Raw genomic sequence first — 224,817 nt, 5'->3', positions numbered from 1 at the left:
GCCGAGCAGCGCGTCGCGCAGGCCGATGGCCGCGAGCGCGGACTGCGCCACGTCGCCGCCCGTGCCGACCGACGCCAGTTCGGCCAGCCAGGCCCCGTCGGGCAGATCGTCGAGCAGCGTCCGCGCGGTCTCCTGCGCGAGCCGGGTCTTGCCGGACCCGCCGGGCCCGGTCAGCGTGATGAGCCGATGATCGGCGAGCAGTGCGCGCACGGCGGCGATATCGGCGTGCTTGCCGACGAATTCGGTCAGTTCGCCGCGCAGGTTGGTCCGGCGTTCGTGCTCCTGCGCGCCCACCTCGCCACGCAGCAGCGCGACGTGCAGATCGGACAGCTCGGGTGAGGGGTCCACGCCCAGTGTGTCGGCGAGTGCCTCGCGGGTGCGCTGGTACACGGTCAGCGCCTCGGGACCGCGGCCCGCGGCGGCGAGTGCCCGCATGAGCACGGCGGCGAGTCGTTCCCGCACGGGGTGCCGGGCGGCGACCTCGGTCAGCTCGCCGATCAGCTCCGGGCCGCGGCCGAGGCGGATCTCCGCTTCGTACCGATCCTCCGTGGCGGCCAGGCGCAGCGCCTCGAGCCGGGTGATCACCGCCTCGAACGCCTCGCTGTCCTGGACGCCGACGTCCTGCATCGGCGCGCCGCGCCACAGTTCGAGGGCCTCGCCCAGCAGTTCGGCCTGCCGGCGGTCGTCGCCGCCGCGAGCCTGTTCCACGAGCCGTTCGAAGCGCATCGCGTCGACGGCGCGGGGCTCCACCGCCAGCCGGTAGCCGCCCGGCTGCGCCTCCAGCGAACCGTCCGGCAGTACCCGGCGCAGCCGGGATACCAACGCCTGCAACGCATTCGCGGCGTCGGAGGGCGGCTGCTCGCCCCAGATCCAATCGACCAGCGCCGATTTCGACACGGCACGGCCGGGTTCGAGCGCGAGGGCGATCAGCAACGCCCGCAACCGGGTACCCGGTATCTCGATCAATCCGCCGTCGTTCACTCGGATTTCGAGCGGCCCAAGGATCCCGATCTGCACCCGGCCATTCTGCCGTGGGCGCGCGCCGGGCCGGCGGGCCGCCCCGCCCATCCAGGGCCGACACCGCGCCGGGGAGCGTGTCAGGGCGGCGTCAGGTCGATGTCAGGCGGGCTCGCGACAGTAGTGACGCGAGAACGAATCCACACGATGAAGGAGCACCGCGATGCCCGCTTTCCCGACCCCCGAACCGATCGCCGTCACCGTCGACATCCTCTCCGGACGGGTCGAGGTCGTCGCCTCGGACCGCAGCGACACCGTCGTCGAGGTACGGCCCGCCGACGCGTCCAAGAAGAGTGATGTACGCGCCGCCGAGCAGACCCGGATCGCCTTCACCGACGGGACCCTGACGGTGAAATCGGCGAAGGAGTGGCGTACCTACACGCCGTTCGGCGGCAACCCCTCGGTCGAGGTGACCATCGAGGTACCGGCCGGTTCCCGGCTGCGAGCCACCGCCGGTGTGGGCCGGTTGGTGGGCGCGGGCGACCTCGGCCCGTGCGAACTGGAGATCGCCGCCGGTGACATCGAGGTCGAGCGACCGCGCGAGGCGGTGACGGCCAAGGCGGCCAAGGGCGACATCCGCATCGGCGAAGCGTCGCGCGGCGTGCTGCGGCTGGAGACGTCCATGGGCGACCTGGAGGTCGGCATCCATCCGGACAGCGCGGTGCGGCTCGAGACCAACGCCCAGCACGGCACCGTGCAGAACTCGATGCGACCGGTCGCCGGTTCGGCGGGGAACGCGGACACCGTGCAGGTGTTCGCGCGCAACTCCTACGGCAACGTCATCATCCGGCACGCCACCCCCGCGCAGCACTGATCACCAGGGCCGACACCGCATGAAGGAGCAACCGATGGAAATCAGGGTGGACCGGCAGCGCTGCATCGGCGCGGGCATGTGCGTCCTGACCGCGTCCGCGGTGTTCGACCAGGACGACGACGGGCTGGTGGTGCTGCTGGACTCCGCACCCGAGCGCCGCGCGGACGTCCGCGAGGCCGCCCAGATGTGCCCGTCCGGCGCGATCACCGTCGACTAGATCAATTTCCGGCCGCAGGGCCGACTACCGCATCAGGAGAATCAGATGAGCCAGACCGCTACCGTCCCGCACGGCCTCCCCATGGACCGCGACGCCGGGCCCTTCGACCCGCCCAGCGCGATCACCCGGCTGCGCGAGACACGTCCCGTCAGCCCGCTGGTCTTTCCCGACGGCCACGAGGGCTGGCTCGTCACCGGTTACGAGGCGGTCCGAAAGCTGATGGCCGACACCAGGTTCAGCTCCCGTCAGGACATCGGCATCGTGCACGTGCCGTACGAGACGCCCGGCATGCCCGCCGCCACCGAACCGTCGCCGGTGATCCCGGGCCTGTTCATCGCGATGGATCCGCCGGACCACACCAGGTTGCGGCGCAAGCTCACCGGCGCGTTCACCGTCCGGCGCATGAAGCAGCTCGAGGAGCACATCGTCGAGGTTGCCGAGCGGCAACTGGAGGCCATGGCACTGCTGACGCCGCCGGTCGACCTGGTCCGGGAGTTCGCGCTGCCGCTGCCCTCGCTGGTGATCTGCGAAATGCTCGGCGTCCCCTACGCCGATCGGGAGACCTTCCAGGCCAACTCCGCCAAGTTCCTGGTCAAGGATCAGCCGCTGGAGGAGAAGATGGCCGCGTACGGCGCGATGACCAGTTACCTGGCCGGACTCGTCATGGGCAAGCGCGCCGAACCCGGCGACGACCTGCTGTCGGATCTGGCGCGCGACGAGGACCTCAGCGTCGAGGAACTGACCGGGATCTCGTTCCTGCTGCTGCTCGCGGGTCACGAGACCACCGCGAACATGTTGGCGCTGGGCACTTTCGCGCTGCTCGAGCACCCGGAGCAGCTGGCGGAGCTGCGCGCGGATCCGGAGCTGGTGCCGGGCGCCGTGGAGGAGCTCATGCGCTATCTGTCGGTCGCCGACATCTTCTATCGCTACGCCACCGAGGACATCGAACTGTGCGGGGAGACGATCGGCAAGGGGTCGACCGTCGTCGTCTCGCTGCTGGCGGCCAACCGCGATCCGCGGCGCTTCGACGACGCGGACGCCCTGGACATCCACCGCACGGCACGGGGGCACGTGTCGTTCGGCCACGGCGTCCACCAGTGTCTCGGGCAGCAGCTGGCCCGTATCGAGATGCGCGCCGGGTTCGCGGGGCTGATCCGGCGCTTCCCGACGCTCCGGCTCGCCGTCGACGCCGCCGAGGTGCCGCTGCGCACCGATATGAACATCTACGGCGTCCACGAACTGCCGGTCACCTGGACCGAAACCGGCGGGTAAACCCTTGGCGGACAACGGGAACCCCGCTCCGTCAGGCGGCGGGGACCGCGCTCGCCCCGCGGGGCCCGCCGCCCAGCAGCGGCCGGGACGCCAGCGCCGTGACCACCGTGACGAGCAGCAGCGCGGCGATATAGACGGAGAACAACGCCGGGTGCGCCGCGAACTTCTGCTTCAGCGCGGGTGTGGTGCCGCCGAAGAGGGCGCTGGTGATGCTGTAGGGCAGGGCCATCACCGTCACGCGGTGGCGGGCCGGGGCGATCATGGCGGTCGCGCCGGTCACCGTGGCGGCCAGGGACACGACGCCGATCGATCCGACGATCATCAAGGCCCAATACGTCACGGGCGTAGCGGAATTCAGCAGCACCTGCATCGGCAGCGTCAACCCGGCCAGCACCAGCGCCGCACCGCCGACCCAGCGCAGCGGGCCGATCCGGTCGGCGAGCGCGCCGAAGATCGGCGCGGCCGCCATGTAGGCCAGCTGAGCCACCACGCCGGCCCAGAGCACTTGCGCGTCAGGCAGTTTCAGGACGGTGATCCCGTAGCTGGTCGGGGTGCTGATCCACAGGTAGTAGGACGCCAGGCAGCCCGCGGTGAGCCCGGCGACGGCCAGGCCCGGACCGATCAGCGCCCGCCACTCCCGGGACCAGCGGACGGGCTCGTCGTGCGGGTCGCCGTCGAGGGTCTCGGGAATGTTCCGCCGGGCCAGCATGAACACCAGCGACAGGACGGCCGCGACGAGGAACGGGATTCGCCAATATCCGTCGCGCAGCGCGTCGGTGCCCGCCCAGGTCACCAGCGCGGCCACGAGCAGATTGGCGGTGATCGTGCCGAGGCCGTAGAAGATCGAGTACACGCTGGTGCCGAGCATGCGCCGGCGCGGCGGGGCCGATTCGTACAGGTAGGCCTGCGCTACGGCCTGCTCGCCGCCGAACGAGAAGCCCAGCACCAGCCGCCACACCAGTAGCAGGATCGGGGCGGCGGCGCCGAGGGTTTCGCAGCCGGGCGTCAGCGCCATCCCGAGTGTCGCCAGCCCGGCCAGTCCGATCGAGAGCACCAGCGCCGGACGCCGCCCGCGCCGATCCGCGAGTTGCCCCAGCACGAACGCGCCGATCGGCCGGATCAGGAACCCGACCGCGAAGATCCCGAATCCGTACAGCACCGACTGCCGCAGATCGCCGCCGAAGAAGCGCGGCGAGAAGTAGGTCACCAGCAGCGCGTACAGGGACCACTCGTAGCTTTCCAAGGCCGCGCCCGCCGAGGAGGCGGCAATCCGCCGGGTGCGCCGCGTTTCGATCACAGTGTTCATGAGCGCCGCCAACTTTAACACCGTTCAAGTCGGTGTTCTGCCTCGGGTTTCGACCTGACTGCGGTACGACGGCGGTCGCTCCTACCGTTCGACCGGGCCGCCGCAGATCCGCTCCACTTCCTCACGGAGCCTGCGGAATTCGGCCGACAGCGCGTCGAGGGTGTAATGGGCGTTCAGCCCGCTGGGGTTCGGCAGCACCCAGACCTCGGTGTCACCGAGCGAATCGGGTTGACGGCCGACGGCGGTGCGCGGACGGCCGAACGCGGTGCGGTAGGCGCCCAGCCCGAGCACGGCGAGGACACGCGGACGGTAGTGCGCCACCCGCTCGACAAGCGCCCGGCCACCCTCGCGCAGTTCCTGCGCCGACAACTGATCCGCCTTCGCCGTCGTGCGCGGCGCGACATTCGTGATCCCCAGCCCGAGCCCGAGCAGTTCCGCTTCCTCGTCCGGCCGGAACTGCCGCGGCGTGAACCCCGACCGGAACAGCGCGGGCCAGAACCGGTTCCCCGGCCGCGCGAAATGATGCCCCGTCGCCCCCGACCACAACCCGGGATTGATCCCGCAGAACAGCACCCGCAGATCCGGTCCCACCAGATCGGAAATCGTCTTCCCTTCCGCCGCAGCCAGATCGGCCGCCGTCGGACGAAAGATTCCACCTGAACCCATCCCGTCAGTCTGCCCGACCCCACCCCACCGCCCGCCGCACCCACCCGCCAACCGCCGCACAATCCACCGGCCCACCGGTGTCGACCCGCACGATCGGCGTCAACCCCAGCGGCTCGGCATGCGCCGCCCAGGTGTCCCAATCCCGTGCCAGCCGCAGGTCGTCCTCGTACAGCGTGGCCCGCCGCCTGCTCGCGTACCGGCGCCGGGCCACGTCGGCGGGGACCGCGCACCAGACCTCCACGGCACGATCCGCTCCGGTGTGTTCGATCCCGGCCCGGGCGAATTCGAGATCACGCGGCCGGAACCACCAGGAGTCCACGACCACCGGTCCCGGCACGGCCCGCGCCAGCGCCCACACCGCGTCCATGGCGATGCCGCCCAGACCGGGGACCCCGGCGTCCGAACCGGCGCAGTCCGCCAGCGCCACCTTGACGGCGTCCTTCGACAGGAACGTGGCCTCCAGCGTCCGGGCCAGCGCGCGTCCCAGCGTCGACTTGCCCGATCCCGGCAGGCCGTTCACGAGCACGAGCAGTTTCTCCATGGCCGCCATGATGGACCGGACAGCGTCCGGGTGGACCCACTACAGGCTGTAGTTGAGGGTCGACTAGCATGACGGCGTGCTGTCTCGCGCGTTTCTGCGACTGGTCGATCTGCTGCCGCTGCCCTCGTTGCGGGTGCAGCGGGTTATCGCGTTCGCGGTGATTCTGTCTCAGGCGGGGATCTCGGTGACCGGGGCGATCGTGCGGGTCACGTCGTCGGGGCTGGGGTGCCCGACGTGGCCGCAGTGCTTTCCGGGGAGTTTCACGCCGGTGGCGCATGCCGAGGTGCCGGTGCTGCATCAGGTGGTCGAATTCTCCAATCGCCTGCTGAGCTTCGCGGTGACGTTGTGCGCGGCGCTGGTCGTGCTGGCGGTGCTGCGGGCGCGGCGGCGGCGCGAGGTCGCCGTGTACGCCTGGCTGATGCCCGGCGGCACCGTCGTGCAGGCGGTGATCGGCGGCATCACCGTGCGCACCGGACTGCTGTGGTGGACGGTGTCTGTGCACCTGCTGGCGTCGATGGTGATGGTGTGGCTGGCCGTGCTGCTGTTCGCGAAGATCGGCGAACCCGACGAGGGCGTCGACGTGGCCCAGGTGCCGCGGCCGCTGCGCCTGCTCACCGCGCTCGGCGCGATCGCGTTGTGCGCCACCCTGATCGCCGGAACGCTGGTGACGGGCGCGGGTCCCCATGCCGGTGACAAGAGCGTCGACCGGACCGTCGAGCGGTTGCAGGTGGAGATCGTGACGCTGGTGCATCTGCACGCGGAACTGCTCATCGCCTACCTGGCCCTGCTGGTCGGCCTGGCATGCGGTCTGGCCGCGGTCGGCATGGATCGGGCGATCCGCGTGCGGCTGATCGTGGTGATCGCGCTGGTCTGCGCGCAGGGCCTGGTCGGCATCGTCCAGTATCTGACCGACGTGCCCGCCGCGCTGGTGGCCGTGCACGTCGGCGGGGCCGCGGCCTGCACCGCCGCCACCGCGGCGCTGTGGGCGGCACTGCGTAACCGCGAGCGAGTGAGCGCCGCCGCACCGGTCGCCCACGCCTCCTGACCGCCTCCGATCCCGCGGCGCCGCAACGATATCGGCGCGTTCGTCCCGAAGTTGGCGCGTTGTGCCCTTCCGGAAACCGCCCGGTCGCCCCACACTGTGAAGCGGCCGCGCGACCGGGTGAGGTCCCGCGGCCAGGGGTTGCCTCGCACGATGAACCCCAGCACGCCATCCCTGCGGCGCATCCTGCGAGGCGCGGGCGGTGCGCGGTGGTCGACGACGATGTCAACCGCGCCCACCCTGCGCTCTCGGCGCCGGGGGGCGATTGTCTCCACCGGCCCGTCCGGCGATAATCCAGGCATGCCGACCTATGCGTACCGCTGCCGGGAATGCACCGACACATTCGAAGTCATGCGGCCGATGAGCGAATCGAGCGCACCCGCCCCCTGCCCGGACGGCCACGCCGACACCGTGAAGCTCCTCACCACGATCGCGCTGACGGGTTCGGCAGGCGCGGCCCCGGCGTCCGCAGCTGCCGCGGGCGGCTGCTGCGGCGGCGGTTGCTGCGCCTGATCCCCTAGGTTCAGGCGTTCGGCAGGTCGGCGATAACCACGCGGCCCAGCCCGTACCGCTGCGACGGGCGGATCGGAATCGACAGCTGCCGCGCCGTGGTGAGCAGGTCCTCGTCCGCGACGATCCGAAAGCCCCGCGCGCCCAGCAACTCCCGCATGTGCTCCGTGGTCCACGCCGAGACGTGCGGCTCGTTCCGCAGCGGATCCCGGGCACCGGCGACACGGCCGATCCCGCGCAACAGCAGCCGCCCGAGCCGGGCCTGGCGATTCGACGGCTGATAGGTCGCGATCAGGCAACTGCCGGGCGCGGACACCTCGGCCACGGCGTCGAGGGTCCGCTCCGTCGCGGCGCGAGTCAGGTACGGCAGCACGCCCTCCCAGATCCACGTCGCGGGTTCGTCCCGGAAACCGGCGTCCGCCAACGCTTTTCCCAGTTCGTCGCGGCCGAAATCCACCGGCACGAAGGTCAGCGATTTCGCGACCGGTGGCAGTTCGCCGATCCGCGCCCGTTTCTCGCGCTGCGAGGCCGGGTGGTCGATCTCGAAGACGTCGGCATCGGCCAGTTCGGGCATCCGCCACGCGCGTCCGTCCAGGCCCGCGCCGAGTATCACCAGCTGCGGATTCCCTTGCGCGCGAACGGTTTCGTCGATGAAGACGGTGCGCGTCACCAGCACCGACGCGGTGGCGGCGACCAACTCGTAATCGATGCGGTCGCGCCAGGGACGCGGCACCTCGCCGGAGCGCACCCGTTCGACCACGACCCGTTCGTCGGGCCGCAGCAACCGCGCCGCGACCTCGTCACCGAACCGGTCCGTTGCCATCCGGCCGTCGCCGACGGCCCGGGCCTGACACACCAGCACCGCCGTCCGGCTCGCCTGTTTGTCCGTCACGGCCGCCATTATGGTCCGCGCGCGCCGACAGCGCAGACGGGCGGCTCAAGCGGTGGCGCCGGGACCGATCCAGTCGGCGAACAGGCGATCCACGCCACCGGTGGCGCCCTGCGCGGCGAGCCACGCGTTGACCTCGGCGGCCAGCAGCGGGTCGTTCTTACGCAACAGGAAGACCTTGCCGAAGGAGTCGAACGGCCGCTCCGGGTGCAGCACAGTCAGATCCGGGTGGGTGCGCACCCGGTAGCGTCCCTCCACCGAGTCGGTCACGAACACGTCGGCGCGGCCCTGGGCGATCTCGTCGAAGAGGGTGACATTGTCGGGCCACAGGGTCAGCCGCGCGTCCGGGAAGTTCTTCCGCGCGAATTCCTCGTTGGTGCCGCCGCGATTCACGATGACACGCACCTCGGGCCGGTTGATCTGCTCGATGGTGGCGTACGCGGCGGCGTCGGCGGCGCGGGTGATGGGCGCCTTGCCGTCGGTGCCGTAGGCGATCGAGAAGTCCGAGAACGCCCGCCGCGCAGGCGAATCGGAGATGCCGCCCGCGGCGATGTCACAGTTCAGCGGTTGGAAGTCGGTCTTCAGCGACGCCCAGGTGGTCGGTACGAACTCGATCGGCCGGCGCACCGCGTCCGCGAGGCCGCGCGCCAGATCGATGTCGACGCCCCGGAACCCGCCGCGGCCGTCACTCACCGAATAGGGCGGATAGTCACCGGTCGTGCAGACCCGCAGCGCGGGGGCCTCGGCGCCCGCCGGAACGGCCACCGTGAGCACAGCCGTGAGGGCGGCCGCGAACCCGGCCGCGATATGTCGGACCCGCATGGCTCAGCGCTCGTTGCGGGCCTTGGGGTACCGGGACTGGCGGGCCACCCAACCGGCCATCCGCGCCCAATGCCCGCGCGCCGGGGTGACGACCGAGGTCAGCTCGCGGTCCCAGTGCTCGGTCTCGCTCAGCCCATCCACCGCTTCCACCAGCGATTTCGCGGCGGCGAGAGTGTCGACGACGCGGTCGCCGAGCACACCGTCGGAACCCACCAGGGTGATCCGGACGCCGACGCGGCCGATGGGTTGCAGCACGGCCGTGGCCGAACCGCCGTGGTCGGCGACGAACTCCTTCACCGAGTCGACGACGGAGGGCGACAGTGTCGTGGCAGTGGCGGTCTCGCTCATGCGGCCGAGTTTACCGTCCGGTAGGTTCGGCTCGTATGCGCGCCATTCAGGTTTCCGAGCATGGTGGCCCCGAGGTCCTGCGGCCGGTCGAGGTTCCGGCGCCCGCGGCCGGACCCGGACAGCTGCTGGTGAACACCGACGCGATCGGCGTCAACTTCATCAATACCTACATCCGCACCGGCACGTATCCGCAGGAGGTGCCCTACATTCCGGGCGCCGAGGGCACCGGCGTGGTCGCCGCCCTCGGGCCGGAGGTGACCGACTTCGCCGTCGGCGACCGGGTGGCCTGGGCGTCCGCGCCCGGCAGTTACGCCGAGCAGGTGGTGGTCCCGGCCGACGTGGCCGTGCCGGTACCGGCGGGTGTCGACGCCGCCGTCGCCGCATCGGCACTGCTGCAGGGCATGACCGCGCACTACCTGATCGAGACGATCTACAAGCCGGAACCGGGCGAGACGATCCTCGTGCACGCCGGCGCGGGCGGCGTGGGCCTGCTGCTGACCCAGTTGGCCACCGCGCGCGGCGTGCGGGTGATCACGACCGTGTCCACCGACGAGAAGGAGCGGCTGTCGCGCGAGGCGGGCGCCGCCGAGGTGCTGCGGTACGGCGACGACCTGGCCCGGCGGGTACGCGAGCTGACCGACGGGATCGGGGTGGCGGCGGTCTACGACGGTGTCGGCAAGGCGACCTTCGACGCCGGCCTCGACGCACTGCGCGTGCGCGGCATGCTGGCCTTGTTCGGCGCGGCGAGCGGACCCGTGCCGCCGGTCGATCCGCAACGGCTCAACCGCGGCGGCTCGCTGTTCCTGACCCGGCCCACGCTCGCCCACTACACCCGCGACCGCGCCGAATTGCGCTGGCGCGCAGGCGATATCTTCGACGCCGTCGCCGCGGGCAGCCTCCGTGTGCGGATCGGCGCCCGCTACCCGCTGGCCGAGGCGGAACAGGCGCACCGAGACCTCGAGGGCCGCAAGACCACCGGTTCGATCGTCCTGTTGCCCTGACCCGCGCGATCCCTTCAGGTCACGGCCGATCCCCCAGGTTACGGCCGATCCCCTTATGCCCTGGGCGATCCCGCAGGCCACAGACGACCCCCTTCATACCCCGCACGATCCCTCAGGCGACGGCGTGCCACCGGGGGTCGGCTTGCCCCGGGTCGCGCAGGCTGCGCAGGCGGTGGCGCAATTCGGTGCCCGCGGCCGCGTCGCCGCTCTCGGCCCGGCGGATGTAGGAGGTCAGCGTGTGCAGGTCGCGCATCGCGCGCAGGATCGGGAAACCGGACCACGTGCGCACGTCCCAGCCGTAGGCCAGGGCGAATTCGCGCAGCTCGTTCTCGGTGTGGCCGAAGCGGATTCCGCCCTGGTAGGTGTTCACCAGATCCAGTTCGCGCGGGGCGATGCTGGCCTCGTCCCAGTCCCCGAGCAGCACCGTGTCACCGTGCCAGAGCGTGTTGCCCGGATACGCGTCGCCGTGCACCGGGCCGACGCCCAGCACGGAGTCCAGCCGGTCGTACTCCGCCACCAGCACCGCCGCCTGCTCGGCGAGCCAGCACCGATCGGCCGGGGCGAGCACGCGGGGCGCGGCCGCGAGGGTCTGGGTGAGGCCCGCCAGCGGCACATAGCGCGGCAGATGGAAAGGGGGCGCGGCGGTTTCGTGCAGCCGCCGCAGGATGCGGCCGAGTTCCCGCGCCGGTGGCCGCGGCCGGTCGTACTGCGGGTAGTACCGCCAGAACGTGACGGTGGCGCCGTGACAGTGCACGGGCCGATCGATCAGCGGCTCGGTCACCGGCAGCCCGTGCTGGGCGAGCCAGCGCGCGACGGTGACGGCCGTGTCGGCGCGGATACCGTGCTCCGGCGAGCGCGAGACCCGGGCTACGGCCCGGTCGCCGATGACGAACACGGCGTTGGAGTGTGCGCGCAACAGGCTCGCGCTGTCCGCGCGCAGACCCACCTGGCCACACGCCGAAATCAGGATCTGTTCGGTCGATACGTCGATCATCACAATGCCGGGGATTCGTGAGTGGGAAACGACGCGAGTGCCTCCCGCAGGCTCGCGACGGTCGGAGACGGCGGGCACGCGGCGGCACCGAGGTGCTGTCCCACCTGCTTGATACCCTCGATCACCGGGTGTATGCGCTGGCCGGGCGGCAGACTCAGAACCGGAACCAGGATCTCGGCGGCGTCGTCCACCGCGTGCCGGGCGATCGAGGCGATGGCGATGTCGGCGCGCGCGAGGGCCTCGTCGCCGTAACTGCGCTCGTCGCTGGGGCCCGCGGCGTAGGCGGCGATGGCGTCGGCGGCCCAGCGTTCGGCCTGCGGATAGTCGCCGATCAGGCGAAAAGTGCTGCCCGCGTAGTAGGAAGCCTTCGCCGCGGGGAACCGCAGCACTCCGCCGAAGCCGGTGACATCGTCGCGGTCCGCGGGCTGCTGCGCCGCGGCGACGGCGCGCGCGATCGCCGCGCGGGCCTCCTCGACGCGCCCCAGCCGCGCCGCGCAGCGCGCCTCCAGCGCCGCCAGCCGGACCCGCTGCTCCCCGGCGGGCGCCACCGCGGTGCCGCGCTGCGCGAATTCCAGAGCGCGCGCGGGGTTTCCGTTCCATTCGGCGATCAGCGCCTTGGTACCGGCCAGCCAGGCCAGCAGCCCGGTGTGCTCGGCGCGCTCCGCCAGCCGCTCGGCGGCCATCGCGTGCTGCATGGCGGCCATCGGCCGGCCCAGATTGCCGGACAGCTGGGCCAGCAGGGCGACGGCGACGCCGCCGAGGAACATCAGCTCCCGGGCCTGCGTCGGCGCGGGGCCGCCGCGCAGCAGCTGCCACACCTGGTCCCGCAGCGTCTGCAGATCGGCGAGCAGCGGGCGCGGCGGCGCGTGTACGTAACTGGTGGCGATACGGGCGATTTCGTAGTTCAGGCTCTCGATCGACAGGCCGGAGCGGTCGTCGGCGGCCCAGTCGGCGAAGGCCAGCGAATCCGCGGCGGCCGCGCTGACATCGTCCACGACGACCGTATCGCCGTCACTCGCCAGCCGGATCAGCGAACCGGCGGCGTCCAGCTCCGTGTCCAGTGCCCGCACGATCTGCGGCGGCGGTTTGCGGATGCCGTTCTCGATCCGCGACAGCGCGCCGACGTCGTAGCGAATACTCTTCGCCAGGCCGCGCAGCGTCAGGTCCCGCTGCAGGCGCAACCGCCGCAGCTCACCACCGAATGCCTGCCAGTCGTTCATCCAGCTATCTGTTCCGTTCCAGCGCAACGACTTCGACCAGCGTTGCAGTGCTTGGCAACGACCGGCAACACAGCAACGCTATCGCATCACTCTCGAATGCAAGCACAATTGCACAAACATTTCGGCGTCCGGGCTCGGGGATGGGCCCGGAACCGAAGGGGAAACAACGGCATCGCGACGAGGCAGACCATGGCGAACATCGGGGACAGCAGTGGCCGTACGCCCACGATTGCCGGTGCGCCGCCCAGACTGTGCCGCGGACCGCAGGAACCCGTGCGCCCGCCCTCGGAAGAGGTGCACATCCGGCTGCGCTTCCCGTTCGGCGGCGTCGCTGTCGACTATCGGGCGCCCCGGCGGGTCGCGGGCCGCGTCGCGGTCGAACTACAGCGCTACGGCGTCGAGGTCACCATCGACGACGACGCGCAGGCCGCGCATCCGCCTCTGCCCAACATGCACGCCTGGGAATAGGCTCCGCGCCAGGGTCTTTCGCGCCGGCCTCGATCAGTAGTCGCGTCCGGTCAGGCCGCGGTATACGAACCGGGTCAGGCCCTCGATCGCCTGCTCGTCGGTGAGCCGCACCGTGCCCTGCTCGACGGCCTCCAGTAGCGCCTGCAGCGACAGGAACATCATGGCCAGGCTGGCGTCCCGGCTGCTGGGCAACCGCAGTCCGGCCGCGTCGAACCCGTCCAGGTGATCGTCGATGTCCTTGCGCTGCTCGACGGCGAACCGGGCCGTGCGCTGCGCGAATTCCTCGTTGACCAGGGCGGCCTGATTCATCGCGCGCAGCACCGGCCAGTTGCGCCGCGCGAAGGTCCAGTAGTTCTCGACGTGGAAGCGCACGGCGTCCGGATCGGTGAAGTCCGGATTGTGCGACTCCCTCTCCGCGGCCGTATCCCCTTGCGCGGCAAAGTCGGCCAGCAGCGCCTGGAGCAACTCCTCCTTGCTCGCGAAGTGGTTGTAGAACGAACCGGCCGCGCGCCCGGCCGCCGCGGTGATGTCGGTGATCTTGGTGTTCAGGTACCCGCGCTCGGCGAACAACCGCCGCGCCGCGTCCTTGAGCGCCTGTTCGGTTTCCGCCGAGCGTTCCTTGCGCCGGCCCGTCTCCGCGCGACCCGTGGCCATGACCACCTCCTTGACAGCGGACCCTATCAACCAGAATACTGAATCCAGTTTCAGTGAATTTAATTTCAGTCTTGGAGGATGTCGTGTCATCGCAGGTACTCATCGCCGGAGCCGGCCCGACCGGCCTCACCCTCGCCATCGATCTCGCCCGGCGCGGCGTCGAGGTCCGCCTCGTCGACCGGGCGGCGGAGTTCTTCGCCGGATCCCGCGGCGACGGCATCCAGCCGCGCACCCTCGAGGTGTTCGACGACCTCGGCGTGATCGACGCGATCCTGGCCGCGGGCGCCCCGCCGGCGCCGATGCGGGTCTATCTGGACGGGCAGTACGTGACCGAGCGCCGCATGACCGAACCGCGCGATCCCACACCGGCCGTGCCGTACCCGAATCCGTGGATGCTCGGGCAGTCCGACACCGAGGCCGTCCTGCGCGCGCGGCTGGCCGAGTTCGGTGTGCACGTCGAACTGTCCACGGCGCTCGCCGGTTTCACCCAGGACGAGTCCGGCGTCACCGCCACGCTCGCCGGTCCCGGCGGCGCCGAGACCGTGCGCGCCGACTATCTCGTCGGCGCGGACGGCGGGCGCAGCACGGTGCGCAAGGCGCTGGGCATCGCGTTCGAGGGCAGCACCGACGAGTCGCTGCGAATGCTGCTCGGTGACGTCCGCGCCGACGCGCTCGACCACGCCTACGGATACTGGTTCGCCGCGGCCGACGCGCCGATGAACGGAATCGCGTTGAGCCCCTTGCCCGGCGGGCGGTTGTTCCAGTTCGCGGCCCCGCTCGCGGAGGACACCGAGCCGACCCGCGCGGTGCTGCAGGGCTACGTCGACCGTCTCACCGGCCGCACCGACCTCGAGATCGCGGAACCCGTCTGGTCGACGGTGTGGCGGCCGAACGTGCGGCTGGCGCAACGGTTCCGGGACGGACGGGTGTTCCTGGCGGGCGACGCCGCGCACGTCCATCCGCCGACCGGCGGCCAGGGCATGAACACCGGCATCCAGGACGCCTACAACCTCGGCTGGAAACTCGCGGCCGCGCTCGGCGGCGCGGCTCCGCCCGCCGGCGCGGCCGGGCCCGCCGACATCGGCGCGTTGCTCGACAGCTACGAGACCGAACGGCGAGCCGTCGCGGCCCGCGTACTGGGCATCAGTACCGAACTGCTCGAAAAGCACACCGCGGGAGACGAAGACGCGATGCGACGCGGCGCGGAGACCCAGCAACTCGACATCAGCTACCGAGGTGTGGGGGCGACGGGCGCGCTGGTGGCCGGCGACCGCGCCCCCGACGCTCCCCTGCGCCGGGCCGACGGCACCGCGCTGCGGCTGTTCGACCTGTTCCGCGGACCGCACGCGACGCTGCTCGGATTCGACACGTCCGCCGTCACGGACACCGCGGGCGTCCAGGGGTATTCGATCTTGCCACCGGGCGCCACGCCCGGCGAGGGCGAACTGGTCGCCGTCTCCGGCCATGCCTTCGACGACTACGCCGCCGGATCGGGCACTCGCGTGCTCGTCCGGCCCGACGGATATCTGGCCTGGCGCGCCGACGCCTGAACGCGGTGCCGGATCGTTCGCACGCGCGGACGGCATCCCCGGCCGAGGCCCTTCGACCAGTGCCGTAGCGAAAGATGGGCGGTCGCGAAGCCTTTGCTACTCCGGCGTATTCACTCCGAGCGGGCGACGGCTGGTGTAAAGAGGGGTGACCCGCTCGCGACGCGGCCGCGCCGATGCTGGATGATCTGTGCTGCCGCGCAAGCCGATTCGCCCGGTTCGCCGTACCCACGGACGGACCGGGCAGTCGCTCGGGCGGCAGGCAGATACGTATCGACCAGGGGTTGATCAGGATGTTGGTGAAGGTCCGCAACGACGACCCGTCGCGACTGTCCAGCACCGAACGGACGGTGGTGAACTGGTTGAAGTCGTGGACCGGCTCGCACGCGCTGTCCGGTATCGCGGTGGTGAAGGCGCACGGCGCAGACCTGATCGTGTGGACCCCGAGAGCCTGTGTGGTCGTGGTGGTGAAGGGCTTCACCGAGCGCCGCAACGGTCCACTCACGGTCGCCGACACCGCGCCGTGGACCATCGACGGGCACATCGCGCCGCTCGAGGGCGTGCAGACCGGCACCGAGCCGATGGACGAGCTCCGCACCCGCACCACCGAGATCGAACGGGTGCTGCGGGCGGCGCCGGGCCGCCAGCACGTCGCGGTCATGGGTGTGGTGCTGGTGATTCCGCACCTCGGGACGAGGGTCAGTCTGGAGAAGGGCGCGCTGGCGCCCGGGCTGGACGTGGTCGTCGGCGACGGCCCGTCCTCGCTGCGCGCCTACTTCACCCAGCTCACGGGAGCGAACGAGGCCGAGGGCGGTGCGGGAACGGTTCAGCCACGTCCCGACGCGTGGGACGCCGCGCAGGTGAGCCAGGCCCTCGGCGCGCTCGGATTCGCGGCCGCGGCAACGTATTCCGATCTCGTCGCGGAGGGTTTCCCGCCGCCGCGCGGCGATCGCACCGGCGGGCCGTCCGGCGCGCAGACCGCCGCCGCGGCCCAGGCACCCGCTTCCGCCGGTACGCCCGCACCGGCTCCCGGTTCGGGGACGCCGCCGACAGGCGGGGCGCCGATCCCGCTGCCCGGCCGGTCCGCGCCGCCGCCCGGTGGACAGCAGGCCGTGCCGACGCGCGAATACACCGCGGCCACACCGGCTTACGGGTCCGCCGCACCCTACGGTTCGCCCGCGCCTGCGGCCGGTTCACCCGCCCCGGCCTACGGTTCGCCCGGGCCTGCTTATGGTTCGCCCGCGCCCGCTTACGGTTCGTCCGGGCCTGCGTATGGTTCACCCGCCCCCGACACGCCGCGCCGCCGCCGTAGCTCCCGGCGCGAATCGGCCGCGGCGGCAGCGGGTTACGGCGCGTCCGGCCGGGAGGGCGCATCCGGTCCCGGAGCCTCCCAGCGGGAATTCGCGTCCGGCGCACCGAGTTTCGCGCCAGGTGGATTCTCCGGCGGTCCGCCCTCCTACAACTCTCCCGCCCAGCCGTACTCGGTGCCCTTCGAACCCCGTCCGCCCAAACCGCCCCGAGCCCGCGGCCGCGGCATCGTGCCCCTGGTCCTGCTGGCACTGCTGGTGCTGATTCTGGCCACCGTCGCCATGTGCACCGGCGGCAACGACGACAAACCGTCCACTCCCGCACCGGCGCCCGGAACCCGCACCACCCAATCCACCGCCCCGCATACAACGGCCCCCGATATCACCATCCCGTCGGAAACCCCCGCCCCGGCCTGCTTCCCGCTGCAACCCGACTGCCCACCCTCGGGCCCGGCAGCCGAACCCGCGCCCCCGGCCGAGCCCCCGGTCCCGGCCGAGCAGATCCCACCCCCTGGCCCGGCCCCCGCCGAACAGCTACCGCCCCCGGCCCCCGCGGAACCCGCAGCACCGGTCGGCCTGGCGGTCTCACCGAAACCGGGCGTACCGGCGGAACGCACCGCAGCCGCAGAACCCGCGCCACCGGCCGAACCGGTCCCGCCGGCCGAGCCGCCCGCCCCCGCGGAACCCGTTGCGCCCGCCGGACCCGCGGCACCGGCCGAACCCGCCGCGCCGGTAGAGCCGGCCGCGCCCGCAGCCCCTGCCGTACCGGTGGAGCCCGCCGCACCCGCCGAGCTCCCCGACCGAGTAACCTGCCTGCTCCAATCCACCTGCCCGGAAATACCAGAACCGGGTCAATACACTTGTGCTGCGCGAAAGTTCGGACGTACCCGCCCCTCCCTATCGGCAGCTCACGTCAGTGCCCACCGACACAGAATGCCGATCAGACCGACGGCTGCCCTTCCACCACACTCCGATCCGGAGGCGCAGGTCTGTGTGAAGTACACCAACGTGTGCTGACGGAGATGGTGCTACGGCGGTTACTGATCGGACTCGTCCAGCAGCAGGTACGCCGCTTCCAGGTGCACGATGCACTCGTCCGGGACAGGTAGCTGTTCAGCTACGAAGCTGAATATTAGGTCACTGACCTGTTGTTATGTACTCGCCAACAAGGGGTTGCTACGGAAGCTCTTTCAGTCGTCCGAGGTGTACTCGGCGTATCGGGGCCGGAACGGAACCACGGTCATCAGCTCGTGTGAAGCGTCGTTGAGAGCCTTGATAGCTCGGTGCTCCGGACCGAGGTACGGACTGATCTCCTCCGCTATAGCCTGTAGCCGGTCGCACAGCTCCATGGACAACTCACGCGGGAGCTTGCCGGGGAACTCGGGCAGGTTCTCCGGGTCGATCGGCAGGCTTACCGGCTGTACCGTCTCGTCATCGGACATCTGTCCGTAGTCCTCTCAGAGTCTCGGATGGCACCGTGAGTCTGGTACCACCACACTGCCGGACGCATCATTGAAAGTGAACTGGTGCCCCTGAATCTCACCACGGATGCCGACAGCCATACGCCACGTTCCGGCATAGCACGCAGCTGACACCTCGTAACGGTGTCCACCGGCCCGGAACGGTGGCGGAACGGTAACGTCAGTTGTCATGGAAGCGACTACCCACCGGCCGCCCTGCTGATACTCCAACGCGAACTTCACCTCATGTGTATCCGGTGGCGCATCGCAGCCCGCCAGCCCGCGACCGGTGATTGCGGGAGGGTGCACGTCCGGCGCTGAGGTGGCGAACTCGAAATCACAACTCAGGGCAGCGTGCGCCATACCGGTGCCGACCGTAAGAGCCGGACCGCTACCGACGACCACAGCAGCGAGAACGAGGCCTGATCGCATATTCATCTGTCCCCCTGGGTATTTCGATCCTCGTTACACGAGTGCCGGGGGTGGTGGAACTCGACATATACGCCCGGCTCTGCCTCGTCGGTGTCGTTCCACCGTTCGAACACACCACCCGGGAACGGGTAAATCCTTGGGCCCCTGCGCTGCCCGTCTCCGTCTGCGGTCATTTCAACCCCTGTAGTAGGTCAGTGTGAGGCAGCCGTGCGGTTAAGGTTCCTGGGTAAGGGCGGCACCACCGGAGGCGGATGCCCCAGCCTCTACGCAACCGAGCAAGACACCTACCTAGTGCAAGGCTGGGAGACGAATACGGTAGGCACAGTGGAGATTCCGCACTTGCTGACCGGGTTTGCCGAACCGGGTACGTTCATCGGTGCCACGATGACCGATACCGGCCGGGGAACGTTCACCCTCACCGGCACGCCGGTCACAGACTCGGAAACGCTTGCCCAGATGGATATTTACCCCGATGAGACGGTTATCGAGGTCCGGAAGGCAGAAAGGGCGTTCTACGGTGCTACTCGCGCAGCATGACGTTTTCCTGCGCTTGTTTCACGACGCGAAACGAGAGGCATTCCACCTAGAAGTACAAGACACGTACGATACACCTGAAGAGTCCGAACCGTTCCGGAAGTTCATCACGAATGAACACGATGATTACGAGTGGTTTCAACCGTGGCTCGATCATGTCCGCGAAACAACCAGCCGTGGGGTTGCGGTTCTCCGCGCTCGCGTAGTTTCGGAGCCTCACACCGACTACACGCGGTTCTCCAAGGCTGTGGCTCGCTTCAATGTGGAGGCGGGCGAAGACGTGCGTTATCTTCCCCGGAATCTCGTCAACGCCGATGAACTGACTAGAGATGACTGGTGGCTGTTCGATGACACCGTTCTAGGCTTCACCGTATTCGAGCCTTCGGGGCGTTGGGCGGGTGCTGCGGTTACTACCGACCCGCACATCGTCGAATACGCCCGCGAGGTCAAAGAGCGAGTCTGGGGTAAGGCTATCCCGTTGAAGGATTACGCCGACCAGTGACCAGCTCACTTGATGAGGCTAAAGAAGCTCTCGGAGCACGTCTTCGTGAGCTTCGCCTCGAGGCAGGGATAACCGGCACTGATCTCGCCAAGCGTGCCGGATGGCATCAAACCAAGGTCTCGAAAATCGAGTACGGGAAAACCAAGCCGACCGAAGAAGATATCAGGGTGTGGTGTTCTCATACCGACTCTGAGAACCAGGTACCGGACCTTATAGCCACCGTCCGTAATATCGAGTCCGCATATCTGGAGTGGCGGCGTGTGCTCGGAACAGGTGTGAAACGTAGGCAGCAGGCCTCAGTCAAAATGGAGGCGGAAACCGAGTTCATGCGGTGGTACGAGCCGTTCTTGATCCCGGGTCTACTCCAAACCGCAGACTATGCGGAAGAAATAATCAAGAACGTCATCGACTTCTATCGGATCGCCGACGACTTGGATGAGGCGGTGTCGAAGAGGCTCGAACGGCAGCAGATTCTTTATCGGCGCAATCATCGGTTCCATTTCGTGATTGCCGAACAAGCACTACATACCACCGTTGGTAGCGATGATGTCATGATCGGACAACTTGACCGACTGCTAGCCGTTACCGGTATGCCGAGAGTCATGTTCGGAATCGTCGCGGCAGGAACCGTGTACCGGGTGCCGATCTCCAACTTCATTATGTTCGACAACCGGAAAGTAATGGTTGAGAACATCTCGGCTGAAGTGACGATTACTCAACCTCGAGAAATCGGATTGTATGGCCGGGCCTTCGATACGCTCGCCGGTCAGTCCGTGACCGGTGATGCCGCCCGGACATTGATCAGGCAAGCCTTGCAGGCTCGAACGGGCTAGGGGTTTGGTGCTTGGGGGTATGGCAGGGGTCGACGCGCTCGTGCCGTGCGAGGACGATCGGTATTGCGCGTAGGTCAGCCGAACAGGGTGTGGCCGATGGTGTGCCAACCGAGGACCGAGTCCACGGCGAGGCCACAGAAGACGACGGCGAGGTAATTGTTGGACTGCAGGAACAGGCGCAGCGGCTTTACCGGTTCGCCGCGCCGCACACCGGAGTAGAGCTGATGGGCCATCAGCAGGAACCAGGCGCCCGCGGCGAGCGCCACGGCCGCGTAGACCACGCCCGTGGCGGGGATCAGGGCCAGGGTGGCGGCGACGGTCAGCCAGGTGTAGACGACGATCTGTTTGGTGACGGCCTGCTCGGTCGCCACCACCGGCAGCATCGGCACGCCGGCCGCGCGGTAGTCCTCCTTGTAACGCATGGCCAGCGCCCAGGTGTGCGGCGGCGTCCAGAAGAAGATGACGAGGAAAAGCACGAGCGCGGGCCAGCCGATGGTCCCGGTGGCCGCCGACCAGCCGACCAGCGCGGGCATGCACCCGGCGGCTCCGCCCCAGACCACGTTCTGCGAGGTGCGGCGCTTCAACCCCAGCGTGTAGACGAAGACGTAGAACAGGATCGTCGCGACCACCAGCAGGCCCGACAGCAGATTCGCCTGCCACCACAGCCACGCGAACGAGCCGGCGCCCAGCACGACGCCGAACACGAACGCGTGGCGGGTCGGCACGGCATCGCGGGCCAGCGGACGCTTGGAGGTCCGCTTCATCACCTTGTCGATGTCGGCATCGGCGACGCAGTTCAGCGTGTTCGCGCTGGCGGCGCCCATCCAGCCGCCGAACAGCGTGGCCAGGATGAGGCGGATGTCGATGTGCCCGCGATCGGCCAGCAGCATCGTCGGAATCGTCGCGACCAGCAGCAGCTCGATGACCCGCGGCTTGGTCAGCGCGATGTAGGCCAGTACCCGGCGGGTCAGGGCCGACAGCGGGCCCGTGCCCGTGACACGGTCGGCGAGCGCCGTCGCGGAGGGGCCATGCGCACCACCCGGCTGTTGCCCAATCCGCACTGTCTCTCCTCGCAGGTGGTGCATAGATCCGGTCCAGGAACCAGCAGCGCGCCGCCCTCGGCCCGCATTCCCGCAGGGGCTGATCCACGGGCACAGGCCGACGCGGCGCTGCAACTACTACAGGCGATGGTAGACCTACGCGGGTTGTGGTCCAGCACCCACCCGGCGCGAATCCGCCGGTGCCGCAGGCATCGTGCCCGGATTCCGGCCGCCCAAGACACAATTCGTCCGCCCGCGCCGGTAACAACCCGGCGACAACCACCGCCGCGCGATAACGAACGCACGACACGGGCCCGTCGTTGCAGGGTTCCCGCGTCCGGGGATTCGGACGGGCTCTAGGGTGGGTGGTGCATCCAGCGCCCGCAAGCAGCACGTCGCCGTAACCGCAAAGTTGACGAGAAGGTCAGGAGAACCTCGGTCGTGTCAGTCACAGACGACATCCGCGCCCTCACCCAGCCGAACCACCCGGTCGACTGGACCGATCTGGACACCAGAGCCGTCGACACCATCCGCGTGCTCGCCGCGGACGCCGTGCAGCAAGCCGGCAACGGCCACCCCGGCACCGCGATGAGCCTGGCGCCGCTGGCGTACACCCTCTACCAGCGGGTCATGAACTACGACCCCGCCGACCCGGATTGGCCGGGCCGCGACCGCTTCGTGCTGTCCTGCGGTCACTCCAGCCTCACCCAGTACATCCAGCTGTATCTGGCGGGCATCGGCCTCGAACTCGAGGACCTGAAGAACCTGCGCAAGTGGGGTTCGCTCACCCCGGGCCACCCGGAGTACCGGCACACCCCCGGCGTCGAGATCACCACCGGCCCGCTGGGCCAGGGCCTGGCCTCCGCGGTCGGCATGGCGATGGCGGCGCGGCGTGAGCGCGGGCTGTGGGATCCGGCCGCGCCGGAAGGCAAGAGCCCCTTCGACCATTACATCTACGTGATCGCCTCCGACGGTGACATCGAGGAGGGCGTGACCTCCGAGGCCTCGTCGCTGGCCGGTACCCAGCAGCTGGGCAACCTCGTGGTGATCTACGACGACAACAAGATCTCCATCGAGGACGACACCTCCATCGCACTCACCGAGGACACCGCCGAGCGGTACCGCGCCTACGGCTGGCACGTGCAGGTGGTCGAGGGCGGCGAGGATGTCGTCGCGATCGAGAAGGCGCTCACCGAGGCCAAGGCCGTGACCGACAAGCCGTCGTTCATCCTGCTGCGCACCATCATCGGCTATCCGGCCCCGAACAAGATGAACACCGGCGCCGCCCACGGCGCCGCGCTGGGCGCCGACGAGGTGGCCGAGACGAAGAAGGCGCTGGGCTTCGATCCGGACAAGACGTTCGAGGTCGACGACGCCGTCATCGCCCACACCCGCCGCAACGCCGCCGACCGCGCCAAGGCCCTCCGCGCCACCTGGCAGGAGCGGTTCGACTCCTGGGCACAGGCCAACCCGGACAACAAGGCGCTGTTCGATCGCCTGACGGCGCGTGACCTGCCCGCGGGCTGGGCCGACGTACTGCCGACCTTCGAGGCCGACGACAGCGGCGTCGCCACCCGCAAGGCCTCGGGCAAGGTGCTCGCCGCGCTGGCCCCGGTGCTGCCGGAGCTGTGGGGCGGTTCGGCCGACCTCGCCGAATCCAACAACACCACCATGCCCGACGTGCCGAGCTTCGGCCCGGAGTCCATCTCCACCGGCATGTGGAAGGCGAACCCGTACGGCCGCACCCTGCACTTCGGTGTCCGCGAGCACGCGATGGGCGCGATCCTCAACGGCATCGCCCTGCACGGCCCGACCCGCCCCTACGGCGGCACCTTCCTGGTGTTCTCCGATTACATGCGCCCGGCCGTGCGCCTGGCCGCGCTCATGCGGGTCCCGGCGGTCTACGTCTGGACGCACGACTCGATCGGTCTCGGCGAGGACGGCCCGACCCACCAGCCGATCGAGCACCTGGCCGCGCTGCGCGCCATCCCGGGCCTGAACGTGGTCCGCCCCGGCGACGCCAACGAGACCGTGCACGCCTGGCGCGCGGTGCTGGAACTGGAGAGCGCCGAACACGATTCGCCGTACGAGGTGTCGGAGACGCCGCATATCGACGGCCCGTCGGCACTGGCGCTGACCCGCCAGAACCTGCCGGTCCTCGAGGGCACCAGCTACGAGGGCGTGCGGCGCGGCGGCTACGTGCTGGCCGAATCCTCCACCGGCACACCGCAGGTGATCCTGATCGCTACCGGTTCGGAGTTGCAGCTCGCGGTCGAGGCCAGGACTACGCTGGAATCGCAGGGCGTCGGCACCCGCGTGGTCTCGATGCCGTGTGTGGAGTGGTTCGACACGCAGGAGCAGTCCTACCGCGACGAGGTGCTGCCGCCGGCGGTCCGCGCGCGGGTCACCGTCGAGGCGGGAATCTCGATGCCGTGGTACCGATTCGCCGGTGCGGACGGCCAGATCGTGTCGATCGAGCACTTCGGTGCCTCGGCCGACTACAAGACCCTGTTCCGCGAATTCGGCATCACCGCCGAGGCCGTGGTCGAGGCCGCTCAGCGTTCACTCGACAAGGTGAAGGGATAAGCGACATGACACAGAACGAGAAACTCGCCGCACTGTCCGCCGCGGGCGTGTCGGTGTGGCTCGACGATCTGTCGCGCGACCGCATCCGGTCGGGCAACCTCGCCGACCTCATCGCCACCCGCAGCGTCGTCGGCGTCACCACGAATCCGACCATCTTCCAGGGCGCGCTCAGCAAGGGTCACGCCTACGACGAGCAGGTCAAGGAGCTGGCCGCCCGGGGCGCGGACGTCGAGTCGGCGATCCGCACCATCACCACCGACGACGTGCGCGCCGCCTGCGACGTGTTCGCCGAGGTGTTCGAGGCGACGAGCGGCGTCGACGGCCGGGTGTCGATCGAGGTCGACCCGCGCATGGCCTTCGACGCCGACAAGACGGTCGCGCAGGCGATCGAGCTGTGGAAGATCGTCGACCGGCCCAACCTGTTCATCAAGATCCCCGCGACCGAGGCGGGCCTGCCCGCCATCACGAAGGTGATCGCGGAGGGCATCAGCGTGAATGTGACGCTGATCTTCTCGGTGGCCCGCTACCGCAGCGTCATGGGCGCCTATCTGGACGGCCTGCGCAATGCCCGCATCGCCGGGCACGACCTGGCCCGCATCCATTCGGTCGCGTCGTTCTTCGTGTCCCGGGTGGACACCGAGATCGACAAGCGGCTCGAGGCCATCGGCACGCCGGAGGCGCTGGAACTGCGCGGCCGGGCCGGTATCGCCAACGCGCGGCTGGCCTACGCCGAGTATCAGGACGTCTTCGACGGCGGCAAGCACACCTCGACGTTCGCGCACCTGTCCTCCGCGGGCGCCAACCGGCAGCGGCCGCTGTGGGCGTCCACGGGCGTGAAGAACCCCGAGTACTCCGACACCATGTACATCACCGAGCTGGTCGCGCCCAACACGGTGAACACGTTGCCGGAGAAGACGCTCGAGGCCTACGCCGACCACGGTGAGCAGCGCGGCGACGCCGTCAGCGGCACCGCGGAGCAGGCGCAGGCGGTATTCGACCAGCTGCGCGCGGTCGGTGTCGACATCGACGACGTGTTCGTGGTGCTCGAGCGCGAGGGCGTCGAGAAGTTCGAGAAGTCGTGGGAGGAACTGCTTTCCGCGACCGCCACCGAACTCCAGACCACCGGGAACAACTGACCCGATGGCCGGCGCAGAGACGACGGCCGCCCCGGGGAATCCGCTGCGCCAGGAGAGCGACAAGCGGCTGCCCCGGATCGCGGGCCCGTGCAGCATGGTGATCTTCGGTGTCACCGGTGACCTGTCCCGTAAGAAGCTGATGCCGGCCATCTACGACCTCGCGAACCGCGGGCTGCTCCCGCCCGGGTTCGCGCTGGTCGGCTTCGCCCGCCGGGACTACGCGGACGAGGACTTCGCGAAGGTCGTGCTGGAGGCGGTGAAGCAGCACGCGCGCACCCCGTTCCGGCAGGAGGTCTGGGAACAGCTCTCCGAGGGAATCCGCTTCGTGCAGGGCACCTTCGAGGACGACGCCGCCTTCTCCCAGCTGGCGGCGACGCTCAAACAGCTCGACCACGACCGCGGCACCGGCGGCAATCACGCCTTCTACCTCTCGATTCCGCCGAACGCGTTTCCCCTTGTGCTGCAACAGCTTTCCCGCACCGGCCTGGCGCAGCCGCCGAATCCGGGTGCGGGACGGCAGAAGCCGTGGCGGCGGGTCGTCATCGAGAAGCCGTTCGGGCACGACCTGCAGAGCGCGCAGGAACTCAACGCCCTGGTCAACCGGGTGTTCCCCGAGGAGACGGTGTTCCGCATCGATCACTACCTCGGCAAGGAGACGGTGCAGAACCTGCTGGCGCTGCGCTTCGCCAACGAGATGTTCGAGCCCATCTGGAGTTCCAATTTCGTCGACCACGTGCAGATCACGATGGCCGAGGACATCGGATTGGGCGGGCGCGCAGGCTATTACGACGGCATCGGCGCGGCGCGCGACGTCATCCAGAACCATCTGCTGCAACTGCTGGCGCTGACCACGATGGAGGATCCGGTCAGCTTCCAGCCGCGGCAGCTGCAGATCGAGAAGCTCAAGGTGCTCTCGGCGACCAAGCTCGTGGAGCCGCTGGACGAGACCACCGCCCGCGGCCAGTACACCGAGGGCTGGCAGGGCAGCGAGAAGGTGGTGGGCCTGCTGCAGGAGGAGGGTTTCGATCCCAACTCCCGCACCGAGACCTACGCCGCGATCACGCTGAACGTCGACACGCGGCGCTGGGCGGGCGTGCCGTTCTACCTGCGCACCGGAAAACGCCTGGGCCGCAGGGTCACCGAGATCGCGGTGATGTTCAAACGCGCGCCGCACCTGCCGTTCGACCAGACCATGACCGAGGAGCTGGGGCAGAACGCCCTGGTGATCCGGGTGCAGCCGGACGAGGGCATCACGCTGCGGTTCGGGTCCAAGGTGCCCGGGTCGAGCATGGAGGTCCGGGACGTCAACATGGATTTCAGCTACGGCGAGTCGTTCACCGAATCCTCGCCGGAGGCCTACGAGCGGCTGATCCTCGACATGCTGCTCGGCGAGCCGTCGCTGTTCCCCGTCAACGAGGAGGTCGAATTGTCCTGGCGCATCCTCGATCCCGTGCTCGAGCACTGGCACGCAGACGGCAAACCCGAGCCGTACGAGGCGGGCACCTGGGGTCCGGCGTCGGCCGACGAGATGCTTGCCCGCACCGGGCGGGAATGGCGGCGGCCGTGATCGTCGACATGCCCACGACCGACACCCGATCGGTCGCCAAACGCCTGGTGAAGCTGCGGGAGAGCAACGGCGTCATCACCACCGGCCGGGTGCTCACCCTGGTGGTCTGCACGCTGGACAGCTCCGAGGCCGAGGACGCCATCGACGCCGCCAACGACGCCAGCCGCGAACACCCTTGCCGCGTCATCGTTCTCGCGCGTGGTGACCGGTTCGCCGAGACCAAGCTGGACGCCCAGATCCGGGTCGGCGGCGACGCCGGAGCGGCCGAGGTCATAGTGCTCCGGCTACAGGGCGACCTGGTCAATCACGAGAGCAGCGTGGTGATCCCGTTCCTGCTGCCCGATACCCCGGTGGTGGCGTGGTGGCCGCGCGGGGCGCCGGATTTCCCGTCGAAGGATTCGGTGGGGCGCCTGGCGATCCGGCGCATCACCGACGCCACCTTCGCCCCCGACCCGCAGGACGCGATCCGCAAGCGGGTCGCCTCGTACGCGCCGGGCAACACCGATCTGGCGTGGAGTCGGATCACGTACTGGCGTGCGCTGCTCGCCGCCGCGCTGGACGAACCGCCCTACGAGGCGGTCGAATCGGTGACGGTGTCGGGGCTGCGCGAGGAACCGGCGCTGGACATCCTGGCCGGGTGGCTGGCGGCCCGGCTGAACTGTCCGGTGCGGCGGCACACCGGCGAACTGCGGGTCGAACTGCACCGCCCGACGGTCTCGATCGCGATCTCCCGGCCCCAGACGGGCCGCACGGCAACGCTTTCCCGCACCGGCGAACCGGACCAGCGCTTCGCCCTGGCGCGCCGCGAGACCAAAGACTGCCTCGCCGAGGAACTGCGCCGCCTGGACGATGACGAGATCTACGCCGAGGCCCTGTCGGGAATCGAGAAGGTGACCTACGAGTGAGTCCAGTCGGACAGGAGTGACCGATGAGTGAGACCCATGTCGACATCTTCCCCGGCACGACGGAACTGGTGGCCGCGGCGGCCGCGAAATTCGTCGCGGTGGTGACCGCGGCCCAGGCGGCGCGGGGGTCGGCGGCGGTGGTGCTGACCGGGGGCGGGACCGGCATCGGGCTGCTGGAGCTGGTCCGGAAGGAACCCGGCGATATCGACTGGTCGCGGCTGGACGTGTTCTGGGGCGACGAAAGGTTCGTGCCCGCAGGCGATTCCGAGCGCAACGACCTGCAAGCCCGGCAGGCGCTGCTGGACCACGTCCCGGTGGATCCGGCGCGCGTGCATCCGGTCGCGGCCTCCGACGGCGAGTACCCGGATCCGGTCGAGGCCGCCGCGGAGTACTCGGCGGCGGTGCACGCCCACCTGTCCGAGCACGGCGCCTTCGACCTGCACCTGCTCGGCATGGGCGGCGAGGGTCACGTCAATTCGCTGTTCCCGCACACCGACGCCGTCCGCGAGGACCACGAACTCGTTGTCGCCGTGACGAATTCGCCGAAACCGCCGCCGGTCCGGGTCACCCTCACCCTCCCGGCCGTCCGCCGTACCCGCCACGTGGTGCTGGTAGTCGGCGGCGCGGCCAAGGCCGAAACCGTCGCCGCGGCTCTTGCCGGCGCCGACCCCGCCGACATCCCCGCCGCCGGTGCGCAAGGCAGCGAGAGCACCACGTGGCTGCTCGACACCCCTGCCGCCGCACAGCTCCCCCGCTGACCTCACCGCGGCAGCTTTCCGGTAGCGCGATGGCAATCGATAGGCTCGGCGTATGCCGTTGATCGAGGTGACGTATGGGCCGGGCGTTCCGGAAGCCACTTTGCGGGAGCTGGGTGAGCGGCTGCACCGCGATATCGCGGCGTGGGAGCAGAGCGAGTGAGCAGGACGCTGCGCTCGGTACGGCATTTCCTTCCCACCGCGGTACCGCGGTCGGACGTCGAACGGATCATCGACGTGGCGCGGCGGACCGGATCCGCGCGCAATCGCCAGCCCTGGCGGTTCGTCGCGGTGACCGGTCCCGAGGTGCGCCGGGACCTGTCCCGGTGCGGCAACTTCGCCCTGCATCTCGCCGACGCCCCGCTGGTGCTCGTGCTGCTCTCGCACGACAACGGTTTCGCCGACACCGAATTCGACATGGGCCGCGTCGCGCAGTCGATCTGTCTCGCCGCCGACGACCTCGGCCTGGGTACCTGCCTCACGACATTCCATCCCGACGACAATGTCCGCCGCGCCGCCCGCCTGGTCGGCGCGCCACCCGGCTGGCTGGCGCGCCATGCCGTCGCGACGGGATATCCGGCGCCCGCCCCGAACTCGGCGCCCACCGCGATACCCCGCGGCCGCCTTCCGGTCGCGGACCTACTGACCTGGATCTCCTGACCGGTGCGCGGCGAGGTGAGCGATGAGGAAGTCGTTCACCGCACCCGTGCGTTCCAGTTGCACCAGATGACCTGCGCCCGCGACCTTTTCGACGACGCGAAGATCGGGGACGTGCGCCCGCAGGGTGGCGAGCGGGTCGCGCCCGCTGAAACCCTCCATGTCCGGGTCGTTCTCGCCGTAGAGGAAGTACGTGGGCACGGGGACGGTGGTCGGCAGGTCGGCCGTCAGCTCCCAGTTGCGGTCGAGGGCGCGGTACCAGGTGAGTCCGCCGGTGAAGCCGGTCTGCTCGAATTCCTTTGCCAGAACCTCGAATTCCCCCTCGGCGAGCCAGGTCCACGGCAACGCGGGCGCCTCCGGCAGCACGTCGAGGTAGCCCAGGCCCGGCGGGTTCTTCCAGGTGTCGAGATAGTGGTAGTCGCCGCTGAGCGCGTAGAAGACCCGGGCGAGGAACTCCCGCGGGCGCGCGGCGAGTTCGGCGTCTGCCACACCGGGCGTCTGGAAGTACGACAGATGCAGGAAGTGCCGTTCGGCCGCCTTGGTCCAGAACGCCGACGGGGGCTTGGGCGGACGCGGGGCGAACGGGTTGTTCAGCACGAACACCGCGTCGACCCGTTCCGGCGCGCGCAAAGCCAGCTCCCACACCAGTTGCGCGCCGAAATCCAGCCCGACGAAGACCGCGCGCTCGGCGCCGATATCGTCCAGCAGCCCGAGCAGATCGCCGATCACGGCACGGTTCGTGTGCGCCTCGACACCCTCCGGCGCCTCGGTCCGGCCGTATCCGCGCAGGTCGGGAGCGATGGCCCGATAACCGGCCGCGGCCACCGCCGCCAGCTGCCGATGCCAGACGAACCACCCGTGCGGGAAGCCGTGGCAGAAGACGACCGGATACCCCTTCCCCTGCTCGGCGACATGCAACCGGACGCCGTTGGTCTCCACGAACCGATGTGTCGGCTCCACTACGCCTCCCAAGGACTAGAACGTGTTCTTGTTTCACGGTAGTGTCCCGAAGTCGTGAACGGAATACTCAGCGGGCGGGTCGCGGTCGTGACCGGGGCCAGCCGCGGCATCGGCAAGGGCATCGCACTGGAGCTGGGTGCGGCGGGCGCGACGGTGTACGTCACCGGCCGGTCGGCGACGCCGGGCCGGCTGCCGGGCACGGTCACCGAGACCGCGGAGCGCATCGGTGAACTGGGCGGGACCGGCGTGCCGATCGTTTGCGACCATCGCGACGACGACACCGTGGCCGAGCTGTTCGCCCGGGTCCGCGCCGATCAGGGCCGCCTCGACGTGCTGGTGAACAATGTCTACAACGCGCCCGCGTCGGCGCGCTGGCTGGGCAAGCCGTTCTGGGAGGTGCCGCCCGAGGCGTGGGACGAGAGCTTCGACATCGGCGTGCGATCTCATTATGTGGCAAGCCATTTCGCCGCGCCGCTGCTGATCGACAACGACGGGCTGATCGTCTCGATCTCCTCCCCCGGCGCCGAGCACTACACCCACAACGCCGTGTACGGCGTCGCGAAGACCGCCGTCGATCGCCTCACCGCCGATATGGCGCACGAACTCGCCGGCACCGGCGTCACCGCGGTGTCGTTGTGGCCCGGCATCGTCGATACCGAACTCTTGCAGATGGTTCCGCCGGACGCCGACGGCCGACGCCTGATCACCCTGCCGGGCGAGGGCGCCTTCGATCTGAACGACGCGGAGACGCCGCATTTCCCGGGCCGCGCCGTCGTCGCCCTGGCACACGACCCGGACCGCCGCAGTCGCACCGGAAAACCCTGGCGCGTAGCCGATCTCGCCGAGGCGTACGGCTTCACCGACATCGACGGGCGGGTGCCGCGCACCGGATAGCGCGGGGAGTCGCCGACCCGCCCGCCCTTGCGGCGGCTATATCGTAAGATATATCTTCGATACATGAACCCACGACGGTTCGCCGAGCGCGGCGGATTCGGTCCGGGGCGCTTCTTCGGACCCGGCGAGCTGCGACTGGCCCTGCTCGCGCTGCTCGCCGAGCAGTACGGACACGGCTACGAGCTGATGTCGCGGCTGGAGGAGCGCTGCGGCGGTGCGTACCGCCCCAGCGCGGGCGCCGTCTACCCCACCCTGCAGCAGCTCGAGGACGAGGGCTTGGCCACCGTCGAAAGCGACAGCGGCCGAAAGGTTTTCCACATCACGGCCACCGGCCGGGAGGAGGTCCGCACCCACCGGGCCGAGCTCGAGCGCATCTGGGCCCGCGCGACCCGGCGCGGCGAGTGGGGCATGTTCCGCGACCCCGACGCCGCCGAAATCCTCGCCCCCGCCCTGCGCCTGTTCAAGACCGCGGCGTCGACCATCGCCCACTCGCACGGCGACCCGGAGGTGGTCGAGCGAGTGCGCGAGATCCTCGTCGCCGCGACACACGAACTCGCGCACCTGAAGTCGGATACGCGCCGACACCACCGGCGCCGACGTCGATCCCGCGACTGACCGCCACGACACCCGATCCCGACACGATCCGAGGCGTACCGATGACCCACTCGCCCCAGCCCGCCTCCTCCGACACCGAACCGCCCGTGCCGCAACCTGTCCCATCGGGGCCACGCAACCTGCGCACCCGCCTGCTCGACCTGTTCGTCACGACCGCCACCGTGCTCGAGGCCGCGCCGATCGCGGCCCGCATGCGCCGGTTCCGGCTCGGCGGCGAGGCGCTGGGCAGCCTGAAATTCGTTCCCGGGCAACAGCTCCGGATACTCACCGGAACCGACGGCCGAGTCGGCGACCCGCGCACCTACTCGGTGTGGCATTTCGACCCGGCCGCCGCCGTCCTCGACCTGTGTGTACTGGACCACGGCGAGGGCCCCGGCTCCCGCTGGGGTCGCGCGGTCGAGGTCGGCGACCAGGTGCGATTCCGGGGCCCGACCGGCTCGTTCACCCTGCGCGCCGCCGCGCCGTACCACCTGTTCGCCGGTGAGGAGACGGCCGCGGTCGCCTTCGGGGCCATGCTGGCCGCCCTGCCGGACGATGCCCCGGTGTACGGCGCCGTCGAGACCGCGACGGCGGCGGACCGGCTCCCGCTCCCCCGTGCCGCCGACCTGTCGCACCCGCTGCGCGGCACGGCCTCGGCCGCCTCTTCGCAAGTCCTGGTCGACGCGGTGCGCGACCTCCGGCTGCCGGACACCCCCGGCGTCGCCTACCTCGCGGGCGAGGCCCGCACCATCCAGTCGCTCCGCCGCCATCTGGTCGAGGAACGCGGCTGGCCGCGCAAATCCGTTGTGATGAAGCCGTTCTGGACGCCGGGAAAGAAGGGACTCGAGTAGCCGATCGGTTGCCTGCCGCTACGCTGCTTGGTATGGCGACCGACCATTTGTTCCTCGAACCCAATATCGGCAAGCCCAACCGCAGGGTCGGGTACTTCGCGAATCAGGAGGCGTTCGACCGGTTCGCCGACGCCTATCTCGACGGTATGGACACCCTGCCCGAGCCGCACGAAACTCGCGCGGTGTCAACTACTTTCGGTCCGGTGCGGGCGTATCGCTTCGGCGACCGCCCCGGCACGCCGGTGGTACTGCTGTCCGGGCGCCAGGCCTCCACTCCGATGTGGCGCGCCAATCTGCCCGGGCTGGTCGCCGAGCGCACGGTGTGGTCGCTGGACAGCATCGGCGAACCCGGAGCGAGCACCCAGGAGGTGCCGCTGACCGACGGCTCCGACCAGGCGATGTGGGTCGCGGAGACGCTGGCCGGGCTCCGGATCGAGCGCGCCCACCTGATCGGCGTCAGCATCGGCGGCTGGCTGGCCACGCAGGTCGCGATCCATCGCCCGGAGCGGGTGGCCTCGGTGACGCTGCTCGATCCCGCGAATACCTTTGCGCCACTGACCTGGAAGATGATCGCCGTCTCGCTGGGCAGCGTGATCCCGGGCATGCCGATGGCCCTGCGGCACCGGCTGCTCGGCTGGATCTCCGGCGGTGCTCGCAGCGACGATTCGGTGCCGGAAGGCCGCCTGATCGCCTCCGGGATGCGCGATTTCCATTCGGAACAGCCGCAGCCCGCGCGCCCGACCGAGGAGGAACTGCTCGGGATCTCGGTGCCGGTCCTCGCCGTCATCGGCGGACGCAGCATCGTGCACGACGCCGAGCGGGCGGCGGCCACCGCCCGCCGGATTCCCGGCGCTCAGGTCGAACTCTGGCCCGCCGCCTCGCACGCGGTGAACGGCGAGTTCCCGGACCGCATCGCCCGCCGCTTCCACGCCTTCGCCCGGCCCTGATCGTTCAGGCGATCTCGAGGAACCGCTGGACCGAGCGCGAGGACGCCGGTGTGGTTCGCCAGATCAGGTAGATCCGGGACGGCGGCGCGTCGGCCACATCGACGTAGGCGACGCCCGGATGTGGCGCCCGCGTCCGGGCCAGTTCGGGGACGCCGCCGATACCGCGCCCGGCCGCCACCAGCTCCAGCCATTCGTCGAAGTTGGTGCAGGTGACGATCTCGCGGCCGGGATCCGGTTGTGGCCAGGAGGTTTCGTCGATGGTGCCCGATACGGTGTTGACCACCAACGGATAACACGCCAGCTCCTGCCAGCGCAGGCCCGTGGCGCCCGCCAGCGGCGACGATGCCGCCACCGCCAGCACCCGGCGTTCGGCGCCGATGGTGCGGGCGGCCATGTTCTTCGGCAGCCGGATCTCCTTGCGGAACAACGCGATATCGATGGTCCCGGCGGCGAGCGCGGCGATCGGGTCGTCGACGCGATGGATCTCGACATGCCCGCCGACCGACTCGAAACGAGTGCGCGCGGCGGCGAACCAGCCGTCGGGCAGCAGCCACGCGAACCCCACCGACACCGCCGAGCGGAGCTGCATGTCGGCGACCGCGGCGTCGAGATCGGCGAGCACGCGGCGCGCGTGCGACAAGAATTCGGCGCCCTCGGCGGTCAGCTCGAAGCGCCGGGGCGTGCGATCGATCAAACGGCAGTCGAGGATGCGCTCCAACTGCTGGATCGTCCGCGTCAGGGACGGTTGCGCCAGGTGCAGCCGGTGCGCGGCGCGGGTGTAGTTGCGCTCGTCGCACAGCGCGGCGAACGCACGCAGGTGCCGCAACTCCAGATCCATACGTCCAGCGTATACATGGTGCGCAGAAAGCATTTCACCGGATCGCCGGGGCACCCTACCGTCGATACGGTGATCATCGCAGCACCTCCACGGCAGCGCCTGACGCCCGCGCTGCGCGCCGCCGCCGGGCTGGCGGCGGCCATGGGCATCGGCCGTTTCGCCTACACCCCGCTGATGCCGGTGATGATCGACGCCGGACGAATCGGTCCGCACACGGGCGCGCTGATCGCCGCCGCGAATTACGCGGGCTATCTGGTCGGTGCGGTACTGCTGTCGATCCGGCCGGAGTGGAACGGCCGCAACACCTTTCGAGCGGCCGCGCTGGTGCTGGTGGTGAGCGAGGCGGCCATGGCGTGGCCCGCGCCGAGCGCGGCGCCGATGGTGCTGCGCTTTCTCGCGGGGCTGGCCAGCGCGGTGGTGTTCATCGGCTGCGCCGGAGTCGCGGCACGCCACGAGAACCGCAGGCGCGCAGCCGGAATCGCGTTCTCCGGGGTCGGCTGCGGCATCGCCCTGACCGGAGTGCTGGCGCTCGCGGCGCGGCCGCTGGTGTCGTGGCAGGCGATGTGGCTGGGCGCGGCCGCGCTGACGGCCTTGCTGCTGCTCCCGGCATTGCGGCTGGATATCGTGCCGGGCGCGCGGGCCACGGCGACGGGCGTGCGGTCGGCGCGGGTCTGGCGGGCACTGCTGGTCTCGTATTTCCTGGAAGGTCTGGGCTACATCGTCATCGGGACGTTCCTGGTCGCCGCAGTGAGTACGCCCGGCCGCCAGGCGCTCGGGACGGCCGTGTGGGTGGTGGTCGGCGTGGCCGCCGCGCCGGCGACAGTGCTGTGGAATGCCGTGGCCCGGCGCTGGACGCCCGTGACCGCGCTGGGCGCCGCGCTGCTGCTACAGGTGTTGTCGGCGCTGCTTCCGGCCGTGTCGACCGGTGTGGTGGCCGCTGTCGCGGCGGCGGCGCTGTTCGGGGCGACGTTCATGGGAGTCACCATGCTGGCCCTCGAGATCGGCGGTGATCTCGCGGGACCCACCGCCGCGGCCGTGCTGACCGCCGGTTACGGCTGCGGGCAGATGCTCGGGCCGGTGCTGGTCGCACCGGTGCTGGGGTCGAGTTACGCGGCGGCGTTCGGAATCGCCGCCGCGGTCCTCGCGGTCGCCGCCGTGGCGGTGCTGCCGGTCAGGCGAACTTGATCTCGAAGCCGATGCCCACGATGGAGATGATCCAGACGATCCCGATGAAGATGGTGATGCGGTCGAGGTTCTTCTCCACGACGGTCGAACCGGACAGGCTCGACTGCACGCCACCACCGAACAGGCTGGACAGGCCTCCGCCCTTCGCGCGATGCAGCAGCACCAGCAGCACCAGCAGGACGCTGGTGATGATCAGGAGGATATCCAGGAACATGCGCATGCCGGACAGTTTATGTCCTCGCCACGACGGCTCCCGCACAGGCCGTCGATGATCAGGTCCGGAGGTAGGATCGCGGCCATGTCGGCGATGCTGCGTCTCGTTCCGCTGTTGGCCGCGCTCGGGCTGGCCGCCGCCTGCTCGTCCGGCGGGGACGGTGGGGACGCCGGGCCAGGGCCGACGCCGATGGGGCGAAGTTTCGTATCGACCAAGGTCGAGGGGACGCCGATCCCCGGCGGCGGGCCGTTGCGGCTCACCTTCGCCGACAATCGGGTGTCGGCCACCTCGGGGTGCAATACCGGCAGCGGGCCGGTGACCTTCGACGGTGACGTGATGCGCGTGTCGGGCATGGCGACCACGCTCATGGCCTGCCCGGACGACCGGTCCGGCGCCGACGGCTGGCAGACCGCACTCCTCCAGTCCGGACCGCGATGGCAGCTCACCGGCGACACCCTGACACTGACCGGTGCCGACCTCACCGTCACTCTGCTGGACAAGAAGGTCGCCGAGCCCGACCGCTCGCTCACCGGCACCACCTGGACCGTCACCGCGTTGCTGCGGCCCGAGGGCCAGGTCCGCTCGCAGGCCCTCGACAATGCTCGGCCGACGCTCACCATCGGCCCGGACGGACAGGTCACCGGCAGCGCCGGGTGCAACCGGATGACGGGCAGCGCCGACATCGCCGGGAGCGATGTCACCTTCCGCATCGCCACCACGCGGATGGCGTGCCCGCCCGAGGTGATGGAGGTCGAACGGCAGGTGCTCGAGGCCCTGGACGGCAAAACCACCGCGACCGTCGACGCCGCGACCCTTACGCTACGCAACCCCGCCAACAACACCGGACTGGTGCTGCGCGCCGAATGAGCCCGGACCATCGCACAGCCCAGGGAGGCGCGATCAACGATCGGGAAGCAGATCTGGACCGCCGGTTCCGTGCCGCCGTCTCCGCGGCGCGCTCGGAGAACCCTTGCGCCCCGGACGAACCGGTGCGCAAGGGTTATCCGTACACCGCGGCCGACTGCCTCGAACTCTTCGACGCCCAGGCCACCAGCCGCCACCTCGATCTGGCCGCACGCCGCCTGACCGCCTCGGGCCGCGGCTATTACAGCATCGGATCGGCTGGGCACGAGGGCAACGCGGCGGTGGCGGCCGCGCTGCGCGTCTCCGATCCCGCACTGCTGCACTATCGTTCGGGCGCGTTCTTCGTGCAACGCAGCCGCCGGGTGCCGGGTTCGGACCCGATCCGGGACGTGCTGCTGGGCGTGGTCGCGGCGGCCGCGGACCCGATTTCCGGTGGCCGCCACAAGGTTTTCGGCAGCAAGCCCGCCGCGGTGATCCCGATGACCTCCACCATCGCCTCGCATCTGCCGCGCGCGGTGGGCCTGGCCTTCGCGCTGGACCGGGCCGACCGGCTGGGCCGGTTCACCGAGTGGCCGGCCGACGCGGTGGTGGTGTGCAGCTTCGGCGACGCCTCGGCCAATCACTCCACCGCCGCGGGGGCCGTCAATGCCGCGATTCACACTGCGCACCAGCGGATTCCGATGCCGATCCTGTTCGTGTGCGAGGACAACGGGGTCGGCCTGAGCGTCCCGACGCCGCCGGAGTGGATCGAGTTCGCGTACGGGTCCCGGCCGGGCATGCGGTATTTCAGCGCCGACGGCTGCCAGCTGCTGCAGGCGCTGTCGGTCGCGGCGAAGGCGGTCGACTGGGTGCGGGAGCATCGCGAACCGGCCTTCCTCCGGCTGCGCACGGTGCGGCTGCTCGGCCATGCCGGGTCGGATGTCGAGTCGTCGTATCGCCGGGCCACCGACATCGCCACCGATCTCGCCCGCGACCCGCTGACCGCCACCGCGTGCCTGCTGGTCACCGCCGGTGTCGCCGACGCCACCGAGGTGATCGCCCGGTACGACGCCCTCGGCGAGCAGGTCGCCGCGGTGGCGGAGGAGGTCGCGGGGGCGCCGAAACTGACGTCGGCCGCGGCCGTCACCGCGCCGCTGGCGCCCGCCGACCCGGACCTCGTCCGCGCCGACGCGCTGCGCACCGAATTCCTGCCGGAGGCACTGCCCGAGTCCGGAGCCGCACGCGCAGAGCACCGCCCGAACCCCGCGGGCGACAGTGCGGCGACCGAAACGGCGGCCCCGGAACAGGACTCGCAGCCGCCGCCGATGACTCTGGCGCAGGCGATCAACCGGACGCTCGCCGAGCTCCTCGAGCGCGATGACGACCTGCTCGTGTTCGGTGAGGACGTCGGGCGCAAGGGCGGGGTGTACGGCGTCACGAAGGGCCTGCAGAAGACGTTCGGCGCCCGGCGCGTCTTCGACACGCTGCTCGACGAGCAGAGCGTGCTCGGTACCGCGCTGGGCGCGGGGACGGCCGGGTTCGTGCCGGTTCCGGAAATCCAGTATCTCGCCTATGTGCACAACGCCCTCGACCAGATCCGGGGCGAGGCCGCGACCCTGCAGTTCTTCGCGACCGGGCAGTACCGCAATCCGCTGGTGGTGCGCATCGCTGCCTACGCCTACCAGAAGGGCTTCGGCGGCCACTTCCACAACGACGATTCCGTTGCGGCACTGCGGGATATCCCCGGCGTGGTGGTCGCCTCCCCCGCCCGCGCCGACGACGCGGCGGCCATGCTGCGCACCTGCGTGTCCGCGGCCCGAGTGGACGGCCGGGTGTGCGTGTTCCTGGAACCGATCGCGCTGTACCACACCCGCGACCTGCACGACTCCGGCGACGAGGGCTGGCTCGCCACGACCACGGGCGCACCCGCCGACATCGGCCGGGCGCGCGTCTACGGCGACGGCGCCGACCTCACCATCGTCACCTTCGCCAACGGTGTCCCCATGAGCCTGCGCGCCGCACGACGCTTGGCCGCCAAAGGAATTCGTGCCCGCGTGCTCGACTTGCGCTGGCTGACACCACTACCCGAGGACGACCTGCTGCGGCACGCCCGCGCCACCGGCCGCGTCCTGATCGCCGACGAGACCCGCCGCAGCGGCGGCGTCTCCGAATCCGTCTGCGCCGCACTGCTCGACGCCGGATTCGACGGCCGCATCGGCCGGGTCACCAGCGCCGACAGTTTCGTCCCGCTCGGCCCCGCCGCGCACACCGTGCTACTCGACGAGGCCGCGATCGAGACGGCCGCCGAGCGACTCACCGGCGCCTGACACACCCCTCAGCGGGCGACGACCGTGGTCGGCAGGGCGGCGAATCCGCGATTGTTGGAGGAGTGGATGCGGCGCACGCCCTCGGTGTCGATGTCGTAGTCGGCGATCCGGTCGACGATCTCCTGCAGTGCGATGCGCAACTCCAGCAGGCCCAAATTGGAGCCGAGGCAGTGGTGACGGCCGCTGCCGAACACCAGTGAGGGGCCGGTGTCGCGGTCCAGGTCGAAGCCGTCCGGGTCGGCGAACACCTCCGGGTCCCGATTGGCCGAGCCGGTGAGCAGCAGCATGCGCGCACCGGCGGGGATGCGCACGCCGTGCAGCTCCGCCTCCTCGGTGGTGGTGCGCAGGTTCGACTGGGTGGGCGGGTCGTATCGCATGCCCTCGGCGATCCAGTCATCGATGCGGCCGTCGAACGCGGCTCGCCGCTGCGCGGGATGCTGCCAACCGGCGTGCCACAGGTTGCCGAGGGTCAGCATCGTGGTCTCGATACCGGCGCCCACCAGCAGAATCAGCACGCCGACGATCTCCTGCGGGCTGAGCCGGTCGTCGCCGTCGGCCGCGTCCAGCAGCCCCGACAGCAGGTCGTCGCCGCGGCTGCGGCTGCGCTCGACGGTCAGTTCGGTGTAGTAGCCGACCAGCGCGCCGATCGCCTGCATCGCCTCCGGGCGCAGGTCGGTGGACTCCTCCTCGGTGTACATGATCTCCATGCCGAGCTTGCGGAGCATCTCCCGATCCGCCTCGGGAACGCCGACCAGCTCCGAGATCACCTCGGTCGGGAACGGTCCGGCGAACTCGACCATCAGATCGAAGTTCCCCCGGGCCACCAGCGGGTCGAGCAGTCCGCGCGCGATCTCGCGCAGGCGGGGCTCCAGCGACTGCACCCGGCGCTGCGTGAACGCCCGGGTGACCAGGCCGCGCATCCGGGTGTGCTTGGGCGGGTCCATCGCGACGAAGGAGAAGAACTGCTCCGCCTGCGGTCCCCAGAACGCCGGCTCCATCCGCAACCCGTTCGCGCTGGAGAAGCGCTGCGAATCGCGCAGCGCCGCAAGCACATCCGCGTGCCGCGACAGCGCCCAGAAGTCGTCGGTCTCGTTGCGGAAGACCGGCGCCTCGGCGCGCAGCCGCGCGTAGTACGGGTACGGGTCGGCGTGGACGGCGAAATCATACGGGCTGTACTGCACTGACATGGCAAGCCTCCGCACGGCGCGCCCGGGGCGCTACCGGATCCGACACTGCGAACTGACATGATCACAGTAGTCGAGAGGAAGGAGGGCGGCGTGGACTCCGAGCAGGCGCCTCCCGGCATCGATGTCACCAAGCCGCACCCGGCCCGCCGGTACGACTACTGGCTGGGTGGCAAGGACAATTTCGAGGCCGACCGCGAGTCGGCGGAAGCGGTCGCCGAGGCCTTTCCCAGTGTGCAGTTCTCCGCTCTCGAGAATCGTGCCTTCCTGCGGCGGGTGGTCACCTATCTGACCGCCGAGGCCGGGATCCGGCAGTTCCTCGATCTGGGCGCCGGGCTGCCGACCGCGGGCAATGTGCACGAGATCGCGCAGGACATCGCGCCCGAATCGCGCATCGTCTACGTCGACAACGACCCGATCGTGCTGATCCATGCCCGCAGCCTGCTGAACAGCCGCCCCGAGGGCCGCACCGCATACCTCGAGGCCGATGTCCGCGAGCCCGACCGCATCCTCACCCATCCCGACCTGCTCGACACGCTGGACCTCACCCGCCCCGTGGCGCTGATGCTGGTCGCCGTGATGCATTTCCTCACCGACGACGACCGGCCCTACGAGGTGGTCGAGCGATTACGCGGCGCGTTACCCTCGGGCAGCTATCTGGTGATGACCCATGCCACCAGCGACCATCTCACCGTCGAGGATCTGGCCCAGAGCGACGAGGCCAACCGCCGCAGCGGCATCCCGTTCCGGCTGCGCTCCACCGCCGAGTTCAGCCGCTTCTTCACCGGCCTCGAGGTGGTGCCGCCGGGCATCGGCTCGGTGATGTCGTGGCGACCGGAGGGCTGGCGCGCCCACCCCCGCCCGGAAGCCGTCTCCATGCTCGGCGCGGTAGCCCGCATTCCCTGACGGCGATACGAATCGGCCCGGCGCCGCCGAAGCGATGCCGGGCCGAATACCGTTGTGCAGCAGATAGTTACGGCAGCGGGCCGCCTGCGGCGATGGCCGACAGGGTGGCGAACTCGTCGCCCTTGAGCGACGCGCCGCCGACCAGTGCGCCGTCCACGTCGGTCTGCGCGATCAGCTCGCCCACGTTCTTGGCGTTGACCGAGCCGCCGTACAGCACGCGCACGGTGGCGGCGATGTCCGGGTCGGCCAGCTGCGCCAACTCGCCCCGCAGCGCACCGCACACCTCCTGCGCGTCGGCGGGGGTGGCGACCCGGCCGGTGCCGATGGCCCACACCGGCTCGTAGGCGATGACGATCTTCGAGATCTCCTCCGCCGACAGGCCTTTCAGCGAACCGCGCAGCTGCTCCAGGTTGTACTGGACGTGCGTCTGCGCCTCCCGGACACCGAGGCCCTCGCCGATGCAGACGATCGGGGTCATCCCGTTGTCGAGCACCTTCTTGGCCTTGGCGGCGACGATGGCGTCGTCCTCGGTGTGGTACTGCCGCCGCTCGGAGTGGCCGACCGCGACGTAGGTGCACCCCAGCTTGGCCAGCATGGGAGCGCTGATCTCGCCGGTGTACGCGCCCGAGTCGTGCGTGGACACATCCTGCGCGCCGTAGGTGATCAGCAGCCGGTCACCCTCCACCAGCGTCTGCACGCTGCGGATGTCGGTGAACGGCGGGAGCACCGCGACGTCGACCTTCGCGAAGTACTTGTCCGGCAGGGCGAAGGCGATCTTCTGCACCAGAGCGATGGCCTCGAGGTGATTGAGGTTCATCTTCCAGTTGCCCGCGATCAGGGGCTTACGTGCCATTATTCGGACTCCCGAGCTGTCTGTTCCAGAACGCTGATGCCCGGAAGTTCCTTGCCCTCCAGGTATTCCAGCGACGCGCCGCCGCCGGTGGAGATGTGCGAGAAACCATCCTCCGGCAGACCCAGCGAACGGACGGCCGCAGCAGAGTCGCCGCCACCGACCACGGTGAACGCGCCCTTGCCGGTGGCCGTGACGATCGCCTCGGCGACGCCGCGGGTACCAGCGGCGAAGTTCTCGAACTCGAACACGCCCATCGGGCCGTTCCAGAACACCGTCTTCGCCTCGGTCAGCAGCGCGGCGAAGCGCTTGGCCGATTCCGCGCCCACGTCCAGGCCCATCCAGCCGTCGGGAATCTCGTGGGCGGGCACCGTCTTCGACTCCGCGTCGGCGGCGAACTTGTCGGCCACCACGATGTCGACGGGCAGGTGGATGACGTCGGCGAAGCGGTCCAGCAGGCCCTTGCAGGTGTCCACCATCTCCGGCTGCAGCAGCGAGGTACCCACCGAAAGACCCTGTGCGGCAAGGAAGGTGAAGCACATGCCGCCGCCGATGACCAGGGTGTCGACCTTCGGCGCCAGCGCCTCGATGACATCGAGCTTGTCGGAGACCTTCGACCCGCCCAGCACGACCGCGTACGGCCGCTCCGGCTCGATCGTCAGCTTCTGCAGCACCTCGACCTCGGCGGCCACCAGAGTGCCCGCGTAGTGCGGCAGCAGCTTCGCCACGTCGTAGACCGACGCCTGCTCGCGGTGCACCACACCGAAGCCGTCGGACACGAACGCGCCGTCGTCGCCGACCAGCTCGACCAGGGCCCGGGCGAGCTTGCCGCGTTCGGCGTCGTCCTTGCTGGTCTCGCGCGGATCGAAGCGGATGTTCTCCAGCAGCAGCACGTCACCGTCGGTGAGGCCCTCCGAGCGCGCGAGCGCGTCCTGGCCCACCACGTCACCGGCGAGCTGGACATTGCGGCCCAGCTCGTCGGCCAGCTTCGCCGCCACGGGGGCCAGCGACAGCTTCGGATCCGGCTCGCCCTTCGGACGGCCCAGGTGCGCGGTGATGACGACCTTCGCTCCGGCCTCGGCCAGCGCCTTGATGGTCGGCACCGAGGCGATGATACGGCCGGGATCGGTGATGGTGCCGCCGTCGAGGGGAACATTCAGGTCGGAGCGCACCAGCACGCCCCGACCCTCGACACCCTCGTTCAGCAGATCCTGAAGTGTCTTGACTGCCATAGCTTTACAGCGACTTGCCGACGAGGCCGATCAGGTCGGCCAGGCGGTTGGAGTAGCCCCACTCGTTGTCGTACCAGGAGTACACCTTGACCTGGTCGTCGATGACCTTCGTCAGCGGCGCGTCGAAGATCGACGAGTGCGGGTCGGTGACGATGTCGCTGGAGACGATCGGGTCGACGCTGTACTTCAGGATGCCCTTCAGCGGCCCCTCGGCGGCCGCCTTGAACGCCGCGTTGATCTCCTCGACGGTCGCCTTCTTCTCCAGGTCCGCGGTCAGGTCGGTGATCGAGCCGGTGGGGATCGGGACGCGCAGCGAGTAACCGTCCAGCTTGCCGTTCAGCTCGGGCAGCACCAGGCCGATGGCCTTCGCCGCACCCGTGCTGGTGGGCACGATGTTCAGGGCGGCGGCGCGGGCGCGGCGCAGGTCCTTGTGCGGGCCGTCCTGCAGGTTCTGGTCCTGGGTGTAGGCGTGGATGGTGGTCATCAGGCCCTTGACGATGCCGAACTCGTCGTTGAGGACCTTGGCCAGCGGGCCCAGGCAGTTGGTGGTGCAGGACGCGTTGGAGATGATGTTCTGGCTGCCGTCGTACTTGTCGTCGTTGACGCCCATGACGACGGTCAGATCCTCGCCCTTGGCGGGCGCGGAGATGATGACCTTCTTGGCGCCGGCGGCCAGGTGGCCCTTCGCCTTGGTGGCGTCGGTGAAGATGCCGGTGGACTCGACCACCACGTCGACGCCGAGGTCGCCCCACGGCAGGGCCGAGGGGCCCTCCTTGATGGCGAGCGCCTTGATCCGCTGGTCGCCGACCACGATGGTGTCGTCGCCGTCGAGCGAGACCTCCTGCGGCAGGCGGCCCAGGATGGAGTCGTACTTCAGCAGCGTCGCCAGCGTGGCGTTGTCGGTGAGGTCGTTGACCGCGACGATCTCGATATCCGTGGTGCCGAGCGCCTTCTGCGCTTCGACCGCCCTGAAGAAGTTCCGACCGATGCGGCCGAAGCCGTTGATACCTACCCGGACAGTCACGTTATCGCTCCTCAGCTTTCAAGCGGATTCGTTCCGTTGCAGATCCACCCTAATGCCCGCGCATTATGCCGCCGCCACGCCCCTCGTGGTCACTGCGCCACATCGGATCTCGGGCCATGGTCGCGGCCGGGCGGGCCTCAGCCCGCGGGCAGTTCCTCGGTGTCGTAGAAGCAGAAGTGGTCCTTGATCTCGGCCACGTCGTCCTTGGGCTGCGGGTAGGCCCACACCAGATCCTGCGCGTCGGGAACCGACCAGTACGAGGCCGTGCCCTTGAACGGGCAGAACGAGGTGGTGTCCGAGGGTGTCAGCAGATCGGTGCGCACGTCCTCCGGCGGGAGGTAGTAGCGCACGGGACAACCGGTCTCGCGCAGCACCAGCGGGCGGCTGCTCTCGGCGAGAATCGTGTCGCCGCGCCGTACTCGCACGTGCTGGGCGCCCTGCTCGACGGTGATGCGATGTCCAACGGTCACGATGGTGTCCTTCGGTCGGGAGCGGAAACGTGCGGTGGGGGCACGCGTCGAGTACAGCGCCGCCCACGGGCCGGTTTCTTCCCGTTCCGCCGGAATCGGGCCGGTCGATTCGACCGGCCCGCTCGGCTCACGCGTCTTCGAGCAGTTCGGCCGTGACCGCGGACTCGGTATCGGGGATGCCCAGTTCCTTGGCGCGCCGGTCGGCCATCGACAGCAGGCGCCGAATGCGGCCTGCCACCGCATCTTTCGTCATCGGCGGGTCGGCCAGCTGGCCCAGTTCCTCCAGCGACGCCTGGCGGTGCTGCACGCGCAGCCGCCCGGCCGCGGCGAGATGGTCGGGCACGTCGTCGCCGAGGATTTCCAGCGCACGCTCCACCCGGGCCGCGGCGGCCACCGCGGCACGCGCCGACCGGCGCAGGTTGGCGTCGTCGAAATTGGCCAGGCGGTTGGCCGTCGCCCGGACCTCGCGGCGCATCCGCCGCTCCTCCCAGGTGAGCCGCGTGTCCTGGGCGCCCATCCGGGTCAGCAGCGCGCCGATCGCCTCGCCGTCGCGCACCACGACGCGATCGGTGCCACGCACCTCGCGCGCCTTGGCCGAAATGCCCATCCGCCGCGCCGCGCCGACGAGCGCCAGTGCGGCCTCCGGACCCGGGCAGCTCACTTCCAGCGCCGACGAGCGGCCGGGCTCGGTGAGCGAGCCGTGCGCGAGAAAGGCGCCCCGCCAAGCGGCCTCCGCGTCACCGATGCTGCCGCCGACCACCTGGGCCGGTAGCCCGCGCACCGGGCGGCCGCGCACATCCAGCAGGCCGGTCTGCCGGGCGAGCGCCTCGCCCTCCTTCGACACCCGCACGACGTACCGGGAGGTCTTGCGCAAACCTCCGGCGCCGAGCACATGCACATCGGAGCCGTAGCCGTACAGCTCGAAGATCTCCCGGCGCAGCCGGCGCGCGATGGATCCCATGTCCACCTCGGCCTCGACGATCACTCTGCCGCCGACGATGTGCAGGCCGCCGGCGAACCGGAGTAGCGCGGACAGTTCCGCCTTGCGTGAGCTCACCTGCGAGACCGACAGACGGCTAAGCTCGTCCTTGACCTCGGCTGTCATCGCCACGAGACCCGCTCCTTTCCACCCAACGCGGACCGCACCTGCTGGCCCATGTGCCGTCCTTCGACTCGAAGCCTTGCTGATTCCGGCCGAGGTTGCCGGATCACCTGATCCAGTGCGGCGGCTAGCTTTCCAGGGTGGTGCCGGTCCGTCCCCGCCTCGGCGACATCAGCGAAGGTTACCCGCGCACGCAGCTGTTCGGCAGCTCTTGCCACATGTTCGCGTTCTCTACCCTCCGGCACGGAGCCGGAATCCACCACCACATCCTCGACCGCGAAATCCGGTGCGTGCTGGGACAATACATGCAGGTGCCGTTCGGCGGAGAATCCGGCCGTCTCCCCCGGCTCGGCAGCGAGGTTGAGTACCAGCACTTTTCGTGCCCTGGTATGTACCAGCGCCGCACGCAATTCGGGCACCAGCACATGCGGAATGACGCTGGTGAACCAGGATCCGGGACCGAGCACCACCACATCGGCGTGCTCGATGGCGGAGGTGGCCTCCGGGCTCGCGGGCGGGTCGGACGGGATCAGGCGGACCCGGCGCACCTTGCCCGGCGTGGTCGCCACCGCGACCTGACCGCGGATGCAGCGGCTCACGCGCGGATCGGCCTCCAGGCCCGACACGTCGGCCTCGATGGTCAGCGCGGTCGGCGACATCGGGAGCACCCGGCCGCTGGTGCGCAGGATCCGGCCCACCTCGTCGAGCGCCGCGACGGGGTCGCCCAGCACCTCCGTCAGACCGGCCACGATCAGATTGCCCACCGAATGACCCGCCAGCGCGCCGGTACCGCCGAAGCGGTGCTGCACCGCGCGGGCCCACACGCCCTCGGTGTCCTCGGCCAGCGCGGCCAGCGCCATGCGCAGATCGCCCGGCGGCAGCATGCCGAGTTCGGCGCGCAGCCGGCCGGAGGAGCCGCCGTCGTCGGCCACGGTGACCACGGCGGTGATGGTGCGGGTGAGGCGGCGGGCCGCGGTCAGGGTCGCGTAGAGCCCGTGCCCGCCGCCGAGCGCGACGAGAGCGGGTTCGGGCTCGCGGCTGTCCGCCGCAGGACCGGTATCGGAGTCGGCCGCGGTGGTTTCGCTATCGGTCATTCGCGCCCCAGATCCCGATGGACCACCCGGACGACGTCGTTGCGGTCGGGTTCTCTGCTCCGGAGTAGCTCGCCCAGTGCCTCCGCTATCGCCACGCTGCGGTGCTTGCCGCCGGTGCAGCCCACTGCCACGGTCATGTAACGCTTCCCCTCTTGGCGGTACCCGTTGGTCGTCAGATCGATCAGGTGGCAACAGGTCCGCAGGTAGTCCTCCGCACCCGGGCGGGACAACACGTACTCGCTGACCACCGAGTCCTGTCCAGTGTGTTCGCGTAACTCCGGTACCCAATGCGGATTGGGTAGGAAACGCAAATCAAACACCATGTCGGCGTCCAGCGGTACTCCGTACTTGAAACCGAACGACTGGATTGTGATCTGCAGGGCGGCGGGCGCGCCGCCCCCGTAAGCCTCCTCGAGGTGCCGGTGTAACTGGTGCACGGACAGCGCCGTGGTGTCGATGACCAGGTCGGCGGCGGTCTTCACCTTCGACAGCCGATTGCGCTCGGCGGCGATGCCCGCGGTGAGGGTGCCGTCGGCGCTCTCACTCTGTAACGGATGGCGGCGGCGGGCGAAACCGAACCGGCGGATCAGCACGTCGTCGGACGCTTCCAGGAAAAGCACCCGGGTGCGCACGCCCGCGCCGCGCAGCTGTTCGGTCACGCCCGACAGATCGCCGGTGAAGAAGCGGCTGCGCACATCCATCACCAGGGCCAGCTTGCGGATCGGCGGATCGGCGGAGGCGCCCAGCTCGACCATCCGCCCGATCAGCTCCGGCGGCAGATTGTCGGCGACGTACCAGCCCAGATCCTCGAGCACCCGCGCCGCCGTGCCCCGGCCCGCGCCTGACAGCCCGGTGACGATGACGACCTCGACACGCGCGCCGTGGCCGGGCCGCGCCTCGGTATCGCCGGGCTGCGGGCGCGCGGGCACGGACGACGGGGTCGCCGCGCTGCTGTTCGATTCGACGCTGGTCATGTCCTACCGGATCCGTGTCTGCCTGTCATGCGATCTTCCTGTCCTGCGCCCGGGCGCGTCGTCCGACACGCGGCAGGAAACCGAGCCGTGACCGTTTCCATCAACCGGTAACACCGCCGGGCGCCGTCATCCGCCGTTCGCCTCGCTCGCGTTCAGGGCCGCCAGCACGGCCTTCGCCGTCGCCACCCCGATACCCGGGACCTCCGTGATCTCCTCCACCGTAGCCTCCTTCAATCGGGCCACGGACCCGAAGTGCATGACCAGCGCGGTGCGCCGGGACGCGCCGAGGCCGCGCACCGAATCCAGCGCCGACGCCGTCATCCGGCGCGAGCGCTTGCTGCGGTGGAAGGTGATGGCGAAGCGGTGCGCCTCGTCGCGGACCCGCTGCAGCAGATACAGCGACTCGCTGGTGCGGGGCATGATCACCGGGTCGGGCTCGCCCGGCACCCACACCTCCTCGAGGCGTTTGGCCAGGCCGATCACCGCGACGTCGGTGATGCCGAGTTCGTCGAGCACCTCGGCGGCCGCGTTCACCTGCGGCAAGCCGCCGTCGACGACGTAGAGATTCGGCGGGTAGGAGAATTTGCGTGGCTTGCCCGTCTTCGGGTCGATGCCCGGCGGGATGTTCGGTTCCGCGTCGTCGCCGGTATCCATGAGCGGGGCCACCTCCGGGGCGGGTACCGGACCGGAGCGGAGGTCGGCGGCCTCCATGGCCTCCAGGTCGCGGCGCAGCCGGTAGAACCGCCGCCGGGTCACCTCGGCGATGCTGCCCACGTCGTCGGAGCGGCCCTCCCCCGCCGCCTCCTTGATCGCGTAGTGGCGGTACTCGGACTTGCGCGGGAGTCCGTCCTCGAACACCACCAGCGAGGCCACCACATCGGTGCCCTGCACGTGGCTGATGTCCACGCACTCGATGCGCAGCGGGGCGCTGTCGAGATCCAGCGCGTCCTGAATGCCTTGCAGCGCAGCCGATCTCGCGGTCAGATCACCGGCGCGCTTGAGTTTGTGCTGGGCCAGGGCCTCGGCGGCGTTGCGCTGCACGGTCTCCATCAGCGCCTTTTTGTCGCCGCGCTGCGGCACCCGCAGCTGCACTCCGGAGCCGCGCAGTTCCGCCAGCCAGCCCTGGATCTGCTCGGTGTCGCCGGGCAGGGTGGGCACCAGCACCTCGCGCGGCACCACCGCGGCGGGCGTCTCGGTGTCGGTGTGCTCGGCGAAGGCCGCCTGTTCACCGTAGAACTGGGTGAGGAACTGCTCGACCAGCGCGGGCAGCTCGCCGCCCGGGTCGACGGCGTCGACGGCGTCACCGGATTTGTCGACCACCCAGCCGCGCTGGCCGCGCACCCGGCCGTCGCGGACGTGGAAGATCTGGACCGCGGCCTCGAGTTCGTCGGTGGCGAAGGCGACCACGTCGGCGTCGGTGCCGGTGCCGAGCACCACCGCCTGCTTCTCCAGCGCGCGCTCCAGCGCCTGCACGTCATCGCGCAGGCGGGCGGCGGTCTCGAAGTCCAGATCCTCGGCGGCGGCCTGCATCTGGCGTTTGAGGTCGCGCACCATCCGGTCGGTCTTGCCGGAGAGGAAGTCGCAGAAGTCCTCGGCGATGCGGCGGTGCTCGTCGGCGCTGACCCGGGAGATGCACGGCGCGGAACACTTGTCGATATAACCGAGCAGGCACGGGCGGCCGATCTGCCGATGCCGTTTGAACACCCCGGCGGAGCAGGTGCGCACCGGGAACACGCGCAGCAGCAGGTCGACCGTCTCGCGGATGGCCCACGCGTGGGCGTACGGGCCGAAGTACCGGACGCCCTTCTTCCGCGCGCCGCGGTAGACGAACACTCGCGGATACTCCTCGTTCATGCTCACCGCGAGCATCGGGTAGGTCTTGTCGTCGCGGTAGCGGACGTTGAACCGCGGGTCGAACTCCTTGATCCAGTTGTATTCCAGCTGAAGGGCTTCCACCTCGGTGGTGACGACCGTCCATTCCACGCTGGCGGCGGTGGTCACCATCTGGCGGGTGCGCGGGTGCAGCGCGGCGATATCGGCGAAGTAGGAGTTCAGCCGGCTGCGCAGACTCTTGGCCTTGCCGACGTAGATGACCTGCCCGAACCCGTCCCGGAACTTGTAGACGCCGGGTTCGAGCGGAATGGTGCCCGGCGCCGGCCGGTAGGTCGCTGGATCTGCCACCCGACAAGCCTATCGACCGGCCCCGACATCCCCCGGAAGCCTCCGGTGTGCGGGACTCGGGTCCCGCGGCCGACGATCAGATGGGCCGCAGAGGTCCGATGAAAGTACCGGGGTGGGTGGCCGCGTCCTGGCGCTGCACGCTCGCGCCGGCCGGCCACGGGGCCCGTAGCGGGGTGGTGGTGTCCGGCGGGGTGACGACGAGGGTGGCCGGCACCCAGCCATCCGGACCGCCCGACAGATAGGTCAGCTCGCTGCGCACCGCGGCGCCGGGCTCGACGGTCACCAGAGCGAAGTCGGCCTGCTGCCGGGGCAGCTGGTAGGCGGAGCCGAAGGCCGGATCCTCCGGGCCCACCAGCTCCGCCTCCGGAAAGCCATGCACCGCACAGCTTTGCGCCGACTTGTTGGTCAGCACCACCGTCAGCTGGTTCTGGCCCGGGACCGGAGCGTCGAATTGCAGGATGTTCAGGTTCAGGGTCTCGGCAGCGCAGGCCGGCGGCTGGGCGGAGCTGGTCGTCGCCGGTACCACCAGCGCGGCCAGGACCGCCGCGCCGGTGCCGGCCAGTGCTGTGATGCGCCACTTCGTCGAGTTCATGGTTCCCTTCGGGTCATCGGGCGAGCCCTGTCGACCCTAGGCGAGCCCGCCGCCCCTGTCCGGCCGTCTGCCCTCACCCGCCGGGCCGCCGATGTTGCCGCAGCGCGTCGTGATTCGCTAGCGTGCGCCCGTGGAACAACCGCCTGTGCGTCGGTCGGCGCGAATCCTCTTGGTGGACACCGACGATCGAATTCTGCTGTTCCGCTTCGCCCGGCGGCCCACGGAAACCTCCGGCGACTACTGGATCACGCCGGGCGGCGGCGTGCACGAGGCCGAGCCGCTCGCCCGGGCCGCCGCGCGGGAACTGCGCGAGGAGACGGGCCTGGTGGTCACGCCCGCCGACATCGGTACGCCGGTCGCGGTCACCGGTGGCTACGCCGACATTCCCGGCTGGCTCTCGGGCGAGTTCCGGGACGTGTTCTTCTTCTGCCGCACCACCCCGTACGACATCGACACCGCCGCGATGGAAACCTTCGAACGCGGCGCCGTGCGCGGCCACCGCTGGTGGACGCTCGACGAGTTGTCGGCCACCAGCGAGACGATCTACCCGCTCGGGCTGGCCGCGCTACTGCCCGAGCTGATCGCGGGCCGCCTTCCGGCCGAGCCGGTCACCCTGCCCTGGCACCACTGATCAGCGGCGGACCGGCGCGTCCCCGCGCTACCGCTTGCGACCGGTGAACTCGTCCATCGAGTGGTAGACGCCGACGGTGTCGAGATAGAAGTCGCGGACCTTCAGCGGCAGCAGACCGGATACGGCGCGGTTGAACCGCGAGGTCCACGGCATGACCACCAGCGGCGCGCCCTTCTTCATCTGGGTCCACGCCGTCTCGACCGCTTCCTCCTGCTCGATGATGGGCGTGAACCAGAAACCCTTGGCGCCCTCGAACATTCCGGTGTTGATGTAGGTCGGGCAGAAGGTGGTGACCTTGACGTGGTCGTTGCCGGACTGCTCCAGCTCCAGCCGCACCGAATCCGACCAGCCCAGCGCCGCCCACTTCGACCCGGCGTAGACGCTCATGCGCGGATTGGCCACCAGGGCCGCCGACGAGGCGATGTTCAGCACCCGCGCGGGCGTCCGGCCGGACACCATCGCCGGGAGGAATTCCAGCGTGATGTACATCGGCGCAAGGGAATTGATCGCCACCGTCTTGTCGATATCGGCCCGGTCGCGCGTCTCCCAGAAGTACCCGTTGCCCCGCACGATGCCCGCGTTGTTCACCAGGACGTCGATATCACCGACGTCCGCGCGCACCGAGGCCGCCGCCTCGGCGATGGCCGCCGCATCCGACACGTCGACCACGTAGTGGTGCACCCGCGAGGTGCCCGCCGCCGCGAGTTCGGCGGCCGTCTCCTTCAGCGCCTGCTCGTTGACGTCCCACAGCACGACGTCGGCGGCCAGCTCCCGCACCGCGCGCTCGGCGAAGGACTTGCCCAGCCCCATCGCCGCCCCGGTGATCAGCACCTGCCGCCCGGCAACCGTGTCCATATCCATCACTTCCCCTGTCGTTTCCCGCCGGATCACTTCTGCCGCAAGGCCTTCATCACGCCGAAGTACAGCGTCAGCGTCTTGGCCCACACCGCCTCGGACATGCCCGGCAGCGGCGCGATCGGCAGCGCCCGCTGCACGGCGATGGTCTGGGTGTCGATGTACTTCAGCAGCCCCTCCGGGCCGTGCCGACGCCCGCCGCCGGAGATGCCCAAGCCGCCGGAGGGAGCGGCCACGCTGCCCCAGGCCGCGATGAAACCCTCGTTCACATTCACCGATCCGGCGTGGATGCGGGCGGCGATCTCCCGGGCCCGCGCCGTATTCCGGCTCCACACACTGGCATTCAGGCCGTAGGCGGTGTCGTTGGCCTGCTCGACCGCCTCGTCGTCGCTGTGCACCCGGTACACCGACACCACCGGCCCGAAGGTCTCCTCCCGGTACACCGTCATCCCCGGCCGCACATTCTCGAGAATCGTCGGCTCGTAGAAGTACGGGCCCAGGTCGGGCCGGGCGCGCCCACCCGCGCGCACCGTGGCGCCCTGGGCCACGGCGTCGTCGACATGCGCGGCGACGGTGTCGATCTGGCGCGGGAAGGTCAGCGAACCGATCTCGTAGGAGTAGCCCAGCGCCGCGCCGAGCCGCAATTTCGCGGTGTGCCCGGCGAATTCGGTGACGAAGCGGTCATACACGCTGTCGTGCACGTAGATTCGCTCGATCGACTCGCAGAGCTGCCCGGCCGAGGCGAAGCAGGCCCGCACCGCGATCTTGGCCGCCGCCGACACGTCCGCGTCGGCGAGTACCAGCAGCGGATTCTTGCCGCCCAGTTCCAGCGAGTAGCCGATCAGCCGCTCCCCTGCCTGGCGGGCGATGGTGCGGCCGGTCGCGCTGGAACCGGTGTAGTCCACGAAATCGGCGCGGGCGATCACCTCGCCGCCGATTACCGACCCGCGCCCGAGCACCGCCTGCCACAGACCCTTCGGCAGGCCCGCGCGCTCGGCGGCATCGATGGCCCACAGCGCGGTGAGTGCGGTCTGGTTGTCCGGCCGCGCGACCACCGCGTTGCCCGCCATCAGCGCGGGCAGCGCGTCGGAGGCGGCCAGCGCCAGCGGATAGTTCCACGGCGAGATCACCGCGACGACCCCCTTGGGCCGGTTCCGCACCTCCACCCGCGTCAGCACCGGCAGCACGCCCCGCGGCGAGCGGGTGGCCAGCAGCTTCTCCGCCGCGGCGGCGTAGTACCGGGCGTTCACCGCGACATCGCCGACCTCGTCGAAGGCGTGCACCCGGGACTTGCCGGATTCCAGCTGCACGATGTCGAGGATGGCGTCCTGCTCGGCGAGCACCAGGTCGTGGAACCGGCGCAGCACGGCGGCCCGCTCCCGCACCGGCACCCGCGCCCACCGGCGCTGCGCCTCCCGCGCGACGGTGAAGGCGGCATCGATATCCGCCGTGGACGACTGCGGCAGATCGGCGATCTTGCGCCCGGTCGCGGGGGCGAACACCTCGACCGCGGGGGCGCCGCCGGCGGTCGCGTGGGCGAGCAATCGCCGCACCAGCGACTCCGGAAGCGCGTCGGCGGGGGCCAGTTGCGGGGCGGTCGTCATCGTCGGCCCTCTCGATCGGCGGAACATGAATTAGTTGAACACCAGTGTTAGCTTAACACCGGTGTTAGATTAATCGAGTTCAGGCGCGCAGTGTCAAGCGCCGGGTACCGAACTGGGAGGAATCACAGATGCCGCGCGACGCTGTGTCCACACCGCACAGCCGCGCCCGTCGCGGCCGCCCGCCGCAGACCCGCGAGCAGGCCGACGAGGTGCGCGCCCGGATCGTGCTGGCCGCCGCGGACGTGTTCACCGCGCACGGTTCGCGCGGGCTCAATGTCGCGCGCATCATCGATCGGGCCGGTCTCGCCCGGCCGACCTTCTACCGGTATTTCGCCAATGCCGAAGCCCCGCTGCATGTTCTGCTCACCGCCTCCAACGAGGGACTGGTCGGCGGTATCCGCGAGGCCCTGGAGAATTCCGACGAACCGGTGCAGCTGGGCATCGGCCTCATCGACGCCTATCTCGACTGGGCGCGCGGCCATGGGGCCATGCTGCGCCCGGTCTTCGCCGAACTCCACGATCCGGCGTCGCCCGTATCGATCTATCGCGAGGAGGCGTTCGACGACATCCGCGCGCTGGTCCGCGCGAAGTTCGCCGCCCTCGGGCGACCGCTGCCCAGCCCGCTGGATCTCGATACGGCGCTGCAGGTCTGCGAATTCGTCGTGTACCGGGTGTCCGCGGCCGCCGCGCCGGGCGGCGAACCGGCGCCCGAGGAGGTGGCCGCGGCCCGGCTGACGATGATCCGCAGTGTGCTGGTCACGCTCGGCCGGCGCGAGGACGTCGAGCTCGCGCTGACGATCCCCGGCATCTTCGAGGCGACCGGTTGATCGTTATTCGCCGTCGAGATACACCGGCAGCGTCGCGTGACCGTTGGAAATGAAACTGCCCACCGGCGCCAATTCCTTAGGGTCCGTGGCGAATCGCAGCTTCGGGAATCGCTGGAACAGCGCGGGCAGCGCCATGGTCGCCTCGAGCCGGGCCAGCGGCGCGCCGAGGCAGTGGTGCGCGCCGTACCCGAACGCCACGTGCTGGTCCTTGGTCTTGCGGCGAATGTCGAACTCGTCGCTGGTGTCGCCGTGGATCTTCGGGTCCCGGCTCGCCCCGGCGTAGGAGGCGAGAATGGCTTCCCCCTTGGGAATTCGGTATCCGCCGTCGATCTCGATGTCCTCGACCGCGTAGCGCAAGGGCAGATGAGCCACCGGCGCCTGATAGCGCAGCGTCTCCTCCACCAGATCCGACCACGGCACCTCGCCGGAGACCACCGCGGCGCGCTGCCCCGGATGCGTCAGCAGCGCGGTGATCGCCTGGTCGAGCAGGTTGACCGTGGTCTCGTGGCCGGCGTTGATCACCAGCATCAGGGTGTCGACGAGTTCCTTCTCGGTCAGCTGCGAGCCGTCGTCCTCGTCGCGGGTGGTGATCAGCACGCTGGTGATGTCGTCGCCGGGCTGTTCGCGGCGATACGCGACGAGTTCGCTGACCAGCCGGAACATCTCCAGGTAGTTGGCCTGCGCCTGCTCGGGCGTGAACGAGGTATCGAAGAACCCGTCCACGCACGTGTGCATCGGCGGGCCGAGATGCTCTGGCACACCCATCAATTCGGTGATGACGCGGATCGGGACCGGGTAGGCGTAGCGGCTGCGCAGATCCGCCACCTCGCCGGGCGGAGTGGTCGCCAGATCGTCGAGGAGGTCGGTGATCAGTTCCTCGATGCGCGGCCGCAGCGCGGTGGTGCGGCGGTGCGTGAACGCCGGGGACACCAGCTTGCGCAGCCGCCGATGGTCCTTGCCGTAGGCGGTGAACATGCTGTCCACGGCCACCCACGGCAGCAGCGGCCAGGACTCGGTGATCTCGCCGTTGATGAAGGCCGCCCAATGCTGGCGCGGATCCTTCGACACCCGCGAATCGGCCAGCAGGCTCCGTAGCACCGCCTGATCGGTGACCGACCAGGCCGGCACCCCACCGGGAAGCACCACCTCGGCGATCGGGCCGCGCTCGCGGATTCGCGCCGACTCGGCCTGGATATCGGTACCGGCGAGGTCCAGGACAATCGGATCGTGCGCCATCGGGGGTTCTCCTTACGCCAGATTCAACGGTGGGGCCGGGGGAAAGCTGACGGGTAGCGCCGCCATGGCGCGGTGGAACGGGCCCGGCCGCCAGGTGATGTCGGCGCGTGAGCCGGACAGTTCCAGCTCCGGCAGGGCGTCCAGGAGCTGGTCGATCGCGTCCTGCGCGACCAGGTAGGCCACCGAGCGCGCGGGGCAGGCGTGCGGACCCGCGCTCCACGCCAGGTGGGAGCGGTTACCGGTGCGATCGCCGCCCGCGATGGACGGATCGTTGTTGCATCCGGCCAGACTGATCACCACCGGCTGGTTCGCGGGTAGCCACACGCTGTCGATCAGGATCGGCTGACGCGGGTAAGTGACGGAGAAGTTCGCCATCGGCGGGTCGTTGAACAACACCTCGTCCAGCGCGTCGCGGGTGGACATGCTGCCACCGAGCACGCCGCCGCCGAACCGGTCGTCGGTCAGCATCAGCAGCAGCGTGTTGCTGATCAGGTTCTGCATGGGTTCGATGCCCGCGCCGTAGAAGCTGATCAGGTTGTAGAGCATCTCCTCGTCGGTGAGCTTCGCCGAATGGTGGGCCAAGCGCGAGGTCACGTCGTCGCCGGGGTCGGCGCGGCGCAACTCGATCAGCTCCATCAGCGCCTCGGACAGGTGCTGCATGCCCCAGGCCGCGTTCACCGTGTCGAACAGCGCCGCCATCCCGCTGGCGACCCGCTGGCCGATATCGGCCGAACAGCCGACCATGCGGTTGAGCGACTCGAACACCAGCGGAAACGCGTACTGCGACAACAGATCCGCGGAACCCTTCTCGCAGAAGGTGTTGATCAGCGGGACGGCGATCGATTCCACCGTCGAGTGCAGCGCGTGCAGGTCGATGCCGTCGATGGCGGCGACGTAGGCCTGGCGGTAGCGGGCGTGCGTCGACCCGGCGTTGCGCAGCGCGTTGGGATACCACTGCAGCATCGGCCGCACCGGGCAGTCCTCCGGCACGGAGTCCTGCCAGTGCCGCGGATCGGCCGGGAAATGCTCCGGGTCGTTGAGGATCTGCAGTGCCGTGCGATAGCCGATGACCAGCGTCGCGGGCACTCCGGGGGACAGCTCGATGGGCACCATCGAGCCGAACCGGTCGCGCATGGTGCGGTAGAAACCGTGCGGATCCGCAGCGAACTCGGGGGTGTCGAGCAGCGTGCGCGGGCCGTCGGAATCGATGGGAGACCCCTGGACCGGACATGCTCCGGGCGTGGTGGTCGGCGGGCCGGACGACACGGAAGCGTTCACCTCACAACCATTGCAGCACAACGAACTCCGCACGCAATGGACCGCGCGAAGCTAGACTGACCAATCGAGCGTTACCGTCCGGAAGAACCGGACGGCCGTTCCAGATTAGCAGCAGTGCGACGAATTCTCTCTCGATTGCGCAGCGGCCCTTGGGAACTCGTACACGCGGCGCTCCCACCATGGTCTATGTCCGGATGCTATCGCGACGCGGCAGCTTGGACGACCGGGAAACCACGGCCTTCAAGGACGCGAAATACCCTGCGCCCGGGGCGATCCTGCGAAAACGGAACGTGAGGATGCCTCGCGTGCGGTGGATCGCCGGGGCCGTTCGCAGGTCCGCACGGCGGTGCCGAGACAGAGTGTGCCGATCAGTGCGCGGCCGTCGGTCAAGCGCGCAGACCGCTGGCGCGCAGCACCCGGCGCGCGATACCCGCGCGAATCGCCTCCTCGGTGCCGATGATCCGGACCCGATGGCGCGAGCGGGTGATGGCCGTGTAGAGCAGTTCACGGGTGAGCAGGGTCGATTCCGGTCCCGGCAGGACCACCGACACCGTGCCGTACTGGCTGCCCTGGCTGCGGTGGATGGTCATGGCGTAGACCGTGGTGACGCCCGGGAACTGCGTCGGGTGCACCAGATAGGGCTCGGTGCCGCGCTGCAGGGCCGCGCGCAGCGACCCGTCCGCGCCGCGGACGATGACGCCGGTGTCGCCGTTGTAGATGCGCGCCTCGTGATCGTTCGCGGTGACCAGCAGCGGCTGGCCCGGAAACCATTGCCCGGCACCGGGTTCGGTCCCGATGCCCGCGGCCGCGACCCAGCCCGCGGCCAGCCGGTCCCAGCGTTCCACACCGAACTGCCCCTGCCGATGCGCGCACAGCAGCCGATGCGATTCCATCGCCGCCAGGGCGGCCGCGGCGTCCCCGGATTCGGCGGCAGCCGTCGATTCGCGGGCGGCGCGGACCACGTCGGCGCGCACGCCGCCGGTGTCGTCGGGCGGCTGTAGTGACAGCTCGTCGCCGCCGTCGGCCAGCAGCGCCAGCGCCGTCTCGGCGTCGCCCGCCCGCACCGCCACCGCCAGCGCGGCGATCCGCCCGCCGAAGCGGCGGCCGCGGGTGAGACGAACGATGCCGCCGCGCAAGCGATCCCGCTCGCGGACCGACAACGCGTCGGGATGATCGGCACCGGCGCTGCCGAGGATCTCGTCGAGCACCGGGTTCGGCTCGCCGACCACGGGCCCGGCGACCAGATCGGCGAGGACGGCGCCGGCGTCCACCGAGGCGAGCTGGTCCGGGTCGCCTACCAGCACCAGGCGGGTGTCGGGGCGCACCGCGGGCAGCAGGCGGCTCATCATGGTCAGCGACACCATCGAGGTCTCGTCGATGACGATGATGTCGTATGGCAGCCGGTTGAATTCGTGGTGCCGGAACCGGGTGGCGCCGCCGCGCTGCCAGCCCAGCAGGCGGTGCAGGGTGGCGGCGGTCAGGTCCGGCAGTTCCAGGTCGCCCGCCTGCTCGCGCACCGATTCCTGCAGGCGCGCGGCGGCCTTGCCGGTCGGCGCGGCCAGCGCGATCCGCAGCGCCGGGGCGCCGGGAACGGCCTGCTGATGCGCCACCAGCAACGCCAGGATGCGGGCGATGGTGTGGGTCTTGCCGGTGCCCGGACCACCGGCCACGACGGTGGTCCAGTGGGTGGCGGCCAGCGCCGCGGCCACGCGCTGGCGGTCCGGCGGGTCACCGGGACCGGCGGCGTCGGGAAACAGCCGGTCCAGTTGCCGCCGAATCGTTTCCGGGTCGACCAGCGGATGTCCGGCCGCGCGTTCGGTCAGCGCGTGGCGGATGGTCTGCTCCTGCCGGTAGTACCGGTCCAGGTACAGCAGCGGGCCGGCGCCCTCGTGCTCGACCAGCCGCAGCGGGCGCAGCGGTCCGGCCGCGCTGCCCTCCACCAGCGGGCTGACCCGCAGCGCGGCCAGCACCTCGTCCACGTCCGGCCACGGCAGCGTCGCGGGATCGACGGCCTCCGGGTCGCCGGTGTCGAAACCCTCACCGTCCACGCCGATCTCGTGCATCCGCCGCAGTTCCAGGCACACCGAACCCGACCGCACCGCACGCACCGCGAGGGCCGCCGCCAGCAGCACCACCTCCGAGTCCTCCCGCCCCAACCGGCCCAGCCGCACGGCCACGTGGACGTCGGCGGCCGACAGCACCCCGGCGGTATTGAAGGTGCGCAACAGCCCGGTGGCCCGCTGCGCCAACTGAATAGCGGTCACCGGCCGTCCTCTCGCAGGATTTCCTGCGGCACCCTCGCACCGCTCTGGTCCAGCCCAGCCGCGGAACTGCCTCGACGGCTTCCCGGTTCGCGCGCCGATCCGGCGGCGGGGTGCGGGGTCACGAGGCGGCTCCCGAGAGATCACCGGCGAGCAGCGCCGAGAGGTCCTCGACCAGCGCGACGGGCGGGCTCCAGTCGAAAACGCCGCAGCCGGACGGGGTTTCGGGGCCGATCATGCCGCGGACGAACAGGTAGAGGATGCCGCCGAGGTGTTGTCCGGGGGCGTAGTCGGGAAGCCGCCAGCGCAGATAGCGGTGCAGCGCAGCCGAATACAAGATGGCCTGGAGCGGGTAGTGCGAGCGCATCATCTCGGCGGCCATGCGGTCGCGGGTGTAGTGGGCGACCGTGAGGTCCTCGCCGCCCAGCCGGTTGGTCTTGTAGTCGACCACCACGAAACGCGGGCCCGGCACGCGCAGCACGGCGTCGATGCTGCCGGTGAGGTAGCCGCGCAGCACGGTGTCCTCCAGGGTCTCGACCTGGTCGGCGTACTCGGCGAACGGATCGTCGGCGGGCAGGTGGCGGCGCAGCAGACCGGCGATAGCGCGCACCGTGACCCGTGCGGCCCGCGGTGTATCGCCCCCTGCCAGCGGCAGTTCGAAGTCCATCTCGTTGAGCCGGTCGCGGCTGGAAACGTCGGCGAGGCAACCGATTCCGAGGGGCGTACGCAGGACCGCGAGCAGCGCGGTGGCCAGCGCCTCGGGATCGATGTCGGCCATCAGCTCCTCGATCGCGTGCCCGCAGCGGGCCCGCACCTCGGCCGCCAGATCCGGCGCGTCGGTGTCCACCAGCTCCAGCACGCCGTGCACCAGGGTGCCGAAATCCGCGCCGTAGGGCAGGTCGTTCATCAGCGACGGGGCGGCGTCGGCGAAATCGCTGGTGTCCTCGAGGACCGCCGGAGTCTCCGGCTCGTCGGAACCGCCGGGCGTCTCCTCCGCCACGGCGTGCGTGTCGTGCGCGCCCGCGGTGAGCGCCGAGTAGGAGGTGCGCCGCCACTCGGCGTCCACCGTGCGCTCGAAGACGGCGGCGGCCAGGTTCGCGCCCTCGGTCTCGTCACGCTCCCAGCGCGGCCGGACCTTCGGCGCGCGGGTCACCGGCTCCACCCCGATCAGGCCCGCTCCGGCCGCGGCCGCCCAGGCCGAGAGCTGTTCCAGCACAGCGTCGTCCGTCGCGACCTCGCTCTTGCCCGGCATCTCGGCGCTGCCGGGCAGACGGCCCAGCATCATGCGGTGCAGCGGCGCGAAGGCGGTGCCGTAGGCGGGCGCCCACCACGCCACCACCTGACACTGCGCCCGGGTCAGCGCCACATACAGCAGGCGCAGTTCCTCACCGGCCTCCTCGGCGTCGCTGCGGCGCTTGCGCTCGCCGTACCCGGGCGCCTCCGGGCCGCCGACGTCCAGGACGCGGTCGCCGTCGTCGTGGAACAACAGCGTCACCGGATTCGGGTTCTTGGCGCTGTCCCACGCGAACGGCAGGTATACCACCGGGAATTCGAGGCCCTTGCTGGCGTGCACGGTGGCGATCTGCACGGCGGCCGCGTCCCGGTCCAGGCGGCGACTGCGGTCGGACACCGCGCCCGACGCCGGATCGCGCACCCGGTCGGCCAGCCAGCGGGTCAGCGCGGTCAGGCCCAGCGATTCGCGCAGCGCCACCCGATCCAGCAGCTGCGCGATGTGCCGCAGGTCGGTGAGCTGCCGTTCGCCCCCGGCCACCGCCAGCAGCCGCGGGGCCAATTCCGTTTCGGCCGAGAGCTTCTCGAATACCGCGGCGAAACCCGCGCGGCCGAACAACCGGGCGGCCTCGCGCAGCTGGGTACTCAGCCGTCCCACCAGATCCGCACCGCCCGTGTCGATCTCCGCCGCCGACAGGCCGAGCAGCGGAGTGCCCGCCGCCAGCCGCACCCGGTCCGCGCGGTGCGGTTGCTCCAACGCCCGCAGCAGCCACAGCCAGTCGACGGCGCTCTGGGTGCCGAACACGCTGGCGCCGCCCGCCAGCACCGACGCCACCCCCACCCGGTCCAGGGCGGCGCGCACGATGTCGATCTGCGCGCGGGTGCGCACCAGCACCGCGACATCGCCGGGGCCCAGCGGCGTTTCGCCGATGTGGGTGCCGGAGTCGAGCAGTCGGGCGATATCGGCGGCCACGTCGTCCGCGACCCGGGCGCGCTGGCGTCCCACCGCCGGGAATCCCGCGCCGTTGCGTGGACCGGCGCCCTCGCGCCGAAAACACCGCACCCGCAAGGGGATCGGCGCCTCGACGGTGCCGGTGAGCCGGGTGTGCGGCCGGACCGCCGCCACCTTGGACACCGTGATCTCCTTGTGCCCCAGCGCGGCGCCGGCCATCAGGTGCTCCAGCGCGCCGAGCAGGCCCGCGTCGCTGCGCCGGTTCGTGGTGAGTTCGCGGCGGGTGTCGGCGTGGGCCACCGCGTCCAGGTAGCTGAGCACCTCCGCGCCGCGGAAGGCGTAGATGGCCTGCTTCGGATCCCCGACCAGCACGAGGGTGGCATGGCCGTGGAAGGCGCGGCGCAGGATGTCCCACTGCAGCGGGTCGGTGTCCTGGAATTCGTCGACCAGGGCGACTCGGTAGCGCTCCCGGATGCGGCGGCACGCCCGGTCGCCGTGTGCCGGATCGGCGAGCACCTCGTGCAGCAGCACCAGCAGGTCGTCGAAGTCGCGCAGGCCCGAAATCCGTTTGCGGCGTTCGGTTTCCGCGCGCACGGCGGCGGCGAAGGCGACGCGCTCGGCGGCGGGATGGTCGCCGATCTCCTCGTCGGGCACCAGTCGCGCGTGCCGGTCCTGGACCGCGGCGGCGGCCAGCTGGTGGGCCTCCCGCACCGAGAACGGCGGCCCGCCGCGGGCGTACCGCGCCAGATACAGATCGTCGGCGACGGTGGCAACGAGATCGTCCACATTCTCCACCAGCCGCACCCGCGGATCGTGCTCGCCCGCCAGCCCCAGTTCGTCCAGCATGCGCTGGCAGAAGCTGTGCGTGGTGGCGATGGTGCCGGAGTCGAAGTCCGACAGCGCCGCCAGCAGCCTGGTGCGCCGCCGCCCCACCTCCGCCGGATCCGCGTGCGCCAGATGCCGGATCAGCTCGTCCTCACTGCCCCGCGCGGTGCCGGGATCGGCCAGTGCGGCAGCCACCGCCACGAACTTGTCCCGCGTCCGCTCCCGCAATTCCTGCGTCGCCGCCCGGCTGAACGTCACCAGCAGCAACTCCGAGACATCCACCCCCGCCTCGGCCACGAACCGCACCGCCAGCCCGACGATCGCATACGTCTTCCCCGTCCCCGCACTGGCCTCCAGCACGGTCGTCCCCGCAGGCAACGCCCCGCACAACTCGAACCCCTCGCCCGCGGCCTCCCCCAGCAGGCCAGGACCATCGGTCAGCGCACCAGCCCCGGTGGACGCCCGACGGCCCACGGCCGCACCGGCCTCCTCGGGATCCGACAGCTTGTCGGGCGGGGCAGTGGCCTGGAGTTCGCTCTCGTCTCCGCTGGTGGAGGTGCCGACATCCATCGTGTCCGAATGGCCCGCCGCTGCAGAAGATTCGAGGTCCGGCACAGCGGCAGCATTGCCGACCGGGAACTCCGCGTCGTCGCTCCCGTCGTGCTCGGACAGCCCCGGTACGGCCGAGGTAGTCGCGCGCGGATCGGCCAGGCGTGTAGGACGCAGATCCGTGTCCAGGAGTGGTGGGTCAGGCTCGAGAGTGCTCGGCTCCGACGGGCCGCGGAATCCGAGGTTTGTATCGGAGGCTTCGGAGCCGGAGGCAGAAGCTTCGGAGTCTGGAGCGGAGGCTTCGAAATCGAACCCGGAGCCCCCGGGGCCGGGGGTAGAGGCATCGGAGCCGAGAGTGGTGGGCTCGGAGGCGTGGGTGGGGGGCTCGGAGGTGGTTGGCTCGCTCGGCTCGGGTGAATCCGTGGGCTGCGGGACGGGGGTGAGGTCGAACAGGTCGGCGGTCTCGGCCGGGGTGGGGTCGGGGTGGTTGGTGGAAGTGGGGCGGGAGCGGCGGCTGGGACGCGGGGCGGGCTCCAGGTCGGTGAGGGAGAAGAGTTCGTCGGTCATGGCTGTCCCTGGGATTCGGTGGCCAGCAACGGGTTCCACAGGCGGCGGGACAGGGCGGCGAAGCGGGTGGGCTCGCCCGCCGGGTCCGGTTCCGGCAGCGGGGTTTCCAGGTGTTCCAGCCGGGGCGCGGGGCCCCACACGTAGCGCAGGTAGCGATCGGTGTGGTCGCCGAATGCCTTGGGGCCGTTGGGGCCGCCGAGGAATTCCTGGTCGGCGGCCAGCCGGGCATCCTCGACACTCGCACCCTGGCAGCGGCGTTCGGCGTACACCGCCGAGGCGGTCGGCGCGATCGGCAACGGCTCGGCCAGACCCTCGTCGCGCAGATCCGCCAGGTCGCGCAGGATCGACTGGGCCGCAGCGGCATTGGGCGCGGTGAGTGTGGAGCGCCAAGCGGGCCGCCCGAACTTGCCGCGCCCGATGGTGACCGCCCGCCAGTTCTGGTTGCGTTCGGTCGCCGCCAGCGCCAGCACCCGCACCCACGCCGCGACCCGATGCTTCGGGGCCAGCCGCGAGAACGTGGTGCGGACCAGCGCGTCGTCGTGCACGTCCGGCACCGTGCCGCTGAGCAGCCGCCCGTCCCCCAGATCGACCGCCACGTCGATGGTGCGCGACGGCACCTCGTGCATCGGCCGCGCCACCCGGACCAGTTTGTCGACCGTGCCCTCCACCTCGGTCAGCACCGCCGCGCCCAGCCCGAACGCGGGCAGGGTGCCGCGCCGCCACTCGGCCGCCCGCAACGCCGCCGGTTCCGCGCCGTTCAACCGCGCGCTCAGCATGCGCTCACCGATATTCCATTTGGTGAGCCCGTCGAGTTCGATCGGCAGCCGCTCGTCGATCTCCTCTTCCTCCTCGGGCACCCGGATGCCCAGCCGCTGCCACAGGAACGCGCGCACCGGATGCTCGACGAACGAAACCAGTTCCGCCAGTTCGACATCCGCGCGCACCGTGGCAGGCAGCGGCCCCGGCAGGAACGCGGCCCGTTCGCGCGCGGGACTCGCCGCGGCCCGCGCCCCCGCCAGCGCCACGGCGTCGAAACTGAACGGCGCGACGGGATCGAAGTTGCGACTGTCGAAGGCCTGCAACGGATGCCGGGTCACCACGCCGTCCAGCCCGCCCGCGTGGGCGCGCAGCACGTCGAGCAGTTCCGCGACCGGGATGGCCGGAGGCCGATACGCGCCGGTGACCGGATCGGCGCCGGTGTGCAGCAGCACCAGTTTCTCCCCGGCCGCCATGATCGCGTCCAGCAGCGACTGCCGGTCCTCGCTGCGCGCGTCCCGTTCGCCCACGCGCGGCTCGCGGGCCAGCACGTCGTCGCCGTCGACGCCGCCGGGCCGCGGGAACACGTCGTCGTCGAGACCCAGCAGCACCACCACGCGATGCGGCACCGATCGCAGCGGCGCGGGAGTGCACACGGTCAGCTCACCGGTGCGGTAGTTGGCGCGGGTACCGCGGCTCGCGAGACGCGAGTGCAGCAGCGCCGCGATATCGGTGAGCCGCAACGGAATATCTCCCGCGTGCTCGAGCGCGGCGGTCAGTTCGCGGCGGGCCTGCACCGCCTGCCAGGTCTGCGCGTAGGTGACATCGGTGAGCAGGTCCAGCGCGCGCACCAGCACCTGCGCCCATTCGTGCGCCGGGCGCTGGGATCCGGCCGGTTCGGCGGGTGTGGGGCCGCGCAGGTCGCGCACGCACACCGCCAGCCGGTCGGTGAATTCGGCGAACCGGCCCGCCAGGTCCACATCACCGGAGTCCACGTCCTCCAGCGGCAGCGCCAGATCCAGCCAGTCCTCGGAGGATTCACCGGCCGCGACGCCGAGCAGGATGCGGTCCACGGCGGCGTTGAGCGTGTTCTGCGCGAAGTCGCCGAGCCCGAACGCCTGCCGCTGGCGCTGCCCGATCCCCCACCGCGCCCCGGTCTCGGCCGCCCATTCGCGCAGCCGCTCGATATCGTCGTCGTCGAATCCGCAGCGCAACCGGACCGGTTCGGCGGCGGCGAGATCCAGTACCTGGGTGACGGTGACCCGGCCGTCGGCCATGGCGAGCAGTCCGTCCAGGACGGCCAGCACCGGGTTGGCGGCGCTCTGCGAGCGATCGGCCAGCCGCACCCGCAGCCCGTGCGCCGGGTGCGGCGGGCGGGCGCCGGGTTCCGCCGCCGCCTGACCGAACGCCGCCCGGACCAGCGGCGCGTAGTTCTCCGCGTCCGGGCACATCACCACCACGTCACGGGGCTCCAGCGTCGGGTCGGCGGCGAACGCCGCGAGCAGCACGTCCCGCAACACCTCCACCTGCCGCGCCGGTCCGTGACACGAGTGCACCTGCACCGTGCCATCGGCCACGCACTCGTCCCGCGGCGGCCACAAATCCCCCCGAATCCCGCCCTGCAGCTCCGAAAGCAAAGTGCGCGAACCACTGTCGCCGTCCGCCCGATGGTACGTCTCCACCACCGCCCCCACCCCCCGCAACCGCTGCTGCACCTCGCGCACATCGCGCCCCAACCCCGCGAGCAACGGATGCGCCACCACCAACGCACTGACATCCGAAACCCGCCGAGCCCCACCAGCAACCCCGGTCGGCACCGGCACCACAGCCGAAGCGCCAACGGGTTCCGCACTCTCCCCCAGCCGCGCGAGTTCCGCCCACATCCCCGGGCTCGGGTGGACCAGCCACAGGTGTACGTCGCGGCCCTCGCCCAAGGCCGACAGCACCGCGAGCTGGTCCGCGGTGAGGCGGGTCACGCCGAACACCGAGATCCGTTGTGGGAGATCGAGAACGGACGGCTCGGCGCGCAGGCGCTCGCAGGCGGTCGCCAGTCGTTCGGCCGGACTCGGGGTGCCGAGTTCGGCGCGCAATCGCCGCCACAGCTGCGGCTGCCACAGCAGGTCGTCCGGCAGTGCGCCGCCGCAGCCGTCGGTGTCGACGCCCGCGGCCCAGTCGGTGATGAGGCCGGGACGCTGCGTCCCGTACCCGTCGAACAGTGCCGCGATCCGGGCCGCGGTCGCGAACCGGCGTCCGGACCGGTGCGTGCGCCCGGCGGCCTCGGCGCCCAGGTGGCGCGCCAGCACGGCGCACCACGGCTCGGAAAGCGAGGCGTCGATCACCCGCAGCAGCGCCCACACCGCCCGGTCCGGCGCCCACGGATCCTCGTCGGCGGGCACTCCTGTCGCCCCGGCCAGCGCGGCCGCCACCAGCGCCGCCGGTGCCGGATACGCGATGTTCGCCGATACTCCGTCGCCGGTGACCGCGCCCAGCACCCCCGACAGCCGCTGATTCAGCCAGCGCTCCACGCCTTTGGCCGGCACCGCCACCACCTCGGCCGCGAACGGGTCGGCCAAAGGCTGGGCCAGCAGCGATGCCAACGCGCCGGCGAGCGTGTCCGCTCGCTCGGCCCGGTGGATGTGCAGCGCCATCGGCCGCCTCTCTCCGCTCGCTGTGCCGTCCCTGATCCGCCCGCCCGGATGCCTCGTGGTTGCCTGTCGCTGGCCGATCCTACAAACTCCGCGCCCCGATCCCCCGATGCGACTCGGACTTCGGCACACATACCGCATGGTCCCCTATCGGCTATCCCTCGGCGAGCCCCTGACCACCACGTTGACCGATAAGACCGAGATGCACCAAATTTCCAGCAACACAACCGAATCCGCCCACTATGCCGAGCGTCCCGCGATGGCCGCAATTCGCTCCGCGTGTCACCGGTACTGCCGTCACCCGATGTGCCACAGTGCTCGGCGGGGAGGTAACGGGAGAGCAGTAGCGAAAGGCTGGTTCGGTTCATGTCTGCGTCGGTGATTCCCCTGCTGCCCAGAACCGGGTTCACGGTCCGGCGGGTCGGCGAGCGCTGGGAACTGGTCAATTCGCGCCACTACGGCCGCACCGCGGTGTTGCACTCCTGGCCCCGTGACCAGCACACCGAGGCCTTCGAGCACTGCTACCGCCTCAACGGCCGCAGCGTCGAGGAACTACTCGCCGCGTTCCGCTGAAAACCCGTGCGCCGCAACGTCCGAGGCCGCTAGCACAACCGGCAGCAGACCTCAAGAGGTGCGAGACGCGCACCACGGTGGCTATTGTGGCTCATCGTGCGTTACCCCCGCGCCACCTCGAGCGCCACTCGCCCCACCCGCCTGGCCGCCGGCGCCTGCGCCGTCGCCGCCGTACTGATCGCGGGTGCCCCCGCCCTGCAGCCCGCCCCCGCGTCGGCGCTGCCCGCCCACCAGAGCTGCGCCGGCGGCTGCAATATCGCCGGCCGCATCGCCGCCGTGGACGCCTATCTCGCCGGCCGCCCCGGAACCACGGGTTATGTTGTGCGCGACCGCGTTACCGGCAACGTCTACAGCAACGGCAATGCCGACTCGCTGTTCTGGACCGCCTCCACGATCAAGCTCGCGATCGCCGAGGACATCCTCAATCGCGCCCGCGTCGGTGCGCTGATCTTCACCCCGGAGGACCGCAACCAGTTGGAATCGATGCTCGCCACCTCCAACGACGGCGCCGCGGACTACCTCTGGAACAAGTACTCCGGCCCGGACCGGATGGCCTTCGTCAACGCCTTCCGCGCCAACGGCATGACGAGCCTGACCCCCCAGCCCACCGGCGGCCACCCCTTCCCCGACTGGGGTTTCCTGCAGTGCTCCCCCGCCGATCTGGACCGGGTGATGAACAACACGCTCGACCACATGCACCCCGACGACCGCGCCTACCTGATCGATCGCATGCGCAAGGTGGACACCAACCAACACTGGGGCGTCTGGGGCGCCGGCGCCGACATGCAGCCGGGCCTGAAGAACGGCTGGTCCGACGAGCAGGGCGGCTGGGTGGTCAACTCGGTCGGATTCGCCGGACCGGACGAGCGCTACACCCTGGCGATCATGAACGATGTCGGCGGTCAGGGCGGCTACACCGACGGCGAGCAGACCACCACGCACGTCGCGGAGCTGCTGTTCGCCCGCTGACCCCGGTCACCGCCGTCGCAGCAGCATCGGCGCCCCGTCGCGCGGGAACGGGATGGTGTTGAATCCCCACGGCATGAGGTAGTCGTCGGGGATTCGCCACTCGTAGTCGCGCACCATGGCGGCGAGGATCACCTTCACCTCGAGCACGCCGAAATGCATGCCGATGCACTTGTGCGCGCCCGCACCGAACGGCATCCACGCGAGCCGGTGCGACTTGTCCTCGCGCCGGTCCGCGCCGAACCGTTCCGGATCGAAACGCGCTGGGTGCGACCACAATTCGGGCAGCAGGTGATTGACACCGTAGGCGACGTCGACATGGGTACCGGCGGGAATGTAGTGCCCGGCGACCTCCGTGTCGCGCACCGCCCGCCGCACCAGGCCCGGCACCGGCGGCACCAGCCGCAGGCTCTCCTTGATCACCAGATCCAGATCGGGCAGCAGGTCCAGGTCGGCGATCGTCGGCGGCGCGCCCCCGGTCCGCTCCCGCAGCGCCAGCGCCTCCTCCCGCACCCGCTGCTGCCACTCGGGATGTCTGCCGAGGTAGTAGGCGACCGCGGTGGCGGTGGTCGTCGTGGTGTCGTGCGCGGCCATGATCAGGAAGATCATGTGGTTGACGACGTCCTCGGCGGAGAACGTCGCGCCGTCCTCGGTGCGGGCGTGGCACAGCGCGGAGAAGAAATCCGCACCCTCCGACCGGCGCTTGTCCGGCAGCATCCGGGTGAAGTACTCCTCCAGCACCTTCCGCCCGCGCAGTCCGGCCCGCCATGCGCTGCCCGGCACCGGCATTCGGACCATCGCCAGCGCCGCGTGCGTGCAGTCGAGGAACGCCTGTGCCAGCCGCGCCCGCTCCGGCCCGGTGCGCGCGCCCATGAACGTCTCGGCGGCGACCTCGAGGGTCATGTCCTTGATCGTCGGATACAACCGGACCTGCCGTGACCCCGCGGGCACCCACCGATCGATGGCCGCGTCTACCGCCGGGGCCAACCCGGCCAGGTGCGTCTCGAGCCGCTCCCGCGTGAACGCCTGCTGCATGATCCGCCGATGGAACATGTGCTCGGAGAACTCCAGCAGCAGCAGGCCGCGGCGGAAGAACGAGCCGATGAGATAGTCCCAGCCCTGCCCGAAGTCGTTGCGGCGCTTGCCCAGTACCTCGTCGACGGCCTGCGGTCCCGCCACGAACACCCGGTCGACGCCGAGCGACCGGTAGTAGCCGACCGGACCGTAGCGGTGATATCGGTCCATCATTTCCGCCGGACCCCAGCGCAGGTATTGCAGCGACCGCCCCAGATACGGCAGCCCGGCGTCGCCGCGCACCGCCCGGTTCGTGTTCCCCCGCGGCGGCGTGGCCAAGGTCTGCTCCCGCACCGGCAGCCGTCGTAACAGCCGGTCGACGGGACCGCGGTCCGGAATCTCGAGGAAACCGATGTTCTCCCGATCGGCCCGGTATGTGCGAGGGTCGACGCTGACCATGGCAAGCCTCCCATTTAAGTACACCTCGTACATTACCGGTAGAGTGGGGCCTGTGACAAGGGACACATTGCGGCCACGCGGCCGTCCGCCCGGTCCGGCCCGCGATCCGGCCCGGCGCCGCGCGGAAATCCTCGACGCGGCCGAGCGAGTCATCGCCCGCGCCGGAACGCACATGACGATCGCCCAGGTCGCCGCCGAGGCGGGCTACGCGCGCACCGCCGTGTACGCGGTCTTCCCGGACCTGCCCGCGCTGATCGACGCCCTCGCGCAGCGGCACATGGAAGGCGTCATCACCGCCGCCGACGCGGTACTCGCCCAGCCGCTACCCGCCCGCGAATTGCTGCGCGCGATCGTGCGGTTGATGTGCGACTTCGTCGAGGACAACCCCAACCTGCACCACGTGATGATGCAGCGGCTCGACAGCGGCGAGACCGAGCACCGCCCCTTCTTCACCCGCGTATCCGATTGGGCCGCCGCGGTTTTCGAGGTCATCCTGCGCCGCCTCGACGCCGATCCGGCGCTGGCCCGGATCTGGGCGACCGCGACCGTCGGCGCCATTCTGATGTCGGCGGAGGCGTGGGCCCAGGACCCGGACCTCTCGCGCGAGCAGTTCATCGACCGGCTCGCGGCGTTCCTGTGGCCGACCGTCGAGAGCATCGGCGGAGAACGCCTGATCGGCCCGATCTCCGCGGACGAACTCGCCACGGCGCGCGGACTCGCCGACAACGGGAGTTCATCGTGACTGCCCGTGGGTAGCCGACTACCGTAAGGCTGTCGCAAAACCGTACGCCCGGCGAGGAGCGAGATGACTACCGAGACTGTCGCGAACCGGCGCCACCGCGTGGTGGTGATCGGATCGGGCTTCGGCGGCTTGTTCGCGTGCAAGCATCTCAAGCACGCCGACGTCGACGTCGTGCTGATTTCCAAGACCTCCACCCACCTGTTCCAGCCGCTGCTGTACCAGGTCGCCACGGGCATCCTGTCCACCGGCGAGATCGCGCCCGCGACCCGGCTGGTGCTGCGCAAGTACAAGAACGTGCAGGTGATCCTCGGCGAGGTGCACGACATCGATCTGGTGAACCGCACCGTCACCTCGGAGCTGCTGAACGAGGACACCGTCACCTCGTTCGACAGCCTGATCGTCGCGACCGGCGCCCAGCAGTCGTACTTCGGTAACGACCAGTTCGCCACCTACGCGCCCGGCATGAAGACCATCGACGACGCGCTGGAACTGCGCGCCCGCATCCTCGGCTCGTTCGAGGAGGCGGAGCTGGCCAAGACGCAGGAGGCGCGCGACCGGTTCATGACGTTCGTGGTGGTCGGCGCGGGTCCCACCGGCGTCGAATTGGCCGGGCAGATCGCCGAACTCGCCGATCGCACGCTCGAGGGCACCTTCCGCAACATCGATCCGCGCGACGCCCGGGTGATCCTGCTCGAGGGCGCCGGTGCCGTGCTCGCGCCGATGGGTCCGAAGCTCGGCGGCAAGGCGCAGCGCCGGCTGGAGAAGATGGGCGTGGAGGTCCAGCTCAACGCCATGGTCACCGGCGTCGACGCGCGCGGTGTCACGGTGAAGGACAAGGACGGCAGCGAGCGCCGCATCCAGGCCGCGTGCAAGGTGTGGTCGGCGGGTGTGGCGGCCAGCGAGCTGGGCAAGCTGCTCGCCGAGCAGTCGAAGGGCACCGAGGTGGATCGCGCGGGACGCGTGGTCGTCGAGCCGGATCTGACCATCAAGGGGTACCCGAACGTCTTCGTCGTCGGCGATCTGATGTCGGTGCCGAATGTGCCCGGCCAGGCGCAGGGCGCCATTCAGGGCGCCACCTACGCCGCCAAGCAGATCAAGGCCGAACTGGGCGGCAAGCAGACGTCCGAGCAGCGCAAGCCGTTCAAGTACTTCAACAAGGGCAGCATGGCCACGGTGTCGCGGTACAACGCGGTGTGCCAGATCGGCAAGCTGGAGTTCGGCGGCTTCCTCGCGTGGCTGATCTGGCTGGTGCTGCACCTCTACTACCTGATCGGCTACCGCAGCCGCGCGATCACGGTGTTCCAGTGGTTCGTGGCGTTCATCGGGCGCAACCGCGGGCAGATGGCCGCCACCGAGCAGTGGGTGTTCGCGCGGCTCGCGCTCGAGGCGATGAACGGCAACGACGAGGACGGGCGTGAGGCGCGCGCGGAGCTGGGCGGCAAGGGGGCCACGGCGCTCGGCCGGGACGCGGGCGGTTCCGGGACCGGTGCGGAGGGATCTATAGCGGATGGAAACTCTGCTGGCGCAGGTAAATCCGTTGAGGACGGCGAATCGGCGGACGAGCGTTCCGGGCAGTCGTCGGGTCGTTCGGTGAGCTGAGGTTCGCCTCGTTGGTGTGCTGGTCTCCGCCCGTCCGGCTCGCCGGGTGGGCGTGAAACCGGGTCCGGATGCCGTCGGGGCGGTCTCCGGGGCCGGGGCGACACGCCGGAGTACCAAGTCTGGGAGTTGCTCGAACCCGTTTAAGAACGCCACTTTGGCAATCATCTGGTGACCATCGTATTGCCGAGGGCAGGAAGCGCATTCAGCGGTTACGCGCCATCCGTCCAGTGATCAAGGGAGCGGTGCGGTTTACGCCGGGTTCTTTCTTGTCGCCTCGGCGAATGTGGCTGATGTACAGCTAATCGATAGCTATAGCACCTGTTTCGGCGTGTCGGATTTTCGACCAATCCACCGGAGCGCCGGGTCCGAATGTCGGACGTCATGTCCCCGGAAAGAAAGGTCGCTATGGCCGCAGGCAAACATAGAGCGCCCAGTCCGCATCGCCACCGGGTAGGAAGCGCCGTCGCGGCGGGTGCGATCCCGCTAGTGCTGGCGGTCGTCGGTACGGGGACCGCCAATGCCGCGCCGACCGAGCCGAACCAGGCGGCCCAGCAGGACCAAGCGCCCCGGCAGTGGCCGGCGAGCGAGGCGCCCAACGTGCAGCCCTACGAGGGGCTGAACATTCCGCACAGCACGCTCAGCTCGCTGCAGGACGCGCGGGCCATGCCGGACAAGAGCTACCTGGCGCCGGTGGGCGCGCTGCACGCTCCCGTGCCGGTCGCACCGGTGCCGCCGATCGCGCCGCCGCCGGACAAGTTCCGGTTCGGCGACGTCCAGGTCGACGCCCCGGCGTGGATCGACCGCGAGCAGGCCATCCAGATCAACGACAGCGCCGCCCGGACCGAGGCCGATCTCGCGACCTTCCTGGACTCGGTCGGCATGGAGCGCAGCCGTTCCGACCGCATCGCCGGGCAGACCGTCGGCTCCGCCGCGGTGGGTGCGCTCGCGGGCGCCGCCACGGCGGCCCCGATCGCGCTCACCTCCGGTCTGGTCGGCGGTGTGGTCGGCCTGGTCGTGGGCCTCCCGTTCATGCCGGTCGGCATGGTGGCGGGCCCCGCGCTGGGCGCCGCGTTCGGCGCCGGCGTCATCACCGTCCCCGCCGCCGCGATCGGTGCGGCCGCGGGCGCGGTAGTCGGCGCGGTCAATTCCTACAACGCACCTCCGCGCGTCGTAGGCGACTGACCGACACGCCCACGGGGCGGGAACCGGCCGACGATGTCCGCTTCCCGCCCCGTTCTCGTTCGTCCGCCCGGCGGCACGGTCCCGAAAAACCGTGCATGCCAGAGCGTTTCACGACCACGTCGGCCGCGGCGAACCACAGTGGCGAACCGCCGCCCACACCGCCGGAACCCGGTCATTCCGTCCCCATTTCCAGCAGAACACCCCGCCCGTCGGGCACAATTGCCCACGGCGCCCGATGCGGCGCCCGCCTCCGGAAGGGGACAACGGATGCACGGATCCACCTGGGCCGCCGTACTGATCGCCCTCGCGCTCGCCCTCGCGGGCTTAGCGTTACTGGCCCTCCGGCTCGCCAAATCCGAACGCCGGGGCCGCAACACTGAGCCCCGCCGGCAATCCGCCAGATATCCCGCAACGTCGTCCGGTGGACGCCGGGCAGACTCCCACGAACAACGCACCGCCCCGGTAACCGCGCGGTCCAGCAGGCCGACTGCCGACCAGCCCACCCAATCAGGCCGCGGGCCAACCCAACCGGCTCACCCGCCGCCAACCCAACCAGCTCACCTACAGTCAGGCCAACCGGGTCACACCCAGCCGACCCAACCGCCCTCAGCCCAGCCCGGCACACCGCCCGCCGCGCCGCACAATTCAGGGCAAGCGGTTCCTCCGGCCACCAGGCCGCGCACCGCACAAGCCCTCGGCCCGGATTCCGCAGCCGACGAAAACGGCCGCCCCAAACGCACCAACCGCATGGCCCCTCGCGACACCATCGAACGTTGACCCGCGTCCACCGCACATCTCGCCACCACTGTCCTGCTCTCGAGCTGCGCGACAAAATCTTCAGCGGCGAACCGCAGCGGATAACCCCTGCCACAGCGAATGATGTGACGCAACGAGGTCGCCCACCCAACGACGGAGCGGGCGCCGGCCACGGTCACCTGCCCGCTGAAGGAGGGCACCCATGCGGCGCGAATTCGATTCTCCCGAGCCGATTTCCGTCATCGTCGAAGCCTTCGTCGGCCATATCAGTGTCATCGCCAGCGACCGGACCTCCACGGTCGTCGAGGTGCGCGCCGACAATCAGGACCGTCGCCTCGACGTGGAGACCGTCGAGCAGACGCGGGCGGAGTACTCGAAAGGCGAACTGAGAGTACGCACACCACGTCCGCCGTCGAGCGAGCAGCCGTCCAGCCGCGCCCACGGCGTGATCGAAATCGTCATCGAGGTTCCGACCGGGTCGCGGGTCCAGGCCGACACAGAGATGGGCAACATCCGCACCGAGGGCAGCCTCGGCGATTGCCGACTGACTAGTTCCCTCGGTGATATCCATATCGACACGGCGGGCGCGGTGGAAACGACGACCTCCATGGGCACGATCACCGTCGGCACGGTGACCGGCGAACTGCGAGCCCGGTCGGCGAACGGCGACATCTCCCTCGGCACCGCGGAATCAGACGTCACCGCCACCACGGCGGCAGGATCCCTCCGCGTCGACCGGATCACCCAGGGCCGGATCCGCTTGGAGACCACCATGGGCGAACTCGACATCGGCGTCCGTTCCGGCACCACCGCCGTGCTCGACCTGCACACCGATTTCGGCTGGGTACGCAATGACCTCGATCCCGCCGAGAGCCCCCATTACTCCGACAAGGCCGCCGAGATACAGGCGCGCGTCACCACCGGCAACATCATCGTCCGCAGGACGTCCTGACCACTGTGGCACAAGCACTTCGGGACATCCGGCCCGTGCCGATTATCGAGCGGAAGTCACTGCTCGAACTCGGTATCGTGAGCGCTCGGGAGTGTCCAGCGGAGGAGGGCGAATATGCCCACAGTGCGACGGTTCTGGATCGAATTCGACCCAGACCACGGAACAGTTCTCTGGTGGACCAGGCCGTACGCGGGTGTGACCGGATTCGATGAGCGGGACTGCTTGACGATGGTGGCCGATCTTCTCCCCTCCTACGAGGAGTTGCCGCCCGTGCGTCGCATCACGGCCGACATTTCACTGGCCGAGGAACTTCCCGTGAATCCGCTGGCGCTCGGAGTTCCGGTGTGGCGCGGCGTCTGGTACCCGCCGGTGAACCTCGATATCGGGCCGACCTGGCATCCCCGCGGAGCCGCCCGAGCGATCAACCCGACCTACGAACCGACAACGGCCAGTGAACTTTTGCGCACGAACAACAAGTGGTGGGACGAGGTCCCGCACCTCAATCGCCTGCTGTTCCCGCTCGTGAGGTTGCACTCCGCGGACTGGGCCGACGAGATGCGGCGACTTGCCCCGAGAGAACGCGAACGCGTCGCCACGAATTCGGCGTACCGGGACATGATGCGCGAAGCTCTCGACTACATGATCGCGCGGCGCCCGACGCCGAACGAATGGTTCGACCCGACACGATCCCGGTTTCTCGACCAACAGGAAATGGACGAATATCTGGCAGCTTTCCGAGACTATCTGTTCGGAAATCGCCCGGAGCCCATCTATCCACCCGCCCGCGATCGGCCGACACCGGACAGATAGATCGTGTGCCTACACGCGAATTTCGGTTTCGGTCGGCTGGTCGGCGAGGAGGCGGCCGGACCAGGTGTAGAGGGAGCCTCCTGCCGCCAGCGGAAGTAGAGCCGCATCCAAACCTGCAGTGTGCGTGGGGGTTTCGTCAGGGTAGGTGAGGATGCTGGACAAAGCGCGTGGGGCGGAGAGGGTGTCGTCGGTGAAGGCGGCAGAGCCGAGTTCGAGATGGTGGCGGAGAAGGGGGGTCGTGGTGAGGTCGGCGGTCAGATCGCCGCGCCAGTAGCCCGAATCCTCGCCCGCGCGGCCGATCTGCACACGCTCGCGTAGCCGGATTCGGGCATCGGAGGCAAGGACGACCGTCGTCAGAGCCACATGTTCGGCCCCGCCCGCCACCACCGTGGGTTCGGGGTCGAAGTCCAGCTCGCCACCCTCCCCTACCTCGAAGTGCCAGCGCGCCACCGATTTTCGAGTATCTCGCCCGGGCAGAGCGATAGTGGCAGCGACAGAGCGCACCGCCAGCCGCGCGCCCGGCTCCACCACGACGGCGATATCGAGTTCGTCCCCGCCCAGCGGTGTGGCGGCCGTGCCGATCAGATGCACCACGCCCGGACCGGTGCGCCGCGCAGCCAGGCCACCGGTGGCCCGGATCTGCGGCAGCGCGCCCGCCCGGGCGCGGATCGTCAGCTCAGTGCGCAAAGGCGGGGCCCGCCCCGGCCGCGGCATCCTGTTCGGCCGCCGACCGCAACTGTTCGCGCACCCAGGCAAGGACCGGCGTGGCGGCGGGGTCCTCGGTCAGCGATGTGAAGACGAACGGACGGCCCTCGCGTACGGCCGACGAATCCCGTTCCATCACAGCGAGATCCGCACCGACCATCGGCGCGAGGTCGGTCTTGTTGATCACCAGCAGGTCCGAGAAGGTAACACCCGGGCCGCCCTTGCGCGGCACCTTGTCACCGCCGGCCACGTCGACCACGAAGATCTGCGCGTCGATCAGACCGGAGGAGAAGGTGGCGGTCAGGTTGTCGCCGCCGGACTCGACCAGGATGAGGTCCAGCGGCGGATTGGCCTCGATCAGGTCGTCGATGGCGTCGAGATTGGCGGTGATGTCGTCGCGGATCGCGGTGTGCGGGCAGCCGCCGGTCTGCACGGCGGTGATCCGCTCGTCGGGCAGCACCGCGTGCCGGCGCAGGAAGTCGGCGTCCTCGGTGGTGTAGATGTCGTTGGTCAGCACCGCGAGCGACAGCTCGCCGCGCAGCACCCGGCACAGCGCCGCGACCAGCGCAGTCTTCCCGGACCCGACCGGCCCACCGATCCCGATCCGCAGCGGCTCGCCCGGCGTGCGCTCACGCCTGGGCCGCTCATGACCGTGATCGTGCGGCTCACCATCAATCAGATGTGGGGGCATGCTCAACTCCTTTCCCCCACATCCTGGCCGACCCGTGTAAACCACGTGTTACCCGGGCGGGTGTGCCGCCGGGTCGGGCCAGGACGCCCGCGTGGTACTCGGGGGCGAGCCGTCATGCCAGGTCAGAACGTCCGCATGTCACCCACGCAGGCGAGCCGCCGAATCAGATCAGAACGCCCGCGTGTCACCACAGGTGGGCGGACCTCCGGGCCAGATCAGGAAGCGAACAGCGGCATCGGGCGGCCCACGTGCCGCTCGGCCAGCACATCCTGCAGCGGATCGGACAGGGCGGCAAGCCCTTTCACCGCCTCGGCCGCGACCTCGTCGCAGTCGGCGGCGAGGCGGACCGTGCAGGCGGCCACCGCGGCCGGATCGAGCGCCAGCAGACGTTGCGCGGCCGTCGCCGCCCCGGTCATCGTGGTGTAGACCACGACACCCGCGATCTCCTCCGGCGTCACCCGGGCGGCCTCCCCCACCACGCCGAACACCGTCGACAGATGCGGCCGCGCACCCAGCGCAGTCCAGTCGTGCCCCGGCCACACCTGCCGCGCCAGCCGCAACAGCCCCCGCCCCTGCGCCCGCGACGCCGTCCGCGCCGCAGGCGCCGGTGTCCGCGCATCCGCCTCCACCTCAGCCCGCGCCACCTCCAGCCCTCCCGCGCACACCGCCGCCGCCAACGACGCCGCCACCAACCCCGACGTCCGAACCCGCCGCCGCAAGTACTGCTCAACGGTAGCCACATCCCGCACCAGCCCCGAAGCCACAGCCTCCTCCACACCACCGGAATGCACATGCCCTCCAATCGGCAGCCGCGAGTCCCCCAGCGTCAGCAACATAGCCAGACTCATCGCCACACTCCCATCCGCACCCGTCGATCCTAAGCACCCTCATCAGACCGCCTCACGCTCTCCGCGCAGTATGAGATTCGGGTCCCCACAAGGCCCTCATCGACGGTCGTTAGATGTTCACGCCTCGACCGAGGCGCGCGAAGCACGCCGTCCAACGGACGGTACTGCCGATTGCAGGGTGCAGTTGGTGGCCTGCTAACGACCAGCGCAATAGGGCACCGGTAGTCCGTACCTCTCTCCACCTCCTGTGCCTCCACACGATTGGTCATTTGCTAATAGAACTCGGCAATTGCCGACAGGCAACAGCGTTGTCCAGTTCGACTGCCCGTCGGTGTTGCGTAGATCCCGAGCAGGAGGAACGTGGTTCAGGACTATGCCGAAAAGTGACCCAGGCGATGTGACCTGCGTGTTTCTTTTCGGCCTGCCTCCGACACATCAGATCAGGTTCAGCATGCCGTTTTCGGACGATATGCGACTACCTTCTGGGCGCTAAACCCAGACGCACCCATCGCGACTTCCCTTAAGGACACATTGATGGATCCCTACGAAAGCGTTCTCATCGTCGGCGCGGCCGCAACAGGCGTAACGGCCTCGGTGGCCGCCGCCGTCGCGAAGGTTGTCATTACCAAGAACAAGATCAGACTTCTTCGCGAGGTGCTCAGGGATGTGCCGAGCGCGGATCGTCCGGCCGTGCTTCAAGCGCTCGCCGAACTTCTGTAGCGGGTTGAATGTTGTGAGTCGTGGTGACACCTCAGCGCAGCCGATGAGTTTGTGGCTCCCGGCCGGTCAAAGCTCATGACACCCAAGGAAAGGACACCGCCATGTCGGAGCTTCTCGTCGACTTCATTACCTCCCTCGACGGCTACGCATCGGGAGAGGGATGGCCCGGGTTCTGGGGCCTCGAGGGCCCGGAGTATCTCGCATGGCTCGGCGAGCAGCCCGAGCCCACCTACTTGATGGGAGCGAATACCTACCGCCTGATGTCGGGCTTCGCCGCTGGCGAGGTCCCGGATGGCCAAGACGAGTTCAGGCCGGAAGAAGAGGCGTCCGTCGACGGGCTCACAAAGGCGTCCAAGGTGGTGTTCTCCTCCTCACTCGAGGCGCCGCTGACGTGGGCCAACTCCACGCTCGTCCGCGACGATGCCGTCGAGGCGGTCCGCGCCATGAAATCGAGTGGTTCGGGGCTGCTCACCACGATCGGCAGCCTGAGCCTGTGCCGGTCCCTGCTCCGAGCCGGACTCGTCGACCGATTCCGGGTCGTGATGTTCCCGGTCATCACCGGTGCCACGGGTGCGGAACGTATCTATGACGGCTATCCGGACGTTGCCCTCGAGATGACCGATCACCGCACCTTCGACGGTCGCATCCAGCTGGTCGAGTACAAGCCTCGCGTCCTCGAGCACCCCCCGCTCGGTGCCCCGACGTGACGTCGCCCTCTCCACCGATCCGGAGCGCCGCCAGAGCCTGGCATCCAGCCCGGCTCTCCAGGTACTCCGGCTCAACCCTTCCGCCGATACCAGCGTCGGCTCCGCGACTTCGGTTGCCACGCCCAGCATTTCGGTCATCGGTTCCCGCGGCCGGTCGGTTCAACGCCGCCTCAGAACAGCCGGTCACCCGTAGGCTCCGGCACGGGCATCGTCCGCATCCGTACACGCTCCTCGTCGTCGATGACATCCCGGATCGCGTCGATCTGATCCTGCACCACCTCGGCGCGTGCCACCAACTCAACCCGGTCGGGCTCAGTGAGACTCTCGGCACCGAGCCTCTCGAAAACGCATGAGAGCACTGACCGTAAGTCTTCCAGCTTGCCGTGTGACTCCACGGGACCCCACCCTACGTCCGAACCGACAAACCTCCGCTCTGTGACATAGGAACGGATACCGGCGTGCTCGACGCCGGCGATGCTGCTGGATAACCGTTTCCCGGGCAAGTATCGGCGGTTGAGTGTTGGCGACCGACCAACCCGGGAATGGGACTCCGCAGAGATGAGTTCATCCGGTGTATGACAAAGGCTTTCATCGTTCCTGGTTCCACCGTCGAAGAAGTGCAGTTGCCCGGCGGCGGCTCGTTCCAGCTCCTCGAGGACAGTGTCCGATCCGCGGGACTCTTCGGCGCCAACCGGCTGCGGTTGCCCGCCGGCGTCGACGGCACGCGCCCACACCATCACACCGCCTCTACCGAAATCTTCTACCTCCTCTCCGGCGCCATGGAATTCCTCGTCGACGGTGAACTCCACCGAGTCACCGAAGGCGACCTGGTGACCATCCCGCCTGGCACGGTGCACGCTTTCGGCGCCACCACCGAGGGACCGGCCGAATTTCTCGCTATCCTCACCCCCGGCCTGCAACGCTTCGACTACTTCCGCCAACTCGGGCGCATCGCCCGCGGCGAAGCGGACTGGGATTCCATGAACGACCTGCATGATCGCTTCGACGTCCACTTCGACGGCGAACCCGGTTGGCGCTGACCTCTGTCGCGACCCGCGCGGTCGTCCAGATCCCTTGGCCGACACGGTTTTTGCGGTGGTTATGGACACGGGCGCGACCTACATGGTCAACACCAGCAGCCGCCGAACGACGAGGTGTGCTCGTCGGTCTCGATCGACTCCTCGGCCACCACGGTGGACCCGCCCTGCGGGTCGAAGTGCAGCACCGAGCTCACCGGGTCGTGCCGGATCCACACGGCCACCGACAGTGGATGCTTCTGGCGGAAAATGTAGGAGACCAGCTGGATCTCGCCCGGCTTGCCAAGGCTGCGGACATCGGACACCACCGCCCGGATCCGCGGCCCCGACAGATCCGCTGCGGCGAACGCCGTCTCGCCCGCATGCAGGTCGGTGGTCGAGTCCATGTCCTCCACCTCGCCGTCGCGCACCCAGTACAGGTGAAGCCGGCCGTCGGCGGCGACGGCCTCGACGGAGATGAGGTTGGCGGTGACGTCCATTCGCCGCATCGGCAGCCCGCCGAGTTGGGCGCGCACCACGTCCAGTTCCGAGTCCAGCCGCGGCGAGGAAAACAGGTCTTCGCGTGACGTGCCACTCAACGCCCGGCTGATCCGACCCGGCACGTCGGCGGTTGCGGCAAGCACCGCGATCACCGCGATGATCGCGACGGCAACGACCGCGATGTATTTCGCCCGATAGGGCGGGCGAGGTGAGCCCGATTCGTTTTCCATGCCGCGCACCTTTCCCACTCCCGCGTATCGGATCGAGGCTACTGGGGCAGCAGCCGAGATCTACCGAGATCCTGACCGAACAATTCGATGGCGGGGAGCGGACGACCGTTGCTACGGTGCCCGGGTGCGGACGACGCGCATCGAATTCGACTGGCGGAAGGACTGATTTATGCCCCAGCCCGCGCCGAGAGCGCCTCAGGGTGCGTACTCGGCCAGCCTCTCCGCCGGCCACACGCACTGAACGGACTTTCCGCGTCGTCGAGGCGCGCTCGGCCTACTCCTGCTGTTTGCTCATCAGCTTTCTGCCAAGGAGTGATCCGGGTTGTCCCACCATATTTCCGCTCAGAATGAACCCAGTCCGGCCGCAAAGACCGGCACCTTCACCTGTATCCGCTGCGGGCTCACCGTTTCCGCGCTCGCGCCCGGAAACAGTCGGCGCAATCACTGCCCGAGCTGCCTGCACTCGTGTCACACCCTCGACCACGTCGAGGGCGGCGTATCCGAGTGCCGCGGACGCATGGCTCCGCTGTCGATCGCGGTGCGCCGCGGTGGCGAATGGGCCATCGTGCATCGATGCGCGCGCTGCTGTGAGTTGGCGCTGCATGCGATCAGCGAGGACGACAACCAGCTGATTCTCATGCGACTCGCGGTACGCCCGCTGGCGGAGCCGCCGTTCCCGCTCGAAGTCTTCGGCGACCTCTAGGCGGTCGCGATGCCTCGAAGGAACAAGGTCCTCTCCGCGCGCCCGCAACGCGGCAAGACCGTATTGCATGGTCCCGGTGGGGAATCCGGTGCGAGTTTCCGGTGTATCGGCTGTCGTCTGGATGTGCCGATCACCGTACCGGGCACTTCGCACCGCAATCACTGCCCCCATTGTCTGACCAGCCGCCATGTCGACGGGCGAATCCCTGGTGACCGCGCGAACCCGTGCCGCGGCCGCATGCTCGCGGTCAGTTCGACCGTGCGCCACGATGGCGAATGGGCATTGGTCCACCAGTGCCTGCTGTGCGGGACATTGAAACTGAACCGCATTGCCGGAGATGACAATCCGCTCGCGCTGCTGCGAATCGCACTGCGTCCCTTGGCCGATCCACGTATCGGCCGTCGGGCACTGGACGCATTGTGACGTCCGGCCCCACTACGCGTGTGGTGGGGCCGGAACTCGCGGGCGCTTCGCGAGGACCGGTGGGCTATGCGGCGTGGCGGTCCTTTGTCATGACGGTCAGGCCTCGTCCACGAAGTCTGCTCCGGCGGCGGTGGCAAGGTCCGGGCCGAGGGCGGCGGTCGGGGTGTGAGCGCCGGGCCGTCCTTTACCCGCGGCGAGCTGGAGCGCGGTCTGAGCGGCGACGGCAGAGGTGAATTCCATTGCGTCGCCGGCCCGCAGCCATCCTTCGCGGGCGGTGCCGTCGGGCCAGGTGATGACGGCGTGACCCCAGGTGTGGGGACGTGGGCGTGGGGCGGCCTTGGCCTTGATTGCGGCCATCCGGCCGATCGCGAAGGTCCGCACCGTCCGGATCCGCAGGATCGCCGAGAGCAGCGGCAGGACCGCGCGAACGGCGAGCGAGGCGGGAATCAGGCCGGAGGTCGCCGACACCGAGGGAGCTCCACTGACCCGGTGCGCAGCAATGAGTTCACCGGAGGGCACACCGACCGAGGACATACGCTCCCCGTCGGGCAGGGTCAGGTGATGGACTTCCCCGCCGAGGCGGGTCTTGACCAGCCGGCCACCGTCGTAGCGGCGGCCACCCATCGCGAAGCTGTCCACGATGCTGGTGGCAAGGGCGACGCCTAGGTCGTGTCTCCTAATGAGGCCGGTTGATCGGCGCCGCTGCGCGGGCCCGATCATGCATCATGTTCGCTGTGGTGACGGTGGCTGGCGATCGGTATCGAGTCCTGACGGATAGGCAGTGGGAGCTGTTGGAGTTGCTGCTGCCGAAATCCGAAGGGCGCGTGGGTCGTAACTTCGGAGACAACCGCCGGGTCGTGGAGGGGATGCTGTACCGGCTGCGCACGGGCGTGCCGTGGCGGGATCTGCCGGAGGTGTTCGGGCCGTGGCAGACGGTGTGGAAACGGCACCGGCGCTACGCCGCCGACGGCACCTGGGACAGGGTGCTCACCGCGCTGCTGGCGCTGGCTGACACCACCGGCGATCTGGACTGGGTGGTGTCGATCGACTCGACGGTCGTACGAGCCCACCAGCACGCTGCCGGTGCCCGCACCGACGGCCCGGAGGGTGGGTTATGAACCGGCCGACCACGGGCTGGGCCGCTCGCGAGGCGGGCTGAGCACCAAGGCCCATGTCGCGACGGACGGCAGCGGTCGCGGTCTGGCCGTGTTGATCACGCCTGGGCAGGCTGCGGACTCACCCATGCTCCCGGCAGTGCTCGAGCAGGTGGCGGTACCCCGTCTCGAGGGCGGCCCACCCCGGCGCAACCCGGACACCGTGATCGCGGACAAGGCGTACTCGGCGAGGTCCAACCGGAACTTGTTGCGGCGCAGGCATATCCGGGCGGTAATCCCCGAACGCGCCGATCAGATCGCCAACCGCAAGCGCCGGGGACGTGCAGGCGGGCGGCCGACAGGTTTCGACACAATCGTCTACAAACGCCGCAACGTCGTCGAGCGCGCGTTCAACAAAGCCAAACACTGGCGCGCAGTCGCCACCCGCTACGACAAGCTCGCCACCACCTACCGTGGCGGATTCACGCTGGCCCTCATCGTGGAATGGCTCAAATCATTGGGAGACACAACCTAGCGCCCCTTCCTCGACGGCGACCGAGGCGAAGGCGTCGACCCGGACCCGGCTCGGCACGGGACGGTTCTCACACAGGCGTGCCACGATCGCCTCGGTTCCGACGACGCCGAATCCCGCACCGACCACCAGGGTGCTTCCCACGGCGGCGGCCTCGTCGTGCAGGGCGAACAGGCGATCGAAGGCGGCTGGGTCGTTGGCCTGGTCGAGGTAGTGGCCGCCCGGCATGCAGGCGCGGGCGAGCAGGACGGCGGTCTCGGCGTAGTCGCCGATGGTGTTGACGACCACGGCGGGCCGCTGCCGGGTGATCTCGGCCGCCATGGCCTCCACCCCCGACGCGACGACGATCTTCGAGTCGGTGTCGAGCCCGAGGTCGGCGGCCGCGGTGCGGAGCCGACCGGCATCGCGCCCGGCCAGCACGGGGACGACCCCGGCCGCCACGATCTGCGCCGCGACGGCCCGCCCCACCCTTCCGGTGGCTCCGAGAATCCAGATCTCACCCTGCGCCATGTCTCCTCCATCCTGCTATGTCTCATTGTGTCATCACCACGCTAGCACCGATGTCCCAGTGAGTCATCGCGATGTGTAGGATGCGGGCATGGCACGGTGGGACCCCGGAACTCCGGAACGCCTGCGACAGGCGGCGTTGGACCTGTTCGGCGAGTACGGCTACGACGCGGTGACGGTGACGCAGATCGCGGAGCGGGCAGGGCTGACCAGGCGGACCTTCCACCGGTACTTTCCGGACAAGCGGGAGATTCTTTTCGCCGGCTCCGAGCGGCTTCCGGCCGCCGTGTCCGAGGCGGTTCTCGCTGCGGATCCCGGGCTTGCGCCACTACCGGCGGCACTGTCGGCCCTTCGTGAGGTCGGTGCGGCGGTCAGCGGAATGGTCGCCGATTCCGGGCGACGCAGAGCGATCATCGAGTCCAGTGCGGAGTTGCTGGAACGCGAGCGCAGCAAGTCGGCAGCGATCACCGCCGCGCTCCGGGACGCCCTGCAACAGCGCGGGGCCGGGCGCACCGAGGCACACCTCACCGCCCGGGTGGCCTCGATCATTTCCGAGGAGGCGTTCGGTCGCTGGACCAACGGCGAGGGCTCCTTCCCCGACTGTTTCGCCGCCGCCGAGGCCGCGCTCCATGCGGTGCTGGCCGGGGACGCCTGAGCCGACGCTGTACAGCTCGCGGGTGTCGCGTTTTTGCAATCGCGTGCGGCGTCCGGTGTTGCAGGCTGGCGACAGTAATTTTTCTTGCGGAGAGGAAAGCCCATGGCGGTTGCCACGTTGAAGATGCTCACCCTGGACAGTGCCGATGCGCGGCGAGACGCGGAGTTCTGGGCGGCGGCGCTCGGTTGGGAAATCGCGCACGCTCAAGACGAGTACGCCATGCTCACTGGTCCGGATCACGCGCTCGGGTTCGGCACGATCCCGGACTATCAGGCACCGGCCTGGCCGAACGAGAACGGCACCAAGCAGTTCCATCTGGATTTGGCGGTCGAAGACCTCGAGATCGCCAGTAAGCAACTGGTCGAACTGGGCGCCACGGTGCCGGAGTTTCAGCCCGGCGAGAGATGGCGGGTGCTGCTCGACCCCAGCGGCCACCCATTCTGCCTCACCCTCGCCGCCAACTGGAGCTAGTCGGCCTCGAGCCACGCGACCGGCAGGTGTAGCGCCTCAGCCACGCATTGCGCGTTGCCGACGTTGATGAGAACGAACGAAAGAGGGGCGGCGGCGTGAGCGAGTCGCCAGGGGCCGAAGGATCAGCGAAGCACCTCAGCCAGGATCCGCCGCCAAACAGACCCGGAACCGTTCGATCCCCGGATACTTCTCCCCCAGCGACTCCACCGTGAAGCCGGTCGCGCGGTAGAAGCCGACGGATTCCGCATCGGTCTCGGCGACCACAGCGAGACCCCGTGCTCGAAGCTCGTTGACGAGAAGTAGGCCGACTCCATCCCGGCGTCGCCCGACCGCCGTCGCGATATGCAGCAGCGTGATGTTGTCGTCCCCCACCCGAAAACCCATGACGCCCACCGCTTTCCCGGCCTCGGTAGCCACCAGCAACTCGGTCCGCCGATCGTCACGGTAGCGCACCAGCGCAGCAGTGAGCCGACTACGTTCACCGCCGATGGCCTCGTACAGCAATTCCCCGATCCCGCGGTCATCCACACTCCCCCGCACGACCCGCAAGCCCACCACTCCGCCAGACTAGCGCTATGCCAAGAGGTTCCATGCGAGCTCTTCGCACCGGATGGGACTGTCGGAACAACGGCGGATCTTGATCTCGGTCCGATCGGCCGGACCTGATGGTTCGGCAGGAAGGACCGACTGATGTCGGAGACACTGGCTGCCGTGGCGAAAGACGCGGTGGACACCAAGAAGCTGGCCGAGCAGCTGCTCGCGCAGGCCAAGGAACAGGGTATCGACCTGGTCGGGCCGGGCGGGCTGCTCAACCAGCTGACCAAGACCGTGCTCGAAACCGCGTTGGAGGCAGAGATGACCGAGCATGTCGGCTATGAGAAACACGACCCGTCCGGCCGTGGAACGGGCAACTCCCGCAACGGAACCCGAACGAAAACCGTGATCACCGAGATCGGCCCGGTCGGCATCGACGTGCCGCGCGACACCAATTCCTCGTTCGAACCCAAGATCGTCAAAAAGCGGCAGCGGCGCCTGTCTGGGGTCGACGAGATCGTGTTGTCGCTGACCGCGAAAGGCCTGACCACGGGCGAGGTTTCGGCGCATCTCGCCGAGATCTATGGGGCTTCGGTGTCGAAGGACACGATCTCGACGATCACCGAGAAGGTGGTCGCGGAGATGACCGATTGGTGCAACCGGCCCCTCGACGCCGTCTATCCGGTCTTGTTCATCGATGCCATCCACGTGAAGATCCGCGATGGTCAGGTGGCCAATCGACCGGTCTATGTGGTCATCGGTGTCACCACCGCCGGGGAACGTGACATTCTGGGGTTGTGGGCCGGCGATGGCGGTGAGGGAGCCAAGTTCTGGCTGCAGGTGTTGACCGAGCTGAAGAATCGTGGCGTGGCCGATGTCTGCATCGCGGTCTGCGACGGACTCAAAGGACTGCCCGAGGCGATCAACACCGTCTGGGCGCAGACGATCGTGCAGACCTGCGTTATCCATCTGCTGCGCAACAGTTTCCGTTATGCGGGCCGTCAGCATTGGGCCGAGATGAGCCGCGATCTCAACCCGGTCTACACCGCTGCGACCGAGGCTGCGGCTCGCGAACGGTTCGGCGAGTTCGCGGCGAAATGGGGCGAGCGTTACCCCGCGATCGTCAAACTCTGGGACAACGCCTGGCCCGAGTTCGTGCCGTTCCTCGACTACGACGTCGAGATCCGGCGAATCATCTGCTCCACCAACGCGATCGAGTCCCTGAACGCTCGCTACCGGCGCGCGATCCGCGCCCGTGGCCACTTCCCCAGCGAGCAGGCCGCGTTGAAATGCCTGTATCTGGTGACCCGTTCCCTGGACCCGACCGGGAAGGGTCGGGCACGATGGGCGATGCGGTGGAAACCAGCATTGAACGCCTTCGCCATCACCTTCGAAGGCCGGATCCACCCGACCGGGAACTAACCCACACCGAGGTCGGATCCGCCGTTAAACCGACAGTCCCCACCGGATCAAAGATCTCGATAGCGGCAAGCGCCTGTGCGGGTCCATGTCGAGTCTGCGAAGTCCAGCTTCGGCCGGACTTGTCGAGAAGGCGGGACCCGAGGCTCGTACTGTGACAGGTATGGCGGGCGATGTGGCGGCTTGGGTTCCAGTGGCTGTGGCCGGGTTGGGGTTTGCGGGAGTGCTGGGGGCGCAGATCATCGGTTCGTGGCGGGAGGATCGGCGGTGGCGGCGGGATCGCAGTCGGCATGAGGGGGATCGGCGGTATCAGGCGCGGCAGGAGGCGTATGCGCTGCTGTTGGGGCGATCGAATACTGGGACACCACAGCGCATCCCGCGTGGAAGGCTTTGGCCGCAGGCGCGACCCCCTCGCACGATGATCTCGAGAAGCTGAGGCAGGCAGCCGATGCCGCGACCAAGGCGTTGGGGTTGGCGGTGCTGGTTTCGCCGGAGAAGACTCGCGGACTGATTCGCGAAGCGCTGGTTCCGCGGTTGGAATACACCGAGCTGCTGGTGGCAGGCGAGGCGACCGAGGAGGAACTCGACCGGAATTGGCGTATCTGCCAGGAGAACTACCGGACCCTGCGGGCGCTGATGCGCGACGATCTGGGGTTCGATGCCGAAAATGAGTTCCTCCGAAGGGCTTTGACGCCCCGGCCGGAAGTCGGTCGCGCCATCGGTGACGGATGATCGCCATCACCGCGGGCGGACAGCCGTGATTCCGGCCACAGGCGTGCCGGAATGACAGGGGAATCAGCGGCCCCTTGACCTGAACTTATGTAGAGGTTGCAGGGTGGGTGGCATGCATGTGATTCGTCTTCACGAGTTCGGGCCCGCCGAGAACCTGCGCTACGAGACCGTCGATGATCCGATGCCCGGGCCGGGGCAGGTTCGGATTGCGGTGGCCGCGGCGGGGGTGCATTTCGTCGATACGTCGATTCGCGGCGGGGCGCCCGGTCCGTTTCCGCTGCCGGAGCTGCCCACCGTGTCGGGGCGCGAGGTGGCGGGGACCGTCGATCGGGTCGGTCCCGGCGTGGACGAGAAGTGGCTCGGCACAGCGGTTGTCGCCCATCTCGGCACTGTGCCCGGCGGTTATGCCGAGCTGGCCGTCACGGGAGTCCAACAGCTGCACGAACTTCCGGAGACCCTCGACCCCGCCGCGGCGGTGGCGATGATCGGCACGGGCCGAACCACTTTCGGCATCGTGCAGTTCGCCACCCTCCGGCCGGGGGATCTGGCGATCGTGACGGCCGCGGCCGGTGGTATCGGCACACTCCTCGTCCAGCATCTGAAGAACACAGGTCTCAGGGTGATCGGCCTGGCCGGTGGGTCCGCCAAGACCGACGTGGTCGCCGCCAACGGCGCGGACCTGGCCCTGGACTACCGGCAGCCGGGCTGGGCCGACACGATCCGGCGGCGCTTCGGCGAACGTCCCGCGGCGCTGCTGTTCGACGGCGTCGGCGGCGAAACCGCCCGCACCGCAATCGATCTCCTCGGCAAGGGCGGCACCCGGCTGATCTACGGCTGGAGTGGCGGCGGCCCCATGGAACCGGGCGAGGACTATCTCGCCGAGCGCGGTCTCATCGACGAGTACGTGCTGGGCCCGAAAATGACCGAACGCGCGGGCGGCATCCGCAATCTGGAGACGGCGGCACTCGAGGCAGCGGCCTCGGGTCACCTGCGCCCGGCGATCCAGCGCTTCCCGCTCGCCGACGCCGCAGCGGCCCACCGCGCGTTGGAGACCCGCGCGACCGTCGGCAAGGTGGTCCTGATCCCCTGACCCACCCGGGGATCAGCGCCGGAAACTCCGCGCCATGAACCGCTGCGCCGGGCCGCGCGTCAGGTCGCTCCACGCCTGCACCGGCCCGGACCACCACGGCGAGATCTCCACCGGCCGGCTCACCACGGCGTGGCAGACCAGCCCCGCCGCCTCGTCCGCGGTGAGGCCGGGCATGTTCCCGAAGTTGGTCGGGGCGCTCATCCGGGTGTGTACGAGCGGCATGTACACCGAGGTCGTGGCGATGTCGTCGGCCGCGATCTCGGTGGCGACGGTACGCAGCCAGGTGTCGAACGCCGCCTTCGACGCCCCGTACGCCGACCATCGCGGCGCGGGCGGGATCCGCAGGCCCCACGTGGAGATGTTCACGATGTGCCCCTGCTTGCGTTCGCGCATGTCCGGCAGCAGGGTCAGCAGCAGCCGCACCGGGCCGAGATAGTTGACCTCGATGGTGCGGGTGTAGTCGTGGAAGCGGTCGTAGGACTGGTCGAGCGCGCGCCGGATGGATTTGCCCGCGTTGTTGATCACGATGTCGACGCGGCCGTGCGCGGCGAGGATCTCGCGGCCCAGCCGATCGGTGGCCGCCATGTCGGTCAGGTCCGCGCGATACACGTGGGCGATGCCGCCGGCCGCGGTGATGTCGGCGGCCACCTGCTCCAGGTCCTCGAGCGAACGGGCCACCAGCAACACCACCGCGCCGGCCGCGGCGAGCTTGCGCACCGTCACCTTGCCGATCCCGTGCGAGGCGCCGGTCACCAGCACCACCTTGCCCGAAACCGCTTCCCGCAGTGCCTTTTCGCGGGGGCGCGAGGTCGGATACAGCAGCCGCGTCGCCACCCGCTCGGCCAGCGGTCGGCCGTTGGACGTGCTCTCGATCACAGCCACGACTGTATTCTCCCCGGTTGATCTTGGGGTAGCGACCCGGCCGTAGTCAGCGACCGCCCGTGCCGCAGTCCGCGTTCTCGCTCGCCACGTCCACATCCGGCGCCGATTTCCGACTCCGCGCCGCCAGTAGCGCGATGACCGCCATGACCAGCAGCAGCGCCGCGCCGACGGTCGTCCCTATGTGCATGCCGTCGACGAACGACGCACGCGCGGAACGCACCACCGCGTCGTCGGTCCCGGCCCGCGCGATCGTCTCGCCCAGCGTCTCCGCGAAGTCGCCGCCGGACCGGAAGACCAGGGCGGCAAGCGATCCCAGCAGCGCCAGCCCCAGCGCGTTGCCCAGCTCGAAACTCGTCTCGGAGATGCCCACGGCGGAACCGGCCCGCTCGGACGGCACCGAGGCCACCGACACCTCGGACACCAGGGTGAACACGATGCCGTAGCCGAGGCCCGCGACCGTGGAACCGGCCACGTACCAACCGATTCCGTTGTCCACGCCGATGCCCAGCAACATCAGATTGCCGACCCCGGCCGCGCTCAGCGCCAGCACGAACGAGGTACGCGTCCCCAGCACACGCGCCACCCGCGCCCCGCCCATCGCCATCACGAACACCACGACCGCCGCCGGAATCCCGAGCAGGGCGGCGCCCAGCGCGTCCCGCCCGGCCACCGACTGGAGATACACGCTGGTCAGATAGCTCATACCGGCGAGCGACAACATGCCGATCGTGCTGGAACCGATGGCGACGGAGAACGATCCGCGCCGGAACAGGCTCAGATCCAGCAGCGGCTCCGACAGCTGCCGCTGCCGCCGCACGAACAGCACCAGCACCACCGCGCCGAAGACGCCCGCCGCCAGCACCTCGGCGTCGATGCCGTCCGCGGCGGCCCGCTTCACCGCGTACACCGCGGGCAGGATGCCGCCGATCGACATCACCACGCTCAGCAGATCCAGCGGGCCCCGCCCGGCGGAGCGGTGTTCGGGCAGCACGAACGGCCCGGCGATCAGCAGCACCAGCAGCACCGGCGTGTTGATGAGAAAGACCGCGCCCCACCAGAAGTTGTGCAGCAGCAGACCGCCGATGACCGGCCCGACCGCCGACCCGCCGGCGAAGAACGCCGTCCAGACGCCGATCGCGGTACCGCGGGTACGTGGATCGGGGAACAGCGTGGAGATCAGCGCCAGACTGGACGGCAGCAGCGTCGCGCCGCCGATGCCCATCAGCGCCCGCGCCGCGATCAGCACCCCGGCGCTGGGCGCGAACGCCGCCAGCACCGAGGCGACGCCGAAGACGGTCGCACCGGCGAGCAGGATGTTGCGGCGGCCGATGCGGTCGCCGAGATTGCCCATGGTGATGAGCAATCCGGCGATCATGAAGCCGTAGATGTCGAGGATCCACAGCTGCTCGGTCGCGGTGGGGTCCAGTTGCGCGGTGAGCGTGGGCATCGCCAGGAACAGCACCGACATGTCCATCGACACGAGCAGCACGGGCAGGGTCAACACCGCGAGTCCGAGCCAGGCGCGCCGCGGAGTCGTGGTCATACCGGTGTCGATGCCGACCATCACCTATCCTTCGATCGTGCGTACAACGTACGCGTGAAAGCTGGGTACAGCGTACGCACCCGGCCTGTAAAACGAAAGCGAGTTATCCGTGACGGAGCCGAAGCTCACCCGGGCCGCCATCGTGGACGCGGCCTTGGCGCTCGCGGACGAGGCCGGTCTGGACGCGCTGTCCATGCGGCGCATCGCCGAGCGCATGGGTGTGGGCGCGATGTCGCTGTACCGGCACGTACCGAACAAGGACACGCTGCTGGCGGGAATGACCGACGAGGTCGCCCGTCGCAACCCCTATCCACCCCCGCAACCGGACTGGACGTGGCGCGATCGGGTGCGCATCGCCGCCGATATCGATTGGCAGCTGTACCAGCAACATCCGTGGGTGCTGTTCACCTTCGCGGTGCCGCGCTACAACTTCGGCCCGCACAGCCTGGCGTGCCTGGCCTGGCTGGTGGAGGGCTTCACCGAGCTGACCGACGACCGGCGCGAGGCCACCCGGATGGCCCTGGCGGTGTGGAGCTACATCGCCGGCATCGCCCTGCAGCAGGTCAGCGCCGCCATGCTGGCCAAGCGGGACTCCGAGCAGGAGGAGATGTCGGGCCTGACGGCATTGCTGGAAGGAACCCCGCGCTGGCCCTCCCCACCGGCACTCGCCCCGCTCGAGGGCACCGGCAGCGGCGACCTCCTGGACCCCGAACGCCTGCTGCACTCGGGCCTGGCCGCCCTGTGCGACGGATTCGCCGCGGGCCGATGACCGAGTCCGCGGGCGGCCCGAATATGCCGAGCGATGAATTCTCCTGCCGGGCACCGTCTCACGAGGAAAGGTGCTGTCGGCGCACGGATCGGCGGCACAGCGCGGCCGTGGCCCTCATGTCCGTCGGCTGATCGGGATCGGCTCCGCGCCGTGGGAATTCAGCGGCGCGGATAGAAACTGCGGCCGGCGGCACCGCCCGACACCGACCACACCTCCGTGATACGGCCGTCGGCGAAACGGAGGATGTCGGTGCCGCTGAGGTCGATTTCCCCGTGCGGCGCCGACCACCGCGCGCCGTACGGGCGCGCCACCAAACCCGTACTCCCGCTGTCGCTCTCGACCACCGGCTCGCCCTGCGCGGTGTAGGTCAGGCCGGGCCGCTCGGCACGGAACGCCGCGATCTGCTCGGCGAGTGCCCGCGGGTCGCGAATCTCGTCGAAGGCGGCGGCGCCGGGCTGCGCGTATCGCAGGGTGAGCACCGGGGCCAGAATCTGCTCGGCGACGGCCAGGTCGCCGTTCCACAGTTCCGCCCACCGATCGAACAGTGCGATGCCGAAATCACGCATGCCATCTCCAATAGTCTCATTGATACGGTCTCGATGAAACGACGCTATAGTCTCACTGAGACGGTGTCAACGGGAAGGAAGACGGCGGCATGCCCGAGCTGGGACCGCAGGACCACATCGTGCTCGGGCTCGTCGCCAGGCACGGACCGCTCACCCCATACGAGCTGAAGGCCCGGATGGAGGAGAGCGTCGACTACTTCTGGCCGATACCGCACGCCCAGCTGTATCGGGTACCGGTGCGACTCGCCGAGCGAGGGCTGCTGCGCGAGGAGGCCGAGGAGACCGGGCGGCGGCGGCGCGTCTTCCATCTCACCGACGCCGGGCGCACCGCGCTGCGGCGCTGGCTGGCCGAACCGCGCACCCCACCCCCGGAAACCCGCGACCCAGCGCAGTTGAAGTTGTTCTTTGCCGATCTGGGCGATCCCGAGGACATCGTGGAACTGGCACGCAGCCAGGCCGCGGAGCATCGCCGCTGGCTGGACCTGTACCGCAGGCTGCGACACGAGATCGACCCCGACGACCGCGTCCGGGCCGAATCCCGTTCGCGCATCCTGGAACTCGCTGTCCGGCACGAGCAGGCGTACGTCGATTTCTGGGCCGAGCTGGCGCACAACCCGGACCGCTCACCGCACCGGGACTGATCTCAGCCCGTGACTACGGCATAGGCGAAGCCGTCCCAGCTCTTGGCGCCCACGGTCTGTAGCGCCGTCGCGTCCACGCGCGGTTCGGCGGCGAGCAGTTCGAGCACCTCGCGACTGGCGCGGGCGGCGGCGTCGTCGGCATCGGGGTCGGCGATGGCGCCGTGGCGGACCACGTTGTCGACGATGATCACCGAACCCGGGCGGGTCAGGCGCAGCGCCCATCGGACGTAGTTCGAGTTGTTGACCTTGTCGGCGTCGATGAAGACCAGGTCGAACGGCTCGGGCTGCTCGTCGGCGAGCACCGGCAGGCTGTCCAGCGCCGCGCCCACGCGGATGTCGACCCGATCACCGACGCCCTTGCCGTCGAGATTCTTCCGCGCGACCTCGGCATGGCGCGGCTCGAACTCCAGCGTGACGACCCGTCCCTCCGGACCGACCGCCCGGGCCAGCCACAGCGTGCTGTAACCGCCCAGCGTCCCGATCTCCAGCACCCGCCGCGCCCGAATCGAGACGGCGGTCAGATACAGGAACTTGCCCTGCGTCGGCGACACGTCGATGGCGGGCAGCCCGGCCGCCGAATTCCGCTGCAGCACATCGGCGTCCTCACCTCCGACCAGCGTGTCCACGAGATAACGGTCGACCTCACCCCATGCGGCATTCGTCATACCGACCAGTCTGCCACCGCGACCGGGCGCGCTCAGAACAGGAAGTACCGCTGCGCCATCGGGAGTTCGGTGGCCGGGTCCTCCGCCCAGACCTCGCCGTCCACGCGAACGGTGAAGGTGTCCGGATCCACTTCGATGCGGGGCATGGCGTCGTTGTGCGGCAGGTCCGATTTGGTGCGCTTGCGGACGTCGGCGACCGGCGCCAGCCTCCGGTGCACCCGCAGCCGCTCGGCCAAGCCCGCCTCGATCGCCTGCGGGGACACGAAGTGCAGCGAGGTACCGGCCGCCACGGCGGGCGAGGCGCCGAACATCGGCCGCGGCAGCACCGGCTGCGGCGTCGGAATCGAGGCGTTCGCGTCGCCCATCGCGGCCCAGGCGATGGCGCCGCCCTTCAGCACCGCGTGCGGCCGCACCCCGAAGAACGCCGGCTCCCACAGCACCAGATCCGCCAGCTTGCCCACCTCGACCGAGCCGATCTCGTGGTCGAGCCCGTGCGTCACGGCCGGGCAGATGGTGTATTTCGCGACGTAGCGCCGCACGCGGAGATTGTCGGCCGCGCCGTCTCCCGGCAACGCGCCGCGGCGGCGTTTCATCATGTGCGCGGTCTGCCACGTCCGCATCACCACCTCGCCGATGCGGCCCATGGCCTGCGAGTCGCTGCCGATCATCGAGATGGCGCCCAGGTCGTGCAGCAGATCCTCGGCCGCGATGGTGGACGGCCGGATCCGGCTCTCGGCGAAGGCCAGATCCTCGGGGATCGCGGGGTTCAGGTGGTGGCACACCATGAGCATGTCCAGATGCTCGTCGAGGGTGTTGACGGTGTGCGGCCGGGTCGGGTTGGTGGAGCTGGGCATCACGTTCGGATGCGCCGCCACGGTGATGATGTCGGGCGCGTGCCCGCCGCCCGCGCCCTCGGTGTGATACGAGTGGATGGCCCGGCCCGCGATCGCCGCCAGCGTGTCCTCGACGAAACCGGCCTCGTTCAACGTGTCCGAGTGCAGCGCGACCTGCACACCCGCCGCGTCGGCGACGGTCAGCGCGGCGTCGATGGCCGCCGGGGTGGTGCCCCAGTCCTCGTGCAGCTTGAAACCGCCTGCGCCGCCGCGCAATTGCTCCCACAGCGCCTCGTGCCGCACCGTGTTGCCCTTGCCCAGTAGCAGGATGTTCACCGGCCAGCCGTCGGTGGCCTCCAGCATGCGGCCCAGATGCCAGGACCCCGGAGTGACGGTCGTGGCCTTGCTGCCCTCGGCCGGGCCGGTGCCGCCGCCGATCATGGTGGTGATGCCGCTGCCGAGCGCCTCCTCCAGCAACTGCGGGCAGATGAAGTGGACGTGACAGTCGATGGCGCCGGCGGTGACGATGCGCCCGTTGCCCGCGATGATCTCCGTCGACGGCCCCACCACCAGGTCCGGGTGCACCCCGTCCATGATGTCGGGATTGCCCGCCTTGCCGATGGCGCAGATGCGGCCGTCCCGAATGCCGATGTCCGCCTTGATGATTCCCCAGTGGTCCACGATCACCACGCCGGTGATCACCGTGTCGGGGGTGCCCTCGGCGCGGGTGGCGCGGGCCTGGCCCATGGATTCGCGCAGCACCTTGCCGCCGCCGAAGACCGCCTCGTCGCCCGCGAAACCCGGTCCGCCGCTGCGGTCTTCGGTGATCTCGATCAACAGATCGGTGTCGGCCAAGCGGATTCGGTCGCCGGTGGTCGGGCCGAACAGTTCCGCGTAGCGGGCACGAGTCAGGTCGTTCACAGTGTCCCGTCCAGGATTCCGCGTTCGGTGGCGGACGACCAGCCGGGTGGCGGCGGCACGTCCAGGGGCCCCGGCGCGTTCCGGCTGATGCCGTACACCTCGCGGGTCCCGCCGAGCGGAACCAGCGAGACACGCTGCCCGAGACCGGGTTCGAAGCGCACGGCGGTACCGGCGGGGATGTCGAGGCGGCGGCCGTGCGCGGCCGCGCGGTCGAATTCCAGCGCGGCGTTGGCCTGCGGGAAATGAACGTGGCTGCCGACCTGGACCGGCCGGTCACCGGTGTTCACGACGTCGAGTTCGACGCGGTCTGCCCCGGCGTTGATCTCGATGACGCCCTCGGCATAGAAGACCTCGCCCGGCACCACGGGCGCCGCGTTCTCGGAATTCCGGTCCGCCATGGTCACCTCAGCCGATCGGGTGGTGCACGGTGACGAGCTTGGTCCCGTCCGGGAACGTGGCCTCCACCTGCACGTCGTGGATCATCTCGGGCACGCCGTCCATGACGTCGTCGCGGCCGAGCACCGTGCGGCCGGAGGCCATCAGTTCGGCCACGGTGCGCCCGTCGCGGGCGCCCTCCAGCACGTGGTCGGTGATGATCGCGACCGCCTCCGGGTGGTTGAGCCGCAGTCCGCGCTCGCGGCGGCGGCGCGCGAGTTCGGCCGCGTAGCTGAGCATCAGCCGCTCCTGCTCGTGCGGCGACAATCGCATGCGTGCTCCTCTGCGAGTCGGACTGGTTTCCGCAGTGCGGGCCATTCTGGCACGGGCGCACCGGCCGCGCTCCGCGACCTGCTGGCCACGGCCCCGGCGGCGGAGCCGCCGGACTCACTCCCCGGCGGCCGCCAGGTTCTGCAGGCGCACCTGACCGCGGGCCACGACCCGGTCGTCCTCGTCGGTGATCACCACCTGCCACAGCTGCTGCAACCGGCCGCGATGGACGGGCGTGGCCTCGCCGCGCAGCGTGCCTTCGTGCACCGCACGCAGGAAGTCGGTGTTGTTGTTGACGCCCACGACCGTGCCGCGCTCGCCGAACCACGTCCCGCCGCCCACGCTGGCCAGCGTCTCGATCACCGTGCAGTACACGCCGCCGTTCACGATGCCCGCGGGCTGATGCTGCTGCGGCGACACCACCCACTCCGCCGCCACCCGGTCCGGGCCGAGCGCGGTGTACTTCAGGCCGATCAGATCGGTGAAAGTGCCCTCGCTGTAACGGGTCATGAGTTCCGGGGTCATGTCCGCCAGGGAGGGTTGGTCCTGCTGGGTCATACCGAAAACATTTACACAGGCCGCGTACCGCCCGGTCCCCGGGTTCCGGGAAGCACCCTGCCCAGAAAGAGCGGCGGGCCCCACGCGATACGTGGAGCCCGCCGCGGCACAGGATCGGGAGTCGACCGCAGCCCTCGGGACTCTCGGCGATCCGAACGCCGAGTCCGAGTGTAGGGCAGGCTTACCTAACTAAGCAAGCGCGACGTACCGGCATCCCGCGTTCCTCCATCGCCACGAGCAGCGCCTGCCCCCGCGCGGCGCCCACCGCGGAGGAGGTCCGCGCCAGATCCGGCACGTAGGTGGCGGCGCCCGCGACGGTCTCGCCGACCAGCGCCCAGAACCGCCGCGCGCTCAGGCCCGCGCACCGGAACATGCTGTGCTGCACCAGCATCAGCACCGCCTCGCAGCGATGGGCCAGCCACACCGACATCGCCCGCTCGCACGGCAGCGTCACCACACCGGGCCCGCCCGCCAGCCGGTCGCCGTCGATCACCCGAATCGTGGTGTCGGACAGGCCCGCCCAGTCGATGCCGCCGTCGTTGTCGGTGTGCACCCACAGATTCTCCAGCCCTGGATCCCATGCCCGGCCCTCGGCCACGAACAGCGCGACCACCCGGCCGACGACGGCGTGAATCAACGCCGTGGCAACGACTTCCGCCGCGATGTCGGCGCTGATCATCTCCGCGGCATGACGCCGGTACATCAGTTCGATGCGCCCCTCGCGCACCCCGTCGGCCAGCCGCCACCAGCGCCGCCGGCCCTGATCGGCCATCGCCGCCACGGCGTACACCCGCGGATGTTCCGGCTGTAAGGCGCGCAGGCGGGCGCACGCGTATCCGAACGCCTCGTCGGATCGGCGGGCCGTGCTGGCAATCATCGGTTCGGACATCGAACCTCCTCGTCGGTTGGCCGAATCGAAAGATAGGTTAGGCTTACCAGACTTACCGATCAATGAATCGAATCACGTCAGGAGTTATTCGTCGCCGTGCCCGCCCGAGTCACCCTTCAACGGCACCGCGTCGCGGGTTTGCTGGTCCTGGCGGTATTACTGCTGGTCGTCACCGCCGCGGGCATCGCCGTGGGCGCGCGCTCGCTCCCCTTGGACGCGGTCTACCACGCCCTCACCTGCCCGGACGGCTGGCCGCTGACCTGCCCGGCGAGTACCCCCGCCGACCAGATCGTGCGCGAACTGCGGTTGCCCCGAACCGGTTTGGCGCTGCTCACCGGACTGGCCCTCGGGATCGCCGGCGCGCTCATCCAGGGTTACACACGCAATCCCCTCGCCGACGCGGGGCTGCTCGGACTCAATGCCGGAGCGGCATTCCTGGCGGCGCTGTCGATTCATCTGTTCGCGCTCACCCGCCCGGACCAGTACATCTGGTTCGCCTTCGCGGGCGCGCTGGTGGCAGGGCTGGTGGTGTTCGGGGTGTCCGCGGTGGGAGGCGGCGCCGCGAGCCCGCTGAGCCTGGTTCTCGCGGGCGCCGCCGTGACCGCGCTGCTCCAGGCACTGACGAATGCCGTTGTGCTGCTGGATCCCGCGGCGCTGGACACCTACCGGTTCTGGGTGGTCGGCACGGTCGCCGGGCACGACATCGACGTGTTGCGGCAGGTGCTGCCGTTCCTGCTCGTCGGGACCGTGCTGGCGCTGGTGGCCGCGCCCGGCCTCAACGCGCTGGGCCTGGGCGAGGACGTGGCGCGCGGACTCGGTGTGAATGTCGGGCGCAACCGGGCGCTGGGGCTCGCGGCGGTCGTGCTGCTCACCGGGGCGGCCACCGCCGCGGTCGGGCCCATCTCGTTCCTCGGACTGGTCGTCCCGCACCTGGCCCGCATGGTCACCGGCCCGGATCACCGCTGGCTGCTGCCCTATTCGGGCCTGATGGGCGCCCTGCTCCTGCTCTCGGCCGATATCGTGGGCCGCGTCGTCGCGCGCCCCGGCGAACTGCAGACCGGTATCGTGCTCGCCGCGGTCGGGGCGCCGTGCTTCATCTGGTTCGTGCGGCGGCGAAAGGCGGTGGGGCTGTGAACATTCCGATCCTGGCCCGGGTGCGGCCCGCGGTGCGGGTGGGCCCGTTCTCGGCCGTATTGCGAATTACCGTGCTGCTCACCGTGGTAGGGCTCGTGGTCGCGACGCTCGTGCTGTTCGCGCTCGATATCGCGGTGGGCGAGTTCGCGATTCCGCTGGAGCGGGTGTTCGATGTGCTCACCGGCGGAGGCACGCGGGCCCAGCGTTTCATCATCTTCGAGTCGCGGCTGCCTCGGGCGGTGACCGCCGTCGTCGCGGGCGCGGCGCTGGGGCTGGCCGGGGCGATCACCCAGTCGATCCTGCACAACCCGCTCGCCAGCCCGGACCTGCTCGGCATCACCGCGGGCTCGAGTTTCGCCGCCGTCGCCGCGGTCGCGGGCACCGGCACCGCGACGGGCGCCGCGGCCACCGTCGGCGTGCCCCTGGCGGCGCTGGCCGGCGGGCTGCTCACGGCCGCGGCGATCTATCTGCTGGCCTGGGGGCGATCGCGCGACGGCGCCGCCGGTGCGACGGGAATGCGGTTGGTACTCATCGGGATCGGCGTCAACGCGCTGCTGCTCTCGGGGGTGAGCTGGCTGATGACCCGCGCGACGCTCACCGACGCCACCCGTGCTCAACTCTGGCTCACCGGTTCACTCAACGGCGCCGACTGGTCCCGCGCCGTCCCCGCCGCGATCGCGCTGACCGTGGTGCTGGTCGTCACCGCCGCCTCGGCGCGCACGCTCGCCGCGCTGCGCTTCGGCACCGAAACCACTCGCGCGCTGGGTGTCCGGCTGCAGGCGCAGCAGGGTCTGCTGCTGGGCGCGGCGGTCGTCGCGGCGTCGCTGGCCACCGCCGCCGTCGGGCCGGTCGCGTTCGTGGGTCTGGCCGCGCCGCAGATCGCGCGGCGGCTGCTGCGCCTGCCCGGCGAGCCGGTGCTCGCATCGGCCCTCGTCGGCGCGCTCGTCGTGGTCGGCGCGGATGTCATCGCGCGTACCGTGGTTCCCGTCGACCTACCGGTCGGCATCATCACCGCCGCGCTCGGCGGACCGTTCCTGCTGTTGTTGCTCGTGCGCACGAACCGGAAGGCGACCATCTCATGACGGCCACCCCCCATCGCCTCACCGCCGACGACATCACCCTGGGATACGGCGGCCGCGTCATCGTCGACGGCCTGTCACTGGAGATCGAGACCGGCGTCATCACCACCGTGATCGGCCCGAACGGCTGCGGCAAGTCCACGCTGCTGCGGGCGCTGGGCCGGTTGCTGCGGCCGCGCGCGGGCCGAGTCCTGTTGGACGGCAAGGCGATCGCCACGCTCAAGACCCGGGACGTGGCGCGGATCGTGGGCATGCTCCCGCAGACACCCGTCGCGCCGGAGGGCCTGACCGTCGCCGATCTCGTTGCGCGCGGCCGACATCCGCACCAGTCCTGGCTGCGGCAGTGGTCGGCCGACGACGAGTCGGAGGTGGCGACCGCGCTGGACCAGACCGGCATCGCCGACCTGGCCGACCGCACCCTCGACGAACTGTCCGGCGGCCAGCGCCAGCGCGCCTGGATCTCCATGGCGCTCGCCCAGGGCACCGACATCCTGCTGCTGGACGAGCCGACCACCTATCTGGACCTGGCGCACTCGCTCGAGGTCCTGGACCTGGTCGACCGCCTACACGCCGATCTGGGCCGCACGGTGGTGATGGTGCTGCACGACCTCAACCTCGCCATCCGCTACAGCGACCGGCTGATCGTGATGCGCGACGGCCGCATCGTCGCGCAGGGCGCCCCCGCCGACATCGTCGACGCCGAGTTGCTGCGCGAGGTGTTCGGCCTCGAGGCCAGCGTGCTCGACGATCCGGTCTCCGGGCGGCCGATGATCGTGCCGATCGGGACCCGGCACGTGCGCGGCGCGGTCGGTGGTCCCGACCGGTACCCCGCACCCCTATGAAAAATCCCACACAGTTACCGACCGGTTACGACGATCTGTAGTACGCATTTGTGTCGTTGCCTCCGTAAACTGGTGGGATGGCAGGTCTTGGTGAACTCGAGAAAGCGGTCATGGACCAGTTGTGGTCGGCCGATGAACCGCAGACGGTCCGGCAGGTCCACGAGGCCCTCGCGGCGCGCCGCGAACTCGCGTACACCACGGTGATGACCGTGCTGCAGCGACTGGCGAAGAAGAATCTGGTCGTGCAGCAGCGCGACGATCGTGCTCATCGCTACGCCCCGGTGCACACTCGCGACGAGTTGGTCGCGAGCCTGATGGTCGACGCGCTGCAGCAGGCCGACGAGGTCGGCAGCCGCCGCGCCGCGCTGGTGCACTTCGTCGAGCAGGTCGGACAGGATGAGGCTGCCGCACTGCGGGACGCACTCGCTAAGCTCGAAGCAACCGAGGCCGCGCGCAACGCGTCCGACGACAAAGGAGTCGCCCCGCCGCAGTAGGTCGGCGCAGCGGAGCGGCGCGAATCTCGGGCCCTGGCCCCACAACGCAGTGAGCTGAGCATGAACGCAACCGCGCCGGTCTTCGCCGGTCTCGCCTTGCTTCTGGCGGGACCGGTGCCGAGCCTGCTCAGCCGAGCCCGATGGCCGTACCGGACACCGCGGGCGGCGCTCGTGCTGTGGCAGGCCGTCGCTCTCGCCGCCGTTCTCAGTGCCTTCGGGTCCGGACTGGCCATCGCCAGCCAGCTCCTCGTGCCCGGTCCGGACGGCCGGCCCACCACCTCCCCCACCGGCGAAATCGACGCGCTCGGGCTGCCGCTGTGGCTGGCCTACGTGGTCGTGTTCGCATTGACCCTGCTGGTCGGCGCGCGCCTGATCTACGCCTCGATCCGGGTCGGGGTGCACACCCGCCGCCGCCGCGCCCGCCACCGCATGCTGGTCGACCTGCTGGACCAGGGGCGCGAATACCGGCACAGCGAGCGCGGCGCCGCCGACATCCGGGTGCTCGCCGCCACCGAGCCGATCGCCTACTGCCTGCCCGGGCTGCGCCGCCGCGTCGTGCTCAGCCAGGGCACCTTCACGAGCCTGTCCGACGCGGAGTTGAAGGCGATCGTCAGTCACGAGCGCTCGCACCTGCGGGCCCGGCACGATCTGGTGCTCGAGGCGTTCACCGCCGCGCACGAGGCGTTCCCGCGCGTGGTGCGCAGCAAGTCGGCGCTGGACTCGGTGAAGCTGCTGATCGAGTTGCTCGCCGACGACTCCGCGGTCAAGGTCACCGGGCCGACGCCGCTCGCGCGAGCGCTGGTGGCCTGCTCGAATTCGACTGCGCCACAAGGGGCGATGGCCGTCGGCGGCCCCACCACGCTGATCCGGATCCAGCGGCTGGCCGGACCGCTCGGCGATATCCGGATCGCGGTGGCGGCGTATCTGGTGGCCGCGGCCATCCTGGTGGTGCCGACCCTGGCCGTGGCGATTCCGTGGCTGGTCGAGCTGAGCCGGTTGTTCAGCGCCGCCTGAGGCGAAACGCCGGGGAATCGCGGCCGCCGCGCACGAAAAGCACCCCGGATTTCCACCGCCGCAACCGCACCGCTAACCGGTGGGCCGACGACTCCGACGGTCGGTTGTGGGCTCGAACGGGCCTGTGTGGCAAGCCGTTACGATGGAGAGGCAGACCGTCGACTATCGAAGGGGATAGCCGTGACCGAGCGTAAGCCTGCGGGAATGACTCACGAATCGTGGGTGGACAAGCAGATTCGGGAGGCCACCGAGCGCGGCGAGTTCGAGAATCTGCCGGGGGCGGGCAAACCGATTCCGGGGGCCGGGCAACCGGTGACAGAGGATTCCTGGCTGCGGGACTACCTACGGCGCGAGGGAGTCACGGGCGACGGCGTGCTGCCGCCCTCCCTGCTGCTGCGGCGCGACCTGGAGCAACTCCCGGAACGGATACGCCGCCTGCGCTTCGAACGCGACGTCCGCGAACTGGCCGCCGAACTCAACGCCCGCATCATCGAATGGCAACGCCTGCCCAGCGGCCCGCACGTGCCCGTCGCGCCCGTCGACGTCGACGAGGTCGTCGAGCAGTGGCGCAACGAGCGCACATCCATCGCCGACAGCTCGGCCGACCCCGGCGAACCGGCACCACCCAGCCCCCGCCGCCGCGGATGGTTCCGCCGCCGCTGAGACGCGGCGCCGCGGCCGCGATCCGCAAAGCCACGCCGTGACCAGGCCCGGACCGCGGCAACCGGCTTTCCCGCACACCGCGGGCACTCCTCTACAATGGCAACAGTGCAATTTCTTCCGGGCCACACGCCGCCGTATGACCTGACCTACGACGACCTCTTCCTCGTCCCGAATCGGACGGATGTAGCGTCCCGCTTCGACGTCGATCTATCGACCGGCGACGGCACCGGCACGACGATTCCCATCGTGGTGGCCAATATGACCGCGGTCGCGGGCAAGCGCATGGCCGAGACGGTCGCCCGCCGCGGCGGCCTCACGGTGCTGCCGCAGGACCTGCCGATCAGCGCGGCCGCCAAGACCATCGGGTATGTCAAGAGCCGTTCGCTCACCGCCGAGACGCCGGTCACGCTCGGTCCCGATCATTCGGTGTCCGAGGCGCTTGCCTTGGTGCACAAGCGATCCCACCGCGCCGTGGTCGTCGTCGACGACGGCAAGCCCGTCGGCGTGGTCGCCGAGGCCGCCTGCGCCGACGTCGACCGGTTCGCGCGCCTGCACACCGTCGCCGACACCGACTTCCTCACCGCCCAGGCCGACACCTCGCCCCGGGAGATCTTCGAACTGCTCGAGGCCGAGCACGCGGACCTCGTCGTGCTGGTCCACCCCGACGGCACCCTGGCGGGCGTGCTGACCCGCACCGGCGCGGTGCGCACCGGCATCTACAGCCCGGCCGTCGATGCTCGCGGCAAGCTGCGGGTCGCGGCCGCCGTCGGGATCAACGGCGATGTTCCGGCCAAGGCGAAGGCGCTGGTCGACGCCGGCGCCGACCTGCTCGTGATCGACACCGCGCACGGCCATCAGGTGAAGATGCTGGAGGCGCTGCGCGCGGTGGCCGACCTGAAACTCGGTGTCCCGCTGGCGGCGGGCAACGTCGTCTCCGCCGAAGGGACGCGCGATCTGGCCGCGGCGGGCGCCGACATCATCAAGGTCGGGGTCGGCCCCGGCGCGATGTGCACCACCCGGATGATGACCGGCGTGGGCCGCCCGCAGTTCTCCGCGGTCGCCGAATGCGCGGCCGCGGCCCGCGACCTCGGCGTGCACATCTGGGCCGACGGCGGCGTGCGCCACCCGCGCGACGTGGCGCTCGCGCTGGCCGCGGGCGCGTCGAACGTGATGATCGGCTCCTGGTTCGCCGGCACCTACGAATCCCCCGGCGATCTGCGCACCGACCCCGCCGGGAACGCGTACAAGGAGAGCTTCGGCATGGCGTCCAAGCGCGCCGTCGCCGCCCGCACCGCCTCCGACAGCGGCTTCGACCGCGCCCGCAAGGCGCTGTTCGAGGAGGGCATTTCCTCCTCGCGCATGCGCCTGGATCCCGAGCGTCCCGGCGTCGAGGACCTCATCGACCACATCTGCTCGGGCGTGCGCAGTGCCTGCACCTACGCCGGCGCCCGCACGCTGGGCGAACTGCACGACAAGGCCGTCCTCGGCGTGCAGTCGGCGGCCGGATTCGCCGAGGGTCGTCCGCTGCCCAGCGGCTGGTGACCCTAACCGTCCGGTCCGGACACCCGGACGGGCGGAAGCACTCCGGCGGCGCCGCGCGCATTCCATATTTCGGTGTGCCGCGGCCCCGGAGTGGCGCACGAGACCCGGTAGCATGGGACTCGCCGAGCACCGGGACGCTTGTCCCGTCGCTGGTGCACAGCATGTACACAGCTCCGTTTGCCGAAAGGACCCAGTTGTCACCCGCGTCCGAGGGCGCCATACAGGAGGGCTCCTCTACCGAGCCGGGTGACGAACCCGGCGCCCCCGTAACCACAGTTCCTCCCCGCTGCGGGCGGTGCTGACCATGTCGGTCGTACTCACTGTGCTCAGCCTGGTGGGCTTCATCGCGCTCACCGTCGGCACCGCGCTGTTCGTCGCCGCCGAATTCTCGCTCACCGCGCTCGAGCGCAGCACCGTCGAGGCCCACGCCCGCGACGGCGACCGGCGGGCCCGCCAGGTGCGCCACGCGCATCGCACGCTGTCGTTCCAGCTGTCCGGCGCCCAGCTCGGCATCACCATCACCACCCTGGTCACCGGCTACATCGCCGAACCGGTGCTGGCCCGGCTGCTCGAGCCACTGTTCACCGCCGCCGGGCTGGGACCCGGTGCGACACAGGGTATTTCACTGGCACTGGCGCTGGTGCTGGCCACCTCGCTGTCGATGACCTACGGCGAACTGGTGCCGAAGAACATGGCCATCGCGAACCCGCTGGGCGCCGCCCGGCTCACCGCCGGTCCGATGATCGCCTTCTCCGCGGCGTTCAAGTGGCTGATCAAGCTGCTCAACGGCACCGCCAACTGGGTGCTGCGCCGGTTCGGCATCGAACCGGCCGAGGAGCTGCGCTCGGCGCGCTCCCCGCAGGAACTCGGCTCGCTGGTCCGCACCTCGGCCCAGCGCGGCGCGCTGGACCTGCGCACGGCCATGGTCGTGGACCGCTCGCTGGCATTCGGCGACCGCAGCGCGGAAGAGCTGATGACGCCACGGGTCAAGATCGAAACCCTCGACCAGGACGACACCATCGCCGACCTGATCGCCGCCGCGAGCCGCACCGGTTTCTCCCGGTTCCCCGTGATCGACGGCGACCTGGACAACACGCTCGGCGTCGTGCACATCAAACAGGCGTTCCTGCATCCGGTCCGGGAGCGGCGCACCATCCGGCTGCGCGCGATCGCCCACGCGGTGCCGATCGTGCCGGCCAGCCTGGACGGCGACGCCGTGCTGGAACGCGTGCGCGCCGACGGCATGCAGGTGGCGCTGGTGGTCGACGAATACGGCGGCACGGCCGGAATGGTCACCACCGAGGACATCATCGAGGAGATTCTCGGCGACGTCCGCGACGAGCACGACGAGGAGGAACTCGACGTGCGCCGCACCGCCGCGGGCTGGAACTGCTCAGGCCTGCTGCGCGTCGACGAACTGGCCCGCGCCACCGGTTACGAGGCGCCCGAGGGCGAGTACGAAACCCTCGGCGGCCTCGTCCTCACCGAACTCGGCCGGATCCCGGACGCCGGTGACGAGGTGCTGCTGCCCAGCCCCACCGCCCACCAGGGTCAGCCGCACACCAACGGCGGCTGGCTGGCCCAGGTGGAACGGATGGACGGCCGCCGCATCGACCGGGTGCTGCTGCGGCCCATCGACGGCGACACCCTCGCACAGTGGGAGTTGCACCATGGGTGACCTGTACGGGGTATTGCTGACAGTGGTGTTGCTGGGCGGCAACGCGTTCTTCGTCGGCGCCGAATTCGCGCTCATCACCGCGCGCCGCGACCGCCTGGAAACCCTGGCCGCACAAGGAAAACGCAGCGCCGACACGGTCATTCGAGCCGGTGAGCACCTGTCGATGATGCTGGCGTCGGCACAGCTGGGCGTCACCATCTGCTCGCTGCTGCTGGGCCGGGTCGGCGAACCGGCCATCGCGCATCTGCTGGAGCGGCCGTTCGATCTGGTCGGCGTGCCCGACCAGCTGCTGCACCCGATCGCGTTCGCCCTGGCGCTGGCCCTCGTCGTGGTGCTGCACATGCTGCTGGGCGAGATGATCCCGAAGAACATCGCCCTCGCCGGGCCGGAACGCGTTGCGCTGCTGCTGGTTCCGATGCTGCTGTGGTTCCTGCGGCTGGCCCGCCCGCTGATCACGCTGTACAACGTGGCGGCCAATCTGACGCTGCGGGCGCTGCGGATCGAGCCGAAGGACGAACTGGACGCCACCGTGTCGTCGGTGGAGCTGGCGGAGATGATCGGCGAGTCCCGCTCGGAGGGACTGCTGGAGGAGGGCGAGCACCGCCGCCTCACCCAGGCCCTGGGCACCACCGATCGCATCGTCGCCGATGTCATGGTGCCGCTGGAGAAAACCCGCTGCGTGCCGTTGCGCGGCGACGGGACGACGCTGGGCGACATCGAATCCGCGGTCGCGGAGACCGGCTTCTCGCGGTACCCGGTGCGGGCCTCGGAGGGTTCGCTGGTCGGTTATCTGCATGTGAAGGACGTGCTGGACAAGGTGGCCGACGAAGCGGCCGGGCCGTCGACGCCGATCCCGCGCATCGATATCCGGCCGCTGCCCACCCTCAGCATGGGCACCACGCTGTACGAGGCGTTGGCCCGTCTGCGCCGCACCAACAGCCATCTCGGCCGGGTGGTCGACAGCCGCGGCAACACCGTCGGCATCGTCGCGCTCGAGGACCTGGTCGAGGAGTTCGTGGGGACGGTGCGCGACGCCACCCACCGGATCGCGGAGTGAGCACGGCATGACGACGGCGGCGCGGGACCTGCGGGTGCTGCCCGAACGCGACTGGCGGGCGCGGGCAACCGACCACCGCACGCGGGTCGAGGAACTGATCGGGCCGTATCTGCGGCAGCGCGCCGCCGGATCGAAGCATCCGGTGATCGACTTCCTGTTCACCTACTACGGCCACAAGCCCGCACAGCTGCGGCGCTGGCACCCGGGGTACGGCGTGGCGCTGGAGAACGCGCACGAGTACGCGAATTCCCGTGGGTACGAAGATGTCCCGCGGCACCCGAACGGCGCACCGGCGTGGACCGCCGGCCCCGCCTTCGTGGCGCGACGCCGCGACACCATCGCATTCATCGCGAAGCTGTTGCGCGCCACTGGTTCCCGCACGCCGCAGCTGTCGTGTTTCGGACTGCACGAATGGGCGATGGTCTACCGCAGCGACGATGTCCGCCACACCCAGGTCCCCCTGCGCCTCGGCCGCGCCGGCACCGACGCGGTGGTGGAGTCGATGCCGTTGCGCTGCACCCATTTCGACGCCTACCGGTTCTTCACCCCCGACGCGGCGCCGCGCAACGCCGACCGCCTCACCCGCGACGACCAGCCCCGGCGCGAACAGCCCGGCTGCCTGCACGCGAACATGGACCTCTACAAGTGGGGCTTCAAGCTGATCCCCCTCATCGATTCCGCACTGCTGCTGGACTGTTTCGAACTCGCCTGCGCCGCACGCGAACTCGATATGCGTGCCAGCCCCTACGACCTGTCCGGGTACGACTACACCCCGGTGCCCATCGAGACCCCCGCCGGGCGGGCCGAGTACGTCCGCGGCCAAGTACAGCTGGCCGAACAGGCCGCTCCCCTGCGCGAACGCCTCCTGGCCGCCGCGGAAGGCCTGCTGCGCGAAGTGCCCGCGCACGGTTGACTTCAGGTCGGGATGAAGTCGCAGACTGGCGGCCATGTCCACATTGCTCACCATGCTCGACGCCTTCGACAACCTTCCGCAGGCCCGCGAACTGCGCGAACGCAGTTATCAAGACCTCGGTGACACCGTGGTCGACGTCGGTTGCGGCGGCGGCCGCGCCGTCGGCGAACTGGCCGACCGCGGGGTACGCGCCCTCGGTCTCGACCTGAACCCCGCCATGCTCGAGGCCGCCGCCGCGCGCTGGCCCGCGGGCGAGTTCCGCCTCGGCGACGCCACCGCGCTGCCCCTCGAGGACGGCTCGGTCACCGGCTACCGCGCCGACAAGGTCCTGCACACCCTCGCCGAGCCCGAGCGAGCCGTCGCCGAGGCCCGTCGGGTCCTGGCCGCCCACGGCCGCGCGGTGCTGCTCGGCCAGGACTGGGACACCTGCGTCATCGACTCCGACGATCCCGAACTCACCCGGACCCTCGTCCACGCGCGCGCGGACCGCCAGCCCAGCCCCCGGGTCGCCCGCCGATACCGGAACCTGCTGTTGGACAACGGTTTCACCGACGTCACCGTCGAGGTGCACACGGTGGTGTGGACGGACCCCTCGTTCCTGCCGATGCTCGCGGACATCGGTGGCGAGGGTCCCTGGCTCGACGCCCAAGCCGACCGGGCCCGCCGCGATCGGCTGTTCGTCGCCGTCCCGTTCTTCCTCACCGCCGGGACGCGCGGGGACTGAACAGCGGCAATGGCGTTCTCATCGGCACTTTCGCCGAAATGGTCCGTACCAGACAGCGAACGCGTTACCGTTTCGACGTTGGCGTAACCAGCGGTACGGTGTACCGCGCCCCGTCTCGGCGAGATGTGGGGACGGCGTGGAAGGCGGGGACGCGATGCGGCGCTTCCTGGGAGTTCGGCGATCCAGGCCGATAGTGGTGCTCGCGGCCGCGTTGCTCGCCGCCACCGCCCTGCCACTCGGCGGGGCCTCGGCGGATCTGCAATCCGACATCACCGGTCAGGTGCGGCAGTTCCTCGACATCGGCCGGACGGCGGTCGGGCGAGCCGACTGCGGGCCGGGCTCACGGCCGGAAAGCGGTCTGCAGGGCGATGTTCCGGCCGCCGACCGCAGCAGCGGGCGCAGTACGCAGGGGTACAGCTGCAACATGTCGATGGTCGGCGGCTTCGCCGGGCGCGGCGGCGGCATCACCTCCACCACCTTCGACCACTGCTCCTACACCGGTTCGCTGTTCCCCGGCAATCTGCTGGGCCCGGCCCAGGGCGTGCAGGTGCTCGACGTATCGGATCCGGCGCGGCCCACGCTCACCGCTACCCTCACCGAACCGGCCATGCTGGCCGGAACCTGGGAGAGCCTGAAGGTCAACAAGCAGCGAAAACTACTGGTGGGCACCGGAGTCCCGGTCGGTGAGGGTGCGGGCTACCTGTCGGTGTACGACATCTCCGACTGCGCCCACCCGCGCCTGCTCAATCCCGGCCCGGGCTCTGATCTCGCTATGCCGCTGCCGATCACGACGCACGAGGGCGGCTTCTCCCCCGACGGCCGCACCTACTGGTCCTCGGGCATCGCGCCCGGTTTCGTCAGCGCGGTCGACCTCACCGACCCCGCGAATCCGCATGTCGTCTGGCAGGGTCTCACCGGAATCGAGGCACACGGCTTCGGCGTCAGCGCCGACGGTAACCGCCTGTACCTGTCGGCGCTCGGCGGATTCACCGTGCTCGACATCGGCGCGGTGCAGCGCCGCGATCCGAATCCCCAAGTGGCGCACCTGGGCCGGGTGTTCTGGACCGACGGCTGGGCCACCCAGCACAGCATCCCCGTCACCTATGACGGCAAGCCGTACCTGTTCACCGCCGACGAGGGCGGTTCGGGCGGTGTGAAACTCGTCGACATCTCCGACGACACCCGCCCCGAGGTGGTCAACAAGATCAAGCTCGAGATCAACCTGCCCGAACATCAGGACAGCCTGATGGCCTCGGCCATGGGCGGCTCGGTGTTCTCCTACGACCCGCACTACTGCGCGGCCGACCGCCCGAACGACCCGACCGCGCTGGCCTGCGGCTGGGAGTCCTCGGGGATCCGGGTGTTCGACGTGCGGGACCCGTTCCACGTCCGCGAGATCGCGTACTTCAATCCGCCCGCCCGGACCGGCCGGAATCTGGAGCTGTGGAATTCGCCGCACGCGCTGGCGTCCCTGATCGGACCGCCCGCGATGGAGGGCTTCTCGGCCGCCCGCGCCATGCTGGAGGGCAAATTCGATCCGGGGCAGGCGCTTTCGCCGCGCAGCGGCATGCTCGCCTTCGGCGACGTTTCCACCGACTGGTGTTTCGCCCCGCCGGAGTGGCACGGCAACCAGCTGTGGACCACCTGCAACGACAACGGTTTCCTGGTGGTGCAACTCGACGACGAGGTGTATTCGCCACCGGCGGACCAGCAGTCGATCGTGGGTTCGTGATGCGGCGCTGGCTGCGTGTCGCCTCCTTCGCCTGTGGAGCGGTGCTGCTGCTGGTTCTCGGCGCGGCCCTCCGCCCCCTGATCATGCCCGAAAACCACACTGCGACACCGGTGTTGAACGATACGGAGATCGGCTTCGCCCAGGATATGACGGCCCATCACCAGCAGGCCGTGCAGATCGTGCAGCGGCTGGACGCGGGCGTCGATCCCGCGGTGCTGCGGCTGGCGCGGCAGATCGACCGGACGCAGCAGGTGGAGATCGGCACCATGCTCGGCTGGCTACGCCTGGCCAACGCGTCGCCGATGCCGCAGCACCCGATGGCCTGGATGCCGCCGCACTCCGATACCGTTGCCGCGCACCATCATTCGACCGCGTCCGCGGCGACCGATACCGCGATGCCGGGGCTGGCGTCGCAGTCCGAACTCGACGCCCTCTCCGCCGCCCGCGGCCCCGCCGCCGAAATCCTGTTCCTGCAATTGATGTACCGCCACCATCAGGGCGGAATCACGATGGCACAGGCGGCCGACCACGCGATCCCCGCCGGCCCCGTCAAGGAAGCCGCCCGCGGCATGCTCTTCGCCCAAAGCCAGGAATGCGGCCTGATGGGCTTGCTGCTGACCCAGCGCAACGCTCATCCGCTCCCCTAGCCGGGACCGTCAACGTCTCTCGAGGCCGGACAACAATTTCGGCGTCCACGGATGTTGTCCGGCCACGACAGCCGTTGTGCGGTCCGGTCCCGTTCCGGGGAACGGGACCGGACGAGCCCAGGAGGCTATAGGCCTGGAGGGGTTACAGGGGCGGAAAGCCGGCGGAGCCGGTGGCGACCCAGTTCCAGAAGGCGTACGCGTGTGCGATGAGCACATTGACGACGTCGATAGCGGTACTGCCCATTGTTATCGCGATTCCTCACATCAGGTGACTTGCACTTGCGCCGCCCAGGGTAGTGGAACCGCTCGCCGGGCAGCGGGGGTGACGCGAATACGCCAACCCCCGCATCGTTCGGGGAGAAAAACCGGACGGTCTCAGAGGTTGCCGACGGTGTGTTCCAGTTTGCGAGCCACCAGGTCACGAGCCTGCTCACGCAACGCCGGGCGGTAGCCACTCGGGTATACGGGATCGGCGGGGGCGTACTGGCCGAGGACCTGCTTGGCGAGGGTGATCTTGTGGACCTCGGTCGGCCCGTCGGCGATCGCCATCACCTCGGCGTAGTTCATCATGTCGACGAAGGGCAGGTCCTCGCTGACGCCCAGCGCGCCGTGCAGGTGCAGGGCGCGGCGGGCGACATCGTGCATCACCTTGGGCATCGCGACCTTGATGGCGGCGATGTCCTTGCGGACCGCGCGGTAGTCCTGTTCCTTGTCGATGCGCCAGGCGGTGCGCAGCACCAGCAAGCGGAACTGCTCCATCTCGATCCAGCTGTCGGCGATGCGCTCCTGGGTCATCTGCTTGCCGCCGAGCACGCCCTTGCCCATCGGTCGCGACACCGCGCGCTCGCACATCATGTCGAAAGCCTTGCGCACCATGGCGACCGTGCGCATGGCGTGGTGCACGCGCCCGCCGCCGAGCCGGGTCTGGGCCACCACGAAGCCGAGGCCCTCGGCGCCGAGCAGATGATCGGCGGGCACCCGGACGTCGGTGAACCGCAGATGCCCCTCGTGCTTGCTGAATCCGTGCACCTCGAAGTTCTTCACGATCTCCAGCCCCGGGGTGCCGCCGGGCACGATGAACATCGACAGCCGCTGATGCGGCGGCGCCTCGGGATCGGTCACCACCATGACGATGTGGAACGCGGCGTGCTCGGCGGCGGTGTTGAACCACTTCTCGCCGTTGATGACCCAGTGGTCGCCGTCGCGCACCGCGCGGGCGCGGAACGAGGTCGGGTCCGAGCCGCCGGTGGGCTCGGTCATCACGTAGCAGGAGCCGATCTCACCGTCGAGCAGCGGCTGGAGATACCGCTCCTTCTGCTCCGGCGTGCCGAAGTGGGCGAGAATTTCCGCATTACCGGAATCCGGTGCCTGACAACCGAAGACGAGCGGGGCCCACATCGACGTGCCCAGCACCTCGTTCAGCAACGCCAATTTGAGCTGTCCGTAGCCTGGCCCGCCCAGTTCGGGCCCGAGGTGGCAGGCCCACAGCCCGCGCTCCTTGACCTGTTCCTGCAGCGGCCGCAGCAGCGCCCGGACCTGCGGGTCGGCGCGATCGTACGGGTTGAGATCGGGCAGCAGGTCGAGCGGCTCCACCTCGGTGCGGACGAGTTCCGCGACCCAGTCGAGCTGCTCCTGATATTCCGGGTCGGTCTCGAAATCCCAAGCCATGATCAGCCTTTCGTGCGTGTGATTCCCTCGAGGACGGTGGCGGCGAGGATGTCGGCGATCTGGTCCGGCGAGTGCCCGCCGTGCGGGCGGTACCAGAACGTCACCGTGTTCAACATCCCGAGCACGCCGTTGGTGACGACATGGTCGGCGGTGCGCAGTGCGCCCGCCGCGTGCCCGGCGTCGATCACCCGCTGCCAGCACTGCTGCACCTGGTCGCGCAGGAGTTGCAGATCGTCGGCGCGCTCGCCGGTGAGCGCGGCGACATCGCGCAGCTGGATGGCGACCTCACGCCGGTGCGCGACGATGAGCCGGACGTGACTGTGGATCAGCTCACGCAGCTTGGCGACCGGCTCGGCGGGCCCGTCGGCGATGGCGCGGGCCTCGGTGAGCATTCGCTCGATGTAGTCGCGCAGAATCTGGAACAGCAGCTCCTCCTTGGAGCCGATGTGGTAGTAGAGCGCCCCGCGCTGCACATCGGCACGATCACCGATCTCGGCGACGCCGGTGCCGTGAAAACCCTTCTCCGCGAACAACTCGATGGCCGACGCCACGATGCGTGCGCGCGTCTGCGCCGCCGCCGTCGCGGGCGGGCGTCCGCGCCGGCGCACCACGGCGACCTTGGCCGTCGACGACCGCTCCACCGCAGGCACCGCCCTTGCTCTCGCCATGAAATGTTCCGCTCAGTACATTAAATGCGCCGGCCGTTACGATCAAGGCTCGAGCATGGTGGGCTGCGGCGGCGCGATTACCGCCGAGTAACATGACAGTCGTACTTTTTCGATCCGGCTATCTCGAAATGAGGCAGTAGATGACAGAGCGGATTCAGGTCGGCGGGCTTCAGGTTGCGAGTGTTCTCCACGACTTCGTCGAGAATCAGGCGCTCCCCGGCACCGGCGTAGATTCCGCCGCGTTCTGGGCCGGTGCCGAGGGCGTCATCAACGATCTGGCCCCACGCAACCGCGCCCTGCTGGCCGAGCGCGACGAGATCCAGGGCAAGCTCGACGCCTGGCATGCCGAGAACCCGGGCGCCGGCTACGACAAGGCCGCCTACAAGCAGTTCCTCACCGAGATCGGTTACCTGCGCCCCGCGCCCGCCGACTTCGCGATCGGCACGCAGAACGTCGACGACGAGATCGCCACCACCGCCGGCCCGCAGCTGGTGGTGCCGGTCATGAACGCGCGCTTCGCGATCAACGCCGCCAACGCCCGCTGGGGTTCGCTCTACGACGCCCTCTACGGCACCGACGCCATCTCCGAGGCCAACGGCGCGGAGAAGGGCACGAGCTACAACAAGGTCCGCGGGGACAAGGTCATCGAGTGGGCCCGCAACTTCCTCGACGACGCGGTGCCGCTGATCACCGGCTCGCACGTGGGCTCGAAGGCCTACAAGATCGTCGACGGCGAACTCGAGGTCACCCTGGAGGACGGCACCGACATCGGCCTGGCCGACGCCTCCGCGCTGGTCGGCTACCTCGGCGAGCCCGACGCGCCGACCTCGGTGCTGCTGAAGCACAACGGCCTGCATATCGATATCCAGATCGACCCGGAATCCCCGATCGGCAAGACCGACGACGCGGGCGTCAAGGACGTGGTCCTGGAGTCCGCGGTCACCACGATCATGGACTTCGAGGACTCGGTGGCCGCCGTGGACGCCGAGGACAAGGTGCTCGGCTACCACAACTGGCTCGGCCTGATGAAGGGCGACCTGGCCGAAGAGGTCAGCAAGGGCGGCAAGACCTTCACCCGCACGATGAACCCCGACCGCGTGTACAAGGCGCTCGACGGCTCCGATCTGGTGCTGCACGGCCGCTCGCTGCTGTTCGTCCGCAATGTCGGCCACCTGATGACCAGCGACGCCATCCTCGACAAGGACGGCAACGAGGTGCCCGAGGGCATTCTCGACGGCCTGTTCACCTCGCTCATCGCGGTCCACAGCCTGCGCGGCGAGGCCCGGGTGTCCAACTCCCGCACCGGTTCGGTCTACATCGTGAAGCCGAAGATGCACGGACCCGACGAGGTGGCCTTCACCAACGAGCTGTTCGGCCGCGTCGAGGACGTGCTGGGCCTGCCCCGCAACACCCTCAAGGTCGGCATCATGGACGAGGAGCGCCGCACCACGGTCAACCTGAAGGCCTGCATCGACGCGGCCCGTGACCGCGTGGTGTTCATCAACACCGGCTTCCTGGACCGCACCGGCGACGAGATCCACACCTCCATGGAGGCCGGGCCGATGGTCCGCAAGGCCGATATGAAGAAGCAGCAGTGGATCGCCTCCTACGAGGACTGGAACGTCGACACCGGCCTGGCCACCGGCCTGCAGCACAAGGCGCAGATCGGCAAGGGCATGTGGGCGATGCCCGATCTGATGCGCGACATGCTCGAGCAGAAGATCGGCCACCCGCGCGCCGGCGCCACCACCGCCTGGGTGCCCTCGCCGACCGCGGCCACCTTGCACGCCACCCACTACCACCTGGTGGACGTGTTCAAGCGGCAGGACGAGATCGCCCGCGGCGGCGTCCGCGCCACCGTCGACCAGATCCTGGAGATCCCGCTCGCGGCGGACCCGAACTGGTCGGACGAGGAGATCCGCAACGAGCTGGACAACAACTCGCAGTCCATCCTCGGCTACGTGGTGCGCTGGATCGATCACGGCGTCGGCTGCTCCAAGGTGCCCGACATCAACGATGTGGCGCTCATGGAAGACCGTGCGACCCTGCGCATCTCGAGCCAGCTGATGGCGAACTGGCTGCGGCACGGCGTCGTCACCACCGAGCAGATCGTGGAAAGCCTGGAGCGGATGGCGCCCGTGGTGGACCGGCAGAACGCCGGTGACCCGGGCTACCGGCCGATGGCGCCGGACTTCAACGGCAGCGTCGCGTTCCAGGCCGCCAAGGAGCTGATCCTGGAAGGCACCCGCCAGCCCAACGGCTACACCGAGCCGATCCTGCACCGCCGCCGCCGCGAGGCCAAGGCACTGGCCGCCAAGAACTGATCCGGCGGCGCTGGGCCACAACCCGATCCGCGGCAATCCCCTGGCAGACGTTGACCTGCCAGGGGATTTCGCGTCTTGTCCGGTGGGTACCCCGGGATGCGATCCTCGACAGAGGCATCCGGCAGCAGGGAGGAAATCCACCATGCCCCAACGGGGGACCATGCTCTGTGACAATGCGGGCGACTCGGCGAGCCGGTTCGGGCTGGCCTCCGGCGACCTCGGCATTCCATATCGGCGCCACGACGGCGGCTGGGGGTACGTCTTCGGCGACGTGTTCGACGGTCCGGGCGCGTCGGGCACCCACATCGGTTCGCCGGTCGTGTTATACCAGGACGCATTCGACAGCAGCGGCGCGACCGCCATCGAATTCACCGCGGCGCAGGCGGGCCCGCGCTGCGCGCAGTCGTTCGACTATCAGCACAACGCGGACAACGGTTTCGGCGTCACCGAGGTCACCCGCATTCCCAACGACGCCATCGCCCTGACGGTGGACGGACAGGACCGGCTGTTCATCCAGTACACCTCGGTGCACCAGTGGATTCCGCCCGACAGCCCGAACGACGGCTCGGCGCTGGGCGGCATCGCCTACTCCGACGACCACGGTGCGAGCTGGAAGGATTTCGAGCAGCACTGGAACGGGGACGCGCTCGGCAGCAACGGGTCGTTGTACACGATGTGGAGCTTCGCCGGGGTGGATCCCGACGGTCACCTATACTGTTTCTCCAAGGCCTGGAACGGAAGTCACCATTTCGCCGCCGACGGCGGGCGGATCCAGCTGTTCCGGTTCGACCCGCGCGACTTCTATCACGGCGCGTTCGACCGGCAGGAGAACTGGGCATTCACCGGCGACCGCTGGGGCTGGACCCGCGACGCCGCGCCCAGCTCGATCTTCGCTCCCGGCAACAACATCGGGGAATTCAGCGTCAAGCTCATCGGCGGCATGTACTGCATGTCGTACTTCGACGCGAGCGACTACAGCATCCGCACCCGCACGGCGCCACGGCCCGACGCGGTGTGGTCGGAACCCAAAACGCAAGTGGCGGGCAAGAATACGTGGCCCGCCGGGCACTGGGGCAAGCCGCGGCTGCCCAATCTCTACGGCGGCTACATCCATCCCGGCAGCGCGTCACCGGACTCGCTGACGCTGCTCCTGAGCCGGTGGGACGGCACGCCGGGGCACCGTCCCTACACCGTCACGCAGTGGGACGGCATCCGGCCCTGACCGTGCCGGTCAGCACTCGTTCGGCGCGGGTTCGCCGCGCAGCCGCGCGTCGAGCCAGCTGATCAGCACAGGCCAGCCGGTGTCGCCCGCGAGGAAATGTTCGCCCGGCACGCTGCGATAGATTCCCGCCACGCCCAGGGCGCACTGCTGCCGGAACAGCTGTTCGGCACCGGCCGCGGGGATCCAGATGTCGTGCGCGCCGTTGTAGACCAGCAGGGGCACAGCGGATTTCAGGTCCGCCATATCGGTCGCGCGGAATACCTGCTCGGCCACCGGGCCGTGCAGCGGATCCGGGGTGTTCGCCGCGATGTCGATCGGCGCCAGCAGCGCGCCGGGTGCGGCGATCAGGTTCATGCAGGTGTTCTTCAACGGCGAGATGGTCACCTGCTGCGCGAGGTTGTTCATGGAGGTGAGAATCTCCGGGTGCTCACGCCCGATACCGAACACGGCGGCCATGAACACGCCCGAGGCCAGGTTGGCGTTCATGGTCCGGGCGAGCATGCGGAAGTCGGCGGGCACGCCGCCCACCGCCGCACCGGTGATCGACCCCGCCAGATCGGGTGCGTAGGAGTCGATCAGCGCGGCGGCGGCCCGGGTCGCGATCGCACCGCCGGAGTACCCGGCCATCACATAGTGGCTGTCGCCGAGTTCGGCGGGCAGCAGTGTTCGCGCGGCGCGCACCGAGTCGAGCACCGCGTGCCCGGCGACGAACGGCTCGGCGTAGGCCATGTGCGGGCCCTCGTGGTCGGGGATCAGCACCGCGTACCCGCGCACCAGCGCCAGCTGGCTCAGCGGCGGGAAGAAGTCGGCGGAGTTGGTGGTGTCCGAATAGCCGTGTGCCAGCGTGTATCCGGGTGTGCACCGGCGGCCCAGACCGTCGACGGCGAGATTGTTCACCAGCACCGGGCGGGCACCCGGACCGGTCCACGGCGCGGCCGGGAGCACCAGGGAGGCGGTGGCGAAGGACGGTTCGCCGCGTGAATCGCTGGTGCGGTATTTCACCTGCAGCACCTGGCGCGGCGGCGACGCGAGCGGCAGCGTCAGCAAGGAGGCCGCGGCCGGGGTGATGTCCCTGGTCTCGACGACGTCACCGGGTGTCATGGCCGCGAGGTGCGCCGGCCACGCGTCGAACAGCGGATCGCCGACGTCGTCGGGCAGCACCGCCGACCGGAGCGCCGCGGTCGTGATCGCCGGGGTCGAGGCGTCGGCGGATTCGACCGCCGGGGTCGGCGCCGCCGGAATCTCCGGGCGGGGCACGACCGAGTCGATCCACTGTTGCAGGTCGGGTATCGACAAGCTGGGCGGTAGCGAGATCGCCCCGGGCGCAGGAGGATTCGGGTCGGGCGGGTCGGCCCGCGCGACCAGTGCCGGCGCACCGGCGAGCAGTAACACCGCAACCAAGACACGCCAAGCCCACATGGGCACACCCCACGATCGACAAGTAGAAGCACCGGACCGACGGCCGAGTCGTGCGCCAACCCCGAGACACCCACCGCGGCTTAGAGTTCCGTAGTGTAGTAGCACAATTGCGCCAGGGGTCTCATTGTTACCCATCACTGGGGAGAATATTTCGATCTGTCACTTCGGAATACTTCGATATGACAGTGCGTTGCCCCCGGGTGTGAACATCCTGATCGTCTACGCGCACCCGAAACCGGACTCCCTCACCGGGGCCCTGAAGGACGTTGCGGTGCAACAGCTCCGGTCCGATGGGCACGATGTCGCCGTCAGCGACCTCTATGCCATGGGCTGGAAGGCGCACGCCGACACCGACGACTTCGGCGAGGTCGAGGAGACCAACTTCATGCTCGCCTCGGGCGAGGCGTACGACACCGGTTCCCTTGGAGCCGATATCCGTGCCGAGCAGGAGAAACTCCTGTGGGCCGACGCCGTGCTACTGCATTTCCCGCTGTGGTGGTTCTCGATGCCCGCCATTCTCAAAGGCTGGGTGGATCGCGTGTTCACCTGCGGTTTCGCCTACGGCGCCGGCGGGACGGCCATCCCCCGCTACGGCGCGGGCGTACTCAGCGGGACGCGCGCCATGCTGGTCGTCTCGATCGGCGGCCGCGAACCCTCCTACTCCGACCGAGGCATCAACGGCCGCCTCGACGACCTCCTGTACCCCATCAACCACGGCATCCTCTACTACCCCGGCATGGACGTCCTCCCACCGTTCCCCGTCTACGGCACCCTCCGCCTGGACGACCACCGCTTCGAGGAAGTCGCCGACAACCTGCGCGAACGCCTCTCACAACTGGACAAACTCGACCCCATCCCCTACCGCCCCCAGTCCGGCGGCGACTACGACCGCACCCTGCGCCTGGAACCCGGCCGAGAATCCCCCGGCACAACCGGCTTCGACCTACACATCGCGTCCTGAGCCGATCCCGACCGACCGCTCACCCGGCACGTTTACCCATCTATCCCGGCACGCTTTTGGCCGGGATCCACACCGTCCAAATGGGTGGACCCCGGCCAATCGCACATGTCAGCTCGCGACGGTGATGTGGGTGCGGAGGGTCGCGGTGTCATCGATCAGCGCCAGCAGGCAGGTCGCGAGGTCGTCGCGGGGGATGCGGATGCCGAAGGTGACGTTGCGCTCGGCCGCCGTGCGGTAGGTGCCCCGGCCGGGCTTGTCGGTCAACTGTGGCGCGCGGACGATGGTCCAGTCCAGATCCGTCGCGCGGACCACAGCCTCGGCGTGTGCCATTTCGCTCAGGCTGTGCCGCAGCAGCGGTCGCAGCATGAGCGGTTTCACCACGAAACGGGTGAACGGTTCGTCGCCGGGCCCGGGCGTCCCGGCGCTGTTGCTGACGATCAGAAACCGCCGTGTGCCCGCCGCCCGCATGGCCGCGGTGATCGACCGCGCCGCGTCCGCCGCCACCGTCGTAGGCCCCTTCTCCCGCGCGCCGATCGTGTCCAGCACCGCGTCGACCCCGGTGACGGCCTTCTCGATCGCCGCCGGATCCATCACGTCGGCGGTCACGACGTGCAGATTCCGGTGGGCGATCAGGGCGTGCTCACCGCGCACGACGGCCGTCACCTCATGCCCCGCCGCCAGCGCCTGCCGCACCACCCGTCCACCGGTACCGCCGGTGGCCCCGAAAACCGTCACTCGCATAACACCCTCCGTAGGTGAGTAAGTATTTACTCACCTAGAGTGAGTGAGTATTCGCTTACTGTCAAACGGGAGGCCGGATGGGCACGCGGGATCGGATCCTCGACGCGGCAACGGACATCATGCGACGCAGCGGTGTCACGCGCGCCACCACCAAGGAGATCGCCAAGGCGGCCGGTTACTCCGAGGCGACGCTGTACAAGCATTTCGCCGACAAAGAGGAACTCATCGTCTCCGTGCTGCGCGAGCGCATGCCGGACCTGTCGGGCCTGCGGCCCGATCCCGGCCGGGCCACCGTGCAAGACAACCTGACCGGAATCGCCCGCGCCGTCACCGCCTTCTATCAGCAGGCGCTCCCCCTGTTCGGCGGCCTGCTGGCCGAGCACACCCGCATCGCCGGCCACCGCGAGGCCATGTCCCGCCGCGGCGCCGGACCCGGCCACGCAATCACCCGAATCGCCGAATACCTACGCACGGAACAGGATTCGAACCGAGTCAGCGCCGACGCCGACGTCGAAACCGCCGCCGTCCTACTCGACGGCGCCTGCTTCCACCAAGCCTTCCTGGAGTACTACGCCCACGGCCCCGAAGCCGGTCCGGTACCGGACAACACCATCCAACGAATCGCCCAAACCCTCGTCCGAGCACTCTGACCCACATGGACCGCCCAAAGCAATTGCTGCCATGCAGCTCTCACGTGCCAGGTGGGGACCCACCCGGTGACAGCCAGATTGAGCACGGCCGGCACCGCAGATGACTTGCGCGCGGCAGTGGCTAGGTCTCGCGCGCAGGGACGACGGCAGCCGGGTGACATGCGCTGGTGGCCGGGTCTCGCGTGCGAGGGCGACGGGGGTGTCGGGTAGAAGGTAGGGATGGCGATGAGCAAGTTCGGGGCGGGGGTAGCGGCGGTCGTGACGGTCGCGGGCCTGGTGGCGGGGTGTGGCTCGACGGAACCGGCGCGCCCGGGCGGTTCCTCGAGCGTGGTACAGCCTGCGGCTCCGGATGACGGCGCGTTCGCGGCGCTGGAGGATCGGCACACTGCTCGTCTGGGTGTCTATGCGATCGACGTCGGCAGCGGGCGGGAGACGGGGTACCGGCGTGATGAGCGGTTCGGCATGGCATCGACGTTCAAGGGGCTGGCCTGTGGCGCGCTGCTCCACGAACATCCGCTCGGCTCAGGCTATTTCGATCAGGTCGTGCACTACTCCGCCGACGAGCTCGTCGAGTACTCACCGGTCACCGAAACCCGCGTCGACACCGGCATGACCGTCTCGGAGCTGTGCCACGCGGCGATCACGGTCAGCGACAACACCGCCGGTAACCAGATCCTGAAGCTCCTCGGCGGCCCACCCGCACTGACGGCATTCCTGCGCTCGATCGGCGACCCGATCACCCGCTCCGACCGCTGGGAACCGGAACTGAACGACGTCTCCCCCGGCGACGAACGCGACACCACCACACCCGCCGCATTGGCCACCGACTACCGAAACCTGGTGCTGGGCAACACACTCCCCGAACCCGAACGCGCCCGACTGAAGGAGTGGCTACTCGCCAACACCACCGGCGACACCCGCATCCGCGCCGGCGTCCCCACCGGCTGGACCGTCGCCGACAAGACCGGCGGCGGCAGCAACGGCGGCGCCAACGACGTAGCGATCACCTGGACCCCCCAAGGCGACCCTCTCGTAATCGCCCTCCTCTCCCACCAACGCACCCCAGAAGCCAAGGCCGACAACGCCCTACTCGCCGAAGCAACCCGGGAAGTCGTCTCCACAGTGCGATAACCCTTCCGCCACTGGCGTTTCGGGGCATCTCGACCCGAACCACAGGTCGGCCACACCGCCATTCCACGGAATCAGCCCCTTCACATCACCCGTGCCATGAAACGAACGTGCCCGTACCGCGCATGCCTCACGCCCTGCGCGGCGACACGCATGCGGAACCCACCTGACAGTCCAGCTCGAGTGTTTCTACCCTTGCTCGCTTCGGCACAGGCATCGAGACTCGGGGTACAAGCCACTGCGTGGAAAAGTTGGGGGGGTACACAGTGATGGCGGGAGGACACGGCAGTCCATCAGCGGACGGGTCCGAGGCGAGTCGCGAACTCGGAACGGACCCGGTCAGTAGTCTGCGTCCGCAACTCGAGGGGGCCACAGAGGTAGGCAAACCGTCCAGCAGCCGATTGCGGAACCGGCACCCGGGGGCGTTATTGCTCGCCGCGGCCGTGCTGGCGGGCGTGATGCAGCTGCTCGATGTCGTCGTCGTAGTGCTGGTGAGGATCTTCGGGGCGGGCGTGGCGTTTCCCGGCGACGCACACGCCGCCGGGGCGGATCTTCTCTGGGTCGCGGTGCTTGCCAGCTTGATGGCGTTGGTGGTTGTCGCGGGGGCGGCTGCGGGTTCGGCGTGGTGGCTGGCTCGCAGCCGTGGTCCGGCATTCGTCGCGTTCGGGGTGGCGATTGTGCCGATGGCCGGGCTCGTGGCGATCCTGCCGTGGCTGAACCCGCTCGTATTCGATACGACCTGTTCGATTTGTGACGCGATCACCTATGACGCCGCGCCCGGGCCGGTGGGGTACCGGGCGGTGCGCATCGTGCTGGCGGCGATGACGATGGCGTGCCTTGCGGGGGCGCTGGCGGCGGCTTGTTCGTCCGCGACGACTCGGCGGATCCGGGCCGTGGCGAGGCCCGTGCGGCGGCGGCCCGGCGTCGTGACCGTGGCCTGCGGCGCTCTCACCGCGCTCGGAACGTGTGCGGCGGTTCTGTCGGTGACCACCTTGCTGATCGCGCTCGCCGCGCGGAAACACGTCTACCGAGGTGGCTTCGAACCACTCCCGGTCGACGAACGGGCGCTCATCGCAACGGTTGCGGGCGTCGCCGCCTTCTATGCGGTGGGTACGCTCCGGCAGGCAGGGCAACTGCGGCGCGGGCAGGGGGGAGCGGCGCTGCTCACGCTGTCGGGGCTGGGCCTGGCCATCGGGACCGTGCTCGTGACACTGTCCCTGCTCACGACGCCGAGAGGCGGGGTGGTCCCCAGCGGATGGTGGGTCCTGGTCGATCCGCCCGGGCTGCGGGAGGTGCACGGGGCCGCCGCGTGGGCGGCGCTGGCGGCACTGCTGGTCGCGCTCATCACTGTGCCGTGGCCGGGGAGCATGCGTTGGGTAGCGCATCCGTCGCCCGACCAAGTGAGCGACCGGTTTCCGTGACGATGACCACCCCGTTCCGAGGAATGTGCCCCAGCCACCCCTTCGTTACAAAACGTGCGGCACGATGACGCGGAAGTGTTACGCGATCGAGTCCCGCCGCATACCTCCCGCCAGGCAGCACCGGACGACCTCGACGCAGCGAAAGCTGTTGCGCTGGAATATGTCTCGTGACCACCGCCCGCGCGGAGCGTGTATATCGGCGGTGACGGCACCCGTAACGACGCCGACGCCCGCCGCGACGACTCCTTGTCGCCGGTGAAATACCGGAACCGACCCCGGGGGAAGACCTCATGACTCAGCCCGAACAACATCTCCACACGATCCGCCCCGACGCGGCATCGGCCCACGTCCGAGACCTCACCGTACGGGCCACCCGCGCGGGATACCGCCTGGTGCGCGCGCCCCGCTCGCCCTACGAATGGCGGCTGCTGGACGTCAGCGACGGCGCGATCCTGCACGCCGTCGCCCGGCTCGACGAGATCGAGCACTGGTTGGACACCTGACGGCAGACCGCCTGTCCCCCAACGTATCGGCCATCACGCCGACGTCGCGCCCGTACCGGAACAAACACGGCCGGGCATTCGTTGACCAACGCGTCGCCGTGACCGGAAAATGACCCGACAGCGGCGGTAACGCTGTGTCACCATGAGGACGATGATCAAGCGGCCCCACCGGGTCGCGACACTCGACGAACACCAGGAAGGAGGAGGTGGCCGATGCATCCGGACGATATCCCGGCGATGAACAGCTTTGCCCTACAGCGGCTTTCGCACGAACCCGGCCGCCTCCCGAGCCAGGCCTGAACCTGCCCTCCCCCGATTCGTAGCCCGATTCCTGCCGAAACCTGGTGACGCTCATGCTGTTCCGCCGTGCCGCCGACGCGGCCCCCACGCCCGACAACTGGATACACGCCGGGGTCCTGGTGCTCAACGCCTCCTACGAGGCGCTCACCGACATCAGCGCCGACCGGGCGGTGGTACTGCTCATCACCGGCACGGCCGAAACCGTCGCCGACCGAGAGCCCTACTTCCCCATCCGGTCCCGGCACCTGGAAATCGCACTGCCGCAGACGATTCGGCTGCTGCGCTACGTCTACCTGGAACACCGGATACTGGTGCACGACGACAGCCGGGCCACCCTCGCCGGTGTGCTGCGGCGCGACGACCACCGCTGCGGTTACTGCGCCGGCTGGGCTCGCACCGTCGACCACATCCGGCCCCGCAGCCGAGGCGGTCCGAACACGTGGAGCAACCTGATCGCCGCGTGCGGGCCGTGCAACACGCGCAAGGCGGACCGCACACCGGAAGAGGCCGGTATGCGGCTGCTGTGGGAGCCCAAGGCGCCCAACGACATGGCCAAACGACAACGGCGGATCTGGAAGGACCTGACCGCCACCGCCTGAAACCCGAGAAAGGAGGGGATCCGATATGACGAACGCAGTGCAGGAATTCACCCTGGTGGATCTGCTCCCGCTCTCGGATTCGCAGAGCTGGGAGGAGGCCGCCTGCAAGGGTGACCCGAATCACGACGCGTGGTTCCCGTACCCGTCGCAGGACTTCGACTACGCGCGAAGCGTCTGCGCCGCCTGCCCGATCCGGCGGCAGTGCGCCGAGTTCGCCGCCACCACCAGTCAGTCCGGTGTGTGGGGCGGCCACGAGTACGACCGCGGGCGCATGATCCGCGAATAACTCACCGCCGACCCGGGGCGGCCGAGGCGAACACCTCGGCCGCCCCGCTGTCATGCCTGCTCCCGGCATGTTTCGGCGGCCGCCGTCCCGGCCCGGATCCATACTCCGTTCCGGCCGAGCGCTTTCCGGTGAGACAGTACGAGGCAGGCCGGTCCGTTTGCGGCGCGAATGCCGACAGCTGCCCGGACAGCGGACACCTACGGGCCTCGGCGGCAAACTTCGCGTGAACATACACTGGTGCACCGTGGGTACACATCGCAGCGCCAGCGGATCGCGGGGCGTGAGTAAGGGTCTCGTTGTGTCGGTGGTGGCGGCGCTACTGGCGGTGGCCGCGGTGGGTGGCTGGTTCTGGCTGCGGGGACACTCCGCCTCCTCGGATCGCAGCGCCGCCGGAGAGTGCGTCGAGGGGCAGACCACGCTGGCGGTCACCGTCGATCCCGACATCGCCGCGCCGGTACGGGCCGCGGCCGACCGCTACAACGCGACCAAGCCCAACGTGCGCGATCACTGCGCCGCCGTGGCCGTCGCCGTGCAGCCCTCCGCGGCGGTGGCCGCGACCTTCGGCAGCGGGCAGTGGGATGCGAAGCTGGGGCCGCGCCCGGCGCTGTGGATTCCCGACTCGTCGCGGTCGATCGAGCAGATCAGGGTGCCCGGGCTGATGGAAGGCGCTCCGGCCTCGGTGGCGTCCAGCCCCATCGTGCTGGCCGTGCCCGACCGGCTGCGGCAGGCGCTGGAACAGGCCAAGACCGGCTGGTCGGATCTGCCTCGGCTGCAACAGGGTTCGCTCGGGGAGATCGGTCTGAACGGCTGGGGCGGGTTGCGCATGGCGATGCCGGGCGGCGACGCCACGCTCGCCGCCGCCCTCGCGGTCGGGTCGAACGTGTCGGGCGCGGACCCGCTCAACGACGAGGGCGCCCGGTCCGGACAGGTGATCTCGGCGATCTCCGTCCTCGCCGCCGACGCGCCCCGATCCGACGACGCCACCGGCGCGCTCGCCAGCCTCGTCGGCGCGCCCGGAGACGCCGCGGACACCATCCACGCCACCGCAGTTACCGAGCAGCAACTGAAGCATTCGGGCGGCGCGACCGCGTTCCGGCCCGACGGCGCTAAGACGCCGGTGGCCGATTTTCCCGCCGCGCTGCTGACCGGCCCGTGGGTGGACAAGACGCAGAACCTGCTCGCCGGCATGTTCACCGACTACCTGCGCGCCCCTGAACAGCAGAAGTTGTTCGCGGACAACGGTTTCGACGCCGCCCTGCCCACGGCCACTCCGGTCCCGCCCAAGTCGACGCTGGACCAGGTGAAATCCGTGCTCGCCAATCCGGTGCTCGGCGTGCAGTCGACCGTGCTGCTGGATACCTCGGCCGCCATGGGCGCCACCGACGGCTCGCTCACCCGCCTCGCCAACACCCTGGGCGCGCTGCAGTCGACGATGGACACCATGCCGCCGGACTTCGGTCTCGGTGTCTGGGCCTACGCCGGGGACGAGGGCGACGGCAACCCGTACGAGGTGCTCTCCGAGACCGGGCCGCTGACCCAGCAGCACCGCGTCGAACTGGCCAAGTCGCTCGGCAACGTCACCGCCACCACCAGCCGCACCGACCGCACCTACCCGAGTCTGGAGGCCGCCTACCGCAGCGCCGTCTCCGGTCACGCGGCCGGTCGCACCAACAGCATCCTGCTGATCACCGGCGGCCCCAACGACGACTCGACCATCACCGGCGACAAGCTGATCTCCGACATCACCGCCGCCACCGACCCCGCCCACCCGGTCCGCATCGACGTCATCGTGGTCGGTGGCCAGGGCACCCCCACCCTCCAGACCTTGGCGCAGAAGACCGGCGGCACCTACACCCGCCTCGCCGGCTCCAACGACCTGGCCTTCGGCACCGCCGTCATGAAGGCGCTCACCACCCCGTGACGCTGGATTCCGGCCAAAAGCACGCCGGAATGACGGGGAAGTCTCGCCGTCATCCCGGCGTGCTTTTGGCCGGGATCCACACCAACATGTCGGTACCCCATGGGAGTCTCACCACCATGGACGGTAGGCAACCTGAACCGTCACGGGTTGAAGACCGGCTTCAGGAGTTGACCAGCGCCGGTCTGCGTGGTGGGTTTTGAGCGTAGTAGGCCGTCTCGTGCTCGGCCGGGGTGAGGTAGTCGAGCCTGGAATGCAGGCGAGCGTTGTTGTACCAATCGACCCATTCCATCAACGCGAACTCGACATCGGCAACGGTCTTGAACGGGCCGTGCCGGCGAACGACTTCGGTCTTGAACAGTCCGATGATCGACTCGGGCGTTGTCGTAAGCATCGCCGACGCTGCCAATCGATGCCGAGAGTCCCTGCAGCGCAAGGGATTCAGTGAACATGACCGAGGTGTATTGACTGCCGGCGTCGGAGTGATGGATCAGCCCAGGCTCGACGGGGTGCCCGTGGTGATCGCGTCGCCAGACCGCCATGTTGAGGGCCTTGGACACCAATGCGGTGGTCTTGGTCGACGACGCGGTCCATCCCACGATCGCCCGTGAGAACGCGTCGAAGACGAACGCGACATAGGCCCACCCTGTCCAGGTCGAGACGTAGGTGAAGTCGGCTACCCATACCTGATTCGGTGCCTGCGCATCGAAGTCGCGGTTGAGTCGGTCACCAGCGCGGATCCCGTCCTTGCTCGGGATCGTGGTGCGGTGGCGGCGGCCTCTGACCACGCCGTTCATGCCCAAATCGCGCATGAGCCGGTCGACGGTGCAAAACGCTGCCGCGTGCCCACATCGCCGCAGATAGCGCGTCATCTTCCTCCGCCCATACATCTGCTCGGGGCTATCGGACAGGCCGCGCAGAGCGTGTTCGAGGCGGGCATCAGCGACATCGCGTGCCGACGGCGGCCGGAATCTGGCCTTTCGGTAGGTCCGGGGCGCGATCTGGATGCCGTGCTCGGTGAGCACGCGACAGATCGACTCGACGCCGTGGACCTGGCGGTATTGATCGATGAATCCGACGATCAACGGTGTCGCGGGTCGGTGAAAGTCGGCCCGGGACGCGGTGACAACCGTTGCCGGTTGTCCCGTTTTCCCGGACCGCTTCCCGAACCCGGCGTGCACCTTTCAATGCACCGGGCTCTCCACGAAACCCGTTCAGGCAGCGCGGTTTTCCTCGCCTTTGTCCGGCCAGGGAGTGGGGATGTTCGTCCCGCGATAGAGATAGCGGGATGTCCCGATCTTCTCGAGGTCGATCAGGTCCCGATGCTCGCTGGCTGGCCACCAGCCGCCACCGCAATAGCGGTGGCGCAACTGTTTCCAGGTCGATTTCCGGTGTTTGCGCCGCAGCCACCGCCAAACCGTCTGCCACATATAGTGGTTCAGATAGGCGAAGGTCGCTGATGAAGCACCGGGCCGGAAATAGCCGCACCATCCCCGCGTCGTCGCGTTCACGCGGCGCAGCAGGTCATCGAGCGGCTGGTTCGGTTCGACCGCCCGCCGGATCGTCTTCAGTTTCCGCTTCACGGCCAGCACGGCCTTCTTCGACGGATACGTATAGATGTGATACTGGCGGGTGCCTCGTTTGCGGTGACGCTGGATGCGCCACCCGAGGAAATCCAATCCCTCATCGATATGGGTGATCAGGGTCTTCTCCGGCGACAGGCGCAAACCCATCGGCGCCAAGATTCCGGCGATCTCTTCACGCAGGGCTTCGGCGTCGGCACGAGTTCCCGACACCATCAGGCACCAGTCGTCGGCATAGCGGACCAGCCGATAGTTCGGCAGCCCATGACGACGGCATCTGGCCCGTTCGACCTTGCTGGCAGCCGGACCGCCGGGCGCCTGGGCGATATGTTCGTCCAGCACCGACAGCGCGATGTTCGCCAGCAGCGGCGAGAGGATTCCGCCTTGCGGGACACCACCACTGGTGTCTTCGAGCTGGCCATCCTCGGCGAGGATGCCCGCTTTCAGAAACGCTTTCACCAACGCCAGGACGTGTTTGTCTCCGATGCGTCGACACACCCGCTCCATCAGAGCGGTGTGGTCGATCTCGTCGAAACACGCCTTGATGTCACCTTCGACGACCCAGTGATAGTTCCGGGGCCGGGTCGTCAGATAGCGCACCTCGGCAACAGCGTCCCAGGCCCGGCGGTGGGGCCGGAAACCATATGAACACGGCAGGAAATCTGCCTCGAAAATCGGCTCCAGCACCAACTTCAACGATGCCTGGACCACCCGGTCGGCCACGGTCGGGATCCCCAACCGGCGCAACTTGCCACCGGCTTTCGGGATCATCCGTTCGCGCACCGGCATCGGGCGGAAGCTGCGCTCCTTCACTTGCGAGCGCAGCTGGCCGAGGAAGTCCTCGACCCCGTCGAACACCTTGATGGACCAGGCTGTTCGCCCATCCACCCCAGCAGTTCGGGCACCCTTGTTCCCGCTCACCCGATCCCACGCCACCAACAAGAACGCAGGATCACACACGAGGTTGAACAGATCATCGAACCGGCGACGAGGATCGTCGCGGGCCCAACGGTGCAGTTTCGTCTGAATCTTCAGTACCCGTCGGCTCGCCTCGAACAGCACCGCCTCCGGATCGTCGGTATTCACCGGCGACACACGTTCCTCCTGATCTTCCAGTCCATGAAACTGCTTGTCTCGCTGGCCCCCTTCGCCCTGCGGCCGCCTCTCGCGGCCTCCACGGCGGGTCGTCACTCCCGCGACTACTACGGGGCCTCCGCCCCACCACTACAGACCTCGACCGGAACAGGTCTCCCGATCACGTCCGAACTGGCTGCCCGAAGCGAAATCCACGGTCCTGCAAGGTGGTTCCCACGTTCACCAGGTAATCGATCGGTCAGGGAGGCACCCAGCTCTACTCCGGCAGCATCGCCACGGCTACGCCGCAGACCTTCACCATGGCCACCTCACCGCTCGAGATACGCGGCTACGGAGCCGAAACCCTTGGAGCTAGAGAGTTTCGATCGCTGCACACCGGCCCACATCCACCAGGTTGGAGCCGGCTTCGCTGTTACGGAGCTTCGACCACTGGTTCGCTCACGCTGCACCTTCTGACCTCGCCCAGCGGGCCCGCACCGTCTGGCAGTTCCGGCACGACCCGCCCTCGTCGGGGCCGCTTGCCACCCGACCCGGTCGTTCCTCCGGACCAGGCTGCCCCCAGGCTTCACTCAGGCCGCTGCGACGACCCAAGGGAGACGGTCTCTCACCACCTCTCGACTATCCCAGCGCCTCGTGGCGCACAGCTCCCGCGCGAAAAAAGCCGACGCCAACTTCAGGATCTCGTTGGCCTGCTTCAGTTCTCGGTTCTCTCGGCGCAGCTGTTCGAGCTTCGAGTTGTTCGGCGGTCTTCGCCGCGGCAACAGGCTTACCAGGACTGGCTTGGGCTTTCAGGATCCACTGACGCAGGCTTTCGGGATGCACGTCGACCATCGGGCCGATCGCTTGTGCTGCGGCATAAGCGGATGGGTACTCGTCGAGGTGGTCCAGGGCCAACCTCAACGCTTTCTCGCGAACCTCGGGTGGGTAACGCTTGGACATGATGACCATCTTCCTCAAGGAAGGAAGCGGTCTTCAACCCGTGGCGGTTCAACCATGCGTCTACATCCTGGCCAGTCAACGGGCGGGAACGCTCTATGTAGGCGTGACAAGCAATCTCGTAGGCCGAGTCTGGCACCACAGAAACGACGTCGTTGAGGGTTTCACCAAGCGCTACCGTGTGCACACCTTGGTCTGGTACGAGACATACCCGACCATGGAGAACGCCATCCTCCGGGAGAAACGCGTCAAACGGTGGAAACGATCCTGGAAGATCCGCCTGATAGAGGCCGCCAATCCCGAATGGGCAGACCTCTATCCGACGCTGCTGTAGTCCGTTCAGTCCGTGTAAGCGTCCAGGGGCGGGCAGGAGCAGACCAGGTTGCGGTCGCCGTAGGCGCCATCGATGCGGCGGACGGCGGGCCAGATCTTGGGCCGGGGTGTGTCAGGCCCTGCGGGAAGACGGCGGTTTCACGGGAGTACGGATGGGGCCATTCGCCGACGAGGGAGGCGGTGGTGTGCGGGGCGCCGCGCAGCGGGCTGTCCTCGACCGGCCAGTCGCCCGCGGCGACCTGATCGATCTCGCCCTTGATGGCGACCATGGCGTCGATGAAAGCGTCCAGCTCCTCGAGGTTTTCGCTTTCGGTGGGCTCCACCATGAGCGTGCCCGCGACCGGGAAGCTCATCGTCGGGGCGTGGAAACCGTAGTCCGCCAAGCGCTTCGCCACATCGTCCACGGTGACGCCGGTGCGCTTGGTGATCTCCCGCAGGTCGAGAATGCACTCGTGCGCCACGGTGCCGTCCGCGCCGGTGTACAGCACCGGGTAGTACGAATCCAGCCGCCGCGCAATGTAATTGGCGGAGGCGATGGCGGTGAGGGTGGCCTGCCGCAGCCCGTCGGCGCCCATCATGCGGATGTAGGCCCAGGTGATCGGCAGGATCGAGGCCGAACCGTAGCGCGCCGCCGAGACCGCGTGCGAGCCCGGCTCCAGCGGATCGCCGGGCAGATACTGCGCCAGATGCTCGCGCACCGCCACCGGCCCCACGCCGGGGCCGCCGCCGCCGTGCGGGATGCAGAACGTCTTGTGCAGATTCAGATGCGACACGTCGCCACCGAACCGGCCCGGACGGGCAAGTCCCACCAGGGCATTCAGGTTCGCGCCGTCGACGTACACCTGTCCCCCGGCGTCGTGCACCAGCGCGCACAGCTCGGCCACCTCGTGCTCGTACACGCCGTGGGTGGACGGGTAGGTGATCATGATGCAGGCCAGCCGGTCGGCGTGGTCGGCGATCTTGGCGCGCAGGTCGTCGAGGTCGACATCGCCGTTCTCGCGGCACTTCACCACCTCGACCCGCAGCCCGGCCATGGCCGCCGAGGCGGCGTTGGTGCCGTGCGCGCTGGAGGGGATCAGGCACGTATCCCGGTGTGTGTCACCACGATCCAGGTGATAGCGGCGGATGGCGAGAAGTCCGGCGTACTCCCCCTGGCTGCCGGCGTTGGGCTGCAGGCTGACCCGGTCGTAGCCGGTGAGGGCCGCGAGCCAGGACTCCAGGTCCTCGATCACCCGCAGCAGGCCCGGCACGTCCTCCACCGGGGCGTAGGGGTGCAGGCGGGAGAATCCCGGCCAGGTGATGGGTTCCATCTCCGCGGTGGCGTTGAGCTTCATAGTGCACGAACCGAGCGGAATCATGCTGCGGTCCAACGCGATATCCTTGTCGGACAACTGCCGCAGATAGCGCAGCATGGCGGTCTCGGTGTGGTACCGGGTGAACGCCGGATGGGTCAGATACCGCGAGGTACGCGTCTCGATCGAGGGCAGGCCCGGCGCATCCGGCTCCACGGGACCGCTGCCGAAGGAGTCGAGCACGATCGCGACGTGCGCCTCAGTGGTCGCCTCGTCGCACGCCACCGCAACATGATCGCCGTCGACCAGGCGCAGGTTCACCCCGCGCCCCTTGGCCTTGGCCACCACGGCCTCCGCCCCGCCGGGCACGTGCACCAGCACGGTGTCGAAGAACCGTTCGTGCACAACGGCTTCGCCGAGCCCGGCCGCCAGTTGCTCGGCGTGCCGGTGCACGCGTCGCGCGATCGCGCGCAGCCCGTCGGCGCCGTGATAACTGGCGTACATCGCCGCCACGATCGCCAACAGCACCTGTGCGGTGCAGATGTTGGAGGTCGCCTTCTCGCGGCGGATGTGCTGTTCGCGAGTCTGCAACGCCAGCCGATAGGCGAGGTGGCCGTCGGCGTCCTTGGACACCCCGACCAACCGCCCCGGCAGCTGCCGGGCATGCACCGAACGCACGGCGAGATAACCGGCGTGCGGGCCGCCGAATCCGAGTGGCACACCGAAACGCTGTGTGGTGCCGAAACATACGTCGGCGCCCTGTTCGCCCGGCGGCGTGATCAATGTCATGGCCAGCAGATCGGCGCCCGCGGCCACCAGCGCGCCGCGGTCGTGCGCCGCGGCGATCAGATCGGTCCAGTCGGTGATGCGGCCGGAGGCGCCGGGCACCTGCACCAGAACGCCGAAGAAGTCCCCCTCGGGCAGCGCGCCCCCGGCCAGCTCCGCCTCGACGATCTCGATGCCGAGCGGCTCGGCGCGGGTCTGCAGCACCGTGCGGGTCTGCGGGAAGAGATCGGTGTCGATCAGCAGCCGGGCCGACTTGCTGGTCCGATTGGCACGCCGCAGCAGCGTCATCGCCTCCGCGGCCGCCGTCGCCTCGTCCAGCATGGAGGCGTTGGCCACCTCCATGCCGGTCAGGTCCGCCACCATGGTCTGGAAGTTCAGCAGCGCCTCCAGCCGGCCCTGGCTGATCTCCGGCTGGTACGGCGTGTAGGCGGTGTACCAGGCCGGGTTCTCCAGCAGATTCCGCACCAGCACCGGCGGGGTCAGCGTGTCGTAGTAGCCCAGGCCGATCATGGACGCGGCCACGGTGTTCGAGTGCGCGAGCGCCGCGAGTTCGTCGAGCACCTCGTGCTCGGACGCGGCCGCGGGCAGCACGCACAGTCCGTTGCCGGCCGGGGCGTCGAGAATGCTCGCAGGGACGGCGAGATCCGCCAAGCCGTCCAGAGATTCGATGCCGATGGTCTCGAGGATCCGTGTAATAGCGTCGGCGTCGGGGCCGATATGACGGTCGGCGAAGGAACGAGTCACGGCAGGCTTCCCAGGGGTCGGGCGGAGGTCGACGGCGTCGTCGACGACTTCGGGCCCTCCCCCTCTGTCGTGGCGCCTGAGAGATTCAGGGTCCGGCGGCGTGCGGGCACGACGCGCGGACGCCCTTTCCCCATGGGCGGGTGGCCTGCATTGTGTGCAGCCACCTCTTTCCAGAGGCGTCGATGGTCCGTGCGGTCCCTGATGCCTGAGAGATTGACGGGGAGGTGCTGCTCCTTCGGCGCCCGGGACGGACCCGGGACTCTCCCGCACGGCGGCGACGCACTCGCCAGTTTATGCGGTACCGGATGTCCGGTGTGTTACCGACCCGGACACACGACCTGGACCACTACCCCGTCTTGCGGTTCATCCGCGCCTTGCGGCGGTAGGCCAGCTCGTCCTCCGGACGGTCGCTGGCGGTGCTGACCTCGGCACGCTCGGCCGGGAAGTTGGCGATCGCGCCCGTCAGCTCGCGCATGGCTCCGCTGACCGCGATACCGAACACGCCCTGCCCGCCCTGCAGTAAATCGACGACCTCTTCCGGCGAGGTGCACTCGTAGACGCTGGTGCCGTCGGAGAACAGGGTGATGCCCGCCAGATCCTCGACCCCGCGGCTGCGCAGGTGGTCGACGGCGATGCGGATGTTCTGCAACGAGATACCGGCGTCCAGCAGGCGCTTGACGATCTTGAGGACCAGGATGTCCTTGAAGGAGTAGAGCCGCTGACTCCCGGAGCCGGTGGCGCTGCGAATCGACGGCACGACCAGGCCGGTGCGGGCCCAATAATCGAGCTGGCGGTAGGTGATACCCGCCACCTGGCATGCGCTCGGAACCCGGTAACCCACCAGATCGTCGGGCACCGAGTCGTCGGGGAACAGTCCTGGCTGCACCGCCGCGGTGGGCCGCGCATCAGATCCAGTCTGCTGTGGTTCGTCTCCCACTGACTACTCCCTCACTGCTTCCGCCGGTGCGAACAACGGCCTAACTGTCGAGGCTACTCTCTCGATTGTCCCGGCAGCAGCGGCACCGGACCAAGCTTCGCGTGCGGCGTGTTTCTCGACCTCTACCTGAGGGTTAAATCACATCGATGACCGGGGCGATATGCACCTTTCGGTGTTCAGCTGTCGGTGGCCTTGAAATCGTCCGGCGAGACCGACTCGAGGAACTCCTTGAACTTCTCCACCTCGTCCTCGCGCTCGTCGGGCATCACCAGCCCGGCCTCCTCCAGCACCGGCTCCTCGGCATAGATCGGGCAACCCACGCGCAACGCGATCGCGACCGAATCCGACGGCCGGGCCGAGATGCGCAGGTCGTTCTCGAAGACCAGATCGGCGTAGAACGTCCCCTCCTGCAGATCCACGATCCGGACCTCCTTGAGGGTGTGCCCGAGATCGTGGATGAGGATCTTGATCAAGTCGTGGGTCAGCGGGCGGATGGGCGTGACGCCCTCCTGCTCCAAGACGATCGCCGTCGCCTCCGCCTGCCCGATCCAGATCGGTAGATACCGGTCACCGTCCACCTCGCGGAGCAGCAGCACGGGCTGGTTCTGGGGCTGCTCGACACGGATGCCGATCACACGCATTTCACTCATCGCACTGCCTCCCATGCTCGCCGACCCTCCCCACGGGCACGATGGGGTCGGCCGTATCACCGAGTCTAGGCGAAGAATTCAGCTACCGAGTGCGGCGCGCACCGCAGTCTTCACGAGGCTGGTGTGCAGCGTCAGCGACAGCGCCGCCAGCTCTCGTACCGTCTCCTCCGCGCGGGCGCGCGCGTCGGCGTCGCGCCCCTTGGCGATCGGCGCGGCGATCTGGGCGACCATCGCCGCCTCCCGATCGGCCGCCAATTTGAACGCGCGCAGATGCCGCGCCTCCAAGCCGAATTCGCTGAGCGCCTTGGCGGTACGCGCCAGCGTGACCGCTTCGGTGTCGAAGAAACCGGCCGCACCCGGAGTGATCAGATTGGCGCGGATCAGTTCGGCGAGGAATTTCTCATCGATACCGGCCTGCTGAAGCAGATCGGTTCGGGTCATGCGGATTTCGTGGTCGAACCGCAGCTCTTCGGGCGACACCTCACCGGGAACCACACCGAGCCTCCGGGGCGGGGTCAGATTGGATGTGGGTGCGGCGCCGGGCACACGCCCCGGCGCCGCCGCACCGGCGCCGTCGGCCGCCCGGGCGCGCGCCTCGCGCACCCCGAGCGTCGCGGCGCCACTGTCGATCGCCTCCAACTGCTCCTTGATCACCTTCAACGGCAGGTACTGGTCGCGCTGCGCCGTGAGGACGAACCTCAGGCGCTCGACATCGGCGACGGAGAACCTGCGATAGCCCGAGGGCGTGCGCTCCGGGCTGACCAGCCCCTCGGATTCGAGGAAGCGGATCTTCGAGATGGTGATGTCCGGGAAATCCGGACGCAGCAGGTCCAGCACGGAGCCGATCGACATCCCTCCGCGGGTCCACTGCGCTGCGCCTGTCATGTCTGCGACCGACCCCGCTAGAGCGCGCCCGCGGAATCGTTCTGGGCGGGACGTGGTCCGGTCAGGAACACCAGCCGGAACTTGCCGATCTGCACCTCGTCGCCGTTCTGCAGCTCCGAGGAGTCCACCGGCTCCCGGTTGACGTAGGTGCCGTTCAGGCTGCCCACGTCGACCACCTGGAAGGTGTCGTCGTCCTGGCGGAACTCCGCGTGGCGGCGGGAGACGGTGACATCGTCGAGAAAGATGTCGCTGTCGGGGTGGCGCCCAGCCGAGGTGGTGGGCTGATCCAGCAGGAACCGCGAGCCCGCGTTCGGTCCACGCTTGACTACCAGAAGGGCGGCGCCCGGAGGCAGGCCCTCGACCCCTTGCACCGGCTGGTCGCCGGTTTGCTCACCGGAGCGCGACGCGTCGACCTCGTTGAGGAAGTCAGCGCGGAACACCGATGTGGTCTCGGCCGCGCTCTCCCCGTAACCCGGGTCTTTGTTCTCGCTCACCCTTGCTCTCCTCCTCGAACCGATTATCCGTACCGGCATCGCGATGCCGTCCCTGCCGTCACCCAACGCGACCGGCTGTCGCGCCCTTGGAGATTCCGGCACCGGCCGCCGGCACTTCTGTTGGCATTGACCGTACCCTGCCAGGGCGATCCCGTGCAGGTAGAACTGTGAAGGCCGCTTCAGCCCCCGATAACTCCTTGATAACCTGCGGCATCGAGCAGTTCGGCGAGCGTCGCGTCCAGCTTCGCGGCGTCACCGACCTCGAGTTCGAACATCCAGCCGTCCCCGTACGGATCGCTGTTGAGCGTCTCCGGCGTGGAGTCCAGATCTTCGTTCACCGCAACGACTTTCGCGCCCAGCGGGGCGTAGATGTCGGACACGCTCTTGGTCGACTCCACCTCCGCGATCCCGTCGCCCGCCGCAACCTCGCTGTCGACCGCGGGCAGCTGCACGAAGACGACGTCACCGAGCTGTGATTGGGCGTAGTCGGTGATGCCCACCCGCACCCGGGTAGGGCCGACCCGCAGCACCCATTCGTGCTCCTCGGTGTACCGCAAATCCTCGGGAAGGTCGGTCACAGGTGCAGTCCTTTCACGGGCGTCCTCTCTCCGGCGTCGTGATCACTGTATCGGCTCGTGCGTTCCCCGCCGCACCGCCGGTATCGACCGGGACACCGCCAGTGCCTTGCCGAGGTACAGCACCCCGGTCCAGAGGTAGACCGCCGTACCCCAGATCAACAGTGCCCACCCGAAGGCCCGGCTGAAACCTGCGGCCGCCCAATCCATCTGTCCGGCCAGCAGCCACGGCAGCGCCGACATCAGCGCGAACGTGGCGGCCTTGCCGAGATAGATCACCTCGGGCGGAGGCAGCCCGCGGCGGCGGTAGATCGGCAGCACCGCGGCCAGCACCAGATCCCGACCGATCAGCAGCACGACGAACGGCCACGGCAGGATTCCGCGCACCAGCAGCCCCAGCACGGTGGCGACCAGATACAGCCGGTCCACGAACGGGTCCAGCAACGCGCCCAGCCGCGAGTACTGGTCCAGCAGCCGCGCGAGCTTGCCGTCCAGGAAATCGGTGAAGCCGCTGACCACCAGCAGCACGAACGCCCAGCCGTCGGCATGTTCGACCAGCAGCAGCCACAGCAGCACCGGGACGCCGATCAGCCGCAGCACGCTCAGCACGTTCGGCACGGTGAGAATCCGGTCCGCGCGGGCGTCGGCCTGGGGGTCCGGGGGTTCGCTCGTCACAGCTGTTGCTTACCCGAAACGGCACAACAGCGCCATACGGGCACGCCAGGGCCGCCGGGCGGGCAGGATATGTTCCGGGGCATCTCCGACAGGTGAAAGAATGAGTCGGCAATCGTTTCATTGCGGTGTGGTGGATTGAGAGGAAGACATGCCCGACTTCGACTACGACGTGGTGGTGATCGGCTCCGGATTCGGCGGGAGCGTGAGCGCGCTGCGGCTGACCGAGAAGGGCTACCGGGTGGCGGTGCTCGAATCCGGCCGCCGCTGGCCGGCCGAGGCCATTCCCAAGACGAATTGGAATGTGCGCAAGTCGATCTGGGCGCCGCGGCTGGGTCTGACCGGGCCGCAGCGGATCAGCCTGCTCGGCAAGTGCGCCGTGTTCTCCGCCTCCGGGGTGGGCGGCGGATCGCTGATCTACGGCAACACCCTCTACGAGCCGCTCCCCGCGTTCTACCGCGACCGGCAGTGGGCCCACATCACCGACTGGAAATCCGAGCTGGCGCCGTACTACGACCAGGCCCAGCGGATGCTCGGGGTGGCGCCCAATCCGCGGATGACGCCCGCCGACGAGGTGATTCGCTCGATCGCCGACGACATGGGCGTGCTCGACACCTTCCACGCCACCAACGTCGGCGTGTTCTTCAACGAGCCCGACCCGGGCACCGAGGTCGACGACCCGTACTTCGGCGGCGTCGGCCCGCGCCGCAGCGGCTGCATCCACTGCGCGCGCTGCTTCACCGGCTGCCCGCACAACGCCAAGAACACCACACCCACCAACTACCTCTACCTCGCCGAGCAGGCCGGGGCGAAGGTGTTCGAGCTCACCACCGCCACCAAGGTGCGGCCCATGCTCGGCGGCGGCTACGCCATCGAAACCAAGCGCTCGGATCGCTGGGTTCGCAAGCAGCGCAAGACCTTCACCGCCGAACAGGTGGTGTTCGCGGCCGCGGCGCTGGGCACCCAGAAGCTGCTGCACAAGATGCGCGACGAGAAGGTGCTGCCGAATCTGTCACCGCGGCTGGGCGAGCTGACCCGCAGTAATTCCGAGGCCATCCTGAACGTGGTGAGCCGGGAGCGGACGGACTTCGCGGAGGGCATCGCCATCACCTCCTCCATCCATCCCGAACCCGACACCCACGTCGAGGTGTGCCACTACGGCAAGGGCCAGAACGCCCTGTTCCCGCTGTCGGCGCCGATCGTCGACGGCGGCGCGTTCCGGTTCCTGCGGTTCCTGCTGGCGATGGTGACCCAGCCGGCGGTGTTCCTGCGCAGCCTCAATGCCCGGCGGGCGTCGGAGAAGTCGGTGATCCTGCTGGTGATGCAGTCGCTGGACAACTCGCTCACCTCGTTCCGGCGCTGGGGGCAGCTGAAGACGAAACAGGGTATGGGACAACCGAATCCGACCTGGATCCCGCTGGCGCACGAGGTGGGCCGCCGCTTCGGCGAGAAGGTGAACGGCGATGTGCAGGGGCTGGTGATGGACGTGTTCAACATACCGGCGACCGCCCACTACATCGGCGGCTGCGTGATCGGCGAGACCCCCGAGACCGGCGTGGTCGACCCGTACCAGCGCGTCTTCGGCCATCCCGGACTGCATGTCGCCGACGGCTCGGCGGTGACGGCGAACCTGGGCGTGAACCCGTCGCTGACCATCACCGCGCAGGCCGAGCGCGCGATGGCGTTCTGGCCCAACAAGGGTGCGGCCGATCCGCGCCCCCGGCTGGGTTCGCCGTACCGCCGAATCCGGCCGGTGGCCCCGGTGCAGCCGACCGTTCCCGACTGGGCGCCCGGGGCGCTACGGCTGCCGATCACTCCGGCCGGTCCGGCAGTGCCCACGGCCTGACGCGCACCGGCGGCGGACCAGGCCGCCGATATGCCCACACGCGGTGACGGTTCCCCACCGATCCGGCGCGGGCCCTTATGCTTTCGGAGACAAGTGTCGACGGGAAGGGCTGATCGCCAATGCTCGTGCGAGTGCAGAATGCCGCCGGCACCTTGGCCGAGCGGACGCTGGTCGATTGGCTGCGTACCTGGAAGGGCCCGGGTGACCCGCACGGCGTGGCCACGGTGAACTGCAGCCTGTTCCATGCCGATCGGCTCCATCAGTTCGACGCGGTGATCTGGACGCCGACCAGCTGCGTGATCATCGAGGCCGAGGCACTCGCCGAGCAAGCCGGGGGCGAGCTGGAGGTGCCGCTGAACGGCCCCTGGCGGGTGGGCAATCAAATCGTGACGCTCGAGGGCGGGGACCGCCGCCCGCCGCTGGACAAGTCGCGCGACCACACCTACGCGCTGCAGAACTGGCTGGCCGAGCGCGGCCTCGGCCAGCGGGTGGTGAGCGGGGTGGTGCTGGTGGTCCCGCCCAACGGCTCGGATCTGCGGGTCCGGCAGCTGTGGAGCGATCCCAGCTTCGAGGTGGTGCTCGGTGACGATCCCCGCCGCCTGGCCGATTACCTGCACACGCTCGCCTCGCAGGGCCGCGCGCAGTGGACGCCCACCGATATCGCGATGACCTTCCGCGGGCTGGGCCTGCTGCCGTATCTGCCTGCCCCGCAGGACCTCGAGCACGAGGGTTTCGGCGGTCCGGTGGACATCACGCTCTGGTACGGCGGCCCGCAGCAGGCCCAGGCCGAGGCCTATATGGAGGAGAAGACGCAGGCCGAGCAGGCCTACGCCGGGCCGCTCGCGATCACGATGCCCTGGTACAGCCCGTGGAAGCTGTATCCGAAGGAGGCCGAGCGGGTCGATTTCGGGCGCGGGTTCCTGCGCATCGCCCTGGCCATCGGCATGCTGATCGCGTTCGCCTGGGTGCTGTGGTTCGTGATCTCGCTGGTGCTCACCTACGGTCCCGGCTGAGCGGTCCCAGCGCCGCGTACATCGCCGTCACCAGGGCGATCGCCGCCGCCGTCCCGCCGAGGATGTCGGTGGGATAGTGATAGCCGAGCCCGACCATGCCCACGGCCACACCCACCAGCAGCACCACGGACACCGTGAGCTGCGCGGTCCGGAGGCGACGATCCTCGGCGAGCAGCACGAAAGCCGTTGCGATGGCGACGAAGTGGACGGTGTGGCCGCTCGGGTACGCCAGGTAATCCTGTAATGGCCGGTCCCACAGCGGTTTCAGCACCCAGGTGTTGATCGCCACCGCGAGTTCCGGTGCCACGAGCAGGAATCCGGCCCTCCACCACTCCCGCCGCACCGCGTACCCGACCGTCCCGATCACCAGCAGCGGCAGGAGAACATAAGCGTTGCTGGGAACCACCAGCACATCGAAAACCCCGGGATGCGCCCCCAGCGCCGACCGTACCCACTCCCCCACGACACGGTCGAACGCCGTAGGCCCACCACCACTCGGAAAGGTCAGCGGCAACACCACGGCGACAAGCACACCGAGCGCGACGGTCGCGGGCAGCGCGACCCGCCGCGGCACGGCAACGAGCGGACGATTCACCGCTCGACGATAACGGGACCAGCGCTCAGGCGCCCTGGTGGACGCTGGCGTCGTCGAGCATGGCGGCGTGGAGGAGGGAGTCGGGGACCCCGAGGGCCTCGACCAGGGTGGCGGAGTGCGGGCGGAGGCGGTCGACGAGTTCGTTGACGCCGCGGCGGACCGCCTTGGCCCGCTCCACCGACATGAAGCGGTGCATGATGTACCACGCCTGGTTCTGTTCGAGCGAGGAGTAGACGAACAGGTCGCAGACCGTCTCGGCGAGATCGCGGGCGTCCGGGTCATCGATGCCCGCGATGCCCTCGATGAACGCCTCCAGCACCAGCCGGTCGATGTGCGCCTCGCCCGCAGCGAGGATGTGGTCCTGGGCGTTGTTGAACGCCTCGAACGGCCCGGTCTCCTTGGCGCGGGCCTGCAGCCGGTGCGCGGCCGTGCGGACCAGGTAGTCCTCGCGGTCGGCGAACAGCTGCAGTTGCACCGAGCGGCGGGCCAGATCGCCGTCGTCCACGCCGGTGTCGGAGCGGTCACGCAGGCGCTGGATGAGCTGCCGCACGCCGGTGCCCTGGCGTACCACGTCGCGGCCCATGGTCGCGGCGAACCGCACCCAGCCCAGCGCGTCCAGATCGCGGACCTCGTCGGCGTAGGCGGTGAGCAGTTCCTTGGCCACCAGCTGGGTGAGCACCACGTTGTCGCCCTCGAAGGTGGTGAATACGTCGGTGTCGGCCTTCAGTGTCACCAGCCGGTTCTCGGTGAGATACCCTGCGCCGCCGCAACATTCGCGGCACTCCTGGATGGCCCGGGTGGCGTGCCGGGTCTGCGCGACCTTCAGCCCCGCCGCGCGCTTCTCCAGCGCCCGCTGCGAACTCGGGTTGAGATCCTGCCCGGTCTGGACCGCGTGCATCCGCCGCACCAGGTCGTTCTGCGCGAACGACAGCGCGAACGCCCGCGCCACGTGCGGCAGCAGCCGCCGCTGATGGCTGCGGTAGTCCAGCAGCAGGACCTCCTCGCCGCTGTCGGGATCGTCGAACTGGCGGCGGCGGTCGGCGTAGCGCAGGGCGATGCTCAAGGCCACCCGCGCGCCCGCCGCGGCCGCGCCCCCGACACTGATCCGGCCGCGCACCAGCGTGCCGAGCGTGGTGAAGAAGCGGCGGCTGGGGTTGTCGATCTCGGAGTCGTAGGTGCCGTCGGGCGCGACGTCGGCGTAGCGGTTCAGCAGGTTCTCCCGCGGGATCCGCACGTGGTCGAAGACGATCCGGCCGTTGTCGACACCGGGCAGGCCGCCCTTGAGCCCGCAGTCGGAGGTCGTGACGCCGGGCAGGTCACGGCCCTGCTCGTCGCGGATCGGCACCAGGAAACAGTGCACGCCCTTGCTCTCGCCGCCGGTGATCAGCTGGGCGAACACGGCGGCCATCCGGGCATGCTCGGCGGCGCCGCCGATGTAGTCCTTGCGCGCGGAATCGGTGGGGCTGTGCACCACGAATTCCTGCGTCGACGGGTCGTAGGTGGCGGTGGTCTCGAGGTTTGCCACGTCGCTGCCGTGCCCGGACTCCGTCATCGCGAAGCAGCCCAGCAGATCCAGCGACAGCAGCCGCTTCACGACGTCGCGATGGCGATCGGTGCCGAGGTTCTCCACCGCGCCGCCGAACAGCCCCCACTGCACGCCCGCCTTCACCCACAGCGACAGATCGGTGTAGGCGAGCATCTCCAGACCGGTCACCGCGCCGCCCGGGTCACCGGAACCGCCGTTCTCGAGCCGGAAACCCTTTTCCGCCAAGCCGAATTCGGCGACCAGCCGCATCTGCTCGAGGACCCGCGCGCGGGCGGCGCGGTAGTCGAGATACGGATCGCCGAACAGGCGGTCGTCGCCCAGCTGCCGGCGCGCCTGCTCGCGAATGTCGCGCCAAGGTCCGTCGAGGGCCGCTCGTAGCTGGTCCGCGGTCGAGTTCTCAGTGCCCATAACCCGACGATAGCCGCCCGCGCCCAGCTTAATCCGAACCGTAACCCACGACACCCCGCGCGCTCGCCGCACACTGCTCTCCGCTGCCGCGTACGGGTCCGGCCGATACCGCCGAAAGCGAACTCCGCCAATGCCTTTTGCCGTCGCGATGCCGGACCGGCGGCCTGCCGGGCCGTGCGCCCGCGGGCGGCGGAGTAACGGGCGGGGATCGGGCGTGAGTCGGCCACGTAATGCCGAATTCGCCACACCTCGGGCCGGGCCGTTATCGGAGTTCGGTCGCGCGGACCGGCCCCGACCTGCGAATTCGCCCGTAGCGGCGGTCACCTTGTGTCCGGACCGTGATCACCGGTGCGCACGACGGAGGCTGACGGATTGCGGGGCAGCATCTACCTTGCAGTGTGTGAGCGAAGAGGTCGATACGGAAATCATCCGTGACGCGCCGCCGCATCCGCGGTCGTCGGGCGTCCGACGCGCGCTGACCAAGTTCGCCGGCAGACTGGTCGCGGAGCGCCAGGCCACCGTCGACGCGGTGGTGCAGGCGCCCGCGCCGCTGCAGCCCATCGATCTCACCGACGACGCCCGCGTGACCCAGGTGTTGGACTTGGCCGAACGCGTGGGCGAGGTGGTGCTGGCGTCGGGCACCGGTGTCACCGACACCATGACGCAGGTCGAGTTCATCGCCGCCACATACGGTTTGGCGCAGTGCGATATCGACGTCACCTACAACTCGATCCGTATCTCCGCCGACCGCGGGCCCACCCTGCCGCCGGCCAGCACCATGCGAATCGTGAACTACCGCTCGCTGGACTTCACCCGGCTGGCGGCGGTCGACCGGCTCACCCGCCGCATCCGCCGCGAGTTGGTGCCGCCGGAAGAGGCGCTGGCGGCGCTCGAGGAGATCACGACCGCGCCGCACCCCTACAACCGCTGGGTCGCGACGTTCGGGTGGTCGCTCATGGCGGCCTCGATCGCGCTGCTGCTCGGCGGCGGCGCCCTGCTCGCCTCCATCAGTTTCCTCGCCACCGCGACCATCGACCGCACCAATCGCTGGCTGAACCGGCGCGGGCTCCCGTTCTTCTTCCAGCACATGATGGGCGGCGCCATCGCCACCGTGCCGGCCATCCTGCTGAACACCTTCGGCAGCCGGATCGAGGCGAATTCGTCGCTGATCGTGGCGGCCGGTATCACCGTGCTGCTCAGTGGGCTGAGTCTGGTCGGTTCCGTCGAGGACGCCATCACCGGCGCGCCCATCACCGCCGCGGCGCGCATGCTCGAACTGCTCGTCATGACGGGCGGCATCATCGCGGGTGTGGCGCTCGCGCTGCGCGCCGCGGAGTTGCTCAACGCCTCCTCGCCCCATATCAATATGTCGTCGTCGTCCTACGACATCACCAATCTCCCGGTGAAACTCATCGCCGGCGCCATGGCCTCGCTGGCCTTCGCGCTGGCGTGCTACGCCGAGCGGCGCGCGCTCGCCGCCGCGGCGCTCAGCGGTATGGCGGCCACGGTCTGCTACCTGTTCGTGCAGTACGCCGACTTCGGCCCGGTGGTGTCCTCCGGCGTGGCCGCGACCGTCGTCGGTCTCGCCGGTGGTCTGATGGCCCGCCGCGCACTCACCCCGCCCTTGGTCGTAGCGGTCGCCGGGATCACGCCCCTGCTACCGGGCCTCAAGGTCTACCGCGGCCTCGCCGCACTCCTCAACGACCAGCAACTCCTCGGCCTCAACCAGATGCTCGCCGCCCTCGGCGTCGCCTGCGCCCTCGCCGCAGGCGTCACCCTCGGCGAATGGATGGCCCGCTTCCTCCGCCAGCCCCGAATCCTGCGGCGGTTCCAGGGCATCCGGCGTCCGGTAATCGACACGATGAACTGAGCACGGCTTCCACGGGACACGTGATGCTGGCGTGCGTCCGGGTCCTGTGGACTCAGGCGGCGGTGAGGCCTATGGTGCGGGCGAGGTCGGCGAGGGTGGCGTCGAAGAGGGCGTCGGAGTCTCGGACGGGGATGGGGTAGTTGCCGAAGACCTCGAGGGTGACGTGGCCGTAGAGGCGGGCCCAGAACGTGATCATGAGGTAGGTGACGCCGAGGTCGAGTTTCTCGGCGGGGAACTTCTGGCCCGATTCGGCGAGTACCGCGAGCAGTTCGGTCTGGAAGCCGATCAGGTCCTCGCGCAGCGCGTCGGGGATGACATCGGTTGCGGGGGTGACGATGTCGTAGGTGGTGAGCAGCCGCCCGGCCGCCTCCAGGAAGATGCGGCCGAACGGCTCGTCGAATTGCCGCATCGCGCTGGGCACGTCACCGGCCGGCGAAGCGAACACCAGGGTGAACTCCCTGGCGTGCGCCAGCGCCCAGTGCCGGAAACCCTTGCAGATCGCGAACAACTGGACCACGCCGTCGTCGGGCAGCGCCGCCACCTGGGTGGCGAGTTCGGCGGCGAGGTCGGCGCAGACGTCGCTGCGCAGGGCCGCGACCAGATCGTCGCGCGAGGAGTAGTACCGGTACAGCGCCGGCGCGGTGATACCCAGATCACGAGCGATGGCGCGCAGGGTCACCGCCTCCGGACCCTGTTCCACCAGCAGCCTTCTGGCCACCCGCCGGATGTCGGCGTCGCTCACCGCGGGCATCCGGCCGCGGCGTGCGGGTTGCTTCATGTCCTACCCCTCGACGAATGATGGGGCCCGGCACGGCGACCGCCGCGTCCGGGCCCGGCCGGTCATTCGTATGCGACCTGCCAGCTCTTGATTCCGTTCAACCAGCCCGAGCGTAGCCGTACCGGCTCGGAGACCTCACGCAGGTTGGGCATCACGTCGGCGATCGCGTTGAAGATCAGGTCCAGTTGCAGCCGCGCCAGATTGGCCCCGACGCAGTAGTGCGTGCCGGTGCCGCCGAATCCCACGTGCGGGTTGGGGTTTCGCATCACGTCGAAATCGAACGGCTTGTCGAAGTGCTCCTCGTCGAAGTTGGCCGAGGCGTAGAACAGGCCGACCCGCTGCCCTTTCTTGATCGGCTGGCCGCCGATCTCGGTGTCCTGCAGGGTGGTTCGCTGGAAGGCGATGACCGGGGTGGCCCAGCGCACGATCTCGTCCGGCGCGGTGCGCGGCCGCTCGGCCTTGTACAGCTCCCACTGCTCGGGGAAATCGATGAACGCCTTCATACCGTGCGTGGTGGCGTTGCGAGTGGTCTCGTTACCCGCGACCGCCAGCAGGATGACGAACCACGCGAACTCCTCGGAGCCCAGCGCCTCCCCGTCGACGTCGGCGGTGACGAGCTGGCTGACGATGTCGTCGGCCGGGCACTTGCGGCGTTCCTCCGACAGGTTCCAGGCGTAACCCATCACCTCGGCGTTGGCCATCCGGTAGGTGTCCTGGTACTGCGGGTCGTCGTAACCCATCATCTGGTTGGACCAGTCGAACAGCTTGCCGCGGTCCTCCTGCGGCACGCCGAGCAGTTCCGCGATCGCCTGCAGCGGAAGCTCGGCCGCCACCTGCTGGACGAAGTCGCCGCCGCCGGTCTTCTTGGCCTCGTGCACGATGCGCTCGGCCCGCTCGACCAGCGCTTCGCGCAGGGTCTGCACGGCGCGCGGGGTGAAGCCGCGGGAGATGATGCGCCGCAGCTTGTCGTGCGCGGGCGGGTCGGTGTTCACCAGCATCGCGCGCTGGATCTCGATCTCCTCGCGGGTGATGTCGCCGTTGAAGCGGATCACCGCGGTGTTCTCGTGGGTCGAGTACACCTCGGAGTTCTTGGAGATCTCCTTGATGTGGTCGAGCTTGCTGACGACCCAATAGCCGCCGTCGTCGAACCCGCTCACGCCGGCGGGCTGGTCCACCCACCAGACGGGCGCGGCCCGGCGCAGCTCTGCCCACTCCTCCACGGGCAGGCGCGTGGACAGCAGGTCGGGATCGGTGAAGTCGAAGTCGTGCGAGATGGACGGGGCTGACACGGTACCTCCTTTGGAACACGTTCCACAGGAGTGAACCACACCACACTCGTTTTGTGAACACCTTTTACTAAATGATGTTCACTAGATTTCCGATCGATCGCCCGCATAGCGGTCGCCGACGAGCGGAACGCCGCGGTGTTCAGCCGTGGAACGGGTCGGCGACGGTGCCCGGAAGCCAGGAGTTGCCGGGCCCCGTCCAGTCTCGCTCTTTGAGCATCTTGCGGGCCGCACGCTGGTTGCGACCGATCAGGCGAGACAGATAGAGCCGCCCGGCGAGGTGATCGGTCTCGTGCTGGAGGCAGCGAGCGAGGTAGCCGGTGCCCGCCACGGTGACCGATTGCCCGTCCGCGTTCACCCCGGTGACCTTCGCCCAGTGCGCGCGGCCGGTCGGGAACCATTCACCTGGCACCGAAAGGCAGCCCTCCCCGTCGGACTCCGGGTCGGGCATCGTCTCCGGGATATCGGAGGTCTCCAGCACCGGATTGACGACGTAACCGCGCTGCCGCACCCCGCGGTCGATCAGATCGTAGACAAATACCGCCCGGGGATCGCCGACCTGATTGGCGGCCAGGCCCGCACCGTTGGCGGCGGTATTCGTCTCGAACAAGGTGTCGATGAACGCCGCCAGCTCGGCGCCGAACTCGGTAACGGTAACGGCCTGAGTGGTGAGCCGGGGGTCGCCGGCGATGAGAATCGGTCGTACAGCCATGCCCGCGAGACTACTCAAATACGAGTAGTCATGTCAGACTGAGGGGGTGAACGAGACCCGGTTGTTCGTCCTCGCCGCACTGGCCAAGCGCGGTCCCATGCACGGCCACCAGCTGCGCCGCGACGCCCGGCTGGACCGCGCGGACCTGTGGTCGCGGGTGAAGCCGGGCTCGCTGTACGGGGCGCTGCACCGGATGAGCGACGAGGGCCTGATCCGGCCGCTACGCACCGAACAGCCCGGCGCGCTGCCCGCCCGGACCGTCTACGAGATCACCGAGGAGGGCTTGCGCGAATTGCGGGCCCTGCGCGACGAGGCCCTCACCGACGTCGCCATCCGGCCCGATCCGGTGGATCTCGCACTGGCCGTCAGCACCGACCTCGATCCGGAGTTGTTGCGCGGCTATTTCACCGACCGGATGGCCGCGCTGCGTGCGCATCTCGTGCGCATCGAACATCAGCTCGAGCGGCGCTGGCCGGACCAGGGCGCGGTGGACGATCTCGTCGTCGACCACGCCAGGATGCGCATCCAGGCCGAGATCGACTGGCACGAAAAGGTTCTCACCGATGTCGACAAACTTGACGTAGGCCGCTGACCCCACGAGTGGGAACCGGCGCGCGCTCCGGACATACGGGACGGTACGGTGAGCGGTCGGCCTGCCGCCCCGGCGGGCCAGGTTTCCTTGGAGGGGAATCGCTTTGAACGTCAATCAGCCGCCGCCGCAAGGGTTTCCGCCACCGGGGCCGCCGCCCGGAGGTTACCCGCCGGTGCCCGGCCAGTTCGCTCAGCAGCCGCCGCCACAGCAGCAGGGCACGAACGGTTTCGCGATCGCCGCACTGGTCACCGGCATCCTCGGCGGCATCTGCGGGCTGTCGATCGTCTTCGGCATCATCGCCCTGGTGCAGATCAAGAAGACCGGCCAGCGCGGCCGCGGCTTGGCGATCGCCGGCCTGGTGCTCACGGCGGCGTGGATCGCGCTCGGGGTGATCGGGGCGGTCGCCGGAATCGCCAACAGCCCGCGGGACTCCTCGGGCGAAATCACCAGCAGCGGATCGGAATCGGTGACCCGCCTGCGCGCGGGCGACTGCGTCGGCGGCATCGAAGACGGCAAACGCATGACCGAGATCTCCGTCTCCCCCTGCACGCAAGCCCACGACGGCGAGGTCATCAGCCAATTCGACCTCCCCAAGGGCTCCTGGCCCGGCGAACCCACCGTCGCCCAGCAGGCCGAAACCCGCTGCACCGCCGACATAGAGCAGGCCCTAGCCAACAGCCCCATGCTCGACAAACTCCAAATCTCCTACCTCTACCCCGACAACAAGAAAGATTGGGACCGCGACCGCGGCATCACCTGCCTCGTCTTCGACGCCGCGGGTGGAAAGCTGACGGGCAGCGTCCCCCGCTGAGTAACCGCCCGCCCGGTCCGTCAACTGCGGGTTACCGGGCGGGCGATGGTGTGTTCTGGGCACTGCTGCGAATCGGACTCAGCACTGCTCGCGTGGCGGGAGATCGTGACTTTCACACGGGCGATTGCGATAGGTGCCGACGAAGTCGATGAACCGCTGGACATCGTGGAAGTTCGAGGCTATTCCGAGCGATACACGAATCGCGCCGCCGGTCGGCAAGCCGACCTCCGCGACATACTCGTCGATGGTGCGCACTTGGCGTCCGGCCATGCGGCGCAGGGCCGTTCGACTGAGACCGAAAGCGGCCTCACCCGAGCCGGGATTGCAGAAGCAGCCCGTCCGGAGCGACAGGCCCGACGCCGAGGACTCGCGCGCGACCAGACGTTCGTCGACGACGGCGCCGGAGGGGTCGAGAATGTTGAAAGCCACTGTCGCGCCGCGGCAGACCATCGTGCGCGGACCATAGATTCGAATCAGCGGCATACCGTTGTCGTGTTCCAGCGCCGTCAGTCGATCCAGTAGCCATCCGGTCAGGCAACGGGTGCGCCGACAGATCAAATCCATGCCGATACCGCGCACCCAATCGAGCCCGTATTCCACATCGGGCACAGCCAGGAAGTTCACGGTGCCGTCTTCGTATGCCGTACCGCCCGGCGCCATGGCGTGCCAACCACCCCGCACGCTGACCGCGCGGATACTGCCGCCCGCGAACCAGGGTCGTCGCAGCCGGGCCAAGGCGTCCCGCCGGGCGATCAGGCAGCCGACACCGGTCGGATACCCGAATACCTTGTACCAGCTCACCGGTACGAAATCGGCGGGTACCGCGGCGAGATCGAGTCTGTTGGAGGGCACGTAGGCCGCCGCGTCCAGCAGTACGTCGAATCCGTACTCGTGCGCGAGTTCCACCCATTCCAAGGGATGCTGGACTCCACTGAAGTTGCTCTGCGCGGGATAGGCGAACAACCCGCGTCGCCGCTTCCCTGATCTGGATACGGCGGCAAGGATTTCCGGCAGCGCCCGGCGACTCAGTGCCGTGCGGACGGACTGCTCGCTCACTCGAAGTTCGGTTCCGGTGATATGGGCGTAGGCAGTGCGGGCGTGCTTGGCGCGCGCGAATTCTCTTATTCCGATGACCGAGTTGTGGTTGTCGGCGGTGAGGACGAGTGCGGTCGACCGATCGAACGGATACGCCTCACCGACCAATCGGCAGGCGGCCGTGGCATTAGCCGTGAATATCACGGCATACTCCTCCGGTGCGGCATTGAAGTAGCTGTATACGGCAGCCCTGGCAGCCTCGATGCGAGCCGTCGCAGCCAATGACGTGGGATTATCGGAATGTGGGTTGCCATAACAGGCGGCGGTGACCCACTCGTCATGCGCGCGGTGCTGGGCCGTGGCGGCGAGTCCCGCGCCGGTATAGTCCAGATAAATATGCTGCTGCTGATCGAGATATGCGTACTCGGTATCACGAAATTCATCGAGCACTGCTGTTTCGCTATATTCCGGATATTCGACCAAAAACGCCGTCGCATCGATCGTGCGGGCTCCGCTGCTGCTCACGGACCAATCCTTTTCTGCGAGAGAGGAGTTCAAGTCGGCTGCGGGCCGGTCGACCGGGCAGAGAAGCTGCCCGGCGGACCGATACTCGGGCTGCGCGATCGAACTGCCCCGTATGTTAGGTCGCACCACCCGCGCAGTGGCATCGCCGGCCTTCCCCACTCGGGGAACCGACCCGAGAAAGGCTCGCTCGGATCGGCACGTCGCCTCGGGCGCGGAGGCCCCTGCCGGTATCAGGCCGGAAGCTCGGGACCTCCGGGTGGAGGATCGACCGGTCACGCCGTACACCCACGACAGACCTGTCTCGATCGGTTGAACAGGGGCCGACTGGGAACCACGAGATGGATCCGGGAAGCGCCGAACCGACAGACGAAGGAGCCGATCATGCGTGGAGTGGTCATGTACGCCCCCGGCGACGTACGGGTCGAGGATCGGGACGATCCCCGGATCGTCGCGCCGACCGACGCGGTCATCCGCGTCACCGCCACCTGTATCTGCGGGTCGGATCTGTGGCCGTACCGCGGGGTCGAGGCCCTGAACGGACCGACCCCGATGGGCCATGAATACGTGGGCGTCGTGGAGGAGATCGGCCCTGAGGTGCGGGAGTTGCGGGTCGGCGATTTCGTGGTGGGATCGTTCTTCGCCTCCGACAACACCTGCGAGATCTGCCGGGCGGGCTATCAGTCTCGGTGTGTCCACGCCGTGGTGATGGGGTCGATCGGCACCCAGGCCGAGCGTGCCCGCATCCCCCTGGCCGACGGCACCCTGGTTCGTGTCCCCGGCGAGCCGACGCCGGAACAGGTGCGGCACCTGCTGGCCGCCTCCGACGTGCTCGGCACCGGATGGTTCGCCGCGGTGGCCGCCGAGGCCGGCCCGGGCAAGACGGTCGCTGTCGTGGGTGACGGCGCGGTCGGGTTGCTCGGTGTGCTCGCCGCCGCCCAGCTCGGCGCGGAGCGGATCATCGCCATGAGCCGGCATCCCGAAAGGCAAGCGCTGGCAAGGAAATTCGGCGCCACCGACATCGTCGAGGAGCGCGGCGACGCGGGCGTGGCTCGGATCAAGGAACTCACCGGCGGGCTGGGCGCGCACTCGGTCATCGAAGCAGTCGGTACCCAGGAGTCGATGGAGCAGGCCATCCGGTCCGCCCGCCCCGGCGGTCACATCGGCTACGTCGGTGTGGCCCACGACGTGCAGTTGGACGGGATGGAGCTGTTCTTCGCCGAGGTGCACCTGCACGGCGGTCCCGCCCCGGTGCGCCGCTTCCTGCCCGACCTGATCGACCTCATCATGAGCGGGGTGATCGACCCCGGCGACGTCTTCGACCTGACCCTGCCGCTCGACGAAGCCGCCGACGGCTACCGCGCGATGGACCAGCGCCGCGCGACGAAGGTCCTGCTCACAGTCTGATCGCGTCCGCCCCTCACCACGCAGCCCCCACCTGGGCGAAAGGAGTCGTCATGGAAAGGATCGCCAGCACCCCCACCGCCAAGGCCCCCGCCGAACGCTTCACCGGTGACGTCTATTTGAGCATGATCCAGACCCCCTCCGAACCCGCCCGCCTGGCCGCCGCCCTGGTCCGCTTCACTCCCGGCGCGCGCACCAACTGGCACTCCCACGCCTTGGGCCAAACCTTGCACGTCACCGACGGCGTCGGCCTGGTCGGCACCCGCGACGGCCGGACCCTGCGCATCACCGCCGGGCAAACCGTCACCTGCCCGCCCGGCGAAGAACACTGGCACGGCGCCACCGACACCACCCTCATGGCCCACCTCGCCCTGGCCGTCGGCGACGGCACCGGCGACGGCACCACCTGGCTCGAGCCCGTCACCGACGCCCAGTACACCGCAGCCCTCGCCGCCGCCGACTGAAGCCGGGCGACTCACCAGCTCACCGAATCGTCCGCTCGGGAGTCTGTTTCACCGCCCACCGAGCGAAACTCAGTCGCGGACAAACCGTTTCGATGTCGGCCACACACATCACCGCATTCAAAGTCATGACATCGAAATGCTCTGCGGCCGGGGCGATCACAACCTCCGCACCAGCCGCCCGCACCTGGTCGGCGAGAGGAATGCGACTGACTTCCGGCGCCCACACCAAGCTGTAACCCAACCGCTGCGCCAGCCGCCGCACCTGCGCCATATCCCATTCCAGCGCAACAGATTCCGGGTGCACCCAACCCAATGCGACAGGCATGCCGAGCTTCACGAGCGATCACTCCGGCGCTCACCACGCAGCGGTAACCGGATCAACGCCACAGTCAACACGACCAACGCCGAAATCAGAAGCAGCAAGAGCCATCCCGTGCCGCTCAGCGTTGTCGAAACTGCCCTCATACCCGCCCGCCTCTCGCTCCGCCATCGTTTGGAAGCGCCCACCGCCAGAGAGCCGCGAAGCCAAGGAGTCGGCTACCACCCGGCGATGGGGCCGAATAGAGAGTCACAGCCACGAACAGCACAAACAATGACACTTGTGACCCCGGAAGGCCGGAAGTGCCATTCGTGGGACGCTTCTCCCGGCTCAGTATTCGAGCTGAACGGCGTCAGCCAGCTCTCGCATGTCAGGCGTGAGGGTGCGCCGCTTGCGTACTACCTCGTTGAGGACGTCACGCGCATAACGTTGCTGCACAAGCCATTCCGGCGCTGTCCGCCGCACAGTTCGGAAGGACTCGAGGGCCTCGCCGAACCTGCCCATCTGAGTATGCGCATTGGCCACATCGAGCTTGTGGCGCATCCGGCTGGCACCCGCGGGTTCGATCGGCGGAGCCGGCACGTTGGACGCGATTGCGAGCGTCTTCTCCGGCTCGTGTGAGATGACGAACGACTCGGCAGCGATGTACGAGACCTCGAGCGGCCCGAACGTGCGACCCAGCAGCCGGTCGACATAGACGTCGTGCCCGATCCGAGCGGCCGCCGCCCGAGCCAATGCCAAGGCATCCTCGACTTCGCCCGGCTGATTGTCGCGCACGGCCGCATTCGCGATCTTCAACCACAGCCGCCCCCACATCGCCACCGTTTGCAGGCTTGCGCGCGAGAATCGCGGCTCGATGTCATCCGCCCAGCGGATCGCCATCGACCGAGCATCATCCAACCGGCCCTGCCGCAGCAGCGACCACAGCAACGTGTCCACGGCCGTAGCCGCTTCCAGATGAGTTTCCGCGACGTCGACCGCACGGCTGAGAACCATGTCGGCCGCCTCGAATTGCCGGGTCTGCGCGAGCAGCGACGCCGCGACATTCAGCACTTTGAAACGAAACGCGCGTCCGTCCCCGAGGCTCTCCACATCGCGAATCAAGCTCGGCAGCAACACCGTTACTTCCTGATACCGGTCGGCACCGATCATCGCTTGCACCGTGCGAAGCATCGCCTGCACGCCCTCGACAGTGGCGGGTACATCCGGCTGTGGGCTGTTGCCGAACAGCGCGGGCAAAACCGGCCGCCACTGCTCCTCGGTACCACTGTCGGGCTGCTCGTAATCGGGCTCGACCTGCAGAGCTGAGGTCCGCAGGTGCATCGCTACGGCGAACGCACGCAACGTCTCCAGACGCGGCTCGTAGTCTCCCTGCTCGATCTTGCGCAACTGAGACAACGAGACCCCAGCAGCCCCCGCCAATTCACGTTGTGTCATTCCGGCACGCTTACGAGCATTCTTCACCCGCTCGCCAACAACACTCATACAGCCACGCTACGGCTGATCCCGCTCGGCGTGTAGAACTCGAGGGTCACGGTCGCCGATGGACTTCGGCAACAGCTTCTACGCGGGAACACAGCAATCTATGTCTGCGGCGCCCCGGACGGCGAAGCAAAACGGGCCAGTCCCCTTTCAGCTGCGATGGGCTCCACCAACAATCGCCGCGGTCAGCGCCGGGAGACGGCTCAGAAACAGAGCGCAACATCCTCCAATGACCGTGCGATACCGGGTCTACCCTCGACCTATGGGCCGGCATGTGGGGCAGGCCATTGCCTCGGAACGAAAGATCGCGGGTTTGAGCCAGGTGCAGTTGGCCGGTCGCGCTCGGTACAGCCTGAGCATGGTCAAGGCGGTCGAGCAGGGGCGGGAGGTCGCGTCGCCGGGCTTTGTCGCGGCCGTGTCGAAGGCGCTCGGGGTGGACCCGGATCGGTTGCAGGGCACGCCGTATGTCGAGTCGCTCGAAGAAGACGGGCCGCTCGAAGGGTTGGGCGACCTGCGCGCGGTCATGGCCGAAGGCACGTATGTGCAGCCGCTAGAGGCACCGTCGGAAACGCAGTCTGCGAGTCAGCTTTCCGTCGTGGAAGCGGCTCTGCGTGGCGACAAGACTCGGCGCGCACTGGCAATGCTGCCCACGTTGATCCGGCAGTTGCACGGTGCCATCCAGACCTCGTCCGGTCCTGCACGTGTTCGGGCGTATGAAATGCTTTGCGGCGCTTATATTGCCGCCGAATGCGCGTGCTGCCGACTGGGCTACTCCTCGCTGACCGCATTGGTACTCGATCGGCTGGATTGGGTCGCCGCGCATACCGATGATCCCGGCTACGCGGTGCGAAGCCTGATGAAGCGGTCCAGATTGCTGATGTCGCACGGATCGACCGACGTCGCGATCTCGCTGATCGACCGGGGACTGCGCCTGGTCCCCGGGGAAAGCGAGAACGAGCGCGTGCTCCGCGGTTACGGCCATCTGCGCGGCGCGATCGTCGCGGCCCGCGGCCGACGACTGGACGTCGCGCAGGACCACATCGCCGCGGCCCGCCGGATCGCGAAGCCGATGAGTCGTGAAAGCGACCTCTACACAACCGATTTCGGACCCGGAAACGTCGAGATACACGCCTGCGCGGTCGAACTCGAGGCAGGAGATCCGGGCAAGGCGGCCACCTACGGCGCGGCATTGCAGTTGCCTGCCGATATGGCCGCGCCGCGTGCCGGGCACCACTGGCAGGACAATGCCCGTGCATGGCTGATGGCCGGTAAACCGGACAAGGCCCTGATCGCGCTGAACAAGGCCCGCATCGCCGCGCCGCAGCAAACCCGGCTGCATCCGTCGGTCCGGGAGACACTGCACGGCATCGCTTCGGCCCAGCGACGGCAGCAGGACAGTCTGCTCGGATTCGCATCCTGGTTGGGGACATCCTTGTAGGGACGGTTCGATGGCCTGGATCGACCAGGCCGGACACCCTCACCCCTACAGTGGTGTCGAATTCGCGCCCACGAACAACGCGCACGGCAAGTAGCGTCGAAATCCGCGCGCACTCACGCCCTTCGGCATTGACGCTCGAAACAGGAGCTGTCCTGCCCTGAATTACTCCGTCGGGCGAAAACAGACCATAGTCAGGGGCCTTCTGCTCTAGAAGAGGGGTAAGCAGCATGGTGCAGTGAGACGGCGTATCTATATAACAAGCCTGCGGGATTGGGAGTGCACCATGGGAAGGCTCGTTCCACACGATCATAAATATTGGTGTCCAGGGGGGTGGCCCTGGGAATGGTTCGATACCTGCACGCGGCACGGAATGGCGTGGCAGTACGATTTCGAATGGGTCCACTCGACGAAGTTTGCGGTCTGGGCGGACTACCAGGGGTGTGAGAACGGGACGCTCTACGAATGGTCGGGTCCTGACCTCGGACTGGGCAGCGGGACCACGTTTCACGTCACCGAATGGTTCGATGATCCTCTCTCTCCCAGTGGAGAATGCGCTCTCGCCGGCGGCGGCGCGTACCCCGGGGCGGCTCTGACGATAGCCTCCATCGACGGTCGGGCGCCCGGGCTGTCGGCCGTGAACCGTCAGCTGTACGCCGCGTGGAAAGGCGTCACCGGCGATCAAGGATTGTGGTGGTCCACCTGCGACGGCAGCAGCTGGGCTGCCCAGCGCCACATCGATGATGTGGGGTCCTGCATCGGGCCGTCGCTGGCGAGTGTCGGTGGCAAGCTGTACGCGGCTTGGCGAGGCGTGACCGGTGACCAGCGGCTGTGGTGGTCCTCGTACGACGGTTCCTCGTGGGCTCCCCAGCGCGCCGTACCGGGCGCGGGTTCCAGCATCGGACCTGCGCTGGCCGAGTTCGACGGACGACTGTACGCCGCGTGGAAAGGCGTCGACGGCGACGAACGGATTTGGTGGTCATCCTGGTTCGGGCAGGAATGGGAACCGCAGCAAGCCATTCCGTGGGTCGGCTCCAGCATCGGGCCCGCGCTGGCCGAATTCGATGGACGACTGTATGCCGCGTGGAAGGGCGTCGAGGGCGACGAGCGGCTTTGGTGGTCTTCGTCCGACGGGGTGTCGTGGGCAGCTCAGCAAAACATCCCAGGGGTGGCTTCCAGCATCGGCCCCTCGCTGGCGAGTTTCGACGGAAAGCTATACGCGGCATGGAAGGGGCAAGCGGGCGACCAGGGCATCTGGTGGTCTTCGTTCGACGGCCGCGGTTGGGCGCCTCAGCAACGTATCGAGGGCGTCGCCTCGAGCATCGGTCCCGGTCTCGCGAATTTCGACGACGCGCTTTTCGCGGTATGGAAAGGAATGCTGGGCGATCAGGCATTGTGGTGGTCGGTGTTCGACGGTAAGAAATGGGACCATCAGAAGCAGATAAACGGCGTAGGAACGAGCCCCGAGTAACATGCCGAATCCCATTGCGAGACAACGACACAAGCGCGGACCTCTCTTCGTGGTCCGTTTACCGCGATGGCTGGTCAAAACAGAAATCGGACTCGGTGACGTGATCAAGAAAGGCACCGAGCAGGCGGGGGTGCCGGCGTGTGGAAACTGCCGACGTCGCGCTGTGAGACTGAACCGGATGCTTTCCTTCACCAGCCGCGCCTCGAAGTGAACAGGGGTGCGGCGACCGAGGGCCCGGCCTGGTTTGAAGGCCGGGCACCCCCGGACTTCAGTTCGGCGCGGGCTCGTACGACCCACCCTGCTGGCGCACGATCACCCCCAGGCGATTGGCCGCGTTGATCTGGGCGACCAAGGCGACAAGGGCGGCAATCTGGTCGTCGTCGTAGTGCTTGCGGACGGCGGCCCAGGTTTCGTCGGACACGCCGGTGTGGGCGTCGGCGATCCGGGTGCCCTCCTCGGCAAGCGCGAGCGCCGCCCGTTCGGGCTCGGTGTAGACGGTGGACTCGCGCCAGGCGGCGACCAGGTTGATGCGGGCGACCGACTCACCGGCGTGCGCCAGGTCCTTGCTGTGCATGTCGGTGCAGTACGCGCAGCCGTTGATCTGGCTGACGCGCAACATCATCAGGTCCTGCGTGGCCTTCGGCAGGTCCGACTGCACGACCACCAGGCTGGCATTGCCGAATCGCTTGGCGAACTTCGCGCCGAGTTCACTGTCGAACATGTTGAAACGGGGTTCCATGATGTCGTCCTCACTGTGTGTCGTTGATCGAACGACCACAAGATGCCGACGCGCCGATCCCCGTGACAGCGCGACGATGTGACCTATGCCACCGCCGATGGCTGTCACAAACGGGCACGCCTCGGCATCGTGTGGGCGAGAGTCGAACAGCGAGCAGACCGGAGCCACCCATGAGCAAGCCCACCGCCGACGCCACCGGCGTCTTCGTCACCCACCGGAATCTGCTGTTCACCGTCGCCTACGAGATGCTCGGCTCGGCCGCCGACGCCGAGGACGTCCTGCAGGAGACCTGGATGAAATGGGTGGCCGTGGACCTGGACACGGTGCAGGATCAGCGCGCCTACCTGGTGCGCATCACCACGCGCCAGGCACTCATGCGATTGCGCTCGCTCGGGCGCCGCAAGGAGTCCTACGTCGGCCCGTGGCTGCCCGAGCCGCTGCTGACCGCGCCCGATGTCGCCGAGGACGTGGAACTCGCCGAGCACGTGTCGATGGCGATGCTGCTGGTGCTCGAGACCCTCGCGCCGACCGAGCGCGCGGTCTTCGTGCTGCGGGAGGTGTTCGACCTCGGCTACGACGAGATCGCCGAGTCCGTCGACAAGACCCCGGCCGCCGTCCGCCAGATCGCCCACCGCGCCCGGGCACACGTCGCCGCCCGCCGCCCGCGCGGCGTGATCTCCCCCGCCGACACCCGCCAGGCCATCGAGGCATTCCAGCGCGCCATCGAAACCGGCGACATCCAGGGCCTACTCGATCAACTCGCCCCCGATGTCGTGTTCCTGGGCGACGGCGGCGGCATCAAACAGGCCGCCCTGCAACCCATCGTCGGCGCCGACTCCGTGGCCGCCCTGCTGGCGAGCAGCCTTCCCCGCATCGGCCGCGAGATGACGGTGGAACCGGCGCAGATCAACGGCTACCCGGCACTCATCCTCCGCCTCGACGGCGAGGTCGACACCATCATGGCGGTCCGCGTCGACGACACCCGCATCACCGGCCTCTACTCCGTCCGCAACCCGGAAAAACTCTCCCGCACAACCCACCACACCCTCCTCGCCCGCTGACCCGCCCTCGTCCGAAAGTTTGATTCGTGTGGTCCAGCGCCCGGGTATGGTCTAGGTAGAGAAGTTAGGTAACCCATAGTTGTGATCCCGGGGTCGGGTGAGGAAGCAGGATCCATGCCGAAGACTTCACCATCGTCGGAGACCGTGCCGTTCTCGACACAGATCCGCACCGCTACCGAGCGGCAGCACGCGGACGCGGAGAACTCCACGTTCATGAGCGACATGCTCGGCGGTGCCCTCGGCGTGGCGGCGTTCTACCGCTATACCGGCCAGCTGTGGCATGTGTACCGCGCGCTGGAGGCGCACTGGGGAGACCTCGCCGATGATCCGGTGGCCGGTCCGTTCGTCCGTCCCGAATTGGCGCGGCTGGCGCACCTCGAGGCCGATCTCGCCCATCTCGGCGGCGAGAGCTGGCGCGGCGACCTCGATCCGCTGCCCGCCACCGCCGACTACGCCGCCCGCATCGAGGACTGCGCGCGCACCTGGCCGGCCGGTTACGTCGCCCACCACTACACGCGCTACCTCGGCGACCTGTCCGGCGGGCAGGTCATCCGCGGCACCGCCGAGAAGCTGTGGCATTTGCCCAAACGTGGTGACGGCGTGCGGTTCTACGTCTTCGACCAGATTCCCAACCCGGCCGCGTTCAAGCGGGAGTACCGCGTCCTGCTGGACCAGCTGGCCGTCGACGATCTCGAGAAGCAGCGTGTCCTCGGTGAATGCCAGCGCGCCTTCGCGTTCAACACCGCTCTGTTCCAGGAACTGGCAGGGGAATTCCCGGTCCGTCAGCAGGGCTGATCTCCGCCGAACCGATGATTGCCGATCGGTAGCCACCTGGTTCTCGCGGTTACATCAAATCCATTGACACACATACCGAACGGCGTCTCACGTGGTGACAAGACCCACACCGCGAGAGGCGCCGTCGGGTTGCGAGCACCCGCCCGCCACCGTTAAAGTTACTGACCAGTTAGACACGAAGGTGTTTCTATCCAGCCCCTGCCTCTGCTAGCGGGCTGAATCATTCCGCGTCCGCATCCACCGATGCATGTCGGGCGAACATTGCTGCGCATCGGCGGAAACCGTTGCGCGACAACGAGTTCGACAGGCAAAGGAGGGACGATGGTCTCCTATCTCGTTACCGGCGGCACCGGATTCCTGGGACGGCGCGTGGTGCAGGGCCTGCTCGAGCACGATCACGACGCGGTGGTCCACGTGCTCGTCCGCGAGGCCTCGGTCGCCAAGCTCGCCGAGCTGGCCGACAGCTGGGGCGCGCAGCACCGCGTCTTCCCGCTGATCGGCGATCTGACTTCGGAAAACCTTGGCCTGCAGGATATTCCGCCGCGCGTGGAGCACATCGTGCACCTCGGTGCGGTCTACGACATGACCGCCGACGAGGAAACCGCCTACGCCGCGAATGTCACCGGCACCCGCTCGGTCATCGCCCTCGCGACCGAACTCGACGCCGTCCTGCACCACGTGTCGTCGGTCGCCGTGGCCGGTGACCATCGCGGCAAGTTCTTCGAGGACGATTTCGACCTCGGCCAGCAGCTGCCGTCGCCGTACCATCGCACGAAGTTCGCGGCCGAGAAGCTGGTGCGCGAGGCCAAGGGTTTGCGCTGGCGGGTCTACCGTCCGTCGATCATCGTCGGCGATTCCCGGACCGGCGAGATGGACAAGATCGACGGTCCCTACTACTTCTTCCCGGCCATCGCCCGCCTGGCGGGACTGCCGTCGGGCCTGCCGGTCCCGCTGCCCGATCTGGGCGCCACCAATATCGTTCCGGTCGACTATGTCGCGACGGCCATGGTCCGGCTGATCACTCGCCCCGGGCTGCTCCGGCGCACCTTCCACCTGGTCAACCCGGACCCGCAGCCGTTCGGCGACGTCTACGCCGCGCTGGCCCGCGCCGCCGGGGCGCCGACCGGGCTGGGCACCGTGCCGGGCAGCCAGTCCGCGCTGCGGGCGCTGGCGCAGTTGCCCGGCGTCACGCAGGTTCGAGATTTGTTGTTACAGCAGTGGAGAATTCCCGCCGAGGTCGCGCCGCACGTGTCGTTCGAGTCCGAATTCGTCTCCGACTCCACCCGCGCCCGGCTGCGCGGCCTGCCGGTGCCCGCGTTCGACTCCTATGCCGACAAGCTCTGGGAATACTGGCGCACACACCTGGATCCCGACCGCGCCCGCCGCACCGGCGACCCGCTGCGGGGCCGGATCGTGCTCATCACCGGCGCGTCCTCCGGTATCGGCCTGGCCACCGCGCACGCCGTCGCCCGGCGCGGCGCCACGGCGCTGATGGTCGCCCGCAATCCGGACGAACTGGAATCCGCGGCCGCCGCGGTGCGCGCGGAAAGCGGTGCGGCGCAGGCATACTCGTGCGACATCACCGACGAGAAGGCGGTCGAGCTACTGGTCAAGCAGGTGCTGGCCGACCACGATCACGTCGACTACGCCATCAACAACGCCGGTCGCTCCATCCGCCGCTCGGTCCTCGAATCCACCGACCGGATGCACGATTTCGAACGGACCATGGCGGTGAACTACTTCGGCGCGGTGCGGCTGATCCTGGCGCTGCTGCCGTCGATGCGGGAACGCCGCTTCGGGCATTTCGTGAACATCTCCTCGATCGCCGTGCAGACCAAGCTGCCGCGGTTCGCGGCCTACGTCGCCAGCAAGTCGGCGCTGGATACCTTCAGCGAGATCGCCGCGGTCGAAAATGCCGATGCCGGAATCACTTTCACCTCGGTCCGGATGCCGCTGGTGCGCACGCCGATGATCGCACCGACCGAGCTGTACCGCTCTCTTCCGGTCCACACTCCCGAGCAAGCGGCCGCGATCGTGGTTCGCGCCCTGGAGCAGCGCCCGACCCGCATCGACACCCCGATCGGTACCTTCGCGCAATTGGTCGACACGGTGCTGCCATCGGTCAAGAAGGCAATCCTGCACCGCAGCTTCCACATGCTCGGCGATTCGACGCCCGCCCGCCAGGCAGCGAACATCGGCAATACGGAGACCCCCAGCACGGCAGCCGACTCGCAAAGCTCAACGCGCGCAGGCGCAGTGGTGTCCGCCACCACCTCGGACACCCCGCGCGAGGCCGCACCCGCGCGGAACGCCGAATCCGCCGGCGGCCCGCTACTCGCCCTGGCTCCGATCTTCCAACCGCTGATGAGCCTGCCCGGTCCCGCCGCCCGCATCGCGAACGGAATCCCCGGCCTGCACTGGTGATTTCGCCGGGCAATCCGGCCTCGCGGCACGCTCGCCGCAGCTGACCGAACCTGGCCGCGTGCTAGTTTGCACCGGGTGAAACGCAGGTTGCTCATCCCCGTCGCGCTCAGCCTGGTCGTCGTGGTGGCGGCCTGCGCCGGACTCTACGTGCTGATGAACTCTCGCACCTATCAGGTGGCGGGACGGCTGGTGCATCGGATTGATACGGCCGACAAGGTGGTTGCGCTGACCTTCGACGACGGACCGACCGAGCGCACGCCGGAGATCCTGGCGACGCTCGGCGCACTGGCGGTTCCGGCGACCTTCTACCTCGTCGGACGTGATCTCGCGTCCCGCCCCGGGGACGGCGCCGCCATCGCCGCGGCGGGGCACGAGATCGGCAACCACAGCTACAGCCATCGGCGGTTCGTCCTCGTCACCCCGGGGACCGTGCGCGACGAGGTCGAGCGCACCGATGCCGAGATCCGTCGGACCGGGTACCACGGCCCGATCACCTTCCGCCCGCCGTACGGGAAGAAGCTGTTCGCGCTGCCGACGTACCTGTCGGATCACGATCGCACGACGGTGATGTGGGACGTCGAGCCGGATTCCCACGGCGACGCCGAGACCGGACGAATCGTCGACGAAACCCTCGATGCGGTCCGACCCGGCTCGATCATCCTCCTGCACGCCATGTATCAGGCCGATTCACGGGCCGCGGTCGTCCCCATCGTCGACGGCCTCCGCGCCCGCGGGTACCGCTTCGTGACGGTGTCACAGCTGATCGGCGGATAGGGCAACGCCGACCCCGGGAGGGACAACCGACCAGAATTCACCTGCTCGTCGCGCACACGCCAGCGGCTTCTGCGAAAGTCGTTTCCTATGAAGGCTCGTCATCGAATCGGTGGGGTGCTGGCGACCGCCCTCGTGCTGCTCGCGTCGGCCGGATGCGGCGATAGATCCGCACCACCCGCGCCGAAACCCGGTGCGGTGCCGCTGGTGTCGACGGACGACCTGCCGACACCGCAGCCCGGCGAGATACACCTGTTCGGCCTCAACGACCTGCACGGCAATCTCCAACCCCCGTCCGGCAGCAACGGGCATATCGCCACCTTCCCCGCCGGCGGCGCGGCCTATCTCGCGACCCACCTGGGCAGGCTGAAGTCGGCATATCCGGACAGCGCCGTGCTCGCCGCCGGAGACAATATCGGCGCCAGCCCGCTGGTATCGGCGCTGTTCCACGACGAGCCGACCATCGGCTTCCTCGGCAGCATCGGCACCGCGGCCTCCGCGGTCGGCAATCACGAATTCGACGACGGGATACCGGAACTGGTGCGCCTGCAGCGGGGCGGCTGCGCCTGGGACGGCTGCGTGCCGGGCGAGCCGTTCACCGGCGCTCGATTCCCCTACCTGGCCGCCAATGTCACCGACGGCAACGGGCAGCTCCCGCCCGGCCTGCGGCCCTGGACGATGCTCGAGGTGGGCGGCCACAAGATCGGCGTGATCGGCACCGTCACCCCCGAGACCGTGAACATCGTGATGCCCGAGGGCATCCGCGGCTACACCTTCGGCGACGAGGCCGACGCTGTCAATAAGTTCGTCCCGCAACTGCGGGCCGCCGGCGCGGAAACCGTGGTGGCGCTCATGCACGACGGCGGATCGCAGCGCACCCACGGCGGGCCGCTGGACTACAACGGATGCGCCGACATCACCCCGAACGTCACCGCGCTGGCCGAGCGCACCGACCCCGCGGTTCGCGTGATCATGACCGCGCACAGCCACCAGGCGTACAACTGCACCATCGCGGGCAAGGTGGTCACCCAGGCCGCCTCCTACGGACGGCTGATCACCGATGTCGCGCTGCGATTCCACGACGGCACCGTCGACGCGCGCGCGGTGAATCGCGTCGTCACCCGGGATGTGCCACCGGATCCGGCGACCGCTCGCACCGTGGATTTCTATGCCGCCCAGGCGGAACCGCGCGCCGAACGCGTGATCGGCACCGCGACCGCTCCCCTGCCGAACGAACCCGCACCGGCGGGTGACTCACCGCTGGGCGATTTGATCGCCGACGCCATGCTCGCCGCCATGGCCCCCGACCGAGCCGTCGCCGCGTTCATGAACGCCGGTGGCGTGCGCGCGGACCTGTCCGACGGCGCCATCACCTATGAGAACGCCTACACCGTGCAGCCGTTCGGCAATCAGGTCGTGACGGTGGTGCTGACCGGTCAGCAGCTTCTCCGGTTGCTGGAGCAGCAGTGGGACGGCGCGGGCAAGGCCGGTGTGCTGTCCGTGGCCGGTATCAGCTACGCGTATTCCGATGCCGCGCCCACCGGACGCAAGGTACTCCCCGACACCGTGCGCATCGGCGGGCAACCGCTGAATCCCGTTGCGGTGTACCCGGTCTCGACCAACAACTTCCTCGCCGCCGGCGGCGACGGTTTCACCGTGTTCACCGAGGGCGACCGGGCGGCGGTCGGCCCGACGGACCTCGACGCCCTGGAGTCCTACCTGCGGACTCGCGGGGCCGTCGACCCTCCGTCGGGCCGGATCGAGCGACGCTGACGGGTCACAGTCGGTCGGCCGCGAAATCCGCTGCCGCACCGACGAAACCGCCGTACACGGTGTGCGCGTTCGGGTCGAGGCCGCCGCCGCAGATCGGATCGCCCGCCGCGCAATAGTCGGCCGTACGCCACAGATACGGTTCCGGCACGCTCCAGCCGATCAGCCGCAGCGGATCGCCGAACAGCAGCACCGACGACACGCGTGCGCCCAGCTCACCGTCCATCCGGACCGCGCCCGGAATGCCGTTGGTGATACCGGTGCCCAGCGCCGTGTGCACCACGACCGCACCCTGCGAATAGCCCGCCAGGATGAACCGCTGATCGGGACACGCCGCCGCCTGATAGGCCAGGTGCGCAACGAGATCCGCGCTGCCCTTGCCCACCGAGAACACGTCGGTCAGGTCCGCCGGGTAGTTCACCGGGTAGGCGCTCAGACCGACGGGTAGCCGGTTCAGCAGGGCGTCGTAGAGCGGATCGCCCACACCCGTGCCGAGATAGCCCGGTTCCCCGGTGCCTCTGGCCACCACCACCTCCACGTCCGCGCACCATTGCGCGTTCGCCTGTGGAGCCGGATACGCGATGCCCATCAGCAGTAGCAGGGCAGCGAATATCCAAGCGATACGCCACTTTCCGGACAGCAACACCTTCGGGTCGCCCATGGTTCTCACCTACTCACGCCGTTGTGAGTGGCCGCGTGACTGTTGTCACTGACGATTGTCATTGGCCATGTCAGCCAAGGTAGAGAGCATTCCCATAGGTGGCAACGAATTCTGTTATAGCGATACCCAATTGCCGCGCCGCAACCACGCCCGGACGAATTTCGTTACCCAGCAGCAATTCCCGGGCGACGTTCCGTTACCGCCGACCACGGGGCGGGATCACGCGCACACGGCCGCGGGCACGGTGACGGGCGGAGCGGGCGCGGTGACGGCCGGCGCCGGACCGGGGAAGGTGTAGAGCCCGATTCCGGTGCGGCGCACCTCCCCCGGCGCGACGGTGATGCCAGGAATCCGCGCCTGATGGCCTTCGGAGTCGGTCACCAGTGCCGTGAAAGGGCCGGGACCCGCGCCGGAGGTAGACCAGTAGTTGTCCGCGCCGCGGATCAGCGCGCGGCCCGGACCGCCTGTCTCCGGCCTAATCTCGACGCGCGTCAATGGGTTTCCGCTGTTGGCGACCAGCAACCCGAACCAGTGCGCCGAGGAGCCGTCCTGCACCCGGTAGAACAGTTCTGGGATGGGGACCGGATTGTGGATGCGGCGCAACCGGATCTGCGCGACCCCCGTGCTCCGATCGGCGATCCGGGTGAAGGCGGCGGTGCTGAGGTCGTAGTGGCCGGGCGCGCAACCCGGGCACCGGTCGACGATCTGGGCGCGTACCGAACCGAGCGGCCCGTCGAGCTGGACCAGGGTGCCGCAGGCCGCGCTGCCCGCGTACTCGGCGGTCGGCACCCCGACGTAGAAACCGTCCACCGGCAGGTCCGGGATAGAACAGGCGACACCCTGCCGGAAGGTGTAGTAGCGCGCCTCCACCGGCTGCGGCGGGTCGATCTGCTCGAGGGCCGGGATCGGTTCGGGCACACCGGTTCCGGGCGTCGTGGCCGGGCGCACGGGCGCGGCCGCGGGCGGTGCGGTATGGCAGGCCTTGGGATCGGGCCTGGTCACCCACAGCGCCGCCGCCGTCACCACCGCCACGGCCAGTGCCGTCCACAGCCACGGCCGTGCGGCACGGACGTGTTGCTGCTGTGTTACCCGATGCATTTCCGCCGATCCTCCGAATCCGTCGCCACTTTCTTTTCAGCAAAGCAGCAGAACCCGGCAGAACACACGCGAATCGCAAACTAGGAGTGGAAAACTCGGCGTGTCTACGGCGTGTCAGGGGATCAGCACGGCCGCACCGGCAAACTTTCCGTGCGCCAGATCGTTCAGCGCCCGGTCCGCGCCGGCCAGCGGATACGGGTGCACGGTGACGTCGAGATGATGTTCGGCGGCGAAAGCCAGGAATTCGCGGGCATCCGCACGGGTGTTCGCGGTGACCGAGCGGATCTCGCGCTCCTGGAACAGATGACGCTGGTAGTTCAGCACGGGGATGTCAGTCAGATGGATGCCGGCGACGGCCAGCACGCCGCCGCGGTCGAGCGCCGCCAGCGCCGGGAGCACCAGGTCGCCGACCGGTGCGAACAGGATCGCCGCGTCCAGCGCCACCGGCGGCGGATCGTCCGCGCCCTGCACCGAGGCCACGCCGAGTTCCCGGGCGAGTTCGCGGGCCTTCGCGTCGCGGGTCATCACGTGCACCTCGGCGCCGCGGGCCAGCGCGACCTGCGCGGCCAAGTGCGCGCTGCCGCCGAAACCGTAGATGCCCAGCCGACCGCCCAGCGGCAGCGCCGACCGCTGGAGCGCCCGATAGCCGATGATGCCCGCGCACAGCAGCGGCGCCAGTTCGGCATCGGCGTACCCGCGCGGCAGCGGGTGCGCGTAATCGACCGGCACAGTGGTGTATTCGGCGTAACCGCCGTCCGCGTCCCAGCCGGTGTAGCGGGATTCGGGGCACAGATTCTCCGCGCCGCGCCGGCAGAATTTGCACGTCCCGCAGGTGTGCCGCAGCCACGCGATGCCGACCCGATCGCCGCGCGCGAACCACTCACCCACCCCGCCGCCGAGCGCCACCACCTCGCCGACCACCTCGTGGCCGGGCACCACACCCGCCCTGTGCACGGGCAGATCCCCCTCCGCCACATGCAGATCCGTGCGGCACACCCCGCACGCCAGCACCCGCACCAGGAGCTCGCCCGGCCCCGGGGCCCGGACGGGCGCCCGCACCTGGTCCATGGGACGCCCCCCGATCGGACCCGGCCGCAGTACTCGCCACGCCGTCATCGCCTCGTCGGTTCCGGTCACCGGCCATCCCTTCCACGTCCGCGTCCCACTCATCGAGATTAGTGGCGAAATACCTAACATCGACCGATCCGACACCGATGTTCTGATCTGGACAGCCGTTCAGGCTGTCGCCAGGGCTGGTCGGTCGATTCGAGGTAAGGCCGCAGATCGTCAGGAGTGTGGGTGGACGTGACGGCTGAGTGTGGTCCGGCGTCGAAGCAGCGGGCGCGGGAAGCCAGTCTACCGGGGAGCGACGGTGCGCGCCGGACCGCCGCGGAGACATTGGTGGATCTGGTGGACGCCCGGGTGCTCGCCTCGGCCGACGCGGTGGCCGTACGCGCCGGGGACGAGACGCTCACCTATGCCGAGTTGTCGCACCGCGCGGACACGCTGGCGCAGCGGCTGCTGGCACGCGGCATCGGGCCGGGGTCGCTGGTCGCCGTTCTGCTCGAGCGCTCCGCGCAGGTACCGATCGCCTTGCTGGGCGTATTGCGTTCGGGCGCGGCGTATCTGCCGCTCGATCCTTCGTATCCACGCAAGCGGCTCGAGGACCTGCTGGCCGACGCCGGGCCGGACTGCGTGCTGACCGGTGCCGAGTTCTCCGCGACGTTACCGGCCAGCATATCGGTGCTGATCGAGCCGGATGGAGGTGCTACCGCCACGGCGACGGGTGGACTCGCAGTAGGTGGCTCGACCACCGCGGCATCGGACATGAGGTTGCGGAACAGGCTGAGTGCGGTCGCCGAGACGCATGGCGGTGTGCCAGGGGTGCGATCAGGCGATCTCGCGTACGTGATCTACACCTCCGGCTCGACCGGCACGCCGAAGGGTGTCGCGATTACACACGGCAACATCGTGCATCTCTTGACGAAGGGCCTGTCGCACTTCGACTTCCGCGCGACCGACGTGTGGACCGTGTTCCACTCCTTCGCCTTCGACTTCGCCGTGTGGGAGCTATGGGGCGCCCTGGTGTCGGGCGGAACGGCCGTCATCGTCGACCATACGACATCTCGATCGCCGGACCTGTTCCGCGACTTGTTGTTTCGCGAGCGGGTCACGGTATTGAGCCAGACGCCCTCGGCATTCGCGCTACTCGACGAGGCCGACCGGGCCGCGCCGGATCGCCCCCTGGCGCTGCGGTACGTCGTCTTCGGCGGCGAGGCGCTGACACCGTCCCGGCTCGGCGACTGGTTCGACCGGCACGGCGACCACGCGCCGCGGCTGGTGAACATGTACGGCATCACCGAAACCACTGTGCACGTGACGTTTCGGCCGCTGGACCGGAACGTGGTGACCGAAGCCACGGTGGGCAGCGGCATCGGCGACGGCCTGTCCGGCGTCGGCGCCCACGTCCTGGATGGGCGGCTGCGGCAGGTGCCACTGTGGGCGACGGGCGAGGTGTACGTGGCGGGCGCCCAGGTGGCGCGCGGTTATCTCGGGCGGCCGGGGCTCACCGCCGTCCGGTTCGTCGCCGATCCGTACGGTCCGCCGGGCACCCGCATGTACCGGTCCGGCGACATCGTGCGGCGGGCCCGCAACGGCCTGGAGTACCTGCGGCGCGGTGACCAGCAGGTCCAGTTGCGCGGCTTCCGGATCGAACTCGGCGAGATCGAGGCGGTGCTGCGGCGGTGCGGCGCCATCGACGCGAAGGCGATCGTCCGGGACGGGCAGCTGCTCGCGTACGTCCGCGGCGTCGACAATGCGGCCGTCGCCGATATCGAACGGCAACTGGCCGAACAGCTTCCGGCCCACATGGTGCCCGCCGCGGTCACCCTCGTGGACGAGTGGCCGCTGACGGTGAACGGCAAGCTGGACATCCAGTCGCTGCCGCGGCCCGACTTCCTCTCGCGCTCGACGGGCAAGCCGCCGCGCACCGACCGCGAACGGATCGTCGCCGCGATCTTCCGCGAGGTGCTCGGTCTGGCCGACATCGGCATCGATGACGACTTCTTCCGGATGGGCGGCGACTCGCTGAGCGCCGTCCGGCTGCGCGCCCGCATCCTGCGAGAACTGGGTGACGAACTACGAGTGCAGGACATCTTCGAGCAGCGCACCGTCGCGGCCGTCGCGGCATTGTCCGCACGTCCCCGGGCGTTGCCCGCTCGGGCCGACAGTGTCCGTAACGCGCTTGTGCCGCTGTCCTTTCCGCAACGACGGCTGCTCGAGCTGAACGAATCCGAGCGCCGCGGTCCGGGTCCCGGGCGCGCGTACGTGCTCCCGCTGCGGCTCGCCGGATCGACGCCGCCCGCGGTGGTGGCGCAGGCGCTCACCGATCTCGTCGGACGGCACGAGATCCTGCGAACCGTCTTCCCCGGACACCAGATCGTCCGCACCGAGGCACTCGATTTCGAGACGGTCACCGGTGGCGCGGGCTCGAAGCAGGTCGCCGTCTGCGCCGGGCAACCGTTCGATCTGCGCACGCAGGTCCCGTTGCGGGCGCGGCTGTTCCCCGACCGGCGCGGTGATCTGCTGCTGATAGTGCTGCACCACATCGCCGCCGACGGCTGGTCGCCGGCTCCGCTGGTGCAGGACCTGGGGACGGCGCTGCGGGCGCGGTGCGATGGCACAGAGCCGGCGTGGGAACCGCTGCCGATGCAGTACGCCGAGCACGCGATCTGGCAGCATCGCCTGGTCGACGGCGCGGGCGGACGGTCCCCGATCGACGGTCAGCTGGCGTTCTGGCGGGAGACGCTGGCCGGGCTGCCGCCGGTTCCGCGGCCGACCCGTCCGGCCGGGACGCCGCCTCCGCCGGCCCACCGGCTCTCCTTCTACCTGGACCGAGATCGGTATCGCGCATTGGTGGACGGGGCGGCCGCGCACGATGCCAGCGTGTTCATGCTGGCCCATACCGCCTTCACCCTGGCGCTCGGTGAGATCGGGTACGGCGACGACATCGCGATCTGCGTGCCGACGGCGGGACGGACCGAGGTCGGGATGGAGGAGATGATCGGGCGCTTCACGAACTTCCTCGTCCTGCGCACCCGCACCACCGATGCGCCGGATTTCGCGCGCCTGTTGCGGCGCGTCCGCCGGATCAGCTTGCGCGCCATGGACAATCAGGACGCACCTTTCGAATTCGTCACCGAATGCCTCGATCTCCGCGAGCGCTTGCGAATCCGGCTGGCGTTCCAGAACATTCCCGCCTCCGACCTGCGCGGGTCCGGCCTGGACGCCTCCTGGGAGCCACTCGCCGAACCGGCCGCCCCGGCGGACTGGGACATCTCGCTCATCCTCACCGAGGAGAAGGACGAGAAGGGCCGTCCCCGAGCCTTGTTCGGCTTCCTCGAGTACGCCGCCGACGTCCTCGACGCCCGCTCGGCGAAGAAGCTGCGCCAGCGGTTCGACGCGATCCTGTTCGCCGGTCTCGCGCAGGCGGGCTGATCGGGACGTCCGGCCGGGGATTGCCCGCCGCCGGTTCATGGGCTAGCGTCTGGACAACTGTACGGACAAGGCTCGCCACACCCTGTCCGGTCCTAGCCGAGGAGATTCCCATGGCCATCGTTCGCTCGATCCCGGGGACCGCCGACGGTCGCCGCCGCCTGGCGCTGGACAGCCCGGTGGATCGGCGGCCGATCGACGAGATCGACGTCGCCGATGCCGCGGAGGTGGCCGCCGCGGTGGCGAGAGCCCGTGCCGCGCAGCCGGATTGGGCGGCCCGCGGCGTCGCCGAGCGCGCCGATATCCTGCGCGCCGCGGTCGGGATCCTGGTGGCGCGCCGCGAGGAGATCATCGACACGGTGCACGCCGAGACCGGTAAGCCGCGGGTCGAGGCGCTCACGATGGAGATCGTCGCCGGGTGCGATTTCCTCAACCACTGGAGTGCGCGCGCCCGTCGCGATCTGCGCCCGCACCGCCAGCGGCTGCACGGCTATCTGCTGCCGTTGAAGAAGCTCTACATCGACTATCAGCCGCTGGGTGTGATCGGCGTGATCACGCCGTGGAACGGGCCGTTCATCCTCTCGCTCAACCCCGTCGTGCAGGCGCTGCTGGCGGGAAACTCGGTGGTCCTCAAGCCGTCGGAGGTGACGCCCCGGTCGGGCGAGTGGGTGGTGCGGATCCTGCGCGAGGCGGGCGTGCCCGACGATGTCGTCCAGGTCCTGCACGGTGACGGCGAGACCGGCGCCGCGCTGGTCGACGCGGAGATCGACAAGGTCTGCTTCACCGGCAGCGTCGGCACCGGGCGCAAGATCGCCGCGTCCTGCGCGCAGCGGCTGCTGCCCTACACCCTCGAACTCGGCGGCAAGGACGCCATGATCGTGTGCGCCGACGCCGACCTCGACCGCGCGGCGGCGGGCGCGGTGTACCTGTCGATGTTCAACACCGGGCAGGTGTGCATGAGCGTCGAGCGGATCTATGTGGTCGATTCCGTCGCCGACGAATTCATCCGGCGCGTGACCGAACAGGCCGCCGCCGTCACCTACGGGCCGGGCGCGGCCGATATGGGACCGCTGTTCTGGGATCGGCAACTCGACGTGGTCACCCGGCATCTCGAGGACGCGAAGGCCAAGGGCGCCGACGTGGCCGTCGGTGGTGCGCCCGCGGCGGGCAACGGGCTGTACTTCCAGCCCACGGTCGTCGTCGGCGCCACGCACGAGATGCAGCTCATGACCGAGGAGACCTTCGGTCCGGTGGTGGCGATCACCCGCGTGCGCGACGAGGACGAGGCGATCCGGCTCGCCAACGACTCCCGCTACGGCCTGAGCGGTTCGGTCTTCACCAAGGACGCCGCCAAGGCGCGGCGTATCGCCGCCCGGCTGGTCACCGGCTCCGTGGTCCACAACGACGCGTCGGTCATCTACGGGGTCGCGGAGGCGCCGTTCGGCGGCCGGAAGGAGAGCGGGGTGGGCCAGGTCAACGGCACCGACGCACTGCGCGGATTCACCCACGCCCAGCCGGTGCTGATCGATCGGTGGCAGTCCAAGAAGGAAAGCGTCTGGTACCCGTACTCGGAGAAGACGCAGCGCAGCCTCGAGGCGGTGGTGCGGTACGGGTTCGGCACCCGGCTGGGGCGGCGACTCCTGTCCTGAAATCCGTCCGACGACCGCCGAAACACCAGTGCCGCAGACACTTTCACCGAAAGAGGCCCGAATGTCCACCCTGCACCCGTGCAAGCACGTCGATGCGAGCTTCGCCGATACGGCACCGCACCGCTACTCCAACAGCGTCGAGTTGAATGTCACCCCCGAGCAGGTGTTCGAGGTGCTCGCCGACGCCTCGGCCTGGCCGAAGTGGGCCACGGTGATCACCGATGTCACCTGGACCAGCCCGGAACCCCGCGGCATCGGCACCACGCGTACCGTCCGGATGCGCGCCGGGATCGTCGGCAACGAGGAGTTCCTCGCCTGGGAACCGCACTCTCACATGGCTTTCCGTTTCAACGAGTGCTCCACGAGCGGCATCGAGGCCTTCGCCGAGGACTACCGCATCGTCCCCACTCCCACGGGCTGCCGCCTCACCTGGACCATGGCCATGTCGGGAGACCGCGCCACCTCGGTCTCCCTGCGCCTGTTCGCGCCGTTCATGAACGCGACCTTCCGCTACTTCCTGCGCAAACTCCGCAAACTCACCGACCAGCGCTTCGCTCCGACGGGCGCGGCGGGTCCGCTGGTGCCGTAACCGTCCGTTCGGGAGTCGCCCGCCGTGACGGAGGCCACACTGGACCTCGAGTCCGGTTCAGCTCGTAGCGTCGTTCACCTGGAGGTTTCCACTCGATACGGCGAGGAGCGTCATGACAACCATCGACGGCAACGCGGCACCCACGGTGACCGTTCTCGGGCTCGGCGCCATGGGATCGGCGATCGCCGGCACCTTCGTCGACCGCGGCTATCGCACGACGGTGTGGAACAGGACCGCGAGGAAGACCGCGCCGCTGGTCGACGCCGGCGCCACGGCGGCCGCGACCGCGGCCGAAGCGGTGGCCGCGAGCCGGCTCGTGGTGGTCTGCCTGCTCGACAGCAGCGCGGTCGACGAGGTATTGAACTCGGTCGATTCCGCGATAGCGGGCAAGGTGCTGGTGAATGTCACCAGTGGCGCACCGGCCCAGGCGCGGGCGAACGAACGCTGGGCGAACGAGCGGGGCGCCGAATACCTCGACGGCAAGCTCATGGGCGATCCGCCGTACATGGGCACACCGAATATCCTCTTGCCGTTCAGTGGATCCCGCGACGCCTTCGATACCTACGAGGCGACCTTGCGCACGCTGGGCACGGTCACCTACCACGGCTCCGACTCCGGTGCGGCCGCAGTGGAATTCATGGCCCAGGTCGCGGTGGGATACGAGTTGCTCCTCGGTTTCCTGCACACGCTCCGGCTGGTCCGAGCCGAAGGCCTCGACGTGGCGGAGTTCGCCGAACGCGTCGCGGGATCGGTGGCCGCCTACCCGGCATTGCTCACCTCGATCGGCAAGGCGGTCCACGACGGCGTCTACCCACCGGACCTCGGCCCCCTCGATGTCCAAGCGGCACTGATGGACGACCTGATCGGCCACCGCGAGTCGGTCGGCGTGGAAGCCGCCCGGATGCGCGAGGTCAAACGCCTGATGGACCACCGCATCGCCGAAGGCCATGGCGAACAGGGCTTTTCGAGCCTGTTCGAGGAACTACCGGACCACCGATCCGCTATGGTTGATTCCGACGCGGATCGGTGACCGAAACACTATCGGCCCGAATGGATTTCACGGGGGCGCGGATGCCGGTGGAGGGGCGAGCGGTTCCGGTGTGTTCCTACACCGAGTGGGACCCGCTGGAGGAAGTCGTGCTCGGCATTGTCGATGATGCTTGCTTTCCGCCGTGGCACATCGCCCTCCCGCCGGTACTGCCGAGCGACCAGCTCGAGACCTTCCGCGCGCGAGCGGGCAGTCCGTTTCCCCGGGAGCTGGTGAACGCGGCAGCCGCGGAACTCACCGAATTGGCGCGCATTCTCGAAGGCGAAGGCGTGACCGTGCGCCGGCCGGAACCGATCCCCCAGGGCGTCACCTATGCCACGCAGGCGTGGACAAGCACCGGCATGTACGCGGCAATGCCGCGCGACGCGCTGCTGGTGATCGGGGAAGACATCATCGAATGCCCGATGGCATGGCGCGCCCGCTATTACGAAAGCCTGGCCTATCGACCGCTGCTGAAGGAGTACTTCCGGGCCGGGGCGCGCTGGAGCGCCGGGCCGAAACCCGAGTTGCTCGATGACCAGTACGACCAGAACTGGTCCGGCACCCGCCCGGACGGCGCCTCGCCGCGCCTGGTGGTCACCGAATTCGAGCCGACCTTCGACGGCGCCGACTTCCTTCGCTGTGGTCGTGACATCATCGCGCAACAGAGCAACGTCACCAACGGCTTCGGCATCGAATGGCTGCAACGCCACCTCGGCGAGGATTTCCGCATCCATGTCCTCGAGTTCGACGATCCGCACCCGATGCATATCGACGCCACCCTCATGCCGCTCGCCCCCGGAAAACTCCTGATCAATCCCAGCCGGGTCCGTGAGATACCCAGACTGTTCAAGGATTGGGACGTAGCGGTGGCCCCGGAACCGATTGTCCCGCAATCGCATCCGTTCTACATGAGCAGCCGCTGGATCAATATGAATCTGCTCATGCTCGACGAGCGCCGCGTTGTCGTCGAACGCCGAGACGAACCGATGATCCGTACCCTGAAGGACTTCGGTCTCACTCCGATCCCCTGCGACTTCCGCCATTTCAACAGTTTCGGCGGCTCCTTCCACTGCGCGACGCTGGATGTGCGGCGACGCGGAACGCTCGAATCCTATTTCTGAGCGGCTCGGACAGTGAGTTGCTCACGCACGTCGGCCACCGCCGGGGTCGCGGCGTGCGCGGGTCGCAGTCCGTCGAGGATTTCGAAGGCGCGGCGGGGCACCTGCCCCGTGCGGAATTCACCAGGCAGCCGTTGCCAGGTGGAGCCGATCGTATGGCAGGCCAGTTCCACCTCTCCTTCCGCGAAGTGAGCGGCGGCCTCGTCCAAGTCCAGCAACGCTTTTCCGATTTCGTCGTGCCGGATGAACGGCAGCTCCAATACCCGTTTCCGCAGTGGCTCGGCGGCCCGGTGCGCTCCTGCCGCCGCCAAGGCGTTGGCCTGATGCCAGCGCAACAGATATTCGCTCACACCGACACCGTCCGCTGCCGTGGCATCGGACGGCAGTTCGTCGAACATCCGGTCCGCGTGGCGCACGGCGCCGATGGTTTCGCGGCGCCTGCCCAGGCGCGCCTGGATGCCCGCCTCTACCAGATAGCCGAGCACCGCGGCGGGATTCGCTGTCGTCCCGGTGGCCTGGGCCTTCTGCGCCGCCGTGAGCCCCGCGGGATATCCGTGCCGCTGACAGGTGCAGGCGTCGCCGACATGCCCGGCGACCCACGCGGCCACTGTGGCGTCCTCGGCGCGATCGGCGGCCAAGCGCGCGATACGGAACCATTCGAAAGTTTCCGCCGGACCGGCGATGTCGTTGAGGCGGATCGCGATGAATCCCGCATTCTTGGCGAACATTCGGTGCAGGCGGCATCGAGCGTCCTCGGATTCGGTGGCCAGCAGGCACGCTTCGATGCGGGCGAGGTCGATCATCCGGGACGGGATGAATTCCGCGGGCGGCGTGGTGTATAGGCCGTAGCCGCTCTGCTCGGTCAATTCCTCGAGCAAACCGACATAGGCCGTGGCAGCCCGTCCGCCACCCGGGCGCTCGAGTTCGGCATTCGACCATCCGCTCAGTGCCGGCGGCGCGGACATGAACATGGCCCCCGCGGCGGCGAGGCTCATGAAATGACGGCGGTCCACGGCGTCCTCGACTCCTCTCGTCGGGGCCGGATCCGGTTCCGAGTAGTCATGTCCGAATCCGAGCCGGTCCGGTCTGGTTCGATAGAGAAAACACAGTGCGTCCAGGTAGTGCGGCGACGGCGTGTCCTGGCCGCATTCCCACTGCGACATCCGCTGATGGGCGAGCCCCTCGGCGGGCGTATCACGTTCGCGCAGTATCTCTTTCAACATGTCGACCGCTTCGACGAGCGTGTAGCCGTGCACGATGCGGTGTGCGCGCAGCAGGGACAGCCCGCAATGCCGGCGCACCGCGAGCGCGGCCTCGTAGTCGGATGCGCCCGTGGCCTTGGCTTCCCGTGCGGTGCGGCGCGCACACGAGATGCTGTGCCGGGCTTCCGTCAGCTGTTCGATCATCATGAGGCAGCTCCGCTGATCACACTGATGACCAAGCGTATCGCGGCTTTTCGGCGGGGGCGACGGTGAATCGGCGAATGCCCGCTGAGCGTGCACAGGCGCGCGAAGGACGTTGATCGCCCGGGACGAGCGCTCCCCCGCACCGCGCCGAGCCCATGCTGGCGGCAGGTCACTCGTTTCGGCTCGGAGGGCGTCATGACGACATCGGTGAAGAGGCTGGCGTTCATTCCCGCGTTCACGCGCGGGATCAGTGAGAACCCGCAGGTGTGCCTGGTGCTGCAGCTGATCCAGGTCGGCCAGATCCTCGGCACGGCCGTGCCCGCCGCCGGATCGACGCCGAACGGTCTGTGGCACAACATGTTTCCGTTGCTCCTGATGACCCTCCTGATACTCGTCGCGGGGCGGCGGCCCGGACGCCTACCAGGTGACAGGAAGCCGTTGCACCCCGTGGACTCCCAGGCGGTCGGGCCACATCACGATGTCGTCCGCGGGCACTGCGAGCCGCAGGGCGGGGAACCGGGAGATCAGTGCGGGTAGTGCGGTGCGGCGCCGAACTGCTCGGTGTGACCACACCCGCGGGCGCCCGCTTGGACGAGATAGGCCGCGACCTCGACTACCTCGGTCGGCAGATGGTCCAGGTTGTCGAAAGCTGGTGATCCTGAGCGGGTTTCGGGTCATGGTTCCAGTCCGGCCGCGGTCAGGGAGAGATGCCGGGACAGTGTCTCGGCGGCGGTGTCGGCGTCGCGGGCCAGTGCCGCCTCCTCCAGCCGGCGGTGTTCGTCAGCCCCGTCGCGGTCGGGGGTGCGGCGAGCCGACCAGCGGCGGGCCAGCTCGCTCGCGGTCCACAGCCGGTCGAAGGTCTCCAGTAGCACCGGGTTGCCGCACCCCTCGATCAGGGTGCGGTGGAACAGCCGATGCGCTTCGGACCATGCCTCGCTGTAGTACTCGCCCTCCCCTGGCACGTAGGCCGGAGTGCGGGCCAGGCGGTGGTGAGCGGCGCGCACGCGGGTCTCCCAGTCGAGGTCGCCACGCTCGATGGACATGCGCAGCAGCACCGGTTCGATGGTGCGGCGGGCCTCCGCGATCTCCTGCCAGCGGCGATCGGTGAAAGCGGGTACGGCGAAGCCGCGGTTGGGCAGTCGATCGGCGAGACCGTCGCCGACCACCCGCACCAGCGCCTCGCGCACGACGGCCAGGCTGACATCCATCCGCTTCGCCAGGTCGTGCGGCTTGAGGGCCGCGCCGGGAGCGAACTCGCCGCGCATGATCGCCCGCCGCAGATGTCCGTAGACCTGTTCGGAGAGCATCTTCTTCCCTGGTGAGTCCGTAGCGTGTGGCGTTCCGTGCATGGCCACATCATAGATGATCTGACCAATAATCGATTATTTGTGTAGCGTGGGGAGCGGTAGATGAACGGCAAGGCCCGGAAAGAAGACACATGAGCGCCAACGATCCCTTCGCCCGCCTCCCCGAGGCGGCCTCCTTCACCGTCACCAGCACCTCCGTCACCGACCGCGGCACGTGGTCGCCCGCGCAGCATTCCGCCCGTGTTCCCGGCGGGCAGGACATGTCCCCGCAATTGTCCTGGCGCGGTGCGCCGGAAGGCACGGCGAGCTACGCCGTCACCGTCTACGACCCCGACGCACCCACCGGATCGGGGTTCTGGCACTGGGCGGTGGCCGACATCCCGGCCGATGTCACCGAGCTACCCGAGGGCGTCGGTGACGACACCGGGTCTGGACTGCCCGCGGGTTCGTTCCAACTGCCCAATGATGCTCGCGCGGCAAGGTTTCTCGGCGCGGCTCCCCCGCCCGGGCACGGCCCGCACCGGTACTTCGTCGTGGTGCACGCGCTCGATGTCGAGTCGATCGGCGTACCGGCCGATGCCACTCCGGCCTTGCTCGGCTTCACCATGTCCGCACACGTGCTCGGCCGGGCGGTGCTCGTCGCCACCGCGGGAAGCCCACCCGCCCAAGGGAATTCGGCGGAGTCCGAACGAGTAGAGGTATCGCGGCTCATTCCCGCGCCACCCGAGGCGATCTTCGCGGTCCTGAGCGATCCGAAGGGACATGTGGACATCGACGCGTCGGGAATGCTCCTCGACGCCGAGGGGACGCCGGTCCAGCGTCCCGGCGACCGCTTCGTCGTTCATATGGACCGAGAGGCGCTGGGAGATCTGCCCTTGGGCAAGTACGACGTCGAGGTCGTCATCACCGAACTCGTCCCGGACGAGGAGATCGCCTGGACCATCGAAACCCGGGGCCGGCGCTACGGCCACATCTACGGATATCGGCTGACACCGGCCGAGGGCGGCACCCTGGTCACGTCGTATTGCGATTGGTCGCAGATCGAGGAGAAACTGAAGCAGCGGTTGACTTTTCCGGTGGTTCCCCGGTCCGCGCTCAAAGCCACCCTCGGGATTCTCGAGCGCACGGTCCGCCGCCGCGCCCGCTGACTGCCGATCCTCGCTGCCGAACCGACTGGCGCGGTTACGTATTCCGGTTTATCTCGGCGAATCGGTCGAGTTCGCGAAGGGCCGCGTCGCGTGGCATGACCGGGATGATGCCGAGCAGCGTGCGGTGAATACCCAACTCCGCCAATCGGTTCAGGTCGCCGGGCCGCGGGTCGAATACCGTCGCGATGACCGGTACAGGCGCCCGGCCACGGTCCTCGGCCAAGCGGCGAAGCTCGGCGATTCCCTTCGCCAGTTCGTCGAGCGGAATGCCGACCGGAGCCAGCCAGCCGTCGGCGTGGTCGAGGATGCGTTCGTGGGTGGACGGTCCCCACCCGCCCAGCCACACCGGTGGGCGCGGCCGCTGCACCGGTTTCGGCCAGGAATACAGCGGGCCGAAATCCACGAACTCGCCGTGGAATTCGGCCTGCTCCTCGGTCCAGATCGCGGTCATCGCCAGCAGCCGTTCGCGCTGCAACGCGACGCGGGTCCGGGGGTCGGTGCCGTGATTGCGCATTTCCTCACGCAGCCAGCCGACACCGACGCCGAGTTCGAACCGTCCGCCCGACGCGGCGTCCAGACTGGCCACCTCTTTGGCGAGCACGATCGGGTCACGCTGGACGACCAGCGTCACCGCGGTGCCGATCCGCAATCGCTCGGTCCGCGCGGCGGCGAACGCCAGCGAGACGAACGGGTCGAAATTGCGGTAGTAGTCCCGCGGGATCTCGCCTCCGCCGGGATAGGGCGTGGTGACGGTTACCGGGATATGGGTGTGCTCGGCCACGAACAGCGACTCGAAGCCGCGATCCTCCACTGCCTGGGCAAGCTCACCGGGGCCGATGCTCTCGTCGGTGACACCGGTGAAGATTCCGATCTGCATGCGGCTACGGTAAACATTGACACCAGCGTCAAGGTCAAGGTGAGCGATATGCGGATCGGTGAACTCGCGCGGCGGACCGGAACCAGCCCCCGGGCGTTGCGCCACTACGAACAGCAGGGATTACTGACCGCGGCACGACACGGCAACGGCTATCGGAGCTTCGACGACTCCGCCGCCGAAACGGTACTGCGAATTCGCGCCCTGCTGGCGGCGGGACTGACCACCGACGTCATCAGCCGGGTACTGCCGTGCACCCGCGACAGCACCCCGCGCATCGAACCCTGCGACGAAGTCGTGGCGATCCTGCGGTCCGAGATCGACCGAATGGACACCCTCGCTGCGCATCTCGCCCGATCTCGCGACCTACTCGCCGCGATTCTGGTCGAATCCGGTGTGCCGGAACGGGAGTCACTGCGGACCGACCTTCGGCAGGCTGACTCGCCGGGCGTCGTGGGTGTCCAGTAACCGTAGGCCCTCGAGGACGGCGGCGTCGGCGTCGAGACGGTCGGACCACCAGGTCGCCGAGCGGACGGGCAGGCCGCGCGAACGGTATTCGTTCATGATCTCGATATGGTCCGGCAGCGACATGAACTCCGCCAGCCCCGTCTCGTCGGTCCACACCGACAGGGATCCGACCTGGCCGTGCCGGGCGGGGCGGAGGTAGGTCAGGACGCCGACGGCCGCGTCGATCCGCACCAGTTGGCCGGACAGCTTGGTTCCGGCTAACCAGATCGGCAGCACGTCCGCCACCCTGGTCGGTGTGAACTGGGTCAGGCTGAACATGTACGGGCCCGCGAAATCTATTGCGGGACCGTTCATCCACGTCGAAGTGACGGTGAAGTCGGACAGTGCGGCGCCACCGGATCGGTGGCGTCGCCAACTGTGCCGCAGCAGCCGGGGCAGTCGGCGGAGGTCGGTCCAAGGGGCTTGTCGCACAGTCATTTCCGCAGATTCTCCCTGGGTCTCGCGGGTATCGTCGGGCCAAGTCTGTGCCCTGTGCGGTTGAGACTGAAGGAAAGAATGTTACATACTCGGAGTATGTTGTCTCGACGGGACCAGAATGCGGCGGACACCAGGCGGGCACTGGTGGAGAGCGCGGCGAAGTTGTTCGCTGCCGACGGGTTCGAAAGAACCTCGACCGATCGGATCGCCGCGGTCGCGCGCGTCACCAAAGGCGCCCTGTATCACCACTTCTCGAACAAGCGGGAGTTGTTCCGGGCCGCCCTCGAGCTGGTCGACGAACAGACCGTCGCGGCGATCGCGGCGCGGACGAGTTCGGCGAGCACGCCGTGGGAGGCCGTCGTCGCGGGTCTGAACGCGTTTCTGGATCGCTGCCTGGATCCCGCCTATCAGCAGATCTGTTTCCGGGACGGTCCGACGGCGCTCGGGTTCGTCGACTGGTGGGAACACGGTGAACGCCACGTCGAGGGCGTGCTCGAGGCGGCGTTGTCGGCCCTGTCCGAGAACGGGACCATCGTCACCGCCGATGTCGACGCGCTCGCGCAGGTGCTGTACGGGTCGCTGTCGGCCGCCGCGCTGGCCATCACTCGCGCCGAGGACCAGCGGGCGGCCCGTGATGCGATGGGCCGCAGCCTGATCGAGCTGCTCGAAGGCCGGCGCTCCGGGGCGAGCCCGGTCAGGCCGGGGCGGGCACGTCGATGACCAGTTCGGCCGGGTTGGGGTTCGTGCTCACCTGGACCGCGACTCGGCCCGAGCCGTCGAGCGTGAAAAAGGCGGCGTGCCAACCATAGTGGCCGTCGTACTGGGTGCTGCGCGTCTCGGTCTGGCTCGCGCCGGTATCCAGGTTCCGCATCGTCACGGTGGTCGGGATCTCGCAGTTGCCGCCCGGCGATCCGGACAGCGAGCCCAGCGGGTTGGCGTCCGGCGTGAAATGCACCGTGACCCGGGCCGAGCTGTCGATGAAGTCGGCGAACTCGCCCGCCTGCTGGCCCCGGCTGGACGAGACCTCCGCGGTGACCTTGCCCGAGCACCCCGCCGCCGGCCCGTTGACCTGAGCGGGTTCGAAATACAGCGGGTCCGCGGACGCCGGACCGGTCGGCACGAAGAACACCAGCACCGGCAAGATCGGTGCTGCCACGACCCTCAGTACGCCACGTTTCACGGCTTCCGTCCTTCCTCGCAACCCCGCGGGGTCAGGCCAATTCCAGCGAACCGGCCTTACGTTACCCGCCACGACCTGGACCCGGCCAATTCGAACATATTTTCGAATCTCGAGCTATTCTCATCGGCATGGTCAGCTCCCGCCACGAGGCGATGCACCGGATCTTCCGTCATGACCCGGGGGTTTTCGCCCGCGCCTTCCGCGCCATGGATCTGCCGTTCCCCGACCCCGTGTCGGTCGATCTCATGCCGACCGACCTCACCGAGATCGCGCCGCTCGAGCGCCGTGTCGACAGCCTGCTGCGGATCGGCACGGCCGAGGGCGCGTTCCTGTTGCTGGTCGAGGCGCAGAGTCAGGATGATCCGGACAAACCGGCCGCCTGGGCCTACTATGTCGCCCACGCGCACAGCAAATATCGCCTGCCCGTGATTCTCCTGGTGGTCTGCCACGACAAGGTGACCGCGCTCTGGGCCGCCTCGCCGCCGACCATCGGGCTCCCGCTCTGGCCCAGCCTCACCGTGCGACCGATGGTGCTGGGCCCCAACAACCTCCCCGTGCTGACCGACAAGGAATCGGCGGCCGAGGACATCCCCCTGGCCTCGCTCGCGGCCATCGCGCACGCCAAGCACCCGCGCATCGGTGACATACTGACAGCACTGGCCACCGCCATGAAAGAGATCGGCGACGAGACGGACCGCGCCATCCTCGCCGAACTCACCGAACTCGGCCTGGGCCGCACGCCGGCCGCCCGGATCTGGAGGCAGTTGATGACCGACCTGTCGTTCTTCCGCTCGGAGTCCTCGCAATTGCTGCGGGCCGAAGGTCGCGTCGAGGGCCGCGTCGAAGGGATCGCGGGCAGCATCCTGCGGATCCTGGCGCGCCGCGGCGTCACGGTCCCCGAAGCGGCCCGCGAGCGCATCACCGCCTGCGACGACGTGACGCTGCTCAACACCTGGCTCGATCGGTCCGTCGACGCCCGCTCCGTCGAGGAGGTCTTCGGCGGATAGCGGCCCCGGCGCGGTTGCTACGGTCTGCGGGTGACCTCGACCGACGCCGGATACACGCTGCCCATCGCGCGGGTGCTGGCCATGGTCGAACTCGCGCGGGCGCGCGGCTGGGACGTGGCCGACATGCTCGGCGCGGCCGGTATCTCGCCGGAACTACTCGCCGAGGGCCGGTCCCGCGTCACCGTCGACCAGACGGTGCGGATGGTGCAGCGGCTGTGGCGCGCCACCGACGACGAATTGTTCGGCCTCGGACTGCATCCCATGCCGCGCGGCACCTTCCGGCTGGTCTGTTTCGCGCTGATCGGCGCCCCGGACGTGGGTGCGGCGATCCGGCGGTTCGTCGGCTTCCAGAAGTCGCTGCCCGGCTTTCCGCCGCTGACGCTGACCGTCGAGGACGAGTTGGCCCGCTTGGCCTTCGACATCGGCGCGGTGCGCAACCCGGTCGGGCTGATCATCGACACCATGCTGACCGTCACCCACCGCTTCCTGGGCTGGGCCGCCGGCGGCCGGATTCTGCTGCGCCGCGTCGAAGTCCCCTATCCCCCTTCGGGTCTCGACGACTACGATCTGATATTCGGTGCGCCCGTGCGGTTCTCGGCGCCCGCCCCCGCGCTCGTGTTCGACGCCGCGCAGCTGACCGCCCCGCTGGTACGCGACGAGGACGACCTGCTGGTCTTCTTGCGCGACGCCCCGTCGGCGGTGATCGGCCGCCGCCACTATTCGCTGTCGCTCAGCGCCCGGGTGCGCCACATCCTCGAACGCGGGCGCACCGGCGCGTGGCCGACCCTGGACGAGGTCGCCGCACAGCTGGCGATGAGCCCGTCGACGCTGCGCCGCAAGCTGCGCGAGGAACACACCTCGGCCCGCGAGATCCGCGAGCAGATCCTGCGTGATGCCGCCATCGCGAGCCTGGTGCGCGGTGAGGAGACCGTGGCCGCGCTGTCGCGGCGGCTCGGCTTCTCCGAACCGAGCGCCTTCTCCCGCGCGTTCCGGCGCTGGACCGGCAGCCCGCCCGGCTCCTACCAGCGCTGAGCGCCCGCCACCTCCACAACCCCGCGACTCGAGCGGTCCGGTCAAGGAAACGAGCGGTGCGGTCATTGGCGCGCGGCCACCGCCCGGCCAGCATCGGAGACACGCATACGAACAGAGGAGTTCTGCTGTGCCTTTGCACCGTTCACCGTGGATGGACGAGGATCTGGACGCGCTGGCCGAGCTGGCGCGCCAGTTCTTCGAGAAGGAGTGCGCGCCCAACGAGGACCGGTGGGGCCGCCAGCACCACGTGGACCGCGAGGTCTGGAACAAAGCCGGAGACGTCGGGCTGCTGTGCCTGAGCATCCCCGAGGAATACGGCGGGGGCGGCGGCACTTTCGCGCACGAGGCCGTGGTGGCGATCGAGCAGACCCGGGCCCTGGCGCCCAGCCTCGGCAACCCGGTCCACTCCACGATCGTCGCGCACTACATCAACTCCTACGGCACCGAGGAGCAGAAGCGGGCCTGGCTGCCGAGGATGGCGAGCGGGGAGATCGTCGGAGCCATCGCCATGACCGAGCCGGGCACGGGGTCGGATCTGCAGAACATCCGCACCAAGGCGGCCGTGGACGGCGACGACTACGTCATCAACGGGGCCAAGACCTTCATCTCCAACGGGCTGCTCGCCGATCTGGTGATCGTCGCCGCCAAGACCGGCGAAGGCAAAGGCGCGGAAAGCGTTTCGCTCATCGCGGTGGAGACCACCCGTGACGGCTTCCGGCGCGGGCGCAACCTGGAGAAGGTAGGCCAGCACGGGCAGGACACCTGTGAGCTGTTCTTCGACGACGTGCGGGTGCCGAAGTCGAACCTGCTCGGCAGCGCCGAGGGGCTCGGCTTCATCCAGCTCATGCAGCAGCTGCCGCAGGAGCGGCTGATCCTCGCCGTCGCGGCGGCGGGCGCCATCGAGAAGTCGGTGGAGCTGACGGTCGCCTACACCAAGGAGCGCGAGGCCTTCGGCAAGGCGATCTTCAAGTTCCAGAACACCCAGTTCGTGCTGGCCGAATGCGACACCATCAAGAGTGTGGCCTGGGCGTTCACCGACGACTGCATCGCCAAGCATCTGCGTGGCGAGCTGGACGTCCCCACCGCCGCGAAGGCGAAGTGGTGGCTGACCGAGCAGCAGTGCCGCGTCGCCGACGAATGCCTGCAACTGTTCGGCGGCTACGGCTACATGGCCGAATACCCCATCTCCCGCGCCTTCACCGACGCCCGCATCCAGAAGATCTACGGCGGCACCAACGAGATCATGAAGGTCATCATCGGCCGGAGTCTGTGATCGACGGCGGGAGCAGGCGGCGGCGGGTGGCCGCCATTCGCTCCCGTTCGGCCGGGCTCAGCGCGGCTGCGGCTTCCTCACGTCGCTGGGACAGGGCAGCGAGTTCCGCCGGGCCGAGCCGGGCGGTGTGTTCGGCGCGGCGCTGCCGCATGCGGTCGAATTCCTCTTGTGTCAGTGGTTGATTCATGTGGATCGTCTCCTCGATCAATCGCAGGAACTCCGTTGCCGACGGCTCGACCTGTGCGTCGAGTCCGCCGAGCACACCGAGCAGCCGCGACCGTAGGGCCACCGCCTGTGCGATCCGGTCGTCGAGGACGGCGAGCTGCTGCCGGACCACGCTCCGGGGGTCGGAGTCGGGTTCGGCCGCGAGCAACCCCGCGATCTCCTCGAGCGGAAATCCGAAGCCGCGCAAGGCGACAATGCGATGCAGTCGCCGGACGTCGGACTCGGTGTAGCAGCGGTGCCCGCCCGACGTTCGCGATGACGGCGGCAGCAGGCCGAGCCGGTCGTAGTGATGCAGCGCCCGGACGGTCACCCCGGTTTCCCGGGCCAGCTCGCCGATCCGCCACATTCGCTCGCCCACTGCCGCCTCCTGTCGGTGTGCGATTTCCACGCTAGAACCTGACGTTACGTCGGTTTCAAGCACGAATTTCGCGGCGTCCGGCCGTTCCCCTACTCCGTGGTGAGTTCGGCGAGGGCGTCGGCGGCGTCGCGGTTGCCGCCCGCGGCGAGGCGGCGCAGTTCGATCAGGTCGCGCTGTTCGGCGGCCAGCTGGACGAGTTCGTCGACGGCGTCGGTATTGCCCTGGTCGGCCCAGCGGCGCAGCTCGCCCATGTCGCCGCGCTCGACGGCCAGTTCGATCAGGGCGTCGACAGCGTCGTGGCTGCCCTGGTCGGCCAGATGGCGTAGTTCGTCCACGTCGTCGCGCTCACTCGCCAGCTCGACCAGCTGGTCGACGGCGTCGGTGTAGCCGCGGTCGGCCCAGTTCCGCAGTTCGGCCAGGTCCTCGCGCTCGGCGGCCGACTCGATCAGCTCGGCGATCGCGTCGCTGTCCCCGCCTGCCGCGCGGGTCCGCAGCTCGGTCAGATCGGGATCGGTCATGCGGCACGCCCCTTTCGGTGGTCGCCAGGCGGTATCCGGCTCGGACCGAGCATATTCCGCCGGTGTCGTGGATCGAGGTTTGCCGAGGTATCCCCCGCGCGTCCGAGGATTCGGTGATCCGGAATGGAGTGTTCGCGCCATAGAATCCACACGGGAGGCGGGCGAGGGATCGAATATCGTGCGGGACGACGAGGAGGGCGTATGAACGGCACACGGATTGCGGGAGTTTTTGCGGCACTGGCGATTTCGGTCGGGGTTGGTGTCGTGGCGGCACCGGCGCACGCGGGTCCGGCCGATTGTGCGGCGGGTGATCCGCTGCGGCCCGAGGCGGAGCTGTTCGCCACCGACAACACGGCCACCATCACCGATCCGGGTGATGCCCGGCTGCGCGACCGGCTGGAACTCTTCGAACTCCAGGTCGACGGGATCGCGCTGCGACAGCTCACCCTGCCGATCGGCTCGACACTGGTGAGCGGCGTGTTCTGGTCCGACACGCAGCAGCGGGCCACCTATGAGCGGTCACGCGCCTTCCACCTGGCCTGCCTGGCCGGGCCGGACCTGCGGCGCGTCGCGGATCAGGTGCGCACCCGGTTCGGGCAGGAGTCGGTGCTGACGTTCGAGCCGTTGCCCGCCGACTCCTCCGCACGCGACGCATTCACCGTCGAGATACCCGGCGTCGACGTCACCCGCTTTTACGACGCTCTGGTCTCCGACCCGGAGGCCCGCGACCGCCTCGTCGGCGGATCGGTCACCGAGGACCACACCCTGATCCTGATCGCCGACCTCGCCGACCTCCCGCTGGTCCAGCGCTTCGTCACCCGGCTGGGCGCGGCCTGGGACCCGGCCCGAATCCGTTACGGCGACCGCGAATTCGTGGAATGACGCGGCGACGAGATCAGTCCGGCAGATCGATCCCCTGCTCGGCGGCCTTGGCGGCCACCTCCTCGGGGAAGATGTTGCGGAACAGGTAGAGGTCCTGGCCCAGGCGCCAGCCGGGCGCCAGGGCCACCGCATAGCGTTCGAAATACCCGAGCTGCTTGCCCATCAGAATGAGCTGCTCGGGACCGGACGCCCCGCGGCGCTTGCCGAACTCCACCATGCGGGCGGCCACCTTGCCCATGTCCAGCTGGGCCAGCTTGCCCGACAGCACCGGCGCCAGCGCGGTCGCCAGCTGCCGCCCGATGGTGGCGTCGTCGCCGGAATCGCCGTCGACCAGATCCAGCTCCCGCAGCGCCCGCGCGACGGGGCGGAAGTCGCCGTCGATGGCGCTGGCGTGGAACAGCGCGCCCACGAACTCGCGCCACTGCGGGCTCATCTTGCCGACGATGCCGAAGTCGAGCATGGCCGCCCGGCCGTCCTCGAGCAGCCACAGGTTGCCCGCGTGCACGTCGCCGTGGAAAAGCCCGTGCACCACAACGCTTTCCACCCACGCCTTCACCAGGCGCCGGATCAACAGCTCCGGGTCGGGATGCACGGCGCGGATGTCGTCGAAGCGGTCCAGCGGCATGCCGCGCATGCGTTCCATGCACAGCACGCGGGGGCCGCAGAAGTCCCAATACACTTCGGGCACAACGACACTCGCATTGTCACCGAAGGCGCGCAGGTGGGCGCGGGCGCGGGTCTGGTTGTCGGCCTCGTTGCGGAAGTCCAGCTCGGCGACGGTGGTCTCGTACAGGTCGCGCACCACGCCCTCGGCATTGGCGACGCGGGCGTTCTCCGAACGCTTCTGCATCACCCCCGCCAGGCGGTACGCCGCGCGCAGGTCCACGATCATGCGCCGCGCGATATCGGGCCGCTGCACCTTCACCACGGCCGGTCGGCCGTCGGCCAGCACGCATCCGTGCACCTGCGCGACCGACGCCGCCGACAGCGGTACGTCGTCGAATTCCCGGAACAGCTCCGCGATCGGCCGGCCGAGATCGGCCTCGATGATGGCGCGCGCGTCCACCGCGGGGAACGGCGGCACGTCGTCGAGGCAGCGCAGGCACGCGTCGGTCAGCTCCGGGGGGAACGACGCGGGAGAGGAGGCGATCAGCTGACCGAGTTTGACGAACATCGGGCCGAGCGTCTCGAATCCGTCGACCACGCCGTCGGCCATGGCGCGGCGGCGTTTCGGGCGGCGCAGTCCGCCGCGCACCACCCGCCGCGTCACCGCCGCACCGAGGACGGTCCCGATGACGGCGGTCCGCCGGAATTCGGAGAAGCCGAACTTGTCCAGGGCGGGCCGCCGGATGTCGGCCTCGGGCACCGTGTCGGTCTCGAGCGCGCCGGCCGTCACCGCGCGCCGCCGATCACCGCGCGCCCGGCGTCCCATGGCTTGGGGACGTGCCCGCTGTCCGTTGTTGTCTCGAGGCCCTCTGCTCGGCTCATCTGCACCGCTCCGACCGCCTTGTCGCTCTCGTTCGAAACGCCGACTTTCGACATTCCCCGGCGCCTGCCCTGCGCGGCGCCGGCTCGGCTGTACGACGGAAAGTCTACGACCATTCCGCCGCGGGACCTGGCAACCGCCGGGTCAGGCGGGCACGCCGAGCCCCGAGGCCAGCACCGGCCACGACCGCTTCAGCGCATCCTGCCAGTACCCCCAGGAGTGCGTGCCGGTGGGTTCGAAGTCGAAGGTCGCCGGGATCGCGAGCTGCCCCAGCCGGGTCTGCAGATTGTGCGTGCAGTAATCCACCGCCGCCTCGATGACTCCGCCGATGAGCAGCTGGTTCACATAACCGCGCGGACCGGGCTGCATGTGACTGCCGTTGTAGACGTCGTACAGGCCGGGCACGCCGGTGCCGCTGGAGATGAACAGCTGCAGGCCGCGCAGCCCCTCGGCGTGCAGGTACGGATCGTTGTCCGCCCACATCGGGTCGTTGTCAGGGCCGTACATATTGACCGTGTCGCCGCCGCCCCAGGTCTCCACCGACAGCTTCACGAACTGGCGGCCGATCGGATCGCTGGTCTGAGCGCAGCCGCTGTAGGCGGCCACCGCCCGGTACAGACCCGGCTTGGCGATGGGCAGCTGCAGCACCGAGGTGCCCGAGGTGGACAGGCCCGCCACCGCGTTCGCGCCGGTGGTGGCGAACTCGGCATCGATCAGCGGCGGCAGTTCCTCGGTGAGGAACGTCTTCCATTTGTACACACCGAGTTTCGGGTCCGGGGCGCGCCAGTCGGTGTAGTAGCTCCACTTGCCGCCTACCGGTTGCACGACGTAGGTCTGCTTGTCCGCGAGGAACTTCAGCACGTCGGTGTTGCGCTGCCAGGTGGCCGTATCCTGGCCGCCCCCACCGCCGTTGAGCAGATACAGCACCGGCGCGGGCGCCTCGGCGTCGGCCGGGCGCTGCACATTCACCATGAAGTCGGTGTTCATCGCCGCCGAGTGCACGCGCAGCTGCACAGTGCGCCCGTCGACCGGCCACGATCCGGTGACCGCCGACCCGTCCGGGGCCTCCGCCGCGGCCGGCGCCGCCCCCAGCAGGGCGCCGACCGCGACGGCGACAGCGGGAATCACGCTGCCCCGCAGTAGTTTCCGGATCATCTGGGAGTCTCCTGTTCTGGTGGTTCAGCGGCCGGACAGGCCGGTGCCCGCCGGGCGGTGTGGGTTGGTGCACCGCCCGGCGGGCCGGTTGCCGCCGTCCGTGACCGTCGCGCACGGGATAACGGAGTGGGCCGGCGAGCCCATCCCGCGCAGACGTGACGGCGGGCGATGCGCGGCGGGACGCGTTGGGGTATCAGGGAATTCGCGTCCCGCCGAGCACCGGTCGGATGGTCAGAGCTTGCCGCCGCCGCCGATCAGCCACGGGTTGAAGGTGCAGACCAGTGGTTGTGACGGGTCGAGGGTGTTGAGGATGATCGAGAGCACCCGCGGGGAGTACATCAACGTCAAATGGTCCGACAGGTCCTGCTCACACCCGTCCTGCAGGGTGATGTTACGCACCGTCGCACCCGGACCCGCGGTGAGGAACGTCAGATCATACGGAGTGGTCACCTCGTCGTAGCGGGTACCGACCACCGTGTAATCCACCCCCGGCACCGTGTCACCACCCGCATTCAACGCGTTGACGAAATCCGAACCCACCGTCTGCTGAATCCCCGAATGCCCCACGAAGATCTCCACCAGACCCAGCACATCGATCCCGAAATTGTTGATCGCCCGCCCCAGCGCACCGATCCCATCCAGCGTGGTGCCGTGATTGGTGGCACCGAAGGTCAGCAGATGATCCACCTTCGACGCCCCACCCTCGAACTTCAGATACTGCCGCGACACCGCCCCACCCTGCGAATGCCCGACGATGTTCACCTTCTGCGCCCCCGTCGCCGCCAGCACCCGATCCACGAACACCGCGATCTGCTTGGCCGAGTCCTGGATCAACCCCGTCCCGTTCGCCCCCGGCAGCACCGACCCCAGCCCGCCACCCTCGACCAGATTCGACTGACCGTAGTTGAACGTGAACACACAATGACCCGCATCATGGATCGGCTGGGACACGAACGCGAAGTTGTCGTACGCGTTCTCCCACGTCCCATGGATCAACACCACCGGCTCGGGATGGGCCGCGGTCGGCTTACAGTTCCAGTCGTTACTGCCCGGCGGCGCCACATTCGGATTCAGCAACCCGTACCCGAACGCCGCCAGGAACGCCGACGACGCCGGCCCGTACCCCACCGTGTCCGACGAATGCCCACCCGAGGACCCCGAACTCGACCCCGAACCCCCATAACAATCACCCGACCCATTCCCCGACCCCGCCCCACTACCCGACGTGCACGCGGACCCGGAACTACCCGCGCTACCCGTATCAGCGATCGGACGCGCCGCCGGATCCTTCAAACCCTGCCCGATCACATCGGCCAACTGCTGCTCACCGGACACCGGCGCGGGATCGGCGCTGGCGCCGACACCCCCGAAGCCCATTGCGAGCAGCGAGACTCCTACGAGTACCGCGGCACTCAACGGCCTGCGGCGGGTACTTCGTCTCATTCCATGCCTTCCTGCAGAACCACAGCGTTCTCCAGTTCCGGTGCCGCGTGGTGATTTCGGCCGACCCGGAACTGCGCTCAAACGCTAGGTCGGCGGAACGGCGCCGGATACGAACTACAGCACGGTCTTCGAAATCTCACGAGAGGCGCGCAGGGACGCAGTGAAAGTTCACGACCAGGGAAATCCGCGGCGGCACGGCGTCACATCGGCAATGGGCTGTCGCATTCACAATGAGCGCGCATCGGCGCCGTGAGTTGTCCAGCGCTGCAACTTATCACGATCCGATCACAGTGACCGGGTGCATCATCTCCGTAGTATTTCGCTCCGCCGACGCCGGCGGTTCTCTCCGGGAGATCCGATGCCCCACACCACGATCCCACTGTTGCGATCCGGTACCCGCCTGTTGGCCGGTGCCGCCCTTGCCGCGGGAATATTGCTGAACGCGCCTGCCGCCCCGGCCGATCCGATCGTCGACACCGTCGCCGCGGTGATCGGCTCGCTGGGCGGCGTCGAACCCGGCACGCCCCTGCCGCTCCCGCACGGGCCCGGTACCGCCATCGTGGTGCTGGGGTATGGGCTGGAACCGGACGGGCGGATGCGGCCCGAGCTGATCGGCCGCCTGGAGGCCGGTTTCGTGCAGGCCGTGGTCTCGCCGCAGTCACCGGTCATCGTGACCGGCGGCAATCCGCGCGGCGGTGTCACCGAGGCCGACGCCATGGCCCGCTGGCTCGTGGACCGCGGCATCGCGGCCGACCGCGTCCACATCGAGCCCGCCGCGACCGACACCCGCGCGAACGCCGCCAACTCGGCGGAACTCATGCGCGGACTGGGCACCGGCGACGCCGTACTGGTCACCTCCGCCGACCACATGCCGCGCGCGACAGCGATATTCGCCGACGCCGGGGTGCCGGTGGTGGGAACGGTCACGCCCGACGCACTCCCGCCCCTACTGCTCGAACGGTTCGGGCCCACGGAATAACCCGCCGGAATCTTTCCCGGCCCGGGATCAGCCGAGGCCCCCAGCCCGGACGGGTCCGGGCCGGGGGCTTCCGACGACGATAACGGCCCACGCCCCGGCCAGGAGACGCCCGGGATTCGGCGGGTTCGAAGGCCGCCCGCGCCTCAGACCTCCGCGAGTTCGAAGGCCAGTAGCGCCAGGCTGGCGCGCGAGATGCTGTCCGGGTGCGAGAGGTTCAGGCCGGCGAGACGTTCGATGCGACGGAGGCGGTGCGAGACGCTGTTGGGATGGATGTGCAGCTGCCCGGCGGTGGCGCGGCGGTCCAGCCCGCTGCGCAGGAACGCGCGCAGTGTCTCCACCAGCTCCGGGTGCGGCGTCAGCGGGTCGAGCACCGCGGCGAGATGTTCGCGCGCGGGGCCCGGCCGGGTCATCTGGTACTCCACGGCCACGTCGACCATCCGGTACAGGCCGGGCGAACGGCCCAGTGCGCGTACCAGTTCCAGCAGTTCCCGGGCCTGCTCGGCCAGTTCGGGGATGTCCTCGGTGGCGCCGGTGACGACCGTCGCGGTCAGCGGCACCGAGGCCGCCGCGGAGAGCACGTCGAGGGTGTCGGCGGTCATCGCGAGCCCGCCGTTGAGCGCCGTGGGATCCTCCACCGGAACCAGGATGGTGCCGCCGTCCACCGACAGCAGCGACAACGCCCGCGAGCCGAGTACCGGCGCCAGGGCGCTCTGCAACCGCCGCAGCTTGCGCCGGGCCACGCCCTCGGTGTTCAGCCGCGGGTCGCGCTCGCCGGGATGCGGCGGAATCGCCAGTGCCACCACCTGATACGTGCCCGCCACGGTGATGCCCGTGCGGCGCGCCAGCGCCTCGCGGCCGTGGCCGCTGAGCAGGGCCGTCACCAGAGTCTGTGCGGCCGTTTGGTGATGGCGGGCCGCCAGCCGGTGTTCGTCCAGGTACGCCGAGGAGGTGGCGACGGTGACGGTCTCCAGCAGGCGCAGCATTTCCTCGGTACCGGCCAGCAATTCGGCTGGGCCGCACCGCTGTTCGGCGGCGACCTGCTCGAAACCGCGGCGGACCGTCTCGTGGTAGGTCCGCAGTACGGTGTCCAGGTCGATGCCCTCGCGGGCCCATTCGGCGGCGCGGCCGACCAGCTCCGCCAGCTGCGCGGCCTCGCGCGGGCCGGGGTCGGACAGCGCGCGCAGCGTCAGGACCAGGCAGTCGCGCACACCGGCGGTCAGTCCCGCGGTGTCGGGGCCGGATTTCGGGCGGGCGCGTAAGTGTTCGGCCAGCTTCGTCGCCAGCAGGCCCGGCGGTGCGGCGTCGGTGGGCGGCTCGGGGGACGCGACGGTGCGGCTGGGCGGGGGGCTCAGGACCGGTGCGGAAGATGTCATCGGGTCGCTCCAGAAATGTCGTGACCGCGGCGTGTACCCGCCGGGCGCCAGGGGTGAGGTCGCGCCCGGCGGATCGATCCACTGCTGCGCACTCGCACCGTGCAACGGAGGGGGTTGGTAGTCCACATGCCGCGGTGCGGCGGTGCGCCGGCGGGCGGTCCTGTCTTTCGGGGCAACCGCCCGACGATGGCTGGCCCGGCTACCGAACCGGCGCCCTCCTTCCTGTCCGGGTGCGGCGCGCCGATGCCAGGCGCGGCGCCGACCGCGCAAACACCGGCGCCGCACTCATATCACGGTACGGCCACGAAACCGCGCTCCGGCGAATCGGCTTGAATCCGATGACAATTCATGAAGGCCGGGTCGTACGCCTAGGGGCGGCACACAAATTGACGCCGGGAAAGGGCCCGGAATTTCAGCACTCGTTCGGTGCCGAAACTCCCCGTAATCGCTGATCCACCCAGTTCATCGCGTCCGGGTAACCCACCCCGGCGGCGATGATGTGTTCGCCGAGCACGCTGCGGTATACCGCGGGCACGCCCAGGTGACACTGCTCGCGGAACAGGGTGCGGGCGCCCTCGGCGGGGATCCACCATTCCTGCTCGCCGTTGTAGATGTACAGCGGCACGGCCGATTTCATGTCCTGCATGCGAGTGACGTCATAGATCTCGGTGGCGATGTCGCTGTGCAGCGGGTCGGGGATCTCGGAGGCCAGGTCGATGGGCAGCATCAGCACGCCCGGCAACGCGAACACGCCCGCGCAGGTGTCCTTCAGTGGGGAGATCGCGGCCCAGCGCGCGAGATTGTTCATGCGCGCCAGCATCTCCGGCCGTTCCCGGGCGACACCGAAGGCGGCGGCCAGGAAGATGCCCGAGGCGAGATTGGCGTTCATGCTGCGGCCCAGCAGTTCGTAATCGACCGGCACGCCGCCGAGCGCGGCACCCACGATCACGGGTGCGAGTTCGGGTGCGTAGGAGTCGATCAGCGCGACCGCGCCACGGGTCGCGATGGCGCCGCCGGAGTAGCCGTGCATGACGTAACGGCTGCCCGCGAACTCGCCCGGCGGCAGGCTGCGCGCGACGCGCACGGAGTCCAGCACCGCGTGCCCGGCCACATACGGCTCGGCGTAGGCCATTCGCGGGCCCTCGTGGTCGGGGATCAGTACAGCGTAGCCGCGCAGCACCGCCAGCTGGGTGGTCGGGGGAATGTAGTCGGTGGAGCCGTTGTCCAGGGAAAAGCCGTGCGCCAGCGCGTAACTCGGTGTGCATTTGCGGCCGAGCGCGTCGATGGGCAGATTGTTCACCAGCACCGGGCGGCTGCCGGCCGCCGGGCCCACCGGGATGACCAGCGTCGCGGTCGCGAAGGAGGGCGCGTCGTGGGCGTCGGTGGTGCGGAACTTCAGTTGCAGCACCTGCCGGACCGGAACCAGCAGCATCGGCCCCGCCACCGCGGTCACGTCCCGCACCTCGATCAGATCACCGGGCGCGAAGGTCTCCAGGTTCGGCGGCCAGGCATCGAACAGCGGATCACCCGCCGGCTTCGGCATCACGGCGTCCTGCAGCCCTACGAGGTCCGGGGACAGCCCGGCGCCGCCGGCCGCCTCTTCCTGCGGAGGAGGCGGGGGCGTGACGATCGGCGGTGGCGGCACCACCGCGTTGAGCCATTGCTGCAGATCCGGCACGTCCAGCCCGGCGGGCAGCGAAATCTGCGGCGGCCCGGGCAGACCCGGTGGCGCCGGGGTGCCGGGCAGCGCCGGAAGCGGCAGCGGCGGCTGCGCCTGCGCGAGGACCGCAGTGGGCCCGCAGACGATCAGCACCGTAGTGACGAAGACGCGCCAGCCACGCATGACTCACCCCCATGTGAGGTCGCAAAACCCGACCTCCGCCGTGCGGGCCCGGTCCCATGACACCGGGCCCGCCTGGTCGAGTTCTTCGAGGGTAGCGGCGCGGAATCGCTTGGAGCCGTGATTTATTCGTTCGTGCGCATCGCGAGTCCGGTTCGAGACCCGCCGACACGCCGCGCGCGCCGCGCCGCCGTGGCGGTCACGCCCGAACAACGGAGTCGGCCGCCCATGAGCCCGCGGCCCCGGCCGGACGCCCGTTCGGTCCGTAGGATGGCGGTGCGTTGCGATCGCCGCAGCTCACCGGGCTGCGGACCCTCGACATCGACGGAACGGAGAGCCATGCGCATCGTTATCGCGGGCGGGCACGGCAAGATCGCGCTGCTGCTGGCCGGGCTGCTCACGCGGCGCGGCGACGAGGTCGCGAGCCTCATACGCAATCCCGCGCACGCCGAGGAGGTGGCGGCCACCGGCGCGGAGCCGGTCGTACTGGACCTGGAGAACTCCACCGCCGACGCGGTCGCGGCCGTGCTGGCCGGGGCCGACGCCGCGGTCTTCGCCGCCGGGGCCGGGCCGGGCAGCACCGCGGAGCGCAAGTACACCGTCGACCGCGACGGATCGGTCCTCCTGGCCACGGCCGCGGAGCAGGCGAAGGCCACCCGGTTCGTGCAGATCTCCACCATGGGCGCGGGCAAGCCCCCGGCTCCGGATCGGGATGCGGTGTGGGCGGCCTACATCGACGCCAAGACCCAGGCCGAGGACGACCTGCGCGCCCGCGGCCTGGACTGGACCGTCCTGCGGCCCGGCCGCCTCACCGACGAGCCCGCGACCGGCGAGGTCCGTCTGGTCGAACCGCCCGGCGACTACGGCGCGGTCCCCCGCGCCGACGTCGCCGCCGTCATCGCCGAACTGCTGGCCGCCCCGAACACCGCGGGCAAGACCTTGGAACTCGTCTCGGGCGGCACGGCGATCGCCGCGGCGGTCGCGGCGATCTGACCCGCACTCAGCAGTTGCTCGGCGCGGCCTCTCCGCGCGCCCGCGCATCCAGCCAGGTCAGCACCTGCGGGAGGCCGAGCACGGCGGCGGTCAGGTGGTCGGGTACCGGAATCGCCTCGGCCTGCAACCGGACCCCGGCCGCGCACCAGCGCCGGTCGGTGTTGACGATGGAATCCACCGGCACCAGGCCGTCGATCGGCGAATGCCATTCGAGCACCGGCATATTCGGCACACTGTCGGTGTAGAGCTCGAGGCTGTTCTCCTCGATGACCTTGCGGGCCTCGGGGTCCTCGGTCATCTTGGTGGTCTTCGCGAAGTCCAGCGCGCCGCGCCCGGCCCCGGCGGTGAGCAGAGTGTTGGTGCAGCCGTTGGCGACCTGCTGCCCGAGCCGCACGCCCTGGTCGTTGAGCTGCTCGGAGATCGGGAAGCGGTCGGGGTACTCGCGTTCCAGCCCGACACCGGCGGCGAAGGCCAGCCCGAAGACCGGATGCGCGCCGTAGCCGAGGCCCTCGAGCATCTTCACCAGATTCATCGGCACCCCGCCGGCGGCGGCGCCCGCGATCTTCAACTCCGGCGCGTACTTCGGCGCGAGCGCGGCCGCCCAGGCCGTCGCCATGCCGCCGCCGGAGTACCCGGCCATCGTCACCGGGCTGTGCTCGACGCGCAACTGCTGCACCCGCTGCACGGCGCGAATGCCGTCCAGCGTGATCTGCCCGCCCAATTTGGCTGCGCCGTAGGCGTACTGTGGCCCCAGGTGGTCGGGCAGCGCGATAGTCCAGCCGCGCTGCAGCACCACGTTGTAGGCGGGCGCCTCGCGCACCATCAGATCGGGATCGGTGGTGTAGAGCGTGTGCGAGACCGAGCATTCGGTGCCCAGCCCGTTGATGATGGTCTGGTACGACAGCACCGGCCCGTCGGTGGCCCGGTGGCGCGGCGACAGCACGGTGGTGGTGGCCGCGATCGGTTCGTCCTGAGAATTCGTCGAGCGGAATTTGATCAGCCAGACGTCGGTGTCCGGAAAGATCGGCAACGGCGGCAATGCGCGGATGCCCAGGATATCACCCGGTTCGTGCCCGGCCACGTCCTCCGGCGCGGCATAGAACGGATCCGGGTCGGAGGCCGGATAGAACGGCGTCCCGGCCGCGGCCCCCGCCCCGGCGATCAGCAACAGCAGGCTACCGGCGCACGCACCCATCGCGCGCCGGACTGCGAACTTCCCCATGGCGCAGAACACTATTCGAACCCGGTGACAGATGCCCAACCGGATCCCAGATCCTGAGAAATCACAACGGTTGCCGACATGAGGCTGTGTTGCGAGACGAATTCGCGCGGAAATCTGTTTGCGGCGGTTACACGAACGTACCTTCGAACTCGGCGCCGTTGCCTGATCCATCGGCACCGGCAACGGCGCAGAAGGATGAGAAGGAGCACCGCTATGTACACTCCCGACACCGTCACCGAGGCGCCCACCCGACGGGTGACCGTCTACTTCGACGGTCCGGACCCCGGAGACGAGCTGGTGCTGGAATACGCTGCCACCCGCTCGGAGGCCTGGGAATTCGCCGCTGCCGCAGTGCACTCGGGATTGGCGGTCACGATAGACACGAAGGTGCGGCCCGGCATGCGCCCCCTGCCCTGCCGCAGCCTCTGGCACTGACCCACCGCACCCCCGTCCGTCGGGGCACGAGCCCGAAGACGTGCCCACCGGACGGATGATGAGCGGTATCCGTCCGGTGGGCGTGCCGCCGCTCGGCAGCCGCGTTGGGGTCGGAGCAGGAGGGAGTCATGGGTTTCCCGCTCGCCGCGTCCGCACGGTGCGACGGTCGGCGCTCGCCGGCAGGAGTTTTGGCGGGTTGCTGACCAGCGAGCGCACGTTTCGGAACGACGATGTTCACCGGCGGCGCCCTTCGGCGCCGCATGCGCTTACAGTACGGCCGCGCCGCTACGCCCGCGAACGGGAGCGCCCGGCTCTGGTCGTTGTCATAGACGGCCCTCGAAGTCCTTGGGACCGAACACAGTTCACGGCTCGCTCGCGCGGCTGTCGAGCCGGTAGAAACTACTCGGACCACCCTCGGCGGTCTGTTCGCGGAACACGAACGCCAGCTCCCGATCGTCGAACAGCCGGAACCATTCGTCCCACGAGACTTCGCGCAGACCGTCCTCGCGGTAACCGGGAAAATTGATTCGCAACGGCTCGGGACCCTCCGGCCGCCCCGGATCGGACGCGACCGCGGGGCGGGCGCCGCGGTGTTCGGCCCAGGAGCGGATCACGGCGGGCTCGGTGGTGACCCGGCAGCCGTCGCCGGGCTCGGGCTCCGGCAGTGCCGGGTCGAACCGCGCCGCGTCCGTGCGATCCTCGGAATCGGGCATGCGCGGCTCCTGTCACTCCGTGCGTAGGGGGTCGTGACCGATCGACATCAGTTCGTGCCGCCATCGCGGGCGACCCGCCTCCGGTTCCGGCTCGTCGCCGCGGGCATCGCGCACCCGGTCGACCACGGCGCGCATCTCGGCGGCGTCGTGCGCGTCGAGGTCGGTGCGTCGCTTGCCGAGAATCGCCAGCACCCGCTGTCCCAGCGGCGTGCCGTCGCGGTCCGGCGGCGGCTCGGTCTCGGGGCCGGCCGCATCGGTGTACAGCCAGTCCCGCAGTTCCCGTGACGACATGTTCACCGCCGTGTGGAACGCGTCCCACAGGCCGTCGTCGATGACAGATTCCGCCATGCGGTCCTCCTTTCCGCTCCCCGGCTACCCCTCGAGCACGGGCACAAACCCGCTGGTTCCCGGGCCGCGAATGCGCATGATTGCGCGAGCGATCGCCGGGTAACCGGCCCACAGCGCAGCCGGATGCGCCGGGCCGACGAGGCCCTGCCGCCGGCCGCGCGCGCCGCCCGCGCCGACATCGTGGTCACCGGCCGCGACGAGGCTCCGGCCGACAGTGTCGGGGCATTGCTGCGACACGGTTGAGGAGGTACGAGATGGACAGGGGAAACAGCAAGCACGGTCCGCGCCAAGACGAACAGCTGGCGCACGAATTGGAGGGGACGATCCGCGGCAATCGCTCCAGCCGCGCCGAGGAATGGCGCGATCCCGAGCCGCCCGCCGACGACGACCCCGAACTCTCCGCACGCCCCGAACTGACGATCCCCACTCCCACGGATCCGGTTCCCCCGGACCCGTTTTCGCCCCCGAACCCCGAGACACCCCCACCCGACCCCGTACCCGAGCCACCGGGCCCCATCCCGGAACCGGGCACGCCGGACCCCCTACCCGACCCCGGTCCGCCCGACCCGCAGCCGGGCCCCGGTGCCACGGACGCGTTCCCGAATCCCGGCGTCGGCGATCCGGTCCCCGACCACGGCCCGCAGGAACCGGTCGCCGAGCTCGGGCCACAGGGACCGATTCCGAATTCCGGTGCGCCCGAACCGCTTCCAGGCCCCGGCCCGACCGAACCATTGCCCGGCCACGACCCGCCCGACCCGGACACCGCCCCGGTTCCGGGTCCGCAGGGGCCGATGCCCAGCACCGAACCGCCCCCGCCCTACCCCGGCGCACCGGACGGCCCCTATCCCCCGCCGCAGGGTCCCGTGTCGAATACCTTTCCACCGCAACAAGATCCGATCCCACGACCGACGGCGGTAGCACCACTGCCGGGGCAGCCGCCGGATCCCCAGCCACCCCGGCCGAACCCGAATCCCGAACCGCCCCGGCCGAATCCGTATCCGGAGCCACCCCGGCCGGATCCTTACCCCGAACCGCCTCGGCCGAATCCCGAGCTGCGGGTCCGGACCCGCAGCCACCGCTCCCCGGTCCGGTACCGCACCCCACTCCGCCCGGCCCGAACCCGACCTTCGAACGCCCGCCGGAGCCGTACGATCCTGTCCCGCCCGGTCCCACCGCCCGCTGACGCGAATCCGTCAGTCGCGCAGGGCCTCGTCGCGCAGCCAGGTCAGCGTCTTGGAGAGAATGCGGGAGACATGCATCTGTGAGATGCCGAGTGCTTCGGCTATCTGGGTCTGGGTCTTTGCCTCGAAGAAGCGCATGAGCAGGACCTGCTGCTCGCGTTCGGGCAGGTCGGCGATCAGCGGCTTGACGGCCATGAACTCCTCGACCCGGTCGTAGCGCGGCTCGGCCTCGCCGAGCACCTCGCGCAGCGGCAGCGGCGTGTTCTCGCCGTCGTCACCGGAGACCGACTCCAGCGAGGACAGCTGGTAGGCGTTGCCCGCGATCAAGGCCTGCGTGACCTCCACCAGGTCCACCTCGAGTTCGGCGGCGATCTCCCGGGCCTTCGGCAGCCGGCCCAGCCGCTGCGCCAGATCATCGATGGCGCCGCCGATCGACAGCTGGATCTCCTTGGTGCGCCGGGGAACCCGCACCGCCCAGGTGTTGTCGCGGAAATGCCGGCGGACCTCGCCCATGATGGTCGGCACGGCGAACGACAGGAACGACGAGCCCCGCGTCACGTCGAAGCGGTCCACCGCCTGGACCAGCCCGACCCGGGCCACCTGCAGCAGATCGTCGAAGTTCTCGCCGCGCCCGGAGAACTTCCGGGCGATGTGGTCGGCCAGCGGCAGGCAGAGCCCGATGATCTTCTCGCGCAATGCCTCCCGCTGCGCGTCGTGCTCTCCGAGCGCCGCCAGCGCCTGGAATTCCGGTTCGATGTTGTCGTAGCTGTCACCACCGCGGTGACGCCGTCCGCGTTCATCCGCCATCGGCCTCACCTCGCGCCCGGGTGAACTCGACGACGACGGGATATCCGTTGCCGTCCGCATCGAATGATTCCGTCCGCGCGGTGATGGAATTGGTGATGGTCTGTAGCACGTGCCAGCCGAACCCGTCCTCGTCGAGCGCGTCGTCGACCGCGGCGAGGCCGGAAACCCGCACCGCCATCGCGGCATCGTCGGCGGCGAACGCACAGTCGATCTCCGAGTCGGGTACCGCCTCCGCGATCAACGCGGTGGCGATCTCGTCCAGCGCGACCCGGATGTCGGTCACCTCGTCCAGCGCGAAATCCGCGATCAGCGCCACCGTTTCCGCGAGCGCGCGCAACATGGTGAGCTGATTCAAGTCGGCCGGCACCCGGATACCCACACTCGATGTCTGCACGGGGGACCTCGAAACCCATTCGCTCATCGACACTTGCCTCTCCTCCCAACCGGTGAACCCGGCGGGGACCCACGGACCCCGACCGTTGCGCCAACCGTTCGACTTCAGGTCCATGATCCGACGTATTCCTCCCGGATGTAGGTCGGATACGGATCGGTGTGCAACGCGGCCGTGTACACGGCATGACGGACCTGCGCGCCGGTCGGCTTCGCCTGCACGATATCGGCAGCCGTGGCCCGGCCGTACACCGCCGGTCGGTCGTTCTCCGGTTTTTCGTCGGTGCCGCCTCCCCGCAGCACCCCACGATCCGTCATCCGCACCGCCGCCGACGACTCGGATCGCGAATCCACGGGCGAACCTTTCTGCTCGGGAGGCCGTTCACTGCGCGCATACCCCGAGCCCCCGCCCCGAAACCCGGCGAGCCCCACTCGCCGCGGATCCGCGGGACCGAGCCCGGCTCGATCCCGCGGTAAGACTCCGCCGACTAGGTCTCCAGCGCGGACTGCATGGTGGCGTAGAAGCGGAACAGCGGGCGCGTACCGGTGATCTCCAGTACGCGCTCGATCTCCTCGCGGCCACAGACGAGACGCAGGTCGACACCGGCCTGGGCGGCGGCGGTCTTGGCGGCGGCCAGCGACCGCGCCGATCGGATACTCAGGAATCGGGTGCGGCGCAGATCGAGGACGACCGCGTGGGTGCTGGAGCCGACGGCTTGGTCGAGGGACTTGCCGAACATCGCGGCCACGGCGGCGTCCAGCTCGCCCTCGACGCGAACGACCGTATAGTGCCGCCGCTGATCGCGAACGTGTGCCGGAGACGGCCCGACACCATCCGGATTCGCCGCATCGGTTTGACGTTGGAGAACGGCAATCGCAGACATAACTAGAGCCTCCCGTGCAATGGGCTTGCCCTGTCCGACGTGAAGATCATGACCCGAGCGGGCCGGTGAACAGCCGGTGTTCCTACTGACCGTCTGTCGCCGGCTCACGCGAACGGCCTCCGCGTGCGAACCAGGGTCGGCTGTAGTCTCAACCTGGATACAGTCTGCCACGCTATGCGCGCGCTGTCACCGCCGCGGCGCGACGAATCACTCACCGGCGTGATCGGCCCTCACCCGATTTTCACGAATATCCTTGCGGCATATCCCATTCCGTTATCCGTCCAGCCATCGAGCGATGTCCGGAAGCAATCGTTCTCGTTCCCGCATTTGCACGCACGCCGAGCCGTAAACCACCCCGTGCGGCGGGCCGCCCCCGCCCGCCCGCCGAGGCGGGCGGTGCGCTTACACAATGCACGCTCACCTGCACGAACAGCTTCGTCTCGGTATTCGAGTTCGCTTGCTAGCGTGGCCGTTTCGCGGTAGATGTTCGTGGTGACAGTCGATCGGGCGCAGTTCTCGGCGCAGCGGCGCAGTTGGGAACAGCTACCCGAGGTCACCCGGGCCGCGGTGGAGGCGCTGACGGGGCCGGTCCGGCGCGCCGAGTCGATCATCGCGGGGTTCAGCAGCCATCTCGCCGCGGTGATCGAGACCGACGCCGGGCGGACCTTCGTGAAGGGCATGCGCATCGACGACCCGGAGGTGTGGACCCAGCACCGCGAGGCCGTGCTCGGCCCGCATGTCGGCCCGATCGGACCCCGGCTGCACTGGCAGATCGCGGCCGGCGGCTGGGATCTGCTCGGATTCGAGTATGTCGCAGGGCATTTCGCCGACTACCGGGTGGACAGCGACCTCGCGGCCACCGCCGCGGCGATGGCCGCGCTGGGGCGCCTGCCCTGTCCCCCGACCTCGAACTGAAGGACGCCGAGGTGCGCTGGGGCGCCTATCTCGAGGATCCCGGCGAGGGCGCCCGGTTCGCCGGCGTGACGCTGCTGCACACCGACTGGAATTACAGCAATGTGCTGGTCGGCGAGGCCGGGGCCCGGCTGGTCGACTGGCCGTGGGCCACCCGCGGCGCGTCCTGGATCGACCCGGGATGCTGGATGGTCTGGCTGATCTTCGCCGGTCACGAACCGGCCGCCGCCGAGCGCTGGGCCGCCCGGGTACCGGCCTGGCATCGCGCCGGCGCGTCCGATCTGCGAACGTTCGCGACGGCGCTGGCCGCCGAATGGACCGCCACCGCTACCCGCAACCCCAACTTCTGGACCCACGGCCTGCGCGACGCCGCCCGGCGCTGGGCCGCGTACCGCCGGGCGATCTGACCGATCGGCCCCCGGTCAGCGCACCACCGCGCCGCCGCCGCTCGCCGCGATCACCTCGTCGAGGCGACCGGCGGTGATCTGCCGCTGCGCGTTGGCGACCGCGGTGATCAGCGCGGTGCCGAACGCGCCGTGCCGGTCGAACAGCGTCGCGGCGCCGACCGCGATCCCCTGTTCGCTGAGGTGGTTGTCGGCCTCCAGGCCGACCTCGGCGCCCAAGGGCAGGCGCGACAGCGCGACGGTTAGATCGGTATTGATGAAGCCGACGCCCGCGTCGGACCAGTTGGTCACCATGCTGGTCTGTTCCGCGGCCATCGCCGCCAGCACGAACGGCGAGAGCGCCTCCCCGGCGAGCACCGGCATCGGGCGCTGCCAGCTGCGCTTGCGGCTGGCGTTCTCGTGTTCGGAAAAGGTGCGCGACCAGCCGTTCGACCCGTCACTGCGCCACAGCGGCGCGGCCGGGCCGCTCGCGGGCGGCGCCAACTCGACCGGCGGCGGCGCGGGGTGACCGTCCCGCTTCCAGATCCGGCCCGGCGGCTCCTGCGAGGGCTGCAGGAGTACCAGCGACGCCCGCGCCGCCGGTGCGCCGTCCTGCTGCACCACCGCGTCGGCCACGCGAATGCGCTTGCCGTCGCGTACCGACGCGGTCGTCACCGACAGCGCACGCATGCGGGCGGGCTTGAACAGATCCACGGTCAGCCGAACCGGCACGAATCCGTCGGTGCTGTACTCGTTCTCCAGCGACCGGGCCAGCAGGCCGCACAGCGCCGGGCCCACGATCTGCTGCGCCGACCACTGACTGGCCGCGAGTGGCCGGGGCGTGAACGTCGCGCCCTCGGCATCGAAGTATCCGTACGATTCACTCACCGCGTCATCCTGCCCGGTCCGGTCGCCACGGCGACTGATCTTGCTCTCTCAGGCAGATATACACGCGTATGAAACCGGTTTCAATGGTGATCCGGGTCTCCGGGCCAGACCCAGTCGGTGATCTCGGGCAGGTCGGCGCCCACGCGCTCGGCGTGCACGGTATTGGCGTGCAGCAGATGCAGCAGGTGCTCACGCAGGCGCCCGAGCCGGTCGGCGAGCCGCGGCACCTGCTCCAGCACCGCCAGCGCCAGCTGATAGCGATCGATGCCGTTCATCGCGCACATCTGGAACGGGGTCGTGGTGGTGCCGTTGTCGTGGAACCCGTGCACGTGCAGTTGGTCGTGCCCGGGCCGGCGATAGGTGAGCTGGTGGATCAGCCAGGGATAGCCGTGGAAGGCGAACACCACCGGCCGGGTCGCGGTGAACAGCTCGGCGTACTGCCGATCGGGGATGCCGTGCGGGTGCCGGTCCGGCGGGAACAGCCGGGCCAGATCGACCACATTGACGAATCGAACGGCCAAGTCCGGCACCAGCTCTCGCAGCAGCGCGGCCGCGGCGAGGGCCTCCTGGGTGGGCACGTCGCCGGCGCAGGCGAGCACCGCGTCCGGCTCACCGGCGCCGTCGGTGCTCGCCCAATTCCACACGCCCAGGCCGTGGGCCACGTGCTCGGCGGCGCGTTCGTCGGAAAGATATTGCAGCGCAGGCTGTTTCCCCGCCACCACCACATTGACCCGGCCGCGCCCGCGCAGGCAGTGGTCGAAGACGTGCAGCAGGCAGTTGGCGTCGGGCGGCAGATACACCCTGCCCACCTCCGGGCGCTTGCTCAGCACATGGTCGATGAAGCCGGGATCCTGATGCGAGGCGCCGTTGTGGTCCTGGCGCCACACGTGCGAGGTCACCAGGTAGTTGAGGCTGGGAATCGTTGTGCGCCAATGATATCGGGAGGCCTCGCGCAGCCATTTGGCATGCTGCACCACCATCGAGTCGACGATGTGGGCGAAGGCCTCGTAGGTGGAGAACACCCCGTGGCGGCCGGTCAGCAGATATCCCTCCAGCCAGCCCTGGCACAGGTGCTCCGACAGCACCTCGAACACCCGGCCGTCGGGCGCCAGCTGCTCGTCGGCGGGTCCGGGCTCGAGCTGCCAGCGCCGCCCGGTCACCTCGAGCACCGCGTCCAGGCGGTTGGAGGCGTGCTCGTCGGGCGAGAAGAACAGCATCCGGCGGGGATTGGCGGTCAGGGTGTCGCGCAGGTACCGGCCCAGCACCTTCGTCGCCTCCGCATGCCGGGTCGCGGGCGCGCCCACGTCCACGGTGTGCGCGGCCACGTCGGGCAACCGCAGGTCCACGCTGTCGCGGGCGTGCGCGACCGGGTTCGCGCTCATCCGCAGTTCCCCTTCCGGGCACAGCTTCCGCACCGCCGCGACCGGCGCGCCGTCCGCGCCGAACAGCTCCTCCGGATGGTACGAGCGCAGCCATTCCTCCAGCAGCGCACGGTGATACGGATTGTCGTGCACCGCGTCCAGCGGGATCTGGTGTGAGCGCGCGGTGCCCTCCACCGCGACCCCGTTCACCCGGGCCGGGCACGTCCAGCCCTTCGGCGTCTCCAGGATGATCGCGGGCCGCTCGGTGCGCGCGCCCGCACGGATGTCGTCGATGCGCTCGAAGGCGGACTCCAGCGCGGCCGCGTACTGTTCGTGCACCTTGACCGGATGGTCGCCGGCCACCACGGTCGGCGCCCAGCCGTGCGCGCGCAGCAACGCCGTGACGTCGTCGCGGCGCATCCGGCCGAGCACGGTCGGGTTGGCGATCTTGTATCCGTTGAGATGCAGGATCGGCAGCACCGCGCCGTCCTGGGTCGGATGCAGGAAGGCCGGGGCGTTCCAGCTCGTCGCCAGCGGGCCCGTCTCGGCCTCGCCGTCGCCGATCACGCAGACCGCGATGAGATCCGGATTGTCCAGCACCGCACCGGTCGCGTGGGCCAGCGAATAGCCCAGTTCACCGCCCTCGTGGATGGAGCCCGGCAGGTGCGGCGAGGCATGGCTGGGCACGCCGCCGGGGAAGGAGAACTGCCGGAACAGCTCGCGCATCCCCGCCGCGTCGCGCGCCGCGCCCGGATGCCGGGCGCCGTAGCTGCCCTCGAGCCAGGCGGCCGCGTTCAGTCCGGCCGCGCCGTGCCCCGGGCCCGCGACGAACAGGACCGACCGGTCGTCCCGCAGGATCAGCCGGTTCAGGTGCGCGTAGGTCAGGGTCAGCCCCGGCACGGTGCCCCAGTGCCCGAGGAGGCGACGCTTCAGGTGCTCGGGTCGCAGGGGCTCGGTGAGGAGCGGATTGTCCAGCAGATACAGCTGTCCGGCCGACAGGTAGTTCGCCGCCCGCCACCACGCGTCGACGGCCTCGAGATCATTCGCGTTCGCCACCGCAACCACCACTCCTCATCTCCGTTCCCGTGACCGATCAGCCGCGGGTCTTGCGCACCCAGTCGCGCACGGTGTCGCGCACGCGGTCGAAGATCGCCAGCGGCGGGCCGGCCAGCAGGTTGGCGGGCCCCGACGAGCCCGCGGCCGGATGCGGCCGGGTGGGCGCGGTCGCCTCGGCCATCTGCACGGCGGTCGCCAGGCCCGCCCGCTCGGCCGCGGACGAGTCCTCGCGCAACCGCTCGAACTCCTCCCGCTCCTCGTGCTCGGCATGATCGATGACGGCCGTGGCGAAGGCGTCGAACTTCGCGTCGAAGTCGCGGTGCTCGACCCCGAGGTCGTGCAGTTCGGCGAGGGCCTGCTTGGCCTTCTCCTCCTCGCGCAGCCGGCTTTCCACGACGTGGTCGGCGACGTACACCCGGCGCGCCGCCGGATGGATGACCTCCTCCTCGGCGCTCTCGTGCACCGCGAGCAACCGCACGAGGTCCTCGAACGGCTCCCGTTTGCCCGCGCCGTCGGCCGCGCGCACCTGGTCGATCAGTTGCCTGATCTGGTTGTGCTGGGCCTTCAGCAGTTCCACGACGTCCTGTTGCTCGGTGGGCATGGTCGGATCACTCCTCGTCTCGGGGATCGGTTCCCACTCGGGCCGTACCCGGGTCCGCGCCTCTCACACCCGGCGATTCACCGGCAGTTTCGATCGGGGTACCGGGGGCATGCCGAGCACAGGAGCGCCGTCGTGATCGGCGAGAAACCCCGCCGATCTCGTCCGGAGCGCCGGGGTGACAGCCGTTTTCCGTTGCGCCACTTGCGGTTTCGTCAAGGAGGTAGGCCATGACCCGATCCGGACCACTGGTGGTGGTCGGGGACGTCCTGCTCGACATCGACATCACGGGCCGGGCCGACCGCGCCGGACCCGGCGCCGCGGTGCCGGTGGTGGATTTCGTCTCGCGCCGAACCCGGCCCGGCGGCGCGGGTCTCGCCGCCCTGCTCGCGGCGGCCGCGACGCCCGAGGTGGTGCTGGTGGGCGCGTTCGGCGGCGACGCGGGAGCCGAGCGACTGCGGCGGCTGCTGGCCGGCCGGGTCCGCGTCACCGAACTGTTGCTGCACGGCAGCACCGTGCGGCGGCAGCGGGTCCGCACGCTCGGCGGGTCCGCGCCGACGCACGCACCCGACGGCCCCGCCACGGACCGAGCCGCGGAGTCGTCCGCGCCGCGCGCGCGAGCGCCGGCAGCGGTGGCGCGAGTTCTTTCGGGCAGCGGGCGTGCGGGCACCGATCCGCTGCCCGGTTCGGCCCGCGCCGCCCTGCGCTCGGCGGGGGCGATCCTGGTTGCCGATCACGGGCGCGGCGTCACCGCGCATCCGGAACTTCGCGCCCTGCTCGCCCAGCGGGCCCGGCAGGTCCCGATCGCCTGGGCCCCGCATCCGTACGGAAGCACGCCGGTTCCGGGCGTGGCGCTGGCGACGCCGGACCGCTCCTATGCCGCGGCACTGGTCCCCGGCCCGTTCGATTCCGGCATTCGGGCGCGGGAACTGGTGCGGCGCTGGGAATCTCGTTCCGTCGCGGTGACGCTCGGCGCGCACGGCGCGGTGTTCTACCGGCACGGTGCGCGCGCGTACTTCCCGATTCCGGTGCCGCGACAGCTGTATGTGCACGGCAGCCCGGACGCGTACGGCGCGGGCGACATGTTCGCCGTCACGGCCGCGACGGCCCTGCACACCGGTCACGGCCTCGCCTACGCCGTGCGCCGCGCGGTCGAGTCCGCGGCCGAATTCGTCTGGGCCGGAGCCGTTTCCGGCACTCCCCCGGTACGTGATCTGCAACAGCACGCCTGAGCCGGGACCGGCTTCTCGAATCCCACGGTGCGGCACAGTCTTTCGGTCCCCCGAACAGGACAGTTGCCCGGCCGGTCGGCCGGGCAACTGTCGTATGCGGCGGAAGACGCCTGGGTCAGCGGTCACCCCGCTGGTAGGCGCGCTGGCGCTCCTCGTCGGCCTCCGCCTTGGCGCGCTCCTTCTCCGCCTGCGCCTCGCGCTTGGCGGCCTCGCGCTGGGAGTCGGCCCGATCCTGCTGGGAGCGGCCCTCCTCGCGCAGCTCGTTGTTGCCGAGCAGAGCGCCCGCGGTCTCCTTGGCCTTGCCCTTGGCACCCTCGACGACGCCCTCGATGCCTTCCTGAGCGCCACCCTTGTCGTGTTCGGACATGACATTCACCTCCAGAATGTCGGTATCACTGACGTTTTCGGCCTACCCGGGCTCATCGGGACGAAACATGCTGCGCACCAGCGTGATTCATCCCACGATCAGCTCTCCGTATCGGACGGACCGGTCCCCCTGCGCTGCTGCCACGGATGCACCACCCAGACGACCACGAACAGCAGCGCGAACGCCGATCCCGCCGCCGTACCCGCGGGCAGTCCCGCCACCACGTCGAAGATCAGCACCGCGACGCCCGTCAACGCCAGGCCGAGCAACGCCAAGCCCGCGATCGCGAACCGATGGGCCGCCGTCACCGCCCGTTCCAGCCGATGCCGCCGGAACAGGATGCGATGCGCCGACACCGGCGCCACCAGAAAGACCGTCGCAGCGATCGACGCCGCCACGGTGGCCAGGTACAGCCACCGCATCGGCGTCGACAACAATTCCTCGAACCGGGACTGGAACGGCAGGGTCAGCAAGAAGCCGGTGAGCAGCTGCACCCCGGTCTGCACGACGCGGGTCTCCTGAATGAGCGTGGACCAGTTGCGATCCAGCCGCTGTGTGGGTGTTTCGTGCCGCGCCTGCCAGTTCCATGTCCCATCCCGTTCGGCCGGTGCGCTGCCCGCGGCACCGGCCGCGGTCACTCCGGTGCTCGCTTTCCGCGACCGCGGGACCGCGCCCGGCGGTTGTACCTCTCGATGGCCTCCACCAGCTGGTCCTTGGTCATCTTCCAGCGGCCGGAGATCTCCAGCCGCCCGGCGATGTCGAGCAGGTGCTGCTTGGAGGCATTGGCGTCCACGCCCTCGGCCGTGCGGCCGGAGGCGTTCGGCCCGCCGCTCTCGGCGCGCTCGTCGGACGGGCCGCGGCGCTGTTTCGCCTCCCAGTGGTCGCCGACCTTCTCGTAGGAATGCTCGAGGGCGGCGTACGCCACCCGGTGCGCCCGCTGTTCGCTGCCGTATTCGCGCAGCGCGGAATCATGCGTCTCGGCAAAGATCCGCTGTGCGTGTTCGTCGGATTTGCGCAGCGTGCTGGGCAACTCGGTGGCCTTGGGCGCGCCGCGCTGATCGGTTTTCGGCATCATCGCCCCTTTCACTGATAGGACTGGCCGCGTCGCATTGTTCGCGTACCCGCACCGCGGGCGGCCAATCGGCAATTCGCAGGTCCACCCGCCCGCGACGTTTCGGACCGCACCTCCCGGCTATCCGGACGCATGACTTCGATCTGGCTGCACAAGACCCGTCCCCCGGCGCATCCACCCCTCACCCCGGGCCGCCGCTTCGACGTCCTCGTGGTCGGCGGTGGCCTCACCGGCCTGACCACCGCGCTGCTGCTGGCCGAGCAGGGCGTGTCGGCCGCGGTGCTGGAGGCCCGCCGCCTCGGCGCGGTGACCACCGGGAACACCACCGGCAAGATCAGCCTGCTGCAAGGCACGCGCGCGAGTTCGATCGGCCGCAAGCACGGCATCGCCTTGCTGCACGACTACCTGACCGCCAATCGCGAGGCCCAGCATTGGCTGCTGCGCTACTGCGAGGACCACGGCATCGCCGTGCAGCGCGAACCCGCGTACACCTACGTCCAGACCCCCGACGGCACCGACCTGATCCGCGCCGAACTGGACCTCACCCGCAAGGCCGGGCTGCCGACCACCTTCACGACCGACCTGGACGTGCCGTTCCCGAACCACGGCGCGGTGCGGCTGGACGACCAGGCCCAACTCGACGCCATCGAGGTGATCGATGCGCTGGCCGCCGACCTGGACGCGCGCGGCGTGCCGATCTTCGAGGAGACCCGGGTCCAAGGCCGAGCCTCGGATTCCGGCCCCGATCACGTCCTGCACACCGACCACGGCGACGTCGCCGCCGGCACCGTCGTACTGGCCACCGGCACACCGATTCTCGACCGCGGCGGCTTCTTCGCCCGCGTCACCGCACAGCGTTCCTACGCCGCCGCGTTCCGCGTCTCGGAGCCGATACCCCGCGGTATGTACCTCAGTGCCGACGACCCGACCCGCTCGGTGCGGTACGCGCCGACGCCGGAGGGCACCCTGCTGCTGGTGGGCGGCAGCGGCCACACCGTCGGCCGCACCAGGTCCGCCCGAGCGCACGCCGACGACGTGGTCGACTGGACCCGCACCTGGTTCCCCTCCGCCGAACCGCTGTACCGCTGGTCGGCCCAGGACTACCGCGCCGGCGCCCAGCTGCCCTACGCCGGTCCCATCCTGCCCGGCAACCATCGCATCCTGGTCGCCACCGGTTACGCCAAGTGGGGTCTGACCAACGCCGTCGCGGCCGCGCACGTGCTCACCGCCGACGTGGTCGGCAAGCGCCCGTCGTGGGCGCACGCGTTCACCACCTGGAGTCCGCGTGAGCTGGCCGCGCTGCCCGCCCTGCTGCGCGACAACGGCGCTGTGGGAGCACAACTTTCGGCCGGCTGGGCCACCGCGCTGGCGTCGAAGAAGGACCAGCAGGGGCCGCCGCCGGAAGGCGCCGGCCGCGTCGAGCGCCGCGGGCTCACCCCCACCGCGGTCAGTACCGTCGACGGCCGGACCCGCAGCATCTCGGCGGTCTGCCCGCACCTGGGCGGCATCCTCGCCTGGAACGACGCCGAGCACACCTGGGACTGCCCGCTGCACGGCTCCCGCTTCGCCGCCGACGGCACCCTGCTCGAGGGCCCGGCCACGCACCCGGCGACCGGCGGCAACGATTAGCCGGAACCTCGCAGGGTAGGTCCCCACCATGGTCATGACCATCGAGCAGCTGTTGCGGACCCTCACCCGGGTCGTCAACACGCTGCTGGCAGCCGAGATCCCGTTCGCGGTCGCGGGCGGGTGCGCCGTGTATGCCCGCGGCGGACCGCCGTCGGACCACGATGTCGACATCTTCGTCAAGCCCCCCGACGTCGGCCGCGCCTGCCGGGCGCTCACCGAGGCGGGCCTGCGTACGGTCGATCCGGCCGAAGACTGGCTGACCAAGGCATACGATGGAGACACCCTGGTGGACTTGATCTTCCGGCCCAACTACCGCCCCGTCAACGACGCGCTGCTCGGCCGGACGACCTGGATGCGGATCGGTCCCACCGCGGCGCCCGTGGTCAGCGGCACCGATTTGATGGTCGACAAGCTCATGGTGCTCGATCCGCACCGACTGGATCTCACCGGACTGCTGCGCATCGCCCGCGGGCTGCGCGAGCAGGTGGACTGGCCGCGGGTCCGAGAGGAGACCGAGATGTCACCGTACGCGCGGGCATTCCTCGGCCTGCTGGACGACCTGGGCGTCAGCAACAAAGGAGACATGATGACCGATCCGGACAGTGACATGTTGCCGCAATACCTGGTGGCGAACCTGCGCCGCGCCTTCGCCGAGGACCCGCGCACCGCGGAACTCGGTGTGCAGGTGACGATTCGAGGCGACGTGGTGGTACTCAGCGGAGAAGTCGCCAGCGCACAGTGCCGCGAGCACCTGCGGGAGGTCGTCCACGAGCACGTCCCGAAACTCCGGGTGCACAACGATGTTCGCGTCACCAGTCACGCGGCCCCGACCGGTCGCGAGCAGCTGGACTGAAAACTCTTCGGCCACAGGAGGTTCACCATGCGCATAGCCGCGGTAGGCGACGTCCATCTCGGTACGGACTCGGCCGGGCTGCTTCGCCCGGCCCTGGACGAACTTCCCCGCTGCGCCGACGTGCTGCTGCTCGCCGGTGACCTCACCCGGCACGGCACCCTCGACGAGGCCCGGGTCGTCGCCGAGGAATTCCAGGATGTGGGCGTCCCGGTGATCGCGGTGCTCGGCAACCACGACCATCACAGCGATGCCCAGCGCGAGATCGGCACGCTCCTCACCGAGCACGGCATCAGCGTGCTCGAGGGCACCGCCGCGACCGTCACCATCGACGGGCACACCCTGGGGGTAGCGGGCACCAAGGGCTTCGGCGGCGGCTTCGCGGGCAAGTGCGCCAGCGTCTTCGGCGAACGCATCATGCGCGAATTCGCCTCGCACACTGTCGATCTCGCCGATTCGCTGCGGGTGGCACTGCGCGGGCTCGACACCGATGTGACGGTGGCGCTCACGCACTACTCCCCCGTCAGCGACACGCTGCACGGCGAGCCGCGCGAGATCTACCCGTTCCTCGGCTCGTATCTGCTCGGGGAGGCGATCGACGAGGGCGGCGTGGACCTGGCGCTGCACGGCCACGCGCACGCCGGGTGCGAGAGCGGCACCACGCCGGGCGGCGTCCGGGTGCGCAATGTCGCCCAGCCGGTCATCCACGCCGCCTTCGCGGTCTACGAACTGACCGTTCCGGGCGACGAGGCTCCCGCATCGCGGTTCACGACCGAAGCCGCGGGCGCCCGGTCCTGACGCCGTGCGGCGTCACTCCTCCGACACCGCCGCGACGACCTTCCCGGCTTCCGGATTGTCCAGTGCGCGTGCCACATCGGCCTGCGCGACGATGCCCACCAAGCGGTCGCCGTCAAGCACCGGCACGCGGCGCACCTGGCGCTCGGCCATCACCGCGCACACCGTGGACACGTCGTCGTCGGCGCGCACCACGATCGGTGTGCCCTCGGCGAGTTCACCGGCGTCCACCCCGAGCGGATCCTTGCGCCGGGCGATCACCTTCACCACAATGTCGCGGTCGGTCAGCATGCCCTTCAGCCGGCCGTCCTCGCCGCAGATCGGCAGCGCACCGACATCCAGATCGGCCATCATGCGGGCCGCCTCGGTTACGGTGTCGCTGGACCGGACGCATTGCACGTCCGGCGTCATGAGGTCGCGTGCGGTGGTCATCGGAACCTCCTAGCCTCGAGTGGACCTCGTCTTCGTTCCCCGCCTACCCGGCCTGCACCCGCGTACACCATCCGAACGGTTTCATCCCGCGGTCGCCGGGCACCCGGCCGATATGAGCGCTCCCGCCGAACCACCCGCAGCGCCGCTGAACGTGCTGGTCTGGCACGTCCACGGACCTTGGACGACCTCCTTCGTACAAGGTCCGCACCGCTACCTGCTGCCGACGGACCCGGCGCTGGGCGAATGGGCGCTGGGCCGCGGCGGGCGAGCGTGGCCGGATCGCGTGGTCGAGGTCGCGCCGGCGGATCTCGCCGCCGCCGAGGTCGATGTCGTCGTGCTCCAGCGCCCCGGTGAGTTCGACCTGGCCCGGGAGTGGCTCGGGCGGGCGCCGGGCACCGAGATCCCCGCGGTCTACGTCGAGCACAACACACCCGCCGAGCACGCCGCGCTCTCCCGCCACCCGCTCGCCGATCGCACCGACATCCCCTTGGTGCACATCACCCACTTCAATCGGCTGATGTGGGACAACGGCCGCTGCCCGACCGAGGTGATCCCGCACGGCGTACCCGACCCCGGACATCTGTACACCGGGGAATTGGCGCGGGTGGCCACGATCGTCAACGAGCCGGTACGACGTCGGCGCATCGCCGGAACCGATCTGCTCGGCCCGCTGTCCGCCGCGGCGCCGGTCGACGTCTTCGGTGCCGGCACCGACGATGCGGGCGCGGCGGTGGGCCAGCCGACCGGCCGGGTGTGCGGCCTGGGCGAGCTGGAACAGCCTGCGCTGCACCGAGAATTGGGGCGGCACCGCGTGTACGCGCACACCGCGCGCTGGACCTCGCTGGGCGTGTCGGTGATCGAGGCGATGTACCTCGGCATGCCCATCGTGGCCGTCGGCACCACCGAGACCGCCACCGCCATTCCCGCGGACGCCGGCGTGGTGTCCACCGATCCCGACATCCTCGCCGAAGCGATCCGCCAGTTCCTCGCCGAACCGGTCTTCGCCGAGATCACCGGCAAATCCGCGCGGCAGTGGGCACAGGCCAATTTCGGAATCGATGAATTCGTCCGCCGCTGGGATCGACTGCTGTCCGGCCTGGCCGGCGACCGCACCACCCTCGCACAGGAAGGACAGCGCTGATGTCCCACATTCCGAAAGAACCGACCGGTGCCACCTTTTCCGACGCGCCCGGATCCGGCCGCCGGCGCCGCTACTCCCCCGACACCAAGCGCACCAGTCGTTCCCGTGCCGGTGAGTCGGTCGCCGACGCCCGCAACTGGCCGGGTCTGACACTGCTGGGCATCGGGCTCGTCGCGCTGGCGGCCACGCTCACCGCCGCGGGTTACGGCTTCGGCGGCTGGGCCGTGGTGGGAGCGGTGGTCACCGCGGTCTGCCTGGTCGCGGGCGTCGCCCTGGTCGCCGCGGAGCACCGCCGCGTCCGGGCCCGCGCGGGCGACCAGCTGCGCGATCCCGGCGGCCACTGACGCTGCGCTACAGCGCTTTTCGCCCCGTCGCCGCTCGAACAGACACGGACCGCCGGTGGTTCCGGCGGTCCGCGTCGTCGGGTCGACTCAGCACTTCGCGAGCGCCGCCCGCACCTCGGTCAGGTGTTCTTCCACGAGGGGCGTGGCCTGCTCCGCCACCCCGCGCACGTCCGGCGCCCCGCCCGCCGCCAGTTCCTGCTGTCCGTTCTGCAAGGCGGCGAGATGGCCCTGCTCCTGCATCCGCAACCACGCGATGTCGAAATCGCGGCCGGTCCGCGGAGCGGTGTCCGCGAGCGATTGCGTCTGAGCGGAATTCGGCAGCGCCGGGAGCGCCACACCGTTGCGCGCGGCCGTCGCGGTCACCATCTGGTCGAGTCGCATATGGTCGGCGACCAAGGCGGGCGCCAGTTGCCGCACGGCGGGGCACGACGACATCGCGGTGGCGCGCCCGCCCGCGGCGATCTCGGTGAGATGACTCTGATGCGCCGCGATCAGAAAATCTCGGTCCGGTTGCGCCAGCGCGGCTTCCGCGTGCGCCGCTCCCGCGGCGCCGAAGCCGGCGGCCAGCACCGACACTCCCGCGATCAGGGCTCGTCGCAGCGTTGGCATGCTACCTCCTTGTGTCGAAACGGGTTCCCCCGCTTCGCGATTGCCCAGGATCGTCGTCGATACGCGCGGCTCGCCCCGGGAAAATTCGGTGAATTCGCCCGGCCGCGGGCGGGTTCCGGGTAGGTCCGCAAATACTTGGAACCGGACACCAAGATCGGCACGACCACCTCGCACGCGGACCCACCGGGCGTCATCGCCGCTATCCAGCTCGCGTATAGCAGGCCGGTAAACTCCGTCACAAAGTTGCGAATTTTCCATCCAACTGATGACGCGGCAACGAATAGCAACTACTCAGCACTCGAAATGCGCTCTGCGAGTGCGTATTCGATGTTGCAGATGTACTTGCATATGCTCGCTACACCGACTTAGACTCGACGTGCAAGGCAGTACAGGGGACTACCAGTGAGCCGTCAGGTGAACCGGAGGTCAATTCTCACCATCGGTTCAACTCACGGCCGGGCGTCAGGGGCTCGAATGAACCAGCCAATGGGTCTCGGCCGACTCGGACTTATCGATAGAGGCCGGGCCGAGGAACATAACTACTCGCGGGAAACCGCGACACGATTCGTCATCAACGCGGTCGAGTCCACCGGGGCGGCCACGCGTGACGACTTCGATATCGACCGCATCGTCGCAACCGCGCACGCACAGGTGAACGATTGGGATTTCCACTCGATGCACCCGGAAGCGTTCTGGCGTATCGCTTCCAGTTTCATCCGGCAGTGACGGTACAGCCGCCTCGTCTACAGCGAGGCGGCCGCTTCCTTCATCACGACGCGCGACCGGGCCGGCGCCTCGGCCTGCACGCTCAGCCGGTCCATGACCTGCCGATAGAGTTCCAGGTCCTGCGCCCGATCCAGATATAAGGCGCTGGTCAGCTGCTCCATGTAGATGATGTCGGGCAATTCCGGCTCGGCGAACCGGAGCATGGTGAACGAACTACCCGCCGCCGCATGGCCTCCGGCGGCGTACGGCAGGATCTGAATCGTCACGTTCGGGCGGTTCGACACCTCGATCAGATGCTCGATCTGCGCCCGCAGCACCTCGTTACCGCCGATCGGCCGGTGCAGGACGGCCTCGTCCAGCACCGCCCACAGGGTGGGCCCGCCGCGCCGATCGAGGATCTGCTGGCGACGCTTGCGCAACTCCACGCGCCGCGCCGTCTCGGAGTTCTCGTGGCCGAGCGCGACGACCGCGCGCATGTACTCCTCGGTCTGCAACAGACCCGGAACCAGTTGGCCCTCGAAGGTTCTGATCGACTTGGCCGCGTGTTCGAGGCCGAGGTAGGTCTCGAACCAGGGTGGCAGCAGGTCGCTGTAACGATGCCACCAGCCCGGCTGATTCGCGTTGCGCACCAGCTCGAGGAACATCTCGCGCTGGTCGGGATCGTCGACGCCGTAGAGCGACAGCAGATCCCGAATATCGCGTTCCTTGAACCCGGTTCGCCCGAGTTCCAGGCGGCTGATCTTGGCGTGCGAGCCACGAATATGCTCGCCCGCGGCCTCACGGGTGATATTGGCATCCTCGCGGAGTCGGCGGAGCTGCCCACCGACCGCGATCCGCAGCGCGGTCGGACCACGGTCGGCGACAAGCGATTCCGCGTGGCCGATCCGGACGGGTTGACCGATCATGAGTCCTACTCCGATGCTCGACGATCATCGGCAGTGAGGTCACAACCAACCCGTCGCAGACCGCACCGCGCCGGTTGCCAATGTTACCGCTCAGCTCGCCAGGTCGTCGAATTCCCCACTCTTCGCGCCGCGCAGGAACGCATCGATTTCCGGGCGCGTATAGACCAGAACTGCGCCTTCGGGGTCCCGGGAATTGCGAACGGCGACCAGACCGTTCGCGAGATCGGCCACTTCGACGCAGTTTCCGCTCGGGTTGCTGAACGTGCTCTTGCGCCAACTCAGATCGGATGGGCGACCAACGCCCATCGCCGTCGTATCGGTCATTGCTGTCTCCCTGCTCGGTGTCGCTGACTCCGCCGCCAGGTGCCGCGGGGTCGGTGTTTGCATATGTTCGCGCAAATGTTCTTACAGTTGAAACCGACACTCAGACGATAGCACGCCAGTTGCCGACGATCGAGACTTTGCGACGGACCCGAACAGCAAGAGCGGCAAGGACTTTGATCTTGACCCGTCGACCGGTGCGGATATGCGGTGAACTGCGGAAATCATTGTTCCGACCGGTCGGTTATGGCCGAAATCGATCACCGGGAATGCGCTCGCGCGACCAGTGGCCCGTGGTATGCGGACCGGGGACGAAAGGCCCTCGACACAGAGATCCGACTGTGCAGATGTACTTGCATCTGTCTGTCGCAGCCGCATAGACTTCCTCTCGACGAGGATGGCCCGGACCGCGCCGGATCGTATGGGAGCCCCGCGCCAGCATCGCCAGCGTCGCCAGTTCTACCCTCCGCGAACGGCCGAAGGCATCCCATGACTCACACGTTGCAGCATTCCGCTACCCGGAGTTCCGCCGCGGGCGCCGATCTCTCCGACGACTGCGCCGACGAACCCCACAACCTCACCTATCGCCGCGCCCGCACGATTCTGCGCGCACACGATCGCCATGTCGGGTGCCGGCAGTGGGTCGCGGCGGCGGCATACCTCTCCGCCGGCCTGGACGACGAGTAGCGTCAAGGCTGCTGAACGTCAATTCCGCGCGCGGGCAACGCTTCCGTGCGGATTCCGGCCCAGGCCGGGTATCTACCATGGAGTAGAGGACTGTAGTCGCGCGGAACGAGTTCATCATGATCGTCCATGCCGCACACGAATTCATCCTGGCGCAGGTAACCAACCCGACGCCGGAGACTCCGCCGGCCGCCGACAAGATCTTGAAGCTGGTCCGGTACTTCACCTGGTTCGTGCTGCTGTCTGGAACCACGGCGATCATTTATGCCGGTGGCAGATTCGCCTGGGAGAAATGGAACGGCGGCGCGCTGCAATCGCCGAAGATGGTGGCCGGCGCCTTGATCGGCGGTGTGCTGGCCACCAGCGCCGGCACCATCATGAACACGGTCATCGGGACGTGACCGACTGCGCGGTCAGGACCGTACGGCGGTGACCAGGCTGACCAGAGTCGACACCAGCCCGTCGGCCGGCCGCAGACCGGGCGCCGGACGTCCGTTGGCGCGCAGGTAATCCGGGACGTCGACGCGCTCGGCGGTCCAGCCGCGCGCACCGAACCAACCGGCCGCCTCGCTGCGCTGCTCGTTGTAGATCAGCCGGATCCACTCGTTGCGGCCCTGCTCGGTCTCGTCGGAGTGCTCGGTGAACGCGGCGGCGGCCGACTCGGACAGCGGGTCCATCTGCTCGACGGCGACCCGGCTGCCGGGCGCGCTGAGCGAATGAATGGTGTCGAACAGCTGTTCCGTCGCATCGGCGGGCAAATAGACGAGCAGTCCCTCGACCAGCCAGGCGGTGGGCGCCGAGGGGTCGAACCCGTTGGCGCGCAGCGCCTGTGGCCAATCGTCGCGCAGGTCCACCGCGACCTCGCGGCGCTCGGCCCGCGGTTCGTCGCCGTTACCCGCGAGCACCTCGCGCTTGAAGTCCAGCACGGGCGGCCGGTCCAGTTCGTACACCACGGTGCCGTCGGGCCAGGGCAACCGGTAGGCGCGGGCGTCCAGACCCGCGGCCACGATCACGACCTGCCGGATACCCGCCGCGCCGGCCGTACGGGAGTAGTCGTCGAAATATTTGGTGCGGGCGGCCTGGAATTCCTGGAAATCCTTGCCGAACTCGGTCTCGGTGAGCGGGTGTCCGGGCACGTCGCCGTCGAGCAGCGCCGACCACTCGGCACCCGCGGCACGCAGGAAGTCCTCGGCGAAGGGATCCTCCGCCAAGGCTCCCGGCTCGTCACCCGCCAGGGCGCGCGCGGCGGCCACGAACAGCGCCGTCGAACCGACACCGGTCTTGATGTCCCACGTATCTCCCTCGGTACGCATGGTCGACAACCTACCCGGCGACGGCCCCGCCGGCATCCGGACGCCACACTCCACCACTGACAAGGCCCTCCAATACCGCTACACCACAGCCCCTTTCGCCCCGCACCAGGCCATATGCCGTGCGGCAATGGGTTTCCGGCCGACTCACGCCCTCACTGGAGCGGTGTCCCGGCGCGCGAACGGACGGCCGAGGGTGATGCGGCGCAGGATCCACTCGGCGGGGCCGTAGCGGAAACGGCGGAGCCACAGGGCGCTCAGGGCCAGTTGGGCGCAGAAGACCGTGACGGCGATCGCGACCAGGCCCGCCGGGGAGACCGAACCCGCTGCGCCCAAGCCGATTCCGGTGAACAACAGCAGGCCGACGACGGATTGGGCCAGGTAGTTGGTCAGGGCGATGCGGCCCGCCGGTGCCAGTGCGCCGCGCAGCCAGGCGGTCCGGGGGTGATGCATCAGCCGCAGTAGCGTCGCCACGTACGCCGCGGACAGCAGGGGCGCGCTGGCGATGCCCGCCGCTGCCGCAAGGGTATTCGACGGACCGCCGCCCCAGGCGTAGACCAGTCCACCGGCCAGGCCGAGCGGGAAACCGACCCACTGCATCCGGCGCAGCATCGTCTCGTCGCCGCGGACGCGCGCCAGTAGTCCGCGCCGACCGGCGACCATGCCGAGCAGAAACATCGCCAGCGCGGTCGGGCCCTGCAACGAGAGTGCCTGCACCACCAGCAGACTCAGGCCTGACAGATGCTGACCGAGGATGTCGCCCCAGCCGCCCAGCATCGCCGTGGTCTGCTCGGCGGCGGTGGCCCGGGCCTGTTCGGCGGCCGGGAAGAACGACGCGCTGTCGACGAACAGACCGGCGGCGATGGTGGACACCAGCACGACGGCATAGATCCAGCCCGCTGTCCGCAGCGCCGTCCGGTCCCGAATACCCCGCAGCCACAACAGGAACAGGCAGGCCACGGCGTAGGTGGTGAGGATGTCGCCGCCGTAGAGGAACACGGTGTGCAGCACCCCGAACACGAACAGACCGGCGATGCGACGCAGCATGCGCGGCACGAAGGCCGCCTCGGCCCGTTCGGCGGCGTCCATCTGCAGGGTGAAGCTGTAGCCGAACAGGAACGAGAACAGCAGGTAGAACTTCATGCTCACCAGCGCTTCGAGTCCCATCCGCACGGCGTCGTCCAGCACGCCGGAGTAGGCCGGATCGGTGACGAGATTGCCGGGATAGGCCGAGGCCATGAACGTGATATTGACGAGGAAGATGCCGAGCAGCGCGAATCCGCGCAGCGCGTCGACATCGTGAATGCGCTGGTGGGGCATGTTTTCCCTCCCCGGCGACCACAGTCGCGAGAGTTAATATCCAATAGATACTTTCCGGTGGATACTATCTCGAGGACACGATCGGTGCCAGGATGGATTCATGCCAGGAGGTGAAGAACCGAGCGAGTCCGACGCCGCGGCCGTCCCCGCCGAGCTGGCGCGGCTGTGGCGATTGCCCGTTCCGCACCGGCAGGGCCGTCCGCCCACGCTGGATGTGGAGACCGTCGTCGCGGCCGCGATCGAGCTGGCCGATCGGCAGGGGCTCGCCGCGGTGACGCTCGAAAAGGTCGCGCGGGCACTGGGTTTCACCAAGATGGCGCTCTACCGCCACGTCGGCTCGAAGGATCGACTACTGGAGCTGATGGCGGACCGGGCCGTCGGCGCGCCCCCGGACATCCATCATCCGCCCCGGCACTGGCGGGCCGCGCTCACCGAGTGCGCGCTCGCCCTGCGCGAATGCTATGCCCGGCGCGGCTGGCTGCTGCACGTGCCGCTCAGCGGACCGCCGCGCGGCCCCCACTCGATCGGCTGGGTCGACGTACAGTTGCGCGCGCTGCGCGGCACGACACTGGCCGAGGTCACCAAGCTGGCGCTGCTGATGCCGCTGGACGGCTATGTCCGCCAGGCCTGCCTCCAGGAGCAGCAGATGCGCGCCGGACGCGGCGAACGCGACCAGGCCGCGGTCGAATTCGAGTACGGCGCCACACTCGCCCGGCTGGTCGACGCGGACCGCTACCCGTACGCCGCGAAACTATTTGCCGCAGCGCCGTTTCCGGAACCCGCCGCGCCGGGCCGGGACATCGCCGCCGAGGACTTCCGCTTCGGCCTGGATGTCGTCCTCGACGGTATCGCGGCGGCGCTGGCCCGCGTTCAGGACGAGGGCGGCATGATCGGCGGGGCGAACACGTCCTCGAGCGGGGTCGGCCCGGTATAGCGCCGGCACGTGCAAGTGGCCCACTCGCGCATGCCGTAGCCGTTCTTGCGGAAGGTCTCGGCGTGGCAGGTGCCGGACTCGCGGTCGTGCATGGCCAGGTCGTGACCGCAACCGCAGAGCACGGAATGCTTGCGCTCCGCCCGGGTCCGCCGCCCGCCGAGACGACCACAGGCCCAGCCGACACCGACCAGACCGGCGCCCACGATGAGACTGAGGGGATCGAACATCGTCGTAGTATACGTATACATATAGCCCCGTATCGACCGGAACCGTGACTCGACCGGGGAATCACCCACCCAACAGGTCGGCCAAGGGGGCGAACCGGTTCGGATCCGCGGCGACCAGCGCGGGGAAGCGCTCCGCGATCGCCGCCGACAATGCCTTTCGCACCTCGCCGCGCAGCTCGGTCCCGGCCGGGGTGAGCACGATCCGGGTGATTCGACGGTCCTGCGCGTCGGGTTCGCGCGCCAGCAGACCGCGCCGCTGCAAACGGTCGACCACGCCGGTGACGTTGGTCTTGTCGCAGCCCAGCAGCGTCGCCAGCTCGCCGAACGACGGATGATGCCGGTCCAGCAGGCAGAGCACCTGCGTTTGCTGGCTGGTGAGTTCGAACCGCCGCGCGATCTCGGCGTACAGCGCCGCGGTCTCGCGATGCAGTGTCATCACCGCCGTCATCAGATCGGTTCTCGCACTGCTCACGCCGGTCAGTGTAGTACATCGACAGTTGACATCATCGACCAATTGGTCGAGCATCTCGACTATCCATGATCTCTTATTACGGAGGGTGTATGACAGTCGCACTGGTGACCGGGGGCTCGCGTGGCATCGGCCGGGCCATTTCCCGGCGACTCGCCGCGGACGGCGCGGACGTCGTGATCAACTATCGCGAGAATGCCGCGGCCGCGGCCGAAGTGGTGAGCGAGGTGCGCGCCGCGGGCGGCCGGGCGGTGGCCGCGCCGGGCGACGCGGCCGACCCCGAGCAGCTCCGACAGCTGTTCGACACCGCGGAGCAGCACTTCGGCGGGCTGGACGTCCTGGTCGCCAATGCCGGTATCGCGCGGTTCGCACCGCTCGCGGACGCGCCCGACGCGGACTTCGATCTGCTGTTCACCGTCAACACCCGCGGCACGTTCCTGGCGATGCGCGAGGCGGCCCGCCGACTCCGCGACGGGGGCCGGGTGGTCGTGATCTCGAGTGGCACCACGGTCACCGCGCGGCCCGGCGCCGCGCTCTACTCGGCGAGCAAGGCGGCGACCGAACAGCTGGTCCGCATCGCCGCCGTCGAACTCGGCGAGCGCGGCATCACCGTCAACAGTGTCCTGCC

The 224,817-nt window shown here is 69.1% G+C and carries 224 protein-coding genes, 4 pseudogenes and 1 riboswitch (2 of these 229 only partly in view); of the genes and pseudogenes, 117 read left to right on the top strand and 111 right to left on the bottom strand.

All coding sequences use genetic code 11. From position 1 onward, the window contains the following. Positions 1-1,017, bottom strand: the 5' end (the start) of a protein-coding gene (locus tag ACFMRZ_RS02395; RefSeq protein WP_400177695.1) for a BTAD domain-containing putative transcriptional regulator. Its footprint begins 2,148 nt before the window's first position; 1,017 of the gene's 3,165 nt are visible here — the first part of the coding sequence; the start codon lies at positions 1,015-1,017; the stop codon falls past the left edge of the window. Between the two features lie 163 nt (positions 1,018-1,180). On the opposite strand from ACFMRZ_RS02395, the gene ACFMRZ_RS02390 reads away from it, so the two are divergent. The 3 genes from ACFMRZ_RS02390 to ACFMRZ_RS02380 are packed head-to-tail and all read left to right on the top strand — an operon-like array spanning position 1,181 to position 3,320. Next, positions 1,181-1,831 carry a DUF4097 family beta strand repeat-containing protein gene (locus ACFMRZ_RS02390; protein ID WP_400177694.1) on the top strand — a complete coding sequence of 217 codons (651 nt, stop codon included), beginning with the start codon at positions 1,181-1,183 and terminating at the stop codon, positions 1,829-1,831. 19 nt (positions 1,832-1,850) lie between these two features. Then, positions 1,851-2,048 carry a ferredoxin gene (locus ACFMRZ_RS02385; RefSeq protein ID WP_400177693.1) on the top strand — a complete coding sequence of 66 codons (198 nt, stop codon included), beginning with the start codon at positions 1,851-1,853 and terminating at the stop codon, positions 2,046-2,048. A gap of 45 nt (positions 2,049-2,093) precedes the next feature. After that, the gene (locus ACFMRZ_RS02380) at positions 2,094-3,320 is read left to right on the top strand and encodes a cytochrome P450 (RefSeq protein ID WP_400177692.1); all 1,227 of its coding nucleotides are present in this window, start codon (positions 2,094-2,096) and stop codon (positions 3,318-3,320) included. 31 nt (positions 3,321-3,351) lie between these two features. Here ACFMRZ_RS02380 and ACFMRZ_RS02375 read toward each other — a convergent pair whose 3' ends face one another. The 3 genes from ACFMRZ_RS02375 to ACFMRZ_RS02365 form a co-directional block, all read right to left on the bottom strand. Then, positions 3,352-4,626 (bottom strand): MFS transporter, encoded by a 1,275-nt coding sequence (locus tag ACFMRZ_RS02375; RefSeq protein ID WP_400177691.1) that lies wholly within the window; start codon positions 4,624-4,626, stop codon positions 3,352-3,354. A gap of 81 nt (positions 4,627-4,707) precedes the next feature. Then, positions 4,708-5,292, bottom strand: a complete 585-nt coding sequence (mug, locus tag ACFMRZ_RS02370; RefSeq protein ID WP_400177690.1) for a G/U mismatch-specific DNA glycosylase — start codon at positions 5,290-5,292, stop codon at positions 4,708-4,710. Between the two features lie 4 nt (positions 5,293-5,296). Next, positions 5,297-5,833, bottom strand: a complete 537-nt coding sequence (locus ACFMRZ_RS02365; protein WP_400177689.1) for an AAA family ATPase — start codon at positions 5,831-5,833, stop codon at positions 5,297-5,299. A gap of 76 nt (positions 5,834-5,909) precedes the next feature. Here ACFMRZ_RS02365 and ACFMRZ_RS02360 point away from each other — a divergent pair, with 76 nt between their 5' ends. Continuing rightward, positions 5,910-6,878: a heme A synthase gene (locus ACFMRZ_RS02360; RefSeq protein ID WP_400177688.1), complete on the top strand. Its 969-nt coding sequence runs from the start codon at positions 5,910-5,912 to the stop codon at positions 6,876-6,878. Between the two features lie 297 nt (positions 6,879-7,175). After that, complete coding sequence (locus ACFMRZ_RS02355; RefSeq protein ID WP_400177687.1) at positions 7,176-7,388, top strand: zinc ribbon domain-containing protein; 213 nt, start codon at positions 7,176-7,178, stop codon at positions 7,386-7,388. A gap of 10 nt (positions 7,389-7,398) precedes the next feature. Here the strand turns inward: ACFMRZ_RS02355 and ACFMRZ_RS02350 are convergent, their stop codons facing one another. From ACFMRZ_RS02350 to ACFMRZ_RS02340, 3 genes are read right to left on the bottom strand one after another with little or no spacing between them, the layout of a single operon-like run. Continuing rightward, positions 7,399-8,277 carry a class I SAM-dependent methyltransferase gene (locus ACFMRZ_RS02350; protein ID WP_400177686.1) on the bottom strand — a complete coding sequence of 293 codons (879 nt, stop codon included), beginning with the start codon at positions 8,275-8,277 and terminating at the stop codon, positions 7,399-7,401. Positions 8,278-8,322: 45 nt separating this feature from the next. Further along, the gene (locus ACFMRZ_RS02345) at positions 8,323-9,096 is read right to left on the bottom strand and encodes a transporter substrate-binding domain-containing protein (RefSeq protein WP_400177685.1); all 774 of its coding nucleotides are present in this window, start codon (positions 9,094-9,096) and stop codon (positions 8,323-8,325) included. A 3-nt stretch (positions 9,097-9,099) separates the two neighbouring features. Then, the gene (locus ACFMRZ_RS02340; protein WP_400177684.1) at positions 9,100-9,444 is read right to left on the bottom strand and encodes a hypothetical protein; all 345 of its coding nucleotides are present in this window, start codon (positions 9,442-9,444) and stop codon (positions 9,100-9,102) included. Positions 9,445-9,479: 35 nt separating this feature from the next. Here ACFMRZ_RS02340 and ACFMRZ_RS02335 point away from each other — a divergent pair, with 35 nt between their 5' ends. Further along, positions 9,480-10,445 (top strand): quinone oxidoreductase family protein, encoded by a 966-nt coding sequence (locus ACFMRZ_RS02335; protein ID WP_400177683.1) that lies wholly within the window; start codon positions 9,480-9,482, stop codon positions 10,443-10,445. A gap of 112 nt (positions 10,446-10,557) precedes the next feature. On the opposite strand, the gene ACFMRZ_RS02330 is transcribed toward ACFMRZ_RS02335, so the two are convergent. Continuing rightward, positions 10,558-11,439 carry a phosphotransferase enzyme family protein gene (locus tag ACFMRZ_RS02330; protein WP_400177682.1) on the bottom strand — a complete coding sequence of 294 codons (882 nt, stop codon included), beginning with the start codon at positions 11,437-11,439 and terminating at the stop codon, positions 10,558-10,560. Continuing rightward, the gene (locus tag ACFMRZ_RS02325; protein ID WP_400177681.1) at positions 11,439-12,659 is read right to left on the bottom strand and encodes a helix-turn-helix domain-containing protein; all 1,221 of its coding nucleotides are present in this window, start codon (positions 12,657-12,659) and stop codon (positions 11,439-11,441) included. The genes ACFMRZ_RS02330 and ACFMRZ_RS02325 overlap by 1 nt, the downstream gene beginning before the upstream one ends. Positions 12,660-12,848: 189 nt before the next feature. On the opposite strand from ACFMRZ_RS02325, the gene ACFMRZ_RS02320 reads away from it, so the two are divergent. Next, positions 12,849-13,127 carry a hypothetical protein gene (locus ACFMRZ_RS02320; RefSeq protein WP_400177680.1) on the top strand — a complete coding sequence of 93 codons (279 nt, stop codon included), beginning with the start codon at positions 12,849-12,851 and terminating at the stop codon, positions 13,125-13,127. Between the two features lie 33 nt (positions 13,128-13,160). Here ACFMRZ_RS02320 and ACFMRZ_RS02315 read toward each other — a convergent pair whose 3' ends face one another. After that, positions 13,161-13,781, bottom strand: coding sequence for a TetR/AcrR family transcriptional regulator (locus ACFMRZ_RS02315; RefSeq protein WP_400177679.1), 621 nt, complete (start codon positions 13,779-13,781; stop codon positions 13,161-13,163). A gap of 83 nt (positions 13,782-13,864) precedes the next feature. On the opposite strand from ACFMRZ_RS02315, the gene ACFMRZ_RS02310 reads away from it, so the two are divergent. Beyond that, a complete protein-coding gene (locus tag ACFMRZ_RS02310; RefSeq protein WP_400177678.1) occupies positions 13,865-15,331 on the top strand; it encodes an FAD-dependent monooxygenase in 1,467 nt (488 codons plus the stop codon). 290 nt (positions 15,332-15,621) lie between these two features. Beyond that, positions 15,622-17,652, top strand: a complete 2,031-nt coding sequence (locus ACFMRZ_RS02305; protein WP_400177677.1) for a hypothetical protein — start codon at positions 15,622-15,624, stop codon at positions 17,650-17,652. A 173-nt stretch (positions 17,653-17,825) separates the two neighbouring features. Here the strand turns inward: ACFMRZ_RS02305 and ACFMRZ_RS02300 are convergent, their stop codons facing one another. Then, positions 17,826-18,077 (bottom strand): hypothetical protein, encoded by a 252-nt coding sequence (locus ACFMRZ_RS02300; protein ID WP_400177676.1) that lies wholly within the window; start codon positions 18,075-18,077, stop codon positions 17,826-17,828. Positions 18,078-18,851: 774 nt separating this feature from the next. On the opposite strand from ACFMRZ_RS02300, the gene ACFMRZ_RS02295 reads away from it, so the two are divergent. Genes ACFMRZ_RS02295 through ACFMRZ_RS02285 form a run of 3 tightly spaced genes read left to right on the top strand, consistent with a single transcriptional unit; the run spans position 18,852 to position 20,396 of the window. Further along, the gene (locus ACFMRZ_RS02295) at positions 18,852-19,064 is read left to right on the top strand and encodes a hypothetical protein (protein ID WP_400177675.1); all 213 of its coding nucleotides are present in this window, start codon (positions 18,852-18,854) and stop codon (positions 19,062-19,064) included. Further along, positions 19,045-19,563 (top strand): DUF6879 family protein, encoded by a 519-nt coding sequence (locus tag ACFMRZ_RS02290; protein ID WP_400177674.1) that lies wholly within the window; start codon positions 19,045-19,047, stop codon positions 19,561-19,563. The genes ACFMRZ_RS02295 and ACFMRZ_RS02290 overlap by 20 nt, the downstream gene beginning before the upstream one ends. Beyond that, the gene (locus tag ACFMRZ_RS02285; protein ID WP_400177673.1) at positions 19,560-20,396 is read left to right on the top strand and encodes a helix-turn-helix domain-containing protein; all 837 of its coding nucleotides are present in this window, start codon (positions 19,560-19,562) and stop codon (positions 20,394-20,396) included. Before ACFMRZ_RS02290 ends, ACFMRZ_RS02285 begins: the two co-directional genes overlap by 4 nt. Positions 20,397-20,470: 74 nt before the next feature. On the opposite strand, the gene ACFMRZ_RS02280 is transcribed toward ACFMRZ_RS02285, so the two are convergent. After that, entirely contained in the window at positions 20,471-21,457 is a 987-nt protein-coding gene (locus ACFMRZ_RS02280) for a heme o synthase (protein WP_280274880.1), read from the bottom strand. Positions 21,458-21,877: 420 nt separating this feature from the next. On the opposite strand from ACFMRZ_RS02280, the gene tkt reads away from it, so the two are divergent. The 6 genes from tkt (at position 21,878) to ACFMRZ_RS02250 (ending at position 29,045) form a co-directional block, all read left to right on the top strand. Beyond that, positions 21,878-24,022 (top strand): transketolase, encoded by a 2,145-nt coding sequence (gene tkt, locus ACFMRZ_RS02275; protein WP_400177672.1) that lies wholly within the window; start codon positions 21,878-21,880, stop codon positions 24,020-24,022. A gap of 5 nt (positions 24,023-24,027) precedes the next feature. Beyond that, complete coding sequence (gene tal / locus ACFMRZ_RS02270; protein ID WP_400177671.1) at positions 24,028-25,158, top strand: transaldolase; 1,131 nt, start codon at positions 24,028-24,030, stop codon at positions 25,156-25,158. A 4-nt stretch (positions 25,159-25,162) separates the two neighbouring features. Further along, a complete protein-coding gene (gene zwf / locus ACFMRZ_RS02265; protein ID WP_400177670.1) occupies positions 25,163-26,725 on the top strand; it encodes a glucose-6-phosphate dehydrogenase in 1,563 nt (520 codons plus the stop codon). Beyond that, on the top strand, positions 26,722-27,630 hold the full coding sequence (opcA, locus tag ACFMRZ_RS02260) for a glucose-6-phosphate dehydrogenase assembly protein OpcA (protein WP_342213843.1): 909 nt from the start codon (positions 26,722-26,724) through the stop codon (positions 27,628-27,630). The genes zwf and opcA overlap by 4 nt, the downstream gene beginning before the upstream one ends. A gap of 23 nt (positions 27,631-27,653) precedes the next feature. Next, the gene (gene pgl, locus ACFMRZ_RS02255) at positions 27,654-28,388 is read left to right on the top strand and encodes a 6-phosphogluconolactonase (protein ID WP_400177669.1); all 735 of its coding nucleotides are present in this window, start codon (positions 27,654-27,656) and stop codon (positions 28,386-28,388) included. A 156-nt stretch (positions 28,389-28,544) separates the two neighbouring features. After that, positions 28,545-29,045, top strand: coding sequence for a nitroreductase family protein (locus ACFMRZ_RS02250; protein ID WP_400177668.1), 501 nt, complete (start codon positions 28,545-28,547; stop codon positions 29,043-29,045). Here the strand turns inward: ACFMRZ_RS02250 and ACFMRZ_RS02245 are convergent. After that, the gene (locus tag ACFMRZ_RS02245; RefSeq protein WP_400177667.1) at positions 29,025-30,002 is read right to left on the bottom strand and encodes an alpha/beta fold hydrolase; all 978 of its coding nucleotides are present in this window, start codon (positions 30,000-30,002) and stop codon (positions 29,025-29,027) included. The two genes, ACFMRZ_RS02250 and ACFMRZ_RS02245, sit on opposite strands and share 21 nt — an antisense overlap. A 54-nt stretch (positions 30,003-30,056) precedes the next feature. Between ACFMRZ_RS02245 and ACFMRZ_RS02240 the strand changes: the two genes are divergently transcribed. From ACFMRZ_RS02240 to ACFMRZ_RS02225, 4 genes are all read left to right on the top strand, one after another. Further along, the gene (locus ACFMRZ_RS02240; RefSeq protein ID WP_400177666.1) at positions 30,057-30,896 is read left to right on the top strand and encodes an SDR family NAD(P)-dependent oxidoreductase; all 840 of its coding nucleotides are present in this window, start codon (positions 30,057-30,059) and stop codon (positions 30,894-30,896) included. Positions 30,897-30,959: 63 nt separating this feature from the next. Further along, the gene (locus tag ACFMRZ_RS02235) at positions 30,960-31,511 is read left to right on the top strand and encodes a PadR family transcriptional regulator (RefSeq protein WP_280274889.1); all 552 of its coding nucleotides are present in this window, start codon (positions 30,960-30,962) and stop codon (positions 31,509-31,511) included. Between the two features lie 41 nt (positions 31,512-31,552). Next, positions 31,553-32,341 (top strand): siderophore-interacting protein, encoded by a 789-nt coding sequence (locus ACFMRZ_RS02230; RefSeq protein ID WP_400177665.1) that lies wholly within the window; start codon positions 31,553-31,555, stop codon positions 32,339-32,341. Between the two features lie 32 nt (positions 32,342-32,373). Continuing rightward, positions 32,374-33,288 (top strand): alpha/beta fold hydrolase, encoded by a 915-nt coding sequence (locus ACFMRZ_RS02225; protein WP_280274891.1) that lies wholly within the window; start codon positions 32,374-32,376, stop codon positions 33,286-33,288. A gap of 4 nt (positions 33,289-33,292) precedes the next feature. On the opposite strand, the gene ACFMRZ_RS02220 is transcribed toward ACFMRZ_RS02225, so the two are convergent. After that, positions 33,293-34,126: a LysR family transcriptional regulator gene (locus tag ACFMRZ_RS02220; protein WP_400177664.1), complete on the bottom strand. Its 834-nt coding sequence runs from the start codon at positions 34,124-34,126 to the stop codon at positions 33,293-33,295. Between the two features lie 69 nt (positions 34,127-34,195). On the opposite strand from ACFMRZ_RS02220, the gene ACFMRZ_RS02215 reads away from it, so the two are divergent. Then, positions 34,196-35,311, top strand: a complete 1,116-nt coding sequence (locus ACFMRZ_RS02215; protein WP_400177663.1) for a YbfB/YjiJ family MFS transporter — start codon at positions 34,196-34,198, stop codon at positions 35,309-35,311. On the opposite strand, the gene secG is transcribed toward ACFMRZ_RS02215, so the two are convergent. Continuing rightward, complete coding sequence (gene secG, locus ACFMRZ_RS02210; protein WP_187683467.1) at positions 35,298-35,531, bottom strand: preprotein translocase subunit SecG; 234 nt, start codon at positions 35,529-35,531, stop codon at positions 35,298-35,300. The two genes, ACFMRZ_RS02215 and secG, sit on opposite strands and share 14 nt — an antisense overlap. A 78-nt stretch (positions 35,532-35,609) precedes the next feature. On the opposite strand from secG, the gene ACFMRZ_RS02205 reads away from it, so the two are divergent. Beyond that, positions 35,610-36,392 carry an META domain-containing protein gene (locus ACFMRZ_RS02205; protein WP_400177662.1) on the top strand — a complete coding sequence of 261 codons (783 nt, stop codon included), beginning with the start codon at positions 35,610-35,612 and terminating at the stop codon, positions 36,390-36,392. Next, complete coding sequence (locus ACFMRZ_RS02200) at positions 36,389-38,695, top strand: transketolase C-terminal domain-containing protein (protein WP_400177661.1); 2,307 nt, start codon at positions 36,389-36,391, stop codon at positions 38,693-38,695. Before ACFMRZ_RS02205 ends, ACFMRZ_RS02200 begins: the two co-directional genes overlap by 4 nt. Before the next feature lie 8 nt (positions 38,696-38,703). Here the strand turns inward: ACFMRZ_RS02200 and ACFMRZ_RS02195 are convergent, their stop codons facing one another. Beyond that, positions 38,704-39,882, bottom strand: coding sequence for a cytochrome P450 (locus ACFMRZ_RS02195; RefSeq protein WP_400177660.1), 1,179 nt, complete (start codon positions 39,880-39,882; stop codon positions 38,704-38,706). Positions 39,883-39,972: 90 nt separating this feature from the next. Here ACFMRZ_RS02195 and ACFMRZ_RS02190 point away from each other — a divergent pair, with 90 nt between their 5' ends. Further along, the gene (locus ACFMRZ_RS02190; RefSeq protein ID WP_400177659.1) at positions 39,973-40,785 is read left to right on the top strand and encodes an SAM-dependent methyltransferase; all 813 of its coding nucleotides are present in this window, start codon (positions 39,973-39,975) and stop codon (positions 40,783-40,785) included. 67 nt (positions 40,786-40,852) lie between these two features. Here the strand turns inward: ACFMRZ_RS02190 and tpiA are convergent, their stop codons facing one another. The 9 genes from tpiA to ACFMRZ_RS02145 form a co-directional block, all read right to left on the bottom strand. Next, positions 40,853-41,638: a triose-phosphate isomerase gene (tpiA, locus tag ACFMRZ_RS02185; protein ID WP_400177658.1), complete on the bottom strand. Its 786-nt coding sequence runs from the start codon at positions 41,636-41,638 to the stop codon at positions 40,853-40,855. Continuing rightward, positions 41,638-42,867: a phosphoglycerate kinase gene (locus ACFMRZ_RS02180; RefSeq protein ID WP_400177657.1), complete on the bottom strand. Its 1,230-nt coding sequence runs from the start codon at positions 42,865-42,867 to the stop codon at positions 41,638-41,640. The genes tpiA and ACFMRZ_RS02180 overlap by 1 nt, the downstream gene beginning before the upstream one ends. 4 nt (positions 42,868-42,871) lie before the next feature. Continuing rightward, complete coding sequence (gene gap, locus ACFMRZ_RS02175; protein ID WP_280274899.1) at positions 42,872-43,891, bottom strand: type I glyceraldehyde-3-phosphate dehydrogenase; 1,020 nt, start codon at positions 43,889-43,891, stop codon at positions 42,872-42,874. 137 nt (positions 43,892-44,028) lie between these two features. Beyond that, a complete protein-coding gene (locus ACFMRZ_RS02170) occupies positions 44,029-44,361 on the bottom strand; it encodes a DUF427 domain-containing protein (protein ID WP_400177656.1) in 333 nt (110 codons plus the stop codon). Between the two features lie 127 nt (positions 44,362-44,488). Continuing rightward, positions 44,489-45,472: a DNA-binding protein WhiA gene (gene whiA, locus ACFMRZ_RS02165; protein ID WP_195106658.1), complete on the bottom strand. Its 984-nt coding sequence runs from the start codon at positions 45,470-45,472 to the stop codon at positions 44,489-44,491. Continuing rightward, the gene (gene yvcK, locus ACFMRZ_RS02160) at positions 45,463-46,557 is read right to left on the bottom strand and encodes a uridine diphosphate-N-acetylglucosamine-binding protein YvcK (protein WP_280275672.1); all 1,095 of its coding nucleotides are present in this window, start codon (positions 46,555-46,557) and stop codon (positions 45,463-45,465) included. Before yvcK ends, whiA begins: the two co-directional genes overlap by 10 nt. Next, positions 46,554-47,531 (bottom strand): RNase adapter RapZ, encoded by a 978-nt coding sequence (rapZ, locus tag ACFMRZ_RS02155; RefSeq protein WP_280275671.1) that lies wholly within the window; start codon positions 47,529-47,531, stop codon positions 46,554-46,556. The genes yvcK and rapZ overlap by 4 nt, the downstream gene beginning before the upstream one ends. 126 nt (positions 47,532-47,657) lie before the next feature. After that, positions 47,658-49,712, bottom strand: coding sequence for an excinuclease ABC subunit UvrC (uvrC, locus tag ACFMRZ_RS02150; RefSeq protein ID WP_400177655.1), 2,055 nt, complete (start codon positions 49,710-49,712; stop codon positions 47,658-47,660). 76 nt (positions 49,713-49,788) lie between these two features. Further along, positions 49,789-50,304, bottom strand: coding sequence for a DUF4232 domain-containing protein (locus ACFMRZ_RS02145; RefSeq protein WP_400177654.1), 516 nt, complete (start codon positions 50,302-50,304; stop codon positions 49,789-49,791). 130 nt (positions 50,305-50,434) lie between these two features. On the opposite strand from ACFMRZ_RS02145, the gene ACFMRZ_RS02140 reads away from it, so the two are divergent. Next, positions 50,435-50,935, top strand: a complete 501-nt coding sequence (locus ACFMRZ_RS02140; RefSeq protein WP_400177653.1) for an NUDIX hydrolase — start codon at positions 50,435-50,437, stop codon at positions 50,933-50,935. A 27-nt stretch (positions 50,936-50,962) separates the two neighbouring features. Here ACFMRZ_RS02140 and ACFMRZ_RS02135 read toward each other — a convergent pair whose 3' ends face one another. Both ACFMRZ_RS02135 and ACFMRZ_RS02130 read right to left on the bottom strand, forming a co-directional pair. Next, positions 50,963-51,796: an SDR family NAD(P)-dependent oxidoreductase gene (locus tag ACFMRZ_RS02135; RefSeq protein ID WP_400177652.1), complete on the bottom strand. Its 834-nt coding sequence runs from the start codon at positions 51,794-51,796 to the stop codon at positions 50,963-50,965. Between the two features lie 26 nt (positions 51,797-51,822). Beyond that, positions 51,823-53,394 carry a succinic semialdehyde dehydrogenase gene (locus tag ACFMRZ_RS02130; protein WP_400177651.1) on the bottom strand — a complete coding sequence of 524 codons (1,572 nt, stop codon included), beginning with the start codon at positions 53,392-53,394 and terminating at the stop codon, positions 51,823-51,825. 128 nt (positions 53,395-53,522) lie between these two features. Here ACFMRZ_RS02130 and ACFMRZ_RS02125 point away from each other — a divergent pair, with 128 nt between their 5' ends. Next, positions 53,523-54,221, top strand: coding sequence for a TetR/AcrR family transcriptional regulator (locus ACFMRZ_RS02125; protein WP_400177650.1), 699 nt, complete (start codon positions 53,523-53,525; stop codon positions 54,219-54,221). A gap of 3 nt (positions 54,222-54,224) precedes the next feature. Here the strand turns inward: ACFMRZ_RS02125 and ACFMRZ_RS02120 are convergent, their stop codons facing one another. The 5 genes from ACFMRZ_RS02120 to recC form a co-directional block, all read right to left on the bottom strand. Continuing rightward, positions 54,225-55,457, bottom strand: coding sequence for a cytochrome P450 (locus ACFMRZ_RS02120; RefSeq protein WP_400177649.1), 1,233 nt, complete (start codon positions 55,455-55,457; stop codon positions 54,225-54,227). Positions 55,458-55,469: 12 nt separating this feature from the next. Next, on the bottom strand, positions 55,470-56,735 hold the full coding sequence (locus tag ACFMRZ_RS02115; protein ID WP_400177648.1) for a cytochrome P450: 1,266 nt from the start codon (positions 56,733-56,735) through the stop codon (positions 55,470-55,472). Between the two features lie 386 nt (positions 56,736-57,121). Beyond that, positions 57,122-58,999: an exodeoxyribonuclease V subunit alpha gene (gene recD, locus ACFMRZ_RS02110; RefSeq protein ID WP_400177647.1), complete on the bottom strand. Its 1,878-nt coding sequence runs from the start codon at positions 58,997-58,999 to the stop codon at positions 57,122-57,124. Between the two features lie 118 nt (positions 59,000-59,117). Next, complete coding sequence (locus tag ACFMRZ_RS02105; RefSeq protein WP_400177646.1) at positions 59,118-63,119, bottom strand: UvrD-helicase domain-containing protein; 4,002 nt, start codon at positions 63,117-63,119, stop codon at positions 59,118-59,120. Beyond that, complete coding sequence (recC, locus tag ACFMRZ_RS02100) at positions 63,116-66,523, bottom strand: exodeoxyribonuclease V subunit gamma (RefSeq protein WP_400177645.1); 3,408 nt, start codon at positions 66,521-66,523, stop codon at positions 63,116-63,118. The genes ACFMRZ_RS02105 and recC overlap by 4 nt, the downstream gene beginning before the upstream one ends. Positions 66,524-66,886: 363 nt before the next feature. On the opposite strand from recC, the gene ACFMRZ_RS02095 reads away from it, so the two are divergent. After that, on the top strand, positions 66,887-67,093 hold the full coding sequence (locus ACFMRZ_RS02095) for a hypothetical protein (protein ID WP_280275660.1): 207 nt from the start codon (positions 66,887-66,889) through the stop codon (positions 67,091-67,093). Positions 67,094-67,189: 96 nt separating this feature from the next. Then, positions 67,190-68,062: a tat pathway signal sequence gene (locus tag ACFMRZ_RS02090; protein WP_280365875.1), complete on the top strand. Its 873-nt coding sequence runs from the start codon at positions 67,190-67,192 to the stop codon at positions 68,060-68,062. A 6-nt stretch (positions 68,063-68,068) separates the two neighbouring features. Here ACFMRZ_RS02090 and ACFMRZ_RS02085 read toward each other — a convergent pair whose 3' ends face one another. After that, complete coding sequence (locus tag ACFMRZ_RS02085) at positions 68,069-69,532, bottom strand: cytochrome P450 (protein ID WP_400177644.1); 1,464 nt, start codon at positions 69,530-69,532, stop codon at positions 68,069-68,071. A 52-nt stretch (positions 69,533-69,584) separates the two neighbouring features. On the opposite strand from ACFMRZ_RS02085, the gene ACFMRZ_RS02080 reads away from it, so the two are divergent. From ACFMRZ_RS02080 to ACFMRZ_RS02060, 5 genes are all read left to right on the top strand, one after another. After that, a complete protein-coding gene (locus tag ACFMRZ_RS02080) occupies positions 69,585-70,274 on the top strand; it encodes a TetR/AcrR family transcriptional regulator (protein WP_400177643.1) in 690 nt (229 codons plus the stop codon). Positions 70,275-70,337: 63 nt separating this feature from the next. Then, a complete protein-coding gene (locus ACFMRZ_RS02075; protein ID WP_400177642.1) occupies positions 70,338-71,873 on the top strand; it encodes an NAD(P)/FAD-dependent oxidoreductase in 1,536 nt (511 codons plus the stop codon). A gap of 486 nt (positions 71,874-72,359) precedes the next feature. Next, entirely contained in the window at positions 72,360-73,055 is a 696-nt protein-coding gene (locus ACFMRZ_RS02070; RefSeq protein ID WP_280275655.1) for a hypothetical protein, read from the top strand. Positions 73,056-74,013: 958 nt separating this feature from the next. Then, positions 74,014-74,763, top strand: a complete 750-nt coding sequence (locus ACFMRZ_RS02065) for a DUF4097 family beta strand repeat-containing protein (RefSeq protein WP_400177641.1) — start codon at positions 74,014-74,016, stop codon at positions 74,761-74,763. Between the two features lie 114 nt (positions 74,764-74,877). Continuing rightward, positions 74,878-75,573: a hypothetical protein gene (locus ACFMRZ_RS02060; RefSeq protein WP_400177640.1), complete on the top strand. Its 696-nt coding sequence runs from the start codon at positions 74,878-74,880 to the stop codon at positions 75,571-75,573. 9 nt (positions 75,574-75,582) lie between these two features. On the opposite strand, the gene ACFMRZ_RS02055 is transcribed toward ACFMRZ_RS02060, so the two are convergent. From ACFMRZ_RS02055 to ACFMRZ_RS02045, 3 genes are all read right to left on the bottom strand, one after another. Further along, positions 75,583-76,260, bottom strand: a complete 678-nt coding sequence (locus ACFMRZ_RS02055) for an urease accessory protein UreD (protein WP_400177639.1) — start codon at positions 76,258-76,260, stop codon at positions 75,583-75,585. Beyond that, positions 76,250-76,969 carry an urease accessory protein UreG gene (gene ureG, locus ACFMRZ_RS02050; protein WP_280275651.1) on the bottom strand — a complete coding sequence of 240 codons (720 nt, stop codon included), beginning with the start codon at positions 76,967-76,969 and terminating at the stop codon, positions 76,250-76,252. The genes ACFMRZ_RS02055 and ureG overlap by 11 nt, the downstream gene beginning before the upstream one ends. A 215-nt stretch (positions 76,970-77,184) precedes the next feature. Beyond that, on the bottom strand, positions 77,185-77,817 hold the full coding sequence (locus ACFMRZ_RS02045; protein WP_400177638.1) for an urease accessory protein UreF: 633 nt from the start codon (positions 77,815-77,817) through the stop codon (positions 77,185-77,187). Positions 77,818-78,351: 534 nt separating this feature from the next. Between ACFMRZ_RS02045 and ACFMRZ_RS02040 the strand changes: the two genes are divergently transcribed. Both ACFMRZ_RS02040 and ACFMRZ_RS02035 read left to right on the top strand, forming a co-directional pair. Further along, positions 78,352-78,537: a hypothetical protein gene (locus ACFMRZ_RS02040; RefSeq protein ID WP_400177637.1), complete on the top strand. Its 186-nt coding sequence runs from the start codon at positions 78,352-78,354 to the stop codon at positions 78,535-78,537. Positions 78,538-78,638: 101 nt separating this feature from the next. After that, positions 78,639-79,244, top strand: a complete 606-nt coding sequence (locus ACFMRZ_RS02035) for a dihydrofolate reductase family protein (protein WP_400177636.1) — start codon at positions 78,639-78,641, stop codon at positions 79,242-79,244. Between the two features lie 170 nt (positions 79,245-79,414). Here ACFMRZ_RS02035 and ACFMRZ_RS02030 read toward each other — a convergent pair whose 3' ends face one another. Then, complete coding sequence (locus tag ACFMRZ_RS02030) at positions 79,415-80,053, bottom strand: hypothetical protein (protein WP_400183062.1); 639 nt, start codon at positions 80,051-80,053, stop codon at positions 79,415-79,417. On the opposite strand from ACFMRZ_RS02030, the gene ACFMRZ_RS02025 reads away from it, so the two are divergent. Beyond that, the gene (locus tag ACFMRZ_RS02025) at positions 79,946-80,284 is read left to right on the top strand and encodes a cupin domain-containing protein (protein ID WP_400182753.1); all 339 of its coding nucleotides are present in this window, start codon (positions 79,946-79,948) and stop codon (positions 80,282-80,284) included. The genes ACFMRZ_RS02030 and ACFMRZ_RS02025 overlap by 108 nt on opposite strands. An 86-nt stretch (positions 80,285-80,370) precedes the next feature. On the opposite strand, the gene ACFMRZ_RS02020 is transcribed toward ACFMRZ_RS02025, so the two are convergent. Next, positions 80,371-80,991, bottom strand: a complete 621-nt coding sequence (locus ACFMRZ_RS02020; RefSeq protein WP_400177635.1) for a hypothetical protein — start codon at positions 80,989-80,991, stop codon at positions 80,371-80,373. A gap of 322 nt (positions 80,992-81,313) precedes the next feature. Between ACFMRZ_RS02020 and ACFMRZ_RS02015 the strand changes: the two genes are divergently transcribed. Then, the gene (locus ACFMRZ_RS02015; RefSeq protein ID WP_280275646.1) at positions 81,314-81,694 is read left to right on the top strand and encodes an RNHCP domain-containing protein; all 381 of its coding nucleotides are present in this window, start codon (positions 81,314-81,316) and stop codon (positions 81,692-81,694) included. 9 nt (positions 81,695-81,703) lie between these two features. After that, on the top strand, positions 81,704-82,117 hold the full coding sequence (locus tag ACFMRZ_RS02010) for an RNHCP domain-containing protein (RefSeq protein WP_400177634.1): 414 nt from the start codon (positions 81,704-81,706) through the stop codon (positions 82,115-82,117). Between the two features lie 96 nt (positions 82,118-82,213). Here the strand turns inward: ACFMRZ_RS02010 and ACFMRZ_RS02005 are convergent, their stop codons facing one another. Further along, positions 82,214-82,756 (bottom strand): hypothetical protein, encoded by a 543-nt coding sequence (locus ACFMRZ_RS02005; RefSeq protein WP_400177633.1) that lies wholly within the window; start codon positions 82,754-82,756, stop codon positions 82,214-82,216. An 86-nt stretch (positions 82,757-82,842) separates the two neighbouring features. Between ACFMRZ_RS02005 and ACFMRZ_RS02000 the strand changes: the two are divergent. Continuing rightward, positions 82,843-83,746, top strand: a pseudogene (locus ACFMRZ_RS02000) (IS5 family transposase). Here the strand turns inward: ACFMRZ_RS02000 and ACFMRZ_RS01995 are convergent. Further along, positions 83,726-84,253 (bottom strand): hypothetical protein, encoded by a 528-nt coding sequence (locus ACFMRZ_RS01995; protein WP_400177632.1) that lies wholly within the window; start codon positions 84,251-84,253, stop codon positions 83,726-83,728. The pseudogene ACFMRZ_RS02000 and the gene ACFMRZ_RS01995 overlap by 21 nt on opposite strands. A gap of 88 nt (positions 84,254-84,341) precedes the next feature. Here ACFMRZ_RS01995 and ACFMRZ_RS01990 point away from each other — a divergent pair, with 88 nt between their 5' ends. Next, complete coding sequence (locus tag ACFMRZ_RS01990) at positions 84,342-84,905, top strand: TetR/AcrR family transcriptional regulator (RefSeq protein ID WP_400177631.1); 564 nt, start codon at positions 84,342-84,344, stop codon at positions 84,903-84,905. A gap of 102 nt (positions 84,906-85,007) precedes the next feature. Beyond that, on the top strand, positions 85,008-85,376 hold the full coding sequence (locus tag ACFMRZ_RS01985; RefSeq protein ID WP_400177630.1) for a VOC family protein: 369 nt from the start codon (positions 85,008-85,010) through the stop codon (positions 85,374-85,376). Positions 85,377-85,511: 135 nt separating this feature from the next. On the opposite strand, the gene ACFMRZ_RS01980 is transcribed toward ACFMRZ_RS01985, so the two are convergent. Continuing rightward, positions 85,512-85,934: a GNAT family N-acetyltransferase gene (locus ACFMRZ_RS01980; RefSeq protein WP_400177629.1), complete on the bottom strand. Its 423-nt coding sequence runs from the start codon at positions 85,932-85,934 to the stop codon at positions 85,512-85,514. 132 nt (positions 85,935-86,066) lie between these two features. On the opposite strand from ACFMRZ_RS01980, the gene ACFMRZ_RS01975 reads away from it, so the two are divergent. The 3 genes from ACFMRZ_RS01975 (at position 86,067) to ACFMRZ_RS01965 (ending at position 89,151) form a co-directional block, all read left to right on the top strand. Then, a complete protein-coding gene (locus tag ACFMRZ_RS01975; RefSeq protein WP_400177628.1) occupies positions 86,067-87,332 on the top strand; it encodes an IS256 family transposase in 1,266 nt (421 codons plus the stop codon). Between the two features lie 387 nt (positions 87,333-87,719). Continuing rightward, entirely contained in the window at positions 87,720-88,061 is a 342-nt protein-coding gene (locus tag ACFMRZ_RS01970; RefSeq protein WP_400177627.1) for a hypothetical protein, read from the top strand. Between the two features lie 112 nt (positions 88,062-88,173). Then, positions 88,174-89,151, top strand: a complete 978-nt coding sequence (locus tag ACFMRZ_RS01965; RefSeq protein WP_400177626.1) for a zinc-binding dehydrogenase — start codon at positions 88,174-88,176, stop codon at positions 89,149-89,151. 12 nt (positions 89,152-89,163) lie between these two features. Here the strand turns inward: ACFMRZ_RS01965 and ACFMRZ_RS01960 are convergent, their stop codons facing one another. Both ACFMRZ_RS01960 and ACFMRZ_RS01955 read right to left on the bottom strand, forming a co-directional pair. Continuing rightward, entirely contained in the window at positions 89,164-90,027 is an 864-nt protein-coding gene (locus ACFMRZ_RS01960; protein WP_400177625.1) for an SDR family NAD(P)-dependent oxidoreductase, read from the bottom strand. 52 nt (positions 90,028-90,079) lie between these two features. Continuing rightward, the gene (locus ACFMRZ_RS01955; protein ID WP_400177624.1) at positions 90,080-91,597 is read right to left on the bottom strand and encodes an MFS transporter; all 1,518 of its coding nucleotides are present in this window, start codon (positions 91,595-91,597) and stop codon (positions 90,080-90,082) included. Positions 91,598-91,685: 88 nt separating this feature from the next. On the opposite strand from ACFMRZ_RS01955, the gene ACFMRZ_RS01950 reads away from it, so the two are divergent. Next, complete coding sequence (locus ACFMRZ_RS01950) at positions 91,686-92,345, top strand: TetR/AcrR family transcriptional regulator (RefSeq protein WP_280275633.1); 660 nt, start codon at positions 91,686-91,688, stop codon at positions 92,343-92,345. 158 nt (positions 92,346-92,503) lie between these two features. On the opposite strand, the gene ACFMRZ_RS01945 is transcribed toward ACFMRZ_RS01950, so the two are convergent. Then, entirely contained in the window at positions 92,504-92,911 is a 408-nt protein-coding gene (locus ACFMRZ_RS01945; RefSeq protein ID WP_400177623.1) for a nuclear transport factor 2 family protein, read from the bottom strand. A gap of 89 nt (positions 92,912-93,000) precedes the next feature. Here ACFMRZ_RS01945 and ACFMRZ_RS01940 point away from each other — a divergent pair, with 89 nt between their 5' ends. Then, positions 93,001-93,552 (top strand): PadR family transcriptional regulator, encoded by a 552-nt coding sequence (locus tag ACFMRZ_RS01940; RefSeq protein ID WP_400177622.1) that lies wholly within the window; start codon positions 93,001-93,003, stop codon positions 93,550-93,552. 2 nt (positions 93,553-93,554) lie between these two features. Here the strand turns inward: ACFMRZ_RS01940 and ACFMRZ_RS01935 are convergent, their stop codons facing one another. The 6 genes from ACFMRZ_RS01935 to ACFMRZ_RS01910 form a co-directional block, all read right to left on the bottom strand. After that, on the bottom strand, positions 93,555-94,217 hold the full coding sequence (locus ACFMRZ_RS01935) for an O-methyltransferase (RefSeq protein ID WP_280370292.1): 663 nt from the start codon (positions 94,215-94,217) through the stop codon (positions 93,555-93,557). Between the two features lie 32 nt (positions 94,218-94,249). Then, entirely contained in the window at positions 94,250-95,971 is a 1,722-nt protein-coding gene (locus ACFMRZ_RS01930) for an urease subunit alpha (RefSeq protein ID WP_400177621.1), read from the bottom strand. Next, positions 95,968-96,336: an urease subunit beta gene (locus tag ACFMRZ_RS01925; RefSeq protein ID WP_400182752.1), complete on the bottom strand. Its 369-nt coding sequence runs from the start codon at positions 96,334-96,336 to the stop codon at positions 95,968-95,970. Before ACFMRZ_RS01925 ends, ACFMRZ_RS01930 begins: the two co-directional genes overlap by 4 nt. A gap of 40 nt (positions 96,337-96,376) precedes the next feature. Then, positions 96,377-96,679, bottom strand: a complete 303-nt coding sequence (locus tag ACFMRZ_RS01920; RefSeq protein WP_280275629.1) for an urease subunit gamma — start codon at positions 96,677-96,679, stop codon at positions 96,377-96,379. 114 nt (positions 96,680-96,793) lie between these two features. Next, positions 96,794-97,234 (bottom strand): PaaI family thioesterase, encoded by a 441-nt coding sequence (locus tag ACFMRZ_RS01915; protein WP_400177620.1) that lies wholly within the window; start codon positions 97,232-97,234, stop codon positions 96,794-96,796. A 181-nt stretch (positions 97,235-97,415) separates the two neighbouring features. Further along, entirely contained in the window at positions 97,416-98,123 is a 708-nt protein-coding gene (locus tag ACFMRZ_RS01910) for a hypothetical protein (RefSeq protein WP_400177619.1), read from the bottom strand. Positions 98,124-98,219: 96 nt separating this feature from the next. Here ACFMRZ_RS01910 and ACFMRZ_RS01905 point away from each other — a divergent pair, with 96 nt between their 5' ends. The 13 genes from ACFMRZ_RS01905 to ACFMRZ_RS01845 all read left to right on the top strand — a co-directional run bounded on the left by ACFMRZ_RS01905 (position 98,220) and on the right by ACFMRZ_RS01845 (position 111,642). After that, a complete protein-coding gene (locus ACFMRZ_RS01905) occupies positions 98,220-99,257 on the top strand; it encodes a FecCD family ABC transporter permease (protein ID WP_400177618.1) in 1,038 nt (345 codons plus the stop codon). Further along, a complete protein-coding gene (locus ACFMRZ_RS01900) occupies positions 99,254-100,339 on the top strand; it encodes a FecCD family ABC transporter permease (protein ID WP_400177617.1) in 1,086 nt (361 codons plus the stop codon). The genes ACFMRZ_RS01905 and ACFMRZ_RS01900 overlap by 4 nt, the downstream gene beginning before the upstream one ends. Beyond that, entirely contained in the window at positions 100,336-101,178 is an 843-nt protein-coding gene (locus tag ACFMRZ_RS01895; RefSeq protein WP_280275625.1) for an ABC transporter ATP-binding protein, read from the top strand. The genes ACFMRZ_RS01900 and ACFMRZ_RS01895 overlap by 4 nt, the downstream gene beginning before the upstream one ends. A 77-nt stretch (positions 101,179-101,255) precedes the next feature. Next, positions 101,256-101,672: a BlaI/MecI/CopY family transcriptional regulator gene (locus tag ACFMRZ_RS01890; RefSeq protein ID WP_280275624.1), complete on the top strand. Its 417-nt coding sequence runs from the start codon at positions 101,256-101,258 to the stop codon at positions 101,670-101,672. 60 nt (positions 101,673-101,732) lie between these two features. Continuing rightward, positions 101,733-102,686, top strand: a complete 954-nt coding sequence (locus ACFMRZ_RS01885) for a M56 family metallopeptidase (protein WP_280275623.1) — start codon at positions 101,733-101,735, stop codon at positions 102,684-102,686. Between the two features lie 204 nt (positions 102,687-102,890). Beyond that, a complete protein-coding gene (locus ACFMRZ_RS01880; protein ID WP_400177616.1) occupies positions 102,891-103,349 on the top strand; it encodes a DUF1992 domain-containing protein in 459 nt (152 codons plus the stop codon). A 105-nt stretch (positions 103,350-103,454) separates the two neighbouring features. Then, the gene (locus ACFMRZ_RS01875) at positions 103,455-104,891 is read left to right on the top strand and encodes a GuaB1 family IMP dehydrogenase-related protein (protein ID WP_400177615.1); all 1,437 of its coding nucleotides are present in this window, start codon (positions 103,455-103,457) and stop codon (positions 104,889-104,891) included. Positions 104,892-105,195: 304 nt separating this feature from the next. After that, entirely contained in the window at positions 105,196-106,569 is a 1,374-nt protein-coding gene (locus ACFMRZ_RS01870; protein ID WP_400177614.1) for a hemolysin family protein, read from the top strand. Further along, positions 106,562-107,626, top strand: coding sequence for a hemolysin family protein (locus tag ACFMRZ_RS01865; RefSeq protein ID WP_280275619.1), 1,065 nt, complete (start codon positions 106,562-106,564; stop codon positions 107,624-107,626). Before ACFMRZ_RS01870 ends, ACFMRZ_RS01865 begins: the two co-directional genes overlap by 8 nt. A 7-nt stretch (positions 107,627-107,633) precedes the next feature. Beyond that, a complete protein-coding gene (locus tag ACFMRZ_RS01860; protein WP_400177613.1) occupies positions 107,634-108,539 on the top strand; it encodes a 3-methyladenine DNA glycosylase in 906 nt (301 codons plus the stop codon). Between the two features lie 34 nt (positions 108,540-108,573). Next, positions 108,574-109,263 (top strand): methyltransferase domain-containing protein, encoded by a 690-nt coding sequence (locus ACFMRZ_RS01855; RefSeq protein ID WP_400177612.1) that lies wholly within the window; start codon positions 108,574-108,576, stop codon positions 109,261-109,263. A gap of 154 nt (positions 109,264-109,417) precedes the next feature. Continuing rightward, positions 109,418-110,995: an LVIVD repeat-containing protein gene (locus ACFMRZ_RS01850; RefSeq protein WP_400177611.1), complete on the top strand. Its 1,578-nt coding sequence runs from the start codon at positions 109,418-109,420 to the stop codon at positions 110,993-110,995. Beyond that, positions 110,995-111,642: a DUF305 domain-containing protein gene (locus ACFMRZ_RS01845; RefSeq protein ID WP_400182751.1), complete on the top strand. Its 648-nt coding sequence runs from the start codon at positions 110,995-110,997 to the stop codon at positions 111,640-111,642. The genes ACFMRZ_RS01850 and ACFMRZ_RS01845 overlap by 1 nt, the downstream gene beginning before the upstream one ends. Before the next feature lie 375 nt (positions 111,643-112,017). Here ACFMRZ_RS01845 and ACFMRZ_RS01840 read toward each other — a convergent pair whose 3' ends face one another. Continuing rightward, positions 112,018-113,310 (bottom strand): acyl-CoA dehydrogenase family protein, encoded by a 1,293-nt coding sequence (locus ACFMRZ_RS01840; protein ID WP_400177610.1) that lies wholly within the window; start codon positions 113,308-113,310, stop codon positions 112,018-112,020. 2 nt (positions 113,311-113,312) lie between these two features. Beyond that, entirely contained in the window at positions 113,313-113,978 is a 666-nt protein-coding gene (locus tag ACFMRZ_RS01835; RefSeq protein ID WP_400177609.1) for a TetR/AcrR family transcriptional regulator, read from the bottom strand. A 140-nt stretch (positions 113,979-114,118) separates the two neighbouring features. Between ACFMRZ_RS01835 and ACFMRZ_RS01830 the strand changes: the two genes are divergently transcribed. Further along, positions 114,119-116,302, top strand: a complete 2,184-nt coding sequence (locus tag ACFMRZ_RS01830) for a malate synthase G (RefSeq protein ID WP_400177608.1) — start codon at positions 114,119-114,121, stop codon at positions 116,300-116,302. A 142-nt stretch (positions 116,303-116,444) separates the two neighbouring features. After that, positions 116,445-117,524, top strand: a complete 1,080-nt coding sequence (locus ACFMRZ_RS01825; protein ID WP_400177607.1) for a DUF4185 domain-containing protein — start codon at positions 116,445-116,447, stop codon at positions 117,522-117,524. A 9-nt stretch (positions 117,525-117,533) separates the two neighbouring features. Here the strand turns inward: ACFMRZ_RS01825 and ACFMRZ_RS01820 are convergent, their stop codons facing one another. Further along, positions 117,534-118,943 carry a lipase family protein gene (locus ACFMRZ_RS01820; RefSeq protein ID WP_400177606.1) on the bottom strand — a complete coding sequence of 470 codons (1,410 nt, stop codon included), beginning with the start codon at positions 118,941-118,943 and terminating at the stop codon, positions 117,534-117,536. Between the two features lie 202 nt (positions 118,944-119,145). Between ACFMRZ_RS01820 and ACFMRZ_RS01815 the strand changes: the two genes are divergently transcribed. Beyond that, positions 119,146-119,904, top strand: coding sequence for an NAD(P)H-dependent oxidoreductase (locus ACFMRZ_RS01815; RefSeq protein WP_400182750.1), 759 nt, complete (start codon positions 119,146-119,148; stop codon positions 119,902-119,904). 108 nt (positions 119,905-120,012) lie between these two features. Here the strand turns inward: ACFMRZ_RS01815 and ACFMRZ_RS01810 are convergent, their stop codons facing one another. Beyond that, a complete protein-coding gene (locus tag ACFMRZ_RS01810; RefSeq protein ID WP_400177605.1) occupies positions 120,013-120,645 on the bottom strand; it encodes an NAD(P)-dependent oxidoreductase in 633 nt (210 codons plus the stop codon). A 77-nt stretch (positions 120,646-120,722) separates the two neighbouring features. Between ACFMRZ_RS01810 and ACFMRZ_RS01805 the strand changes: the two genes are divergently transcribed. From ACFMRZ_RS01805 to ACFMRZ_RS01775, 7 genes are all read left to right on the top strand, one after another. Then, entirely contained in the window at positions 120,723-121,295 is a 573-nt protein-coding gene (locus tag ACFMRZ_RS01805) for a TetR/AcrR family transcriptional regulator (protein WP_400177604.1), read from the top strand. Between the two features lie 225 nt (positions 121,296-121,520). Continuing rightward, entirely contained in the window at positions 121,521-122,426 is a 906-nt protein-coding gene (gene bla / locus ACFMRZ_RS01800) for a class A beta-lactamase (RefSeq protein WP_400177603.1), read from the top strand. A gap of 398 nt (positions 122,427-122,824) precedes the next feature. Then, positions 122,825-123,844: a hypothetical protein gene (locus ACFMRZ_RS01795; RefSeq protein ID WP_400177602.1), complete on the top strand. Its 1,020-nt coding sequence runs from the start codon at positions 122,825-122,827 to the stop codon at positions 123,842-123,844. Between the two features lie 290 nt (positions 123,845-124,134). After that, positions 124,135-124,347 (top strand): hypothetical protein, encoded by a 213-nt coding sequence (locus tag ACFMRZ_RS01790; RefSeq protein ID WP_280361322.1) that lies wholly within the window; start codon positions 124,135-124,137, stop codon positions 124,345-124,347. A 353-nt stretch (positions 124,348-124,700) separates the two neighbouring features. Next, entirely contained in the window at positions 124,701-125,246 is a 546-nt protein-coding gene (locus ACFMRZ_RS01785; protein WP_400177601.1) for an HNH endonuclease, read from the top strand. Positions 125,247-125,271: 25 nt separating this feature from the next. Further along, the gene (locus ACFMRZ_RS01780; protein WP_280275332.1) at positions 125,272-125,532 is read left to right on the top strand and encodes a WhiB family transcriptional regulator; all 261 of its coding nucleotides are present in this window, start codon (positions 125,272-125,274) and stop codon (positions 125,530-125,532) included. Between the two features lie 280 nt (positions 125,533-125,812). After that, the gene (locus ACFMRZ_RS01775) at positions 125,813-127,453 is read left to right on the top strand and encodes a substrate-binding domain-containing protein (RefSeq protein ID WP_400177600.1); all 1,641 of its coding nucleotides are present in this window, start codon (positions 125,813-125,815) and stop codon (positions 127,451-127,453) included. A 160-nt stretch (positions 127,454-127,613) separates the two neighbouring features. Here ACFMRZ_RS01775 and ACFMRZ_RS01770 read toward each other — a convergent pair whose 3' ends face one another. From ACFMRZ_RS01770 to ACFMRZ_RS01755, 4 genes and pseudogenes are all read right to left on the bottom strand, one after another. Further along, positions 127,614-127,844 (bottom strand): IS3 family transposase, encoded by a 231-nt coding sequence (locus tag ACFMRZ_RS01770; protein ID WP_400182749.1) that lies wholly within the window; start codon positions 127,842-127,844, stop codon positions 127,614-127,616. Beyond that, positions 127,837-128,631: pseudogene (locus tag ACFMRZ_RS01765) on the bottom strand (IS3 family transposase); the annotation flags it as partial. The pseudogene ACFMRZ_RS01765 and the gene ACFMRZ_RS01770, both read right to left, overlap by 8 nt. Before the next feature lie 33 nt (positions 128,632-128,664). After that, positions 128,665-130,119: a group II intron reverse transcriptase/maturase gene (gene ltrA / locus ACFMRZ_RS01760; protein ID WP_400177599.1), complete on the bottom strand. Its 1,455-nt coding sequence runs from the start codon at positions 130,117-130,119 to the stop codon at positions 128,665-128,667. Positions 130,120-130,746: 627 nt separating this feature from the next. Continuing rightward, positions 130,747-131,067: a hypothetical protein gene (locus tag ACFMRZ_RS01755; RefSeq protein ID WP_400177598.1), complete on the bottom strand. Its 321-nt coding sequence runs from the start codon at positions 131,065-131,067 to the stop codon at positions 130,747-130,749. On the opposite strand from ACFMRZ_RS01755, the gene ACFMRZ_RS01750 reads away from it, so the two are divergent. Further along, complete coding sequence (locus ACFMRZ_RS01750; protein ID WP_400177597.1) at positions 131,066-131,398, top strand: GIY-YIG nuclease family protein; 333 nt, start codon at positions 131,066-131,068, stop codon at positions 131,396-131,398. The genes ACFMRZ_RS01755 and ACFMRZ_RS01750 overlap by 2 nt on opposite strands. A 5-nt stretch (positions 131,399-131,403) precedes the next feature. Here the strand turns inward: ACFMRZ_RS01750 and gcvP are convergent. From gcvP to ACFMRZ_RS01715, 7 genes and pseudogenes are all read right to left on the bottom strand, one after another. After that, positions 131,404-134,219 (bottom strand): annotated as a pseudogene (gene gcvP, locus ACFMRZ_RS01745) (aminomethyl-transferring glycine dehydrogenase). A 182-nt stretch (positions 134,220-134,401) separates the two neighbouring features. Next, positions 134,402-134,496: riboswitch (glycine riboswitch) on the bottom strand. Positions 134,497-134,565: 69 nt separating this feature from the next. Further along, positions 134,566-135,156, bottom strand: a complete 591-nt coding sequence (locus tag ACFMRZ_RS01740) for a MerR family transcriptional regulator (protein WP_280275328.1) — start codon at positions 135,154-135,156, stop codon at positions 134,566-134,568. Between the two features lie 176 nt (positions 135,157-135,332). Then, entirely contained in the window at positions 135,333-135,806 is a 474-nt protein-coding gene (locus ACFMRZ_RS01735; RefSeq protein WP_280275327.1) for a bifunctional nuclease family protein, read from the bottom strand. Between the two features lie 78 nt (positions 135,807-135,884). Continuing rightward, entirely contained in the window at positions 135,885-136,691 is an 807-nt protein-coding gene (locus ACFMRZ_RS01730; RefSeq protein WP_400177596.1) for a MerR family transcriptional regulator, read from the bottom strand. Positions 136,692-136,708: 17 nt separating this feature from the next. Next, on the bottom strand, positions 136,709-137,185 hold the full coding sequence (locus tag ACFMRZ_RS01725; protein WP_280276487.1) for an FHA domain-containing protein: 477 nt from the start codon (positions 137,183-137,185) through the stop codon (positions 136,709-136,711). 179 nt (positions 137,186-137,364) lie between these two features. After that, positions 137,365-137,763, bottom strand: coding sequence for a glycine cleavage system protein GcvH (gene gcvH, locus ACFMRZ_RS01720; protein ID WP_280276486.1), 399 nt, complete (start codon positions 137,761-137,763; stop codon positions 137,365-137,367). Positions 137,764-137,805: 42 nt separating this feature from the next. Continuing rightward, positions 137,806-138,435 (bottom strand): CDP-alcohol phosphatidyltransferase family protein, encoded by a 630-nt coding sequence (locus ACFMRZ_RS01715; protein WP_400177595.1) that lies wholly within the window; start codon positions 138,433-138,435, stop codon positions 137,806-137,808. Between the two features lie 148 nt (positions 138,436-138,583). Between ACFMRZ_RS01715 and ACFMRZ_RS01710 the strand changes: the two genes are divergently transcribed. Both ACFMRZ_RS01710 and ACFMRZ_RS01705 read left to right on the top strand, forming a co-directional pair. After that, positions 138,584-140,278: a GMC family oxidoreductase gene (locus tag ACFMRZ_RS01710; protein ID WP_280276484.1), complete on the top strand. Its 1,695-nt coding sequence runs from the start codon at positions 138,584-138,586 to the stop codon at positions 140,276-140,278. Positions 140,279-140,409: 131 nt separating this feature from the next. After that, complete coding sequence (locus ACFMRZ_RS01705; RefSeq protein ID WP_400177594.1) at positions 140,410-141,291, top strand: nuclease-related domain-containing protein; 882 nt, start codon at positions 140,410-140,412, stop codon at positions 141,289-141,291. On the opposite strand, the gene ACFMRZ_RS01700 is transcribed toward ACFMRZ_RS01705, so the two are convergent. Both ACFMRZ_RS01700 and ACFMRZ_RS01695 read right to left on the bottom strand, forming a co-directional pair. After that, entirely contained in the window at positions 141,272-141,886 is a 615-nt protein-coding gene (locus tag ACFMRZ_RS01700; RefSeq protein ID WP_400177593.1) for a phosphatase PAP2 family protein, read from the bottom strand. The two genes, ACFMRZ_RS01705 and ACFMRZ_RS01700, sit on opposite strands and share 20 nt — an antisense overlap. A gap of 25 nt (positions 141,887-141,911) precedes the next feature. After that, the gene (locus ACFMRZ_RS01695) at positions 141,912-143,840 is read right to left on the bottom strand and encodes an acyl-CoA dehydrogenase (protein ID WP_280276481.1); all 1,929 of its coding nucleotides are present in this window, start codon (positions 143,838-143,840) and stop codon (positions 141,912-141,914) included. Between the two features lie 475 nt (positions 143,841-144,315). On the opposite strand from ACFMRZ_RS01695, the gene ACFMRZ_RS01690 reads away from it, so the two are divergent. Next, entirely contained in the window at positions 144,316-145,710 is a 1,395-nt protein-coding gene (locus ACFMRZ_RS01690) for a threonine/serine exporter ThrE family protein (RefSeq protein WP_400182748.1), read from the top strand. A gap of 52 nt (positions 145,711-145,762) precedes the next feature. Here ACFMRZ_RS01690 and ACFMRZ_RS01685 read toward each other — a convergent pair whose 3' ends face one another. The 3 genes from ACFMRZ_RS01685 to ACFMRZ_RS01675 form a co-directional block, all read right to left on the bottom strand. Further along, positions 145,763-146,488 (bottom strand): TetR/AcrR family transcriptional regulator, encoded by a 726-nt coding sequence (locus tag ACFMRZ_RS01685; protein WP_400177592.1) that lies wholly within the window; start codon positions 146,486-146,488, stop codon positions 145,763-145,765. Between the two features lie 62 nt (positions 146,489-146,550). Next, positions 146,551-147,777: a cytochrome P450 gene (locus ACFMRZ_RS01680; protein WP_280276479.1), complete on the bottom strand. Its 1,227-nt coding sequence runs from the start codon at positions 147,775-147,777 to the stop codon at positions 146,551-146,553. A gap of 139 nt (positions 147,778-147,916) precedes the next feature. Then, complete coding sequence (locus ACFMRZ_RS01675; RefSeq protein WP_400177591.1) at positions 147,917-148,486, bottom strand: peptide deformylase; 570 nt, start codon at positions 148,484-148,486, stop codon at positions 147,917-147,919. Between the two features lie 46 nt (positions 148,487-148,532). On the opposite strand from ACFMRZ_RS01675, the gene ACFMRZ_RS01670 reads away from it, so the two are divergent. Beyond that, positions 148,533-149,078, top strand: a complete 546-nt coding sequence (locus tag ACFMRZ_RS01670) for a PadR family transcriptional regulator (RefSeq protein WP_280365999.1) — start codon at positions 148,533-148,535, stop codon at positions 149,076-149,078. Positions 149,079-149,250: 172 nt separating this feature from the next. Further along, on the top strand, positions 149,251-149,889 hold the full coding sequence (locus ACFMRZ_RS01665; protein ID WP_400177590.1) for a DUF4190 domain-containing protein: 639 nt from the start codon (positions 149,251-149,253) through the stop codon (positions 149,887-149,889). A 78-nt stretch (positions 149,890-149,967) separates the two neighbouring features. Here the strand turns inward: ACFMRZ_RS01665 and ACFMRZ_RS01660 are convergent, their stop codons facing one another. Then, the gene (locus ACFMRZ_RS01660; protein WP_400177589.1) at positions 149,968-151,608 is read right to left on the bottom strand and encodes an aminotransferase class V-fold PLP-dependent enzyme; all 1,641 of its coding nucleotides are present in this window, start codon (positions 151,606-151,608) and stop codon (positions 149,968-149,970) included. Between the two features lie 222 nt (positions 151,609-151,830). Here ACFMRZ_RS01660 and ACFMRZ_RS01655 point away from each other — a divergent pair, with 222 nt between their 5' ends. After that, positions 151,831-152,853: a zinc-dependent alcohol dehydrogenase family protein gene (locus tag ACFMRZ_RS01655; RefSeq protein ID WP_400177588.1), complete on the top strand. Its 1,023-nt coding sequence runs from the start codon at positions 151,831-151,833 to the stop codon at positions 152,851-152,853. A 50-nt stretch (positions 152,854-152,903) separates the two neighbouring features. Next, positions 152,904-153,314, top strand: a complete 411-nt coding sequence (locus tag ACFMRZ_RS01650) for a cupin domain-containing protein (protein WP_400177587.1) — start codon at positions 152,904-152,906, stop codon at positions 153,312-153,314. Between the two features lie 19 nt (positions 153,315-153,333). Here the strand turns inward: ACFMRZ_RS01650 and ACFMRZ_RS01645 are convergent, their stop codons facing one another. Both ACFMRZ_RS01645 and ACFMRZ_RS01640 read right to left on the bottom strand, forming a co-directional pair. Then, positions 153,334-153,651, bottom strand: coding sequence for a hypothetical protein (locus ACFMRZ_RS01645; RefSeq protein WP_400177586.1), 318 nt, complete (start codon positions 153,649-153,651; stop codon positions 153,334-153,336). Between the two features lie 312 nt (positions 153,652-153,963). Beyond that, positions 153,964-155,118: a helix-turn-helix domain-containing protein gene (locus ACFMRZ_RS01640; RefSeq protein ID WP_400177585.1), complete on the bottom strand. Its 1,155-nt coding sequence runs from the start codon at positions 155,116-155,118 to the stop codon at positions 153,964-153,966. A 58-nt stretch (positions 155,119-155,176) separates the two neighbouring features. Here ACFMRZ_RS01640 and ACFMRZ_RS01635 point away from each other — a divergent pair, with 58 nt between their 5' ends. Together ACFMRZ_RS01635 and ACFMRZ_RS01630 are read left to right on the top strand one after the other, a co-directional pair. Next, entirely contained in the window at positions 155,177-156,553 is a 1,377-nt protein-coding gene (locus tag ACFMRZ_RS01635) for a helix-turn-helix domain-containing protein (RefSeq protein ID WP_400177584.1), read from the top strand. A 370-nt stretch (positions 156,554-156,923) separates the two neighbouring features. After that, positions 156,924-158,021 (top strand): hypothetical protein, encoded by a 1,098-nt coding sequence (locus ACFMRZ_RS01630; RefSeq protein WP_400177583.1) that lies wholly within the window; start codon positions 156,924-156,926, stop codon positions 158,019-158,021. Between the two features lie 268 nt (positions 158,022-158,289). Here ACFMRZ_RS01630 and ACFMRZ_RS01625 read toward each other — a convergent pair whose 3' ends face one another. Further along, entirely contained in the window at positions 158,290-158,760 is a 471-nt protein-coding gene (locus ACFMRZ_RS01625; protein ID WP_280272397.1) for a carboxymuconolactone decarboxylase family protein, read from the bottom strand. A gap of 170 nt (positions 158,761-158,930) precedes the next feature. Between ACFMRZ_RS01625 and ACFMRZ_RS01620 the strand changes: the two genes are divergently transcribed. The 5 genes from ACFMRZ_RS01620 to ACFMRZ_RS01600 all read left to right on the top strand — a co-directional run bounded on the left by ACFMRZ_RS01620 (position 158,931) and on the right by ACFMRZ_RS01600 (position 165,584). Next, positions 158,931-159,821, top strand: coding sequence for an RNA polymerase sigma-70 factor (locus ACFMRZ_RS01620; RefSeq protein WP_400177582.1), 891 nt, complete (start codon positions 158,931-158,933; stop codon positions 159,819-159,821). Positions 159,822-159,935: 114 nt separating this feature from the next. Next, on the top strand, positions 159,936-160,616 hold the full coding sequence (locus tag ACFMRZ_RS01615; protein WP_400177581.1) for a heme oxygenase (biliverdin-producing): 681 nt from the start codon (positions 159,936-159,938) through the stop codon (positions 160,614-160,616). Between the two features lie 321 nt (positions 160,617-160,937). Next, entirely contained in the window at positions 160,938-163,040 is a 2,103-nt protein-coding gene (locus tag ACFMRZ_RS01610) for an SDR family oxidoreductase (protein ID WP_400177580.1), read from the top strand. Between the two features lie 75 nt (positions 163,041-163,115). Next, entirely contained in the window at positions 163,116-163,814 is a 699-nt protein-coding gene (locus ACFMRZ_RS01605) for a polysaccharide deacetylase family protein (protein WP_400177579.1), read from the top strand. 87 nt (positions 163,815-163,901) lie between these two features. Further along, entirely contained in the window at positions 163,902-165,584 is a 1,683-nt protein-coding gene (locus tag ACFMRZ_RS01600) for a bifunctional metallophosphatase/5'-nucleotidase (protein WP_400177578.1), read from the top strand. Positions 165,585-165,588: 4 nt separating this feature from the next. Here the strand turns inward: ACFMRZ_RS01600 and ACFMRZ_RS01595 are convergent, their stop codons facing one another. The 3 genes from ACFMRZ_RS01595 to ACFMRZ_RS01585 all read right to left on the bottom strand — a co-directional run bounded on the left by ACFMRZ_RS01595 (position 165,589) and on the right by ACFMRZ_RS01585 (position 168,456). Then, complete coding sequence (locus tag ACFMRZ_RS01595) at positions 165,589-166,242, bottom strand: cutinase family protein (RefSeq protein WP_400177577.1); 654 nt, start codon at positions 166,240-166,242, stop codon at positions 165,589-165,591. 219 nt (positions 166,243-166,461) lie between these two features. Continuing rightward, on the bottom strand, positions 166,462-167,340 hold the full coding sequence (locus ACFMRZ_RS01590; RefSeq protein WP_400177576.1) for an expansin EXLX1 family cellulose-binding protein: 879 nt from the start codon (positions 167,338-167,340) through the stop codon (positions 166,462-166,464). Between the two features lie 114 nt (positions 167,341-167,454). Beyond that, the gene (locus ACFMRZ_RS01585) at positions 167,455-168,456 is read right to left on the bottom strand and encodes a zinc-binding alcohol dehydrogenase family protein (protein ID WP_400182747.1); all 1,002 of its coding nucleotides are present in this window, start codon (positions 168,454-168,456) and stop codon (positions 167,455-167,457) included. Positions 168,457-168,639: 183 nt separating this feature from the next. Here ACFMRZ_RS01585 and ACFMRZ_RS01580 point away from each other — a divergent pair, with 183 nt between their 5' ends. The 5 genes from ACFMRZ_RS01580 to ACFMRZ_RS01560 all read left to right on the top strand — a co-directional run bounded on the left by ACFMRZ_RS01580 (position 168,640) and on the right by ACFMRZ_RS01560 (position 176,223). Further along, entirely contained in the window at positions 168,640-171,837 is a 3,198-nt protein-coding gene (locus tag ACFMRZ_RS01580; protein WP_400177575.1) for an amino acid adenylation domain-containing protein, read from the top strand. Between the two features lie 110 nt (positions 171,838-171,947). Then, positions 171,948-173,483, top strand: coding sequence for an aldehyde dehydrogenase family protein (locus ACFMRZ_RS01575; protein ID WP_400177574.1), 1,536 nt, complete (start codon positions 171,948-171,950; stop codon positions 173,481-173,483). 70 nt (positions 173,484-173,553) lie between these two features. After that, positions 173,554-174,072, top strand: a complete 519-nt coding sequence (locus tag ACFMRZ_RS01570) for an SRPBCC family protein (RefSeq protein WP_280270337.1) — start codon at positions 173,554-173,556, stop codon at positions 174,070-174,072. A 112-nt stretch (positions 174,073-174,184) separates the two neighbouring features. Then, entirely contained in the window at positions 174,185-175,102 is a 918-nt protein-coding gene (locus tag ACFMRZ_RS01565) for an NAD(P)-dependent oxidoreductase (protein ID WP_400177573.1), read from the top strand. A gap of 20 nt (positions 175,103-175,122) precedes the next feature. Further along, positions 175,123-176,223, top strand: coding sequence for a hypothetical protein (locus ACFMRZ_RS01560; RefSeq protein ID WP_400177572.1), 1,101 nt, complete (start codon positions 175,123-175,125; stop codon positions 176,221-176,223). On the opposite strand, the gene ACFMRZ_RS01555 is transcribed toward ACFMRZ_RS01560, so the two are convergent. Beyond that, positions 176,214-177,629, bottom strand: a complete 1,416-nt coding sequence (locus ACFMRZ_RS01555) for a hypothetical protein (RefSeq protein ID WP_400177571.1) — start codon at positions 177,627-177,629, stop codon at positions 176,214-176,216. The genes ACFMRZ_RS01560 and ACFMRZ_RS01555 overlap by 10 nt on opposite strands. Before the next feature lie 192 nt (positions 177,630-177,821). On the opposite strand from ACFMRZ_RS01555, the gene ACFMRZ_RS01550 reads away from it, so the two are divergent. Continuing rightward, positions 177,822-178,163, top strand: a complete 342-nt coding sequence (locus tag ACFMRZ_RS01550) for a hypothetical protein (RefSeq protein ID WP_400177570.1) — start codon at positions 177,822-177,824, stop codon at positions 178,161-178,163. Beyond that, positions 178,154-178,282 (top strand): hypothetical protein, encoded by a 129-nt coding sequence (locus ACFMRZ_RS01545; RefSeq protein WP_400177569.1) that lies wholly within the window; start codon positions 178,154-178,156, stop codon positions 178,280-178,282. The genes ACFMRZ_RS01550 and ACFMRZ_RS01545 overlap by 10 nt, the downstream gene beginning before the upstream one ends. Positions 178,283-178,300: 18 nt before the next feature. On the opposite strand, the gene ACFMRZ_RS01540 is transcribed toward ACFMRZ_RS01545, so the two are convergent. Then, entirely contained in the window at positions 178,301-178,975 is a 675-nt protein-coding gene (locus tag ACFMRZ_RS01540) for a GntR family transcriptional regulator (RefSeq protein ID WP_400177568.1), read from the bottom strand. 89 nt (positions 178,976-179,064) lie between these two features. Between ACFMRZ_RS01540 and ACFMRZ_RS01535 the strand changes: the two are divergent. Next, positions 179,065-179,592 (top strand): annotated as a pseudogene (locus ACFMRZ_RS01535) (YbhB/YbcL family Raf kinase inhibitor-like protein); the annotation flags it as partial. Beyond that, a complete protein-coding gene (locus ACFMRZ_RS01530; protein ID WP_400182746.1) occupies positions 179,566-180,081 on the top strand; it encodes an SRPBCC family protein in 516 nt (171 codons plus the stop codon). The pseudogene ACFMRZ_RS01535 and the gene ACFMRZ_RS01530, both read left to right, overlap by 27 nt. Before the next feature lie 34 nt (positions 180,082-180,115). On the opposite strand, the gene ACFMRZ_RS01525 is transcribed toward ACFMRZ_RS01530, so the two are convergent. Further along, complete coding sequence (locus ACFMRZ_RS01525; protein ID WP_400177567.1) at positions 180,116-180,958, bottom strand: LLM class F420-dependent oxidoreductase; 843 nt, start codon at positions 180,956-180,958, stop codon at positions 180,116-180,118. Between the two features lie 48 nt (positions 180,959-181,006). Between ACFMRZ_RS01525 and ACFMRZ_RS01520 the strand changes: the two genes are divergently transcribed. Beyond that, complete coding sequence (locus ACFMRZ_RS01520) at positions 181,007-181,423, top strand: MerR family transcriptional regulator (RefSeq protein WP_400177566.1); 417 nt, start codon at positions 181,007-181,009, stop codon at positions 181,421-181,423. Here the strand turns inward: ACFMRZ_RS01520 and ACFMRZ_RS01515 are convergent. After that, on the bottom strand, positions 181,367-181,900 hold the full coding sequence (locus ACFMRZ_RS01515) for a hypothetical protein (protein ID WP_400177565.1): 534 nt from the start codon (positions 181,898-181,900) through the stop codon (positions 181,367-181,369). The two genes, ACFMRZ_RS01520 and ACFMRZ_RS01515, sit on opposite strands and share 57 nt — an antisense overlap. A 96-nt stretch (positions 181,901-181,996) precedes the next feature. On the opposite strand from ACFMRZ_RS01515, the gene ACFMRZ_RS01510 reads away from it, so the two are divergent. After that, the gene (locus ACFMRZ_RS01510; protein WP_400177564.1) at positions 181,997-182,620 is read left to right on the top strand and encodes a TetR/AcrR family transcriptional regulator; all 624 of its coding nucleotides are present in this window, start codon (positions 181,997-181,999) and stop codon (positions 182,618-182,620) included. On the opposite strand, the gene ACFMRZ_RS01505 is transcribed toward ACFMRZ_RS01510, so the two are convergent. Then, positions 182,595-183,056 carry a hypothetical protein gene (locus tag ACFMRZ_RS01505; protein ID WP_400177563.1) on the bottom strand — a complete coding sequence of 154 codons (462 nt, stop codon included), beginning with the start codon at positions 183,054-183,056 and terminating at the stop codon, positions 182,595-182,597. The two genes, ACFMRZ_RS01510 and ACFMRZ_RS01505, sit on opposite strands and share 26 nt — an antisense overlap. Before the next feature lie 152 nt (positions 183,057-183,208). Between ACFMRZ_RS01505 and ACFMRZ_RS01500 the strand changes: the two genes are divergently transcribed. From ACFMRZ_RS01500 to ACFMRZ_RS01490, 3 genes are all read left to right on the top strand, one after another. Beyond that, positions 183,209-184,087 carry a hypothetical protein gene (locus ACFMRZ_RS01500; protein WP_400177562.1) on the top strand — a complete coding sequence of 293 codons (879 nt, stop codon included), beginning with the start codon at positions 183,209-183,211 and terminating at the stop codon, positions 184,085-184,087. Between the two features lie 30 nt (positions 184,088-184,117). Beyond that, on the top strand, positions 184,118-185,119 hold the full coding sequence (locus ACFMRZ_RS01495; RefSeq protein ID WP_400177561.1) for an AraC family transcriptional regulator: 1,002 nt from the start codon (positions 184,118-184,120) through the stop codon (positions 185,117-185,119). Positions 185,120-185,246: 127 nt separating this feature from the next. Next, positions 185,247-186,392, top strand: a complete 1,146-nt coding sequence (locus tag ACFMRZ_RS01490) for an acyl-CoA dehydrogenase family protein (RefSeq protein WP_400177560.1) — start codon at positions 185,247-185,249, stop codon at positions 186,390-186,392. Here ACFMRZ_RS01490 and ACFMRZ_RS01485 read toward each other — a convergent pair. Both ACFMRZ_RS01485 and ACFMRZ_RS01480 read right to left on the bottom strand, forming a co-directional pair. Then, positions 186,373-186,975: a MerR family transcriptional regulator gene (locus ACFMRZ_RS01485; RefSeq protein ID WP_400177559.1), complete on the bottom strand. Its 603-nt coding sequence runs from the start codon at positions 186,973-186,975 to the stop codon at positions 186,373-186,375. The two genes, ACFMRZ_RS01490 and ACFMRZ_RS01485, sit on opposite strands and share 20 nt — an antisense overlap. An 89-nt stretch (positions 186,976-187,064) precedes the next feature. After that, positions 187,065-187,493 carry a hypothetical protein gene (locus ACFMRZ_RS01480; protein ID WP_280270319.1) on the bottom strand — a complete coding sequence of 143 codons (429 nt, stop codon included), beginning with the start codon at positions 187,491-187,493 and terminating at the stop codon, positions 187,065-187,067. 201 nt (positions 187,494-187,694) lie between these two features. Here ACFMRZ_RS01480 and ACFMRZ_RS01475 point away from each other — a divergent pair, with 201 nt between their 5' ends. After that, entirely contained in the window at positions 187,695-188,375 is a 681-nt protein-coding gene (locus ACFMRZ_RS01475; RefSeq protein WP_400177558.1) for a hypothetical protein, read from the top strand. A gap of 13 nt (positions 188,376-188,388) precedes the next feature. Here ACFMRZ_RS01475 and ACFMRZ_RS01470 read toward each other — a convergent pair whose 3' ends face one another. The 4 genes from ACFMRZ_RS01470 to ACFMRZ_RS01455 all read right to left on the bottom strand — a co-directional run bounded on the left by ACFMRZ_RS01470 (position 188,389) and on the right by ACFMRZ_RS01455 (position 192,459). Next, the gene (locus ACFMRZ_RS01470; RefSeq protein ID WP_280365932.1) at positions 188,389-189,771 is read right to left on the bottom strand and encodes an AarF/ABC1/UbiB kinase family protein; all 1,383 of its coding nucleotides are present in this window, start codon (positions 189,769-189,771) and stop codon (positions 188,389-188,391) included. Then, positions 189,768-189,917 carry a hypothetical protein gene (locus ACFMRZ_RS01465; RefSeq protein ID WP_280270316.1) on the bottom strand — a complete coding sequence of 50 codons (150 nt, stop codon included), beginning with the start codon at positions 189,915-189,917 and terminating at the stop codon, positions 189,768-189,770. Before ACFMRZ_RS01465 ends, ACFMRZ_RS01470 begins: the two co-directional genes overlap by 4 nt. An 88-nt stretch (positions 189,918-190,005) precedes the next feature. Further along, positions 190,006-191,016, bottom strand: coding sequence for an alpha/beta hydrolase (locus tag ACFMRZ_RS01460; protein ID WP_400177557.1), 1,011 nt, complete (start codon positions 191,014-191,016; stop codon positions 190,006-190,008). Positions 191,017-191,247: 231 nt separating this feature from the next. Then, positions 191,248-192,459: an esterase/lipase family protein gene (locus tag ACFMRZ_RS01455; protein WP_400177556.1), complete on the bottom strand. Its 1,212-nt coding sequence runs from the start codon at positions 192,457-192,459 to the stop codon at positions 191,248-191,250. A gap of 358 nt (positions 192,460-192,817) precedes the next feature. On the opposite strand from ACFMRZ_RS01455, the gene ACFMRZ_RS01450 reads away from it, so the two are divergent. Continuing rightward, positions 192,818-193,438, top strand: a complete 621-nt coding sequence (locus tag ACFMRZ_RS01450) for a YdcF family protein (RefSeq protein WP_400177555.1) — start codon at positions 192,818-192,820, stop codon at positions 193,436-193,438. 143 nt (positions 193,439-193,581) lie between these two features. On the opposite strand, the gene ACFMRZ_RS01445 is transcribed toward ACFMRZ_RS01450, so the two are convergent. After that, positions 193,582-194,811 (bottom strand): PucR family transcriptional regulator, encoded by a 1,230-nt coding sequence (locus tag ACFMRZ_RS01445; RefSeq protein ID WP_400177554.1) that lies wholly within the window; start codon positions 194,809-194,811, stop codon positions 193,582-193,584. Between the two features lie 412 nt (positions 194,812-195,223). Continuing rightward, positions 195,224-196,654 (bottom strand): lipase family protein, encoded by a 1,431-nt coding sequence (locus tag ACFMRZ_RS01440; RefSeq protein ID WP_400177553.1) that lies wholly within the window; start codon positions 196,652-196,654, stop codon positions 195,224-195,226. Positions 196,655-196,990: 336 nt separating this feature from the next. On the opposite strand from ACFMRZ_RS01440, the gene ACFMRZ_RS01435 reads away from it, so the two are divergent. Then, on the top strand, positions 196,991-197,644 hold the full coding sequence (locus tag ACFMRZ_RS01435) for an SDR family oxidoreductase (protein WP_400177552.1): 654 nt from the start codon (positions 196,991-196,993) through the stop codon (positions 197,642-197,644). Between the two features lie 7 nt (positions 197,645-197,651). Here ACFMRZ_RS01435 and ACFMRZ_RS01430 read toward each other — a convergent pair whose 3' ends face one another. After that, on the bottom strand, positions 197,652-198,866 hold the full coding sequence (locus tag ACFMRZ_RS01430) for a lipase family protein (RefSeq protein ID WP_400177551.1): 1,215 nt from the start codon (positions 198,864-198,866) through the stop codon (positions 197,652-197,654). A 213-nt stretch (positions 198,867-199,079) separates the two neighbouring features. Here ACFMRZ_RS01430 and ACFMRZ_RS01425 point away from each other — a divergent pair, with 213 nt between their 5' ends. After that, positions 199,080-199,301 carry a hypothetical protein gene (locus tag ACFMRZ_RS01425; RefSeq protein WP_280276444.1) on the top strand — a complete coding sequence of 74 codons (222 nt, stop codon included), beginning with the start codon at positions 199,080-199,082 and terminating at the stop codon, positions 199,299-199,301. A 362-nt stretch (positions 199,302-199,663) separates the two neighbouring features. Here the strand turns inward: ACFMRZ_RS01425 and ACFMRZ_RS01420 are convergent, their stop codons facing one another. From ACFMRZ_RS01420 to ACFMRZ_RS01395, 6 genes are all read right to left on the bottom strand, one after another. Further along, a complete protein-coding gene (locus tag ACFMRZ_RS01420) occupies positions 199,664-200,014 on the bottom strand; it encodes a hypothetical protein (protein ID WP_400177550.1) in 351 nt (116 codons plus the stop codon). 12 nt (positions 200,015-200,026) lie between these two features. Then, a complete protein-coding gene (locus tag ACFMRZ_RS01415; protein ID WP_400177549.1) occupies positions 200,027-200,362 on the bottom strand; it encodes a DUF3140 domain-containing protein in 336 nt (111 codons plus the stop codon). A gap of 1,193 nt (positions 200,363-201,555) precedes the next feature. Continuing rightward, complete coding sequence (locus ACFMRZ_RS01410) at positions 201,556-202,350, bottom strand: RNA polymerase sigma factor SigF (RefSeq protein WP_400177548.1); 795 nt, start codon at positions 202,348-202,350, stop codon at positions 201,556-201,558. Next, entirely contained in the window at positions 202,340-202,744 is a 405-nt protein-coding gene (locus ACFMRZ_RS01405; RefSeq protein ID WP_400177547.1) for an anti-sigma factor, read from the bottom strand. Before ACFMRZ_RS01405 ends, ACFMRZ_RS01410 begins: the two co-directional genes overlap by 11 nt. A gap of 104 nt (positions 202,745-202,848) precedes the next feature. After that, a complete protein-coding gene (locus tag ACFMRZ_RS01400; protein ID WP_400177546.1) occupies positions 202,849-203,094 on the bottom strand; it encodes a hypothetical protein in 246 nt (81 codons plus the stop codon). Between the two features lie 134 nt (positions 203,095-203,228). Next, on the bottom strand, positions 203,229-203,624 hold the full coding sequence (locus tag ACFMRZ_RS01395) for an STAS domain-containing protein (RefSeq protein ID WP_400177545.1): 396 nt from the start codon (positions 203,622-203,624) through the stop codon (positions 203,229-203,231). 492 nt (positions 203,625-204,116) lie between these two features. On the opposite strand from ACFMRZ_RS01395, the gene ACFMRZ_RS01390 reads away from it, so the two are divergent. Both ACFMRZ_RS01390 and ACFMRZ_RS01385 read left to right on the top strand, forming a co-directional pair. Beyond that, the gene (locus ACFMRZ_RS01390; RefSeq protein ID WP_400177544.1) at positions 204,117-204,539 is read left to right on the top strand and encodes a hypothetical protein; all 423 of its coding nucleotides are present in this window, start codon (positions 204,117-204,119) and stop codon (positions 204,537-204,539) included. A gap of 11 nt (positions 204,540-204,550) precedes the next feature. Next, a complete protein-coding gene (locus ACFMRZ_RS01385) occupies positions 204,551-204,943 on the top strand; it encodes a hypothetical protein (RefSeq protein WP_400177543.1) in 393 nt (130 codons plus the stop codon). Positions 204,944-204,958: 15 nt separating this feature from the next. Here ACFMRZ_RS01385 and ACFMRZ_RS01380 read toward each other — a convergent pair whose 3' ends face one another. The 3 genes from ACFMRZ_RS01380 to ACFMRZ_RS01370 form a co-directional block, all read right to left on the bottom strand. Further along, on the bottom strand, positions 204,959-205,807 hold the full coding sequence (locus ACFMRZ_RS01380; RefSeq protein ID WP_400177542.1) for an acyl-CoA thioesterase domain-containing protein: 849 nt from the start codon (positions 205,805-205,807) through the stop codon (positions 204,959-204,961). An 80-nt stretch (positions 205,808-205,887) separates the two neighbouring features. Next, a complete protein-coding gene (locus ACFMRZ_RS01375; RefSeq protein WP_400177541.1) occupies positions 205,888-208,224 on the bottom strand; it encodes a phosphoketolase in 2,337 nt (778 codons plus the stop codon). Positions 208,225-208,261: 37 nt separating this feature from the next. Then, positions 208,262-208,825 (bottom strand): hemerythrin domain-containing protein, encoded by a 564-nt coding sequence (locus ACFMRZ_RS01370; protein ID WP_280276455.1) that lies wholly within the window; start codon positions 208,823-208,825, stop codon positions 208,262-208,264. Positions 208,826-209,052: 227 nt separating this feature from the next. On the opposite strand from ACFMRZ_RS01370, the gene ACFMRZ_RS01365 reads away from it, so the two are divergent. Then, positions 209,053-210,054 (top strand): PfkB family carbohydrate kinase, encoded by a 1,002-nt coding sequence (locus tag ACFMRZ_RS01365; protein ID WP_400177540.1) that lies wholly within the window; start codon positions 209,053-209,055, stop codon positions 210,052-210,054. 115 nt (positions 210,055-210,169) lie between these two features. Here ACFMRZ_RS01365 and ACFMRZ_RS01360 read toward each other — a convergent pair whose 3' ends face one another. The 3 genes from ACFMRZ_RS01360 to ACFMRZ_RS01350 form a co-directional block, all read right to left on the bottom strand. Further along, on the bottom strand, positions 210,170-210,421 hold the full coding sequence (locus ACFMRZ_RS01360) for a CsbD family protein (RefSeq protein WP_280276549.1): 252 nt from the start codon (positions 210,419-210,421) through the stop codon (positions 210,170-210,172). A 98-nt stretch (positions 210,422-210,519) separates the two neighbouring features. Continuing rightward, positions 210,520-211,059, bottom strand: coding sequence for a DUF6328 family protein (locus tag ACFMRZ_RS01355; protein ID WP_400177539.1), 540 nt, complete (start codon positions 211,057-211,059; stop codon positions 210,520-210,522). Next, the gene (locus ACFMRZ_RS01350; RefSeq protein WP_400177538.1) at positions 211,056-211,493 is read right to left on the bottom strand and encodes a ChaB family protein; all 438 of its coding nucleotides are present in this window, start codon (positions 211,491-211,493) and stop codon (positions 211,056-211,058) included. The genes ACFMRZ_RS01355 and ACFMRZ_RS01350 overlap by 4 nt, the downstream gene beginning before the upstream one ends. A gap of 132 nt (positions 211,494-211,625) precedes the next feature. Here ACFMRZ_RS01350 and ACFMRZ_RS01345 point away from each other — a divergent pair, with 132 nt between their 5' ends. The 3 genes from ACFMRZ_RS01345 to ACFMRZ_RS01335 are packed head-to-tail and all read left to right on the top strand — an operon-like array spanning position 211,626 to position 214,770. After that, a complete protein-coding gene (locus tag ACFMRZ_RS01345; protein WP_400177537.1) occupies positions 211,626-213,122 on the top strand; it encodes an FAD-dependent oxidoreductase in 1,497 nt (498 codons plus the stop codon). A gap of 34 nt (positions 213,123-213,156) precedes the next feature. Next, complete coding sequence (locus tag ACFMRZ_RS01340; RefSeq protein ID WP_280276550.1) at positions 213,157-213,975, top strand: BON domain-containing protein; 819 nt, start codon at positions 213,157-213,159, stop codon at positions 213,973-213,975. A 27-nt stretch (positions 213,976-214,002) separates the two neighbouring features. Continuing rightward, complete coding sequence (locus ACFMRZ_RS01335; RefSeq protein ID WP_400177536.1) at positions 214,003-214,770, top strand: metallophosphoesterase; 768 nt, start codon at positions 214,003-214,005, stop codon at positions 214,768-214,770. Between the two features lie 12 nt (positions 214,771-214,782). Here the strand turns inward: ACFMRZ_RS01335 and ACFMRZ_RS01330 are convergent, their stop codons facing one another. After that, positions 214,783-215,199, bottom strand: coding sequence for a CBS domain-containing protein (locus ACFMRZ_RS01330; RefSeq protein ID WP_400177535.1), 417 nt, complete (start codon positions 215,197-215,199; stop codon positions 214,783-214,785). Between the two features lie 112 nt (positions 215,200-215,311). On the opposite strand from ACFMRZ_RS01330, the gene ACFMRZ_RS01325 reads away from it, so the two are divergent. Together ACFMRZ_RS01325 and ACFMRZ_RS01320 are read left to right on the top strand one after the other, a co-directional pair. Then, a complete protein-coding gene (locus tag ACFMRZ_RS01325; RefSeq protein ID WP_400177534.1) occupies positions 215,312-216,340 on the top strand; it encodes a glycosyltransferase in 1,029 nt (342 codons plus the stop codon). After that, positions 216,340-216,684 carry a hypothetical protein gene (locus ACFMRZ_RS01320; RefSeq protein WP_280361974.1) on the top strand — a complete coding sequence of 115 codons (345 nt, stop codon included), beginning with the start codon at positions 216,340-216,342 and terminating at the stop codon, positions 216,682-216,684. The genes ACFMRZ_RS01325 and ACFMRZ_RS01320 overlap by 1 nt, the downstream gene beginning before the upstream one ends. Positions 216,685-216,771: 87 nt before the next feature. Here the strand turns inward: ACFMRZ_RS01320 and ACFMRZ_RS01315 are convergent, their stop codons facing one another. Then, entirely contained in the window at positions 216,772-217,293 is a 522-nt protein-coding gene (locus ACFMRZ_RS01315; RefSeq protein ID WP_400177533.1) for a DUF4142 domain-containing protein, read from the bottom strand. A 402-nt stretch (positions 217,294-217,695) separates the two neighbouring features. Between ACFMRZ_RS01315 and ACFMRZ_RS01310 the strand changes: the two genes are divergently transcribed. After that, complete coding sequence (locus ACFMRZ_RS01310; RefSeq protein ID WP_400177532.1) at positions 217,696-218,019, top strand: hypothetical protein; 324 nt, start codon at positions 217,696-217,698, stop codon at positions 218,017-218,019. Positions 218,020-218,036: 17 nt separating this feature from the next. On the opposite strand, the gene ACFMRZ_RS01305 is transcribed toward ACFMRZ_RS01310, so the two are convergent. Continuing rightward, positions 218,037-218,924, bottom strand: a complete 888-nt coding sequence (locus ACFMRZ_RS01305) for a helix-turn-helix transcriptional regulator (RefSeq protein WP_280276516.1) — start codon at positions 218,922-218,924, stop codon at positions 218,037-218,039. A 90-nt stretch (positions 218,925-219,014) separates the two neighbouring features. After that, positions 219,015-219,248 (bottom strand): DUF397 domain-containing protein, encoded by a 234-nt coding sequence (locus ACFMRZ_RS01300; RefSeq protein WP_232110495.1) that lies wholly within the window; start codon positions 219,246-219,248, stop codon positions 219,015-219,017. A 486-nt stretch (positions 219,249-219,734) separates the two neighbouring features. Between ACFMRZ_RS01300 and ACFMRZ_RS01295 the strand changes: the two genes are divergently transcribed. Both ACFMRZ_RS01295 and ACFMRZ_RS01290 read left to right on the top strand, forming a co-directional pair. Beyond that, positions 219,735-219,932: a hypothetical protein gene (locus tag ACFMRZ_RS01295; RefSeq protein ID WP_280276518.1), complete on the top strand. Its 198-nt coding sequence runs from the start codon at positions 219,735-219,737 to the stop codon at positions 219,930-219,932. A 116-nt stretch (positions 219,933-220,048) separates the two neighbouring features. Further along, positions 220,049-220,330, top strand: coding sequence for a hypothetical protein (locus ACFMRZ_RS01290; protein WP_280361971.1), 282 nt, complete (start codon positions 220,049-220,051; stop codon positions 220,328-220,330). Positions 220,331-220,342: 12 nt separating this feature from the next. Here ACFMRZ_RS01290 and ACFMRZ_RS01285 read toward each other — a convergent pair whose 3' ends face one another. Both ACFMRZ_RS01285 and ACFMRZ_RS01280 read right to left on the bottom strand, forming a co-directional pair. Further along, entirely contained in the window at positions 220,343-221,242 is a 900-nt protein-coding gene (locus ACFMRZ_RS01285) for a class I SAM-dependent methyltransferase (protein WP_400177531.1), read from the bottom strand. 144 nt (positions 221,243-221,386) lie between these two features. Beyond that, a complete protein-coding gene (locus tag ACFMRZ_RS01280; protein WP_400177530.1) occupies positions 221,387-222,559 on the bottom strand; it encodes a DUF418 domain-containing protein in 1,173 nt (390 codons plus the stop codon). A 100-nt stretch (positions 222,560-222,659) separates the two neighbouring features. Here ACFMRZ_RS01280 and ACFMRZ_RS01275 point away from each other — a divergent pair, with 100 nt between their 5' ends. Continuing rightward, the gene (locus tag ACFMRZ_RS01275) at positions 222,660-223,493 is read left to right on the top strand and encodes a TetR/AcrR family transcriptional regulator (RefSeq protein WP_400177529.1); all 834 of its coding nucleotides are present in this window, start codon (positions 222,660-222,662) and stop codon (positions 223,491-223,493) included. On the opposite strand, the gene ACFMRZ_RS01270 is transcribed toward ACFMRZ_RS01275, so the two are convergent. Continuing rightward, positions 223,430-223,720: a hypothetical protein gene (locus ACFMRZ_RS01270; RefSeq protein ID WP_280276523.1), complete on the bottom strand. Its 291-nt coding sequence runs from the start codon at positions 223,718-223,720 to the stop codon at positions 223,430-223,432. The two genes, ACFMRZ_RS01275 and ACFMRZ_RS01270, sit on opposite strands and share 64 nt — an antisense overlap. A 61-nt stretch (positions 223,721-223,781) precedes the next feature. After that, on the bottom strand, positions 223,782-224,192 hold the full coding sequence (locus tag ACFMRZ_RS01265) for a MarR family winged helix-turn-helix transcriptional regulator (protein WP_400177528.1): 411 nt from the start codon (positions 224,190-224,192) through the stop codon (positions 223,782-223,784). A gap of 89 nt (positions 224,193-224,281) precedes the next feature. On the opposite strand from ACFMRZ_RS01265, the gene ACFMRZ_RS01260 reads away from it, so the two are divergent. Further along, positions 224,282-224,817, top strand: the 5' portion of a protein-coding gene (locus tag ACFMRZ_RS01260; protein WP_400177527.1) for an SDR family oxidoreductase. Its footprint extends 190 nt past the window's final position; 536 of the gene's 726 nt are visible here — the first part of the coding sequence; it begins with the start codon at positions 224,282-224,284; its stop codon lies beyond the right edge, outside the window.

This window comes from Nocardia sp. N2S4-5, assembly GCF_044628355.1.
Lineage (GTDB): Bacteria > Actinomycetota > Actinomycetes > Mycobacteriales > Mycobacteriaceae > Nocardia > Nocardia wallacei_B.
The sequence above is the reverse complement of the archived record's forward strand: the minus strand, read 5'-3'. Positions and strand labels throughout refer to the sequence as shown.

Bases quoted from the DNA above. Each gene is read 5' to 3' on its own strand.
- ACFMRZ_RS02390 (WP_400177694.1), top strand. From the start codon at position 1,181: ATGCCCGCTTTCCCGACCCCCGAACCGATCGCCGTCACCGTCGACATC.
- ACFMRZ_RS02385 (WP_400177693.1), top strand. From the start codon at position 1,851: ATGAAGGAGCAACCGATGGAAATCAGGGTGGACCGGCAGCGCTGCATC.
- ACFMRZ_RS02380 (WP_400177692.1), top strand. From the start codon at position 2,094: ATGAGCCAGACCGCTACCGTCCCGCACGGCCTCCCCATGGACCGCGAC.
- ACFMRZ_RS02375 (WP_400177691.1), bottom strand. From the start codon at position 4,626: ATGAACACTGTGATCGAAACGCGGCGCACCCGGCGGATTGCCGCCTCC.
- mug (WP_400177690.1), bottom strand. From the start codon at position 5,292: ATGGGTTCAGGTGGAATCTTTCGTCCGACGGCGGCCGATCTGGCTGCG.
- ACFMRZ_RS02365 (WP_400177689.1), bottom strand. From the start codon at position 5,833: ATGGAGAAACTGCTCGTGCTCGTGAACGGCCTGCCGGGATCGGGCAAG.
- ACFMRZ_RS02355 (WP_400177687.1), top strand. From the start codon at position 7,176: ATGCCGACCTATGCGTACCGCTGCCGGGAATGCACCGACACATTCGAA.
- ACFMRZ_RS02345 (WP_400177685.1), bottom strand. From the start codon at position 9,096: ATGCGGGTCCGACATATCGCGGCCGGGTTCGCGGCCGCCCTCACGGCT.
- ACFMRZ_RS02340 (WP_400177684.1), bottom strand. From the start codon at position 9,444: ATGAGCGAGACCGCCACTGCCACGACACTGTCGCCCTCCGTCGTCGAC.
- ACFMRZ_RS02335 (WP_400177683.1), top strand. From the start codon at position 9,480: ATGCGCGCCATTCAGGTTTCCGAGCATGGTGGCCCCGAGGTCCTGCGG.
- ACFMRZ_RS02330 (WP_400177682.1), bottom strand. From the start codon at position 11,439: ATGATCGACGTATCGACCGAACAGATCCTGATTTCGGCGTGTGGCCAG.
- ACFMRZ_RS02325 (WP_400177681.1), bottom strand. From the start codon at position 12,659: ATGAACGACTGGCAGGCATTCGGTGGTGAGCTGCGGCGGTTGCGCCTG.
- ACFMRZ_RS02320 (WP_400177680.1), top strand. From the start codon at position 12,849: ATGGCGAACATCGGGGACAGCAGTGGCCGTACGCCCACGATTGCCGGT.
- ACFMRZ_RS02315 (WP_400177679.1), bottom strand. From the start codon at position 13,781: ATGGCCACGGGTCGCGCGGAGACGGGCCGGCGCAAGGAACGCTCGGCG.
- ACFMRZ_RS02305 (WP_400177677.1), top strand. From the start codon at position 15,622: ATGTTGGTGAAGGTCCGCAACGACGACCCGTCGCGACTGTCCAGCACC.
- ACFMRZ_RS02300 (WP_400177676.1), bottom strand. From the start codon at position 18,077: ATGTCCGATGACGAGACGGTACAGCCGGTAAGCCTGCCGATCGACCCG.
- tal (WP_400177671.1), top strand. From the start codon at position 24,028: ATGACACAGAACGAGAAACTCGCCGCACTGTCCGCCGCGGGCGTGTCG.
- zwf (WP_400177670.1), top strand. From the start codon at position 25,163: ATGGCCGGCGCAGAGACGACGGCCGCCCCGGGGAATCCGCTGCGCCAG.
- pgl (WP_400177669.1), top strand. From the start codon at position 27,654: ATGAGTGAGACCCATGTCGACATCTTCCCCGGCACGACGGAACTGGTG.
- ACFMRZ_RS02235 (WP_280274889.1), top strand. From the start codon at position 30,960: ATGAACCCACGACGGTTCGCCGAGCGCGGCGGATTCGGTCCGGGGCGC.
- ACFMRZ_RS02230 (WP_400177665.1), top strand. From the start codon at position 31,553: ATGACCCACTCGCCCCAGCCCGCCTCCTCCGACACCGAACCGCCCGTG.
- ACFMRZ_RS02225 (WP_280274891.1), top strand. From the start codon at position 32,374: ATGGCGACCGACCATTTGTTCCTCGAACCCAATATCGGCAAGCCCAAC.
- ACFMRZ_RS02220 (WP_400177664.1), bottom strand. From the start codon at position 34,126: ATGGATCTGGAGTTGCGGCACCTGCGTGCGTTCGCCGCGCTGTGCGAC.
- secG (WP_187683467.1), bottom strand. From the start codon at position 35,531: ATGCGCATGTTCCTGGATATCCTCCTGATCATCACCAGCGTCCTGCTG.
- ACFMRZ_RS02205 (WP_400177662.1), top strand. From the start codon at position 35,610: ATGTCGGCGATGCTGCGTCTCGTTCCGCTGTTGGCCGCGCTCGGGCTG.
- ACFMRZ_RS02200 (WP_400177661.1), top strand. From the start codon at position 36,389: ATGAGCCCGGACCATCGCACAGCCCAGGGAGGCGCGATCAACGATCGG.
- ACFMRZ_RS02195 (WP_400177660.1), bottom strand. From the start codon at position 39,882: ATGTCAGTGCAGTACAGCCCGTATGATTTCGCCGTCCACGCCGACCCG.
- tpiA (WP_400177658.1), bottom strand. From the start codon at position 41,638: ATGGCACGTAAGCCCCTGATCGCGGGCAACTGGAAGATGAACCTCAAT.
- ACFMRZ_RS02180 (WP_400177657.1), bottom strand. From the start codon at position 42,867: ATGGCAGTCAAGACACTTCAGGATCTGCTGAACGAGGGTGTCGAGGGT.
- yvcK (WP_280275672.1), bottom strand. From the start codon at position 46,557: ATGACCGATAGCGAAACCACCGCGGCCGACTCCGATACCGGTCCTGCG.
- rapZ (WP_280275671.1), bottom strand. From the start codon at position 47,531: ATGACCAGCGTCGAATCGAACAGCAGCGCGGCGACCCCGTCGTCCGTG.
- ACFMRZ_RS02145 (WP_400177654.1), bottom strand. From the start codon at position 50,304: ATGAACTCGACGAAGTGGCGCATCACAGCACTGGCCGGCACCGGCGCG.
- ACFMRZ_RS02135 (WP_400177652.1), bottom strand. From the start codon at position 51,796: ATGGATATGGACACGGTTGCCGGGCGGCAGGTGCTGATCACCGGGGCG.
- ACFMRZ_RS02130 (WP_400177651.1), bottom strand. From the start codon at position 53,394: ATGACGACCGCCCCGCAACTGGCCCCCGCCGACGCGCTTCCGGAGTCG.
- ACFMRZ_RS02125 (WP_400177650.1), top strand. From the start codon at position 53,523: ATGCCGCGCGACGCTGTGTCCACACCGCACAGCCGCGCCCGTCGCGGC.
- ACFMRZ_RS02120 (WP_400177649.1), bottom strand. From the start codon at position 55,457: ATGGCGCACGATCCGATTGTCCTGGACCTCGCCGGTACCGATATCCAG.
- ACFMRZ_RS02105 (WP_400177646.1), bottom strand. From the start codon at position 63,119: ATGACCGACGAACTCTTCTCCCTCACCGACCTGGAGCCCGCCCCGCGT.
- recC (WP_400177645.1), bottom strand. From the start codon at position 66,523: ATGGCGCTGCACATCCACCGGGCCGAGCGAGCGGACACGCTCGCCGGC.
- ACFMRZ_RS02095 (WP_280275660.1), top strand. From the start codon at position 66,887: ATGTCTGCGTCGGTGATTCCCCTGCTGCCCAGAACCGGGTTCACGGTC.
- ACFMRZ_RS02085 (WP_400177644.1), bottom strand. From the start codon at position 69,532: ATGGTCAGCGTCGACCCTCGCACATACCGGGCCGATCGGGAGAACATC.
- ACFMRZ_RS02075 (WP_400177642.1), top strand. From the start codon at position 70,338: ATGACTACCGAGACTGTCGCGAACCGGCGCCACCGCGTGGTGGTGATC.
- ACFMRZ_RS02065 (WP_400177641.1), top strand. From the start codon at position 74,014: ATGCGGCGCGAATTCGATTCTCCCGAGCCGATTTCCGTCATCGTCGAA.
- ACFMRZ_RS02060 (WP_400177640.1), top strand. From the start codon at position 74,878: ATGCCCACAGTGCGACGGTTCTGGATCGAATTCGACCCAGACCACGGA.
- ureG (WP_280275651.1), bottom strand. From the start codon at position 76,969: ATGCCCCCACATCTGATTGATGGTGAGCCGCACGATCACGGTCATGAG.
- ACFMRZ_RS02045 (WP_400177638.1), bottom strand. From the start codon at position 77,817: ATGAGTCTGGCTATGTTGCTGACGCTGGGGGACTCGCGGCTGCCGATT.
- ACFMRZ_RS02040 (WP_400177637.1), top strand. From the start codon at position 78,352: ATGGATCCCTACGAAAGCGTTCTCATCGTCGGCGCGGCCGCAACAGGC.
- ACFMRZ_RS02035 (WP_400177636.1), top strand. From the start codon at position 78,639: ATGTCGGAGCTTCTCGTCGACTTCATTACCTCCCTCGACGGCTACGCA.
- ACFMRZ_RS02020 (WP_400177635.1), bottom strand. From the start codon at position 80,991: ATGGAAAACGAATCGGGCTCACCTCGCCCGCCCTATCGGGCGAAATAC.
- ACFMRZ_RS02010 (WP_400177634.1), top strand. From the start codon at position 81,704: ATGCCTCGAAGGAACAAGGTCCTCTCCGCGCGCCCGCAACGCGGCAAG.
- ACFMRZ_RS01995 (WP_400177632.1), bottom strand. From the start codon at position 84,253: ATGGCGCAGGGTGAGATCTGGATTCTCGGAGCCACCGGAAGGGTGGGG.
- ACFMRZ_RS01990 (WP_400177631.1), top strand. From the start codon at position 84,342: ATGGCACGGTGGGACCCCGGAACTCCGGAACGCCTGCGACAGGCGGCG.
- ACFMRZ_RS01985 (WP_400177630.1), top strand. From the start codon at position 85,008: ATGGCGGTTGCCACGTTGAAGATGCTCACCCTGGACAGTGCCGATGCG.
- ACFMRZ_RS01975 (WP_400177628.1), top strand. From the start codon at position 86,067: ATGTCGGAGACACTGGCTGCCGTGGCGAAAGACGCGGTGGACACCAAG.
- ACFMRZ_RS01965 (WP_400177626.1), top strand. From the start codon at position 88,174: ATGCATGTGATTCGTCTTCACGAGTTCGGGCCCGCCGAGAACCTGCGC.
- ACFMRZ_RS01955 (WP_400177624.1), bottom strand. From the start codon at position 91,597: ATGGTCGGCATCGACACCGGTATGACCACGACTCCGCGGCGCGCCTGG.
- ACFMRZ_RS01945 (WP_400177623.1), bottom strand. From the start codon at position 92,911: ATGCGTGATTTCGGCATCGCACTGTTCGATCGGTGGGCGGAACTGTGG.
- ACFMRZ_RS01940 (WP_400177622.1), top strand. From the start codon at position 93,001: ATGCCCGAGCTGGGACCGCAGGACCACATCGTGCTCGGGCTCGTCGCC.
- ACFMRZ_RS01935 (WP_280370292.1), bottom strand. From the start codon at position 94,217: ATGACGAATGCCGCATGGGGTGAGGTCGACCGTTATCTCGTGGACACG.
- ACFMRZ_RS01920 (WP_280275629.1), bottom strand. From the start codon at position 96,679: ATGCGATTGTCGCCGCACGAGCAGGAGCGGCTGATGCTCAGCTACGCG.
- ACFMRZ_RS01915 (WP_400177620.1), bottom strand. From the start codon at position 97,234: ATGACCCAGCAGGACCAACCCTCCCTGGCGGACATGACCCCGGAACTC.
- ACFMRZ_RS01910 (WP_400177619.1), bottom strand. From the start codon at position 98,123: ATGTCCGAACCGATGATTGCCAGCACGGCCCGCCGATCCGACGAGGCG.
- ACFMRZ_RS01895 (WP_280275625.1), top strand. From the start codon at position 100,336: ATGACGGCCACCCCCCATCGCCTCACCGCCGACGACATCACCCTGGGA.
- ACFMRZ_RS01890 (WP_280275624.1), top strand. From the start codon at position 101,256: ATGGCAGGTCTTGGTGAACTCGAGAAAGCGGTCATGGACCAGTTGTGG.
- ACFMRZ_RS01885 (WP_280275623.1), top strand. From the start codon at position 101,733: ATGAACGCAACCGCGCCGGTCTTCGCCGGTCTCGCCTTGCTTCTGGCG.
- ACFMRZ_RS01880 (WP_400177616.1), top strand. From the start codon at position 102,891: ATGACTCACGAATCGTGGGTGGACAAGCAGATTCGGGAGGCCACCGAG.
- ACFMRZ_RS01870 (WP_400177614.1), top strand. From the start codon at position 105,196: ATGTCGGTCGTACTCACTGTGCTCAGCCTGGTGGGCTTCATCGCGCTC.
- ACFMRZ_RS01865 (WP_280275619.1), top strand. From the start codon at position 106,562: ATGGGTGACCTGTACGGGGTATTGCTGACAGTGGTGTTGCTGGGCGGC.
- ACFMRZ_RS01860 (WP_400177613.1), top strand. From the start codon at position 107,634: ATGACGACGGCGGCGCGGGACCTGCGGGTGCTGCCCGAACGCGACTGG.
- ACFMRZ_RS01855 (WP_400177612.1), top strand. From the start codon at position 108,574: ATGTCCACATTGCTCACCATGCTCGACGCCTTCGACAACCTTCCGCAG.
- ACFMRZ_RS01850 (WP_400177611.1), top strand. From the start codon at position 109,418: ATGCGGCGCTTCCTGGGAGTTCGGCGATCCAGGCCGATAGTGGTGCTC.
- ACFMRZ_RS01845 (WP_400182751.1), top strand. From the start codon at position 110,995: ATGCGGCGCTGGCTGCGTGTCGCCTCCTTCGCCTGTGGAGCGGTGCTG.
- ACFMRZ_RS01840 (WP_400177610.1), bottom strand. From the start codon at position 113,310: ATGGCTTGGGATTTCGAGACCGACCCGGAATATCAGGAGCAGCTCGAC.
- ACFMRZ_RS01835 (WP_400177609.1), bottom strand. From the start codon at position 113,978: ATGGCGAGAGCAAGGGCGGTGCCTGCGGTGGAGCGGTCGTCGACGGCC.
- ACFMRZ_RS01830 (WP_400177608.1), top strand. From the start codon at position 114,119: ATGACAGAGCGGATTCAGGTCGGCGGGCTTCAGGTTGCGAGTGTTCTC.
- ACFMRZ_RS01825 (WP_400177607.1), top strand. From the start codon at position 116,445: ATGCCCCAACGGGGGACCATGCTCTGTGACAATGCGGGCGACTCGGCG.
- ACFMRZ_RS01820 (WP_400177606.1), bottom strand. From the start codon at position 118,943: ATGTGGGCTTGGCGTGTCTTGGTTGCGGTGTTACTGCTCGCCGGTGCG.
- ACFMRZ_RS01810 (WP_400177605.1), bottom strand. From the start codon at position 120,645: ATGCGAGTGACGGTTTTCGGGGCCACCGGCGGTACCGGTGGACGGGTG.
- ACFMRZ_RS01805 (WP_400177604.1), top strand. From the start codon at position 120,723: ATGGGCACGCGGGATCGGATCCTCGACGCGGCAACGGACATCATGCGA.
- bla (WP_400177603.1), top strand. From the start codon at position 121,521: ATGAGCAAGTTCGGGGCGGGGGTAGCGGCGGTCGTGACGGTCGCGGGC.
- ACFMRZ_RS01790 (WP_280361322.1), top strand. From the start codon at position 124,135: ATGACTCAGCCCGAACAACATCTCCACACGATCCGCCCCGACGCGGCA.
- ACFMRZ_RS01785 (WP_400177601.1), top strand. From the start codon at position 124,701: ATGCTGTTCCGCCGTGCCGCCGACGCGGCCCCCACGCCCGACAACTGG.
- ACFMRZ_RS01780 (WP_280275332.1), top strand. From the start codon at position 125,272: ATGACGAACGCAGTGCAGGAATTCACCCTGGTGGATCTGCTCCCGCTC.
- ACFMRZ_RS01770 (WP_400182749.1), bottom strand. From the start codon at position 127,844: ATGCTTACGACAACGCCCGAGTCGATCATCGGACTGTTCAAGACCGAA.
- ACFMRZ_RS01750 (WP_400177597.1), top strand. From the start codon at position 131,066: ATGATGACCATCTTCCTCAAGGAAGGAAGCGGTCTTCAACCCGTGGCG.
- ACFMRZ_RS01755 (WP_400177598.1), bottom strand. From the start codon at position 131,067: ATGTCCAAGCGTTACCCACCCGAGGTTCGCGAGAAAGCGTTGAGGTTG.
- ACFMRZ_RS01735 (WP_280275327.1), bottom strand. From the start codon at position 135,806: ATGAGTGAAATGCGTGTGATCGGCATCCGTGTCGAGCAGCCCCAGAAC.
- ACFMRZ_RS01730 (WP_400177596.1), bottom strand. From the start codon at position 136,691: ATGACAGGCGCAGCGCAGTGGACCCGCGGAGGGATGTCGATCGGCTCC.
- ACFMRZ_RS01710 (WP_280276484.1), top strand. From the start codon at position 138,584: ATGCCCGACTTCGACTACGACGTGGTGGTGATCGGCTCCGGATTCGGC.
- ACFMRZ_RS01695 (WP_280276481.1), bottom strand. From the start codon at position 143,840: ATGGGCACTGAGAACTCGACCGCGGACCAGCTACGAGCGGCCCTCGAC.
- ACFMRZ_RS01685 (WP_400177592.1), bottom strand. From the start codon at position 146,488: ATGAAGCAACCCGCACGCCGCGGCCGGATGCCCGCGGTGAGCGACGCC.
- ACFMRZ_RS01675 (WP_400177591.1), bottom strand. From the start codon at position 148,486: ATGGCTGTACGACCGATTCTCATCGCCGGCGACCCCCGGCTCACCACT.
- ACFMRZ_RS01655 (WP_400177588.1), top strand. From the start codon at position 151,831: ATGCGTGGAGTGGTCATGTACGCCCCCGGCGACGTACGGGTCGAGGAT.
- ACFMRZ_RS01650 (WP_400177587.1), top strand. From the start codon at position 152,904: ATGGAAAGGATCGCCAGCACCCCCACCGCCAAGGCCCCCGCCGAACGC.
- ACFMRZ_RS01640 (WP_400177585.1), bottom strand. From the start codon at position 155,118: ATGAGTGTTGTTGGCGAGCGGGTGAAGAATGCTCGTAAGCGTGCCGGA.
- ACFMRZ_RS01635 (WP_400177584.1), top strand. From the start codon at position 155,177: ATGGACTTCGGCAACAGCTTCTACGCGGGAACACAGCAATCTATGTCT.
- ACFMRZ_RS01630 (WP_400177583.1), top strand. From the start codon at position 156,924: ATGGCGTGGCAGTACGATTTCGAATGGGTCCACTCGACGAAGTTTGCG.
- ACFMRZ_RS01625 (WP_280272397.1), bottom strand. From the start codon at position 158,760: ATGGAACCCCGTTTCAACATGTTCGACAGTGAACTCGGCGCGAAGTTC.
- ACFMRZ_RS01620 (WP_400177582.1), top strand. From the start codon at position 158,931: ATGAGCAAGCCCACCGCCGACGCCACCGGCGTCTTCGTCACCCACCGG.
- ACFMRZ_RS01615 (WP_400177581.1), top strand. From the start codon at position 159,936: ATGCCGAAGACTTCACCATCGTCGGAGACCGTGCCGTTCTCGACACAG.
- ACFMRZ_RS01610 (WP_400177580.1), top strand. From the start codon at position 160,938: ATGGTCTCCTATCTCGTTACCGGCGGCACCGGATTCCTGGGACGGCGC.
- ACFMRZ_RS01600 (WP_400177578.1), top strand. From the start codon at position 163,902: ATGAAGGCTCGTCATCGAATCGGTGGGGTGCTGGCGACCGCCCTCGTG.
- ACFMRZ_RS01595 (WP_400177577.1), bottom strand. From the start codon at position 166,242: ATGGGCGACCCGAAGGTGTTGCTGTCCGGAAAGTGGCGTATCGCTTGG.
- ACFMRZ_RS01590 (WP_400177576.1), bottom strand. From the start codon at position 167,340: ATGCATCGGGTAACACAGCAGCAACACGTCCGTGCCGCACGGCCGTGG.
- ACFMRZ_RS01585 (WP_400182747.1), bottom strand. From the start codon at position 168,456: ATGACGGCGTGGCGAGTACTGCGGCCGGGTCCGATCGGGGGGCGTCCC.
- ACFMRZ_RS01575 (WP_400177574.1), top strand. From the start codon at position 171,948: ATGGCCATCGTTCGCTCGATCCCGGGGACCGCCGACGGTCGCCGCCGC.
- ACFMRZ_RS01565 (WP_400177573.1), top strand. From the start codon at position 174,185: ATGACAACCATCGACGGCAACGCGGCACCCACGGTGACCGTTCTCGGG.
- ACFMRZ_RS01560 (WP_400177572.1), top strand. From the start codon at position 175,123: ATGGATTTCACGGGGGCGCGGATGCCGGTGGAGGGGCGAGCGGTTCCG.
- ACFMRZ_RS01555 (WP_400177571.1), bottom strand. From the start codon at position 177,629: ATGATGATCGAACAGCTGACGGAAGCCCGGCACAGCATCTCGTGTGCG.
- ACFMRZ_RS01550 (WP_400177570.1), top strand. From the start codon at position 177,822: ATGACGACATCGGTGAAGAGGCTGGCGTTCATTCCCGCGTTCACGCGC.
- ACFMRZ_RS01540 (WP_400177568.1), bottom strand. From the start codon at position 178,975: ATGCACGGAACGCCACACGCTACGGACTCACCAGGGAAGAAGATGCTC.
- ACFMRZ_RS01525 (WP_400177567.1), bottom strand. From the start codon at position 180,958: ATGCAGATCGGAATCTTCACCGGTGTCACCGACGAGAGCATCGGCCCC.
- ACFMRZ_RS01520 (WP_400177566.1), top strand. From the start codon at position 181,007: ATGCGGATCGGTGAACTCGCGCGGCGGACCGGAACCAGCCCCCGGGCG.
- ACFMRZ_RS01515 (WP_400177565.1), bottom strand. From the start codon at position 181,900: ATGACTGTGCGACAAGCCCCTTGGACCGACCTCCGCCGACTGCCCCGG.
- ACFMRZ_RS01510 (WP_400177564.1), top strand. From the start codon at position 181,997: ATGTTGTCTCGACGGGACCAGAATGCGGCGGACACCAGGCGGGCACTG.
- ACFMRZ_RS01500 (WP_400177562.1), top strand. From the start codon at position 183,209: ATGGTCAGCTCCCGCCACGAGGCGATGCACCGGATCTTCCGTCATGAC.
- ACFMRZ_RS01480 (WP_280270319.1), bottom strand. From the start codon at position 187,493: ATGACCGATCCCGATCTGACCGAGCTGCGGACCCGCGCGGCAGGCGGG.
- ACFMRZ_RS01475 (WP_400177558.1), top strand. From the start codon at position 187,695: ATGAACGGCACACGGATTGCGGGAGTTTTTGCGGCACTGGCGATTTCG.
- ACFMRZ_RS01465 (WP_280270316.1), bottom strand. From the start codon at position 189,917: ATGTCGAAAGTCGGCGTTTCGAACGAGAGCGACAAGGCGGTCGGAGCG.
- ACFMRZ_RS01460 (WP_400177557.1), bottom strand. From the start codon at position 191,016: ATGATCCGGAAACTACTGCGGGGCAGCGTGATTCCCGCTGTCGCCGTC.
- ACFMRZ_RS01455 (WP_400177556.1), bottom strand. From the start codon at position 192,459: ATGAGACGAAGTACCCGCCGCAGGCCGTTGAGTGCCGCGGTACTCGTA.
- ACFMRZ_RS01450 (WP_400177555.1), top strand. From the start codon at position 192,818: ATGCCCCACACCACGATCCCACTGTTGCGATCCGGTACCCGCCTGTTG.
- ACFMRZ_RS01445 (WP_400177554.1), bottom strand. From the start codon at position 194,811: ATGACATCTTCCGCACCGGTCCTGAGCCCCCCGCCCAGCCGCACCGTC.
- ACFMRZ_RS01440 (WP_400177553.1), bottom strand. From the start codon at position 196,654: ATGCGTGGCTGGCGCGTCTTCGTCACTACGGTGCTGATCGTCTGCGGG.
- ACFMRZ_RS01435 (WP_400177552.1), top strand. From the start codon at position 196,991: ATGCGCATCGTTATCGCGGGCGGGCACGGCAAGATCGCGCTGCTGCTG.
- ACFMRZ_RS01430 (WP_400177551.1), bottom strand. From the start codon at position 198,866: ATGGGGAAGTTCGCAGTCCGGCGCGCGATGGGTGCGTGCGCCGGTAGC.
- ACFMRZ_RS01425 (WP_280276444.1), top strand. From the start codon at position 199,080: ATGTACACTCCCGACACCGTCACCGAGGCGCCCACCCGACGGGTGACC.
- ACFMRZ_RS01420 (WP_400177550.1), bottom strand. From the start codon at position 200,014: ATGCCCGATTCCGAGGATCGCACGGACGCGGCGCGGTTCGACCCGGCA.
- ACFMRZ_RS01415 (WP_400177549.1), bottom strand. From the start codon at position 200,362: ATGGCGGAATCTGTCATCGACGACGGCCTGTGGGACGCGTTCCACACG.
- ACFMRZ_RS01410 (WP_400177548.1), bottom strand. From the start codon at position 202,350: ATGGCGGATGAACGCGGACGGCGTCACCGCGGTGGTGACAGCTACGAC.
- ACFMRZ_RS01395 (WP_400177545.1), bottom strand. From the start codon at position 203,624: ATGTCTGCGATTGCCGTTCTCCAACGTCAAACCGATGCGGCGAATCCG.
- ACFMRZ_RS01370 (WP_280276455.1), bottom strand. From the start codon at position 208,825: ATGCCCACCGAGCAACAGGACGTCGTGGAACTGCTGAAGGCCCAGCAC.
- ACFMRZ_RS01365 (WP_400177540.1), top strand. From the start codon at position 209,053: ATGACCCGATCCGGACCACTGGTGGTGGTCGGGGACGTCCTGCTCGAC.
- ACFMRZ_RS01360 (WP_280276549.1), bottom strand. From the start codon at position 210,421: ATGTCCGAACACGACAAGGGTGGCGCTCAGGAAGGCATCGAGGGCGTC.
- ACFMRZ_RS01350 (WP_400177538.1), bottom strand. From the start codon at position 211,493: ATGCCGAAAACCGATCAGCGCGGCGCGCCCAAGGCCACCGAGTTGCCC.
- ACFMRZ_RS01345 (WP_400177537.1), top strand. From the start codon at position 211,626: ATGACTTCGATCTGGCTGCACAAGACCCGTCCCCCGGCGCATCCACCC.
- ACFMRZ_RS01340 (WP_280276550.1), top strand. From the start codon at position 213,157: ATGACCATCGAGCAGCTGTTGCGGACCCTCACCCGGGTCGTCAACACG.
- ACFMRZ_RS01335 (WP_400177536.1), top strand. From the start codon at position 214,003: ATGCGCATAGCCGCGGTAGGCGACGTCCATCTCGGTACGGACTCGGCC.
- ACFMRZ_RS01330 (WP_400177535.1), bottom strand. From the start codon at position 215,199: ATGACCACCGCACGCGACCTCATGACGCCGGACGTGCAATGCGTCCGG.
- ACFMRZ_RS01325 (WP_400177534.1), top strand. From the start codon at position 215,312: ATGAGCGCTCCCGCCGAACCACCCGCAGCGCCGCTGAACGTGCTGGTC.
- ACFMRZ_RS01320 (WP_280361974.1), top strand. From the start codon at position 216,340: ATGTCCCACATTCCGAAAGAACCGACCGGTGCCACCTTTTCCGACGCG.
- ACFMRZ_RS01315 (WP_400177533.1), bottom strand. From the start codon at position 217,293: ATGCCAACGCTGCGACGAGCCCTGATCGCGGGAGTGTCGGTGCTGGCC.
- ACFMRZ_RS01305 (WP_280276516.1), bottom strand. From the start codon at position 218,924: ATGATCGGTCAACCCGTCCGGATCGGCCACGCGGAATCGCTTGTCGCC.
- ACFMRZ_RS01300 (WP_232110495.1), bottom strand. From the start codon at position 219,248: ATGACCGATACGACGGCGATGGGCGTTGGTCGCCCATCCGATCTGAGT.
- ACFMRZ_RS01295 (WP_280276518.1), top strand. From the start codon at position 219,735: ATGACTCACACGTTGCAGCATTCCGCTACCCGGAGTTCCGCCGCGGGC.
- ACFMRZ_RS01290 (WP_280361971.1), top strand. From the start codon at position 220,049: ATGATCGTCCATGCCGCACACGAATTCATCCTGGCGCAGGTAACCAAC.
- ACFMRZ_RS01285 (WP_400177531.1), bottom strand. From the start codon at position 221,242: ATGCGTACCGAGGGAGATACGTGGGACATCAAGACCGGTGTCGGTTCG.
- ACFMRZ_RS01280 (WP_400177530.1), bottom strand. From the start codon at position 222,559: ATGCCCCACCAGCGCATTCACGATGTCGACGCGCTGCGCGGATTCGCG.
- ACFMRZ_RS01275 (WP_400177529.1), top strand. From the start codon at position 222,660: ATGCCAGGAGGTGAAGAACCGAGCGAGTCCGACGCCGCGGCCGTCCCC.
- ACFMRZ_RS01270 (WP_280276523.1), bottom strand. From the start codon at position 223,720: ATGTTCGATCCCCTCAGTCTCATCGTGGGCGCCGGTCTGGTCGGTGTC.